The organism is Koromonas soli, from assembly GCF_059726265.1.
Genome location: NZ_AP040872.1, coordinates 403,701 through 634,386 on the forward strand (window position 1 = coordinate 403,701; position 230,686 = coordinate 634,386).

A 230,686-nucleotide genomic window follows, 5' to 3' on the forward strand; every position below is an offset into this window, starting at 1 on the left:
CGGGCAGGCAGAGAGCGCGGCTCGACAGGATACGATTCCTGCGGAGCCGGCGGATGCCTGGAACCGGCAGCGGGATCAATACCAGGAGCAGCAGGCGCAGTCGGGAGCACAGTATTCCGATGGATATGCGCCCGGAACTGCTGACTTAGGCTATTACGGCCAGTACACGGATATCCCGGGCTACGGCACGATGTGGCAGCCCTACGGCGTCGGACTGGACTGGAATCCCTACGGTTACGGAGCGTGGAGCTACTATCCGTTCTGGGGCTGGACGTTCGTCTCTGGCTATCCGTGGGGATGGACGCCTTTCTACTACGGAAACTGGTGCTACATCAACGGTCGCGGCTGGTGGTGGCGTCCGGGACTCCGGCCGGGACATGGCGGCGGATGGCATCCGAGGCCGCGGTTTGACGGAGCGCCGTCGCGCGCATTCAATGGACCGAAGCCGCCGAGGAACGTGACTCGCGGGACGGTGGCTGTGGCGGGTTCGCATCTGAATGTAGGCTCGATCACGACGACACACTCTGTTCCTGGCCAGCACGGGTTTTTGGACGCCACGCACGGCACAATTGCCACTCGGCCGGTGGTTGCTTCGCGTGTGGGCTCGGCGGGAACAAGCATGGGAGCAGCGGCAGGTGCGCGCACTGGGATTTCTGCCGGGGCGCCGGTAGTGCGTGGTACCTCGACGCTCAACCCGGGTCTTCTGCATGGAACGAATCAGCCGATCTCAGGACAGCGCGGGGCATTCACGCAAACTGGAGATATGGTTCGCCCAGGGCGTCCCGGCGTTGAAGTTCATCGCCCGCCGACGGCGAACATGACGGGCACAACCGTGCAGCGGCCAGGCATCGCACCTCCGGCAGTGGCGCCGGGAACTCCGCGGGTGGCAGGACCACCTCCGGCTGTGGCTCCGACTACGCCCCGAGTGGCAGGACCGCCGCCAATGAGTGTGAATCCGCGTGTGACGGTGGCACCGGGCCCGGGGGCGGCTCCGCACTTCAGTAGCCCGCCGGTTTCACATGGCTCGATGAGCTCTGCTCCTGCGGCACCGGCTGGAGGAGGCTTCCATGGCGGAGGTGGTGTCGGTATGGGTGGTGGCGGGCACGCCGGAGGAGGCGGAGGACGCCGCTAATCGTCAACCTTGAGTAAGAAACCCCATCTCAAGTGAGAGATGGGGCTTTCTTTTACGAAGAAACACTGGGCGCGAACCGATTACCGGACGGCGACACCTGCGTATCCCACAACACTGCTGCGATCTCCGGAAACGTCTCCCGACGTTGCGTATTTCACGAGCTCTGCCGATTGCGCGCCGAGCCGAACTGCCGCGGTAAGCATGGCGACGGCGGGGCCGTAGCCACACATGGAGATGTTCTGCTCGCGAACGGTTTGGAAGAGACCTCGCGGCTTGAGGGCGAGAACCTGCTCGATGGCGAGCGCATCTTTCACCCGGGTTTCTGCGTCGTCCTCGTAGTGATTCATGTCGCTGGAAGCAACGATAAGCACGGGCTCGGAAGACTCGGCGATGACCTTAGCCATCACCACTCCAAGGGCGGTGAGAACCTCGAACTGGCCGGTGCCAACGGTGATCGGCACGAAAGTCAGCTCCGGTTGGAGGGCCTGCAGGAACGGGAGCTGCACTTCGATGGCGTGCTCACGAATCTGAGAAGTTCGGTCCTCGTGAAGAAGGGGAAATCCAGCCTTCAGGGCCTCGGCGAGTTTTGTATCAATCTGCAGGTCGCCCAAAGGCGTGCGGAAACTGCCTTCGCTGATGATCGCGAGCGGCTCGCCGACACCAGTGTGATTGGGGCAGAGCACGATCACCTTTCGCGGCACCTCCACTTGTGCGTACACAGCGCCTGCAACGCCTCCGGAATACATGTAGCCTGCGTGGGGCGCGATGATTCCGAGAGCTCTCTTCCTGTTCGGCGCGGAGCCGAGAAATCTTTGCACATCGCGCAGCAGTTCCGCCTGCGAGCCGGGATAGAACTGTCCAGCAACTGCTGGTTGCCTTACCATGCCGCTCATACTGGCACCGTCCTTCTATAACTGCTTCAGATGACGATAAAGCCGCGCCATGTCCTCCAGCGAAATCGCCTCAGCTCGCGTCGAGCCTTGGATTTCCGCTGCGGCCAAGGCGGCTTTGACTACGGCCTTGTCGTAGGCCAGCTTCAGGTTGTTGGTCACGGTTTTGCGTTTCTGGGCGAACATCGTCTTCAGGAAGCTGATGAAGCCAGCCTCATCGACATTGAGTTCGATAAAGCGCGGCTGCATTTTCATGCGGAACACAGCCGAACGGACATTGGGCGGAGGGTCGAACGATTCCGGTCCCAGCTCGAAGAGTTTCTCCACCGTGCCGTACATCTGCGCCGTGGCTGACAGGAGTCCGTAATCGCGGCTGCCGGGTGCGGCGGCGACGCGATCGGCGACTTCCTTCTGCACCATCAGCACGAGGCTTTCGACGCGATTGCCTGCGGAAAAGAGCTTCAGAAGGATATCGCTGGTGATGTAGTAAGGGAGATTTCCGACCACCTGCGTCTTGAACAGTCCGGTGGGACGCAGATCGCGCAAGGGTCCCGGCGTGGAGCCCAGGACGGTTCCGAGATCGACCTGCAGGATGTCCGCCTCAAGGATTTCCACGTTGGGCTGGGGCGCGAATCGCATGCGCAGTTGCGCCGCCAGGACGCGATCCAGCTCCACGGCGATCAGCCGTCCGGCGCGCTTGGCCAGCAGCTCGGTCAAGGCCGCTTCGCCGGGACCGATCTCGATGACCGTGGTGTGCTGCACATCTCCCAAGGCGTCCACGATGCGTTGCATGGCATCGATGTCCACGAGGAAGTTTTGTCCCAGCTTCGGCTTCCTGGTGCTCGCCGATTGATTTTCCAAAAGCTTGGCCAAGTTTGACCGCCTTTCCTGTTGACCGTTAGACTTCACGGTTACGTGTATTCCATTCTTCAATCCAGCGCATCCAACTGCTGTTTGTGCGTTAGCGGAGGCATCTGTGCACGTCTTGTTTGCCGCATCCGAGTGTGTGCCCTATTCCAAAACTGGGGGGCTCGCTGACGTCGTAGGCGCATTGCCACGCGCCGTCGCCGCACTTGGTCACCGGGTCACGGTTTATCTTCCTCTTTACCGGCAGACTCAACTTCAGTATCCCAAAACGGTCATTCCCAGCATCACTGTTCCATTCGATGACCGATACCGCTTCTGTTCGGTGCTCGATGCCGGTGTGCAGCACGGTGTCCAATTCTATTTCATCGATTATCCTCCCTTTTACGACCGCGATGCTTTGTACGGTACTCCGCTGGGGGATTACCACGACAATCCCGAGCGTTTTGCGCTGTACTGTCGCGCGGTGCTGGAGGCTTCAAAGATTCTCGGCGTGCCCGACGTGTTTCACTGCCATGATTGGCAGACCGCACTCATTCCAGTTCTGCTGCGCACGTTGTATGACGAAGATCCATCGCTGAGCGGTATTCCGACGGTATTCACGATTCATAACGTGGGATACCAGGGAATTTTCTCGCCGGACACGCTGCCTCTGCTGATGCTGCCGTGGGACCTGTTCACGATGACGAAGCTGGAATTTTTCGGAAAGATAAATTTTCTGAAGGGCGCGCTCGTGTATTCGGATTTCATTACGACGGTGAGCCGCAAGTATGCGCAGGAGATTCAAACGTCTGAATATGGATTTGGGCTGGAAGGCGTTTTACGCAGCCGCAGCGCATATCTTTCCGGCATTTTGAATGGCGTGGATTACCACGAGTGGAATCCGGCGACAGACTGCTATATCGCAGGGCACTACGCTCCTGACGCGCTGGAAGGGAAGAAGAAATGCCGTCGCGATCTGCTGGCAAGCTTCTCGCTTGATCCGGAATCGACGACGCCGGTGATTGGAATTGTGTCGCGTTTCGCGGCGCAGAAGGGATTTGACCTGATCTCGCTGGCGGCGGACAGGCTGGCGCGCGAGAACGTAGTGATGGTTACGCTGGGCGCTGGAGATAAGGATTATGAAGACCTGTTCCGACGGCTGGTAAAGCAGTATCCAGGGAAGTTTGCGGTGAAGGTGGGATATGACAACGAACTCGCGCACAAGATCGAAGCGGGCTCGGACATGTTCCTGATGCCTTCGCGATATGAGCCGTGCGGGTTGAACCAGATCTATTCGCTGAAGTATGGGACGGTGCCGATTGTGCGCGCTACGGGCGGCTTGGACGACACGATTGAGCCGTGGGATGCGAAGACCGGGAAGGGAACGGGATTCAAATTCCACGAGTACACGGCCGAGGCACTGTTGAATACCGTTCGCGCGGCGCTGGCTACGTATGCGAAGCCGGACGAATGGAACAAGCTGATGCTCAACGGAATGGCAAGAGATTTTTCGTGGACGGTCGCGGCGAGAGAGTATTTGAAGATTTATGAGCGGGCGAGAGCATCGAGGCATGTGGCGGTGTGATTGTTGCGGGAGCCCAGAGTTGGAAAATCGCCAACTTCTGGGCCACCCTGGCGAAGATCGGTAGTAGGGATCCTTCGCTGCGCTCAGGACACCCTTTTCTTTGAGTTCTCTTGTTGCTCGCGAGAACAGCTCAGGCTTCGGGGTAGCAGTATTGGTATTCGCCGGGGCGCTCGGTGCCGATGGGTTGGGTGGCGTCGAGGGGCATGAGCACGATGCGATTGCGCTCGGTGGGCTGGAACACGCCTTTGTATTCCCAATAGTGATAGTCGCCGGTGCGGAACTCGATGGTGGAGTTCGCTAGGGTGAAGGTGTATTTGCCGCCTCCACCGTGACGGTAGCTCTCGTAATGGCCGTCGGCGGAGAGAGTCAGAGTTCCAGCGGAGAGGTGAGCGAAGCCTCCTGACCAACAGCGGTAGAGGCTGGCAGGCGGTGCGGCTTGGGCGAATAGTGGTGCGGCCAAAAGAAGGAAGAGAGCGATTCGCACAAGGTTAGAGATGCAGGAGCGGGCGAGCGGTTTGCAAGCGGTGCTCAAGCGAGGTGCTTGCGAGCAAAGTGCAGATAGACGGGAATGCCTGCGAGGATGACGGTGACGCCACCGAGGGAAAGGCGCAGGTTGTCGATGAAGGAGTAGTAGAGCAGGACGGCGGAGGCCAGGACGAATACGGCCGGGACGACTGGATATCCGAATACACGGTACGGGCGCGCAGCTTGGGGATCGCGGCGACGGAAGACGAAGATGGTGCTGGCGGCGATCATGTAAAACAGCCATTCAGCGAAGATGGCGAGTGAGAAGAGCTCGCGGAATTTTCCGGAGACGAGAAGCAGCGCGGTCGCAAGGGCGCACTGCACGATGGTAGCGACGGTGGGTGTGCGGAAGCGGGGATGGACCTCGGCAAGCGCGGGGAACAGATATCCATCGCGGGCGACTGCGTAAGGGACCCGGGCTCCGCTCATGACGGTGCCATTAAGTGTGACGAGCATGGACAAGGCCATTCCAATGGCAACCAGCGCGGCTCCGGAGGCTCCGGCGGCAATGCGCATGGCATCGGTTGCGGCGTGCTGCGAGGCGGCTACGGATGATGCGGGCAGAACATACTGCACGGCGGCATTGGTCAGCATGTAGAGAACGCCGACGATGGCGACTCCGGAGATGAGCGCGCGTGGGATGATCTTCTCGGGACGCTTCACTTCTCCGGCGACCATGTTGAGATCGTTCCATCCATCGTAGGCCCAGAGGGCGGCGACGAGCGCAGCCATGAATCCTGCGATGCCGCCTTGAGCATCGGTGACCACGCCAGCGAAATTGTGCCAGGTGCCTCCGGCATAGGCGAAGCAAAGGGTTGCGATTCCGATGACGAGAGCGATCTTGACGAGGGTGAAGATGAGCTGGAAATTCGCGGCGCGGTGCACTCCGACGTAGTTGAGCGCGGAGATGGCGACGGTGAGCGCGATGGCAAAAAGCTGTCCCCAGGTGATGCCGAGGGCTGCAGTGTGGGAGAGAAATCCGAGCGCAGTGAACGTTCCAAGGACGCGCACGATGCCGGTGGTTACGCTGGCGATGGAGGCAGGCTTGGCGATGATGAACCAGGTCCAGGCGTAGAGGAACGACGCGGCGGAACCGTATGCATCGCGGATGAAGATATATTCGCCGCCAGCCTGGGGCTTCATGGAGCCGAGCTCGGCATAGGTGAGGGCGCCGAAAAACGAGAGTATGCCGCCGACGATCCAGACGGCGTACACCATGCGGGCCGATCCGACGGCTTGCATCATCTCGGCAGGCACAAGAAAAATGCCGCTTCCGATGATGGTGCCAACGACGACGGCAGTGGCGTGCCATCCGTTCATTTGCCGCAGTAATTCCGGTTGTTGGTCGCCAGTGCGCAATGCCATCCCCCATTGCATTCTTCCACAGCTCTCTTCGCAGGACTATGCCACAATGAAATCGCGATGGCATTTTTCCTGGGAATCGATGGCGGAGGAAGCAAGTGCACGGCCGCAGTGTCGGACGGCACATCGGTTATTGGGACACACACATCGGGCGCGTGCAACCTGAACTCGGTCTCCAATGAGCAGGCGAAGAGTGCGCTGCGGATGGCGATCGAAGGCGCGCTCGCATTGGCTGGGATATCGATGAGCGATATCTCATCGGTATGTGCAGGAGTGGCGGGTGCTGCGTCTCCGGAGAATGCCAGGGAAATCGCGAAGATCCTTTCGGAACTGGTCCCCGGAAAACCTGTAGAAGTGGTCGGCGACACGGTGATCGCCCTTGAAGCGTATTTCCCTGCTCGAGCGGGAGCTGTGTGCATTGCCGGAACAGGCTCGATTGCATTTGGCCGCAATGAGCGCGGCGAAACAGCACGCGCTGGAGGATGGGGAAAGCTGGTTTCCGATGAAGGGTCGGGCTTCTGGATCGGACAGCGGGCAATTGCGCAATGCCTTCGCGCGCTGGACATGGGACGCAGCAGCGAACTGGTGACGTCGATCATGGAGCATTGGAAGATTGTCACGCGCGAACAACTGGTGCAGCGCTGCAATGATCCGCATGGAGTGAATCTCGCGGAACTATTTCCGGTGGTGCTGGATACGGCAGAGCGCGGGGACGCAATGGCAAGCGAAATTCTGACGGCAGCAGGAATCGAGCTGGCGCGCATTGCGCAGATTGTGGTGCGACGGTTGTGGGTGGGGCACGAGGAACTGGATATCGCGATCACGGGTGGAGTGTTTGCGAATTCTGCGCGGGTACGGCAGGTTTTCAGCAACATCATTCGCACGGACAGGCCCGAGGTGCATGTGCGCATCAGCGAACGACAGCCGTTTGAGGGAGCGCTGTATTTGGCGAAGAGGGCTGTTGAGGGGTAGAGGTTGCTGGCGCGTGCTGCGGGTAGGTGGCCGAGGGGGCCTTACGGGCAGCAGTGGATATTTGGACGACGCTGGGATCCTTCGCGGCGCTCAGGGTGACACCTTAAAACCAAAAGTACAAAAGCAAGAGCAAAGGCAACTGCCCGGTTTGTCCATGAGACCGGTGGTCTTCCATGCACCCATGGATTTCATGAGTGGCGAAGGGTGCTCGGCTACTGTTTGTCGCGGAAGAAGTCGAGGATGGCTTCGGCTTGCTTGGTGTTGACGACCGAGGTCAGGGCGGCGTAGTTGGCCTGCTTTACGGCGTGCAGGGAGCCGAAGTGCTGCAAGAGGCGGCGGGTGGTGAGTTCGCCGATGCCGGGGACGTCGCGAAGTTCGGTGGCGCGATCGCGCATCTGACGGCGCTTGCGGTGGAAGGTGATAGCGAAGCGGTGCGCTTCGTCGCGGATCTGCTGGATGAGAAGCAGCACGGGCGAGTGACGGTCGAGGACGATGGGCTCATCTTCCTGTCCGTAAAGGTAGAGGATCTCTTCACGCTTGGCGATGGAGGCGATGGGTTGCGAGGCGAGTCCTAGCTCTTCGAGAGCGCGGGCGGCGGCGTGGAGTTGTCCGAGGCCTCCGTCGATGAGGACGAGAGATGGCATGGGCTTGTTCTCTTCCTGCAGGCGCTTGTAGCGGCGGGTAACGACCTCGTGCATGGACTTGAAGTCGTCGATGCCTTCGACGGTACGGATGATGAACTTGCGGTACTCGGAGTTGCGCATCTTGCCCTCTTCCCAGACGACCATGGAGGCGACGGTTTCGGCACCCTGGATGTGGGAGATGTCGAAGCACTCGATGCGGCGGGGTTCTTCGGCGAGCAGGAAGGTGTCCTGCAGCACGCTCTTGATGACGTCGGTGCGCGGCTTCATGACGCGGAAGCGCTGATCATAGGACTGGCGGGCGTTGTTGCCGACAAGGTCAATGAGTGATCGCTTGTCGCCACGCTGAGGAACATCGATGTAAACGCGTGAGCCGCGCTTCGAACTGAGCAGGTCCTGGAGGGCTTCGCGGTCCTCGAACTCGACGGGGATGTAGATGGTGCGCGGAACGTACGGTGCGTCAACGTAGAGCTGCTTGAGCAGGGTGCTGAAAAACTCTCCGACTTCGAAGCCGTGATCGGATTCGAGTTCGCCGAGGTCTTCCCAGAAGAACTCGCGGCGGTCGAGCACCTTGCCGCCGCGCATGTGGAAGACGTTCACGGCCAGCAGGTGGTTCTCGTAGTGGTAGCTGATAACGTCCACATCGTCGCCTTCGGCGGAGGCGATGCGCTGCTTTTCATTCAACTGCTCGACGGTGACGATGAGGTCGCGGTACTTGGCGGCGAGCTCGAACTGCATGTCTTCGGCCGCGTGCTCCATGCGCTCGCGAAGAGAGCGAGAAAGCTCGGAGGGCTTGCCCTCGAGCAGCATACGAACGTCATGGACCGCTTCGGCGTAGGCTTCGGGCGTGGTCAGGCCGCTGACGCAGGGACCGAGGCAGCGCTTGATGTAGTACTGCAGGCACGGGCGCGCGTGCTCCCGGGTGAGGTCGATCTTGCAGGACGGAATGAGGAAGTGGCGGTGAATGAGATCGACGATGCGGTAGGCGAGATTGGCAGGGAAATAGGGGCCAAAGTAGCTGCCTCCGTCCTTGCGCAGCTTGCGCGTGACGTAAACGCGAGGAAAGCGCTCGGAGGTGATTTTTACGTACGGGTAGGTCTTGTCGTCGCGCAGCAGAATGTTGAAGCGGGGCTTCTTCTGCTTGATGAGGTTGTTTTCGAGCGCGAGCGCCTCGTGCTCGTTGCCGACAACGATGTACTCGATGTCAACGGCTTCGCGTAAAAGGCTGCCGGTCTTGGCGTTTTCGCTGGCACCCTCGACAAAATAGGAGCGCACACGCGCACGCAGGTTCTTAGCCTTGCCGACGTAGATGACCTCGCCTTCGGCGTTCTTGTAAAGGTAAACGCCGGGATCGGTGGGAACGGTTTTGATCTTCTGATGTAAATCCATACTGCTTGTGTTCTGGCCAGAGTCTCTGGCGGACTCATGTCGGCGCCGGGCGAACGTGATCCTATGAAAATTCTACTCGTCTCAGGCAGGAAACTCCGTTCAGGTGCTTCAGATGGTTAGCTAAGTTGTTGATTCTGTATTGGATGAAGCATGGCATCATGCGTGCTCTTACGGACATCGACTGTAGCAGGGCATCTACCGTTTCGGGTTGCCTTCGAACCAGCAATCCAAGCCCCAAGGAGCATCTATGAAACCGTATCTCCCCATTCTTGTAGTCGGCGCTATGGCCCTCACAGTGGGTTGCGCTACCAAGAAGAATGTGGCGCAGCAGGTAAACCCGATTATCAACAAGGTTGATGAATTAGATGATCGTACGGCGCAGACGACTCGTGGTATTCGCGACACGGACGCTCGCGCACAGCAGGGTATCAAGGGTGTGGAAGCCAAGGCCAGCTCCGCTGACCAGAAGGCACTTGCAGCAGGACAGCAGGCCGACCAGGCTCAGCAACTCGCAGCCAAGGCCAACACGGGCGTGAACGAACTCACGAACCAGGTAGTCAATTTTGACAACTATCACCCTGTGACGGAAGCCGCAGTGCACTTTGGTTTCGACAAGGCCGATCTTACCCGTAAGGACCGGGAGCAATTGGACGAACTCGGCCAGCAGATCACAAACGTGAAGGGCTACATCATCCAGATCGAGGGCCGCACGGATTCGGTGGGCGACCCCACTTACAACTATCAGCTGAGCCAGCGCCGCGCGGCGGCAGTGACTCAGTACCTGGCTTCGAAGTACAATGTGCCTGCGCACAAAGTGTTTGTGATCGGGCTCGGGAAGGACGCTCCGGTCGAGAAGAACAGCACGGCTCGTGGCCGGGCGGAAAACCGCAGAGTGGACGTACGGCTGATGACCAACAATGTGAATCAGCAGGCGAACGCTCCGGCAAGCGGTCAGGTTCAGCAACAGCCGCAGCAGCAGACGCCCGGGGCAGCAGCAAGCCAACAGCGCTAAGTTATACCCGTGTGCTCCGTGGGGGTGCACACATTGAGAAGGCCGCTCAATAGGAGCGGCCTTTTCGTTTGCTCTAATACCCAGAGTTGGAAAACCGCCAACTCTGGGCCACCCTCGCGTTTGCGCTAGCGGAGGCCGCCGCCGACGAAGTGCACGATTTCGAGGCGGTCGCCGTCGTGGAGATCGGTTGCAGACCAATTGGCGCGGGGGACGATGTCGCGATTGAGTTCGACGGCGACACGGTCGCCTTTCATGCCGAGCTCTTCGACGAGCAGGTCGAGCTTCGTTGCGTTGAGATTGCGTTCATCACCGTTGATTACCAGACGCATGGAAACAACATAGCAGATCAGGTTTCTGCTCGCCATTCCTCGTGTCGGCCACGCGGATTTCGCCAGAACGAGGCGAACGCAGGCTGTTGAGGACAGCGGACTTGGCTTGATACAGGTCCGGCAGACGAAGAACGATCTTGCGACAGATGAGCTTCTTCTTGTTCTTTTTGCGCATTTTTAACGGCCGCTACCCCGCTGCTAGGCACAAACTAGAACAGTCCTGGGCGGAGAAGAAGCGCACAGCTCCCTCAAGAACGTGGCTTGGTTAGTCTCTTGCTGGTGCGTAGACCAGCACCATGAAAGTTCCGGGGGTCACGGTCGGGCGCTTCTGTCCTTCCGCGGGCGGGCCGAATTCGGCGGTTGGCAAATAGACCCGGTGGGTCTTTGGGTCGACGGCAACAGTACGCGCACCGCGTTCCGCCTTGACGTTCGCCGCAACCTCATATTTGCCAGCTTTTCCTTCGTGCACGATCGTCAGTGTCCCTTCTCCGTTTGACGCGAATGCCAGCCTTGCTCCGGGGTCGAATGCAGCGCCGTCGGTTCCGCTGCCCGTCGGCAGAGTCGCAATCGTCTTGCCCGTCTGTGCGTCGATCACCATCATCTTGCTGTTTCCGCAGACCGCGAAAAGATGACCTTTCGTTTCATCGATTGCGAGTCCTGAAGGCTCCTCGCATCCTCCGAGTTTCCAGCGCTGCGTCGCTTTCCAGTTCTTCGTGTCGACTACAGCAATCTCGCCGGTGTCCTCAACGTTGATGTAAGCATGTGCGCTGTCGGTTACGGCTGCTTCGAGTTTGCCTCCGAGCGGAACGGTTGCAATGACCTTGAGCGAATCGGGATCGATCACTGCGAGGTCTTTGCTGCGGCCGTTCATCACAAGCACTTCCTTCGAATACTTGTCATAGATGATGGCGTCGGGATTCTCGCCGGTCTTGATCTCGGTCTTGGGCGCGAGCGTCTTTGCATCAAAGACGGTCACTGTCCCGGTGCGGCCATTCGAACTGAATCCGAGGCCCTTCTCCGGAACAATTGCCGCTCCGTGCGCGCCGTTTGCTGGAACCTCACCGACCTTCTTGCCAGTTGCGGCATCGACAACGTAGATCGCGCTGTTGTGTCCGATGAATAAACGATTGCTGCTTTCATCGTAGGTGATATAGTCCCACCCGCCCTCTCCTCCGATGACGAACTTTGCGACTTGCTTGTAGTTTGTGCCCTGCGCGAACGCAGCGACAGTCAGCAGCAGAACAGCAAGAGCGGAAATGACCTTCTTCATGCGAGCTTACCTTCCTTCAGCACGGCTGAGATAGTAGTGGACGGCTGGGGTGATGATGAGTGAGAGCACCATAGAAACGCTGATTCCGCCGATGACGGCGATGGCAAGTGGTTGCAACATTTGCGAACCTGAGCCGAGCGCCAGTGCCAATGGCAGCATGCCTGCAATCGCAGCAAGGGCCGTCATGGCAATGGGCCGCAGACGACGCCGTCCGGCCTGCATCATGGCATCGTGCGGCGTGTATCCAAGAGCACGGAACTTCTGATCCGCGTCGAGCAGCAGGATACCGTTCTTAGCGACGATGCCGATGACCATGATCAATCCCATGAACGACGAAATGTTGAAGGTGGTGCCGGTGATCAACAGTGCCAGTAGTACCCCTGACGTGGAGAGCAAGGCAGAGGCGAGAATCGCCAGCGGCGCAGCGAACGTGCGAAACTCGAAGAGAAGAACGACAAAGACCAGGACAATAGCCAACACCAGTACGAATAGAAGATCATGGAATGATTTCTGTTGCTCTTCGTAGGTGCCGCCGTACACGACGCGGATAGATGGAGGCAAGTGGAGGTCATTGACACTCTTCTGCACCGCGGCAATCGCGCTACCAAGATCACGTCCTTCCAATCTTGCAGTCACCACTACATCGCGTTGCAAGTTTTCGCGCCGAATCTCGGTCTGTCCCGGCAACTCTGTAACAGCAGCGAGTGAACCGAGTGTGGCCGTGTGTCCGGCGCTGCTCACCAGAAGCGTATTGCTCATTGCGTCAAGCGACGAGCGATTCGCATCTGGGAAACGCACGCGGATGGTGTACGCGCGGTCGTTGGCGATCACCGGAGTTGCAGCGGGCTCACCTTCCAGAATCGCTGCGGAATCGGTAGCGACTTCTTCAGGGGTAAATCCCGCCCGCGCAGCAACGGTCGGATTCACTTGAAAGATTGTGGCTGGGCCGCTGATCGTATCTTCAATTCCGTTCTTGAGGTCAACAACTCCCTTGATCTTTCCAATGGCGTCGGAGACACGCGGAGCCCACTCCCGCAGCACTTGCTGGTCGCTCGAGAAAAGTTTAATCTGCACCGGCTCAGGAGCGTTCGACAAATCGCCGATCATGTCCTGAAGTATCTGTACGAACTCAACGTCGACTCGGGGCTCCTCGCGAGCGATGCGTGCGCGCAACTTCGAGACGATTTCCTCTGTCGAGTGATCGCGCTGCCCTTTCAGCTTCACGGCGAAATCACCCCGGTTGGCTTCCGTTACAGCCGCCAGTCCAAGTTGAAGACCTGTGCGGCGTGAAGCACCTTCCACGTCAGGTATCTCGCGGATCATTTGTTCCAAATGCCCAACGATGCGATTCGTTTCCTGGAGCGACGTTCCCGCCGGAGTGAGGTAATCGAGAACAAACCCTCCCTCATCGATCTCCGGCATCAGGTCACTGCCGAGCGCTTTGTAACAAACGACTGACGCAACAACGAGAATGCAACTGAAGACCGCGATCCACTTCGGACGTTCGAGCGCGAATCGAAGGCAGCGTTCGTAGAAGCTGAGAAGCTTGCGAAAACGTGCGCCGAGTGTTGCCTCCTCGGCAGCGAGCAGATGCGCAGCATCCTGCTCGCCAGCTTCCGTTGATTCTGCACTTCCTCTGCGGATGAGGTACTGGCTCAGCGTTGGAGTCCAGGTCAGTGCAAGAACAAGAGACGTGAGCAGTGAGACCGCTACGGTGATTGCGAGTGCGCGGAAAAAGACTCCAGTAACTCCGGTCACGGCAATCAGCGGCAGAAATACGACAATCGGCGTGATTGTTGAGCCTATCAACGGCGGAGTAATTTCTGAGAGAGCACTGCGAATCGCTTCAAGGCGGCCCTGCCCGGAATCGCGATGCAGCGCGATATTCTCGACGACCACGATCGCGTCATCGATGATCAAACCTACAGCCGCAGCCAAGCCGCCCAGTGTCATGAGGTTGAAGCTAGCGCCGAGCAGTTTGAGCGCTATAAAGGTGACGAGCACAGTAACCGGGATAACGATTGCCGCAACCAGAGAGGTTCCCCAGTCACGAAGAAATAACACCATGATGATGCATGCGAGGATGAGGCCGATGAGGATCGCGTCGCGCACGCTCTTGATCGACGACGTCACCAGCTCCGACTGGTCGTAGAACGGCTGCAACTTGATTCCCGGCGGGAGAGAGGCACGGATGCGTTCAACCTCGGCATGGACAGCTTTCGCGACGTCGACCGTGTTGCTGTCAGGCTGGCGACTGACGTTCAGCAGTACCGCGGGTTTTCCGTTTGCTGTTACGACCGTGTAGACCGGCTTCACGCCCGGCGCGACCGCAGCGACGTCTTGAATGCGAACAGGTATCCCGGCCTGCGTGTTCTTGATAACGATCTGTCCGATCTGCGCAGGGTCCCGCACCTGCCCGTTCACAAGACCCAGGTAGAGTTGGTGATTTTGTTCGAGCAGTCCGGGAGAATCGATCAGATTGGTGCGCTTTACCGCATCAAGAATGTCAGTGACTGTAATATTCGCGGCAAGCAGTTTCGAGGGATCCGGTGTGACGTGAAACTCCGGCTCCTGCCCGCCCTGCACCACGACGGTGGCCACGCCGTTCAGACGATTCAGGCGCGGCTTAAGATCGTAAGTCGCAAGTTCCCAAAGCTGCGTCTGCGGCATCGTGTCTGAAGTCACGCTGTAGCCGATAATCGGGAAGCTTGCGAACGTGAGGCGATGCGTTTCGACGTCGGCTGTTGTCGGAAGTTTTGAGCGCACGCGCGTAAGAGCAGCGTCGACGAGTTGCAATGTCTGCACCATGTCGACATTCCAATCGAAAAACAGGTCGACCTCGGCAGAGCCGCGACTGGTGATCGAGCGAACATCTCGCAGTCCCGGTACGCTGTTCACCGCCTCTTCGATTGGCCGCGCGATTGTGACCATCATCTGATCAATGGGCATCACGCCGTTATCGACACCAATAACTACGCGCGGAAAATCTGTAGTTGGGAAGACCGATACCGGGATGGTGAAAGCGAGATAAGCCCCTACAAAGGCCAAAATGATGATGGAGAAGATGACTGACTTGGCATGTCGCGTGTACCAGTAGCTCTCATCTTGTACGCCCGGAACTCTAATCCGGTCCAGAAGTGATCGGAAGCTCATGCGCGTATCACTCCTTTTCCGCTGTAGGCTTGTTCGCACCCGCCGCTTCGGCCTGTGTCACGTGCGTCTTGTCGGGCAGTCCGTATGCGCCTGTTGCGATCACAGTTTCTCCCGCCTGCAGTCCCTTTGTGATCTGCATATCGCTTGCGGTGTGAATGCCGATCTCAACCTCGCGTTCGTGCGCGCGCCCGTCGGAGTCCACGACCATCACCTTCGTCCCGCCTTCAGGGTTCTTCAGGAGCGCTGAGGCTGGCACTGTGATCGCGTCCTTTTCGACGTGCGCGACCATTTCCACGCGAACCGTTGTGCCCGGCCGCAACGACGACTGGGGATTAGGAGCTTCAATCCAGACTTCAACGGTCGTGCTGTTTGGGTCGAGGGCCGGACTGATGAGCGTTACTTTGCCATTACCCTTCACCTCAGGCGCGTCGATCGTTGCTTTGTCGCCGATGTGAAGCGCAGCTGCTGCTTCCTGCGGGATGTGCGCTTTCGCAACCACGGAAGAAGTGTCCATGATTGTGAGCAGCGGCGTGCCCGGGGCCGGAGTCTCTCCCGGATAGTTGGGCCGATCCGTCACCACGCCGTCAATCGGGCTGCGGATATCCGAGTAGCTGAGCATTGCGCTGGCTCCCTCAAACTTCCCCTTCGCGGAAGTGAGCTGGCCGGTTGCTGATTTCAACGTCTGGGGCTTGCCAATCGCCTGCGCCGCTTCAAGATGTTGGTTCGCGAGTTGATACTGTGCTTTGGCCTGCACCAGCGCCACCGCTGACTGATCGAGATCTTTGCGAGGCAACGCACCCTGTTTGAAGAGTTCTTGTCGGCTGTTGTACAGCTTTTGTTGCGCATCGAGGGTTTCTTGCGCCGTCTTCAAATCAAGTTCGGCTTTCTTCATGTCTTCGGGCAGGCTTGCGCCTGTCGTGGTGGTATAAGTGGCCTGTGCCTGTTCGTACGCGCCCCTGTTTTCTGTGACAGAAGCGGCGAGATCGCTGTTTTCCATCACTGCGAGCAGCTGCCCCGCACGCACGTGCGATCCGCGATTAACGTAAAACTTACGGATTGGTGCTGCGACCTTTGGAGTGATGGCCGCCTGGTTCTTGGGGTACAGAATGGCTTCAGTCGATATCACCTGTTCGATTTGCTTCTGTTCGGCTTTCGCCAACTGGACAGCCACCACCGGCTCCGGCGCTTGTGCCTCTTTAGCATGCAGATGGTAGTAAACGATGGCTGCACCGACTACGACCACGACTGCAACGGCAATAAAGATCCGCGTACGATTGCTCATTAGAAGCTACCTGTCAGTGTCTGCAAATTGGCGAGCGCAACGCTATAGCGCACCTCGCCATCGTCAAAATTGTTGCGAGCCTGCGTCAGCGTGTTTTGCGCGTCCACAACCTCAAGGGCGGTGGCTTCCCCAGCCCTGTAACGGAGAGTTGTTAGTCTCAAACTCTCGGCTGCAAGGTCGGCTGATTGACGCAGTGTTTCGATCTGCTCTTTCGCCGCAGAAGCTTCCGCATAGAACAACCGCAGGTCGGCCAATGCCTGACGTTGCGCGGTGCTCAACTCTAGCTGCGCCTGCATGTGCTGTAACTTAGCTTGCCGCACCTTGCTCTGCGTCAAGCCCCAATTGAACACAGGGATTTGGAGCGTTGCCGAAAGCTGGTAACCGAGATTTCTAACGCCGTTGGATCGAGTGGCGTACGTCGGCGCGTCGATACCGTAGAAGTAGTCGAGGGTGAGCGTAGGCAGGTGTCCCCCAATGGCTGCCTGATACTCATTCGAAGCGACCTGAACGGCTGCGAGTGCCGCCTTCAACTCCGCATTGTTCTTCGAGGCAAGGCTCTGCGCTTCGGTGAACAGAGGAAGCGGCGACGCGAACCGCAGATCGTCAACCAAGTCGAACTCTTCCGTATAGACAGGAAATACGAGGACTGCGAGATCGAGGTGCGCTTTCTCCTCGGCGAGTTTCGCTTCCTGAAAATCTCGCTGGCGATCATTCGCCTGGAGTTGCGCCTTGATCACGTCGGAGTGCGCGACCTCGCCGCCGTTCTCCAGTTGCCGGGAAAGCGTGAGAAAGCGCTGCGCCTCGCCGGCTGCCTGCTCGGAGTTTGCTCGCTTACGTTGCGAGGCAATCGCACCGTAGTAGTTTTGTGTGACGGTGAGAACCAGCCCGCGCGTGGCGATTTCCGCTTTGATCTTCGCGAGCTTTTCTGCGGCATGCGTGCGACGGTACTCGGCCATCGTCGTGAATCCGACGCTCTCGTGAATATTGCCTTGGCTAATGTACTCTCGCACGCCATTTGCAGCAATGAACCTCGGAGAGGATTCGCGCGTCGGCTCTGTATAGATGGCACCGGTCGTGTAGTTCACGCCCGGAAGCAGAGCAGCGCGAGCCTGGACGCGATCCTCGTGCGCCATTCCAGCTTCAGTGAGAGCAGCACGAAACTGCACGCTGTTGTTCTTCGCTCTCTGCAGCGCGTCCTGCAAATTGATGGTGGGACGTGTGGCGCCTTGGTCCGCGACGCCAGTTGAGGCTTGAGACCAGGAGAATACAGAAACGGCAGCAAGAAGAATCGAGCAGAAAGGACGCAGCTTCACACTTCGGCCTCACAGTTTTGATGACTTACATAATGGCAAATAGAACCTTAAGGAAAGCTGAAGTTAGGAAGTTAGCCGTAGGCGAACCGTCATGGTCGTTCCATTCCCGGCTTCGGTTTCCACACCAATGCCTCCTCCGTAGGCCTCAACGATTGCTTTGGCAATCGCGAGTCCAAGCCCGTATCCACCTGTGGTGCGCGCACGGGATGAGTCCGCCCGATGGAACCGGTCAAAGATGCGATCGATTTGCTCCTTGGGGATCCCGGGGCCCTGGTCGCAAACCGCAACCTCGGCCCACTCCGCAGCGCGGCGAATCGTCATGCGCACCGTCGATTGAGGCGGACTGTGTCGGATCGCGTTTTCCAGCAGATTTGCCCAGACCAGTTCGAGGTCTTCAGGGTCAGCCTGCATTTTTGGCTCAGCCTGGCGGCGGAGCTCTACGTGAACACCGCGTGCGTCCGCAATAGGACACAAATGTGCGATCGAAATCTCGCATGTGCTGGTCAGGTCAATTTCTTCCAGGTCGCGACGCAAGCTCCCGGATGCCCACTGCTCAGCACGAGCCAAACGCAGCATAGAATGCACAAGCTTCTCTAAACGCGTGGTGTCTTCGAGTGCCGCCTCAACGCCTTGGCGATACTCTTCCGGACTCCGGGGACGCAGCGCGAGCGATTGCAGCGTCGATTTGAGGATTGCCACCGGAGTTTTCAATTCATGCGCCGCGTCCGCAAGGAAATCTCGCTGGGAGGTGAACGCCTGCCCGAGGTTCGCTAGCATCGTGGTCATGGCTTGGGTGAGGGGTGCGAGTTCTTCGGTGTGCACTGATTCTGGTGGTGCACTTAGCGCCCAATTGGACGGTGAAACCTGTGCAGCGCTGTCTGCGAGTTGCGCGAGAGGTGCCAGTCCGCGCTTGATTGCCCATACGGCAATGGCTGCTGCACATCCCAAAAGCAAGACGCTGGCCGCAACGAACAGAGCTCCCGCCCGCCAGATCGCCTCTTGCAATTCGACTGTCGAGGCCGCATAGAAAACTGTCAGCGCGTCTTTAGAGTTCTGCGCGCCTTCGCGATCAAGAACGGGAACATTGACGAGGCGAATTCCGCTGTACAACTCCCCATTCAGTCTTACTTCCCAATGATCCCCACGTCTGACTGGCACCGAGTCGAGCCCATAGGGCCAGTTTGGAGAGGTTGCCAGAAGCTTCTCGTTTGAATCGACAACCCGGTACAGGTCGGGGTGCTTGCGCTCCAAAGGTGGAGGGACCATTTCCTTATCGAACTCAAGTGTGGGCTTCGGCTCTTCGGAGTAGCGCACCAGAGCGGCTATGCTCATCGCGCGACCGTGCAATGCGGCGTCGAACGAGTTACGTAGCTGTCGCTGGGTAACGGCCACAGCGATCAAAACCAATCCCACCGTGAGCAGGACCTGAGTTACCAATACTCCGACCAGTACCCGTCGGCGTATCGATGTGTTTCGAGTGTTCATGCTCGCAGTACGTATCCTTGTCCGCGCAGGGTTTGGATCAGTTTCTCGCCGCCCTGGTCCCCGAGCTTGCGCCGCAGCCCCGAGATGTATACCTCGATCACGTTGCTGAACTTCTCCCAGTTGAAGTCATATAGATGCTCGAGAAGCTCTGTCTTTGACACCACCGCGCCCTGACGATGGGCAAGGTACTCCAGGACTCGATACTCCATTGCGGTGAGCAACACAACATTCCCACGACGGCTGACGGTTCGGTCAGAGAGATTGATCTCGACGTCTTGGACGCGCAGAACGGCTTCACTCTTGCCTTTGCCGCGCCGGATCAGAGCCTTTGATCGAGCGATCAGCTCCCCCAGGTCGAAAGGTTTGGTGACGTAATCGTCAGCTCCGGCATTGAGTAGTGCGACAACAGATTCCTTTTCGTCGCGCGCGGTCAGCACGAGCATCGGTACCACGGATCCATGCGACCGCAATCGGCGCACAATACTCAGTCCGTCCAAATGAGGCAACATTAGGTCAACGATCACCAGATCGTAAGGATTTGACTTTGCCATATAAAGTCCGTCGCGGCCATCAAATGCACAGTCGACCGCGAAACCGGCGCTCTCGCGCACACTGCGCGCGATATTCTCCGCCAGTCTTCGTTCATCCTCTATGATCAGAATCCGCAAACGAGCCGCCTTTGATTGGTCGGTAGGATATTCTCTCTCAATAACGGCAATCATATGAGGAACCGAAGACGAAACCAAACCAGAGCTAAGAATTCAACCATTGTTCCACACTTCCTCTGGGTGATGCGTGAGCAGGACAGGAACAGCGATCGCGTAAAGATGGGCTTCCGAGTCGGGCAGTGACATTCGAGTGAGTCTCAGGAATAATTTCAGCCGAACTGATAAAAGGCGCCGAACGACACAGTTTTCTTAAGCCTGCGGCCACCGCTTGCTGTAAAGGTGGGCTAGGCCGATGGCGAAGTCTGTTTGGAGAGGCTAAGGGAGCCGAAGTCGGAGGGCAGGCCTCAGGAGCGAACATGCGGAAAAGCATTTTTATTGCATTCATCATGCTGTTGACTGGCAGTTGCTGGGCAAGGACTCACCTTGTCGGAATCAAAGTAGCGGTTGGCAATCCAACGGCTGAGAACAGGGTCGCAGAGGGAATCGTGATCTCCTTCTCGGAGCTAAGAAAAGTTGCGCCCCAGATTCGCGCAGGACAACTTGTTGTGACGGCGACCGACGCTACGACGGTCGGCGAAGATGCGTCGGTTCTTCACGCAGTGGAATTGCCTTCTCAAGTGGATGATCTGGACGGCGACAACAAGGCAGATGAGCTGGCTTTCCAGATTGATCTGGCTCCTCACCAGATGCGGATTGTGACGATTACGTATGGCGATGCGGACCGCATATACCGGCTTCGGCAGCAGTATCCGAAGCGCACCAACGCCTTGTTTGCGACGAAACTCGAGGGGCTCGGGTGGGAATCGGAATACAACGCCTACAGACTGTACTTCGATTCACGGAACGCCATTGATCTCTTTGGGAAACGAAGCCGCTCGTTGGCGCTTGAGACCTTTGCAACTCCGGAATATGACATTCACGCAGAGTCGCCGAATGGGAGAGACATCTTCATGGTTGGCGACTCGCTGGGAATAGGTGCAGTGGGTGCGTTTGTTGATGGGAAAGCTGTGCGGGTTTCCGACGTGAGGAAGCGCAGCTACCGAGTGATATCCAGTGGGCCGGTTCGCGCGATTGTAGAAGTGACGTACGAAGGCTGGAGCGTAGGCGGAAAGACGATGAACCTGCGTTCGCGCATTACGCAGTGGGCGGGGGAGCGCGGCTTCCGTCATTCGATTTACTCAGAGGATAGCGGCAATATTCAATTTGTGGCGGCGTTGCCGCGGAAGGCAGAATTGCTGGCTATTCGGTCGGAATCAGGCGACTGGATGGCGACGTATGGTGAGCAGGTGCTGGAGCCAGGGGCGGCAGCGAAGACAGCGATTCGCGGCACAAATCTGGGAATCATGCTGATACCTTCTCTGGAACTCACGGCGAAGTTTGCGGAAGACGAATCGAACGAACTGTTTGTATTCGGCCTGAAGAACAATGAGGCTTCGTGGTATGCGGCAGCGGCGTGGGACCAAGAGTGGAGCAACGATCGCGATGTGTTTCCGGGCCCTGGAGATAAGTTGGAACAGGCGTCGCGAGTGTTGCCGCCCGATGCGCTGCGCAACAGGGACGAGTTTGTGAATGCGGCTCGCGAGATGGCCGCGCGGATGAAAGCTCCGGCGAAGATCGAGATTCTTTCCGCAACCGCACAGGTGCAGTCGGCTCCGGTGGATACGCTCGGTAAGGTGGCATCGAAGAGCTATGGCGAGGCAATCGAGCTGCTTCGGCGGGAGATTGATCGCACGGCGGATGCGTGGGAGCCGCGGTTGAAATCTTCGGGAGAGATGACGAGCACGAGGGGAATCGGATTCTTCAACGACGGCAACAACCAGACAGGCGTTTGGAAAGACCAGAAGGGATTCTTCTGGACAGGAGGATTCTGGACGGCTGAACTCTGGAAGATGTATGAGAGGACGAATGATCCGAAATATCGACGCTGGGCCGAACTCTGGAGCGATGCGCTGATTGGTCAGGAAGCTGTGCAGAACCATGACGCGGGATTTCTGTACTACTACTCGCAGGTTCCGGGGTATGAGTTGACGCACGATGCGAAGCGCAAGGAGAGCGCTCTGCGGGCGGCAGCACGATTGGAGCAGTTATACAATCCGCGCACCCATCTGATTGCGGCATGGAACGTGGGCGGGGATGACACGATCATCGACACAATGATGAATCTGCAGTTGATGTGGTGGGCGACTCGCGAGACAGGCGACAAGAAGTTTAGCGAAATTGGAATTGAGCATGCGCTGAAGTCGGCTGAATTCCAAGTGCGTCCTGATGGGATCGTGGTTCAGTCCGTACACTACAACCCCGGGGATAATCGTCAGGATTTGGCTCTGCACGGTGGGATGCCACGAGAGCTTCATCTGCAGAATCATGCCGAGCCGGGTGAAATGCTGTTCACGCATACGCATCAGGGATTCGCGGCGGACACGCCCTGGGCTCGGGGTACGGCTTGGGCGCTGTACGGGTATTCGGTGGCGTACAAGGAGACAGGCGATCCGCGTTTCCTGACGATTGCGGAGAGGGTTGCGGATTTCGCGTTGGAGCAACTGCCGGAAGATGGCGTGCCGTGGTATGACCTGTTCGATGAAGGCGTGCATTATCGCAACCGGGACAGTTCGGCGGCCGCAATCATGGCGGGAGGCCTGCTGCGGCTTTCCGAAGTTACAAAGGACAATCCGAAAGCAGAGCAATATCTCGCCTCGAGCAGAAGAATCACTCAATCGCTGATCGATCATTATCTGACTCCGATTGGGAGCGATGATAAGAGTCCGGCGGGTGTTCTGCGGCACGGGTGCGGCACGAGGCCAGAAGATGGCTCGCTCATCTACGGGCAGTACTACCTGCTGGAGACTTTGCTGGAGCTGGAAAAGAAACAGAAGTGAGAAGCTTTGCGCAGCCCCACTCAGCGAGAGCAGCGTTGAGTGGGGCACAAGCGCAGGTGAACGCGCGGCTACTTCTTTGAGTACTCGAGTTCGATGAGGGGCTTTTGGGTGTCATCGCCGGGACGGAACACTTGCCAGTGATAGCCGGTGTCTCCGGGGCGGCGCTGTAGCACAGAGGTGAGCGAAGAGACGGTGCCGTCGATCTTCGAGATTTCGAACTTCTGCAGAAGGCGCTCGCCTTCAGATGTAGCAGTTCCGTGGGTGAACTGGCCCTCGCTGTCCACATACCAGAAGCCGATCTGCTTCTGCGCGGGATCGTAGGCGTACATGCCGGAATAGTGCGGCTTTCCATTGAATTTCGCGAGGAAGAAGATCGCGGTGCGGGTCTCATTCCAATAGATGTGGTTGTCTATTTCGGTTGCGGCTCCATCCGGAGCCTTGGCCGTGGCGTGCCAATCACCGACGAGCCACTGCATGACCGCTAAGGGCGAAGGCGCGGCGGGTTGGGCTTCGGAAGCAACACTGGCGGTGGTGAAGGTCGCAGCGAACAGGGCAAGGATGCAGACGGTCGTCTTCAACATAGGTGCAGGAGGGTATTCCGAGCCGTGGGGGATGTCAATTGCTCGGGTGACCTTTGTTCATGCGCGATGGAAAGAGAGTTTCACACAGATTGTCCGCTTGACTTCCGGAAAACCGGGGCTAATATGAGGACAACATTTTCGCGCAATTATGTTTCAAACATATTGCGCATCATTGTTCCTTGCAAGATAAACACGGGCAGCGGCGGACATGAACCAGAGTTTCACATCCAGCCAAGTCGCCGAACGAACCGGCCTCACGCCACGGCAGTTGCAGTGGTGGGATGAGCAGGGAATCGTGGTGCCCGCGCGCGAGGGACATCGCCGAATTTACTCCTCCAAAGATTTAGCCGAGCTTGCCGTGCTTTGCGATTTGCGCAGGCGAGGATTCAGCCTGCAACGCATTCGCAAGATGCTGGCGCTGCTGCGCCGCGAGTTTGGGCATTCGCTGGCAGAGCTGGTTTCGCGCGGGCCGGGGCTGCATCTGCTGACGGATGGAGAAAGCATTTATCTGCGGGATTCGGAGCGCGGGATGGTCGATCTGCTGAGAAATGCGCAGCAACCGCTGCTCGCAATTTGTATCGGTCCGGTGCTGGAGAGGGTGTTGGCGCCGGAAGAGAAATTGCGGGAAGAGGCAGCGATTCCGAAGAAGAGTTCACAACAGGTGCGGGCAGAAGGTCAGTTGTCCAGGACTGCTGCCCGTGGATCGGCACGGCGATAACAAGCAAGCAGTCCTAAGCGACTGTGGAGGTGACACATGATCGTCGAGATTAACTATCTCCCTCAGTGGATCCCCGAACAGATGAGTCCCGGAACCGTGTTCATTCTCGACAATGCGGGTGAGGCTGGAGATGACAACGATCCGTACTGGGCGGTGCTTGCTTGCCCATCGTGTGCCACCCTGGGGTTGATTACACGAAAGCAGATGGCGGGAATTGTGCCGGTCATCTGCGGGTCTGATTGCTGCTCGGCGCAGTTTCATATACGCGGGGATGAGATCGTGCCAAGGGCAGTGAGCTAGATTCGCGTAGCCCTCCCGATGGGAGGGCTTTTGGTTGGGCAATGGTGACCTGGGTTGGCAGAGGAGACTTGGGCGGCGGCTGGGATCCTTCGCAGCGCTCAGGATGACACCTCAACCCAGTTTGGTGGAGACGGATGAGTGTGGGGTATAGTGTCTGGTTGTTTTGGAACAACCAGTCCTGTAGCTACGGAGCATCATGTCAGCCTCTCGCCGCGACTTTCTTGCCCTCTCTGCAATGACTCTGCTAAGCGCCGCTGCACGCGGCGAAGACGCTCCACAAGCGGGCGCGCAGCAAATACCCAGCACAACACAGACGACGACGCCTCCGACGACGCAGCCACCGGGGGCGCCTCCGGCGTTTGGAACGGCACCGCCGTTTGGGCCGGAGGTTTCAGCGCAGAACTTTGCCGAGGCGGAGAAGCTCGTTAATTTCACGCTGACGGATGGCGAGCGCACTCAGGCGGCGCGGAACTGGCGGACTTCGCTGGCTCCGTATTATGAACGGCGGGTGGGGCCGAGGAAGGTCGCGATCGAATCAAGCGTGGCACCGTGGTCGGAGTGGAATCCGGTTTTGCCGGGGCAGTCGGCGGGACCGAAGCAGGACCGGTTTGTACGCACCTTGGAAGACGCAGGACCGTTGCCGACGAAAGATGAAGAGATTGCGTATGCGCCGGTGCACAGGCTGTCGCGGTGGATTCAGACGCGTAAGCTGACGTCGGAGCGGCTGACGAATATCTATCTCGACCGCATCGAGCGCTACGATCCGAAGTTGCGCGCGGTGATAACGCTTCCGCGGGAGCATGCATTGCAACAGGCGCGGCAGGCGGACAAGGAAATCTCAGCGGGACACTATCGCGGGCCTTTGCACGGCATTCCGTGGGGAGCAAAGGACCTGCTGGACACGGCGGGGATCGCTACGACGTATGGGGCGGAGCCTTATCGCGACCGCGTTCCGAAAGAGGATGCGGCGGTAACGAAGCGGCTGAACGATTCGGGAGCGGTGCTGATTGCGAAGCTTTCGCTGGGAGCACTGGCGCTGAACGATGTGTGGTTCGGCGGGCAGACGATGAATCCGTGGCTGCCGGAGGAAGGGTCGTCGGGATCATCGGCAGGCCCGGGAGCGGCAACGGCGGCGGGACTGGTGGCTTTCTCGATTGGCAGCGAGACCGAGGGCAGCATCGTGAGCCCTTCGATGCGATGCGGCGTTACGGGACTACGTCCGACGTATGGTCGCGTGCCGAGGACGGGAGCGATGACGTTGTGCTGGTCGCTCGACAAACTGGGGCCGATGGCTCGTTCGGTGGAAGACACGATGCTGGTGCTAAGGGCGATCTCGGGACCGGACGATGGAGACCTGAACAGCGTGCCAAGACACTTGGATTTCGACGCGACGGCCCCGGTGAAAGGGCTGAAACTGGGGTACTTCCCGAAGTGGCTGAATGAGCCTCCGGCGACGGAGGTGGACCGCAAGGCATTGGAGACGGCGAAGAACCTGGGGTTCACTCCGGTGGAGGTCTCACTGCCGGATTGGCCGTACGGGTCGCTGAACATCCTGCTGTTTGCGGAGGCGGCTGCGGCGTTTGAGGATTTAACACTGTTAGGTGGGCTGAACCAGTTGCGCTCGCAGACGGATGATTCGTGGCCGAACTCGTTCAGGCAGGCGCGGTTCCTCTCGGCGGTGGATTTCGTGCAGACGGACCGCTTCCGGCGCAAGGTCGCGATGGAGATGGCGAGGATCTTCTCAAAAGTGGATTTGCTGCTGGTGCCGGGGTTAAGGGACGAAATGCTGACGATCAGCAACTTCACTGGGCATCCGTCGTTGACGCTGAGGGCGGGGTTCGTGGACGTTTCCGAGGCGAGGAGCGACTGGGCTCCGGACCCGGCGCATCCGCTGCCGAAGTTCGATCCTCCGCGCAGGGTTCCGCATGGAGTGACGCTGGTGGGACCGCTGTTCGGCGAAGGATTGCTAGGGAGAGCGGGGATCGCACTGGAGATAGCGTTTGCAGTGGCGGATCAGCGGCCGGCGGGGTTCTAGGGCAAGTTTCGCGAGGTTTGTTCTGGGTATGGCGGCAGGTGACCTGAGGCAGCGGTGAATCTGCTGTCGGCGGATGGAACCCTCGCTCGCTCAGGATGACACCCTTGCGCGAGCTATTGATCGAGGGGCGCGTATCCAATGGTGAAGAGCGTGGGGTCACTCTCTTCAGCGTTGTGCTGCTCGCCCCATTCCAGCCAGTCATCACCGAAGAGTTCGGCGGGATGCTGCGTGCGGACGGTTCCGTTTCCGCAGCTCAGATCGTCGGCGGGACAGAACTTGTTGCATCCCCAGCAGACGCGCTCGGGGTGCTTCGGGTGTAAGGGAATCTTTGCCATCGAGTACCTGCTTCTGCTGCTGTTACCAACTACTGCTCTAGTTCAGTAAGCCTCGTACCGCAACACTCTATCTTTCTACATTCGACCTCTGGCGCCAATGACATTAGTCACACAGTTCGGCTCGGTGCGACTGTCATGAGCAAGCATCCCACCCTACTCCAGCAAATGCGAGTCAGGGCGCTGTGGCGTGGGTTATGTCCAGCGGAAGAAGCGGACGGCGAAGAAGAAAGAGATGGCGCCCCAGGCGATGAGGACGGCGAGAGGTGCAAGCTGGGTGGAGAGTGCGCTGCCTTCGAGGATGATGGCTCGCAGCATGTCATTGAGGGCGGTGAGGGGAAGCAGTTTGATGAGTGGGATGACGGCCGAGGGAAAGCGCTCGTAGGAGAAGAAGATTCCGGAGAAAACCCACATGGGCATCATGACGACGTTCATGATGCCGCTGGCGGTTTCGATTTTCTGCGCGCGGCTGGCGGTGAGGAGTCCGAGCGAGGCGAAGGTGAGCGCGCCGAGGCAGGTGACGAATGCGATGGCTGTCCATGAACCAAGGACGCGCATGTGGAATCCCAAAATGCCGAAGCCGAGGACAAGGACGAGTTCGATGATCATGAGGACGAGGCGGCTGCTGGCGAGGGCTAGGAGGAAGTCTCCGCGTCGCATGGGGGTGGCAATGTAGCGCTTGAGCAGCTTGCGTTGGCGCATCTCGACCAGGGCAAAGCCGATGCCCCACATGCCGGAGCCCATGAGGTTCATGCCGAGAAGGCCGGGGATAAGGAAGTCGATGTAGCGGCTGCCGGGCTCGCTATTGATGCGCGAGGTGGTGGCGATGGCAGGCTTGGCTCCGGCAGCGGATTGCAATGCGCTGTCGGCGAGGCTGCGGGCGAGGACGCTTTCGGGACGAGCGGGATCGTAGATGTATTCGATTTGGTCGCCGTGAGGGACGACTTCGAGGTCGAACTTGCCAAGGCGGAAGTTGAGGGCGGCCTGATCGGCGGGCTGGAGTGCGAGTTCGAGCGATTGCGCCGCGGGAGCGCGCTCCAGCAGGGCGGAGATGCGATCGGAGCCGGGCTGCTGGACGACGACGATGCGCACGGCATCGGCTGGCTTGTTGCGGAAGGCGACTCCGAGGCCGAGGGCGAGAAGGATCGGGAAAAGGAAAATCCAGAAGATGACTTCAGGCTCGCGATAGAGCTCTTTCAAGCGCGCGAGCAGGAGACGGCGATATCCGGTCCAGCGGCTATTGACGATGGCAGGACGTGCTGCAGCGACGGGTTTTGCTTCGGTCGGATGCTCAATCATTATTCTTCTCGCAGGTGACGTCCGGTGAGGTGGACGAAGACGTCTTCGAGGCTGGACTGACGAGTGGTGAGCTGGCTGAGCTGCCAGCCATGTTGTTCGACCACGGCGAGCAAGGCAGGAATGGTGCGATGCGGCTCTTCGACGGTAAGGGCGGTGAGGCCGTCGTCGTTCTGCACGCCTCCGACGCCGGGGAGGGCGCGCCATAGGTCGGAGGAGACGCTTTGCGCGGCGTTGACGGAAAACTCGACGCGGTGATGTCCGCCGACGCCGGAGATGAGCTCGGCGGGAGTGCCGGAGGCGATGACCTTGCCGTGATCGACGATGGAGATGTAGTCGCAGAGGCGCTCGGCTTCGTCCATGTAATGCGTGGTGAGGAGGACGGTGCCGCCTTCGCTCTGGAAACGGCGCACGATGTCCCACACCTGGCGGCGGCTTTGCGGATCGAGTCCGGTGGTGGGCTCGTCGAGGAAGAGCATGCGCGGATCGCCGACGAGCGCGGTTGCGATGGCAAGGCGCTGCTTCTGTCCTCCAGAAAGTTTGCCGACCCAGGCATCAGCTTTCTCGGTGAGGGAGAGCTCTTCGAGGACGGCATCGACGGAGCGGGTGTTGCGATAAAAGCCAGCAAAAAGTTCGATGGTCTCGCGTACAGAAAGCTTTTCGGCGAGGCGCGTTTCCTGGAGGGAGACGCCGATGAGTTCGCGCAACTCGGCAGGGTGCTCGCGCCATGTGCGGTCGAAAATTTCGACGGTGCCGGATGTGGCTTCAAGCAGACCTTCGAGAATCTCGATGGTGGTGGTCTTGCCTGCACCGTTTGGTCCGAGCAGTCCGTAGCATTGCCCGGCGTAGATGGTGAGGTCGATGCCGCGAACGGCCTCGACCTTTCCCTCGTAAGTTTTGTGCAGGTCCCGGCAACGGACTGCGACGTTGTCGCGCATGAATCTTCCCCTGCAGCTTATTTCTTTACGGTGATGGGGGCAGAGAACTGCGTGTTCTCCCATGAGAGCTTGAGCGTTCCACCGCCGCCGTTGGGTTTCGTTTCGATGGCGATGGTGAACTGATCGACGGGCTGTGGGAGTGTGTCCTTCTTCAGATCGATGCGGGCGACGTCGTGGGCTTCGTCGTAGACCTGCTTGGGATCCTTTGGATTTACGCCCCACTGTCCGATCTGCTTGTTGACGATGAGCGTGGTCTTCTCGGCCGTCGGGAGCACCCAGAGAGTGAAGGCTCCGGCGGGGATGTTTGCATTGCCGATCGTGATTGGCTTCTGCGTGATGAGGAGCGTGGCTTCATCGGCTCCGGTACGCCAGATCTTTCCATAGGGAACGAGGCCTCCCCAAATTTTGCGCGGCTCGCTGGTCTTGGGATCGCGGGTGTAGGGACGTCCATAGACCACGGTGACGCGATTGCCATCCACGACTGCGCTGATGGTTTCGTGTGGGCTGATGCGTTTCTGCTGCGCTGCGGCCGGAAGGACCAAGGCGAAGACCGCGGCAAGGAGAACGAGAGTGCATCGCAGAGTTTTCATGGCAAACATGATATCCCTTGGACACAGTTTGTGCGGCGGGCGCGGGCGTGTGTGTGGGGGAACACGGTGCTGTGTCAGCCTCGACACGCGGCAGAACGCGCGACGAGTGTAAATCGTTCGAAATGCGAGATGTGAGATTTGGCGACGAAGGTGCGATATGGATGGGTTATCCGGCGGTCAGGGAAGTTTCTGATTGCAGCTGAGATGCGGTCGTTTATAGTTGGGAGCACAATTTCGGAGCGCGGATTATGGTCTGCTTTCTCAACCAACGCGGGCGTTGGTTGCTGCTGGTGGTGGTTCTCGCGACGGCTTCCGTTGCGGTGCTGGGAGTGATTGGCTGGCGCGCAGGTGCGGCTCTGCGGTCGGCAAAAGACGCGGAGAGCGCGGAGTCGAACTTCAAGTTCAAGGTGCAGCCGGTGCTTCCGGCCGTTGATAGCGGCTTCGAGTGGGTTAGCGCGCCGACGACGTTTACCGAAGCCGAGGAGTACAACGGCAAGCTGTATGTCGCGGGGTCGGCTGGGCTGTTTGAGTATGACGGCAGCGGAAGACCGTTGCGCGATTTCCGCGTGGGGCGAGAGCTGCCTCCGGCACCACTGGTCCGGATGGCGAAGGCGGTGCTCGCGGGCTCTCGCGAACCGGAACTGCTGATTGCGACCGATGGCGCGGGAGTGCTGGCATTCAATGGCACGGGCTTTCGGCAGATCCTCCCTGAAGATCGCGAACTGAGACACGTTACGGCGATGCTGCCGGCTGCGTCAGGTCATCTGCTGATCGGGACGGCGAAGCGCGGGTTGCTGCTGTTCGACGGACAGCGATTGGCGCCATTCCATTCAACACTGAAGCAAATCTACGTGACAGCGCTGGCGGGCAGCGAGGCAGACCTGTGGGTCGGCACGCTGGATCACGGAGTTGCGCATTGGCACGGCGGCAGTGCCGAGTGGTTCAACGATGCGAATGGACTGCCGGACGAGCGGGTGTATGTCGTGGCGCTGAGTGGTGAGCGCGCGTATGCGGGAGGCCCGGCGGGAGTAGTGGAGTTCGACGCGGGGCGGTTTGCACGCACGCTGGCAGGGGGAACCTTTGTGCGCAGCCTGCTGGTGCAAGACAAGAAGTTGCTTGCGGGAACGATGGATGACGGAGTGCTGGAGATTGCGCTTGAGCGCTCGTTGCGCGATCCGCGTGAGTACGCCACGATGGGCGACTTTGCTGAAGTGGGGCAGTTGTTCAGAAGCGATGAGGTGTTGTATGCGGTGGCGCAGTCGGGAGTGTATGCGCGCGGCGCGAGTGGCGGCTGGAAACGAGTTCTGGAGCCGACAGGCGGGCTGCTCACGGATCGAAATATTTCCGCACTGGCAGTGGATGGCGCAAACCGGCTTTGGGTCGGGTATTTTGACCGCGGTTTGGACATTGTGGAAGGTCAGCGGGCGAAGCATGTGGAAGACGATCACGTGTTTTGCGTGAATCGGATCAGGCCGAATGTGCTGCGCGGCGCAACGGCGGTGGCAACGGCGAACGGATTGGTGTTGTTCGATGCGCAAGGAACTCGCAGGCAGGTAATGACGAAGTCGGCAGGGCTGATTGCGGATCATGTGACGGATGTGGTGCTGTATCGCGATGGGATGGTGGTGGCGACTCCGGCTGGATTGACATATATCGATGGAGAGGGAGTGCGAAGTCTGTATGCCTTTCACGGGCTGGTGAACAACCATGTCTATACCGTGGCGGCGAATGGCAGTTCTGTATTGGCTGGAACGCTGGGAGGCGCGAGTTTGCTGGAGGGCGACCGCATACGAGCGAACTATACGACGGCGACTTCGGCGCTGAAACACAACTGGATCACTGCTGCGGTTCCGGTTGGAAACGAATGGTGGCTGGGGACGTATGGCGCGGGCGTGGTTCGGATGGATGCATCGGGGAAGTTTGAGGCGAGCGATGGCGCGAGCGGAAGCCTGGTGATCAATCCGAATGCGATGGCGGCGACGGAGAGGCTGTTGCTGGCGGGAAGCGCGGGGCAGGGTTTGTATGTGATGGATCGAAGGTCGGGCAGGTGGTCGGCGGTGACGGAGGGACTGCCTTCGCTGAATGTGACCGCGCTGGCGGCGGCGAATGGCGTGGTGTACGTGGGCACGGACAACGGGCTGTTGAGGATTGCTGAACAAAGGTTGGAACGATGAGACGCCTACTGCAAGTGTGGTTGGTGGTCGTGTGCGTGGCAAGCGCCGCGCTGGCCGATGCGGGAGTGTTGATTCCGCGCGATAAGAGCCAGCCGGATCCGGCGGTTCTGTCGCTGGACGAGATGGAGATTCGGGTCGTAATCGACAACGGCGTTGCGAAGGTCGATGTGCGGCAGATCTTTGGCAATCACACGGCGGCGATCGAAGAAGGCAATTATGTTTTTGCGCTGCCGAGCCGCGCGACGGTGAGCGACTTTGCGGTGTGGGATGGGCCGACGCGGATTCCGGCGGTGATCCTGGAGCGCAAGAGGGCAAGCGAGATTTATGCGCAGGCAAAGGCTCAGGCAATCGATCCGGGGCTGCTGCAGATGGGCGAGCGCGGAGTGGAGGAGGCGCGGCGCAGTGCGGCCTTCAGCGCGAAGATTGTGCCCATCGCTCCGTATGGGACGAAGCGGCTTGAGTTCCAGTATCACGAGAATATTCCGGTGGAGAATCTGAAGTCGTTCTTTGCGATTCCGATTCATCCCGATGCGTACCAGGTGCAGGCGGCGGGACGGTTGAAGATCGAGTTTGAACTGCGTTCGGCGCATGAGCTTTCTGAGTTTCAGTTTGTGGGCAATGTGTACGCGATGAAGGTAACGACTCGGGATGCGCATACGGTGAAGGCGACGTATGAGGGAAGGAACGTCACGCTGAGCGAGGATTTCGCGCTGCAGTATCAGTTCAACCCAAAGCACACCGACAGGCTGGATGTGATCGCGTATCGAAATCCAGATACGCCGCATCCGGACGCGGCAGAGAAGAATCCGGTGCGCGGGCATGACGAGCCGGGATTCTTCGAAGCACAGGCGCTAATTGGGGCGGGGGCGCAGGGGACGAGTAATGGCGGCGCACCGAGAAGCGTAGTGATCCTGTTCGACAACTCGCTCTCGATGCAATGGGACAAACTGGAGCGAAGCTATGCGGCGATGGAGGCGGTGCTGCGGGCGCTGCGTCCGCAGGATAAGTTCAACCTGCTGCTATTCAACAACAAGGTATCGGCGTTTCAAGCGCAGATGGTTTCGGCGCAGCGCGAGAACATTCAACGGGCGCTCGAGTTTGTGCGTGCGAGCAGGTTGCGTGGAGGCACCGATCTGCAGCAGGCACTGGGAGCGGGATTGGGACAGTTCGCGAATGTTCATGGAAATGGATACCTGGTGCTGCTGACCGATGGCGGAGCGACACGGGGCGCGATCCGCACGGGGACGTTGGCGAAGTGGTATGGCGAACGATGGAAGCAGTTGGCGGAAGCAGGGCGTCCGCGAACGTATGTGTTTGCCGTGGGAGATGACGCGAACCTGCCGCTACTGCGCATGCTGGCGCGCAATGAAGGCGAGTTGGAGAATGTGCTCTCGACAGAGCCGGCGGAGTTCAAGCTGAATGCGTTTGTGTCCAAGATTGGGCGCACGCCGGTGGCGCAGCTTGGGTTGAGAGTGGAGCCGGAAGGGGCGGTGCAGATGGTGTATCCGCTGCAGGACAGCACGTTCGGCGGATCGATTGCGAACTGGGTGGGGCAGTATGGCAAAGCCGCACAGGTGCAGATGACGGTGCGAGGGGTGCGCGATGGAAACGCAGTGGAGATGAAAAGCACGGCAACGTTGCCGGAGAAATCGTTGGAGCATGAGCAACTGCCGCGACTCTGGGCACGGGCGAGAGTGGATGCGCTGCTGGAAAAGATCGAACGCGAAGGCGAGGACGCGAAAAGTGTCGAGGAGATCATAAGGCTATCGCGCAGGTACAAGTTCGTGACGCCGTACACGTCATTTCTGGCCGTACCGAGGGCGCTGCTGCGGCCTCGGGTGATAAGGCCGGGCGATCCGGTGTTGAGGGTACACACGGATGAGTCGATACGGTCGGTGGTCGCGGTGTTTCCGTTTGGGCTGACGAAGCGATTGCGGCATCTCGACGATGAAGATGTGTGGCAGACAAGATTCCTGGCACCGGACGACATGCAGGATGGAACGTACACGGTGGGGTTGGTGCTGAGGGACAAGAGCGGACACACGTATCGCGAGTCGAAGACGTTTGTGATAGCGAGCAAGCCGCCGGTGGTGAACGTACACCTGGATGCACGGCGATTCCATCGCGGCGGAACGATTCCGCTGAAGGTGAGCGCGACGGCGAGCACGCGTACGCTGACGGCGCGGCTGGAGGGCGCAGCTCCGATTGCATTGCGATGGAATGCGAAGGCCGGCGCGAACACAGGGGATTTGCAGATTCCGGCAGACCTGCCAGCAGGGACCTATGGGCTGACGGTGATTGCGGAGGATGTCGCCCACAACATAGGAACGCAGGAGGTGCGCGTTGAAGTACTTCCTTGAAGTTACGTCAAAACGAGTGAGTCGCATTTTGTTGCCGTGCTGCGCGGGAATGCTGTTGCTGGGAGCTTCGGTGAAGGTGGCGCGTGCGACGGAGGTTTGGAGAAACGCGGAGGCGGGCTCGGCGATTGAGGCGGCGCTTTACCGCTGGATGCCGATGCCGGTGAGCAAAGTGCTTGGCTTGCGTCCCCCGCGGGAGGCGACGCCGCTGCTGAGCGGGTTGATTCAGAAACAGCCGACGGCCGAGTTGTATTCATTGCGGGCGCTGAACGAAGAGGCTGCGCTGGACTTTACCTCAGCCGAGGCGGACTGGAAGAAATACGTTGAGAGTTCGCAGGATCATGTGGAGGCGCAGTGGTCGCTGGCGGATTTCTATCATCGGCGGTTGCGAACAGCGGATGAGATTTCGGCACTTTCGGTGATCGGGCGCGCGCAGGATGCGGCTTCAGAGAAACACACCGAGATGGAGCAGAGGGGCGCGTGGCGAGCCTATGAGCGCATCTTCAAGGTGATTGGCGAGAACGCGATGGAGGCCAATGTCTCGTCACGATACTACCGCGAATGGGTTGCACGCTACCCGGCGCAGGCGACGGTGTATGCGAGGTACTTCCACTTTCTACTCGATCACAAACAATTTGCGGAGGCGGAGAAGCTGATCTCGCAGTATCGGGCGGCGGTGCCGGGCGATGAGATTCTTCCGGTGAAGCAGAAGGCGCTGCTGGAGTACAAGCGAGGATCAATCGAGCAAGGGTTGGCCGTGTATGACACGCAGTTTCAGCCGTTATGGCCGCAGGAGTTGGTTGACAGCTACTTCTCGCTGATGAACGAAACGCGGTCAACGCGCAGATATCTCGATCAGGCTCGGGCGAGGTTGGAGAAGGAACCGGAAAATCTGAACGCGGCGGCACGGGTCTTCTACTACTACCAGCGACAGGGGCGCGTGGATGCGGCGCAGCAGGCTCTGACGCAGTTTCGAGTTAACAAAGAAAAGCGCAATGCGAAGTGGAGTTCGCAGGAACTATACACACTTGCAAAGCTGAATGAAGGTATTCGCGATTATCCGGAGGCCGCGAGGTATTACTACGCGCTCTACACCACGAACGATCGCGCAGATGCGCAGGAGCAGGCCCTGGCGGGGCTGGTGAACGTGTTGCTGGATGCTCCGGAGCAGAGCGTGCGAGTAGGCGCGGGCGAGCTGTCGATGTACCGCGACATTGGGGCGATGGATCGCGGGCCGGGATTTCTGAACGGAATTCTGTCGCTGATTTTGAACAGCACAGCGCCGGCGTACGCGTATTCGGAAGAGGAGCGTCGTGCGGTTCCGTATTTCCGTCGGGCGGAGGCGGCGGAACTGACGCGGTTCTTCGAAGCGAAGTTCCCGAGTTCACGTGCAAGGGCAGGACTGCGCGCGAGACTGATTGAAACGTATGCGTCGTATGGCGAGAGCGGGGCGGTGATTCGCGAAGGCAAACAGTTCATGCAGGTGTTTCCGAACGATGCGGAGCGGGAGCGCGTGGGATTGCTGTTGGCCGATGCGTATGCGAGAGAGAGTCGGATCGAAGAGGAGTTTGCGCTGTACGATCTGGAACTGGCGGAGTTGGCGAAGTGCGCAGAGGGAATCCCGCTGGGGATAAGTGCGGGTTCGCAGGATTCTTATGCCGCTCAGAAGCAGCAGAATTCGACGCTTGCAGAGGCTGAGGGCGAATACGACGAAGGAGCGAGCGAGGGACGCGCGCCGGAACAAAACCGGGCGTTCTCGGCGCAATCTGCGGCGGCAAAGCTGGAAGTGAAGAGCGCGCAATCGTGGTATGCGGATTACCTGGAGCGGTATCTGTCTCGGTTGGCATCGATGCAGCGGCTGCCGCAGGCGCTTGCGGTGTTGCGGCGCGAGGTGGATCGGAACCCGAATGATCCTGGGCTTTACGAACGTCTGGCGCAATTTCTCGAACAGAACAGGCTGGGGCAGCAGCAGGAAGAGGTGTATCAACGGGCGATTCAGCAATTCCCGGACCGCTCGTGGTACCACAAGCTCGCGCGATTTTATTTGCGGAGTAAGCGCGATGCCGACTTTGCGCGATTGAGCGAGCAGGTCGTGAAGATCTTTTCGGGGACGGAGCTGGAGAGTTATTTCTCGGACGTAGTGAATGGACGCGATTACTACGTGCGGCTCAATGAGTTTGCGAATAAGCGCTTCCCGCATGACCTGCAGTTTGTGAGGAATCTGCTGGGCGCGTATCGCAAGCCGCAATCGGAGAAGTGGGAGGCGCTGCTGCGCCAGCACTGGTGGGAAGCGGAAGACTTGCGTAACCAGTATTTCGAATACCTATCGCGCACCGGAAAGCTCGAAGCCGAACTGGCGCAATTGCGTGCCGTGGAGCCTGAGGCGCAACAGCAGCGATGGAGCGAGTTGGCGAGCGCGAATCCGGTGGCGGCGAGGTTTGTTGGGGAAGCGAAGTTCTGGAGTTCGCACTTCGAGGAAGCGACTCCGGTGATGAGCGCGCTGGCAGAGTTGTATCCGGCGGATGCGGAACTGGGTCGGAGAGCGTCGGCGGTGAACAGATCGCTGGCGGCATTCGATCCGACGCGAACCGAAGTTGCGGTGAAGATCGAGGAGAACCTGTACAAGGCCAATCCGGGAGATCGCGATGGGCTCGCGAGAATCGGAGATGTGCTGGCGGACCGCGAACTGTTTGAGCGCGCGGCCCCGTACTGGAACCGCATGGCGCAGGTGCGCGCCGGCGAGCCGCTGGCGTATGTGGATGCGGCGACGATCTATTGGGACTATTTCGATTTTGATACCGCGCTGAAGTTGCTGAATGAAGGCAGGACGAAGCTGAACGACCCAGCGCTTTATGCGTACGAAGAGGGCGCAATCTACGAAAGCAAACATGAGTATTCGCAGGCGATTCGGGAGTATGTGAAAGGGGCGCTGAGGGAGCACGAGGGCTCGCGTCCATACAACCGGTTGCTGGATCTGGCGCGACGGAAAGCTCTGCGGGAGGATACGGATCGGGCGACGGCGCAATTGGGCGAAGGCACTGCTACAGGCACGGATGCGCTGAAACTGCGGATCGCGGTGCTCGATGCGCAGAATCGTCAGAAGGAAGTTGGCGAACTGCTAGGCGCGGTTGGAGAGCGAACAAACTCGCTCGAACTGCTGGAATGGCTGGAGGAAACAGCGAAGCAGCGATCTCTGGAACCGGTGCAGGAGAAGGTGCTGGAGAAGCAGGCTTCGGTCACGGCAGATCCGGTTCGAAAGTTGGAGCTGAGGTATTCGCTGGTCCGGTTCTACGAGGCGAAGAAGGATATCGCGCAGGCGCAGCGGAATGTGGAAGCACTGTATCACGATAATCCGAAGGTGTTGGGCGTAGTGCGCTCGACGGTGGACTTCTACTGGAACAACAAGCAGAGACAGCGGGCAATAGACATCTTGCTGCAGGCGGCTAACGACTCGTATCCGGAGTTGTGCACGCAGTTGCGTTTTGAGGCGGCGCAAAAGGCAAATGAGGCAGGGCAGTATGAGGTCGCACGGCGTGTGCTGACGCAATTGTTGAATGAGTCGCCTTATGACGGGCAGTACCTGGCGGCGATGGCGGATAGCTATTCGCGTGCGGGTGATGACCGCGGGCTGAAACAGTTCTCGCTGGAAAAGATTGAGGTGTTGCGGAAGGCGCAATTGCCGCAGGATGTGCGAACGCGGCAGATTGCGGAACTGCGCCGTGGACTGATTCCGGCGTTGACACGAATGAAGGATTATGCGGGCGCGATGGATCAGTATGTGGAGGTCATCAATCGTTATCCCGAAGATGACACGCTGCTGTCGGAGGCGGCACTTTACGCTCAGCGAAATGGACGGAGGGAACAGTTGCTCGCATATTACCGGGATGCGGTGAAGCAATCACCTCGCGATTATCGCTGGCCGATGGCGCTGGCAAAGATCGAAACGCAGATGGAGGACTATCCGGCGGCGGTGGAGGCGTATGGGACGGCGATGAACGTGAGGCCGGACCGCGTGGATCTTCGCACAGCCCGAGCAGAGCTGCTGGAGCGGCTGATGCGATTCGATGAGGCCGCGGCGGATTATCAGAGACTCTTCGAGTTGAACTATCACGACGCGCACTGGATGGAGAAAGTTGCGGAGTTGCGGGCGCGGCAGGGGAGGACTGAGGAGACAGTGGCGGCGCTGCGTGCAGCGTTGATCGATAACCGTCCGGAGAAAGCATCGAACTTCAACGAGGCGGCGAAGCGGCTCGAAAGCTGGGGCATGTTGGAGCAGGCTCGTGAGTTTTCGCAGAAGGGAGTGGATGTAGCAGGAAGAGATCTGCTTGCGGTCACGGAAAATCATGATGGCGCACGCGTATATGTCGAGATCATGACGAGGCTGCGGCAGCAGGATGCGGCCTTCGCACGGCTGCAACGTGGTGTGACGGATGCGAATTCGCTGATGGCACAGATCACGGTTGCAGTGAAGCAGGTCGAGAAGAACGGCGTGCTCGCTTCAGTAACGGACCAGCAATGGCGCAATCGCGAACTTGAACTTCGCCGCACGACGGCGCGGATGGGAATGCAATCGTCAATGCAGGTGATGGGACAGGTTGCAGGCCGATACTTCACTCCGGAAGAGAAAGTGCAGTTTGCGGTGTGGCTGGAGAAGAACTCTACATCGAGTTCTAACGAGGAGCTGGCTGGTGTGTTCATGCCTGCGGCGAAGAACGCTGGGCTGGCGGATTTGCAGGCCCGATGGCTGCGGAAGTTGATGCTGAGTTCGAGAAACGGCGGAGGATATAAGTCTGAGCTGATTGATCTCCAATCGCGAAGGATGCGCTTCGAGGAATTGGGAGCGGCGCTGGAGGAGTACGCACGACGGTTGACTCCGCTGCAAGGTCAGATGGGAGTGATGCAGGAGGCGTCAAACGCTTATCGCTCCGGCGCGCTGCAGGACGCGGAATTCAGAGTGCTGCGCGAAATTGCGGTGCAATCGGGCGGCGTGATTGAGCAGCGGTATTTCGAACTGCTGCTACAGCGGAGCCCGCAGGAACTGGTGCAGTTGGCTGGCAGCTCGAGAGCAGGATTGGGTGATGCTGCGTGTCAGTACGTGATCGCACACGGAACTTCGTCCCAAGCGCAGGAGGCTGTAGCTCTGCGTGCGCGATCGTTGGAACCTGTCTGGGGGAAAGCCTATGCGGGGATAACGGGATTGTACTTCGCTGATGGTAGCCGGGCGGTAGCTGCGGCATTTCGAGAAGCGTTGGGTGACAGCACGATCGGCGACCGGATTGGGAAGCAAGTGGATCGCACGCGACAGTTGGCGGGGAATCCGTGGTTCTACTATGGGGCGCGTTATGGCGAGTGGCTAGGCGTGTCGCGCGCGGGCGATCCGGAAGAGTTTCTTCCGGCGCAGCTTGAGCAGTCACCAGCTACCGCTTCAGGGTACATCGCGATAGCGGAGTATTACGCGGACGCTGGAAAGCTCGATCGTGCGGTGGAGGACTACAGGAGGACTCTGGAGTTGGCTCCGGCGCGGGCGGATATGCACGACCGAATCGCAGTGCTGTATTGGCGTCAGCAGAAGCGCACCGAGGCCGTGGAGGAATGGAAGGCCGCGCTGGAGTTGCTGGATGCGCAGGTGCATCAACGCGTAGTTCCGACTGATTTCTGGACGACATTCGGGTACGTGATGAACCACGTTGGGAATCGCCATGTGGCCAGCGAACTGCGCCCGCAGTGGGAAGCGGTGCTTCGCGACTATGTGCGTCAGAATGGCACGTACCAGGTGGATGGATTGCTTCGCTCGGCCTATGTTGCGATGAATGAGCCACAGGCAGGCGTGAAGCTGATGCTGGAGCTGGCGTCGATTGCGCCGGAGCCGAATGGCGTGCTCGAGCAGTTGGTGAATGCGAACTGGATTTCCAAGAAGCAGAAGAGCGTGATCTATGAACAGTTGATTGCTCGGTTGCGCGACGGTTTGGCAAAGAACTACGAGACGATGTCGCGCGAGTATGCGGAGGAAAATCTTCGGTCGTGGCAGGACAGGTATGCGTTGCACCTGGTCGGGCTGCAGGAGTTTGAGCGTGCGGCATCGGTGCTGCCTTCGGAGAAGGATCCGAACGCGGCAGAGCTACAGGTGCGATATCGGATCGCATTGGCGAATGGGCAGTTTGATTCGATGGTGGAGCAATACCGGGCAGAGCCGGCGAAGGCTCCGCAGGCAGAGAAAATGCGGCAGGCGGCGGTGGCATTGCAGGGAGTTGGGCAGCGCAAGGCGGCGCGGAGACTGTTGGAGTATTTGTTTGCGCAGGAGATTGCGCGTCACGAGCTGAACTCGGCGAACATGCTGGGCTTGGCTGAGATACGTTTGCAGGATGGTGATACAGCAGGCGCAATGGATGTGCTGCGCAGGCTCGCGCTGGTGGTTGGACAGCCATTTGAAAACCTGGAACCCGCGGCGACTCTGCTGTCGAAAAATGGCAGACATGCAGAGGCAGTCGAGTTCCTTGCACAACTCGTGAAGACGAAGCCGTGGGACCGCAGTGCAAGAGTGCATCTGGCTGAGGAGCAGATAGCGGCAGGGCAGGATATGACGGGAGCACAGGCGCGCGTTGCAGAAGTAGCTCGCGACAATCAGGCCGAGTATACGGTCCGCATCGCGGCAGCGGTAGCGGTGAAAGGAAGCACCGCCGAACTTGGCAGTGCCGAGCTGGATTATCTTTCGCGCGGCGTGGGAGATGTGGACAAGACGTACTTCACTAATGCGCGGATGAGCGCGGCGAAAAAGGCGGATGCGGCGGTGTCAGCGAAATTGCTGCGGAACGCGGTGGCCGACGATCCGGGCAACAATACGCTCCATGAGGAACTCTTCAAGGCCCTGGCTTCGTTGAAGCACGATCGGCTTGCGATTGCGAGTATTGATCCGGTATTGCGCGGCGTATCCGCGTCATCCGGTTATTACGGCGGATACGCGGGGGCCATGGAGTTTGCGAATGCTTCGCCTGACGGGGAGCAGACAGAGGCATTACCTGTGTCCACGGCTGATGAGGCAGATGAAGCGGCGACATCGAAAGATGCGGAACGGGCGAACTTGATGCTTGCGGTCGCGAGATCGTATGAAAATCTAAACGCGCTCGAGGATGCTCTTCGCTACTGTCGGATGGCGTTGAATTACAAGTTAAACCCCGGTATGAAGGCTACGGCCATGAAACAGATAAATGCTGTGCGGGCTGCTATCAATAGAAACGCGAACAATATGCGCCGCATGCCGGCGATTCACCGTCAGCTCGAGCAGGAACATGTCGTGCATCCGAGACTGGTGTCGGCAGTGAAGACGAATGCAAGGCAGGTGAAAGGAGGGCGCGCGCAATGAAGCGAGCGGGCATGGTGTTCATCGTTGTGTTGCTGGTGGTCGCTGGATGGGCGATGTACCAGGATATTGCTCGTGGGCCGGAGAGGTCGCTGGCGAGCCTGATGCCCGAGAACGCAGTGCTCTATGTGGAGGCGAAGGATTTCGGCTCGATGCTGCGGGAGTGGAATGCGTCGGCGGAGAAGCGCCAATGGCTCACGACGGACAACTATGAGGTGTTCAGCCGCTCAAGGTTATTTCTGCGGCTGCACGATGCTCAGTCGGAGTTTGCGTCGGCGGCAGGTGTGGCGCCAGACATGTCGTTCCTTGGCGAGGTAGCGGGTGGGAGAAGTGCGCTGGCCGTGTATGACATTGGAAAGTTAGAGATGCTGTACGTCACTCGTCTCGCGGCCGACAGTGCGGCGAAGTCGGGAATATGGCAGCAAAGAGGGAAGTTTGAAACACGCGAGGTGGAGGGGCGCAAGTTCTACGTGCGCACGGATGCACAGTCTCAGCGGGTTGTGGCCTTCGCAGTAGAAGGCGAATACATGATCCTTGGTACGCGTGAGGATCTTGTGGCGGGAGCACTCTCGCAGCTGGTGGGCAAGAGGCAGGCAGCGCTCAGTGAGCAGGGCTGGTTTGTGGATGCGCTGAAGGCAGCCAAGGACAGCGGAGATTTGCGATTGGTGGTGCACCTGGCGGAAGTGGCGAAAACTCCGCAGTTCAGAACGTATTGGGTGCAACAGAATATCACTGAGATGCGGCTGTACGAGTCGTCCGTAAGCGACCTGTTCCGGTCAGCGGATGTGTATCGCGAAGAACGGGTATTGCTGATGAAGAACGCGCCGGATGAGGTGAAGTCTGGCGATGATGCGACGCAGACTGCGCAGTTGATGCGCTTGGTACCACAGGGAACCGGGTTCTATCGCGCGTGGACGGCGCCGTCGGTTGAGGATGCGTTGGCGTTGGTGGAATGGAAGGTGCTAACGCCAAGGCTCGGACCGGCTCCGGTTTCGAAGCTTGCACCTGTTGTGGCCACGGGAGATCAGAAGGCAGGGGATGCGTCAAATCTCGACGTGCGCATCGATGTGGCACCGAACGCGGCGAATGGAAATGAGACGAGTGCGGCAGGCGACGGCGTGCTGAAAGAACTGATGAAGCAGGCGAATGTTCGGGGCGCACTGGAGCTTCATAACTCGGAAGCTGCGCAGGATGGTGTGTTCGTGCGATTGCATTCGACGGTTGTGTTGCGGGCGACAAATGATTGGAACCAGAAGGCAGTGCTGGAGGCAATACAGCATGTGGTATCTCCGGGGCTGACGGCTTCAGGGCTGGGCGTCGGGTGGAAGAAGAACGCGGCGGGATATTACGAATTCGATGGCCTGTCGAAGATCGCCGTGGTGGTTAGGGGAAAGGAACTTCTCGTAAGCAATGATGGCGCGGAGATGGCAGCGGTGCTGGCGCGAGTGTCGCAACAGGGCACGGCTGAACCGGCGATCTACTATGCGGGATTTGATCACAGCCGCGAGCGGCAAAATTTTGTGCAGCTAACGTCGGCAGCGGATCGTCCGAGCCGCGGCGGAGCGTATGGGGACAGGGCTCCGCAGTTTTTCTCGCAGAACGTTGCGAGCTTGAGCAAGACTTTGGCTGGAGTGAAATCGGAGACGGTCGTTGCGCGTCGGAACGGAGCGGTTGAGACGCAGAGTGTGCGTTACGAATGGGCACGATGAAAACATTGCACAATGGCAGTGCAGTTCTCTTCCTAATCGCAACATTGGTGATGTGTGGCGAGCGTGGCAGTGTCAAAGCTCGCAGCATGAATACGGTTGCGCAGGCCTTGGAGCAAGAATTCTCGTCGCCCGATACCTCATACATGCTGCTCGACATACGAGAGAACAGGATGGTGGCGAAGAACTGGAGCGGCGGAGCGGAGGCGATTCCGGTTGGCTCGCTTGTGAAGCCCTTCACTGCACTGGCGTATGCGGAGACGCATGGTTATCAGTTTCCGCGATACGCGTGTGAGGGAGGTAATGCTTGCTGGTTGCCGAAAGGGCATGGCAGTTTGACGCTGGCGAGGGCTGTAGCTTTCTCGTGCAACGTGTATTTTGCAGCCCTGGCGAAGGATACGGGCGCGGCGCAGGTGACATCGCTGGCGCGGCGATATGGGCTGAATGGGCCGGGTGCGGATGCTTCGGCTGAGGTGATGGCTGGTGAGTATGGAGCGTGGCGGGAGTCTCCTGCGGCACTCGTGCGGGCGTATGCAACGCTGCTGCGGAGGAGAACGCAACCGGGAGTTCGAGAGATTGCCGATGGGATGGCGCTCTCTGCGGCTGAGGGAACTGCGGCGGGATTGGGGCATCAGGCTCAGCACGTGCTGGCCAAGACAGGCACGTCGCAATGCACGCACGAGCATCATGCGCCGGGAGATGGTTTTGTGGTGGTCGCGTGGCCTGCGGAATTGCCGCGGTACTTGCTGATGGTACGCGAGCATGGGGTGACGGGCGCGCAAACGGCGATGCTGGCGGGCAGGATGGTGCGTTCGCTGGAGGGCACACGGTGAGTTGGCGCGTGGCGATCGTTCTCGTGTTGGCCGTGAGCACTGCGTCGGCAGAGAATCGAGTGCGCATCGGGGTGATGGGGCTGTTTCATCCGAAGCAGGTTGTAGTGGAAGCGCGGCCGTCAAGTCCGATGGTATTGAAGGTGGATGGGCGTGAATTTGTGCTGGGCGGAGAAGCGCTCGAACACGTGACGGCAACTCTGGAAGGTCATCGGGTGGTGGTGCATTCGATGCGGGCGCAAATAGCGGGTGAGTTGTTCACGTTTAGCGGGCGACAGGGTGGGGATGAAGAGTTTGTGTTGAGCGTGCCGGGGAAAATTCAGCGGCGCTATCGAGGAAGGCTCGTCATCAGTGCGGCGGGTAATGAACTGCTGCCCGTGGTAGAGATGGATCTGGAGACGGCGGTGGCGTCGGTGGTGGCAGCGGAACTGACCTTAGACACTCCGATGGAAGCGCAGAAGGCGCAGACGGTGGTGTCTCGATCGTATCTGCTGAAGGGCGGACATCGGCATCCAAGAGCGGATTTCTGCGACACGACGCATTGCCAGTTTTTGCGTGAGCCGCCGGGAGAGAACAGTCCTGCGATGGTTGCGACGCGTGCGACACAGGGACAAGTGCTCTTGTGGAAGGGGCAGCCTTTTGCAGCGATGTATTCGGCGAGTTGCGGTGGACGGACCCATGCACTGGCGGTAACGGGAACGCCAGTCGCGGACTACCCGTACTTTTCGGTCGCATGCGAGTACTGCCGAAGATCGCCTGAGACTTGGACATCGGCACTGAGCCGAAAAGATGCAGAGGCGCTCAAGCCAGGGGATGAGCAGGCGCGCATTCGGATGGTGAGAAAGCTCGGGTGGAGTTCAATTCCGAGCAGTAGTTTCGGCAAGAAAGATGTTAAGGGCGGGGCGGTGGTGAATGGCGTTGGGCGTGGTCACGGGGTGGGATTGTGCCAGCGTGGCGCGGCAGCCATGGCAAGCGAAGGGAAATCGTATCGTAAAATTCTCGCGCACTACTATCCAAACTCGGTGGTGCAGATAATCAACGCCCGTTGATTTCTGCAAGAAACAAAAGCCGCGTCGAGTGGACGCGGCTTTTGTTGTTATGCAGCCTGCTATTGCAGTAGTTCCTGCGTGATTGTGGCGCCACCTGCGGAAGCGAGGACCGCGCTGCGCTTCAACACCTTGTGCGAGTCCTTCGTGATCCAGAGCGTTTCTTTATCGGCTCCGCCATCGGCAGAAGAAAGTTCAACACGGAAGGAGTCGAAGGTTCCAGCGGGGACCACGACCTGTTCGGTGCCGGCGACCTTGAGCTGGATGAGTTTGACCTTTTGCCGCTGGATATCGAAGTTGCGGAAAGAGGTGCTGTAGTTTTCTGTGAGAGGCAGGCAAGCGATCACCTGCGAGGAGCCAGCGGCATCGGCGAAGAGAGAACCTCCGAGGTCAACTGAAATCGGACGCTCCTGGCCATTGAAGACCATCTTGCCGATAGCTTTGTCGTCTTTGAAGTCAAGGTCGATGGCGACGGGGCCTTGCTTGACGTTGCGCTTGCGGAGAATGAGTGTTCCTTTCTCAAGAGTCGCAACATCGGTCGCGGAGCCCTGGGGCGTGTCCATGACGTCGGTTACAGTCCATGCACCATTCTCTTCCGCGATGGTGGTTGAGACCTTGAGCGCAAGGTGCTGACCACCGGCATCGAGGCTGGCCTGGTACTTATAGGAAGCAGGCTGAAGTTCGGTTGCAGGTTTGGGAGTGCCGACCTTGCTGGCGTCAACCTTCTGAGCCAGGACGACGGTCTTAGGATCGACAGTGATTTCCTTGAGTCGCGCAGTGACCTCGGGTGTGCCGTCTGCCTGATAACGGCCGCCAAGATGCGAGGCGAGGAATTTTTCTGATGCCATGAACATCGCCATGTTGTTTACCGGACGAGCGAAGCCGTGACCTTCATCGGGCGCGAGTAGGTATTCCACCGGGAATCCGCGATCGCGGAGCGCGATGACGATTTGCTCGGCTTCACGGCGGTTGACGCGAGGATCGTTGGCACCCTGAATCACAAGCAGCGGCGTCTTGATCTGTGTGGCATGGGTCAGAGGCGAACGCTCCAGCAGCATGGCCTTGCCTTCAGCAGTGTTGGGGTCGCCCATACGCTCGTAGAAGAGCTTGCGGATCGGTTCCCAATAAGGAGGAATCGATTCGAGGAGCGTGATGAGGTTGGAGGGACCAACGATATCGACGGCGGCCGCGTAGAGATCGGGAGTAAACGTTACACCGGCGAGGGTGGCATAGCCTCCGTAAGAGCCGCCGAGAATGCCGATGCGCTTGGGATCGGCGATGCCCTGGGCGATGAGATATTTCGCACCCCAGGTCACGTCATCCTGCATCTTGCGGCCCCACTCCTTGTTGCCGGCATCGAGGAACTTTTTGCCATAACCGGTGGAGGCACGGAAGTTCGGCATCAGGACGGCGTAGCCGCGATTGGCAAAGAATTGCGCGATGGGATTGTAGCCCCAGGTGTCGCGTCCCCATGGGCCGCCATGAGGAATGATGAGCGCTGGCAGGTTCTTGCCAGCAACGCCCTTGGGCAATGTGAGATAGGCGGGAATCTCGAGGCCGTCGGAAGACTTGTAAGTTACCGCCTGCATGGTGGTGAGAGCTTCGCGGGGAAGCTTATCCCAGATGCGGTACTGGAGTGTGAGCTGGCGAGTTCTGCGGTCGAAGAGATAGGTTTGGCCAGGTTCGGTGTCGCTGTGGGCGGTCACGAGCCAGAGATGCTCGTCGCGGGTGCGAGAACCGATGCCGACTTCTTTTCCCGGCATCTGGTGCTGCAGCCACTTATAGTCGGCTTCGAATTCTTTGTTCTTGAAGTAGCGGCGCTCGCGTTCGTCGTTGTACGTGGTCGCAACCAACTCGTCCGTGGATTCGGAGAAATCGACACCGCCGATGTCCACGCGCTTCAGGGGATCGGACTCGACCATCTCGAGTTTGCCGCTGTCGGGAGAGAACAGCATGAGAGAGGTCAGGTCGACGTCCGCACCCTTGTTGGTTTCCATGTACACGCGCTTGCCGTCATTGTGGAACTGGAGTACACCGCAAGACTCGAACACGGAGCAGGAATAGACTTTTGTGAACTGGTCGGCATCAACGCGCATAATTTCGGTGTCGCCGTTTTCAGCACTGCGGGTGGCGAGGCGGAGTTGGCCCTTAAGGTCGAACTTCCATCCGGTGATGCGCTCGGTGTTCTTGCGGACGAGAATTTTCTCGCCAGTAGAGATCTTCAGCTTATAGAGATCGTGCCATGCCTTGTCACGATCGTTAAGCCCGATGTAGGCAATATCGGGGTCGGTCTTGGGAAGTTCGTAAACTGCGAGGCGCACACCTTTGAGGCCTGTGAGGTCGCGCGAGGCCGGAACGTCGGCGCCTGCGGCAGGTTTGGCTGAGGGATCAACGGCGTAGACGTTGTAGTTTTCGTCACCGTCATTGTCTTTTACGTAGAGGATGTACTTGCTGTCACGCGTCCAGAAATAGCCGGCAACAGGGCGCTTTGTTTCGGTGGTAAGGAGGCGCGCCGCGCTGAACGGTTCGCCTACCGCCTTGACGTAAACGTTGCGAGTATCCTTCCAGGGCTTGAGGAAGGCGATGTACTGCCCGTTAGGTGAAAGTTGCGCACCGGCGATTTCTGGATTGCCGAATATGAGCTCGCGGTCAATGAGAGGAGGCGTTGCGGTGGCAGGCTTTTTCACTGACTGGGCCCCAAGCGGAGACGCGATGAGCAGTAAGCAGAGAATGCTTTGCAACAACTTCATCATAGGGTGACGTTTCCTTTCAACTCGCCCCGGCAGCAGCCAGGATGATCGATTCAGCAACGGCGAAAGTCACTGGAATAGTACGCCTAAAGCGTACGAATTTCGCGCAGAGTTATTCGCTGACCCAGCGCAGTTATGTACGCAGATGTGAAGGAAGTTGTTCCGTTCCAGATTGGTTCCGGCGAGAACTAGATGTGGAGATGACGGGAGGTTTGTGCAGGCGTGCTGTACAATCGGCAACGATGAAATCCATCGCTAGATTCGGCTTCGTGCAATGGCTGGTCGTTCTGCTGGCAATCGCCCTGCATGCGGAGCCGGTGTCGCAGCTGCGTCCGACCGGTTATATCAATGATTTTGCGCATGTAATTCAGCCGAATACGGCGGCGCAGATGGAAGACATCTGCAGGCAGGTGGATCAGAAAGCGCACGCGCAGATTGCGGTCGTGACGATCAACACGCTGGATGGCGGCGACATTGAGAGCTACGCGGTCGATCTGTTCAAGCGATGGGGAATTGGCGACAAATCCTCGAATCGCGGTGTTTTGATTCTGTACGCAATACGGGATCATCGGGCGCGTGTTGAAGTGGGATATGGTTTGGAGCCGATCCTGCCGGATGGAAAAGTCGGCAGCTTTCAACGCGAAGCGATTCCGGCGATGCGGAGTGGCGATTTCAGCTCGGGGTTGTTGCTGGTTACGCAACGCGTGTCGGGAGTGATTGCACAGGACGCCGGAGTGCAGCTTTCCAATGTGCCCGCCTTGCCGGCGATCAGGGACGGCTCTGAAGGTGGGCAGCAGGTTTCGCTTGGCGGGATCATACTCATCATTGTCATTATTGCGATTGTTCTGCTGACGCCGCTGCGCAATCTACTGTTCTGGATGTTTCTGTCGAACATGTTTGGCGGCGGACGAAGATCGGGCGGATGGGATGGCGGTGGTGGAGGCGGTTTCGGTGGTTTTGGCGGCGGTGGTGGAGGCGGATTCGGCGGCTTTGGCGGCGGCAGTTCTGGTGGTGGAGGGGCGAGCAGCAGCTGGTAAGGAGGCGAGCACGCAATGATTCCGGAAGATAAGATCCAAGAGTTCGTAAGGCGGATACGTGAAGCAGCCGGGGCAAACCTGGTGAGCGTGATTCTTTTTGGCTCGGCCGTGGCTGGGGATTTTCATTCTGAATTCTCGAACCTGAATTTGTTCTGCGTGCTGGCTGACGGATCATTTGACAAATTGCAGAAGTTGGCACCAGTCGCGCGGTGGTGGGAAGGACAGAAACAGGCAGCTCCGATGTTCATGACGCAGCACGAACTGCAATCATCGAACGACGTTTTCACCATTGAGCTGCTGGACATGCAGCAGCATCACCGTGTGCTGCACGGCGAGGACGTGCTGGCGGGATTGCGGATCCCGATGGAACTCCACCGGGTACAGGTAGAGTATGAACTGCGAGAGAAGTTGCTACTGCTGAGACAGCAGTACCTGCTGAATTCCGACAACCCGCGGCGGTTGTGGGAATTGCTGGTGCGTTCGGTTTCGTCTTTCGTTACGCTATTTCGACATGCGCTGATTGCATTGGGAGAGCCGGCACCAACTGCAAAGGGCGAAACCGTCGCGACGATTGCAAAGTTGTTGAAGTTCGATCCCAAGGCCTTTGAGCAGGTTCTCGATGTTCGATCACACAAATCGGAACCGAAGAAGCTGGACGTGAACGATTTGTTTGCAAAATATCTCGAAGGTGTGGAGAAGGTGGCTGAAGCCGTGGACAAAGCGTTGCAGAGCGCGCCTCCGCCTCGTTCGTAATCTCGCGCAGTAGTCAGTTGTTCAGGAGAACTTATGAAGAATGTTTTGATCGTCGTTGTGGTGCTGCTTCTGATTGCGTTCCTCTTCTTTGGACAGTATGTGGGTGTGCGCAACACGCTCGTTCAGAAGAATGAGTCGGTCAAGGCTGCATGGTCGCAGGTGGACATTGTTTTGCAACGTCGCGCGGACCTGATTCCGAACCTGGTCGAGACCGTTAAGGGATTTGCGCAGCAGGAGCAGACGGTGTTTGGCGACATAGCAAAGGCACGCTCCGCGCTGCTCTCGGCTGGAACTCCGCAGCAGAAGATTGCCGCCAACCAGCAATTGGACGGAGCGCTGGGACGGTTGTTGCTGGTGGTGGAGAATTATCCGCAACTGAAGTCGAATGAAAACTTCCTGCGTTTGCAGGATGAGCTTGCAGGGACGGAAAATCGCATTGCAGTGGAGCGCAAGCGCTACAACGACACGCTGCAGGATTACAACACTTACGTACAAGTTTTCCCGCATAACATATTTGCGAGCTGGGCTGGATTCCAGCCGAACAGTGCGTACTTCGCAGCAAGCGAAGGTTCACGTCAGGTCCCGAAGGTGAACTTTGGGGCCCCGCAAGCGACGCCTCAACCAGCACCAGCGAAATAGAATCAGCGTGTAGGCATTACAAACTTTCTGATGAGAGGCGAGTCTCGTGTATCAAGCGCACGAAGATCGATATGTGGCAATGTCTTACCGTCGCTGTGGCCGAAGCGGCCTGCGGCTTCCCGCGATTTCACTTGGGCTCTGGCACAATTTCGGCGGCGTGGATCGTCTGGAGAACGCAAGAGCGATTCTGCACACCGCGTTTGATCTGGGCATCACTCACTTCGACTTGGCCAATAACTATGGGCCTCCTCCGGGATCGGCAGAGGAAAACTGCGGACGAATTCTGCTCGAAGACTTCGCGAGCTATCGTGATGAGCTGATTATTTCGTCGAAGGCCGGATATGGAATGTGGCCGGGCCCGTATGGCGAATGGGGCTCGCGCAAGTATCTGATCGCTAGTTTAGATCAGAGCCTAAAGCGGCTCGGGGTGGATTACGTCGATATCTTCTATTCGCATCGACCCGATCCTGAGACTCCGGTCGAAGAAACGATGTTGGCGCTGGACCAGATTGTGCGTTCGGGGAAGGCGCTGTATGTCGGTATCTCAAATTATTCGGCTGAGCAGTCGCGTGCGGCAATCAAAGTACTGCGGCAATTGGGGACTCCATTCATCATTCACCAGGCCCGGTACTCGATGCTGGATCGCTGGGTTGAACCGGAGTTGCTGCCGCTGCTGGACGCCGAAGGAGCGGGCTGCATCGCGTTCACTCCACTCGCGCAGGGGATGCTTACGGATCGGTATCTAGACGGAATTCCGCAGGATTCGCGTGCGGCAAGTGCGAGCGTTTTCCTGAACGCGAAAGATCTGACGCAGGAAAAACTTGCGAAGATCAAGGCACTGAATGAGGTAGCTCATAAGCGCGGCCAATCGCTGGCGCAAATGGCACTGGCTTGGGTGTTGAGAAAGCAGACAGTGGTTTCGGCGCTGATTGGTGCGAGCCGTCCCGAGCAGGTAAAGCAGAATGTGGCCGCGCTTGAGAACCTGAACTTCTCGGCAGAAGAACTGCGGGCGATTGATCAGGTGTTGCAGACAGCCTCAGCGCAGCATGGATGAAATGATCTCGTGCAGGCGAATCGATAGCTCCTCGGGCTCAAGTTGGGCTTGAGGTGCGATCGGTTCGCCTACCCGGATTTCGAGAGTGTGTGAACGGAACCAGCGACCCTTGTGCTGTTTGAGTTCTCCTAATCCCTTCAAAGCAATCGGAACGATGCTCGCGGCTGATTCGCTTGCCAGCAGTCCGATGCCACCGCGAAATGGCTGCAGTCGCCCATCCTCCGAGCGCCGACCTTCCGGAAAGACCAGCACATGATAGCCGCGATCCATGGCATCGCCGACGTGCGCAAAGCTGCGGTGGAAGCCTACTCCTTTGGGCAGCGGGAAAACATTGAAGAGAGCGGTGACGAGCCAGTATTCGACTGGGCCGAGTATGTTCAGAAGCCAGTTGCCTTGATTGCGCGCATGCCGCCAGTCATCGAGCATTTCTCCCGATATGGCAATGGCGACGTGCCGCCGCATGGGCACGGGAAGGGCACAGAGAACGAGCGCGGCATCGAACGCCGTTACGTGGTTGGCAATGAGCAGCGCGGGTTGCGAGAGCGTATGCGAGTTGCTACAAACGCGCGGGGCGGCGAGGAGGCGAACAAGCGGGCGCATGATTGCTTCCTGAAAGACTACGCGAATGGCGTGGACAATGGGAGACCATGTCCACCGCGGGTAAACGAAGTGGCGTTCGCGTGGAGACACATGCGATGCGAGTTCCGGTGGTGCGCCGAAGGTGGAGGGATGCTGCTCTGACTGAAAACCGAGGTGAGCGCGAAGGTCGCCCATGGTGGCGATGCGCTCGAACTGTTCGTCGCTGATGATCACGCCGAGTCGCTCTTCCAACTCGGTTTGCAGTTGCACGCGTGCAAGGCTGTCGAGGTGGAGATCGCGGTCGAAACGTACACTGTCATCCAAAGGCCGAGGCTCGGAGCGCGTGATGCTGGCGAGCAGGCGCGACAGGGGGTCAACGAAATGGGATGGTGACGCGGACGAAGTGTTTTGCGCAGCGACCCACTGCGTGACAAGTTGGCGGCGAATCTTTCCAGTGCCGGTGCGGGGAAAATCGAGTTGCGGCCACAGCCTCCAATCGCGCACGCGCTGATATTCGGCGAGGCTGAGGTTGGCAGCATCGATGGCGGACTGCGCCTGTTGTTGAGTCCCGCGAAAAATGAGGACGGAGACCGCTTCGGTGCCGCGTGGAGTTTCAAGCGGCACCACCGCCGAAGCTTTGATCCCGGGCTGGCGATTGAGAGCGGCTTCAACGTCCTCGGGATGAATGTTCAGGCCGGCGGCGGTAACGATGGTCTCACTTTTGCGGCCGAGAAAACGAAGTTGACCACTTTCGTCCAGTTCGACAAGATCTCCGGTGTTAAGCCAGGAGTCGGGGGTGGCGACGATTTGTCCATGCTGCCAACGACTGCCGGCGACCATCTCGCCGCGCACCTGCACTTCGCCTTCGGAGGAGATGCGAACTTCGCGACCGGGGAGCGGCTTTCCGATTGTTCCTTGCCCGACGTGGAAGGGGTGGTTGAGCGTGATGAGGGCGGCGGTTTCAGTCATGCCGTAACCCTGGATGAGCGCGAAGCCAAGGTCGTTCCAGAAGCGCTCAACCTGTGGAGATAACGAGGCACCTCCACAGACGAAGGCCCAAAACTTGTAGCCAAACAGGCGATGTACGTCCCGGAAATGCCACCACTTGCTCCAAACGCGCTGGCCACGCGTAGCATCGGCGCGCGAAGGGAGTTCGGGGATGCGCTCCTCCAGATGGGACTTCAAAAGATCGAGCACGCGCGGAACAGAAGCGAGAACCGAAATGCGGTGACGGTGTATAAGCTCCAGCAGGCGCGGGGCCTGCAAGCGATTTTCAAAATGGACCTCGGCGGCGAGCAGTGGCGGAATCCATAGACCCATAAATTGTCCGAAGACATGGCTCAAAGGAATGGTGTGCAGAAAGCGGAGTGGATGAAAGATGCGCTCGTACTTCAAATATTTCTGCATTTCGCGCTCGATGGGGTCGAGGCTGGCGAGAATGTTCCGGTGCGTGTGCACCACTCCTTTCGGTTCGGACGTGGTGCCAGAAGTGAAGAGGATTTGCAAAGGAGTGTCGAGAGTGAGCGTGGGTTCGCGCAATTGCGCGCTCGTCGCAACCGGGGGGAGAACGGCGACAAATTGCTCGAACCAGATTTGCGGAACATCGCTGGACAAGTGCGCGAGCAGGGCGCTGCTTCCCACGATGAGGCGAGGTTTCGTGTCGGCGACTATACGGTGAGCAAAATCAATGCTTCCGGGCGCGTCAAGAGGAACGACGAGAACACCGCGGAGAACGCATCCGAAGAAAGCACCGATCCACTCGGCAGTGTTGGGTCCCCAGAGGATGACGCGCTCGCCGATGTTTATTTGGCGTCGCTGCAGTTCGGTGGCGAAACGCTCTGCAAGGGATGCGAGCTCCGCATAGGTCGAGGCACGGCTCCTATTACCACCATGCACGACGACGGCAGTTTGGTTTCCGTGGCGGCGAAAGTCATCGACGAGCGTGGCCAGGTGCGGTCGCACAATGTAGGAAGTATATACACACGCCAGCTCGGACGTGAGCGTAAGGAGCTAGTTAGCCAGTGTTCTCGAGCATTCCTTCGCGCATGGTGCGGAATGTTATGGAATAACGCAGGCTCTTTACGGGAGGGATGCTGTGCTGATATTTCCACCGGGCCGCGCCAGAGATGACGTAAAGAGAACGAGGCTCAAGATCGACGGAGAGAGTGGCTCCCTCAGATTTGTACGGCTTGAACCGCATGCGGACTTCGCTTAGAAGTGAGATGCCGATGATGGTCTCAAATTGCGGCACGTCGCGATGCCAGCCAATGGGAGCACCCGGAGGATATTCAGTCACGACAGCTTCAACGATGGCATCTTCAGCAGCACCGATGAACTGTGCAGCGCGCCCGCGCAATGGAAGAAGAAAGCTGGGGATCGGCTTCGTGGCGCTCGCCTTGCGAGTTGAGAAGTCGTAGTCCCATCCGTACACGACGACACGCCGTTTTGCGATGTAGCCGTGGAAATCGAAGGCCTCGAATTCGAGCGCATGGATTGCCGATACGAGACTGGTTTCCTCCTGCGGAGCGATGAAGTGAGGTTCATAAAGAAAGCCTTCGGGCAATTTTGAAATCGGGAACAGAGTTTCCTGATGCATTTCGCAACTCACGGTTCAAGTGTTTTGAATGTGCCGAAGAGAGTACGGGATGCCGCGGGATTACGACAGGTGAACTCTGTATCAGTTTCTACTGGAGGGCTGGAGTGGTAATCGTCAGATGAATCGCTCGCATCACAAAAAATGTTCCGCAGGTTGTTGATGATAGAAGGCGCAATGGCGAACCACGGTCCGGACCAGGTGGAGTCCGCGATGCACGAGAAGATGCCCAAGCCGAAGGAGAAGTTATGACAGTGAACAGTAAGAATTTGTCGGTCCGGAGCTGATGCAGCCGGTCCAGACTTTTGCAGGGCGGTAAGCAGTATGTGGCTGTGCTTTCAGGTGTAGGCGGCTGGGCGGGCGCTGTGAACTGCATTATGAGTGGCAGCGCATGGGAAGAGGATTTGTTCGCGAGTTCCTGAACAGGGGGCGGGAAGAGGATTTGTTCGCGAGTTCCTGAACAGGGGGCGATGCGATGTACTGCTTGGCGTGCCCGCGAACTTCGGCGGCGTGCTCACGACGGAGCCTTACTATCGCTCTTCGTATGTGTTCGTCACGCGACGTGACCGTCACATTCACTTGCAAACGCTGGATGATCCGGTGCTGTTTTGAGCGGCAAGATCGATGTAGCGATTCTCTGGGGACCGCAAGCAGGATACTTTGCGCAGGCGCACAGAAACGAGCTAACAATTGCGGCCACTCCGGCGAGCGACACTCCAACTCTGCCGCTTGCGTTTTCGATGGCGGTGCGGAAGAACGATGTCGCAAAGCGCGATCAACTGAATGCCGCACTAAGAAAACATAAGCCAGAGATCGAGCGAGTTCTACGCAGCTACGGAGTGCCTCTCGTACAGCAGAGCACCACCGTTCGGCGGATTTATACCTACTCGATCGATATGCACTGGGGACGCATCAATGCTATCGAGTCGCTTGGCGCGATGCTGATGGGAGCAGCGGGAATCGCTTTTGCGGGGAATGCCTGGAGTAGCTACCGATTCGGCAAACTGGCGGGCGATGATCCATGGCAACCTGGAACCCTTGAGTGGGCTACAACTTCGCCGCCTCCGCAGTACAACTTCATCGAGTTGCCAACCGTGAGTAGTCGCGAGCCGTTGTGGGAGGATCCGCCGGATCAACGAGTGGTGACGGGGGTTCGAGAGGATGTGCGCGAGGTGTTGGTGACCAGACCACTGGATGCCAGTCCCGAACACCTGACGGAATTTCCTTCCCCATCGATATGGCCGTTCCTGGCGTCACGGGCAGTGACGGGACTGTTTATTGGCAGCATCTTTACGCCGTGGGCAATCACATGGGGAGCGATTCCGGTGGCGATCACACTGACGGGGTGGTTCTGGCCGACGCGCCGGGAAAGCCAAACGACGCAGGCGAGACGAAGTTTGGGAGAACCAGTAGGTGCAGGAGACGGTCAAAAGCCGGCGCACTCTAGATGTCGCGGGCCTGCTACGGTGGTGTTCGGAGGCCGTAGCCTGGTCTGGTGGGGCGCAGTTGGCATGATGGCCATCGAGGGCACGATGTTTGCCCTGGTGCTGGTCAGCTACTTCTTCCTGCGGACACGCACAAGCGACTGGCCGCCGGGAATCATGGCACCTTCATTGCTCTACGGAGCGCTGAATACGGTGGTGTTTGTCGTCAGCATTGTGCCGAATCAGAGGACGAGGAAAGTCGCACAAACGGGAAAGTTAAACGAGGTGCGACTTGGATTGATGATCCTCACGGCGACGGGCATCGTTAGCATGATCATTCGTGCGTTTGAATTTCGCGCGCTCAACTGCAAGTGGGACGCGAACGCCTATGCTTCAGTGGTATGGACTCTGCTTGGATTGCATACTGTACACCTGGTGACGGACTGGTTCGACACGCTGGTGCTGGCTGTTCTGTTCTTCACCGGGCCAATCGATGGCAAGCGCTATATGGACGCATCGGAGAACAGTGACTACTGGTACTTCGTGGTCTTTGCATGGCTGCCGATATGGGCAGTCATCTACTTTGCGCCGCGTCTTTTGTAGGAGTGAATGTGGATCGTACACAGGAGCGTTCTCATTTTGCACCGGCGACTGAGGTAGTACTTGTCCTGGTGGGACCCATCGCGTTCGCCTTCGATCTCACACTTCGTTATGCGCTGGTGCAGCATGTGTGCTCGACGGGACATCACTCGGAGGCTTGATCATGTGGGTGCCCGCGGGTGCGGTCTACATTGTGCTTGGCTTGTGGTTGATGAGCGCGTGGATTAAACATTCGGAACGGCGGGTGTTATACACCGAGACGGAGCCGCTAAGGAACGGAGATCGATATGTATAGATTGTCTGCCGCGGTGCTGCTCGCGGTGCTGGCGTGCTGCATGGTTGAATGTGACCCCGCGCGTCCGAATTACTTGGCAGAGGTGAAGCGACAGACAGGCGGAAACCCAACGCTTGGTAAAGACAAGATTCGCACTTATGGATGCCACACGTGCCATACGATTCCAGGGGTTGCGGGTGCTGATGCTCTCGTGGGTCCGCCGCTGACGCACTGGTCGCGGCGGGTCTATATCGCGGGAGAACTCCAAAACACGCCAGCGAACCTTGAGAAGTGGATTCAGCACCCGCCCCAGATTCATCCGAAGACCGCCATGCCGGAGATGGGGATCTCCGATCAGGACAGCAGGGACATTTCGGCCTACTTGTATACGCTGCGTTAAGAGCAGCATCTCCGTCGTGAGCTCACCAATGCACGCCGAAAGTCACGGGCACAAGTGTTAAGTCTGGACCGAACCTGGTGAACATGCGGTGATAGCGTGCTTCGGCAAAGAACTTGAATCGCTGATGTCTCGGGCCGACATCGAATCCACCGCCAGCATTCCATCCAGCTTTGTAGGTGGTATTCGATGCAACAACCTCGTTTACGCCCACGGTTGCGGGGTAGCAAAATCCGAAGAAAGAATCGCAAACGAAGCCATTGGTAAGTGCCGGAGCCGTGAGCGTAATGTTACGGCTATAGAGACCGAAGCCGGCGGTAATGTACGGCTGTACGGATTCATGTTGCGACGCGAGCTTCACGATCGGATTGAAAGTAAGCGACCAGGTGGACATGTGCCCATCAGGTTCACCAAAGCTGGCCAGCGTAGCATCGTTCAGACGTGAGCGCTGGTAAGTGAAGTCCAGGTCGAGTGCGACGTTGGGTTGAACGTTGTACCCACCTCGGAGATTAATGTTCCAACCGTTATTTAGGACCTCTCCCGCACGGTTAGCCGGAACGGTGAATCCGGCGCCGCCTCCAAAGTTGAACCGGCTGAAGTCACCGCGGCGATGATAGATCTGGCCCGAGCATAGCGAGGCTGACATACACAGAAGCGCGACCATTGCCTTGAACTTTCCGAACACTTTCAGTCTCCTTCACAATTGTTGAAAGGATTAGCTGGCCTTCTGCCATTGTTGCTGCTCTTCGGCGGGAGCATCCCAGTCGGTAGTAGAGATCACGGCTATTTCATTCGCAGCTTGTAACTGGAACGGAGTGGCTGCAGCATCGGTCGCAAATCCGAGAAGAAACGGCAGCCCAGATGCGAGAGAAGCTTGAGCGATGTCGATGTTTCCGTGTGTCTGAAACGGAATCACTCGACGAAGCGCACCAGGGTAGTCGGTGAACATCGAGGCCCCGTTGAGGCCTTCGCGAGTGCAGTAGAAAATAAAGTAGTTTACCCATTTCCCCTCCTTCCCAAAAAGATGCGCGCCGCGAAACGCCAGATGCTAGAGATAACGTGCAGAGATAAGGTGCACATGAAGGTGGTGAGCGCACAGACCTAAGCAGCGCGTTTTGCGGAGTCCCTCACGCTGAGCACCCAGTTCACGAGACTGTCTCTGCTCATGAAGTTGAGGACACGATCTTGGGAGATCCCGGCTGCGACAGCCGATGCCGCTGCATAGTCCATGAAACGAAGCTGCGTCGGACCGTGCGAGTCGGTGCCGAGCGATATGCGGCATCCTGCGCGTTTAGCCATAACGAGCAGATCGGGGCTGAGGTCCTGGCGATCGGGATAAGCGTCAATTTCAACCGCCTTGTCCAGTTCGGCTGCGAGCGCGAAAACGCGGGGCCAATCCGCAGTGAGGCCGAGGCGGTAGTTGTAAACCCGGCCGCGCGGGTGTCCAAGAATCTGGATAGTGGGATTGCGCAGCGCTGCGAGGTAGCGTTCGGTCTGATCCTGCTTTGTGCGCAGCGATGAATGAAAGCAGCCGAGCACGATGTCGAGTTCCTCAAGAGATTCCGCACTCATGTCACCTTCGCCTGAAGGATTCAGGTTGAGTTCGATGGAGCGCAGCACGCGAATCTTCTTGCCAGCGGCGCGGAGTGAGTCGTTTACGGCGTGGATATCTTCAGTCTGCCTGCGAAGTTCTGATTCGTCGATGCCTCCTGCGATTTGCAAGCCTTTGGAGTGATCGGTGATGGAAATGTATTCATAGTGGCGCTCCTCGGCGGCTGCGACCATCTGCTCAATGGTGCCCTCACCGTCACTCCAGTTGGTATGCATCTGGAGATCGCCCTTGATGCGGCTGGAGAACGCGGGATTCTTGCGAAGGATCGATTGGGCCTCGGTTAACGTTCGGAATCCGCTGCGAATGGGTGGAGGCGCATGAAGAGTTGGAGGGCTGTCGAACCAGCGCAGAATCAGCTTTTCGATGTATGGGCCAATGGCGGTTAACTCAGTTAGAGAGCGTCGTTGACGTGCAATCTCGCTGGCTTCTTCTGGCCAGAGTAACGCGGCACGCGAGGCACGGCGCAATGCTCGCTGGACAGGGGGGGCTTGGATTCCTCCGATTCTCTCGCCAACAACTCGGCAATATCAGAATTGTGAAGATGCTCAGGTTGACCCTTGGATTTAGCGTCCACTTGCAACTAGATGCGGCGGGAGATGGTCTGGGTGGTTGGAGGCGAGCAGTGAGTTCGCTGATCTGCCCGCGGTATCTCAACGCGAGCAGACCAGCGAGACGATGAGCTACTTCGCGCGAATCGGGTCGGCCCAGTTCCCGCGGAAAAGATATTCCTGATCGTAGATGGTTTTGGTGAACTTGCCATAGCGAATATCGGCGCCAGCGTAGAGGCCGAGCAGCACAGCTTCGGATGGAAGCTTGTAGCTATCCTTTACGAGCTGCTCTTTCTGCGCAGGATCGAGCTTCGCCTTGTGAGTCTCGCCGCCTTCCCAGCCCTTGTGGGGAGCGAAGACATATCGCACTTCGTTACCAAGCGAGAATACGGAACCATTCTTCACAACGTAATCCACGGGAACATCTGTTACGCCCGTGAGGTCAGAGACGCTGCTGCGGACTTCGAGCGTTGGCCACTGGATCGGCTCTTTGCCGGTGAGCACGATGAGAGTTTCGCTCTTAATCAGATTGCCGCGAGCATCGTAGCTTTCAAACACGAGTTCCCGATCCTTGAGGTTCTCTCCTGCAAACGAGAGCTTGCCAGAGTAGTAGCCGTTTGCGTCGGGCGTGGCTTCGAGCAGAACGCCATCCTGATAGATGATGCGAAACTTCTTAATGTCGGGCTGGAAGAAAGCTTCCACGGGAACTTCGTTTAGATAGAACTGGTGATTCTTCGGGGAGGTGACGAGCGCTTCGTTGTACTGGCGAACAGCATGCCAGACGGGGCGCGGGTATCCGATCTTGTCGTTGACATCCTTAAAGCCCCAGAAACCAAACCACTCTTCCGCAGTGTCGTCGTGGACTGCGGCGTTGTTGCCTTTCCACCAGCCATCGGCATAGTAGAACGGGCACAGGCCAGTGGCTCCGGCATCCAGCAGATCGCGGTAGTCCTGCGTGATCGCACGTGCCTGCTCTTCCAAGGTGTTGCCGCCATACTGGCCAGCTCCGGCACCCTGTCGCGAGACGGAACGGCCAAACTCGGTGACGAGCGAAGGCTTCTTCGAGCCGTTGATCTCCGAAACGAATCGGTTGGTGTTGCCGTATCCGTGGGTGAAATTTGAGCCCTCGTTCGCGTAGTCATACATGTTGTGGCCGTACACGTCGAAGATGTTCAGATCGAGCCATCCTGTGATGGCCGAGTTACCCGAGATGGCGACGGGAACGCCCGGGTGTTCCTGATGAATGAGGTCGCGAACCTTCGACCACAGATCGGCCGTGGCCTGACCGCCAGCTTTGTGCAGAACGGCTGGCATTGGCTCATTCATGATGAGGTAGGTGATGATGCAGTCGTACTTCTTCGTATATGAAAGCGTGTGCTTGACCTGCTCGAGGTCGCGCTCAACCACCTTGGGATCGCTAAAGTTCACGTCGGGTTTGAGCCAGATTCCGAAGATCATCTTGAGGCCGGACTCCTGCACGACCTGAAGTTCGGGTTCTGTCATCTCGGCCCAGGTGCGGATTCCGTTGAATCCAGCAGCTTTGATGTTCTTGAGATCCTGACGAATCTGGGGAAGATTGGAGACGCGCTGCTTATATGGATCCTCGCCGGGGCGGGCACCAGGTTCGTATCCGATGGCGTTTACGAAGAACTTGTGGCCGTTGATGTAGTACCAGCCATCCTTGATTTCTACTTTTGTCTTCAGAGCCGGTGCCGCTGCTGCAAAAGCCGAGCAAAGGCCCATCGTTACCAGAACAACTGAGATACGGCGAAACAGGGAATTCATCGAACCATCCTTGCGCGCGTCGTGTAGGCGCACGCCGTCACGTATGAGTTGTAGATAGTGCAACTCTACAATACAGAGTGGCTCGATTGCTTTCATCTGAAAAAGAGAAGATGGGACGGGAACCGACGCGCTGGGAGAGGCTCGTCAGTTCCCGCGTGAAGAGATGATGCGCTGGATCAGCTCTTGTTACTCTGAGCTTGTGAGGATGCGAGCGCTTTCGCGCCTTCGCGCAGTTTGTATTTTTGCAACTTGCCGGTAGAGGTTTTGGGCAGCGGGCCGAAGATTACGGTCCTGGGCACTTTGTAGTGAGCCATGTTCTCGCGACAGAACGCGATGATCTCCTCCGGCGTCGTGTTTTCTCCATCCTTGAGTGTAATGAAGGCGCAGACAGTTTCTCCCCACTTCTCGTCGGGGCGAGCCACCACGCCAGCCTCGAGCACAGCAGGATGGCGGTAGAGAACGCTTTCGACCTCGATGGTAGAGATGTTTTCGCCACCGGAGATGATGATGTCCTTGAGGCGGTCCTTTACCTCGATGTAGCCGTTCTCGTGGATCACGCCGAGGTCTCCGGTGTGGAACCAACCTCCGGAGAACGCGTCCTGTGTAGCTCGCTGGTTCTTGAGATATCCTCGCATGACGGTGTTTCCACGCATGAAGATCTCGCCCATGGTTTTGCCATCGGAAGGAACAGGTTTTACCGTGAGCGGATCACCAACCATTAATCCTTCGAGCGTGACATAGGGAACACCCTGGCGAGCCTTGAAGACTGCTTGCTGAGAGGCGGGCAAATCGTTCCACTCCTCCTGCCAGGCACAGACAGTGACCGGACCATAGACTTCGGTGAGACCGTACACGTGCGTCACCTCGAATCCCATAGCCTGCATCTTCTCGATGATTGCCGCGGGCGGAGCGGCACCGGCGGTCATCACCTGTACCCCTTTGGGAATCTCGCGACGCGCTTCGGGAGGAGCATTCAGCAGCATGCCCATGACGATCGGCGCGCCACACATGTGAGTGACATTGTGGTCCGCGATGGCGTCATACATGCCCTTGGCCGTGACCTGCCGCAGGCAAACGTGCGTGCCGGCCATGGCTGTGATTGTCCAGGGGAAACACCAGCCATTGCAGTGGAACATAGGCAATGTCCAGAGGTAAGTAGGGAAGTGCGGAATGGCTTGCGTGAGGATGTTGCCAATCGCGTTGAGGTACGCGCCACGATGATGATAGACCACTCCCTTGGGATTCCCCGTGGTCCCGGACGTGTAGTTGAGAGAAATGGCCTGCCATTCGTCCGAGGGTAGCTGCCACTCATCGTGTGGATCACCGTCGCACAATAATTGTTCGTAGTTCAATGCGCCGAGGAGTTCGCCATTCTTTCCGAGCGGGTCATCGATGTCGATGACGAGGGGTCGGCGTTCGAGAAGCTTCAGAGCTCGTCCCACCACGCCGGAGAACTCGCGGTCGGTGATCAGCACCTTCGTCTCGCTGTGCTGGAGGATAAAAGCAATCGATTCGGCGTCGAGCCGGATATTGAGCGCATTGAGAACGGCGCCCGACATGGGCACGCCGAAGTGAGCCTCCAGTAGCTCTGGAATATTGGGCGCCATGACTGCAACGGTATCGCCGACACCGATGTTTCGACGCTTTAGGGCAGAAGCCAGGCGAACGCAACGTTCATAGGTCTGGTGCCATGTGCGGCGAAGTTCACCGTGCACTACGGCAGTCCTGTCTGGGTGCACAGAAGCGGTGCGGCGAATGAAAGTTAGAGGGGAGAGAGGTACGTAATTCGCTGGATTCTTATCAAGATCGACTTCGTAGGGATTCGGGTTTGACATGCCGTCTCCTCGGCCCCACATGGGCAGGTGCAAGAGAGTATGTCAGCGAGTCTGAATTGTCAAAAATGGTTTACTAAAGCGCTTGAATTCCTTTGCATAACGGAATATTACTTACACGTGAGCTGAATTCAATTCACAAGGCCATGATGGCTGACTCCGTCAGCGGTTATGCCTGCGCTCTTCTTCAAAATCCTAAGCGCATTATCTTTTGGAGGAACTATGGTTCACCCCACGCGAACCCAGCCGATGTGTGCGGTGCTTCTGCTCATCGTGCTCTTCGCATCATCTGCGTTCTCGCAGTCGGCTCCCGTAGGCGACGCGGAAAGCCGTGCCGAGGCCATCCTGAAGCAGATGACCCTGCAGGAAAAGATCGATTACATTGGAGGGACCGACGGGTTCTTCATCCGCGAAATTCCGCGGCTGGGCGTTCCCCGCATCAAGATGGCGGATGGTCCAATTGGCGTGCGCAACTTCGGTCCTGCAACCACAATGGCCGGGGGCATCTCGCTGGCTGCAACGTGGAATCCTGAACTGGCTGCAAAGGTCGGTGCAGAGATCGGTCGGGACTCGCGCGCAAAGGGCGTGCACTTTCTCCTTGGCCCGGGCGTGAATATCTATGTCGCTCCGATGAACGGACGCAACTTCGAGTACCTGGGGGAGGATCCGTTCCTCGCATCGCGTATTGCAGTGAACTATATCAAGGGAATGCAGGCGCAGGGTGTAAGCGCAACCATCAAGCATTTCATGGCCAACAACTCGGAGTTCGACCGTCACAATGTGGACGCGAAAATTGACGAGCGCACGATGCGTGAGATTTATTTGCCAGCCTTTGAGGCCGGTGTAAAAGAGGCAAAAGTCGGCGCCATCATGGACTCGTACAATCTTGTGAATGGCGAGCACATGACGCAGAACGGCTACTTGAATACCACCATTGCGCGCAAGCAGTGGGGCTTCAAAGGCGTGATGATGTCTGACTGGACCGCAACTTATGATGCGGTGGCGGCAGCAAATGGCGGACTCGATCTCGAGATGCCGTTTGGGCTCATGATGAACCGTAAGAATCTGGAACCGGCGATTCAGCAGGGCACGGTGAGCGTGGCTACGATTGATGAGAAGGTACGGCATATTCTGCGCACTGCAATCGAGTTTGGCTGGCTTGATCGGGATCAGACTGACCTCACAGTATCGCGATACAACCAGCAGGGAAGTGCAGTGGCGCTGGAAGCCGCTCGGCAATCAGTAGTACTGCTGAAGAACGAGCGAGCGATGCTGCCTCTCAAGCGCGAGCAGATCAAATCGATCGCCGTAATTGGCCCCAATGCTTATCCCGCGGTTCCCGTTGGCGGCGGAAGCGCGCGCGTTGAGCCGTTTGCGTCTGTGAGCCTGCTGCAAGGAATCGGAAAGCTCGCGGGTGATCGCGTAGCCACCTACTACGAACGCGGAATTCCGAGTCGCACCGAACTGGCGGAAAAAACCAATTTCCGCACGGATGAGAGCGGAAAGACACCGGGGCTGAAGGTCGAAATTTTCGATAATCCTGAGCTGTCTGGGAATCCTGTTTTGACTCGCACGGAAACTCACCTGAGCCGCGACACGGGGATTGAAGCAGCTTCTGCTGGTACATCCAAGGGATTGTCGGTTCGCTGGAGTGGATTCTATGTCCCTGAACGCGAAGGCAATCACTACATCTTCGTACAGGGACCAGGAGAAGGTGGAGGGTACCGGCTCTTTGTCGATGGCAAGGCTGTGATCGACAACTGGCGCGGATCGTATGCTCTTGGTGCTCAGACCTCGGTGGCACTATCGGCGGGACCGCACAAGATTGTTCTCGAACAGTACCGCACGCGGAAGTTTGATCGCTCTCGGCTGCGCCTGGGTATCGTGCGCGAAGGCACGCTTGTGGACGCGGCGACGAAGGCGATTGCGGCAAAGTCGGATGCTGTGGTGATCGCTGCAGGGTTCGATGCTGAGACTGAAAGCGAAGGCGCCGATCGCACGTTCGCTCTCCCGTTTGGACAGGAAGAGTTGATCCGCGAGATCGCAGCCGTGAATAAGAAGGTCGTCGTCGTGGTAACCTCGGGCGGCGGTGTGGATCTGAGCAATTTTGCGGATCGCGTCCCTGCGCTGATTCAGTCCTGGTATCCGGGACAGGAGGGTGGAACTGCGCTGGCCGAGATTATCTTCGGCGATGTGAACCCTTCCGGGCGCTTGCCCATTAGCATCGAGCGGAAGTGGGAAGACAATCCGGCGCATGCCAGTTACTATCCGCCGCCGGGAAGTCTGCAGGTGAACTACGCCAATGGAATCTTCGTTGGGTATCGCGGATACGAGCACAACAAAGTGACCCCGGCGTTTCCGTTTGGCTTTGGGCTGTCGTACACGAGTTTCAAATACGAACATCTCGATGCCAAGCCGGTGAATAAGCAGGGATCGACTCTGTTCGAGGTTTCGTTTGACGTCACCAACACGGGAGCCCTTGCCGGAGCAGATGTCGCGCAATTGTATGTTGGCGATAAGCACTCTAAAATCGCGCGTCCTGAGAAGGAGTTGAAGGGATTTGCGAGAGTGTCGCTTCGTCCGGGCGAGACTCAGCATGTGACCATTCCTCTGGATGCGCGCTCGTTCTCCTATTACGACGTGCAGGCTAAGAAGTGGCACGCCGAAGCCGGAGATTTCGATGTTCTCGTCGGTCGTTCGAGCGCGGACATTGAACTTAAGGGCAAGGTGAAACTGCAGCAGTCCATTAAAGCTGACTAATGCAGAAATGAAACACGTGATGAGAGGGCGGCCCGCGAGGCCGCCTCTTTTCATGCTTTCGGAAAAGATGTTTGTCGCAAGCGTGCGCTGTTCTATGATTTGGGGCGATATGATCCGCTACGGAATTGCTGGATTTGGACTTCATGCAGCGAAGCGCCTGATGCCGGGCTTCGCTGGAGCGCGGAATTCGAGAGCCGTTGCGCTATCGCGTCGCAACATCTCGCAGGGCAACATTGATGCCGCAGAGTTTGGAATTGAACACGTTTACCAGACCACGCGCGAATTGTGTGAGTGTCCCGACGTGGACGCCGTGTTTGTCGCGAGTCCAAACTTAATTCACCTGCAGGATGTACTCACGGCAATCGAATGTGGCAAGCACGTGCTGTGCGAAAAGCCGATTGCAATGAATGCAGGTGAAGCCGAACAGATGGTCGATGCGGCACGAGAGAAAGGTGTGCTGCTTGGAGTGGCGCAGTGTTTCCGATTCTGCGAGAGCGTGATTCAGATTCGCGACTTGGTGCAGCGCGGCGAGATAGGACGCGTTGTCAGCATTCGTGCCGATTTCAGTTTTCAGGGGACAGGGTCGGCGAGGCGGTGGCTTTACGATTCGGTGCTTGCAGGTGGAGGTCCGATTGCCGACGTGGGAGTGCATTGCATCGATGCAATGCGATTCATCGTCATGGATGAGCCAATCAACTGCTCGGCGGTAACCTCGCAGGATGAGCAGTCGGGAACCGTGGAGGCTTCAGCGATGCTCTCGTTAAGATTCAGCAAGGGAGCTTTGGGAAACAGCTTCGTATCGTTCAGGGCTCCGTACCGGACGATTGTTGATGTGCTTGGGACCGAAGGCGGCATCGTCGCTGAGTCGGGGTTGAACGTGGATCGTCCCGTGTCGGTGGTCGTTACGACAGTGGCTGGAAGGCATACGTTCGAAGTATCCAACAACGACGCCTACTCAAGACAGGCGGATGCGTTCTCGGCTGCGGTCGCCGGTAAAAGCCAGTTTCCGGCGACAGGAGAAGACGGATTGCAGAACCAGAGAATCCTTGATGCGTTTTATCGCAGCGCACGAACAGGTCAGGAAGTGGAACTCGCGCCAACGTCGATGGACACGAAAGCTCATTGCAAAGTAGTGGAATAGCAATACAGATTTAAGCCGATTCAGGGTTCCGAGGGATGCTCGGGCGGCGTCGAGTATCCTGTCTATGGCATTGTGCGGCGGGCGCTCCCCTTAGGCTGAAAAGCAATACTGAGCGCCATCGAGCAGATGAAGGAATAGATCCGTCATGGATATCTACCAGGAAATATGCAATCTTCAGCGCAAGGGAAGGCGCTGTGCGCTGGCGACGATTATCAACGTCAAAGGCTCGATTCCGTCCACGACGGCGGCGAAGATGCTGGTGCGCGATGACGGATCGATCCTTGGAACCATCGGCGGCGGTTGCGTAGAAGATGAAGTTCGAAAGGGGGCGATGGAGGTGATGAAGCAAGAGAAGCCGAACACATTTGAGTTCAACCTCGATCAGAACCCTGATGACGATAGCGGCCTTGTCTGTGGCGGCTCGATGCAGGTGTTTGTTGAGCCAGTGATTCCCGCGCCGCTGCTTTATGTCTTTGGAGCTGGTCACGTTGGGCTGAATATTTATAAAGTCGCACTGCTGGCAGGATTCCAGCCTGTGATCGTGGACGACCGTGCGACCTATGCAAATCGTGAACGTTTTCCAGAAGCGCTCGATGTACATGCCGGCGATCTTGAACGCGTCATGGCACAACTCGATCCCCCAGAGACCTCTTTTGTCGTGATCGTGACCCGAGGACATCGTCATGATCTGACAGTGTTGCGTTGGGCAATTGAGACCAAGGCTCGCTATGTGGGAATGATCGGTTCATCACGGAAAGTCCTGACCCTTTACGAGAAACTGGAGAGAGAGGGCTACGCGCCAGAGAGCTTCGAGAGCGTTTACGCACCTGTTGGTCTAGACCTCGGAGCGGTCACGCCAGAAGAGATCGCGGTTTCCGTAGTGGCGGAACTTATTGCCGTTCGCCGGAAATCGAATGTTCCGCAGGCACACTGCAGGAATCGCATTCGGAAGAATAGCCCTGTCCGAACTGATCAGCAGAGATAAAGTATTGCAAGAACACGCCAGAGAGCGAGCGAGATGCCAAGGCAAAGCGCAGGAATTCTGATGTATCGGCAAACTCAGGGAGAACTTGAGGTATTGCTGGTACATCCTGGTGGACCCTTCTGGGCGAAGAAAGACTACGGCGCATGGTCTATCCCCAAGGGTGAGTACCAGCAGGGTGAAGATGCATTGGAAGCAGCGTGCCGCGAGTTTACGGAGGAAACCGGATTTGTCGCGCAAGGTGCATTTATTGAGCTAGGCAGCATCAAGCAGACAGGGGGAAAAGTCGTTACCTCGTGGGCGGTGGAAGGAGACTGCGACCCCGCTCTTATCCGGAGCAACGAATGTGAGATCGAATGGCCACCGCGTTCTAGGCGCCTGATCACAATACCCGAAGTGGATCGAGGCGCCTGGTTTTCCATTTCAGAAGCGAGAGAACGGATACTTAAGAGTCAGCAGCCGTTTCTCGAGCTTCTCGAAAGAGAGTTGTCACAACGAAAGTCGACCTAGACCCATTCGCCTTTCCGCATTAAGGGCTCCACGATTCCCGACGCCGTGACTCCATCCACATCGAGCTCTCCCGAGCCAATCATCCAATCAACGTGGATCAGGCTTTCGTTCGCTCCCTTGGCAGCAAGCTCTTCGCTCGATAACTTGTCGCCATTGCGAACGCACCCGCTGTAGGACTGTCCGAGAGCAATATGTGACGCGGCATTCTCATCAAACAGGGTGTTGAAAAACGTAATGCCGCTCTTCGCAATTGGCGAGGAGTGCGGCACCAATGCCACCTCTCCCAACCGGCGCGCGCCCTCATCGGTGGCGATCAGTTGTTCGAGCACCTGCTGACCTCTGCTGGCGCGAGCTTCGACGATCTGTCCGCGCTCGAAGCGAACGTGTATGTCCTCGATCATCGTGCCTTGATATGAGAGCGGCTTGCTGGCGGTCACTGTGCCATCGGCGCGATCTTTGTGCGGAGTGGAAAACACTTCCTCGGTAGGGATGTTGGGAATGCAATAGACGCCGTTGCCCGCGGTCGTCCCGCCTCCAACCCAAAGGTGGTCATCGGCCAGACCGAGGCGGAAATCAGTTCCAGGCCCACGATACTGCAATGCTGCAAAGCGCTTCTCGTTCAGGTGCGCTGCACGTTTATGCAGGTCGGCGTCGTGCTTCTTCCAGGCCTCGACAGGCTCGTCGTAATTGAGTCGCGAGGTTTCAAAAATTGCTTCCCATAGTTTCAATAAAGCAGCATCTTCCGGGTCTCCCGGAAACATCGCACGCGCCCAGGCTGGTGTGGCGCTGGCGACGATTGTCCAATTGATTTCGTGACGTGCGATCAGCTCAAGCGCAGGCCGGTAGGCTTTCGACGTGGCACGATTGGCGCGGCTCACCTTTTCTGTGTCTTCATTGGAGAGCAGCAGAGGGTCAGCTCCTGTAATGGCCAGCCGGGCCGCACCGCTTTTGAAAGCCGCCGCCATGCCCTCATACAGCCAGTTCGGTGCACTGTCGAATGTCTCGTCGTGCCCGTTTCTGTACCGCATGAGAGTCGCAATATCATCGGTAAACAGAGTAGTAACCAGCGAAGCGCCAGCACGGTAGGCTTGCTCTGTGATGCGCCTCGCCAACGGTACTGAGTCGAGCGAGGCAGTCATAACCAGTTCCTGCCCGGGCCTCAATCCGAGTCCCACTTTCACTGCCACTTCGGCAAGCTGGTCGATCTTCTTTTCGAGAGTTGATTCCGTTTTAGTCAGCGTCGTTGCCATGCCTCAATTAGATGCGATGTATGTCGCGGAAGCAAGTGGGGTGGCAATTGGCAAGCCAGCACAGAATGGTCTGCTCCATTTCGGTTCACTGACCAAAACAGAATTCGCCTTCACGCATTATTCAAGCTCAGCTCCTCATTCGTAATGCGCGAACGGAAGCTGCCGCCGATGATGAGATTGCTGCTATTACAAATGGCTTTTTGAGAACTATCTCAGGCCACCTGTGTGCGCAGTAATTTCGTTCAATAGGAGCTAGGATGAGAGCTACACAGATCCTAAAGCGCCTGCCAGTCACGTCATTAGCAATCGCTTTCATGTTCATCGGACTCACCGGCAATTCGCTGGCGATCAACAAGAACACACCAGACACCAAGGGTGCAGGCGGCGCACACTTCGTAGGCTCGGACACCTGTAAAGGATGCCACGAGGCGCAGTTCAAAAACATCGACGCTTCCCCGCATTTTCGCCTGAATAACACGACACAGAGCAAGGATTTCCATGGTTGCGAATCCTGTCACGGCGCAGGTTCGGCGCACGTCGAAGGCGGTGGGGACAAAACGAAAATCTTCACCTTCAAAGGCGTCAGCGCAGACAAGGTGAATGAAACCTGCCTGCAATGTCATCAAAGCTCACACGAGCGGGCGAACTTCACGAGATCCGACCATGCGCGCGCAGGCGTCAGTTGCACTGGATGCCACTCGCCCCACACCCCGCGCAGTGAAAAGGCTCTCCTGGTGCAAAAGCAGCCGGACTTGTGTTTCAGCTGCCATCAGCAGGCCAAGGCGGATTTCGAAAAGCCATTCCATCACAAGGTGAACGAGGGGATGGTCCAGTGCTCCGATTGCCATAACGCGCATGGCACGACCGATGCTAAACAGCTTCGCCGCACGGCTGATGGACAAGAGTCCTGCTACAAGTGTCACGCCGACAAGCGCGGTCCTTTCCTGTACGAACACTATCCGGTAAAGTCTGAGGGCTGCTCGACCTGCCATACACCGCACGGCTCGACCAATCCGCGAATGCTTACCCGTGCACGCGCTAACTCCATGTGCCTGGAGTGTCACCAGAACTTCTACAACTCGCCACACCCGCAAAACACAAAAAGCCAGGCTTGCGTGATGTGCCACACGGCTATCCACGGCTCAAATGCCAGCAACGTCCTGTTCAGGTAAATGGAGGAAGACATGGGGAGCAATGAAACAAATTCCATGCGCCCTTCGATCACCTGGGCGCAAAAGGGGAGTTGCATGAAACGCATCTTTGTAACGCTTTTAGGATTGGCACTATTCACCGTTAGCGGACTTGCGCAAACCTCCGAGGGTGAAGGCAAGGTCGTGAATGGCTACACGGTTCAGAACTCTGTGGAAATCGGCGGCAGGATCACAGGCGTTGGCGGCAACTCCGACATGTACAACACGATGGAGAACCTGCATACCGGCGTTCGTCTTCTTGATCAGTCTCTGACGATGCGCTCGATGAACCACAAGGGTAGTTATTTCGACGAACTGTGGTTTACCAGCTTTGGGTACGGCGGTGATCCGCAAGACGGAACTCGTCTTCGAATGTACAAGAACAAGATTTACGATTTCAATTCGACTTTCCGCAGCGATAAGAACTATTACAACGACAACTATCTCGACAATCCTTACAACACTCCAGCCAGCCTGGGCGGCTACGTTGTGTGGAACCAATCGATTCATTCCATGAATACTCGCCGTGACCTGGGTGACTTCAGGCTGACCTTAGTGCCGGAATCCGCTGTTCGGCTGCGGCTCGGATACTCGCGGAATGTGAATGAAGGCAATGCCCTTTCCTCCTTCCATGAAGGTACGGAGTTGTCGCTGGCCGAGAGTTTCCGCAGCCGCCAGGATCAATATCAGCTTGGCGTCGATGTGAAGGTTCTCCCGCGAACGACCCTCAGTTACGATCAGTTTTACGATCACAACAAGACCGACAATTCCTTCGCGAACAATCCGACTGGCTTGTTCTACATCAACACTGGCACGTCCTCGGCTCCTATTTATCAGCAGGTAGATATTGGAGCAATCTACAGCACCTATTACGGGCAGCCGTGCGCCAATTCGCCGTCGAGCCCGATTGTCACCGTGGTGAACGGACGCAATGTGGTGAAGACAGGCGTTGGCTCATCGGCATGCAACATGTATTTTGGTTTCCGCCGCTCAGGGCCGACCAGAGCCAATTTCCCCACCGAGAAGCTTTCGCTGATCTCCGATTATTGGAAGAAGCTCAACCTCTACGCGTCGGGTGATTACAGTTCGGCGACCAACAAAACCAACTTCCTCGAAACTGCGGATGGATTTGTAGGACGCACGAGCGAACGCGGCTTTTCCTTCAGCGGCCCTGGCAGTGTTCGCCTGTTGTCGGCCAATGCCGACTTGGGTGCTACATTCCACATCAGCGATAGCTGGTACATCAGCAATCAACTGAAGCACACCAATTGGCGTATTCCAGGTACATGGGACATGACCAGTGCCTCGTGCGGTCCGGTCGGAACGGCGAGCATCCTGTCGCCCATTGGAACGCTGAACAATCCTTACTGCGCGCAACTGGGTAGCACGAACACGGTGTCCACGGCGGCGGGTTTGAATTCTTCATACACGAATGACCTGTGGAGTCTGCTGCATACGAACAAGCGTACGGCGGACACGACTCTGCTCGGCTGGGAGCCCAATCGCCGCTTTGGAGCCCATGTTGGTTTCCGCTATGCAACTCGAACCGTTGCGTACGGGAACTACACCACCGGAACTACGACCACTCTGTCGAGCATTGGTGTTCCCACGACCTCTGCAAGCGCGGACGCTGCGAATGAACTCTATCCCGAAACCGATCATGAGAAGGCGGGCCTCGTCGGAGTCGTTGTGCGTCCGACGGATCGTTGGAAGATCAATGGTGACGTCGAGCTCGCCTACATCGATCATCCTGTAACAGCCATCTCGCCTGCGCACGCACAGGTTTACAAACTGCGCAGTGACTATCGCCTCGCGAAGTGGGGAACAGTTGCTGCATTCGTAAGTATCAATGAATCGCGCAACAGCTACTTCTCAAACGATTTCGCGTTGGCGAAGATCAACGCGAATCCTGTGCTGACGGGCACACCTACCTGGGTTGCGAATCCCGTGACTCCGGTTCGACACATGGACCACAACCGCAATTACGGCCTGAGCGCAACCCTGCGTCCGGCTGAGAAGGTCACACTGGACTTTGGCTGGACGTATCAGGATGTATTCTCAACCGGCGGAAGTTGTATTCCGATGACGCTTGCGATTGTGCCTCAGGGCGGCCAAATCTCGCGGTGTCCTGCGGCATCGACCTCGGGAACGGCATTCACGGCGGAAGGCGATCCTTACAATCCGACCTCCAACTTCAACGGAATTCCGGCGGTGCTGCGCTATGAGCAGAACACGAATACCGGGTATGTCAATGTAATCGTGAAACCGGCAAATCGCGTTGCCTTACTCGTAGGCTACGACATCAGCAGCAACAGCGGAGCGAACACCTGGCTGCGGGGCGATACTCTTGCACCCTTCATGGTTCCGGTCGATTCAAATGGAAACGTGATCTATGCAGGAAACACTCTCGCCGGAGCGCAAGTGGGTTATACTCCGGGGCCGAATCCTGCAGTGTCGCTCGGGCCTCTCGGGCTGAACTGGCACCTGCCATCAGCCGGAGTGGAACTGGGGGTCGCGAAAAATCTGGCTTTCCGGGGTATGTGGCGCTATTACGGCTACAACGAGAAGTCGACCCCTGGAATCTATATTGCATCGCGTGATTTCCACGCCAACACAGGAACCCTTTCGCTGCGTTACTCTTTCTAGTCGGCGAAATCGCAGCCTGAACCATCTGAAGCGGGAGAGCATCACAGTTTGTGATGACTCCCGCTTCACAGCACGCCGAGACTATCGCGCCTTGCGCAGGTGTCGGCACGTCGCGCGAGATTGGAGCTGCTCATGAACAAAGTTGTATCGGAGGAATCCGCTGCCGCGTTGATTGATCAGAAGATCAAGGAACTTGGGGACTGGCGCGGGGAGACGCTTGCGAAGGTGCGCGCAATTGTTCAGGCTGCGGATCCTGAGATTGTCGAAGAGTGGAAGTGGATGGGAACTCCCACCTGGTCACATGCCGGGATCGTGTGTACAGGCGAGGTGTACAAGAACGTCGTCAAGATGACATTCGCCAAGGGAGCTTCGTTGGACGATCCTGCAGGCCTGTTCAACTCCAGCCTTGACGGAAATGTCCGGCGCGCCATTGATATCCACGAAGGGGAGAAGATCAATGACGCAGCCTTGAAAGATCTTATTCGCGCCGCAGTGGCACTCAATCTGAACGGTAATAACAAGCCGAAGCCAAGAGCCACGAGCCGCAAGCGGGCGAACTAGCTCACTTGCCCATACAAACGGAGACTCTAGCGTTTGTATTGCGCCTCGCTCACGTGCTCCATCCAATCTACGGCCTTTCCATTTAGGACTTCCTGAACGGCAATGTGAGTCATGGCTGTAGTGGGCGTGGCACCATGCCAATGCTTTTCACCTGGCGCGAACCACACGACGTCTCCGGGCCGGATCTCTTCGATCGTACCGCCCTCGAGCTGCGCCCAGCCCAGGCCTGAAGTGACGATCAGCGTCTGTCCCAGCGGATGCGTGTGCCACGCGGTTCGAGCGCCAGGCTCAAATGTTACGTGTGCACCGCTGACGCGTGCCGGTTCGGGTGCCTGAAAAAGTGGATCGATCCGAACCGTCCCCGTAAACCAATCCGAAGGTCCCTTGGCAGAGGATTGTGACCCAACTCGCTTGATCTCCATCCTGTATATCCTTTCTATTCAAACAAAATGCCCGTCGTGCGCTATTCAATCCCGACTGCTCTCGTTTTTAGCTTCCTTGCATTAGACGCAACTCTTGGGGTGACGGCTCCTCGCACAGGGAATCTGTCACAAAGTTGAACAACCGTCCTAAATTGGTGTTCCAACTTGGAGCGGATCTGACTCTAGCGGATTCTTGTACTTCACTCTGCTACTAGTTAAAGGGCATACATCGACAACAGATCCTTTGCGTTGTGCCGAGTTTGGCAGGCTTTCGATAAATGTCTTAAATCCCTTCTGTTTTGGTCCGCAAATTGCGATATTGAGATGCTGTTGAAGCCTGTGTTCGAGCCCGATTTGCGTATTTCCGAGACTTCAATCAAGGAGATCAGAAATTGGATAGATCCGTGGTCGGTAGGTTGGGGTTCATTGATCGTTATCTTACGGCTTGGATTTTCGCCGCTATGGCAGTTGGTGTTGTATCCGGATGGCTCGTACCCGGCATTGTTCCACTCCTGAATCGCCTCAGCGTAGGCACAACATCCATTCCCATTGCTGTTGGGCTTGTTGTAATGATGTATCCACCATTTACAAAGGTCCGCTACGAAGAGTTGCATCTCGTATTTCGCGACAAGCGAGTGCTGCTACTCTCGCTCGTGCAAAACTGGCTTATTGGGCCAGCCCTCATGTTCGTATTGGCTGTCGTATTCCTCCGCGCGTACCCGGAATACATGGCGGGGCTGGTCATGATCGGGCTGGCTCGCTGCATCGCTATGGTGATTGTCTGGAACGAGCTGGCAAAGGGTGACTCTCAATACGCTGCGGGCTTGGTGGCATTCAACTCGCTGTTCCAGGTGTTCTTCTACTCCGTCTATGCTTGGATCTTCGTGACCGTTCTTCCGGCCAAGCTGGGACTGCATAGTACAGTCGTGAATATCTCAATCGCGGAAATCGCGAAGAGTGTCTTCATCTATCTTGGAATCCCTTTCCTTGCTGGACTGGTTACGCGCACCGTCCTCGTTCAGGCTAAAGGTCGCCAATGGTATGAGAGCAGCTTTGTTCCCAGAGTCAGCCCACTGACGCTGATTGCATTGCTCTTCACCATCGTCGTTATGTTCTCTCTCAAGGGAGAGTACATCGTTCGCCTACCTTTGGATGTCGTCCGTATTGCGGTTCCTCTTCTTATCTATTTCGTGGTCATGTTCCTGGTTTCATTCTTCATGGGAAGGAGACTCGGTGCTGGCTACGCAAAAACCACGACTCTAGCATTCACGGCTGCTTCGAACAATTTCGAACTTGCGATTGCGGTTGCCGTCTCCGTTTTCGGCATCAATTCCGGAGCCGCGTTTGCGGCTGTAATTGGACCTCTGGTGGAAGTGCCGGTAATGATTGCTTTGGTAAACGTCGCGTTTTATTTCCAACGCCAGTACTTCAAAGACTCAGCGACAACAGGGTTGCATTTCCAATCTCGCCCTGAGCCTTTTACGAGCGAAGATGATCTCGACCCCGTAGCTCAGAACGTGAGAGAAGAAACTTTATAAGAACGCAATCGTGATCTCCTCCTGAAGAAAATGGGGCACTCATCTGTGCCCCATTCGCCGTTGCGCTCATGTAGCCTTCTTGCAGGTTCGCGTAGCGACGAACGGAGCAGCCGGGAATCTCACCATTTCGCAGAGTCTGTGGAACCCAAGTAGCCGTGGGTAGAGGATTCCCGGGAGGCAGTTGTCTCCTGCGCCTCAGGTTTGCTAGGTTGGCGTACATGCCTGGGCCTGTGTCCGAACAACTCAGCAAGGTTATTGAGACTCTTTACCGGTCGGAATCAGGCCGCGTTCTGGCGACGCTGGTGCGCCTGCTGGGAGATTTAGATCTGGCCGAAGAGTCCATGCACGAGGCCTTTGCTGCCGCTCTGGAGTCTTGGCCTAAGATCGGTATTCCGGACAAGCCTCGCCCATGGCTCATATCAACGGCACGTTTCAAAGCAATCGACGTTATGCGCCGACGGGCGCGCCTGGATGAAGCGCAGCGAGATCTTCTTGCCTACATGGAATCGCGCGTCAACGACGCTCCCTATGTGAATGAAGAGATCGAGGACGATCGCCTCCGCTTGATATTCACCTGCTGTCATCCTGCTCTGCCTCCGGAAGGACAAGTCGCGCTCACTCTTCGCGAGATATGTGGCCTCACAACAGAGGAGATTGCGCGCGCATTTCTGGTTACGCCGGCAACGCTCGCACAACGTATCGTCCGCGCCAAGGCAAAGATTCGAGAGGCATCGATTCCCTACGAGGTTCCAACGCCGCAGGAGTTGCCGGAACGACTGGGTGCGGTCCTTCAAGTCATCTATCTCGTTTTCAACGAGGGCTACTCGGCTGCAGCGGGAACGGAGATGACGCGGGCCGAGTTAACCGCCGAGGCGATTCGACTGGGCCGCATGCTGGCCGAGCTCCATCCAGAGCCGGAGATCATTGGACTGCTTGCTCTGATGTTGCTGCAAGAATCCCGCCGCGCTGCGAGGACCTCTCCGGCGGGAGAACTGATTCTGCTAGCGAATCAAAACCGCTCACTCTGGAACCGCGAACAGATCGTGGAGGGAGTGGCATTGGTAGAGAAGGCGCTGCGGTCCGGACGCTTCGGCCCTTACACACTGCAAGCCGCGATTGCGGCAGTTCATGCCGAGGCGGAGTCGGCTGCGGCAACTGACTGGCACCAGATCGTTGCGCTCTATAACCAGTTGGTGCGAATTCAGCCTTCGCCAGTCGTTCATTTGAATCGTGCTGTGGCGATTGCCGAGCGCGATGGGCCAGAAGCCGGTCTGGCACTCATCGAGTCACTATTGGCACAAGGTGAATTGGCGAATTACTACCTTGCGCATTCAGCCCATGCAGAGTTGTGTCGCAGGTTGGGCAAAACCGCCGAGGCTCGCGCTTCTTATGAAAAAGCCCTGGCGCTGACCCAACAGGAACCGGAGCGGCAATTCCTGCAAGCGCGTATCCGGCAGTTGAAATAAAAGTTGAAATAAAAAATCGAGTGGCTGTCGATTTTCCATCTCCCCAACGACTATAGGACAAAAGAAACGATGAGCTGCGGTTCCTAGGAGGAAACGAGCCATCGGGAACGAGCCTCAGAAAACAAGGAGAAAAAGTCATGCCACAGTATCTGGTTGCTAACTACCTTCCCGACAACTTCGATCCGTCCACTGTAACCGAAGCGATGATGGAAGAAATCCACGCGCTCAACCGCGAAATGATTGCTGCTGGCGTCAGGAAGTTTGCCTGTGGCATTGCCTCGGCTGACAACGCGAAGACGTTGCGAAAGCAGCCCGATGGCAAGGTGCTCATCACCGACGGGCCATACACCGAGACCAAGGAGCACATGGGCGGATTTTGGATACTTGAATGCGCTGATATAAACGAGGCACTTGCCTGGGCGAAAAAGGGTGCCGTCGCCTGCGATGTACCGGGCGAAGTGCGCGAGCTCCTCTTCTTTCCGGCTCCGGAACAACAACACGCCGGAAGCAAGTGAAACCCCGCAGTGACTGCAGGCTCCAGACGCGCGCCAAAAAGACGACGAAGTGCCGTCGCAACGCTCTGCTGTCGGCTCAACCTAAGGAACGAAGAGGAGAAGAGCATGAAATACATCTGTTTCGGCTACTACGACAAAGACAAATTCGACGGCATGAAGGAAGTCGAGCGAAACGCCCAGTTCGATACATGCTTTGAATACGACGATCATCTGCGAAGCAACGGGCATTTTCTCGCCGGAGAAGCACTTCAACCCGCGGAAACCGCGTTGACGCTGTATTGGAAAAACGGCAAAGTCGCGACAACGGACGGTCCCTATGCGGAAACCAAGGAGCAACTCGGAGGCATTCTAGTGCTTGAGGCGCGAGACATGAATCACGCGATTCAGCTCATCTCGCAGCATCCAGGCTTGAAATATGGGCCGTGGGAGATTCGGCCAGCTGCCGACCTGAACCAGATGATTGCGGAAAGCGAAAAGCGTCGCAAGCACGCCGCGCGATAGCAGTTCCGGCAAGAATCGAGCATCCAGTACGGCAATCGGGAGAATGGACAGATGCAAAAAGTTCGGGTCGCAGGATTTAGTGTTTCGTTCGACGGGTTCGGCGCGGGAATCGAGCAGAGCTTGGACGATCCACTCGGCAAACAGGGGACTGAGATATTCCAGTGGTATTTCCATACTCATTCATTTCGCTCAATGCACGGGCAAGAGGGTGGATCGATCGGGGACATAGATGACGAATTTGCTCAGCGTGCGATGGACAACTTTGGCGCTTTTATTCTCGGTCGCAACATGTTCGGACCGGTGCGTGGTGCGTGGCCGGACGATTCATGGAAGGGCTGGTGGGGTGACGACCCGCCTTATCACGCGCCAACATTCATTCTGACGCACCACGAGCGTGAACCTCTCGAAATGAACGGCGGTACGACTTTCTACTTCGTTACGGGAGGAATCACTGAGGCACTGGAACTCGCGAAGAAAGCTGCAGGTAAGAGGGACGTCAAGATCGGAGGCGGAGTTTCGACAGTGCGTCAGTATCTCCAGGCTGGATTGATCGACTCGCTTCACATTGCGTCTGCGCCTGTCCTCCTCGGCCAAGGTGAATCGCTCTTTCATGGTCTGGACCTGCGCGCACTTGGATTTTCTGTTACTGGCCACAAGGCTTCCGAATACGCGACTCACCTCGTCTTGGAGAGGGTCTAAGGCGAGCCTATGCCGCGTCAATTCGTAGCGGGTTGGGCCGACGCGCTGGAGTTCGGATGTACATGTCACGAGTATGTCGTCTGGGCTGTCGGTTGAGACCGAGAGATGGAAGTTTCGGATGGGCCCTTTCCAGTTGTTCGCGGTGAGGATGCATTCGATTCGCCGCTCGTGCAAGGCAATTTCAATTTGCGGCGCTTGTTTTCAGCAAGCTTTATTAGCGCCCCGTGAGCGGCTTCAGAAGAACGTTCACCGGAAGTCCTGCGGCAGCGAGGCGAGGCGTCATGTCACGGCCGTTGCGGAAGGCTCGGGCCCCTCCATACGTGAGGTGACTGGCTGGCCATTCGAGCGCACGGCAAATTGAACGAGGTTTCTCTGCATCTCACTGGGGAGTTCGATAGACTCGCTGCCGACCGTGCCGCCATCGAGATCGGGAAGCGGGAAAGATACCATCGCCTCGATGTCGTTGTCCGTTGTATTGCGGAAGATGGAACGAACAGTGATCCTGTGGGCAGAGATGTGAAGATCCTCTGATTCCATGATGATTTGATTTGACTTGATGGGAATCAGCCCACCGGCGCCGAGCGTAACGATTTCATACTTTATTCTCGGCAGCATGTAACTTTATGCCGAGGTATGGAGTCTCTCTTATTGTTGAGATGAATGCACGCACAATTGCCGGAAATGTTGGTGAGCGGACCGCGGCAGCAGCCGAGACCTCAGCTCACGAAGCCTCGATCATTGCGCGCATCCTTGCCGGGGAGCGCGAACTGTTTCACGAACTGATCCGCCCCTACGAGCGCGGACTCTACGTCGCTGCCTACTCGATCTTGCAGAACGAGGCCGATGCCGAAGATGTAGCGCAGGAGTCGGTGATCAAAGCCTACAAGGGGCTCAAGGGGTTCCGCGGCGACGCGAAGTTTAGAACCTGGCTGATGGCGATCACCTTGAACGAAGCGCGCAGCCGCCTTCGGCAGACCAAGGGAGATCAGCTCGACTCTCTCGATGATTGCGCAGAAGATCACGGCGATTACACGCCATCGGTGCTCGCCGACTGGCGTTACATTCCGTCTGAGCAGTTGGAGCGCAAGGAACTGCGGCAGGCGCTGCAAGAGGCAATGGCGCGGCTCTCGCCAGAGCATCGTGAGGTGCTGATCCTGCGCGATGTCAGGGGTATGAGCATCACCGAAACTGCGGAGGCAACTGGAGTGAATGAAGGGCTGGTCAAAGTGCGACTGTTCCGTGCACGGCTTTCCATGCAGAAATTGCTCGTGCCGAAGTTGGCGCCGAAGCAGCGTGGACTGATAGGCTGGCTTACCCGGAAAGCCGGTGACAGATGAAAATTGATTGCAAACACGTATGGTCGCAGGTTTCCGACTACATCGACGGAACGGTCACGTCGCAGGAGCGGGAGGCTATTGAACGCCACTTGGCAAACTGCCGCCATTGCTCAGCAGTGATGGACTCCACACGCAACATTTTGGTGCTGGTGGGCGATGCGCGGACCTTTGAAGTTCCTGTGGGCTTTGGTGAGCGCTTGCACAACCGTCTGCAAGAATCGATCGATGCTATGGAGACACAAGAGTAGAGTTGCGGATGCACCACAGACTCCATCTTGGCGAAGCGTCCCTTTGAATGTTGTAGCATGAGTCATCCTCACTTATGCTGCTGGATACTACCTCTATGAAGATCTACTTCGGGTTTACTGTGGCTGGAAACCGATCCACCGTTGAAACAGCGCGCCGGGTCGTACAACTTCTGGAAGGGGCTGGTCACGAGGTGCTCACTCGACATCTGGTCGACGACAACGCCTGGGAGAAGGATCGACTTATCACGCCGCAAGAGATATTTGCGAGAGACATGAAGTGGCTTCAGGAATGCGACCTCTTCATTGCGGAAGTCTCTGGATCATCATTCGGTGTTGGCTTCGAGACGGGATACCTTCTCGGCTCAAGCCATAAGAAGGCGATACTGTTCTTCCGGCGCGAGATTGAGAAAAGCATATCCCTGTTGATCACCGGAAACACGCACCCAAACTGCACCCTCGTACCGTATGACAATGAAAATGAAGTCGAGAATTTTCTCCGAGACGGTCTCAGTTCGGGATCCTGGCACGTTGAAGCGATAGCCGGATCAGCATAGCTTTTGAGCGGGTGTTTCTCTTTGAGGAAAGGCAGCGCATGACTGCCTTCGATTTGCGAAACCCCTGAAGAAAGATGCACCTTGCCGAATGTGCGTATAAAGTGCGAGAGGAGAGGGAACATTGCGAGGCATCTTGATCGGCTGGGCTTCCCTGGCGCTTGCGACCGTGCAGGCAATTTGCGTTGCAGCAGTCGCGCTTAGCGGCATGCGCGTGGTGCTTGGCATGACGTCGCTGCTGGCCGCCGGTGCAGTTGGGCCCGCACATGGATTCCACCGCAACGCGCTGCGCCTGCCCATCTTGTGGATTGCCGGTCTTCTCGCGGCGCTCAACCTACTTCTACTCTGGAACGAGGGTCGCATTCGCCGCAGTCCATCGGCACAGTGGCGCCTGCAACCGCTCACTTCCCGCCAACGCCGCGGCAGATGGATGCAACTGGGCACCTCAGTTGCATCTCTGGTGTTAATTCTCGCCGAAGTCGTCAGCCACCCTTGGTTCCACATCGAGCACTGAACGCAAGCCGAGTGAACGAGTTAAGAAGATATCGTCCCCAGAAGATCAGCGCCTTGGGTCTGATCTGATACCCGCTTTTCGGTCAGCCCAGTACGATATCCGGTAACTCGGCTAAAGAGGCAATTTGAGCGTCAGGTGTCTCCGGGATACGTTCAAGCTCTTGGCCGAAGCGGTTGCACCACAGCACGCGGAGGCCAAACGCTTTGGCGGAGTATGCATCCCAGCCGTTGGAAGACAGAAAGCAGATGTGGTCCGCAGCCACGTTGAGCCGCTCACAGGCGAGCCCGTAGACCGCGGGGGTGAGGCTTGTAGATCTTCACTTCTTCCACCGACAGCACGGCATCGAGCAGCCCGGCGATTCCAGCGTTGGCTGCCGCGGCCGCAAGCATGGAGGGTGTCCCGTTGGAGAGAATTGCGACCTTCATGCCCGCGGCCTTCAGGCGCTTCAAGGTTGCGAAAACCTCCGGGTATGCGCTCAGAACCAGATATAGATTCAGCAGCCGCTCCCGCAGCGCCGAATCTTCCACCTTCACCGTCGCCATCGCGAAGTCGAGGGCCTCGCCCGTCACCTGCCAAAAATCGGCGTGGCGTCCGCCGAGGCCGCGCAGCCAGGTGTATTGCAATTGCTTGGCGCGCCACAGTTCGGCAAGCGGTTGCCACTTTTCGCCCAATGAGTCCTGCTCGGCACGCGCCGCACTGCTGACGTCGAATAGCGTGCCGTAGGCGTCAAATACGCAGGCCTCAATGCCATGAAGTTTCAGCGTTATCATCCGGAATCTTCCTGTTCATCGGTAAACTCAGCAAAGCGACCGCAGCGAAGAGCAGGAAAACAATTCTCGGCTCTTCTAAGCAGTGGGACAGGTTCGAGTCCCGCTTCTATTATCTCTTTCCTGAGCTCCTCACACCGCCGCGCCAATCCTTACCTTCAGTTCCATCTTGTCCTTCAGCGTATTGACAATGATGCAGCCCTTCTCAGCGACCTCTACCAGCTTTTCGAACTGCTCGCGCTCGGCGTAGTTCGCTGATACCAGCAGTTCCACGGCTGCGAAGCGCGTGGGCGAGTCCACGATCGTGCCGGTCACCTCAACCTGCAGGCTGGAGATGTCGGCGCCGCGCGCCTTGATCGCCGCCAGCAGGGTACTGCTAAAGCAGCCTCCTATGGCAGTGAGGAACAGTTCTCCGCCCATCGGCCCCGCGTCGTGGCCGCCCTTGGCTTCCGGACGATCGACCGGCACCCGGTGCCTGCGGATCTCGGCCTCTGAGCCGGAATCCGAAGTTTGCCTGATTTGTATCTTCATCTCATCTGCCATGTCGCCTCCGGTCTCCCTAGCGATTCGATGCTCTGCATAGTTGGTACGCCAAGACCAGAAACCTATCCCCCATGGTCTGCATCGGCATCAGGCTCCTGTATATACTGCGGCTCCTTCTTCCAGCCGAAGACCATAGAGGCGAAATTATCCCATCCGTGGATTGCGACCATCAGCAGGTGTCCAGGAAGGAACGCCCAGAGCCCGCACATCGCAGCGAAGTGCCAAATCCTGGTGAGGCGAAAACCTCCAAGCAGGAATGCGATGTACTTCAACTGGACTGGCTTATACAGAACGAGGCCCGTGAGCATGGATAGTGCTCCGAGAAACAGGGCCGTCGTGTAAGCGAGTTTTTGCAAAGGATTGTAAGGCTCGAACTCTTTGGGCTTTTTGGCAAAGAAGAAATAGTGCTTCACCATCGGCCAGACGCCGCGAATGTCTCGCACGTGGAACAACACCGTGAGGTAGTGTCCGGTTAGAAATTCATAAAGAACATAGGCAATCCCGCTCCCCATGAAGAGCCACATGAATGTGAAGTGCCACTGCAACGCTCCGCCCAACCATCCTCCCAATCGCAAGCCAGCGGGGGGCACGACCAGTGTGTGTTGGGGAACTTTGGAGCCAAACGATGGAAATACACGAAAGATCTGCAGTCCGCTCATCGAAAGTACAACAATGGTGATTGCAGCGATCCAGTGAGCGAGGCGCACGATTGTCGGATGCTCATATACCGCCCGCACCTTCTCCCGCGAGGTCACGACGAAGCTCTTAACGCGGAGATGACTTAGATTGAGTTCGGAGCTGACTTTGGCCTTCGCCGTCTGTGCATTTCTCATAATCCACCGAACCAGCTATATCCCTGATCTTCCCAGTAGCCGCGTTTCGCTTTAAGGACACTCGTGACACGAAGTGTTTCCAGGTATTTCGCCTGTTTGTATCCCAGCTTCGTCGGCATCTGCAACCGCAATGGAGCGCCGTGTCCTCGATCCAGAGGCTTGCCATACATCTCATAACAGAGCAGAGACTGCGGATGAAGTGCGCTCTCCATGTCAATGGACTCGTAGTAGTCATCCGAGCACTCGACTTCGACAAAGCGTGCAGAGGCAGAAGCGCCAACAGAGCGCAGGAAGTCACCCATCCTCGCACCGCCGAAATTGCCGATCACATCCCAACCCTCGACGCACACGTGCCGGGTGTTCTGGCTCACCTTCGGAAGCGCCATGATCTGCGAGAGCTTGTATTCGCCAGGGCGCGAGACATCACCTTCAACAGTCAAGGTCCATTGTCCCAAATCAACTGCAGGATCAAGGACGTTGAAGTAGTTATAGGGAAACTTGCTGAATGGAACCACTTCCGTATCGGAAAACGTAAGCTTGCCGTGACGGTTGAACAAAGCTGCCGAGCCTCCGTCACTGAATCCAAGACCGCCCTCCAGCAAGGCACTACGAACTCGTGGAAACAACAGTCCGCCAGCCAGCAGCAACGGCGACATCTTGAGCAACTCGCGCCTTCTTGCGCTTCGCAATTCATTCTGAGGCTTGTTTTCATCTGCCATCGCTTTGCTCCTAACAGTGAAGCCAGTACTCGAACGAACAGCGATAGTAACGGCAGAGCCACATATGCTGCCGTTACCCCCGCGTAGATGCGCTAGCCGTGGTTCGGCAATTACTTAGCCTGTTCTTTACTCATGTCGTCATGCTTCATGCTGTCGTCGTGCTTCATGCCATCGTCGTGCTTCATGCCATCGTCGTGCTTCATGCCATCGTCAGACTTGGCTTGGTCGGAGGTCTTCTTCTTGGTCTTGTGCTTCTTGTTGGTTGTTGCCACGTCGTCTTTCTTCATCGCATCATCGTGTTTCATTCCATCGTCATGCTTCATGGAGTCTTGCTGCATGGCATCGTCGTGCTTCATGTTGTCTGTGGCAGTCTGCGCCATGGTTGGTGCGGACATTGCCAGAACGGCGATGGCCACCATATTCAAGAGTGAATTCTTCATGGTGATCTCCTTGTCTCTCTTTCTTCCGGCCGCGTGTGAGCGCTGCCATGCTATTGATTTCAACGCCGTGCTTTGACTGAAACGAGGGCAGCGCTAAAAAGCAGCAAGACCGTTCAAGCCTGCCGCTGCCGGCAGACCATCCACAGTGCCAAGACTGAGGACACTGCCATCACGATCAGCCGAGAAGATCCCAATTGCCCCCGTCCCGGCGTTGAGTGTGTAGATAAACTTGCCATCAGCGCTGACGGTTATATCCAAGTTCGTGCTTCCAGTTGGATTCGTCGCAACCACGGTCGCGCCAATAGGAGTAAGGGCTCCACGTCGTCCGATTAAAAAGCCTGAGAGCGACGAAGTCCCGGCGTTGGAGGTATAAACGTAGCGTCCATTGGGCGTAATTACATTCCAGCAAGTTGCCGCACCCAGGCTGGGAAGTGACGGCGTGATTACCGCCAGAGTCTGATCCGGCTGAACTGCATAGGAAGATATCGAGTTGGACGCTTCCGCGATCACCAGTGCGCCATTCGGTGCGAATTTCGCCGCGAAGGGCACAGCTCCGGAACTCGGGCTTACGACGGCAGACGAGAGTGTTCCGTCGAAACTCACTCGATAAACGTCGATCTTGTTTGTGGTTCGCTCGGTAACAACTAAGTGTTGCCGGTCTGGGCTGAAGGCTAACGATGACGCGCCCGTATCCGTGCCGCTGAGGTTGCGGTTGGAGTTCCTAATAGGTCTTAAGCGGCCATCATCGATGAAGAAGCCACTCACGTTACCATTACCGCCGATATTGAGTGCGTACAGGAGGTCGCCCGACTGAGCCAGGGCTATGGGTGAACTCCCCCCGCTGGACTTTACTGAAAGCAATCTCAGATTGCTTCCCCTGACGGCGAACGCAGAAACTGTTCCGCTCCCTGCGTTCACTGCAAACAGGAACCGGTGGTCACCGCTCAGCAGGAGCGAGCCTTGGGAGCGTAGCGGATCAATCGTGCCACCACTACCTGTGCCGCCCGTAGCAAAGCTGCCTGCCGCGCGCAATGATCCGTCCTCTGCTCTGTCGTACGCGACGATTTCATTCTTGTCGGCGGCATTCGTCATCACGAAGACAGCGCCGTCGTTGTCATCACGAACACCGGCTTGTGCCGAGCCCGCACCAAGAACTATGGTGCAGATCAAAAGCGCAAAGGCCACAAGCACAGCTTGCTTTCCCCGCACCGGCGAGTTGGTATTGATTGGGGTGGCCAGAACTGGTCGCGCATCGCGTACAGGATTGATATTGACAGCTCGAGTTTGCGCCATTGGGCATCATCCTTTGTTTTGGAATCACGATCACATCTGCTGGTACAGTTTGGAGGCCGTCCCATTTGAGACGTAAGCTGTTCATAACGCTGGTAACACATTGCCTGTCATGGTTGTGACGTTCAACAAATCGCGACATTTCATACTGAATTGTTGAAATTTCGAAGCAATTGACTGTTGCAATATTTTGGCGTGTTACATCCATCGACAAGGCTCCGCCACACCAGCACCCCCCGATTGCGCTGCTACCGGTTGAGACTTAGATTTTGAGAGAAAGTTACAAGGTGTGTAGACGAAAGGGAAACGACGCGGAGCAACGAGCTTCGACCTAGGTACCGTTTCAGGCGTTCTGAGCTGAAGAAAACAGACGAATTCACTCGTCTACCTCGGTTACACAAACCGCAACCAAAGAGGTAACGAGAAACGCGGTTCCGTCCTTCTAAGTTGTGCTGGAGAGAAATCGAACTTTCCGGCGCAAGCTCAGGTTAGTTAGCCGCGACCCGGGTATTGGTCAGAATCCACACCGCTCCCGTGTAGCTCGCTTACGATTCCATAACAGCAGACATCAACTGCGGCGCTGGGTTCGCGTGATCTGAAAGCTCTTAAGAACTGCTTCGGCGGGCGCGAGAATCGGAATCATTTTCGATGTCCCATAGAGCATTCTCGTAGCGAGGCCGCCATCGATGACGCTCAGTATCGCTGCTGCTGCCGCTGTTTTGTCGATTGCGATGGGCTCTAGCAGATTCATGAGATAGGAATGGAACTTGTTTTCATGTTCGGTCGCTATGCGGTGGAACGGGTGGGCAGTATCCGGGTATTCGGATGCGATGCGAAGAAACGGGCACCCGATGATGTCGGGGTGGTTGACCACGCGTTCGATTCTGGCTAAGGCTTCATGGATATCTTTCGGGGGGGCAGGGCTATCAACAGCCTCAAAGAACGATCGGTCGCGGCATGCAAGATATGCGATCACGAGGTCATCCTTGCTTGGGAAGTGTCGATAGAAGGTCGCCTTCGCGACCTCGGAGATGGACATGATCTTCTCGGTGCCGGTCGCACGCACACCCTCTCTATAGAAGAGGTAGTCGGCAGCTTCCAGGATTCTCGCCCGGGGATCGGACTGTTTCTGTGCATTCATGAGATTTATCTTGACACGGGACAGACCAGTCTGTCTATACTCTTCCTACGGTATAGACAGACTAGTCTGTCTAGTACTTGGCTCGATGAAAGGAATGCACCAAATGAATCAGCAAATCTCCCTCTTGCCTCCGGTCGGCGTCGAAACCGCCCCTGAGCAGTCTCGTCCACTCTTGGAAAATGTCCAGAAGTCCTTCAAGTTCATTCCGAACCTCTTTGGAGTGTTCGCAAACTCTCCCACTATGCTCGAGGGCTACGTGGGGCTGGAGAAAGTCTTCGGCACGGGTACCTTGAGTCCAGTGGAGCGCCAGATCGTCCTGCTCTCCGCCAGTGTTGAGAATCGTTGCGATTATTGCATTGCGGCTCACAGCACCCTGCTCAAGGCTTTCCTGCATGTACCGGCCGAGGTTGTTTCGGCGGTGCGGTCGAACGAGCCTGTATCCGATCCGAAGTTGGCGGCGCTTATCGCGCTCACAAAGGAGATCGTCACTGAACGCGGGCACGTCAGCGCGCAGGTGATGGACAGTTTTCTAGCCGCCGGGTACCGAAAGAATCAGGTGCTTGAGGTTCTGATCGGTGTCGCTCTGAAGACGTTGAGCAATTACGTGGATCACATCTCGCCGACGGAACTCGATCCGGCGTTTCAGGCTGAGGCTTAGGAACTCGCACTGAAGCGAACCATCAACCCAAACCACCGTTCAGGAAAGGATCTATCGAAATGGCTAAGTTCGCGTTACTTGTTGACATGAAAGCTAAACCTGGAAAGGAAGCAGAGATCGAGGCGTTTCTGGAAAAGGAAGCCAGCCTGGTGAGAAAAGAACCTGGAACGCTGTCGTGGCATGCTGCGAAGATCGAAGGCGAAACTGGGGTCTATCGGGTCTTCGACACATTCGAAGACGAAGCCGCCCGCGAAGCGCACTTGAACGGCGAAGCAGGACAGGAGTTCGTCGAGAAGGCTGGAGAGTTATTCTCCGAAGCTAAGATCAATCGCCTGCAGGTGGTCGCCCAAAAGTAGGGTTTTTGGGCAGCGTTCGTCGCGAGGTCTCGGATGAGCGCTGCCCAAGATCACGTTGCAAGTATTCTCCCTGGCAACTTATCACAACCAACCGGCTGTTGTTGAACAACTGGAGCAAACAGATGCCTACCCTCTTTGAACCCGTTCAGCTTGGATCTTTGGTCCTGGCCAATCGCGTCTTCATGGCGCCTCTTACACGCACCCGTGCAAACGACGATGGTGTGCCGAGCGAATTCGCGGCAACGTATTATTCGCAGCGTGCTTCGGCTGGACTCATCGTGACCGAGGCGACGCAGATCTCGTCGATGGGCAAAGGCTACAGCAATACTCCAGGAATTCATTCCCCTGAACAGGTGAGAGGATGGAGCCGCATTGTGGAGGCCGTTCACAGGAGTGGAGGCCGAATCTTCCTTCAGTTGTGGCATGTCGGCCGAATCTCTCACACTTCGTTGCTGCCAAACAACGTGCAGCCTGTGGCTCCGTCCCCGATCCGTGCCAATGCCTACACGCACATCGCCACGGGTTCGGCCCAAGTCTCGGAGCCGGTGGCCTTGACCTCAACCGGAATCAAAGAGACCCTAGCCGACTATCGGCGCGCTGCCGCCAACGCAAGGGACGCCGGATTCGACGGGGTCGAAATTCATGCCGCGAACGGATACTTGATCGATCAATTTCTTCGAACAGGGACGAATCGTCGAACTGATGAATATGGGGGTGTTGCGTCGAACCGAGTCCGCTTCCTCTCCGAAGGAGTTGAAGAGGTTTTGCAAGCTTGGGACAGCAAGCAGGTAGGTGTGCGAATCTCTCCGACGGTAGATTTCAACGATATGCACGACGACAACCCTCACGAAACATTCTCTGTCGCTGTGGCAAAACTGAATGACTTTGGGCTCGGGTACCTCCACGTCGTTGAAAGGGCCCAGGACAGCATCGGAAGCGGCGAGGAAGCCCTTGCCCTGTCAGCTCACCTGAGAACGCTTTGGAAAGGTCTCTACGTTGTGAATGGTGGATATGACGGGCCCAAGGGTGAGGAAGCAGTGCGCACCGGGCGTGCCGACGCTGTCGCATACGGCCGGGCATTTCTAGCTAACCCCGATCTGCCCAGGCGTTTGCATCTCCGAGCCGCACTGAACGAACCCGATCCAACGACATTCTACGGCGGAGGCGCTGCCGGCTACACGAGCTATCCCGCGCTACCTGATCTTACGATCATTGAGCGCTAGGGCGGTTCCTAAGTTTTCCTTTTTGAACGAGTGGAAGCCGGCGGTATCGCGACGCGCCAGTCGGCTCTTGCTACCTGTCCCGCATCACCTTGTAACCGTCCGCTTCGCGATCAAGAGTGGCTAAAGGAACTCTTGATCGCGAAGCGGGTGAGTGTACCGGGACACTGGTCACGATAGCTGCTTCGTGGCGGGCTGGCGCTTGGCGCTGGATGGCGCACTCGATGTGCGTTAGATTTACTTGCCAAGAATCAGGGGCACATAGCTTCGGGCATCTTGCAGCAATTGCTCGCGCGCAATACCGACCTTGGCGCGAAGCTGCAAACCCTGCATCAAGTCAACGAGCGCGCGGCCTCGCACCTTGGCAGAAGGTGTGCGAGGCAGGCGCCCCGCCTTCATCTCCTTTTCGAAACGTTTCGCCAAAATATCAGCGGTTGCGGTCAGGCCCTGGGCGACATACGAACGGATCTCGATTACTCGCTCCGACTGTCCCATTGCTGCGGCGGCCATCATGCAACCGCCGTGAGCCTCATTCGAAGCGGTGTTGACGGTAGCCTCGCAAAAGGCGGTCACAGCCTTGTGGATGTCCGGCTCAGCTTGAAATGCTGCCATTATGGGAGCTCCATACGTTATTACATAGCGCTCGACCGCCTTGAGCAGCAGGGTGGACTTGTCTCCAAACGCCCGGTATAGCGCGGGTTTGGTGACGTTCACGGCGCGCGCGATCCGATCCACGTCAACTCCTTCATACCCATGCTCCCAAAACATCTCAACGGCACGGTCGAGTGCTTCGTCGGGGATAAAGCCTTTTGGTCGTCCTCGGGGGCGCTTCGAAATATTAGTTACCATAGCGTACGAAACTCCTTGCATTGCTGCTTTGATTATCGTACTCTTGCGTTTGTAATACAGCAATACAGAGATACACAGTAGACAACATGGACAGGTTCAAAGGAAACACAGCACGCCCTTCACCCTTCACCACGGAGATGCCATGGAACAGTCGACCGCTCTAGTCACCGGCGCCACCTCAGGGCTCGGTTATGCTGCAGCCAGCCTGCTCGCCATCAAGGGCTACCGGCAGGTAATTGTCACCGGGCGCAGCCTGGCCCGGGTCCAGGAAACGGCCGATCAACTCGCGGCTGAGAACAAGACACTCGTTTTCACGCCGCTGGAGCTGGATCTGGACACGCCGTCCAGCGTTGAGTCCGCCCTCGCCCAGCTAGTCGATCGGGGTCAGTCGATCGATTTCCTACTGCTCAATGCAGGGATGGTCCCAGGTAAGAAGCGCGTGGTCACTGCGGCGGGTGTCGAGGCGTCTCAGGCCCCGCTCATCGGCCATCATCAACTGACTGTCGGGTTGCTCCGCGCCGACCTGCTGAGCCCCAACGCACGGATTGTTATTGCCGGCGCAGAGCCTGCCCGCGGGGGCGTACCCATGTTCAAGTACACCGACGTGCCAGCCTTCGCCGCCAAATATTTCAGGGGAGACCGGACCGCCGCTATCGAAGCCCTGATTCACAACGGGCCAAACGTGAAGTACGTGCCCAACAATACGTATGCCGACGCGAAGCTCATTATCGCTTGGTGGGTCGCGGCGCTGGCGCGCCGGCTACCCTCCGGCATGGCCGTGTACGCTGTCTCGCCCGGTGGGGCGACCGCGACCAAGGTGGTGCGAAACGCTGGCCCGCTGTTGAAGTATCTGTTTATCCCAATCGTGAACCTCATTCCCGGCATGAATCAGACGCCGGAGACCGCGGCCCGTCGGTACCTCCAGGTGTCGGAGTTCGGAACCGACGTCTCAGGGCAATTCTTCGCCTCGGCTCAAGGGAAGTTCTCAGGCCCAATTGAGGCGCAGTGCCACCCACACCTCCACGATCACGCCAGCCAAGAAGCCGCCTGGCAGGCCGTCATTCGTGTCTCCGGCGTGGACTTGTCATAACTCAGCATTCTTGAGCGCGGTGTCCTCACTAGCACCGGTCGCGTCGAGTGCTTCGTCCGGATGCAGCCTTTTATACAGTCCTCGTGCGCGTTTTAGAATATTAGTTACGCACGAGTACGAAAACCATTGCATCGCCGCCAGCATTATCGTACTCAAACGTTCGTAATGCCTAAAACCAGATAGACAAAGGAGACGACATGGACAGGTTCAAGGGAAAGACGGCGCTTATTACAGGAGGAACCACTGGCATCGGTTTGGCGACTGCGAAATTATTCATCAACGAAGGTGCCCGCGTGATCGTGACTGGCCGCGCCCCTGCAACGATCAAGACGGCTCAGGCTGAGCTTGGCGATAACGCTATCGTAGTCCGCAGCGACGCGACCTCGCTTCCCGATATGGATGCCTTAGCGGCGAAGGTCAAGGAGACGTTCGGCAAGCTCGATGTGTTGTTCGTCAACGCGGGATATGGTCACTTTGTCCCATTTGAGCAGGTTGCTGAGGAAGTCTACGACGAGATGCTCAACCTGAACGCGAAGGGACCTTATTTCATCGTCCAGAAACTTGTGCCGCTCATGCCAGAGGGAAGTTCGGTGGTCTTTACCACTTCGATGGCCAACGTGAAGGCGGTGGGGCCTTTGAGTGCTTACGGCGCCGCTAAAGCAGCGCTTCGTTCCATTACTCGGAGCCTTGCTAGTGAGTTGTCGCCCCGTGGGATACGTGTGAATGCGGTGAGCCCGGGCCCAATTGAAGCGACGGACATACTCCAGAAGGTAGGAATGCCGAAGGAGGCTGCAGATCAGGTCTACATTCAGATGGCGCAAAGCCTCCCGATGAAGCGTCTGGGCCGGCCGGAGGAAATTGCTAAAGCCGTGGCATTCCTGACGATTGATGCGACTTTCACAACGGGAATAGAGCTCCCGGTAGACGGAGGATGGTCTCAACTCTAAGTTGTGGGCGGTCCGAGAAGATAAGCTGGGGGGAAGCGAACCGTCTTCCGTGAAATAAAACAATGCATGAGGAGGAAGTCATGAAGGCAAAACCAACATGAATTAGGGAGCAAACTTGTCGTAGTTGCGGCGGAGCTGGTGAAATCGGAGAACGAATTTCCCGAATGTTTTTGCAACAGGGCGCACGAGTGCTCGTTCCATCGCGTTCCAAAGAGAAATTGAAAGCCTTGGGTACTTCTCTTAAGGATATCTCCACCGGTGAACTCATTCCGTTGGAAACTGACATCGGCACCCATCAAGGTCTGACCACTATGACCGCTGCCATAGAAAAAGAAGGTGCTTTGCGGGCTGCCGTGAGCGCAGTCGGATCATTTCGGCAGAGCCCAAGCTGCATGGAAGTCCCGGTGGACGAAGTTCATCGCGTCTTTCAGTAATTTTTTCCCTTTTTTTGGTTTGACCCAAGCGCTTATTCAGCGTTAGGCCTGACACCCATTTCATCAAATTGAATGGCGTCCTTGCATTTGTGCGAACACGCTCTTCGCAGACTCTGCCGAGGGAATACGTTTCCGGCGATGACATCGCTCACGAAATACTCCACATTGTTACCGAAGAAAACGAGCACCAGATTGCATCGATTGGAAAAGGCCCTGGCGATGCCGAAGTCGGATTTATGCCGGTGCGGAGCCAAGTGTCAGAAAATAAAATTACAGGAGCGCGGGAAATGGACTCGACCCAAATATTCTGGATGCAGCTTCTTACGAGCGTCGTCGTCTTCGGCATCGTCGCGGTGTGGTACGTTTGGCCGCACCTAACCAAACTTTCTCGTAACTCTGCTCTAATTCCGCTGCTCTTTGTGCATGTGCCTCGCTATGTAGGAATGACTCTATTGGTTGCGGGTATGGTCGATCCAAAACTGCCCAGAGAGTTCCGTTCCAGTGCTGCTTACGGGGATCTCTTAGAAGCAGCGCTGGCCTTCGCTTCCATCTTTGCTCTGCGGGGCAACTGGCGTATTGCCGTTCCTCTGGTGTGGGTGGCCAACACGTGGGGATTCGTGGACCTGCTAAACGGAGTACGCGGCGTCCTATCGTTGAACGTGCCGAGCTTTAACCTGGCCACCTTTTGGTATGTCTATACGTTTTACGCTCCGTTGGTGATCGTTTCACACCTGATGATCTTTTGGATTTTGATCCAGCCTAGGTCTTGGAATAGGGTGATCGCACGCATTCCGTCTCGTACATTAGCATCGGTGAGCCGCCGCAATCCCTCAAAAATGTGGGATATGGCATCGCTCGGGTTCTCGCACATCAGTGTCGCTGAACCAGGCCGCCTCGCTTTCCTGTCCGGCCAGATCGCAGCGACGCCTAGCAGTGGGGAGGTGCCCAAAGACCTCGCTGGCCAAGCAAAGCTTGCGACTGCCAGCCTCGCCGCCGCACTCAAGGACCTGGAGGCGACTGCGCAGGACATTGTCATGCTGCGCGTCTACGTCGTGAATGCGACCAGCGAAGCGTTCGGGCAGGTCGTCACCCCTTTACGTGAACTGTACGGGGCCGCGATGCCCAGCATCACGACGATTGGCGTCCAGGCACTCTATAAGCCGGATATCAAGGTCGAGATTGAAATGGTGGTGCGTCTCCCTGAAGAGGGAAATGGCGTGACACAACAGGGCTGGAAGTGGCCTTCGACAAGAAGGGACGCATAAATCATATGACGCTTGTTGCGCCTGAATGATGATTGGCGGTACATCGCCCATCCACTCAGTATCCCGAATCGGGACTGTGATTCGGAACTACCGATTTCCTGAAGGAGATCATTGCAGAGCTTTGCACGCAGCGGGACAATCGATGCCCTGATAGTAGCCGCTTTTTCGTAAGCAGAGACAACGCGAATTCGGACATGGAGGCATCATGACTGAGCTCTCAAAGCGCTCGTTGTTCTGGGCTCCACGGGTGTTGTCGATCGTGTTGATTGTTTTTACCAGTATGTTTGCTCTTGATGTTTTCAGCGAGAGTCTTGGATTTATGGGTACACTCGTCGCTCTCACGATGCATCTCATTCCGTCCCTGGCTCTACTTGTGGCACTGGTTCTGGCGTGGCGCTGGGAATGGATAGGAGCGGCGCTCTATGCCGCCGCAGCCATACTGTATGTTGCGTGGGCTTTAGACCGCCCTTGGCCCGCCTCGATGAAATTGACATGCATCGCCCTGATCGCAGGGCCAGCTCTCCTGATTGCCGCACTGTTCCTTGCTAACTGGCTCAAACGCCGCGAGCTTCACGAAAAGGCAGCAATGGTTCACTAGCATTTCAGGGAAACGTGCCGCCTCTTCGGCTTCCATTGCTGTCACGTGCGATAGTGACGAATAATCGCCCAGGCACTCACTAATGTCAGAGGCCGATGGCCGCATCGAGCCACCTTTTTGAGGATGAGCCTGCTGCCAGGCGCAGCAAAAGGACTGCGCTCGTAGACATCTTTGTACCTCACTATGCCACGGGCGGGTGGCCTGCGGAATAAAGCCGCACGAAACACATCAATTATGTACGTCGCAGAACCGAGATCCGAGAACCCGAACCAGTCTGGGAGTGAGGGCTTTGACTCTTCCATTCCTAGGCCGCACCAGAGGCGAGAAGTTAAGCAAACTATTCAAGAGTTAAGCAGACTATTCGGACTCTCCACGTCGTCGTCATCGGACTTCTGATCGAATTACTCGACCGTCACTGATTTCGCAAGATTGCGAGGTTGATCGACGTCGCAGCCTCTGCGAACCGCGATGTGATAGGCGAGCAGTTGCAGGGGAACGATCTCGAGGATTGGCAGGAGCAGTTCCGGAGCGTGAGGGATGTAAATCACGTGGTCGGCTGCTTCCTTGATGTCCTCATCGCCATGGGTCGCAATCGCAATCACGCGGCCTGAGCGCGCCTTCACTTCCTTCAGGTTCGAGATGGTTTTCTCGTAACGCTGCACCGATGCAGGATCGTTATGATCTTGTGTTGCGATGATCACAACCGGCAGATCTTCGTCTATCAGTGCATTGGGGCCGTGCTTCATTTCGCCAGCCGCATATCCTTCTGCGTGGATATACGAGATCTCTTTCAGCTTCAGCGCGCCTTCGAGAGCGATAGGGAAGTGGATACCGCGTCCGAGGAACAGGAAGTCCTGCACGCGCTGGTAGGTGCGCGCCAGTTCCTCGATTTCCTCTTCGTGCGAGAGCACTGCCTCAAGGTGTCCCGGGAGCTTCGAGAGCTGTTGTGTGAGCTTCACAGCCTCTTCTTCGCAGATGGTTCCACGGACCTGCGCAAGTCGCAGGGCAAACAGGAAGAGCGCTACCAACTGCGCGGTGAATGCCTTTGTCGAAGCGACACCGATCTCCGGCCCCGCATGCGTGTAGATCGTTCCGTCCGCCTCGCGGGCGATCATTGCGCCGACGACGTTGCAGATAGCGATTGTCTTAGCGCCCTGGGCCTTCGACTCACGTTGTGCGGCGATCGTGTCCGCAGTCTCTCCCGACTGCGTAATCACCATCGTCATCTCATCTTTGCCGATCAGCGGATTGCGGTAGCGGAATTCGCTAGCGTAATCGACCTCGACAGGCACACGCGCGAGGCGCTCGATCATGTATTTGCCGGCGAGTCCCGCGTGCCAGCTTGTCCCACAGGCTGCGATGTTCAGCTTCTTCAGATTGCGGAACTCTTCGTCGGAGACATCCATCTGCTCGAGGAAGACCTTGCCTGTGTCGAACGAAACCCGGCCCATGGCCGTGTCGCGGACGGCGCGCGGTTGCTCGTAAATTTCCTTGAGCATGAAGTGCTTGTAGCCACCTTTTTCCGCCATGAGCGGGTCCCAGGTGATGTGCTGCACTTCGCGCTGCACCGGCTTGCCATCGAAGTCCGTCAGCGTCACGCCTTCAGGTGTAAGCACCGCGAGATCGCCGTCGCCGAGGAAGAACAGGTCGCGCGTGTGGAACAGAATCGCCGGAACATCGCTGGCCACAAAATATTCGTCCTTGCCCAGGCCGATGACCGCAGGCGGGCCGTTGCGTGCTGCAATGATCTTGTTCGGTTCATCGCTGCAGATAACGGACAGCGCAAAGACGCCGCTCAACTGCTTCACCGTCATTCGCACAGCTTCTTCGAGAGAAATCTTCTTATCCGGATTTTCCAACAGGAAATACTTCTCGACCAGGTGCGCGATGACTTCCGTGTCGGTCTCGGTCTTGTAGGTGTGACCTTCTTCCCGTAGCTGCTTTTTCAGCGCGAGGTAATTTTCCACAATGCCGTTATGAACGACGACGATCTTGCCGGTGCAGTCGCGATGAGGATGCGCGTTTTCTTCACTTGGACGTCCGTGGGTAGCCCAGCGAGTATGTCCAATGCCGTATGTGCCCTCGATGGTGTCGAGACGGATCACCTCTTCAAGGTTACGCAGCTTGCCTTCGGCGCGACGAACCTGGAGGCCATCTTTTCCGCCTGCTACAGCGATTCCCGCCGAGTCGTAACCGCGATACTCAAGACGGCGCAGGCCATCGATAATCACCGGTACGACTTGCTTTTTGCCAACGTATCCAACAATTCCGCACATGGGGCGACTCCCTAAAATTGTAAAAACCCGCAGTTGCGGGTTATGTTGCAGCGCCGGGGCTAGGACTAGTCTTCGATGGAGTAGTGGAACTCTTCGATGACGGGATTTGTCAGGACCTCTCGCGCCATGCGCTCAACTTCGGCGCGCGCGGCCTCGCGCTCGAGGCTGCCATCGAGTGACAACTCGAAATACTTGCCCTGGCGCACATCGGCGACGCCCTTGTAACCCATCTTTGCCAAAGCGCCCTGAATAGTCTTGCCCTGGGGATCAAGGACGCTCTTCTTCATCGAGACATAAACGTAGGCTTTCATGAATACCTTGATTATACCCGCCGGGTGAGAGTTTCTGCCGCCCGAGGGGTCGAATATCTGGATTTACAAGCCGAAGAGATCACGCAAACGACGCGTCTGCGCGCGGCTTACTGGAATCTCGGTTTGCTTCTTGTCGTCCATGCGGATCTGGTAGCTGCTCTTAAACCAGGGCACAACTTCTTTGATTCGATTGATGTTCACCAGATAGGAACGATGCGCACGCCAAAACAAGTTCGGGTCCAGCGAGGCTAGCAGTTCTTCCAGTGTGCGGCAATTCGACTGGCCTTCCATGTTCTGCGCCACCACGGTGATTACGCCGTCCTCGATGGAGGCAAAGCATATTTCCTTCTGGTCCACAAGAAAGAGACGATTGTTTGCCTTGAGCAGAATTTTCGTCGTCTGCGGCTTCTGCTGTTCCAGCAGTTTTACTAGCATGTCGAGCCGCTCGTTCGGGGGTGCTTCAGTATCCTGCGCTTTGCGTGCCTTATCGACGGCCTGGTAAACGCGTTTTTTGTCGTAGGGTTTCAGCAGATAATCGAGCGCACTGACCTCAAAGGCCTTCACCGCATATTGATCGTAGGCGGTGGAGAAGACGATGTTCGGCAGGGGAATCTTCTTCTCAAGCAGCTTCTTGATCACCGCAAAGCCGTCGAGACCGGGCATCTGTACGTCGAGAAAAACGAGGTCCGGCGAGGTTTCCTTGATCAGGCTGACGGCTTCGACTCCGTTCTTGCCCTGACCGATGACGTCCACGTCTTCGATATCGTGCAGCAGATACGAGAGCTCGTCGCGCGCAAGCTGTTCATCGTCAACGATGATGACGGATAGCGACATTCAGCAACCTCAATCAGTACAGACGAGTATAGAACGGCGGAGGATGCGGGGAAAAGGGTGTGTCATTTTTGCAACGGGAGCTAAGCGCATGTTCTGTACACTAGATGAGTCATGAGTGAAGTCATCTACGGTATCCATGCCATCAACGAAGCGCTGAAGCGCGGTGGCCGACGCTTTGATTATGTAGCGGTCTCGCGCGACCGCACCGATCACAGGCTGCAGAACATCATTGACGATTGCCGGGCGCAGGGCGTCAGCGTGCGTTTTGTCCCTCGCGAGGACATTGATCGCGAGACTCGGACCAACACCCATCAGGGCGTCATGGCCATCACCTCGCGCAAAGAGTATTCCGGCGTCGAGGAACTCCTAGAAAACAAGCATGGCGAGCACAACTTCCTCCTGGTGCTCGATGGTGTTGAGGATCCCCATAATCTCGGCGCGCTGATTCGATCAGCTGACGGAGCAGGAGTGGACGGAGTCGTCATTCCTGAGCGCCGTGCCGCAAGCATCACCGGAACCGTTGTGAAAGCTTCCGCGGGAGCGAGTGAACATCTCAGCGTGGCTCGTGTGGTCAACATTGCACGCACGCTCGAAGAATTGAAAGAGCAGAATGTGTGGGTCGTCGGCCTCGATGAGCGCGGCGATAAGACCTACGACGAAGTCGATTACAACATGAACTGCGCCATTGTCATGGGTGCAGAAGGCAAAGGCCTGCACGATCTGGTGCGACGCAAATGCGACATCCTGGTTTCGATCCCTATGCTCGGTGCAGTTTCTTCGCTGAATGTGTCTGTCGCCGGAGGCATCGTGATGTACGAAGTGCAGCGGCAGCGCCGCCTCGCGCAGAAACCAGCCGTGAAAAAGCCTGCGAAGAAAAAGAGAGAGGACTAGCTGTGCCCTCCGCGCTTCGGTTATGGCTGCTGTTCCTGGCCTTTGTAGTGGGAACAGCGCCCGCACGGGCATTGGATCGTAATGCCGTCGCATTCACTCATTACGACCTGCGGACCACGATTGATCCGCACCAGCATGGGCTCGCCGTCGAAGGATCTCTGGAACTGCGCAACATCTCGAAACAGCCGCAGCGCGAGGTTGTGTTGCAGATTTCGAGCTCACTTCGCTGGTTGTCCGTAACCTCAGGCGGAGAGCCGGTCGAGTGGTTGAGCCAAACCTACACCAGCGACATTGACCATACGGGACAACTCAACGAAGCAATCGTAAAGCTGGAGAAGCCCTTGGCCGTTGGAGACACGCTGCGGCTCGGGGTGCGCTATTCAGGAACGGTTACGAAAAGCAGCGTCCGGCTAGAGCGAATCGGCACTCCTTCGAACGTGGCGTTGCGCAGCGACTGGGACGCTATCGGCGATAACTTCACCGCCTTCCGTGGAGCCGGATTCGTGGTGTGGTATCCGGTGTCGATGGACGCTGCGAACCTCTTGCGCGGCAACGAACTGTTCGAAGCATTGCGCGAGTGGCGCGAGCGCGAGGCCTCCGCAGTGCTGGGTGTGCACTTAGCGACCTTGGCGCAGCCCGACGAGGATGACTCGAGATTCGCATTCATCACCAATGGTTCAAGTGGCAAGACGGGCAAGGAAATCACGGAAGAGTTTCGCGGAGTCGATCCAGTCATCGTACTGCTGGACGATCCCGCTGAAACCACAGATCGTCCTCGTGTTGCCGGATACTACACTGCCGGTCATACAAGCTTTGCCCGGGACTACATGGCCGCAGCGGAGTTGGCGATTCCACCATTGCAGGAATGGTTCGGAGCACCGCGCAGCAAAGTCGTATTAGTCGAACTTACCGATCCCAACGCTCTGCCCTATAGCATCGGCGCGTACTACTTCGTGCCGCTCCAGGCCGTAACGCATGCTGCGGCCGAGGTGGCAATGGCGCGCCCCGTGGCTCACACAATGATCGAGTCGCCTCGTCCATGGATTCGTGAGGGGCTGGCGAGCTTCGGGCAGGCGCTTATCCGTGAGCGGCAGGCCGGACGTCGCGCTGCGCTGTCGTATTTAGGCCAGTTCGCCTCCGCTCTGGCAGTCGCCGAGACGCAGTCGCATACGGCCCCTGAAACCTTGGAAAGTCGTAAGGAAGACGAGCTTCCGGGCAGTGGGCCGCAACCCCTGATCACGACGGCAGATGAACTCTTCCTGCATACCAAGTCTGCCTACGTCTGGTGGATGCTGCGCGACATGGTTGGCGACCGTGCTCTGCAAGCGGCGCTGGCGCAGTATCGAGCGGCCGATGATAGGGACACTGGCTACGTCCAGCACTTGATAGAAAAACAAGCCCCGGGCAAACACGACCTTGAAACCTTCTTCGATGACTGGGTGTATCGCGACCACGGTTTGCCGCGGCTTAAAGTGGATTCGGCCTACGTACGGCAGACACTTGGCCAGCAGACCGTAACCGCCGTGACCATCCAGAATCAGGGGGATGCCTGGTGCGAAGTTCCGGTAGCGGTGCGCTCGGGTGGTCGCGAGAACACAGTCCGCATCGTGGTGCCGGCCAAGCAGAAGGCGATTGTGAGAGTGCCATTCGATGCAACGCCAACCGAAGCCGAAGTCAACGATGGCAGCGTTCCCGAAGCTGAGCGTCGCGACAACGTAGTTCCGGTAACCACTGCTCCAGCGCCGCCGCAATAGTCACAATGCGATTGCAACTTTCCTCCGAACGGCCTAACGTGGTGGGTCGTTCAGAGGGAGTAACGTGAGCTATATACAATTCCTTGGCGCTGCTGGAACGGTTACAGGCTCGAAACACCTCGTTTACACATTATCCTTTCAACTGCTGGTCGATTGCGGACTCTTTCAGGGTAAGAAAGAGTGGCGACTCAAGAACTGGAATGAACTTCCCATTCCAGCAAAGAACATCGACGCCGTTATCCTCACACATGCTCACCTCGACCACTGTGGATGGCTGCCACGGTTGTACAAGGAGGGGTTCAAGGGCGCGATTTACGCCACTCCAGCCACGGTCGATTTGTGCGGCATCATCCTGCCCGACTCGGGATACCTGCAGGAAGAAGACGCGGCCTTCCACAACAAACGAAAAAGTTCAAAGCACACGCCTGCCTTGCCGCTGTACACGATGGAGGAGGCGCAGCGGTGCCTGTCTCGCTTCCACGCGGTTAAGTTCGGAGAGACCGTGACGCTGAGTGATGAAATCAGCTTTCGTTTCGTTCGCTCGGCACACATACTGGGCGCGGGCATGGCTGAGATTTCGATGGCTGATAATGGCACGCGCCGCACACTGCTCTTCACCGGAGACATCGGGCGTGTGCGCAACAGCAAGATAGCTCCGGGCAAGGTTGTCCACTCAGGTCCCACCGAGGGTGAATCCCCAGACGTGCTGGTCATGGAATCCACCTACGGCAATCGAGAACATCCGGACCAGGACGTAATGCCCGAGATGGCTGCACTGATCAATGCGGCGGTGAAGCGTGGCGGTAGCATCGTGGTCCCGGCCTTTGCGGTGGAGCGCACGCAGAAGTTCCTGTTCATACTGAAGCAGTTGATGGAACAGAACCAGATTTCGCGAATTCCGGTGTACGCCGACTCTCCCATGGGCATTCAGGCTGTGCACATCTTCCTGAAGCATACCGAAGAGTTTTCGGCAGAAACGCGTGAGTTGATCTCGCGCTACGGTTCGCCTCTGTCGTGGCCCGAGTTTCACTTTGCCAGCACTCCCGCGGAGTCAAAGCGCATCAATCAGAGCCGTTTTCCGACGATTATCGTTTCGTCAAACGGCATGTGCATGGGCGGACGCATTCAGCATCACCTCATCCAGCGCCTGCCCGATCCGCGCAACCTGATCATGTTCATCGGCTACCAGGCGGCCGGAACGCGCGGCAGACAGATCAAGGACGGGGCGCGCGAGGTAAAGATCTTTGGCGAGATCGTTCCCGTGCGGGCGCAGGTCGCATCACTCGAACAGTTCAGCGATCATGCCGATGCCAGCGAACTGCTTGAGTGGCTGCACACATTCAAGAAGACTCCGAACGCAACCCACATCGTCCACGGGGAACCTGACTCGGCGGAAGCATTGGAGCAGGCAATCGAAAAAGACCTGAACTGGAATGTCGATGTGGCGAAATACATGGAAAAGGTGGACGTAATCTAGGGCCAGGGTACGATTCAATACGCTTGGTGAAACTTGAAGCCACCCCAGCTAGAAGCAATTCCCGGTTCGGCAACATTTTTGTTGCGACGATGATCGCGGTCACTGCCATTTGCTCAAGTCCACACGAAAATGGTCGTGAACGCCGGGAGGTGCGATATGGCGAACGCGAGTGTGTCTCTGAATACGATTGAAGAATTCCTAAGCCAAAAGCGAATTGCTCTGGTGGGGCTCTCTCGTGAGCGCCGGAACATCGGCGCCGTACTGATGGAGGAATTTCGGCGGCGCGGGTGCGAGGTGTTCGCGGTGAATCCGAATGCGACAGAGGTACTGCGCGAGAAGTGCTTTCGCCGGGTGCAGGACATTACCCCCGCCCCGGACGCAGCCTTATTGCTCACGTCTCCTGCGATAACAGACACCGTGGTGCGCGATTGCGCGGAGGCCGGAGTGAAACGCATCTGGATGTATCGGGGCGGCGGTCAGGGCGCGGTGAGCGAGCAGGCAGTTGAGTTCTGCAAGACCAAGGGCATGGAAGTGGTGCCGGGCCAGTGTCCGCTTATGTTTCTGGAACCCGTGAAGGGTGTGCATTGGTTTCATAGATTTCTGGTGAAGATTACTGGGAAATATCCGCAAAAGGGATGCTGCGCAGCGTGAGAAGTATCGCGAGCAAAGCTCCAGTAGTCCAGTCCCGCCAAGAGCGGAAGCCCACTCACAAATTGAGCGGGCCTGCTTGGTGGTTCGAAAATCCGCTGAGCTACTGGTGTTTCTCCGAGGCCGGGGTGGTGTCGGAGATGTAGGCGTCAATGCAGCGTGAGAGCGATCCCTGGGCTTTGAGGATGTACTCGACGGCATCGCGTACGGCGCCTTCGCCGCCGCGGTGATCAGTGATGACGTGGGCTTCGTCTTTGACGTCTTCGCGAGCGTTAGCTACGGCAAAGGCGAGTCCGCAGGCACGCATCACGGGCAGATCGATGATGTCGTCCCCGACGTAGGCGGCTTCTTCAGGGCGGAGCTTTTCCTTCTGCAGGATTTCGCGGAATGCCGTCAATTTGTCCGCTGCGCCCTGGTACACGTGTTCGATTCTGAGATCACGGGCGCGAAGGCGGACCGTTTCAGAGACGCGCTTAGTGATAAGTCCCATTTTCAGGCCACCAAGGCGGGCAAGGGAGAAGGCTGTGCCATCATGTGCATTGAAGCCTTTAAACTCGACCATGCCTTCGCTGGAGAGGGCGACGCCGCTGGCATCGGATTTACGCGTTGTGGCGGGGCGAGTAGGCAAGCCGGGGAAGGGAAACAGGAAAATCGTGCCGTCGGTCATTACGCCATCGACATCTAGCAACAGGAGCTTTATTTTTTTTGCACGAGCCTTGGACATGGCGGGATTGTAGCATCTGGGGAGAGCTGTATTGATGATGTTTATGCGAACCGGAATGAAATGGAAAGCTGGAGTGCTGGCGCTGCTGATAGCGCTGTCGATTGTGTCGCAGACAGGCACGGCGGAAGCGCGGGCCAAGACCAAGCGCAAAACGAAAAAGGCTGCCAAGGCCGCCGCGGCCCCGGTGGTTTCGCGCGCGCAGATGGAGTTGGCCGAGCAGATGGTACGCAACTCCTATGCTATGGGGCGGACGCTGGAAGTGAAGCAGCGTGTTTCTCTGATGACAAGGCTGCTGTACACCATGCGGCCCGAGATCATGGCTCCGGAGAAGAAGCAGTGGGCCGAGGAACTTTTTGCAATTGCGCAGCGGCTGCCGCGCAACGAGGCAGTGGAGGTGGATAGCGCTAGGGATTCGGCGATCGCCACGGCGGCGGCAAGAGTAGCGGTCTATGACGCCGACCGCGCTTTGGAGTTGCTGGATACGCTGCCTTCGCAGCATGGGCAGCAGGAAGATGCGAGGACAATGGCGGCGCGGCTGGTGTTTGCCGGTTACATGCAGCATCATCCGTCGCTGGGTGCGCAGACGCTGCTGGCCCACGCGAAGAAGTGGGGTGAGCGCGGAGGTTTTCCCTATGCGGCGAGCGCGACATGCGTGGCACGGCTGAGAACGAATGAGGATGCCGCGGAGGACTTCTTCCGGCAGGTGCTCGCGGTATTCCAGCGCGGTCATGAAGGCATCTACGGCGTGACGGATTTTGCTTCGCTGCTGCAGCAGTCCGTTGCCATGGAAGCGATCTCGGAGGATTCGGCGGAAGAGGCAGGTAAGAGCATCACGGCGCAACTCCGCAAGCTGACGGAGAATCCCGACGTGGCGCTGACGGCGGAGCAGAAGTCGATGGTGGTGGACGCGCTGAACGATGTGCGAAGCTCGGCCCCCAAGGCGTTTGAAGAGGCACGAAAGACGTCGCCAGGTTTGTTCGCCGTGAAGGCGGATCGCGTGGCTGCGCGGGTGGAAATCCCGAAGGTCGATCTGGGATTGCAATCTGCGTTCCGCGAATTGGCCGATACAATGCGGGAGAAACGAGGTCCCGAGGCAACACAGGACGCGATTGGGCGTGGGTTGCAGTTGGTGAACGCAAAGTATTCGGCGGGTTCGTGTGCGGATTGTGCATCGCCCGATGCGCAGTCATGGGCACTGGTGTCGCTGGCCGCTTTCGCTTCGCCAATGACGATCCAGAACCAGCTGAATGCGATACAGGATCCGTTCTGGCATGCGTATTTCCTCGCCATCGCAGCGCAGAAAGTCGGGCAGCCGACCAGAGTGGCGGATCCGACGGCGAGAAAGATTGCGGAAAAGGAAGAGGCTGAGCCAGAGTAACTTTTCGCTAGGTTTCGAACATCCAACTCCCCCCTGGCACGTACTCCCACATCCGCCCTTTTGGCGAATGTGGGAGTTTCTCTTCTGCTTAAGTGCATCTCACAATCGATGGCGAATTTGAACGAGCTGAGTGGGCGCGTGCTGGTGTTGGTAGCGCATGCGGACGACGAGTGTGTGGCATACGGGGCACTGATGCAGAGAATGCGAGAGCCCATCGTGGTGATCGCTACAAATTGCGCGCCTCGCGATGAGTATTTCTGGGCTCGATTTGGCTCGCGCGAAAAGTATGGCGAGCTACGGCGCGAGGAGTCGCGCAGTGCCACAGCCCTCGCCAAGGTGCACGAACTGGTCTGGCTGGCGGATAAGGAGCCAACGCTGGAGGATCAATGTTTGTTTCTGAACCTGGCGGCGGCCTATGACCAGTTGGATGGGCTGGTCAGGCAGATGCGGCCAGAGTCAATTGCAACGCTGGCGTATGAAGGCGGCCATCCGGATCATGACAGTTGCAATGTGCTGAGTTGGAAGCTGGGCGCAGAGTTTGGGCTGCCAGTGTGGGAGGCGGCGGTATATTCGCGAGGAGGCGAAGACCGGCAGGAGAAGATTCGCGTGCAGCAATTTCTGTGTGAGTCAGGCCAGGAAGTGCAGCTTGAGATTTCGGGGAACGAACTGGAAACCAAGCGGGAGATGTGTAGGCAGTACTCGTCGCAAGGGGACTTCCTGCGGGTTTTCGATGCGACACGCGAGGTGATGCGTCCGCAGGTGAAGTATGACTATGCCCGGCCTCCTCATGAGGGGCAGACGAACTATGAAAAGTGGCAGTGGTGGATGTCGGCCCGCGAAGTGAGCGCAAAGTTCAAGGAGTTCGTGGAGTGTGGACGATGAACCGGCGCGTGTTGCTGGTCGCCTACCCCCTTCTTCCGGTGACGGAAGCTAGTGCCGGGGGAGCGGAACAGATACTGTGGACCTTGGAGCGTGAACTTGCGGCGAGAGGATGGGAGACTTCAGTCGCAGCGTGCGCGGGGTCGCGTGTGAGCGGGAAATTGCTCGTAACAGATCTCTCGCGAAATCGTTCGGATCAAGGAAATGAAGGTACAAGAACTGGAGCACAGGTCGCCAGGCCCATCGACGATTTTGCGGAGAGGGAGCGGGAGTTGGCACAGCGCGTGGTGGAAGCTTGCGCGGAGAGAAAGTTCGATCTATTGCTCGATCATAGCGGGCACTTCTTCCGGCATGCTGAGCAGGTGGAGACGACCGTGCTGGCTACCTTGCATCTGCCAAGGGAACTTTATCTGGCGGGAAGCTTCAATCAGGTCGCGGAGAATGTTTACTTCCACTGTGTGAGCGAGGCGCAACGATCGACATTCATGGATATTCCGCGATTGTTGGGGGTGGTGCGGAATGGGATTCCGCTGGAGCGCTTTACGCAAGTGGAAAACAAATCGGAGCGCCTGCTGTGGTTGGGGAGGGTGTGTCCGGAGAAGGCGCCGCATCTGGCGATTGAGGCTGCACAGCGCGCCGGACTGCCGATTACGCTCGCGGGACAGGTGTATCCATTCGAGTGGCACCAGCAGTATTGGCGGCGCGAGGTGGAGCCGCGCATCGACGGGGAGCGGGTGCGGTGGGTTGAACTGCCGACTTTTGAGGAGAAAGCCCAGCTGTTAAGTGAGGCGCGCGCGCTGCTGGTGACTTCGCAGATCGCCGAGACGACATCGCTTGTGGCGCTGGAGGCGATGGCGAGTGGAACTCCGGTGATTGCCTTCCGGCGCGGAGCGCTGGTGGATGTGGTTCCGCCGCAGGCGGGAGTGCTGGTGGAAAGCCTCGAGGAGATGGCAGCCGCGTGCGGACAGGTCGATGCGATTCGCGCAAGCGATTGCCGGGCGTGGGTCGAGACGATGTATTCGGCAAAGGCGATGGCCGATGGGTATGAGGTGCTGATTGGTGACGTGCTGCAACGCACCGCCCGATCCCGTGCGATGGCCGGGGAGCACAGCCCAGGGAGCGTGAAATTCTCGTTTCCAGTGAATTAGGCAGCAGTTCCTTTTGCGCGAATCTTTGCAGGGCGTTGCGTGCTGCGCTGGCGAGCCAGGATCAGGTCGTTCAGCAAAACGGCAACCTCCTGATTGCCGGCCGGTGCTTCTAAGTAAACGTCGGCAAAGGGTTCGCCAGAACGAAACGCTGCTCCCAATCGTGTGGTGATGACGAGCACGGGCAGTGCGAGGCTGAGCGCTTCGGCAATTGCTGAGCGATCTTTGTCCGACTTCCAATGGAGCACGATGGCGGCGCAGGATGAGTTTTGTCGCAGCAGACCAGGACTGTATTGGGTTTCAAGAAGATTGAGACCGAGAGTGCGAAGTTGGCGGGCGAGGCCAGACTGCGGCCGGGCACCAAGGTAGAAGACGTCCATTGCAAATCCTCCAGTGGCGGGGAGGTGGTGCGGTCGCGAGTATAACTCGGAAAACCGCAGCGTATTGGGATCCTGCGAGTTGCAGGAAAAGCAGCTCTGGATTAAGGGATTACTGTAAGTACCTGAAAGGTTGTATGTAGAACAAAGAGCAACGGCAAAACGTGAGCAAGAACAAGGCTCGAAAGGTGACTGACGGCCGCCCATTCGGCTGGAGTTGGAACGATTCGAGTCCGGTGCAGTACTCGTTCATGACAGCTGACCCATTCGCGGCCGGAGTGGGCGTGAATGGGCCAGCAGAAATCTTGCTATTCGCGAGGGATGCCGAAACAGGCTAGCAGCTCTCTCAGTTCCACGTTGTAAACAACAGACAGTGAATAAAGACGGAATATCCCAGGGACAACGCCTTTGTTTTCGACTTCAGACAAGCGGCCCGGGGAGATGGCGTATTCTTCGTTTTTCTGGGCTTCGGCGATGCGGCGAGTTGCTTCGGTTACATCGCGCAACACCATGTGGCGCTGTTTGCGGAGAGCACGCAGGAGTTCGCCAGAGGTTCGGCCCTGCGGATCCACGTGAGGCTCAGCAGCGGGTGAGGAAGCAACTGTCATTTCCATAACAATTGGCCTACCTTTCCAATTGCGGACATTTTAGTGAGAGCCGCTTGCCAAGTACAACAAAAGTGCCATTTTTAATTCAGATCTGTACCGAATGCGGAAAATTTTCGGGGGGTGGGGGCTAAGGGGATGAAAGTAATCATCTTTGGCGCGACTGGAATGGTAGGGAGCGGCGTGCTGCGGGAATGCCTGCTGGACCCACGTGTCGATCAGGTACTAGCTGTCGGACGATCTGCGACCGGGAAGCGCGATCCGAAACTGAAGGAAATCGTACATCGCGACCTGCTGAATTTTTCGGCCATTGAAGAAGAACTGCGCGGGTATGACGCCTGCTTTTACTGCTTGGGAGTTTCGTCGGTCGGAATGAGTGAGGCGGAATATCGCAAAGTGAGCTACGACATGCCTCTTGCGGCGGCGAAGGCGCTGTTGCGGCTGAATCCGGAGATGACGTTCACATTCGTAACCGGAACAGGCACTGACAGCAGTGAGCGCGGGCGCGTGATGTGGGCGCGGGTGAAGGGCGCGACGGAAAACGAGTTGATGCGCATGCCCTTCAAAGGCGCCTATATGTTTCGGCCGGGAGTAATTCAGCCGCTGCATGGCATCCGGTCGAAGACAGCTCTGTACCTGACCTTCTACAGCGTGCTCGGGCCGGTGTTGACGCTTTCGCGGAAGCTGTTTCCGAAATACGTTACGACGACGGAGCAGATCGGGAAAGCGATGCTGGCGGTGGCGCGCAAGGGTGGTGGCAGAGGAGTGCTGGAGAACTCGGATATCAATGCACTCGCGAAGTGAGCGGGAGCGCAGGGCTGTCGTTCGCGTCCAGAGCTAGAAGCGGCGACAGCGGCAAAGCAAAAGCCCCATCCAGGCGGAGCTTGGATGGGGCAGCATTCGAGCACTTTTCTATCGCGCAACAGGCTGAAGGACTCCGCAGTTGCGGGCGACGGTTTCGAGCTTGGCGCGTGTATCGGGCTTCATCTGAACCATAGGAAGTCGATAGTTCTCCTCGATGCGGCCCATCATGGCCAGTACAGCTTTGACCGGCATGGGGTTGCTCTCGATGAAGTTTGCCTGCATAAGAGGCAGATACTTGTGATAGAGCGACCGAGCGGTAGCCCAATCGTTGTCGAGTGCGGCGCGGGTGAGCGATGCCATTTCGCCAGGGATGGCGTTCGATGCGACGGAAATGACTCCTACGCCGCCGACGGAGATAAGAGGCAGGGTGAGTGCATCGTCTCCGCTGAGCACAGTGAAGTCAGGAAGGATGTTGCAGGTTTCGGCGATCTGGTTGAGATTGCCGCTGGCTTCCTTGACTGCAACGATGTTCGGCAACTTCGACAGGCGCGCTAGAGTCGCAGGCTCGATGTTTACGGCCGTGCGTCCGGGAACGTTGTAAAGCACGATGGGCTTGTCGATCGCCTCCGAGATGGCCTTGAAGTGCTGGTACTGACCTTCTTGCGTCGGCTTGTTGTAGTAGGGCGAGGCGGAGAGTATGGCATCGACGCCCTTGATCTTCGAAACTTCGACCGACTTCTGGATGGCGTCGTAAGTGGAGTTGGACGATGCTCCGGCGACAATGGGAACGCGGCCGCCAGCCACCTCGATGGTGGTCTCGATCACCATGAGCCACTCGTCGTGGGAGAGGGTGGGAGTTTCCCCGGTGGTGCCGCAGGGAACCAGGAAGTCGATTCCTGACTCAACCTGCCAGGCGACAAGCGCCCGCAGAGCTTTTTGATCCACCGATCCATTAGCCTGGAACGGAGTTACAAGCGCCGTTCCGCATCCGCGTAGTTTAAGCATGCCTCAACCCTTCAGCTCGGAAAACATTTCCTGAAATTCGTAGAATCCGCGCTTGCCTTTGACCCACTCGGCCGCACGTACGGCTCCTTCGGCGAATCCGCGGCGACTGTGGGCGTTGTGAGTCAGCGTAATCTTATCCGCCTCAGACATCAACTCAATTGAGTGGATGCCGACCACTTCGCCCTCGCGAATGGAATCAATGGGAGCTTTCTTGCCACCGAACTGCTCTAGAGTTTTGGCCAGAGACACGGCGGTCCCGCTCGGGGCGTCGAGTTTGTGGATGTGGTGTGTCTCGGTGATGTGGGCTTCGTAGCCATACTTCATGGCTTTGGCGGCTTCGCGTGCAATGGCGAAAAAGAGGTTCACGCCAATCGAGAAGTTCGATGCCCAGACGAATCCGGTCTTGCAGCGCTCGACGAGATTTCGGACGTGCGGCAGTTCGGAGTACCAGCCAGTGGTGCCGACGACCATATTGGCCCCGGCGTGAATGGTGGCTTCAATGTTCGACATCACGGAGTCGGGGGTGGTGAAGTCAATGACGGCATCGACTCCGGCGAGGCGCTGACGCGTGAGTGCGGCCCCACCGCGGTTTTCGTGGACTTCGATGATCTCTACGGAGTGCCCGCGCGACTTGGCAACCTCGGCGACAAGCGCACCGGTCTTGCCCGCTCCCAGTAGTACAAACCTCATCTGAAAATCTCCGTGCTGAAAGATGTGAACTGATTGTATAGGCATGGCGTGGGATGGAGAGAAAAGATTTGTATCGGAGAAACGAAGTGGGAACCGAGAGTCGGCGCAGGGGCGCTCTCGCCTGCTGGGGATGACACCTCAAGCGCAAAAAGAACAGCCCCACCCAAGCAAAACCTTGGATGGGGCGCCCTCAGAATTGCTGAGAGTTGTGGTGTTAGTCGAAGACTTCGGGATCGACTTCCGTGAAAAACATTTTATGCAGGCGGCGAATGGCCTCCGGAACGTCGTCTTCGTTGATCACGAAGGTGATGTTGATCTCGGAGGCGCCTTGAGAAATCATGCGCACGTTAATCTCGCCGAGAGCCGCGAATACACGGGCGGCGATCTGCGGCGTTTCGCGGATGTTTTCACCCACAAGACAGACGATAGCGTTGCGTCCGGCATATTTCACGTCGGCGATCTTTTCGAGATCGGCGGCGATAGCCGGAATCGCTTCGTTCGAGTCGATAGTCAAAGAGACCGAGACCTCAGAGGTCGAGACGACATCGATGGAACAATGGTGCCTGTCGAATACATCGAAGATCGACTTGAGGAACCCATGAGCGCCGAGCATGCGCGCGGCGACCACATCAACAATGGTGATGCGCTTCTTGGCCGCGATCGCCTTGAAGGTGGACTTTGACTTGGGCGCGCGGCCTACGATCAGCGTGCCTTCATTGGTCGGGTTCAGCGAATTGAGTACGTAAACAGGGATGTCCTTCTGCACGGCTGGTAAAACAGTAGCCGGGTGCAGAACCTTGGCTCCGAAGTAGGCCAACTCGGCGGCTTCTTCGAAGGAGATTACTCGGATGCGGCGTGCCTCGGGGCAGATGCGCGGGTCCGTGGTCATCATGCCATCGACGTCAGTCCATATCTCAATGGCTTCGGCATCCAGGGCCGAGCCCATGAGTGCGGCGGAAAAATCGGAACCCCCGCGGCCGATCGTGGTCTGCACTCCTTGCACGGTGGCTCCAATGAAGCCTCCCATGACCGGGACTTGTGCGTCCTCGAGCAGCGGGCGAACGAGGTTCTTGGCGCGGTGCTCGATTTCATCATCCTGAGGGATGGCCTTGCCATGCTGCGCGTCGGTGATCATGACCTTGCGCGAATCAACCAGCGCGGAGCGAATGCCGCGAGCGGCGTAGGCCTCGGTCACAATGCGGCTGTTGAGACGCTCGCCGTAGCTGACAACATAATCGGAGCTACGGGGCGAGAGTTCACCGACGGCAACGATGCCCTTAAGCAGCTCGTCTAGTGTGTCGAACTCGCGCTCGAGTTCAACTGAGAGGCGCGCGTATTGCTCGGCGGTGACAAGTTCTTTAGCTGTGGAGTGATGACGCTGGCGCAGCCCGTGGGCAAGTTCGAGAGCCTTCTCGCGCTGGCCCTCTCCGGCGGCTTTTCCGGCGGCCAGCAGAGCGTCCGTAACCTTGGACATGGCAGAGACAACAACGACGGGACGGCGTTCCAGGCGGCCTTTGACGATTTGCGCCGTGCGGTCGATGGCCGAGGCATCCATTACGGACGTGCCGCCAAATTTCATTACGATCATGGGTGAGAACCTAAAATTCGCGAGATTTCGCGAGGTTGTTTCGAAGTCGGGGTTTCAAAGAATCAGAGCCAATAGCAATATCTGAACGAAAAGCCCCGAGGTACTTCACTCCGCTCAAGACGGAACTTCAGTCGAGAGCGGAGCGAAGGAGTTCCTTGGCGATGTAGCTACCTTTAGTCGAGATAGCCCTTGGCTTTAAGCAGCTCTGCGTTCAGCAGCGCGGCACCGGCGGCGCCACGGATGGTGTTGTGCGAGAGCATGGTGAATTTCCAGTCGAGCAGCGAGCAGGGGCGAAGGCGTCCGCAGGAGACGGTCATGCCGTGTCCGCGCTCGATGTCGAGCCGAGGCTGCGGGCGATCAGGACGCTCGTCATAGAAGATCGGAGCGGCAGGAGCAAAGGGCAGCTTCAGGTCGTAGGTCATTCCGCGGAATTCGCGCCATGCAGCGATGATCTTCTCGGGGGTGGCGCGCTTCTTGAATTTGATGGAGATCGACTCCGTGTGTCCGTCTTCAACGGCGACGCGGTTGCAGTGGGCGCTGATGGCGAAATTGGCGGGAGCGATCTCGCGTCCCTTCAACTTGCCGAGAAGCTTGCCGGCCTCTTCCTGCATTTTCTCTTCTTCGTTTTTGATATAGGGGACGACGTTGCCAAGAATGTCCATGGAGGACACGCCTGGGTAGCCTGCACCGCTGACGGCCTGCATCGTCACGGCGAAAACCGACTCGATGCCGAAGGCTTTTTGCAGGGGAGCGAGCGCGATTGCCAATCCCATGACGGAGCAGTTTGAGTTCGTGACCATAAAGCCGCCGGACTTCCTGCGCCAGGATTGCGAATCGATGAGCTTGATGTGGTCGGCGTTAATCTCGGGAATGACGAGCGGCACCTGTGGGTGCATGCGGAAGGCAGATGAGTTGGAGATGACGGCGCATCCGGCGTCGGCGAAAGCGGGCTCCATTTCGCGAGCAATATCGGCGTCAAGCGCGGCAAAGATGACCTTGGGCGCAGCCGGAGTTCCTTTACCCCCGGGCTCGGCGGCAGAGAGTTTCATGCTGGCGACGCGGCGCGGGATGGGCGTCTTCATCTTCCACTTGGCGGCTTCCTCGTAGGTCTTGCCGAATGAACGTTCGCTCGCGGCCACCCAGGCCACTTCAAACCAAGGATGTTGTTCGAGGAGTTGGATAAATCGCTGGCCCACCATTCCGGTGGCTCCCAGGATGCCTACTGGAATCTTCGCCGTCTTTGCCATCAGACCGAAATCTCTTTCCGATTCGTAAAGAAATCTGTGTGTTTCTCTTTTTTATATCACCCAACAGGCGTGCTTTGCCGTGAGATTCGCGGCGTTGCAGCACCTTTGAGTGCCGACCACGGGCATGAATGGCGAGAAATCGTCATTTTAAGGTTAAAATTGAGAATATCGCTCGCATTCGGATGCAAGGAGTTGAGGATGATCAACGGCAAGCGCGTGGTGGTGGTTTTGCCCGCCTACAACGCGGAGAAAACACTTCGCGCGACAATCGCTGAAATACCGGAGATCGTCGATGACTGCATTCTCGTGGATGACCACAGCACGGATGGAACTGTGCAACTGGCGCGCGAGCTGGGCTTGCTGTGCTTCGTTCACGACCGCAACTACGGATACGGACGCAATCAGCAGACGTGTTATCGCGAGGCGCTGGCATCGGGCGCTGGCGTAGTCATCATGGTTCATCCCGACTACCAGTACACGCCGCGACTGATTACGGCGATGGCGAGCCTGGTGGCGTATGGCGTGTACGACGTCACGCTCGGATCGCGCATCCTGGGTGGAGGCGCGCTGAAGGGCGGAATGCCTCTCTACAAGTACGTTGCGAACCGGTTGCTGACAGCATTTGAAAACCTGTTCCTCGGCGTGAAGCTCTCGGAGTATCACACGGGATATCGGGCATTCAGCCGCGAGGTATTGGAGAGCTTGCCGCTGGTGGAGAATTCGGACGATTTCGTTTTTGACAACCAGATGCTGGCGCAATGTGTGAAGTTCGGCTATCGTATCGGCGAAGTTTCGTGCCCTACGAAATATTTCCCCGAAGCATCGTCAATCAACCTGCGGCGAAGCATCACATATGGACTCGATGTACTGCGTACGACGGTGCAGTTTGCGCTGGAAAAATGGAAGCTGGCGAAATTCAGGATTTTTGATGAGAACGGGCGCAAGCTGACGACGGCCTTCGAAAACTACTACACAACAGAGACGATCCACAGATAGTGCCCACCGAACTCGAAATACCAGAACTCGCGGAGGGGCTTGCGGAATCGCCTGCCTCTGAGATAGCAAACGGCGACGCCGCCAATGGCGAGGGTGCGCCTCGATTAGGTGCACGCGGAGTGGCGCTGCTCACGATTATTTCGGCGGCGTCCTTCGCGGTGCACGGCTATCACCCCTATGTGGAAGATTCTGAGATCTACCTACCCGGCATCAAGAAGCTGATCGATCCGGCGCTGTACGCGCAGAACACGGGCTTCTTTGCCTCACACGCGGGGATGACTTTGTTCCCCAATCTGATCGCAGCATCAATCAGGTTGACGCATGTGCCTTTTGACTGGGCATTGCTGGCATGGCAGTTTGCTTGTGTGTTCGTCATGCTTCTGGCGTGCTGGAAAGTCGGGCGTCTGGCCTTTGGCTCCGCGCGCGCAGGATGGGGCGGAGTGGCCATGGTGGCCGGGATGTTCACGCTTCCAGTGGCGGGAACGGCGCTCTACATCATGGATCAGTATCTGAATACGAGATCGCTTTCAGCGGCTTCGGTGCTGATGATGGTGGCGATGGCCGGCGAGAGGCGATACAAGTATGCCGCGCTGTGGGCATTATTCACCGCTGCAATTCATCCCCTGATGTTTGTGTTCGGATTCTCTTTCTCGGCATTGTTGGTAGTGCCTCGGATGAACCCTCTGCGTTCGCTGGAGCCGAAGTATGCGATGGCGGCGATATCACCGCTGTTGGCGATCTTTCCGCCGATGAGTGCGGAGTATCACGAGGCGCTGACCAGCCGCGGATATTTCTTCCTATCGCGGTGGGCATGGTACGAGTGGCTCGGCCTGCTGGCTCCATTTGCGGTGTTCTGGTGGATGGGGCGGGTTGCGAAGCGGCGCGAACTGGTTGAGATGGAGCGCATGTGCACGGCGCTCAATGTGTTTGGCGCAATCTTCGCGGCAGCGTCGCTGTTGACGATTCCTCGCGCGCTGGAGCGGTTCACGCTGCTGCAACCAATGCGCTACCTGCACCTGACATATGTGCTGATGCTGGTGTTCGCCGGTGGAATGCTGGCGGAGTGGGTGTTGCGCAACAAGGCGTGGCGATGGGCGGTGCTGTTTGTGCCGATGTGTGCAGGGATGTTCATTGCGCAAAAGCAGGTGTTCCCCGCGACGCCTCACCTTGAGTTGCCAGGAGTGCAGCCGGGGAACTCGTGGGTGCAGGCGTTTCTGTGGATTCGGGAGAACACGCCGAAGGACGCGTATTTTGCGCTCAACCCTGAGCACATGCGGATGGATGGTGAGGATCAGCACGGCTTCCGCGCAGTTGCCGAACGCTCAATGATGGCCGATGCGGTGAAGGATTCCGGTGCGGTCACGATGTTTCCGAAGATGGCGCCAGCCTGGAAAGAGCAGTCGGAGGCGCAGAGGGGCTGGGCGAAGTTTGAGCGCACGGATTTCGCGAGGTTGAAACGGGATTACGGCGTCAACTGGGTGGTATTGGAGAAGAACCGGCGCGCGGCGCTCGAGTGTCCGTATGAGAACGAGGTTGTGAGAGTGTGTAAGGTGGATTAGAAGCTTGCGATCAAAGAAAAAGCCCTCGCGTGTGCGAGGGCTTTTTTGTTTGATGGGCACCGCGATGCCCGGTTTAGCGGTTTGGTGGGTAGTTGTTATCCGGATAGTTATTGTTGTTGGGGTAGTTACTATTGTTATCCGGATAGTTCCTGTTATCCGGGTAGTTACGATTGTCGGGCGGCGGATAGTTGCTCTGGTTACTGGGGTAGCTACGGTCGTCGTAGTTGCGATTATCCGGTGGCGGGTAGTTGCGGTTGTCGTTGTAATAAGGGTCGTTGGGGTTGGGGAGCCGGTCGCGATACGCGGCGGCTACAACCGGAACGGGAAGATCGTTGTTCAGACGGAATTGGAGCTTGGTTTCGGCGGGAATGCTGAGATCTTTGCCGCGCGTGATGACCTGAGCTCCGGCACCTGCAGCGCCTCCGGCTATCGCTCCGATGGCTGCGCCTTTGCCGCCTCCGGCGAGTGCGCCAAGAAGAGTTCCGGCAAGAGCTCCGCCACCAACGTAGGTTCCGGTGCGCTTGTTCATGCCGATACCGCCATTCTTACTGCTGCCTGCGGCATCGGTGCTTTCACCCAGCACGTCAATGCTGCGTCCGGCAAGATCGATCGAGTGAAGATCTACGGTCATGGTGCGGCCGCCGTCGTCAGATACAACGCGCAGACGTGCAGGCGTGCCACTGGGAATTGCCACGCGACCATCCTGATCGAGCACATCTTTCGAAACCGTTGCGGGATACGTGCCGCGAGGCTCTTCGCCCTGGCGCAAGCTGATGGCCTGATCGGAACGGACTTCGATGCTCGTGCCGCTGGTCACGATCGTACGCTGCTGAGCAAAGAGTCCGGCTGTGCTGAACAAGAGCGTCGTCATGAGCAGACTTCTGAATGCTTTGGACATTGGCTCCTCCTAATAGACGGTGGCGATTCGTTAGAGGATGACGCAGGGGAGGGAGTTGGCCTCAGCGGAGGAACAGCAAGAGCGGCAATGTCTCACAAGAAAGTTCTCGCAGGATAAACGTAATTCGAGCAACCCAGCCGCGGTCTGCGCTGTGCTCAGAATCGCAGCTTGGTTGAGGATGCGACGTGAGGCGTCTCACTCGCATGCTGAAGAGAGCATGCGTGGGCACCTGCACGTCTATAAGGTGTGAGTTGTTACTGGCGCAGGACTTCGGTGGCGCTGTCAGGGATGGAGATGCGGACCAGCTTGTGGTCGGAATCAAGCCAGAGGTGCCAGTCGGGGCCGTCGGCCTGCATGATGAAGTGGCGAAGCCGCTGAGGGCGGCCGTTGAGCGGTGCGTCCTCGTAGCCTTTGAATTCGATGAAGAGCTGGGCAGAGGTGCGGCGGCGCGGGATGAGGATGGGCACGCGCTGGCGTTCGAGGTCGCAGCCGTCTCCAGCGGGACGTGGCTTGCAGGCGGCAGAGGCTAGATAGCGCCAGAGAAGGACTTCGCGCGGGGAGAAGAAATAGTCGTCGAGGATGAAGGTTTCCTGTCCGAGGAAGAACGGCTGGTCTGATGCTTTGCCGTCGCCTACGACGTGCATATTGAGAACGTGATCGCCCGGTTGGATAACGGCGGAGCTGTGCGAAGGCGAGACCTGTTTCCACTCGTAGCGGGAGAGACTGCCGTTGGGGAACAACGATAATTCGCTGGTCTGCTCGATCTTGCCACTGTTCGAGCTCTCGGACCGGAACTCGGAAGAAGTGGTGCTCGAGTCAGCGAACTGGCGCACCGTGAACTTCTCGGTCGCAACGCGCTGGCCGTTCTGGAAAATACCGAACGTGCCTTCATCCACCACTTTGGCCGGAGCTTTGGAAGGTTTGGTACCAGCGAAGGCGGCGAGGGTGAAGACAAAAACGAGCAGAGCGGCGGAGGTGAAACGATGCGTCATTGTGGAGTCTCTGGCTAGAGTTTATCGCGAGCAGAGGCAGGTACGCCAAGGCGAATCGCAAGATGTACAAGCGAAGAGACAAGGCCCGAAGGGTCAGGATTGGATGCGTCTAGCGTGTGGCGTGCGGTGAGGTAAGTGGGACGTCGCTGATCGTACAGAAGGCGAAGACGATCGAGGTCGCGAGCGAGCGGGCGCTGGTGACCTGTATTGGCGATGCGCGCGAAGGCGACCTCGAACGGTACGTCGAGGAAGATCACGGTCGCTTCGTGCTGGTTGAGGAGCTCCCGGTTGGCGGGCTGAAGGTAGGCGCCTCCGCCGAGCGCGAAGACGGATGGACGCGCAAGGCGCGGCAAAGTCAGATCGAGATGGTGGTGCTCAATAGCGCGGAAACCGCTCTCCCCGCGGTTGGCGAAGAGTTCGGGGATTGGGCCGTGGACGCGCACAATTTCGTGATCGAGGTCCACGAAGGGGCAACCGAGGCGCAGGGCCAGGAGGCGTCCTACGGTGCTCTTTCCGGCGCCCATGAAGCCGATGAGCACGAACAGCGGCGGTTGAGAATCAGGGGGCATTCAGGTGGATTGTAGCAGGGGAGTGAGCAGGTGCGGAGGGATGCTAGAGCAAAGCCAAGAGCAACTACCCCCACCTAAGCTCGCGAAAGGCGCGAGTTTAAGGATGGTGCACCCGGAAGTTTCAACTTGAAGAGGGTAAGGAATGAAAATGGCCGCGAGTGGACGCGGCCATTGAAGGGTACGAGCGCCGGAGAGAACGAACCTGTTAGACGGACCTGCGAGCCTGTGCGGGCTTCATCAAGCCTTCGCCCTTGAGCTTCTGCTCAATGCCATCCCACACGCTGGGGCTGGGGTCGTACAAGGGCACCAGCAGCTTCGCCTGATCGGCGATGTAACGAAGATCGTTGACCAGACCACGGCACACTTCGCAAGACTTGAGGTGCTCTTCCTGCTCAACAGAACCGCCCGAGTCGATGATGAGCGGCAATTCGCGCTGAAACTCAGCACAGGTCATTTTGTTGTCTCTCCCGGTATGGACGGCGATTGGGGCCGCAGCGGTTGCGTGACGTCCTTTATTCATATTACTTGCCTGCTTGAGCTTCTTGAGGCGTTTCTCTCTGCGCGGGTCAGTTTCAACAGATCACGAAGCTTCATACGCGCTTTGTGGAGCTGTGACTTACTGTTGCCGATGGAACAGCCCATCATTTCCGCGATTTCGTTGTGCTCATAGCCTTCGATGTCATGCAGCACGAAAATGATGCGGTAGCCGGGAGGAAGACTTTCAATTGCTCGCTCCAGGTTGACACGGTCGATGGAGCCGGCGAGAACCTGATCGTGCGCGCCGATGTCCTTCTTTGGTCCGTCCTCTTCGGTGGGCTCCAGGGTTTCCTGAAGCGAGACCTCGGGAAGACCTTTTTTGCGAAGGTGCATGAGCACCACGTTTACCGCGAGGCGGTGAAGCCAAGTAGAGAAGGCCGACTCTCCACGGAACGTGGCGATTTTGCGATAGAGCTGAAGAAATGCTTCCTGCGTAAGATCCTCCGCCTCGGCGGTGTTGCCGGTCATGCGGAGGCAGAGTGAATAAACACGACGTTTATGAAGACCATATAGGGCTTCGAAGCATTCGCCATCGCCCTGCTTGGCACGTTCAATGGCTTCGGCTTCGGAGATTCCGGTCGCCAGCATTTTTCTTGGGGTGGTCAATAGAGACCTCTTTACACCGGTGTTCGGTTGAGTCGCTGGTTTCGGGGTGACACCACCTCCGGCGGGCGGCGCGGCATTTTCGATAACTGATGCAGACTTTCGTATTGCCACTGGGTCCTCCGCCGCACACGGGCGCGTCCTTCTAGTATGTAAAAAATACGATGCACTTCAGAACGGTTCCGTTGCTTTGGACAGGGAGGCTGGAGTGCTGCATTGCAGCTTGAATCGCCCCGAGAGACCCTGGAATTGCCCTGCTGATCAGGCTGTAATTGTCTCCAATCCGTGTCCCTTGGGGCCGAGTTCTCGCTGACGCAGGAGGAAGGCGAGCAGGGCTCCGATAATACCCATGCTGGTGAGTATCTGGAGCATGGGAAGGTAGCCATGAGGATTGGAGGCCGAAGCCCCGGCAGCGTCGTTGGCTCGGCCGAGTCCCCAGTTCATTCCAGCCATGCCCATGTTCTGGATCATGGTCATGAGGCCAAGGGCGGTGCCAATGGTGCGTGAGGGAACGATGTAGGCAACCGACGGCCAGATGATGGCAGGAACAAAGGTGAACGCAAAACCGAGCATCGCCATGGGAACGTAGAGCGAGATGCCGGTATAGCCCATCATGAGGAAGACCGGGATGAGCAGCAGTACGCCGAGGCACATGATGGTGGCGCGGCGTCCCATTTTGTCGGAGAAGAGGCCGACGATGGGAGTTCCGAACATGGTGAATGCGGTGAGGATACTGAGAAGCTTGCCGCCGAGCTCGCGCGTAGTGCCGTGGGCGTCTATGAAATACTTCACCGCGAAGGTTTCGAAGGGGAAGATCGCGGAATAGAAGATGACGCAGAGTCCGACGAGATACCAGTAGGACAGTCCGAAATTCTTCACGTCTTGGAAGACAATCTTGTCGGCTTCGCCAGCTGCGCCAAGAGAATAACGATGCTCGGCTCGTGCTTCCATGATCCAGTAGATGATGGGGCCGACAACGCATAATGAGACGAACCCTACACCGATGATCCACGGGCCTTGCCAGGAGTTGTAGGCGGATGAGGCCCAACTTGGTGAACGCTGTGCGAGATAGCTGCCGAAGCGGGCGAGCATGAGGTTGAGTCCGAGCGCGAAGCTGAGCTCCTTGCCCTTGAACCACTTTGCGACGGCGGCGGTGATGGCGACGATGAGCGATTCGGCACCCATGCCGAAGATGAAGCGTCCGGCGGCCATGATTTCAAAGCGCGGGCTGGAGGCGGTGAGCACGGAGCCGGCGAGGCAGATAGCTCCGAAGAGAAGCAGCGCGCGGCGAACACCGAGGCGGTCGATGAGAATGCCTCCGATGAGCACGGTGGCGATGGGAGCGATGGAGTAGAAGGAATTGAGCAGTCCGATCTTCTGGTCGGAGTAGCCAAGCTGCTTCTGAAGGACGTCGGCGAGAGGCTCGAGCGCGTCGTAGAAATAATAGTTGCCGAACATGGTAATGCTGAGCCAGAGAAGGACGAACCAGCGATAGAGTTTGCTTGGTTCGGTTGCGGAAACGGATTGAGGCATCGGCAGAAACCTTTCTGGCTTATCAGTTCAGTGCAAATTGAATGTAGCAGCAACACGGACAGGTCGCCAGTTGCGTTTTGAGTGACGCAGGGTGGGAGGAGAGATAGAATTCGGCAACTCACGATTTGGAGCGAGATCAGCGACGCCCTTTGAAAAGGCGTTGCTGATCTCGCTGACAGGCGTCCATCTGGAGGGCATTTGTTGTGGATTGATATGTTATCGTGCGTTCTTTTCTAAAGCTTTGAAGGCTGCAACCTTCACCTCAGTCTTTTCGCTATCGCTATTGGCTAGCTCTGAAAGCCGCGGTGTTGCTTCATCTAAAGCATCTTGCCCAATACGGGTAATTGCTTTGATCGCCGCGAGTTTAACTCCGGGCTGAGCATCATCCAGAGCTCTTATGATTGATCGCCGCGTCTGTGAATCACTCATTGGAGCGAGACTCACTGCGTTAAGAGTGTTAACCCTGGTTGGCACATCCAAGGGGCGCGACAGAAATTCATTGACTGCTTGGATGGTCTCGGCCTGTGATGGCTGCATGTGAGCCAACAAGTAAAGCGTACTCGACTGTGCCTCGGACGATCTATCAGTGCGCCTGACAAACTGCAACATCAAGGGAACAATCCCTCGGTAAGCATCCAGATTTATATTGCTGAGAATTGCTGCTGGTGTACCCTGCACTCTGCTGTCGTTAGCATTCCAAAGTTCAGCGATTCCGTTGATATGATCCTTCAACAATTCTGTACTGTCAGGTCTCATTGAAATCATCGTTAGGACTGATATCGCACACCAGCGAACCTCCTCGTTGGATTGTGATAAGGCGGTGAAAATGGAAGGCAACGCTTTTGAGATATCACTGGCGTCTGCGGTTGGGATCTGTTGCTCAACAGTATTGAGGTTGGCGTTCTCCGCAGGTAATGAGACGTTCTTGATGCGAATGATCTCTTCAAAAAACTGCTGCAGCGACGGCACGGGACTGGATGTCTGTTGAGCGTGCAACTGGGGAGTGGAAGACAACAGCAGCAGAACTATGGCTAAGCTCAATTTTTGCGCGGGAAAATACTTCCTACTCATAGGATTGAGGCGGCGCTGTTTCGTCTGGAGTGGCCTTTGGGGTCGCTCCTTTCTTTTGGGCGCGGAGTTGACGGGCGTATTCGCCGAGGCTGATGGAATCGTCGTACATGCTGCCCTGCGGAAAGAACGAAACGCCTGTGCTGGGCGAGGCGATGAAATCGAAGTGCCGCTGGGCGAGGAATTCGGTGCTCGCCGGGGGAACGTCTGCCACAGGTGTTTGCTCGGGAATTCCGGGGACAAATTCGACTGGTGGAACGGTGATTGTCGAAGGCGTGGTGAGGGATCCGATGTGAACTTCGGGAGTGTAGATGGTGCCGGGATACTGAGCATGCGCTGGAGTGGCAATCAGGAGCGCGGCGGCGAACAAAAGAGCGAGTGAACTTGCGCGGAACGTTCCATCTAACGGCATTGTTCGGAGAAGCGAGCGAAACGTGCGAGGCGACATGGACGGATTGGAATGAAGCAGAAGGTGAAAGGGATGTCCGGGGGAAGCGGGGAGTGGGGCGGTATCAGGAATGAAAACTAGCTATTTTGAATAACGCCGAATGCGCTGAGGGATATTGGGAGGCAAGCCTTATGATAGGTGTTCGGGTTTACACAATGATTGGCGGGCATCCGCGGGGACTCGCGTGAGCATTTGGGCGGCCGGACGCCGAAGTACACAAAAACTGGCGAGATGGGCAGTGCTACTGGCCGGAGTTGTATGTCCGCTGGTGGCAGTGGGACAGTCTGCGCCTGCGGTTTCTATGGAGGCTAAGTCCGCGCAAGCTCAAAGGCAGCAATTGAACGAAGCTCCTGCGGCGGCGCCCGAGCCACTGCCGGAGAGCGCGCTGCCAGGCGCGCGGGCAGAGCTGATCGAGGGGCGCACGGTAGAGCAGGTCAGCATAGCGGCCAGTGGGGACGCACAAAAAAGAGCCGCATTCCTGGAACGCATTCCTTTGAAGACAGGAGATACTCTCGAGCGCAGAACGCTGCGCAGGAGCCTCCGTGTGCTGTTCGAAACCGGACGCTTTTCCGACGTGGTGGCAGACGCAACGGTGCTGCCGTCGGGTGGTGTGGCGGTGGAGTTCCGCACGCAGCCGAACTATTTCAATGGAAATGTGACCGTGACAGGGCTTCCCAAGAACGGGCCGAACGAAACCCAGGTGATCAACACGGGGCGACTGGAACTGGGCGCGCGATTTACGGAAGAGAAACTGAAGGATTCGGAAAACAGAATCCTGCGGCTGATGCACGACAACGGCTACTGGAGAGCGCAGATTGGAGCGACGCTCCATCGGCATGAGGACACGCAGCAGATTGATGTGGAGTTTGAGGTGAAGCCGGGGCCGTCGGCACAGGTTGGAAAGCTGACGGTGACGGGTGATCCGTCGCTTTCGGCAGAAGAGGCGGTGGAGATCTGCAAGATGAGCCCAGGGAAGCGAGTGCGCGGCGATCTATTGCAGAGGGCGGTGGCGCGTCTCCGAAAGCATTATGTGAAACAGCACAGGTACAAGGCACAGTTGACGGCGGGAGTGCCGGTGTATCACGAACAGACGAACACGGTGGACTACTCCTTCGAAGTGGAGCGCGGACCGGTGCTGGACATCCGAGCGGAAGGAATGCGGCTGAGTTCGGGCAAGCTGAAGCGCTATGTGCCGGTGTACGAAGAAAATGCAGTGGACGAAGACCTGCTGAACGAGGGGCGGCGCAATCTGCGTGACTATCTTCAGGGGCAGGGCTACTTCGACGCGGCGGTGCAGGTGCGGCAGGCAGAGGACAGAGAGCATGACCGGCTGCACATTGTGTATTCGATCGACAAGGGTGAGCAGCACAAGCTGAAGACCATCCAGTTCACCGGCAATGCGCTGTTTTCAGGCGATGAACTGAAAGAGCATATGGGAATGCAGGCGGCGAGCATGCTGCTGCCGCATGGGCGCTACAGCCAGTCGATGCTGACGAATGATCTGCAGGCGATTCGGAATCTGTATCTCTCGAACGGCTACCAGTCGGTGAAGGTCGCGAGCGATGTGGTGGACAACTACGAGGGAGTGCGCGGAGACCTGAAGATCACGGTGAATGTGAACGAAGGCTCGCTGGTGAAAGTCGGCAAGCTGGACATCAAGGGCATGAACCAGGTGAGCGAGGATGTGATTCGCGGCATGATCAATACGCATGCCGGGCAGCCGTTCTCGGAGGCGACGGTGGCGGACGACCGCGAGGTGGTGCTGAATTATTACTTCGACCGCGGGTTCCCCTTGGTACAGATGGACAGTTCGGCGAAGTACGCGAACGAAGAGCACACGTCGATGGATGTGGAATATGAGATCCACGAAGGGCAGCAGGAGTTTGTAGATCGCGTACTGGTGAGCGGAGTAGAGCACACGAAACCGCACATTGTGAATCGCGCGGTGGTGATCAAGGCGGGTGCGCCGCTGAGCCAGGACAAGATGCTGCAGACGCAGCGCAATCTGTATGATCTCGGCATCTTCAACGAAGTACAGACGGCAATTGAGAATCCTGAGGGCGACGAAAAAGCCAAGGACGTGCTGTTCCAGATACGCGAGGCGAAGCGCTGGACATTCAATTACGGTCTCGGAATCGAAATTGGGACGGGGCTGAATGTGGCACAAGGCGGTTCGGCGCAAGGAGAAACGGGAGTGAGCCCGCGAGTGACGTTCGATGTGACGCGAGTGAATTTCCGCGGGCGCGATCAGTCACTGATCTTCAAGTCGCACTTCGGCAATCTGCAGAAACGCGCGTCGCTGAGCTTTGACCAACCGCGATGGTTTGACCTACCGAACTGGCGGTTGACTTTCACGGCGCTGTACGACAACACGCGAGATGTGAACACTTTCAGCAGCAACCGGCTGGAAGGCTCGGTGCAACTTACGCAGAAGGCGACGAAGGCTTCGCAGTTCCTGTATCGGTTTGCGTACCGGCGCGTGAAAGTGGACCCGAACAGCTTTCCATCGGGATTCAGCCCGGACCTGATTCCGATTTATTCGCGCTCGGTGAGGGTGGGAATGCCGAGCTTGACGTATCTGCGCGATACGCGCGACGACCCATTGAACTCGACGAAGGGAACGTACAACACGGGCGATATCGGAGTAGCCTCGGGATACTTCGGCTCGCAGGCAAACTTTGGTCGTCTGCTGGTGCAAAACGCGACGTATCACAAGTTTCGCAAGACCTGGGTATTTGCGCGCTCGCTGCGGATCGGTGTGGAAGCTCCGTATGGAAACCTGTGTCAGGATGTGTTGCCACAGAACGGCATCTGTCCTTCCAGCGTGCGGGCAACCGGATATGTGCCGTTGCCGGAGCGATTCTTCGTGGGCGGTTCGAACTCGCACCGCGGGTTTGCGATCAACCAGGCGGGGCCGCGCGATCCTTCGTCGGGCGCACCGCTGGGTGGCAACGCAATGATCGTAAACAATTTTGAGCTGAGACTGCCTCCTGCGCCATTGCCGCTGGTGGGAGACAGCCTGAGCTTCGTGGTGTTTCACGATATGGGCAACGCGTTTGCAACGGCGAACCAGATGTGGAAGAACCTTGCGCGATTCAAGCAGCGGAATCCGGAGAGCTGTAAGGATTTCCAGAGCGCGACGTCAACATGCGATTTCAGCTATATGTCTCATGCGGTTGGGGCGGGTGTGCGCTACAAGACGCCGATCGGGCCGATACGCGTGGACATGGGATACAACTTGAATCCGCCGTTCTTCCCGGTGAAGGACCCGTGTGCGGATGTAAAAGGATGCACGGAAGTGCCTCACTACGAGCAGGTGCGGCATTTCAATTTCTATTTCAGCATTGGGCAGACGTTCTGATGACAGGCGGACGAAATCTCGTGGGCGTGGCGGTGCTTGGGATGCTGCTTGCGCTGGCTCCGGCGCGCGGCGAGGTAGTGGACCGCACGATTGCCGTGGTGAACAACCACATGGTGACCTGGAGCGATCTGGATGAGGAGATGAGATTTGAGGCGCTGCAGAATGGCCGCACTTTGAAGGATTTGGGCGAGGCGGACAGGCGGACAGCTTTCGATCACCTGGTGGAGTATGAGATTCTGCGCGACCAGATGCAGGGCTCGGCTCCAGCTACTGAGGCCCAGGTGCAGGCACGCGTTTCAGAAATTCGCGCGGCGTGGCATTTGAATCCGGAAAAGGACGAGAACGCGAAAGGCATTGGCGAGAAGGACGCGAAGTGGGCGGCGAGGCTGCGAGGATACGGCCTCTCGGAAGCTGAGTTGAACGCGCTGGTGACGACGCAGGTAGAGATTGCGAAGTTCATGGAATTCAGGGTGCGCCCGCTGGTGCGAGCTTCAAGAAAAGAAGTTGAGGATTACTACAACACGACGTTGGTTCCGCAGGTGATGGCGCAGGGACAGCAACCGGAGAAGCTTGACCAGGTGATACCGAAGATTCGCGAGTTGATAGTGGAGCAGAAGATGACTCGTGAGATGGAAACGTGGCTCGATACGCTGCGAAAACAGAGCAGCGTGCAAGTGTTGTGGGATGGCGTGCGGTAGTGGGCGCAGGCGTTCGTAGAGAGCGATGAGCGAAGAGCCAGAGCAGGGAAAATCCGTCGAGACCTCGCAGGAGGAGGTTGCGTCCGCCGCGGTGAACGTTGCACCGCCGCCGAGCAGACGCTCGCGCGTGCTGCTGTGGATGAGTGTCGTCATTCTGGCGCTGGCGACGGCTGTGCTGGCGGTGTGGCGATACGTGAACGGTGCGGAGTTTCACGAGCGGGCGCGGTTGATTGCGATTGAACAGATTGAGCATGTGACGGGCGGGCGCGTCGAAGTGCAGTCGGTGGGATGGAACCTGAGGCATCTGCGGTTTGAGATGAACGGGCTGGCCGTTCATGGGAAAGAGGCTGCGAGCGAAGCTCCGCTGCTGCGCGTGGAGAAGATCGAGGCACGGCTGAGGTGGGCTCCTCTACTGCGAGGACGTGTGTCGCTGGAAGAGCTTGGCGTGAGGCGGCCATTGGCTCACGTGGATGTGTACAAGGACGGCTCGACGAATATTCCTGAACCGAAGCTGCGACGCAAAGCAACAGGAAACGAAGCGGAACAGTTGTTGCGGCTCGCAATTGGGCACGCAGAGGCAGTCGACGGTCTGCTGCAATGGAATGAAGAGAAAATCAAGCTCGAAGGCCGCGTGGATGACATCGAGCTGAAGTTGGCGTATCGCGCAGCGGAGCGTCGCTATGACGGCGAGGCGAAGGTTGGGAAGGTGCGGGTGCAGTTGCCTGCGTGGCAACCTGTGACGATGGGTGCGCAGGCGCAGTTTCGTATTTACAAGGACCGTGTTGAGGTTTCGCAACTGCGGGTAAGTGAAGCGCACTCGTGGGTGGAAGCCTCGGGGGCGCTAACAGAATTGGCAAATCCGGTAGCGTACTTTGCGTATCATGGCGCGGGTGATCTGCGAGAGATTGCGAACCTGGTGAAGTATCGCGAACTGCGGGGCGGAGAGGCGCACTTCACGGGCGAGGGTAGCTATCGCTCGGATCGCGGCGAACTGGTGCTGAACGGCAAGGCGCAGGGATTGAACGTGACCTGGGCAGATGAGATTGTGCGGCTGGAGCGCATCAATGGCGGATTCTTTTACGCAATCGATCGAGAGCACTTCAACGCCAACTCGATTTTTGCGTCCGCTCTGGGCGGCACGGTGCGCGGCAAGATGGATGTTGCGATTCCGCCAGGGAAGCCGCAGGTAGGGCGCATCGATCTGCAGGTTACGGGAGTGGAGCTGTCGCGGGCGCTGCATGCGTTCTCGAATGGAGAGTTGCCGCTCGACAGATTGCACCTCGCGGGGCTGACCTCGGGCACGCTGAATGTGAACTGGCGCGGCACTCCGCTGGATGCGGTGATGGACGGTGACCTGGTGGTGCGTCCGGTAGCGAGAGCTGGAGAGCTACCGGTGAGCGCGACGGTGCAGGCGTCGGTGAACTTCCGGCAACAGGCGGTGCAGGTACGCAGCGTGGAAGCGAGCACGCCGACAACGCACCTGTCGGCGCAAGGGCGGATGGCGGTGAATTCAAACCTGACGCTGAATGCGACAGCCGCCAACTTTTCCGAAGTGGGGCCGATGGTCGTGGCATGGCGCGGGGGCCGCGCGAAGGACCTTCCGGTGGAGTTTGGCGGGAACGCGGCGTTTCGCGGCACGGCGAAAGGGAAGCTGAGTTCGCCTGCGCTAGCTGGGCATGTTGAACTGCATGATTTCACAACAATCCTTCGCAAGCAGGCCAACGGGCAGACGCCGGAGCGCGTGATAAGAACGCACTGGGATGCGCTGGAAGGCGATGTTGAATACTCGGCGGCGCGCGAGAGTCTGAAGAATGCAGTGCTGCGGCGCGGCGGGGCACGAATTGCCGTGGACGCCAGCGTCGCGCTGGTGAAGGGAAATTACGATCCAACGCAGCCTTTCTCGGCTCACGTAAGGGCGACGAACGCGGAAGTCACCGACTTACAGGGAGTGTTAGGAACAAGTTATCCGGTCGGCGGACAGGTGAACGGCGATGTACAGGTGGCAGGTACAGAGGATCACCTGAGCGGTAGCGGTCGCGTGAGTTTGACGAATGGCGTTGCGTGGCGCCAGGCGGTACACGCGGCGACGGCGGACGTGATGTTCACCGAGAACCGCGCCGAGTTGCGCAACATCGTGGTGAAAAGCGACGCGATGCAGTTGACCGGCGAAGCGCAGATGAATGTGGAGACGAGCGAGTTTGCTTTCGACCTGAGAGGCACGGAAGTGAAGATCGAGAATCTGCGCGCGGTTCGCGATCGCAATCTTCGAGTGTCGGGACAGGCGGCGTTTGAGGCCAAAGGAACCGGTACGCCGGGAGCGCCGGTGATCAACGGGCGGCTGCGGTTGCGCAATCTGGCGGTGAGTCGTCAGGTTCTGGGCGACATGAATGTGGACGCCGTGACGCGTGGCACGGAGATGACGCTGACGGCGCGTTCAAATTTCAAAGCCGCGAAAGTGAAGCTGGATGCGCAGGTGCATCTGCGTGGCGAGATGCCGATGCACATTGTGGGCAATGTGCAGAGCACAAATCTTGCTCCGCTGCTGGAAGCGTATTTGCCGATCAGGCATGGAAGTTCGATGGGCTTCAGCATGCGTGTGGAAGCCTCGGGTGATGCAAAGCGGCCGCGCAACATGGTGGCCGACGTCACGGTGGATCACTGGGCCGGGAACTATGCGGGAATTGCGGTGACGAACGATGGCCCGATCCGGCTGAAGATGGCAAACGAGGTGTTGTCGGTCGAGCAATTCCGCGTTGCGGGCGAGCAGGGAACGCGATTCCTGCAGGTACGCGGGCAGGTGCAGTTGGGCGGCACGAGGCAGATCAATCTGCGCTCTGATGGCAGTGTGAACCTGAAACTGCTGGAGACGGCGGACCCGAACCTGACGGCTTCGGGAGTGGCAAATCTCAATCTGCAATTGAATGGTACGATCTCGCGGCCCTCGATGCGTGGGCGACTGAACGTGGTGAACGGGACGGTGGCGTACATCGATTTCCCGAACGGGTTGAGCGACATAAACGGGTCGATGGTGTTCAACGAAGACCGACTGCAGGTGCAGGAGTTGACGGCACGAACGGGCGGCGGACTGCTTCATTGCGGAGGATTCGTTACGTTCTCGGCCACGCAGGGGCTGGGGCTGAGCCTTTCGGCAACGGGGCGCGAGATACGGTTGCGCTATCCGGAGGGATTGAGTTCGACGGCCGATGCCTCGCTCTCGCTTTCAGGCACGATGAAGAATGCGGTGCTTGCAGGCGATGTAACGGTGACCCGGTTGGGTGTAAATCCGCAATTTGATTTCGCCACTTACCTGGTGAAGGGAATCAAGGGCGCTCCGGCGCAGAAGATCGATTCACCGCTGAACAATGTGCATCTGGAAGTCCATGTGACCTCCACGCCGGAGTTGCAGGTGCAGACTTCGCTGGCGCGGGTGAGCGGCAACGTCGATTTGAGATTGCGAGGGACGGCGTTACGTCCAGTGGTGCTCGGCAGGGTGAATCTGCTGGAGGGAATGATCTTCTTCAACGGCACGAAGTACAGGCTGGAGCGCGGCGATGTTACATTCACAAACCCGATCAGGATCGAGCCGACGCTCGATGTGGAGTTGTCGGCCAGGGTGCGCGAATACGATGTTACGCTCGGCTTCCATGGGCCGCTGAACAGGCTGACGCCTTCGTATCGCTCGGACCCGCCATTGTCGAGCAGCGACATCATTTCGCTGCTGGCACTGGGCAGGACGACGGAAGAGTCGGCGAATCCGGCGATGATGGGTACGTCGCAGTATCAGCCAACGGTTTCGGAGAGCGCGTCGAACGCGATCATCGGGCAGGCTCTCAACGCGACGGTGAGCAGCCGCGTGCAGAAACTATTTGGCGTGAGCCGTCTGAAGATCGATCCGAACGTTGGGCAGGCGCTGAATTCGGGACTGGCGCGCGTAACCGTGGAGCAGCAGGTCTCCAATAAATTGACACTTACCTATATAACGAACCTGAACCAGTCGGCGCAGCAGATCATCCAGTTTGAGTACAACGTGAACAAGGATGTGTCGATTGTAGGCGTGCGCGACCAGACTGGCGTGGTGTCCTTTGATGTGCTGTTCAGGAAACGCCGGAAGTAACGTTAAGCCCGTTGCACGACCAGTCGCTCGCGATCCAGGTCGATGCTGATCCACGACATGGAGCCGCACTCGCGACACTTCACGGCATGGTCGGCATCAGACCCGCGCTGATTAGGTCGCATGATTGCGAGAACCGGTGCTCCGCAGGCGGGGCATTTAAATGCAACATTGTTTCCAAAGGCGTCACAGGAGAGAGAGCGCCCACGTTCATCTACACAATTAAAATCTGTGATCGTTGCCATCTTGAGTTCATTGTGGGTCGAAAAGATGGGCAGGGTCAATGAAGATTATCGGGTCTGAGAAATCAAGAAAAGCGTCGAATAGAGTATGTGCGGGCGATTTCGGATAGCGCGGAAGAAGGAAATTCTGGAGACGGAGTTTGACGCCGAGGCCGTAAGCGACGACCTGGAGTGGATTCCGCGATATAACGCCGCTCCGGGACAGGATATCCCTGTGATCAGGCAGGAGAAGGACCGTCCGGTGCGCAGGCTTTCACAGATGCGGTGGGGGCTGATCCCTTTCTGGGCGACCGACCCGGGGATGGGCTACAAGATGATCAATGCGCGGGCGGAGACGGCGGCTACAACGGCCGCTTTCAAAGAGCCATTCCGGATGCGACGGTGCCTGATTCCGGCGGATGGGTTTTATGAGTGGAAGAAGCAAGGGAAGCAGAAGTTGCCGTTTTGCTTCACGTTAGCCGATGGCGGAGTGTTTGCGTTTGCGGGATTGTGGGATCGGTGGAAGTCTCCCGAGGGACAGTGGATCAAGAGCTGCGCGATCTTGACGACGGATGCGAATGAGCTGGCGCGGGAGGCGATCTTGACGACGGATGCGAATGAGCTGGCGCGGGAGGTTCATGATCGCATGCCGGTGATTCTGCCGAAAGAGGCCTACGATTTGTGGCTCGATCCGGGATTTCACGATGTAAGGGAGCTAAAGGCAATGCTGAAGCCGTTTCCGGCGGAGCAGATGCGGAGCTATCGGGTGAGCCAGAGGGTGAACAAGGTCGATAACGACGATGCGGAGTGCGCTGAAGAAGTGGAGCCAGAGCAGGAGAAGGGGCAGACGGGGTTATGGGAGGAGTGAGGGTCAAAGCAAGTCGGTGGTAGGTGACCTGAGGTAGCAGTGGAGATTGGGATTGTGCTGGGATCCTTCGCTTCGCTCAGGATGACATCCTATAGAAATCGAAATTGTTCTCACTCCCGATCGAGCTTGTTCTCAGTGGAAGTCGTGGGAGCGGACATCGGCGCGGCTGATGTTGAGGGGGTGGATGGTGCGGGCCTTGATAGATATGACGTTCTGCTGGTTTTGTAGTTCTCCTTCGATCAGCAGGAATTTCTCGTAAATCACAGTGTGGCGGAACTGCTCGTAAATAGCGGGCGTGATAATGGCGTTGGCGATGCCGGTTTCGTCTTCGAGGCTGAGGAAGACGAATCCTTTTGCCGTGCCGGGACGCTGGCGTGCGATGACGCATCCGGCGATGCGGGTGGGGCGGCCGTGCGCGAGGCCTTCGAGGTCGCGGGCGGCGATGATTCCCTGTGCGCTGAGTTGGGCGCGGTGGTAGGCCATAGGGTGTTTGCCTACTGTGACTCCGGTTCCGGCGAAATCGGCGACGAGGCGCTCTTCGATGGTCATCTGGCGGAGTGGCGAAGATGGCGCATCCTGCTCGGGAAGGTCGTTGAGCAGAGGTCCGGCGGGGCGTCCGGCGTATTCCACCTGCCAGAGGGCGTCGCGGCGGTGAGAGACGTCTCCCAGCGAATTGAGGGCACCGATTTTGGCGAGGAGCGCGAGGTCGGTTTTTCGCAATTCGGGGACGCGGGACACGAGGTCCTGGATGGATGCGAAGGGTCGCTGTTTGCGGGCGGCGGCGATGGCCGCGGCGGTGGATTTGTGGAGACCACGGGCGTAGTTGAGTCCGAGGCGGAGCGCGTAGGGATCGGGCTTGGGTGTTTGCTCTCGGGCACCCGCCGTCTGGTGGAGATCCGTGGAGACTAGATTGATGCGGTGTGCTAACCCACTTCTGCCAGAAGAGGGTAGCGGTGGGGCACCGGGCTGTCCTGCTGGGGGTAGGGGTCCTTCGCTGCGCTCAGGATGACAACTTAAATCAAAATCGATGGGTTCAAGGGTGCAAAGGTAGTTGGAGTGTTGGACGTCGACGGGTTTGACGCGGAGGCCGTGGCGCTGAGCGTCTTTGACGATGGTGGCGGGCGAGTAAAAGCCCATGGGTTGGTTGTTGAGTAGGGCTGCGGTGAAGGCCGCAAGGTAGTTGCACTTGATGTAGGCGCTGGCGTAGGCGATGAGGGCGAAGCTGGCGGCGTGGGACTCGGGGAATCCGTAGAGTGCGAAGGATGAGATGGACTGGATGATTTCATCCTGCACGGCGGGCGCGATGCCGTTGGCGGTCATTCCGCGGCGGAGCTTGCCATCGAGATCGCGCATGCGGGCCATGGAGCGGCGCATTCCGACGGCGCGGCGCAGTTCTTCGGCTTCGCCTCCGGAGAAGTTGGCGACGATCATGGCCATGCGGATGAGCTGTTCCTGAAAGAGCGGGATGCCGAGAGTGCGCTTCAAGACGGGTTCGAGCAGCGGATGGTAGTAGGTGACAGGTTCGCGTCCGCAGCGGCGCTTCATGTAGGGATTCATCATGTTGCCGACAATAGGGCCGGGGCGGATGATGGCGACCTGCACGACGAGATCGTAGAAGCATGTGGGATTGTTGCGCGGGAGGGCGGCCATTTGTGCGCGGCTCTCAACCTGGAACATGCCCACGGTGTCGGCCCGGCGCAGCGCGTGGTAGGTGGGCGGATCATTCTGCGGTAGCTGCGCGAGTTCGATGGGGTCGTGGTAGTGCTCGGGGATGAGGGTGAGGCAGTCCTTGAGCACGGCCATCATGCCGAGTCCGAGCAGATCGACCTTGATGATTTTCATGTCGGCGCAGTCTTCTTTGTCCCACTGGATGACGGTGCGGCCGGGCATGGAGGCGGGCTCGATGGGAACGACGGCGTTGAGTTGGCCTCTGCAGACGACCATGCCGCCGGAGTGCTGTCCGAGATGGCGAGGGATGTCCTGCATGCGCTGGCAGAGCTCGACGTACTTGGCGATGCGGCGGTGCTGGATGTCGAAACCGGCGTCCTGAAAGTTGTGGGCGAGGGTTTCTTTTTTATCCTTCCACTCCCAGGCGCTAACGAGCTTGGTGAGGCGGTTGAGGGTGTCGGAGTCAAAGCCGAGAGCCTTGCCAGCCTCGCGCGCGGCGGAGCGTCCGCGGTAGGTGATGACGTTGGCGGTCATGGCCGCGCCGAGTTCTCCGTAGCGCTTATAGACGTACTGGATGGCTTTTTCGCGATCGTCTCCGCTGGGCAGGTCGAGATCGATGTCGGGCCACTCGTCGCGCTCTTCGGAGAGAAAGCGCTCGAAGAGAAGTTCCATGCCGACAGGGTCGATGGCGGTGAGTCCGAGGGCGTAGCAGACGACGCTGTTGGCGGCCGAGCCGCGGCCCTGCACGAGGATACCTTCGCGCCCGCAGAACCGCACGATGTCCCACACGATGAGGAAGTATCCGGCGAGTCCGAGCTTGCCGATGAGCGCGAGCTCGCGCTGGGCCTGCTTTTGCGCGCGGGCGAGGAGATGGCGATCGCGCTTGGGAAGATAGCGGTGGAGAATGCCCTCGGCAGTGCGCTTCTCCAGAAACGACTGCATGTTGTCGCCTTCGGGAACGGGGTAGTCGGGAAAGCGATAGCCAAGATCGCTCATCTCGTAGGTGAGGCGAGCGGAAAGCTCGCGGGTGTTGGTGATGGCTTCGGGAATATCGTGGAAAAGCTGCTCCATTTCCCATGGCGCGCGGAGGTAGCGCTCGGCATTGGGAGCGAGCAGGCGTCCGGCGGTGGCGAGCGTCGTGTGATGGCGGATGGTGGTGAGCACATCGAGGATTTCGCGCTCGTATGGAGTGGCGTAGTTGACGCCATTGGTGGCAAGCAAGGGCAGGTTGAGCGTTCGGGCGATGCGCACGGCAGCCTGATTGCGATGCTCCTGCTCGCGGTCGAAGTGGCGCTGGAGTTCGATGTACACATTGGGCGGGCCAAAGATGCGGGTGAGGCGCTCGACCTCGCGCATGGCGGCGTCGTAGCCTCCGCAGGCGAGGGCGGAGGCAAGTGGGCCTTCATCGCCTCCGGTGAGGCAGATGAGCCCTTCGGCGTGCTCGGCTACTTCACTGAGCAGGGCGGAGCCTTCGGATTTAGTTGGCTCGCGCAGCTTGAGTTTGGTGATCAGGCGGCAGAGGTTCTGGTAGCCAGTTTGGGTTTCGGCGAGCAGGGGCCAGCGTACGGGCTCGGATGGAAACTGGTTTGGAAGCCAGTGCGGCGGGCGCATGCGTTCGGGAAGGTCGCGGATGGCGATTTCGGCTCCGATGTGGGCGCGGGTTCCGGCGCGCTCGGCGGCGAGATGAAAGCGCGGAGCCCCGTAGAGGCCATTGCGGTCGAGCAAGGCCATGGCTGGCATCTGGAACTCGGCAGCCTGCGCCATCAGAAGCTCGGGGAGCGATGCGCCTTCGAGGAAGCTGAAGGCGGAGCGGGCATGAAGTTCGATGTACACGCGCTCCTCCTAGTCGTAAATTCCGACGACATACCAGCAGCTTGCGCTGGGATCGTGGGCGAGGCGCAGGCAGCGTTGCGGCTCGGCGTGGATGACGACGTCCCACTCTTCGCGGCACCAGGCAGGATGCGTCCACCAGGCGCCATTGGTGCGCCAGGGGCCGGATGCGGTGTGCAGCAGGAGGCGCTGGCCTTCGTAAATCATGGCCATGGGTGTTGCTTCGAGTAGTTCGACCGAGACCTCGCGTGGGGGGCGCACCATGCGAAGGGCGGAGGTTTGCGCAGCGGGTGAAGGCGCGTTCTGAGGCGCGGAGGTCGGGGCGGTGTCGGCGATCTCGAATGCGGTGAGGCGGAAGGGCTCGGGCGCATGTGTGTCGAGCAGTTCGGGGGTGCCAACGTGGTCTTCGCCGACGAGCTTGCGGAGACGGGCAAGGAGGATTTCGATGCGTCCGGCTTCGGGGGCCTGGGTGGCGAAGAGTCCCTGCTGTGCGATTTGCGGCGGCGCGGGATGGGCAGTGATGTAGAGAGCGATGATGGGGGCTTCGGGTGGGTGGAGTTCGAGGTCGATCTGCACGAGCTTGAGCAGCGTGAGGTGGTTGCGTTCGGGAAGGGCGGGGCGCACGGTGCGACGAAGTTCAGTGCGTTGTAGATGCGGGCTGGTTACTGACCCACCTCTGCCAAAAGAGGGCAGAGATGGGGCACCATAGGCTCGGTAAATGGCGCGCGGCGAATCCGGGGCACTTGACGATTCCAGTTCCTCATTTGCGGAGTCGAGGATGAGGGTGGTTTCGATGGAGGCGATGGCGAGGGCGCGTTCGGCGGCTCGTTGCGCGATCTGCTCAAGCATGTGGCTGAGGAGGAAAAGCAGGGGTTCGAGAAGTTCGACGGGGTGGTCGAGTTCCATGTGCTCGGAGAGTGGAGCGTCGGCGGGCTCCTCGGTGGGGACGAGCAGATGGGAGGATTCGGCGCGGGCTTGGGCCTGGAGGCGGAGACCGCTTTGGCCGAGGCGGGCGGCAAGGGATTTGGTCGGCAAGGCGGCGAACTGGCCAAGGGTTTCGATGCCCCATGCGGCGAAGGTTTCGGCCTGGGTTTCATCGGGTTCGAGGACCCGGAGCGGAAGTGGGGCGAGAGTTTGGGCTTCGTGTCCGAGCGGGATGATCGTAATGCCGGGGAGGCCGCGGGCTGCGAGGAGCGCGGCGCAGGCGTTATGGGAGGCGGCGACATTGGCGTCGTATCCGGCTTGGCTGATCCGGCGGTAGAGCGTAGTGGCGATGTGTCGCGGAGTGCCGAGCAGGCGCTCGGAGCCGGAGACATCGAGCACAAGGGTCGCGCCGGAGGTTTCGTCGGCGGGGGCGGCAATGATTTCGACGCGTGGTGAGAGCTGTTGGGCGCAGGCGATGAGTTCGGCGAAGGCTAGGTCTTCCTGCTGGCGATTGCGGCGTAGCAGAGGGATGGCGAAGGATTCGGCTTGTACGCGGGTCATGCCGAGTACCACTCCAAGGTCGCGGGCGGGCTGGTTGAGTGCGAAGACACGCTCGAGGGGTGGAGTTCCGGAGAGGACAGCGAGTGGAAATTCTTTGGGGGATGTGTGCGGGTGCGAGTTGGTCTGGTGGTTGGTGACCTTGGATTTTTGGCGAAGACTGGAACCCTGCTGGGATCCTTCGCTGTGCTCAGGATTACACCCAAACCCAAAGTGGCTGGGCTCTCTATTGCTGCAAGATAGCGCTTGGGCGGCGAAATCACGGAGATGAAGGCAGAGGTACAGCGGGGACGGCATAACTCATCTCGACCATAGGGTGCGGCTCGTCCAGACGGTTTCGACGGAGGCAGCGGGTTTCTTGCGTGTGGGATCGATGGCGCGGTTGCGCTCAATGCTTAGGCGGTAACGCAGGCCGGTGAGCAGTCGCGGGCTGGTGACATCGGCCTGCTGGAAATCGATCTGTCCCTGGCGGCAGCGGAGCGAGACGGCGGCGCAACTGTTCGCGCATGCGACGCGCGTCATAAGGAGAAAGAGGGTGCGGGATTTTTCAACCTGGAGGCGGAAACGATACCAAGTGGCGAGAGGGACGCGGCGCGCCTGCTCGGGAGTAACGTCTCCGAGGTCAAGGACGATGGCGCGGAAGCCCCCGGTGCTGAGCAGCAGGTCGGTGGCGCGCAAGGCGTGATCGAGGCGTGTCCATGACTGCTGGCGCGGAGTGGAGCGTCGGGTGTTTTTCTCACATTCGCCAAAAGAGGGCGGATGTGGGCCACCAAAAGACACTGCGGTGAAGGCAACAGGGTGCAGGGGCTGGCGGCGCTTGGATTCGGCGCAGCGTGGCGAGTAATCGGGGTCGCCCGAGGCGGACTGGAACAGGGTTCCGACAGCACGGTGGAGCCCGATGGTTTCGCTGCGTGGGTGTCCGAAGCCTTCACAGCGGCCGGAGGGCATGGCCTCTTTTTGTTCGAGGACGGAGCCGAAAAATGGTGCTTGGATCTCGCATCCGCTGGCCTGGCCGGGATATTTTTTGGATGCTCGGGCGGCCTCGGCGGGAGTGCGGATCCAGAGCAGGCGACGAAGATTGACGCCGAGGGCGGCGGCAGAAACCGGGTCGAGCGAGTCGGAGACATCGACGTAAGCGCAGCTTTCGCCTTGGCTGGTGACTTCGGCCAAGGTGGAAAGGACGAGCGTGGTGCGTCCGGAGGAGTGGGTGCCGGTGAGTTCGGTAATGGCTCCAAGAGGGAGGCCGCCCGAGAGGACAGAGTCGAGCTCGGGGATGCCGCAGGAAATGAGCTCTGGCGCGATAGGAGGGCGAAAGGACAGGGCAGAGGGAATGCGTCTGGCCAGTGCGGATTCGACTTGTTTTCGAAGCTCTGCGGCAGCACTCATGTTCGCCTTTTGTTCGCCTATATAAGGTAGCGATACAAGGAGAGGTTGTCAATTGTGGTTCGGGAGGAATTTTTGGGCTGGAAGGGTGCTGGTGAGGACAAGGCAGATACCCACATTCGCCAATCCCCACATTCGCGAAAAGAGGGCGGATGTGGGCCACCACTGGGTCCGCCACCGATCAGGGTTGAGCTCTCTCCTCTGGGGCAGGTGCGGAGGTCGGAATGAGTTCGGGTTCGCGAATGTACTTTGGCATTTTCTTCCATCCATAGAGCATGGAGGCGAAATTGTCCCAGCCGTGGATGGCGACCATGAGCAGGTGTCCAGGGAGGAAGGCCCACAGGCCGCACATTGCTGCGAAGTGCCAGATGCGGGTCATGTGGAAGCCTCCGAGGAGGAAGGCGATGTAGTGGAACTGCACGGGCTTGTAGAGGACCAGGCCGGTGATCATGAGCACGGCTCCAAGGAAGACAGCCGTGGTGTAGGCGAGTTTCTGGAGAGGGTTGTAGGGTTCAAACTCTTCAGGCTTCTGTCCGAAGAAGAAATAGTGACGCGCCATGGGCCAGACTCCGCGGATATCGCGCGGATGGAAGAGCACGGTGCGATAGTGGCCGCTGATGATTTCATAGAGCACGTAAGCCACACCGCTCGCGATGAAGAACCACATGAAGGTGAAGTGCCACTGGAGCGCGCCACCGAGCCAGCCTCCGAGGCGGATGGAGCGAGGCGGAACGAAGAAGTTGTGTTGAGGAAGTTTCGATCCAAACGATGGGAAAGCGTAGAAAATCTGGAGCCCGGTCATGCTGAGCACGACGATAGAGATGGCAGCAATCCAGTGTGTGAGGCGAACGACCGTCGGGTGTTCGTAGGCGGCGCGGACACGATTGCGAGCCGAGAGCGCGAATTCCGAGATGGTGAGATAGCGCAGGTTGCGTGCGGAGGTGGGGCGAATTGTGGTGCGGGATTTCATAAGCCTCCATACCAGCTATAGCCCTGGTCTTCCCAGTAGCCGCGCTCCGCGCTGATGACGCTGGTGACGCGAAGGGTTTCGAGGTACTTCGCCTGTTTGTAGCCGAGCTTGGTCGGCATCTGGAGGCGCAGGGGCGCACCGTGTCCGCGATCGAGTGGCTTGCCATACATCTCGTAGCAGAGCAGGGATTGCGGATGCAGAGCGCTCCCCATGTCGATGGACTCGTAGTAGTCGTCGGAGCATTCAACCTCGATGAAACGTGCCGAGGGTGAGGCTCCGACCATGTGGAGGAAGTCGCTGATGCGGGTGCCTGCGAAATTGCCAATGACATCCCAGCCCTCGACGCAGACGTGGCGGGTGTTTTGGGTAATCTTGGGCAGCGAGGCAATCTGCGCCATTGTGTATTCGCCGGGGCGTTGCACGTCGCCGGTAACGGTAAGCGTCCAGCGCGTGAGGTCAACGCCGGGATCAAGCACGTCGTAGTAGTTGTAGGGGAACTTGGAGAAGGGCACTACTTCGGAGTCGGCGAATGTGACGCGGCGATTTTCGCCAAAGAGCGCGGCTGAGGCGCGGTCACTGAAGTGAAGTCCGGTGTCGAGCAGATGCTTACGAGCCGAGGGTAAGAAGAACGCTCCGCCCAGGAGCAGAGGTGTCATCTTGAGGAGTTCGCGGCGACGCGCGCTCTTGAGTTCGTTGCCAGGATCTTTTTCTTTGGCCATCGCATCCTCCCGAGTGGACCGCGTGGTTACGCTTTCCCTGTCCTGCCAACGCTAAAGCGCCGGAACGGGATCACTCGGGGGATGAGATGTTCGAGGGCTCGCGAAGTTACAGACGAGAGCTCGATTTGCGGCTACTCCGAATAAAAGCCCTCGCGGGTTTGCACGGAGAGATCGGCGTTTTTCGTAGCTAGGTGGAGCTTGTGATAGCCGCTCTCGGCTTTGTCAGGTGTGTAGCTCAGACTGTACTGGTGGTGCAGCTCGTCCTCAATCTGTGAGTAGATCTGTTCGGCCATCAATTTCTTGGAAACCTCGAAGTACTTGCCTCCGGTTTCCTTGGCGATGCGCTGGAGAGTTTTCTTTCCGGCGCCTTTGTCTTCACGAGGACGCTCCTCGGGCATGGGACGACGTCCGCCGGGGAATGGTCCTCCACCTCCGGGGAACGGGCCACCGCCTCCGGGATAGCCGCCACCGCGGCCACCACGCTGCACGCCACGCTCGGGTTCGTGTTCCGACTCAACATAAGCGCAGTAGATGATCATGTCGGATTTTTGGGCGGCTTCAATGGCGTGCTCGAGCGAGGTCTTGCTCTCCCGATCCTGTCCGTCCGAGAAGAGCACGATCGCTTTGCGTCCGGGCTGGCCTTTGAGGATTTCGTCGGCGGAAAGGAAGATGGCGTCGTAGAGCATGCTGCCGCCGAAGAAGAAATGCGGGTGATCGCGGTCGGGTTCATCGCGCCGTCGACCGCCGCCGGAAGCAGGGTTTGGCTGCTCGCCAACCGAAATCTGGTCGATGCCCTTGGCGAGTTTGTCGCGCGAGGTGGTAACGTCCTGCAGGAGTTCAACTTCCTTGTCGAAGTGGAGGACGAAAGCTTTGTCTTTGCCTTCGCGTACGGCGCGCTTGACGAAGTCGGTGGAGGCCTTACGCTCGTCGGCCAATTCCTTGCGCTGCCCGGGGCCGGTGTCGGAAAGGATGCCGAGGGTGAAAGGTGTATCGCTTTCGATAGCGAAGTGCGTGATGGCCTGAGGTCGGCCATCCTGCTCGAGAACGAAGTCTTGCTGGCCGAGATTGTTGACGGGCTGGCCCTTCTTGTCGCGAACGGTCGCGAGGAGGTTAACCTCTTTCACCTTGACGTTGATGGTCTGCGGGGCGGGCTTCGCAGAGCTGTCGGCTGCCGGCTGCTGGGCAAAGGCAGGAACGGCGAGGAAGAAGATGGGAGCAAGGCGGAGGAAGCGGAGGGACCAAAGGCTTTCCATAACTGTAAAGGATGGCATAAGGGGAGGCAGACGAAAACCTTAGGCGGGAGACTGTGCTGGATTCACAAAGCGGAATAGAAGTTGAGCGGCGAAAATCCCCACCCTCCGGCTGTACCGGAAGGGTAGGGCACCCTGATTCGTGTTCTTTCTAGGCGCGTTCGGGTTGGGTTGTTGATTTCGGGGAGTTGCCAAAGAAGATGGAGTAGATGGCAGCGAGAGCAACAATCACGTTAGCCACCACAACGGGCATGGCATGAATGAGCACTCCGTAGGTGATCCAGAGAAGGGCCGCGCCCGCCTGAATGAGGCGGAGCGTGGCTGGCTTCTTGGAAAAGTAGGAGAGCCCGAAGCAGGCGGTGGCGATCCAACCGATCCAGCTCAACATTACTTCGCCTCCATGGCCATCGAGAAGGCAGAGCCTGCATCGGTAGTGGACTTCAGGGTGACGAAGTCGGTGCGCATGCGCGCCCACTCCTGCACTAGGAATCCCTGCGACTCGAGGAAGCGGCGGATCTGCGGCTGCGTCCAGTGGGCCACCTCTTCGAGGATGGGGATGAGGACACTGAGAGCGTTGTCGCTGAGTACAGTGCGCTTGGCGATCTGCGTGACGCAACGCGATTCGGAGACAGCGATGGTAAGACCGTCGCCTTCGTTGACGTGCAGCATGGCGTTCATATCAGAGCTGCCATCGCCGGAGTAAACGACGTGATCAAGGCCGATGGAGTGCTCGGCCTGGAGCTGCATGATGCGCGCTACTTTGCCGTATCCGGCGGTGCAGCGGATGATGCGCTCGATGGCTCCGGTGGGGCCGTATTTGAACTCGGTGCCAAAGATGTGGTCGGCGGGGACAATGCCCTCGAGTGCCGACTGGACAATCTCGACCGGGGCGGCGGAGAGTACGAAGAAATCGAACTCATAGCCGGGAATGCCGTCGCGGAGCGTGCGATAGAGCAGCTCGATGTTTTCCTTAAGCGGGATGCGCTTTCCGGTTTCGATCAGGTGCTCACGCCGCACGCGGGAGCTGAAGGCCGGATCGTGCAGGAGGAGGTAGGCAAGCTCAGCGCCCTGCTGCACGAGATTCAACTCTGCCATGCCAGCCGCCTTCTTCTTGAACTCCTCAACCGGAATGCCGAGCAATTCGGTGAGAACCAGACCGGAGTCGTCAAAGCTAAGGGTCTGGTCAAAGTCACTGGCGAACAAGTACTTTTTCGTCATCATTTCCATATAGATATGATACGTGGCGGCGTGAGCAGGATGGTGAAATTGCTGTTAATTAGCTATCGAATGATTTAATTGCGCTCATGGAGATGGGTGATATGGGCGGCAAGTCGAGTCAGCAGAGCAGGTTATGAGTGACATGGGAAGAGCGGAAAAGTTTTATTATGACATTTCAATAATTGTTGTATAGTTGCTACATGAACAAGGGCACCGCACTTACTGTATTTGAGTCGCTTTCCTCCGGCGTGCGGCTGGATGTGTACCGGTTATTGGTGAAGCAAGGCCCGGATGGCCTGGTGGCGGGAGAGATTGCCTCTACTCTGGAAGTTCCTCCCACGAATTTGTCTTTTCATCTGAAGGCGCTGACCCAAGCCGGTTTGCTGACCGTGGAGCAGGAAGGGCGTTTCCAACGCTATCGAGCCAACATACCTTTGATGCTCGACCTGATTGCCTACCTGACCGAGGAATGTTGTTCGGGGAATCCGGAACAATGCGCGGAACTGCGGGCGGCCTCTGGATGTTGCGAGTCGGTTCTGCCTCCGCTTACGACCGTGGAGAACCAGAAATGAACATTCTGTTCCTGTGCACGGGGAATTCCTGCCGCTCGATTTTGGCCGAGGCAGTATTCAACGATCTCGCTCCGGCGGATTGGAAGGCGCTGAGCGCGGGAAGCAAGCCCTCGGGGCAGGTACATCCACGGGCACTCGCACTGCTGACGAGAAAAGGAATTTCTACCGAGGGGCTGCACAGCAAGCCATGGGATCACCTGCCGCTCACCCCCGATTTGGTGATCACGGTTTGCTCTAACGCCGCAGGGGAAACCTGTCCTGCCTATCTTGGAAACGTGTTGCGGGCGCACTGGGGAGTGGATGATCCGGCCCTTGCGACGGGCAGCGACGAACAAATTGATGCAGCGTTCGAGAAGGCTTACCGCATTCTGCGCGTAAGAATCGAGGCCTTCTTCACGTTGCCGCTTGCCGAACTGAAAGGCAAGCCTGAGCGCCTTGGCGACGAACTGGAACGCATTGGAAGAGAGTTTTGAAATTCATTTCAAGTTGAATGGAGAACGATATGAAAGTCATTCAAGTATTTGACCCTGCGCTGTGCTGTAGCACCGGCGTGTGCGGCGCGAACGTCGATCAAAACCTGGTTAGCTTCGCGGCAGACGTGGAGTGGGCGAAGCAGAACGGCGCGAAGATCGAGCGTTTCAACCTGGCGCAGCAGCCTGCGGCCTTCGCCGAGAACAAATTGGCAAAGGGCTTCCTTGAGCGCTCGGGTGCAAACGCTCTGCCTTTGATCCTGGTGGATGGAGAGGTTGCCCTTGCGAGGCGCTATCCCGATCGCACGGAACTGGCTCGCTGGGCCGGAATCGAACAGGCGAATCCGCTGAAGACGATCAAGTCCTGCTGTTCGGGAAGTGGTTGCTGTTAACGGCTTAGGAGCATGCATATGAAGTTCCTCGAACAACCACCACGATTCTTGTTCTTCACGGGAAAAGGTGGCGTGGGCAAGACGTCAATTGCCTGCGCAACGGCGATCCATCTGGCCGAAGCGGGAAAAGAGGTGCTGCTGGTGAGCACCGATCCAGCGTCGAATGTTGGCCAGGTGTTTGGCGTGAGCATTGGTAATCGAGTTACGCCGATTGCGGCCGTACCACATTTGTCTGCGCTCGAGATCGATCCACAGGCAGCGGCGCAGGCGTATCGCGATCGCATCGTGGGACCGGTTCGCGGTCTGCTGCCGGAAACGGTGGTGAAAGGTATCGAGGAGCAACTGTCGGGCGCATGCACGACCGAGATTGCGGCATTCGATGAGTTCACGGCACTGCTGACGGATGTAGCCCTGACAGCAGGGTTTGAGCACATCGTCTTTGATACCGCCCCGACGGGGCACACGATTCGCCTTCTGCAATTGCCGGGCGCGTGGAGCGGCTTTCTCGATTTGGGGAAGGGCGACGCTTCGTGCCTGGGGCCGCTGGCAGGGCTGGAGAAGCAGCACGCGCAGTACAAGGCCGCGCTTGAAGCTCTTTCCGACCCGGCGCGCACAAGGTTGGTGCTGGTGGCCCGTGCGCAGCAGGCGACTCTGCGCGAGGTGGCCCGCACCCACGAAGAACTTGCGGCCATTGGGTTGTCACAGCAATTCCTGATCATCAACGGAGTGTTGCCGCGAGAAGAGGCTGAGAACGATGCATTGGCGGCGGCAATCTGCCAACGGGAGGAAGCCGCGGTGTCGGATATTCCGGAAGCGCTACATGATCTTCCGTTAGACCGGATTCCGCTGAAGCCTTTTAATCTCGTGGGCCTGTATGCTTTGCGTCATCTGCTCAACGATGTGGATGAACCGCCGGAATACAGCGAAGATGAAGTGGAACTCAAAGCGCTGGAATTACCGACGCTCTCTGCGCTGGTCGATGAGATTGCCGCCCAGGGACATGGGCTTGTCATGTTGATGGGCAAGGGGGGCGTCGGCAAGACGACACTGGCCGCAGCCGTTGCCGTGGAACTCGCTCAGCGCGGTTTGGCCGTGCACCTCAGCACCTCGGACCCCGCTGCTCATCTGACGGAAACCCTGGATGGTTCTCTCGACAATCTCACTGTGAGCCGGATCGATCCGCGCGACGAAACCGAGCGATACCGTCGGCAAGTTCTGGAGAGTAGAGGGGCGCAACTCGATGCCGCAGGGCGCGCGTTGCTGGAGGAGGATTTGCGATCGCCTTGTACGGAGGAGATTGCGGTGTTCCAGGCGTTCTCGTGCATTATCGGTGAGGCCGATAGGAAGTTTGTGGTGATGGATACGGCTCCGACCGGTCACAGCCTGCTGCTGCTCGACGCTACTGGTGCTTATCATCGCGAAGTCATGCGGCTGGCCGAGTATGGCGCGCATGCGATGACTCCGATGATGCGGTTGCAGGATGCGAAGCAGACCAAGGTCATTCTCGTGTGCCTGGCGGAGACAACTCCGGTGCTGGAGGCCGCGAATTTACAGGCAGATCTGCGGCGGGCAGGAATCGAGCCATGGGCGTGGGTGGTAAATAACAGCGTCGCCGCCGCCGTGCCGCATTCGCGGCTGCTGCGCGAGCGCGCACAACATGAGTTGCAGGAGATTGAGGCAATCGCAACGCGCCATTCCAGCCGCTATGCAGTCTTGCCGATGTTGAAGGAAGAGCCAGTAGGAGTTGAGCGCCTCGCCAAATTGGCAGGCGCTCCCAGCATGGTGTAGCCGAGCTTAAGCTCCGTAGCGCTCGGCCATGAACTCGGTGATCTTGGCGTAGGCCTCTCGCAGCAGCTCTTCCTGCGGCAGGAAGACGATGCGAATGTGGCGAGTGCCGGGACGCTCTCCGAATCCGGAGCCGTGTACGCAGAGGACGTGTTTCTGCTTGACGAGGTCGGTGACAAAGGTGCGGTCGTCCTCGGGAATATCGAGCGACGGGAAAGCGTAGAACGCTCCGCAAGGTTTCACCAGTGAGACGCGCGGCGTACGTGCAGCCCACTCAACCGTGATATCGCGCCGCCGGCGCAACTTGGCACGGACAACATCGAGGTGGTCCTGCGGTCCTTCAAGTGCCGGTGCGATGGCGCGCATAAAGGGATGCGGAGCGGACAGACGCGCACGCAGCAGCTTGTAAACCGCTTCGAGATAGTCTGACAGAGCCTCGGCGGGCCCGGTAGCTACTGCCCAGCCAATGCGCCAGCCGGGGACAAGGTAAGCCTTCGATAGCCCGTTGAAGGTGATGACCGGAACGTCAGGCGCGAGCGTCGCGATGGAAAGGTGCTTGTATCCATCCTCGAGGATCAGGGTGTCGTAGATTTCGTCGGCGAAGATGAGCAGGTTATGGCGTCGCGCCAGTTCCACGATGCCTTCAAGAGTGGCTCGCGAGTAGATGGCTCCTGTTGGGTTGTTGGGGTTGATCAACAGGATGGCGCGAGTGCGCGAGTTGATGCGCGATGCAATGTCTTCAAGATCGGGCTGCCAGCCGTTTTCTTCCTGCAGGTAGTAGGAGTTGGGCTCGACGCCGAGTTTGCCGAGAACCGCGCCGTAGAGCGGGTAATCGGGGCAGGGCGTTAGAACGTTGTCTCCTGGATTGAGCAGAGCGGTGAGACAGTTGTCGATGAGTTCGCCGGAACCCATTCCAACCATGATGCCCTGAATATTGCGGAAGCCTCTGGACTCAGCACGGGCGCGGATGGCGCGTACGGCAGTGCGCTCGCCGAGCGATTCGCCATAGCCGTTGTATCCCTCGCGCATCGCGCGATTGACTGCCTCAACCATGTGAGGCGGCGTGGGGAAGTCGAAACGGCAGGGATCTCCGATGTTGAGGTAAAGAATCTGGTGACCCTGGCTCGCAACCTGATCGGCGACGACCGCGAGATCGCGGATCGCATAGGTAACGTTGGCCATGCGGGTTGCAGGGGCTATCCGATAGGTCAGGTTGGAAGTCATTTTAAGCACTGCTCCGAAACAGATGGGGAGTTCTTATTGAACCCCATGCTGGAGCTAAGTGCAAGCCGGACAGAGCAGGTGGATCTAAATTCCTGCTCCATTCCGGCGTTCGGAAAGGTGAATCACTTACGAGTGGGCCATCATTGTGCTGAAGGCGCGCTGGCCTTGCAGCTTTTCGATCGCAGGGAAAGAGGAGACCGTGCCCACGGTCTTCTCCGGTATCGTTTCGCCGCGGAGAGCTTTGGCCAGCAGTTCCATCGCAATGCCCGCATTGGGCGGCACGGCGATGGTGGCGGTGAGTATTCCGCGGCGTACCAGTTCCTGTCCGCCCGAAGGCAGACCGTCGCATCCGGTGATCGGCAGGCGCAGCCAGCTATCGCGTTCGGGGCCGCTGAGAGTGCTCTCAATGGCTTCGCGAACACCCAGGGCCATGGCGTCGTTCTGACAGATGATTGCCTTTACGCCGAGGCTGCGCGAGGTGCGGATGCCGAGCCAGTTTGCGATGCTGCGACGGGCATGACTCTGGGTCCAGTCACCCTTGAGGATCTTCAGCTCGATGTTGGCGGGCTTAGCGGAGAGCATGCCTTCGGTACGTAGACGCGCCGCGCCTCCAGTGGCAGGGCCCTCAATGTAAAGCACAACGCCGCCATCGGGCAGAAGAGCAGCGGCCTGCTGAGCCTCGACGCGCCCGATCTCGAAGTGATTGTTCGTCACCTCGAACTGTGTCGCTTTGGCCGTGCGCCGGAGCGACGAGATGTAGGTGGTCTCGTGATTGAGAATGCCCCAGATGACCCCGGAACTGGCGGCCAGCCGCGCAGCCGACTCCATGCTGGTGCCGACAGGCTCGGAAATGATCGCGTCATAGTGATGCTGCTTTGTCTGCAAGGCTCGCAATATCTGCTGGACCTGCAGGACGGCGTCGTTTTCGGCGTACTGAATGTCGAGTTGCAGACCGTGAGCACGCGCGGCTACTTGCGCCGCTTCTGCCTGTGCGCGCTGGTAGTCATTGTCATCGGTCGGAAAAGAAACCAGGACTTCGTGTAAGGCCATATTTCCCCATTCAAAGCCAAGTGTTTGCGCAGAAGTTCGCGCAGGCCGTCTTAGCGACCTTGGCACCCGGTCATGTAACTTTGCGTGTCGGCTAGTAAGTGTATTGCAGCAGGAGGTATTTACAAAGTTAAAGTGACCACGTGCGTGGTGACCTTTGTAACGTGAACACTGGATTGGAAGGAAAAGGCGCGGAGGGTGAATCCGCGCCTGATTTGCGTGAACGTTCTGGATGATGTGACTACTCGGGGCGGTCGATTTGGGCCTTTTGCAGGCGGTCGGAGTAATCGACATACACGGCTTTCCATTCGGTGTAGAAGTCGAAGGCTCCCACGCCACCTTCGCGATGGCCGTTGCCGGTCCGCTTTACGCCGCCGAAGGGCAGATGAACTTCCGCACCGATGGTGGGCGCGTTGATGTAGGTGATTCCGGCATCAAGGTCGCGAATGGCGTGGAAAGCGCGATTGACGTCGCGGGTGTAAAGGGCGGAAGAGAGTCCATACTTCACATCGTTGGCGATGGCAATTCCCTGTTCGAGCGAGTCGCAGGGAATGCAGGAGACGACGGGGCCGAAGATCTCTTCCTGCGCGATACGCATCTTGGGATCGACATCGGAGAATACTGTCGGCTCGATGAAGAATCCGTTGGCGTGATCGCCACCCTCAAGGCGATGGCCTCCACAGGCGAGACGCGCTCCCTCTTTCTGACCTATGTCGATGTAGCCGAGAACGGTGTCCAACTGCTGGCGATTGACAACCGGGCCGACATCGATGGATTCGTCGAGGCCGTTGCCGAGCTTCAGGAGCTTGGCGCGACGGACGAGTTCTTCGATGAAACGCTGGTAAACGCCCTTCTGGATGATGATGCGGCTGGTGGCGGTGCAGCGCTGCCCGGCGGTGCCAAAGGCTCCCCAGAGCGCGCCGTCGAGAGCCAACTCGAGATTGGCATCATCGAGAACGATCATGGGATTTTTGCCGCCAAGCTCGAGCGAGCAACGCTTAAAGGTGCGAGCGCAGCTCTCGCCGATAATGCGTCCGACCTCGCTCGATCCGGTGAAGGAGATGGCGCGGACCTTGAGATGTTCCATGAGCGGGGAGCCGACCTCGGAGCCGTGTCCGGTGACGATGTTGACCACTCCGGCGGGAACTCCGGCGTCGGTCAGGGCGCTGACGAAGTTGAAGACCGAGAGCGGCGTGTCCTCGGCAGGCTTGATGATGCAGGTATTGCCGGCAACGAGGGCGGGGAAGAGCTTCCACGATGGGATGGCCATGGGGAAGTTCCACGGGCAGATCATGCCGACGACGCCGACGGGATTGCGCGTACACATGGCGAACTTGTTGGGTAACTCGCTCGGCGTGGTGAGGCCGTACATGCGGCGGCCTTCTCCGGCAAAAAAGTATCCGCAATCGATGGCTTCCTGCACGTCGCCGCGCGTCTCCTTGATGACTTTGCCCATTTCGCGAGTCATGTCGCGGGCAAACTGTTCTTTCTTCTTCTCGATGATGGCTGCGGCTTTGGCAACGATTTCGGCCCGGCGCGGAGCGGGAACCATGCTCCATTTGGGGAATGCGGCATGGGCGGCCTCAATGGCCTGATTGACCTCGGCGGCCGAGGAGCGCTGGAAAACGCCAACGACATCGCGGGTGTCGGCAGGATTGCGGTTTTCGCAGGTGTTTCCGGAGGAGGCCGGAACCCATTTTCCATCGATGAAGTTTGAGTAGGTTTTAACGTCGGAAGCAGTGGTGGTGGGCATGCGATCCTCTCCGAGATGAAACGACCGGATATCGTAGTCGGGGGAGAGGCGGAGTGGCAAGGGGCGGGCTAGTTTGCGCTGTCGGGGAACTCAGCTTTCAGGATTTCAAGACAGTATCGACAGAGGATGAGATGTGCCGTGCGTGAAACAGTTCATGGCCCGACGACAGCTTGAAGCTAAGGTGATTGCGCAGGAAGAATTGATAAGCCGTCTTCGCAAATTTCAGAATAGGTTGAGGTTTGAGGTGAAATTTCTGAGAGCCGCGTTTTCGATGCGAGCGGAGTAGTAAGATAAGTGACTAGTCCCGGCTAGTGCTCTTATCGCATTGGTTCTGTATCGGCCTATCCGTATTATCTGAGTGAAGATCAACACTGATTTTTCTGGGCAGAGAGGGTAGGAGACAGTGAGGGCCCGCTTGGGTGTCCTCGCCGTGGACGAAATCTTTCTGTACGAAAAAGAGAGACAGCATAAAAGATGTCAAACAATGGCTTCCACACCGGCTCGCGATTCGGGAATTTGCGTTCTTTGTTCAGCATGTTCTCCAGCGACCTCGCAATTGACCTGGGCACGGCGAACACGCTTGTCTATGCACGAGGAAAGGGCATCGTAGTCAACGAGCCGTCCATCGTCGCGATCAACAAGAATACAAATGAAGTGGAAGCGGTGGGCAAGGAAGCCAAGGAAATGCTTGGCCGCACTCCGGGCAACATCGTCGCCATCAAGCCAATGAAAGATGGCGTGATCGCCGACTTCAAGATCACCGAAAAGATGTTGAACTACTTCATTCAGAAGGCGCACAACCGCAAGATGCTGGTGCATCCGCGAATCGTCATCGGCGTGCCGAGCGAGATTACGCAGGTGGAAAAGCGGGCGGTTATGGATTCGGCTTATCGCGCCAAAGCCAGCGAAGTGCACCTGGTGGAGCAGGCGATGGTGGCGGCAATCGGCGCAGGACTTCCGATTACCGAACCTAGCGGCAACATGGTGGTCGATATAGGCGGCGGCACCACGGATATCGCCGTGATTTCGCTCAGCGGCATCGTGTACTCGCGCTCGGTTCGCATGGCCGGCAATCAGATGGATGAAGCCGTGATGAACTATCTGAAGCGCAAATACAACCTGCTGATCGGCGAGCGCACGGCGGAACAGATCAAGATCGAGATTGGCTCAGGCTATCCTTTGGAAAAGCCACTGACCATGGAGATCAAGGGACGCAACCTGATCGAGGGCGTGCCGAAGACGATCACCATCGACGACAGCGAAATCCGCGAATCACTCAGCGAATGCGTGGGCACCATCATGAACGCCATTCGCGTGGCACTGGAGCGGACTCCTCCCGAACTGAGCGCCGACATCAGCGACCGTGGCATCGTGCTTACGGGTGGCGGCGCGCTGCTCAAGAACCTGGACAAGCGTATTCGCGAAGAGACCGGGCTGCCTGTTTCGATCGCCGACGATCCGCTGGCCAGCGTGGTTCTGGGTACGGGCAAAATGCTCAGCGACTTCAAACTCCTGCGCAAGATCAGTATCGAATAACAAACAAACAGCGGCCGGAGCGGTGCTCCGGCCTTGCAGTTTTCGGGCGACCATAGGTGGATCGCGGGCGCAAAGGTCCGCTCACCTGCGGAACCGAGCAGGAACTCTGGAAATCCGGTAGCATACTGAAATTCTGAACACATGAACTTTTTTTCGCGGCACAAGAACACGGTAGTTCTGGCGACAGTGCTGCTGGCTCAGCTCCTGGGGTTGGCCGTGCAGATTAAGCGCCAGACGGCGGAGGGCCCGGTGCGATTGATCCGGCTCGTGACCGTGAACACCATTGCGCCGTTTGAACGCTTTCTGATCTACACGGGTTCGAGTGTGCGCGGGGTCTGGTCGAACTACATCGATCTGCGCAATGTGCGGCGAGAGAATCAGGAACTGAGAGCTGAAGCCGAGCGCACGCGACTGGAGCGGGCGCGCGAGCAGGAAGATGCACGGCAGGCACGGCGCATCCAGGCATTGCTCGAGTTCAAGGAACAGTGGATCGACAAGACCGTGGCCGCGCAGGTGATCGGCACGAGCGGCAGCGAGAATTCGCGGCTCCTGTATTTGGATAAAGGTACGAAAGACGGAATCAAGGTCGATATGCCAGTGATCACGCCGGACGGCGTGGTGGGCAAGATTTTGAGCGTGTACGGCGAGACCTCGCAGGTGCTGATGATGAATGATCCGACGAGCGGCATCGGCGCGACGCTGGTGAATTCGCGTTTGCAGGGCATTGTGAAAGGCACGGCCGCCGGGCAGGTTCAGTTGAACTACATCATGGGTGATGAGCAGGTGCAAAAGGGCGAGGCGCTGGTGACCAGCGGTGGCGACCGCGTATTTCCGAAGGGCTTGCCAGTAGGCACGGTAGAAAGTGTGAGCCCCGGACGCAACCTGTTTCTTGATATCAAGCTGAAACCAGCTGTGAATCTTGACCGCATCGAAGAGGTGCTGGTGATCACCGAGCAGAAGATGCGCGCGCCGGATACGACGGGACTTGGCCCGATTCGCGCCTCGGACATTCTGGCGCAGCACTTGCCGGGTGTGCCGCAACAGCCGCCACAAAACGGAACACAGCCGAACGCCCCTGGACAGACGGCTCAGCAGGCCACGCCAACGACGCAAGGTGCGCCGAACGCGCAGGCTGGAACTGCAACGGGTACTCAGCAGGCCGCGCCAAGGCCGCAGGTTACTCCGGGAGCCCCCGGCGCTGCTCCCAAGCCGCAGGCCGCGACTCCTCAGGTGGCAAAGACTCCGGCGACAACCGTGGTAAGGACGGGGATGGCGGCGACGTCAGGCGCGGGTAGCAACGTTCCGGCGAAGACACCGGCGGGGAAGAACGCCACAGCGAACGGCAGCAATGGAACTGTAGCGAAGCCGACAACGCCCGCGAAACCGGCAACTCCGAAGGCGGTAAGCCCGGGAACCGGTGCGACAAAGCCGAAACCGGCGTCGGGCGAGGGGGCGAATCCACAGTGAAGAGCCTCTCGATGAGCTATACCTCGCGCGAACAGGTGGAGGTTTATCGCTTCTCCTGGCCTGTTTCGGTGGGAATGCCTTTGCTGCTGGTGGGATTGCAGGCATTTTTGCCGCTTCGGCTGCACTACTTCCGGATCTTTGATTTCGGGTTATTGCTGACGATCTTTTTCGCCGTTTCGCGGCGAAGCCAGTTGAGCGGAACGCTGACCGGTGCTGCAATTGGATTACTGCAAGATGGATTGACCGCCACTCCCTATGGCGTTTACGGAATCGCGAAGACGATTGTGGGTTATCTTGCATCTTCGATTGGGATCAAGATCGACGTCGAGAACCCGGGGTCGCGCTTCCTGCTGACGTTCGGTTTTTATGCGGTGCATCAGGCTGTGTTCGTGGGCGTTCAGAAAGCGTTGATGGGGCAGTCGATTCACCTGAACCTCGGGCACGAGGCGGGCGTCGCAGTTGCAAATTCGGTGATGGCAGTATTCTTGTTTTCGATGCTGACACGCTTCAAGATCAGAGATTAGAAAGCTTCCGGGTAGTAGCAATTTCATGTTGGGTCGCGAAGAAAAAGTTCCGTTAATCCGTCTGGCAATCGCCCAGTACGTCATCCTGTTCATCTTTGTGTTGCTGGTGTATGGACTGTGGCGTCTGCAGGTGCTTCATTCGGATTACTACGCGAGTATGGCGGAGCAGAACCGCGTGAAAGAGGTGCCAATCCTGGCGCCGCGCGGCAAGCTGCTGGACCGCGAAGGACGACCCATTGTCGATAACTATCCTTCGTTTTCGGCGCTGCTGCTGCGCTCGCAAGGGAAGATCACCGACGCCAACCTGGATGCCATCGCGGTGGGCTTGCATCTGGATGCAAACGAGCTGAAGGCGCGCGTAAAGCGCATGTCAGCCCTGCCGGGTTATCAGCCTATCTTCATCAAGTACGACATTACGCCGGACGAGCTGGCCTTCGTCGAATCGCATCGCAACGAGTATCCCGAGCTGGACACGATCACCGTGCATCGGCGCCTATATCCGAAGAACGGTTTCATGGCGCACCTGATCGGCTATGTCGGTGAAGTCAGCGAAGACATGCTGAACAATCCACGCTATGAGCTCTACAACCCCGGCGACGTGGTGGGACAGAGCGGCGTGGAAGCCGAATACAACGACATGCTGATGGGCAAGAATGGCTCGCGGCGCGTGCTGGTGAACAGCAAGGGCAAGGAAGTCGGCGAACTGAGCGATACTCCGGCGATTCCCGGCAAGCCATTGCAGTTGACCGTCGATCTCGATTTGCAGATCGCGGCCGAGGAAGCGCTGGGCGACAAACCCGGAGCCATCGTCGCAATGGACCCGAAGACAGGCGAGATACTTGCCATGGTCAGCCGACCGACGTTCGATCCGAATGCATTTGCCGTTCGCATCTCGTCGAAGGAGTGGACGAGCCTTGTTACCGATGAAGGCAAGCCGCTGCTGAATAAAGCGATCCAGGCCCAACTGGCGCCGGGCTCGGTGTTCAAGATCATCATGAGCGTGGCCGGTTGGCAGGAAGGGATTGCGCAGACTCTCCACGTAAACTGCGGCGGCGGAGCGTCGTTCTACGGACGCTACTTCAAATGCTGGGTCAAGGGCGCGCACGGTTCGGTCGATCTGACGAAGGGCATCTACCAGTCCTGCGACGTTTACTTCTATACGCTGGCCGAGCGACTGGGTATCGGGCGCATCGCGAAGTACGCAACTGAGTTCGGGCTGGGAAAGAAGACGGGAATCGACCTGCCGCAGGAAGTCAGTGGCGTCATCCCGAGCGAAGAATGGAAGCTGAAGAACTTCCGCCAGAAGTGGTTTGCGGGCGAGACGATCTCGGTAGGCATCGGACAGGGCGCGGTGGCTACGACTCCGGTTCAGTTGATTCGTGCTATCAGTGCGATCTCCACCGGCGGACACCTGGTGCGTCCGCATGTGGTCTTCCCGGACAAGGTGCCGCAGACGTATCAGGTTGCTCTGCACTACACGGATACAAAAGACATTCCGATTGATCCCGCAGGATTTGAGACTATTACCGACGCGATGGGGCAGGTGTTGCTGCCGCAAGGTACGGCACCAAGCGCACACATTCAGGGAATCGACATCGCGGGCAAGACCGGTTCGGCGCAGACGATTTCAAATGCTCTGAAGGCCCGGATGTCGAACAAGGCCGCGTACAAAGATAACGGCTGGTTCGTCGGCTTCACGCCACGGCGCAATCCGGACATCGTGGTTTGCGTGCTGTTTGAGGGCGGCGAGCACGGACGACTGGCGGCGCGACTGGCGACCCAGGTAATCAAGGCCTACGTGGCAAAGAAGAACCATCAGCAGATCGAGCACATTAAGCCTCCGACGGATGAAGCGACTCCGGGTGAGCAAACGCCCGAGACGCCTCCGCAACCTGCTCCTGCCGATGGCAAGCCTACGCTGGTCACCGGATTGTGGAGCGATGGCGGCGAGGAGTCAGGACATTTCCAGGCAGCACGGTTCGATGCTGGCGTGGCACGTCCAGGGTTCCACCGCGTAGTTGCCGCGCCGGGAATGGAACAGTTTGCGCAAAACGAGGTTCCGCAGCAAAGCAAGGTTCCCCATCGCAAGCAGCATGGGCGCTCGTGGCATGACCTGCCCGGAGTGGTAGCCGCCCTGCCTGAGCCGGCATGGCGGATGGGAGGCGAGCGATGAGCCGCTACGTACGATTCCGCGATTTCGATTGGGTGCTGCTGATTTTTGTGCTCATAATCTGCATGCTTGGCGTGTCGGAGATCTATTCGGCGACGCTGCACACGAAATTCGAGGGCATGCACGTAAAGCAGGTGTACTGGATCATCGCCGGTCTAGTGCTGATGTTCATCATGAGTCTGGTGAACTACCAGGAACTGCTGGAATATGTGCCATGGATGTACGGCTTCAGTCTGGTATCGCTGGTTGCGGTGCTGATCTTCGGCAAGAAGTACCTTGGCGCGCGGCGCTGGATCGACTTCAAGGTCTTCCATTTCCAGCCGTCGGAATGGGTGAAGCTAATCCTTATTCTGACTATGGCGAAGTACTTTGCTGATTACAGAGAAAACGATCTGCCGTTTCGTGAGTTGGTGAAAGCCGGGTTGGTTGTGCTATTCCCCATGCTGCTGGTCCTCAAGCAGCCCGACCTCGGAACATCGCTCACCTACGTTCCGATTGCCATCATGGCGCTCGCCTTGGGAGGCATGCGCCCCAAGCACGCGATGATCATGCTTGTGGTGGCGGCGGTCCTTATGCCGGCTATGTGGAAGTGGGGGTTGAAGCCTTACCAGAAAGAACGGCTCTCGACTTTCGTTGAGCCGGAGGCGGATTCGAAAGGTTCGGGATACCAGGTCATTCAGTCGCTCGTCGCCGTTGGATCGGGTGGAGTGTGGGGCAAGGGTGTAGCTAAAGGCACCCAAACGCAGGGCCAGTTCCTTCCGGTGCCGCATACCGACTTTATCTTCGCCGCCTGGAGTGAAGAGCACGGGTTTGTGGGCGCGCTCGCGGTAATGCTGTTATACTTCGGGGTGTTGATGCGTCTGATTCACGACGCTCAAACGGCGCCTGACCGGGCCGGGGTCTTCCTGATTATGGGAGTGGTCGCGGTGCTGGCGTTCCACGTTTTGGTAAACGTGGGGATGGTTGTGGGATTCATGCCCGTGACGGGCATTCCACTTCCATTGATGAGTTACGGTGGATCGTCAACCATGTTTATGTTCCTGGCGCTGGGCATCGTGATGAATGTTCGTATGCGCCGGTTCGTAAATTAGGCTGGCGGGCAGAGCGCGCGGAGGCTCCGGAACCACGGTGGTAACCGCTGCGTCCGAGTAAAGCCTTGAACAAAAGCGAGGCTAGCGGAAAAGAAATCTTTGCAAAATCCCGTGAGATCCGCCGGAATCAGGCGGGGGGAATGGGTCTTCGACGGGGAATGTCGAGGCTTTTGGCGGGAGATGTATCCGCCGCTTACAGAGTTGAAAGGCCCTCGAATGGGAGGGTACAGCCGGCAACTGAGGTTCTGAGGCCGGTCAGGATTGAAGAATTGCGCGACCTACGGGCAGGGAACGGCCCCATTCCACACTCCAGGGTACCCGGAAGGCGGAAGAGAAGTGGCCACAAACCCCATAGGGAGCGCAACCGCGACCAGGTGCAATAGACCTGGGGAGAACGGAATCGGTGCATAGGTTCTCATCAAAAGCAGCTGAATCCCCGAACGGCGCAGAGCGTCACGGCGGAACCAGCGGCATGATCCCCTCAAAGCAGTTGAGCGGGCGAACTTCGCTTCGCGCCCCGGCATAATGCCGGAGGTGCGACTTGCGCATTGATTTTCAAAACTGACTGCCCTGCCTTCATGCTTCCGGCTGACAACAGCCTGCTCACGCGAGCAGGCCGGGAGCGAAAATGAACAAAGAACTTTACGTTTCGACCACGCCGCACGAAACCAAGGTGGCGCTGGTGGAAGACGATCAGCTCGCAGAGGTGTATTTCGAACGCGAGAACGAGTACACCCTGGCTGGATCGATTTACAAGGGCCGTGTCACCCGTGTGCTGCCCGGCATGCAATCGGCCTTTGTCGATATCGGACTCGAACGCGATGCGTTCCTCTACGTTTCCGATTTTCTTGAACTTCAGGACGAAGAAGAAGACGGCGAATTTGGCGAAGTAAAGGTGACAGGATCAACACTGGCGCAGGCTAATGGAATGATCATCACCGAGCCTCAGGAAGCCGAGGAAGAACCTGCTGAGGAAGCAGAGGAAGAAGCTTCCGGTGAGGGCGATGCCGCCCAGGGCGAGTCCAGAGATGGCGCGCCGCGCTGGCGTGGCCGCCGCCGTCGTCGTGGAAGACGCGGCGGGCGTGACCGCATGAACGGTGACCGCCAGCAGGAAGCACAGCCGCAGGGCAATGTTCCTGCGCAGGTTGGGGAAACGGAAGTTGAGGACTCGGTCGAACCGGAAGAGCAGCCTGGCCGTCAGCCCCGGAAACGCGAGTTGCGCGGATTTGAGCCGCGCGGCCTGGTTGTTCACGGACTGGCGCGCGCGGTGGACGACACCGAAGAAGCCGAGACTGAAATCGCAGCGGAATCCGAAGCGGAAGTGAGTGATGTTCCTGCGCAAGCGGTGGCCGAAGAAAAGCCCGCAGCCACGGCCTATGCTCCGATCCTGCTGCCGGGCGAATCGATTTCGAAGTACAACAAGCCCGGCGATGGAACAACCGTTCCTACAGTCGAGTCCACAACCAGCGAAGAACCCGAACGCTATAGCCGTCGTGATCGTGACCGTGATCGCGGAGGACGCGGCCGCCGCGGAGAGCGCGACCGTGATCGTGGCCGTGGACGTGATCGCGAACCGCGTGAACCACGTGAACCGCGCGAGCGCGAGAGCTTCGTGCTGCCCGAGAATTACACTCCGATCGTTCTTCCGGGCGAATCGATCTCGAAGTATCGCGGAGTAGAGCCGGTCTCCATCCCCGAAACGGTAGAGCCAGTCGACGCGCCGGAAGCTGTTGCCGAGGTTGAACCGCATACCCCAATTTCTGAGCCTGTGGTAGAGAAGCCCGAGCCCAATCCGGACGAGCCCTTGAGCAGCGCGAGCTATTCGGGCGCGAGCGGATTACCTTCGCTGACCCAGCGCCGCGACCCGGTGGTGGAAGAGGTCGAAGAAGAGCCGATTGCTGAGCTGACGCAGGAAGCCATGCAGCAGCCAATGCTCGGAGAGACTGCCGCCGCATTGCCCACCGTGTTCACCAGCGATCAGACGACGGTCTCGACCACGCCTGAGTCCCACGAGCCCATTGAGGTTCCGCAGGAGGAGACTGAGGCCCCTCAGGCCAAGCAGGAAGATGTTCAGCATCCCGTAGCAGAGGCGGCACGGTCCGAACAAGCGTCGATTGGCGAAATTCCGGCAGAGACAGTGCAGGCCGAAGAGTCTCCCGCAGCGGAAGCGGGCGCGACGGCAGAGCCTGAGACGAAGCGCGGTGGACGCCGCACGTGGCGTGACCGGGTTTCGAAGATTTTTGGCAATACCTCGGAAGAGCAAGTTGAGCCTGCAGCCGAAAACGCTGACGCGAAGACGGAAGCCGAGCAGCCTTCGACGGCTGAGGCGGCGCCGAAGGCCGAGTCGAAGCCTTCGTATGAGAGCCAGTTCGGAAGCTTTGTCATTGAGGGTGGTCACGTCGAGCATGAAGAACTCGATGCTGACGAAACCGAAATGCCGGGATTGACCGAGCATCGCGACCGCTACGAAGAAGGCGATGGCGATGAAGAAATCGAGGACGGCAATGGTTCGCAACTCGGGACCGCCGTTCGCGAGAGCGACGAAGAAGAGGCTCTCGATGAGGAAGAGTACGACTTCGAAGGCGAAGAGTTTGAAGAGTCTGAGCTAGTTGCCGGTGATGCGGCGGAAGAATTGGAAGGCGAAGAGCAGGAAGAAGCTGAGCCTGCCGAAGCCGCTGCGGTTCAGGAGCCCGGACGTCAGCGCGAGCGCTTCGACCGTCGCGAGCGCCGTGGCCGCCGTGGTGCCCCGCAGCAGCGTGGCAGGATGCGTCCGCGGCAGCAGTCGCGCGCGGTGCCTCTCATCAGCGAACTGCTGAAGGAAGGCCAGGAGATCCTCGTTCAGATTGCCAAGGAGCCCATCGGCAAGAAGGGTGCGCGCATCACCAGCCACATCGCGCTGCCCGGCCGCTTCCTGGTGTACATGCCGACGGTGAACCACATCGGCGTCTCGCGCAAGATCAGCAGTGAAGAAGAGCGCCAGCGTCTGAAGAGAATCGTTTCCAGTGAACGTGAAAACGGACACGGAGGCTTCATCGTTCGTACGGCGGCAGCCAACATCAAGGAAGATGAACTGCGCGCCGATATTCGCTTCCTGAAGCATCTGTGGACCGAAATTCGCACTCGCGCAGAGTCTAGCAAGAGCCCGGCGCTGATCTACCACGACCTGAATCTGGTCGAGCGCATTTTGCGCGACCAGGTCACGAGCGACTTCTCGCAGATCTGGGTGGATAACGAATCCGAATACGAGCGCGTGGTGCGTTTCGCATCGCGCTTCCAGCCAAACCTGGTGCGTCGCATCAAGCTCTACACCAAGGACATGCCGCTGTACGAGCAGTTCGGCATCAACGAGGAGATCAACAAGAGCCTCAAGTCCAAGGTGTGGCTCAAGAGCGGCGGCTACATCGTCATCAACCAGACCGAAGCGCTGGTGGCGATCGACATCAACACAGGCAAGTACGTCGGCAAGACTGCACGCCTGGAAGACACGATCGTCAAGACCAATTGCGATGCCGTAAAGGAAATCGTGCGGCAGATCCGGTTGCGCGACCTCGGCGGCATCATTGTCGTGGACTTCATTGACATGGACGAGCGCAAGAATCGCCAAAAGGTGATGCAGGCGCTGGAAGAAGCGATGAAGGCCGACCGCGCGCCATCGAAGATTCTTCAGTTTAATGACTTTGGACTCGTGGCAATCACGCGCAAGAGAGTCAAGCAGTCGCTCGAGCGCACGCTGGGTACTCCTTGCCCGTATTGCGATGCCACCGGCTTCGTAAAGTCGGTGCAGACGGTCTGTAACGAGATCTACGTCGAAATGCGCAAGATGCGCCGCCACATCGAGAGCAAGGAAGTCATCCTCAGGGTGAACCCCGAAGTCGCCAAGGAACTGAAGGCGGGGAAAGCGACATGGCTGCAGGAGATGGAAGAACTGATCGGACATCCCGTGCTGATCAAGAGCGATCCGCTGCTGCATCAGGAGCAGTTCGACATGAACTACTAGAGCGCTCGGAAAGCCCCGAGAGCACGAGAGCCCGCCTCATCACAGGCGGGCTTTTCTTTGCCGCAACAAAAGGGGCCGGACTCAAAAGTCCGGCCATGAATGATTGCACAGGATAAAGACAGTTCAATTCTAGCCAAATCCGGCGCGATTGTCGCGTCCACGAGGTGCTCCCAGCGCAGAGAATCCAGTTTGGTACTGGCGTGGGAAATGCGGCTTCTTTGGCGCGAGGCACGAGCCCGCATGAAAGCAAAGTACCCGGAATACGTGTCTGAGTTCCGACTACCCACGAACGTTCGTAACTCCTTGGAACTACGGCACGCATCGTTTTACTAACTGCCCCATGATGTTGTGGTGTATGTTCGATTCAGCTACAAAGAATTGCGAATTGGATCAGGTCTGCGGCCGAAGTTGAGCCGAATACACCCGGTTTCTTCCGGGTTTTGCCGGAAAACTAGGTTGACTCGGGCACCAGCAACTCTGCTATAAACCAGCGAAGCGACCCGAATTCTGACGAAGCAGAGTAGTTGGACAAGAAGAGTTCGGTTGCGCCACGGTGTTAAGGCCTTGCTTAGTTCCCGAGCCTTGTACAGGCCGAAACGGCAAGATCGGTGGATTGAGCTTCGGCTTTGAAGGGACAAGACCTATGTCCGATTCGCCTGAGGTAATGAACATTCGGCAAGCGTCGGCGTACCTGGGCGTGAGCCCCGATACGCTCTACAAGTACGTGTCCGAAGACAAAATACCGGCTTTCAAGCTGGGCAACCGCTGGAAGTTCAAGAAAGCACTGCTCGACCGCTGGATGGAGCAAAAAAGCAGCGGGGGCGAGGGAATGCTGAAGAAAAAGCCGCGGGCGGTTCGTGCAACTGCGGTGAGGTAACGAGGGCGTCCGCTATGTTGGGTTCTCTTTTTGGTTCAAACAAAACGATTGTTGGCCTGGACATCGGGTCCAACAGCATCAAGGCCGTCGAACTGCAGCGAAGCCGCGGCGAGATCTCGGTCAGCCATCTCGGAATAGAGCCGCTGGCCAGCGATATTGTCGTGGACTCCATGATTGTGGATAGCGGCAGCGTGGCCAGCGCCATCAGCAAGATCTTTGCCGAGCAGGCATTCAAGGGCAAACAGGTCGCCACCTCGGTCAGCGGACACTCGGTGATCGTCAAGAAAATCTCCATGCAGACCATGGACGAGCCGGAACTGGGCGAGGCCGTGCGCAATGAGGCTGCGCAGTACATTCCGTTCGACATGTCGGATGTGAATGTCGACTACCAAGTCCTGAGCAGCAGTCTCGATGGCCCGACGATCGATGTCCTGCTGGTGGCGGTGAAGAAGGACAAGATCCTGAACTACACCAACGCGCTGCAGCTTTCAGGACGCCAGCCAGCCATTGTCGATATCGATGCCTTTGCCATCCAGAACTGCTACGAGTACAACTACGATCCCGCGCCGAACTCCACGGTGGCACTGCTGAACATTGGTGCCACGGTGATGAACATTAATATCGTGCGGGGCCGGGTGCCATTGTTCACCCGCGACGTGAGCGTGGGCGGCAATCAGTACACAGACTCGCTGCAGAAGGAACTCGACCTGAGTTTCGATGACGCTGAATCGCTGAAGCTGGGACGCAAGATTGGAACCGTCAGCGAAGACGCCAAACTGCCCATCCTGCAGCAGGTGACTGAAATCATCGTCCTCGAGATCCAGAAGACGTTTGACTTCTTCCGCGCAACCGCCAGTGGTGAGCACATCGAGCGCATTTACGTAAGTGGCGGCTCGTCGCAGGTTCCCGGGTTGCTGGAAGCTCTGCGCCAGGAGTTCTCGATTCCTGTGGATCCGATGAATCCGTTCCAGAAAATCGTGCCGCCAATTGGCGAGGGCGCGGACCTGATCGAGCGCAACGGTTCGCAACTGGCCGTGGCTGTGGGCTTGGCTTTGAGGAGCTTTGAAAAACTATGATCCGGATCAATCTGCTGGGCACGGCAAAGCCGAAGAAAGGGAAGGGACGGCGTCGACTGTTCGTGATGCCGCAGATCACGACCGATGGGCCTTCCCCGTTGATTACAGGACTTGCACTTCTGGTGGTGACCGGCGCTGGGTTGTACCTGTATCACATGAAGTTGCAGAGCACGCATGAGCATCTGCAGACGTCGATTGCGGAAGCCGATGCAAATATCGCCTCGATGACCAAGATAAAACAGGCGTACCTGCAGCGGCAGAAGGAGTACGACGCCTTCAAGCGGCGCTTCGATGTGATCGATCAGTTGCGCGCAGCCCAGGTTGGCCCGGTTCCGCTAATGGCCAATATCAGTTCCACGGTCAACAACACCGATGGCGTCTGGCTGCTGAACATGCGTGACGATGGCGCCAACGTATCGCTCGATGGAGTGGCGCTGGCTCCAAACTCGGTCGCCAATTTAATGACGAACCTGCGGCGCTCGGGATACTTCAAGAACGTCGAGTTGCACGAAACCGTTCAGGAAGACAATCCGAAGATCCAGACATACAGCTTCAGCCTGGTTTGCGAAAAGTCGAAGGCGTAAACGTCATGACGAATTTCAAAGAACTGCCTTATCTGGCACAAATCGGAATAGTGGCGGGCACCATCGTTCTGCTGGCGGCAGGTGTATTCATGTTTGCGCTTCAGCCGCTGGCCAAGGCCAATGAGGCTGACTCGCTAACACTGAAGAGTAAGCAGGCCGAGGTTGCGCAACTGGCACCGTATCGCACGAAGCTGGCGGAACTGAACTCGCAGACCGCGGCCCTGCAATTGCAGATCGAAGCACAGCGCAAAATCGTTCCGGAAGAGAAGGAAGTTCCTAGCTTCATCTCGATGGTGCAGAACGAGGCTGTTGCCTCAGGTGTAGAAGTTCGCCGTTACACGCCGAAAGATACAGCCACCAAGGAATACTACGTCGCGGTGCCGTTCGAGATCGATGTCGATGGGCCGTACTACTCGGTGTTGAACTTCTTCGATCGCCTCCAGAAGTCGGAGCGAATCGTGAACGTGGACAAGCTCACGATGGCCGCTCTGAAAGGCGGCAAGCAGGCTGCCAAGAAGAGTTATCACTGGGCACCGAATGAGACGGTCGGGGCAAGCTGCCTTTTGACAACGTTCTATAGCAACTCAAAGGGCGCTGCGCCTGCGCCGGCACCCGCGGCTAAGAAGTAGGAGGAGCCATGAGAAGCAGCAGATTGATTCTTGCATTGTGGCTGAGTGCAACGGCTCTGGCTCAGACCGCGCCGCCAAAACCGCAGGCGCATCCTCCGGTCTCGGCACCGGCCAAGCCTCCAGCAGCGACGGCGAAGCCCTCAGCGACCGCACCCAAGCCCGCGCCTGTGTCGACGAAGCCTGCACCGGTTCCGGCGAAACCAGCCCCGGCGGCTGCGAAATCGGCACCGATGCCTCAAGCGAAAGCTCCGGCAGTAAATGCTCCTGCAAAGCCGGTCGCGACGCCAGTAGCTGCTCAGAAGCCTGCGGCGATTGCGCCGGAAAAGAGCAAGAAGCCAAGCGCCGCTCAACCGAAAGTTGCGCGTCGTAAGCATGTTGTCAGTGCAATTGCTCTTGCAATACCGAAGGCTGCGACCCCGAAGACTGTGACGCCCGTAATTCGCGGCAAGCGCGATCCGTTTGTCAGTCCGATTCTGGAGCGACAGATCGGAACCCCGTGCGTTGGGACAGGGCGCAAGTGCCTGGCGGTTGGCGATATCACTTTACAAGGCGTGGTCAGTTCATCCAGCGGCTTGATCGCCGTTGTGGTGAATGGGAGCCGCACATATTTCCTGCGTGAACACGATCCGCTGGCCAACGGTGCCGTGGAGCGAATTACCCGGGATGCAATTGTTATGCGTGAGAGGTCGTCCGATGCGTTGGGACGTCCGGTCACGCGCGAAGTCACCAAGAGGATCGCGCCCGTAGTTTAGTTGAGGCCGCGAGATGGATTTGTAGAGATGAGCCCGGAAACTGGAAAGCACGTAACTGGGGAGGACGCGCGGAGCCTGGTGACAGGATTCGCGGGGAGAGCCACGATGAAGTGTAAGCGACTGCTCACGGTAGGACTGATGGCGCTGCTTAGCGCCGGCATGGCGATGGCTTCGCAATTGAACCAGGTGCAGGTGACTCCCACGGCCACGACGGCTGTGGTGAACCTTCGCACTACTGGCTCTTTTGCTCACAAAGAGTACCGGCCAAGCGACCACATGGTGCTGATCGATCTCACCGGGGTCAACGCCGACAAAGCCATCGAGCGTACGGCCACGGTCAGCTCGGGCGTGCTCAAGGGATACAAGATCACCGACTACACCAGCGCGTCCGGTTCGCAGGTAACTCGTCTCGAGTTGACCGTTGGCGACGGTGTCGGGGTTGAGGTCATGGACCGCAGCGACGGGCTTCAGATCAACCTGAGCTCGAACGGCGCGACTGTGTCTGGAACGCATGCGGGCGTGTCCTCGGCAGCCAGCTCCTTCACCATCGCGCCCGCTCCGAAGCCGACCGTAAAGCCGGTGGATGTTGCCAAGGCGGCTCCGGCGGTGAATGCTCCGGTGGCGAGTGCGCAGTCACCCACTACAATCCGCAACATCAGCGTGCAGCGCGGAAGCAGCTCGGTGGATGTCATCATCGAGGGACCAAACAGTGCAGCCCCGTTCCTGATCGAGGACCCGGATCGTCTGGTGATCGACTTCCAGAATGCGGTCGCGAAATCCACGTTGAAGACTGTTTCGGTCCACACAAAGGACGTTCGGCAGGTGCGCGTTGGCCGTTATCAGGCTGAGCCGCCGGTCACCCGTGTCGTGATTGATCTGAACGGACCTCGTACCTTCGAAGTATTGCCATCCTCCAAGCAAGTGATCGTGCGCGTGAAGACGGACGAGTCTGCAAGCGTGGCTCCAAAGCCTGCACCGCTCCCAGCCTTGGCTTCTGCAAATGTTCCGGTCATCGGGGCAGGAAGCACGACAGCTCCGGCCAGCGACAACCATGCTGCAGTTGCCAGCGCCACGCGAAGTGCCGAAGTGAAGGATGCGGTGTTGAGCGCTCCCAAGCCGCTCGTCACTGAGCAGGAAGCGCCTAAATCGGTGGCCGCTGCCGAGCCCCCGTCGCCCAAAGATACGCCTGTGGTCGAACCGAAGCCTGTAGCTATTCCTGCGCCGGTCGAAACAGCTTCGGTTGTTGCCGCTCCGGTCGCGACGCCTTCTCCTGCGGCAGCACCTGTGACCGCAGCGGCAGCACCTGTAACTGCTCCAACGCCGACAGTGGTGGCCAGTGCAGCTCCGGTTGCTCCGGCACCCGTCGCACAAGCGCCTCAGGTGCGTGACACGATGATTCGTGATCCGCGGACGCGGGCAGGGATCGCCGCTGAGACTTTGGCCTCCACCCCGCTACGCGACCAGGACATGGCGCGCCTTTCGACGCCCGATGCTCTGACAAACAACAACAAGACGACACCCCTCGCGCAGACGAAGTACACGGGCGAGCCCATTTCGGTGAACCTGAAGGATGTCGATCTACGCGATTTCTTCCGCCTGATTCATGAAATCAGCGGACTGAACATCGTCCTCGATCCCAACGTGAGAGGAACTGTCACGCTCGTGCTCGATGACGTGCCGTGGGATCAGGCACTGGACATCGTATTGAAGAACAACTCGCTCGATCGCGAGCTACAGGGGAACGTGCTCCGCATTGCCGGCATTGACACGCTGCGCAAGGAGGCGGTGGACCGCCGCGCCCAGGCGGAAGCCGTGGCACTGGCCGTCGATCGTCAGACGATTACACGCTTCCTGAGCTATGCCAAGGCGAGGGACGTTGTACCTACCATCAAGAAGTTCATCACCGCGCGCGGCGACGTCATTTCGGATGAACGCACCAACGCTCTTATCATCTCGGACATTCCGAGCGTTCTGCCGAATTTGGATCGCCTGATTTCGCAGTTGGACCGCAAGAGCCTTGAGGTTGAAATTGAGGTGCGCGTAGTTTCCGCCACCCGCGCCTTCTCGCGCGACCTGGGCGTTCAGTTTGGCTTCAACTGGGGCAACGGAGTCACGACGATTGGCGGCTCGAACCCGAACGGTAGTTCGAGCAGTGGTTCGTCCTCAGGCAGCAGTTCGGGTTCGAGCGGCACCACGACAACCAGTACTGCCAGCAACGTGCCGCTGTTCTCAAACTTCCCTGTGAGCGGTGCGACCACTGGATTGTCGTTCAGCAACATTACTAAGACGTATGGAATCGACGCGATCCTGACGGCTGCTGAAAGCCACAATCTTGCCAAGATTCTGTCGCGTCCGAGGGTCGTGACGCAAAGTAACGTGAAGGCTGAGGTGAAGCAGGGCGTAAAGATCCCGGTTTACACGTCATCGACAGCAAACTCGAATGCCAGTGTGACGTATCTTGACGCGGTGCTGCGCTTGTCGGTCACCCCGCAGATCACGGCCGACAACACGGTATTCCTCAGCGTGGATGTGGAGAATACGCAGCCCGGCAACCTCATCAACAACAACTACGTCCTCACTACTCAGCAGGCGACGACGCAGGTGTTGGTGAACGACGGTGGCACGGTTGTCATCGGCGGAGTCATACAGACCTCGAACACGGTCAGCACTTCGCAGACTCCGCTTCTTGGCGACATTCCGTGGCTTGGCAACTTGTTCAAGCAGCGCACGGTCAAAACAGAAACGGATGAGCTGATCTTTTTCATCACTCCAAAAATCCAGAGCTAGCTTCGCTATCAGCATCTGGCAAAATGTGGGCTTCCGCGGAAGCCCACATTGCTTTTGAGCATTTACAATCATTTCGATGGACTTTCGACGGCGGCAAAAGAATCTCCGCGAACTGCTCGTGCGCCGCAAGGTGGACGCTCTTGTGGTTTCGCACATGCCCAATGTGCGCTATCTTTCTGGATTCACCGGTAGCGCGGGCGTCGTGCTTGCCGCCGAGCGGTTCCTGCTGTTTACCGATGGGCGGTATGCTGAGCAGGCCGCCGCACAGGTCGATGGTGTAAAGGTTTGCATCGCAAAAGGCAGCGCGCTCGCTGCCGCGGCGGAAGCCATCGTCAAGCTTGGATCGAAGCGGATTGGCATTGAGGCGGATCACCTGAGCGTAGCGCAGTTGAGCGCCTTCCAAGCTTCCCTCGGTAAGGGAATCAAAATTGTTCGTCTCTTCGGAACGGTCGAGGAACTGCGCGCAGTAAAAGATGCCGAGGAGATCCAGTTGGTTCGCAACGCGATCAGGCTTTCCTCGCAACTTTTCCGTCCGCTGCTGCGCTCAATGCGTCCGCAGACGGTCGAGTCGGCTGTGGCTGCGCGCTTGGAGTATATGGCTCGACGCGCCGGAGCGGAGAAGATGTCGTTCGAGACGATTGTTGCTTCCGGCGTGCGCTCCTCGCTGCCACACGGTGTAGCGTCTTCGGCCAAGCTGCCATCGTCGGGATTCGTGGTGTTAGACTACGGAGTTGTGCTGGACGGCTACTGCAGCGATATGACGCGAACTGTCCATCTTGCCAAGGCCCCGGCTGGAACCCGTGCGTTGTACACCGCCGTTCTGGAGGCTCAACTGGCGGCCATCAGCGCGGTGCTTCCCGGCGCGACGGCCGGAGAGGTTGACAAGGCGGCCCGGCAGGAGTTGAAGCGCACGAAACTCGATCGGTACTTCACGCATTCCACTGGACACGGCGTAGGGTTGGAGATACACGAACCACCAAGAATCGGGGCGGGCGGCGACACCGTATTACGTCCCGGCATGGTCATCACGATCGAACCGGGCGTTTACCTTCCGGGCAAGTGCGGAATTCGTATCGAGGATATGCTCCTGGTCACGGAGAACGGCTACGAAGTTCTGACCCCGGTCGGCAAAGATTTGATTGAACTGAACTAAATGCCCGATTGCCGGGCAAATCCTAGTAAAGGTGAAAGTCCAAACTGCGCCGCCTCTGTGCGACGCTTCTGGCAGCCAATGAATCAGAAAGAAATTAAAGAGCTGATCGACTTCCTTGTTGAGAAAGATATCGCTGAGTTTGAATTGGAGCGCGGCGAGATCAAGATTCGCGTAAAGCGCTCGCACGCCGTCATGACTGCCTATCCAGCGGCGCCTGTACCCATGCCCGCACCGGTGCCCGTGGCAGCTGCTCCTGCGGTTCACGCTCCTGCCGCTGCGGAACCGGCAGCCGAGAACGAAGCTGGCATTGAAATCATCAAGTCGCCCATCGTCGGAACCTACTACGAAGCCGCCTCTCCCGGCGCACCCGCGTTTGTGAAGGAAGGCGATACGGTCGCGCTTGGCCAGGTGCTCTGCATCGTCGAGGCCATGAAGCTGATGAACGAGATCGAATCCGAAGCAGCAGGACAGATCGTAAAGGTCCTGGTTTCCAACGGCCAACCGGTTGAGTACGGCCAGCCACTGTTCAAGATCCGTACGAAGTAAGCCGGAAGGCTAAGCCGTAGTTGGCGCATTCATCTTTGCGCACGCAGGCGCCGTCATTCGGCGCTTGCTGCATCTTCACCGGCCGGGCCAGGAGCACACTGAAACATGTTCAAAAAGATTCTGATTGCCAATCGCGGAGAGATTGCACTCCGCATCATTTGCGCCTGCAAGGAACTCGGCATCAAGGCCGTGGCCGTATATAGCGAGCCTGATCGTAACTCCCTGCACGTGCGCTTTGCTGATGAGGCGCTCTGCATTGGACCGGCACGTGCCGGCGAGAGCTATCTAAATATTCCGGCTGTCATCAGCGCTGCCAATATCGCCAACGTCGAAGCCATTCACCCCGGCTATGGCCTGCTGAGCGAGAACGCGAACTTTGCGCATGTCTGCGAGACTTCGGGGCTCAAGTTCATCGGGCCTCCGGCGGAAATCATCCGCATGATGGGTGAGAAGGATAAAGCGCGGCAGGCGATGAAGAGATGCGGCGTGCCGATTCTCCCCGGCTCCGATGGCGTTATCAGCAGCCCCGAAGAAGCGCTCAAGTGGGCCAAGGAAGTAGGCTTCCCGGTTATCGTCAAGGCTTCGGCCGGAGGCGGCGGGCGAGGCATGCGCGTCATCCGCTCGGCCGAGGAGTTGCCGCACATGTTCAACGCCGCGCACTCGGAAGCCGCGTCAGCCTTTGGCAATGGCGACCTCTACATGGAGAAATTCATCGAGCGCCCGCGCCACATTGAGTTTCAGGTTCTGGCCGACGAGCATGGAAACGTCGTCAGCCTAGGCGAGCGCGATTGCTCTATCCAGCGCCGCCACCAGAAACTGGTCGAGGAATCACCTTCGCCAGCCGTCTCGCCAGAGTTGCGCAGCAAGATCAACGGTATTCTCGAAAAGACGATGAAGGAGATCGGCTATGTCAACGCTGGCACGGTCGAGTTCCTCATGGACGAGAGCGGCAGCCTTCACTTCATCGAGATGAACACGCGCATTCAGGTCGAGCACCCGGTGACGGAGTTCGTCACCGACATTGATCTCGTGAAGAGCCAAATACTCATCGCCGCCGGAGCCATACTCCCCGACATCATCCATCACCCAATCGCTCCTCGCGGTCACGCGATCGAGTGCCGCATCAATGCTGAGCATCCGGAGAAGTTCACGCCTTCGGCGGGAAAGATCACGGTGTTCAACACTCCGGGCGGCAACGGCGTGCGCGTAGATACGGCACAATACCAGGAAGGCGTCGTGCCTCCGTACTACGACTCACTGATTGCCAAGCTGATCGTGCGCGGCAAGGATCGCAAGGAAGCGCTGGCGCGCATGAAACGGGCTCTCGACATGTTCATCGTTGAGGGCATTCACACCTCGATTCCGCTGCACAAGCGCATTCTCAACGAACCGGACTTCGAGGCAGGGAACTTCGACACCAAATTCATGGAACGCTTCATGGTAAAGAAGCAGGCGCAATGAAGCTGCCGCTGCTGTACCCGATCCTCGATGCCGATGTTCTCGGCGCTGCCGCGGCAGGCGGAAACCTGCTGCAGTGCGTCTGTCAGCACGCTCGCGAACTCGCCGAGGGCGGATGCACGGTGATGCAGTACCGCGCGAAAAATCTGAATGCCCGCGAAGCCTTGGCGCAGGCACGCGAACTGCGCCGTGTGCTTCCGGGCGTCACGCTGATCATGAATGACCGTGCCGACCTCTGCCTAGCGGCGGGGTTTGACGGAGTACACGTGGGGCAGGAGGATCTCTCGCCCGAAGGCGTGCGTATCGTGATTGGTGCCGAGCGCAAAGTGGGTCTCTCGACCCACAATGTTGCGCAGATGGCTGAGGCGCTGACCAAGCATGTGGACTATGTTGCCATCGGCCCGGTTTTCGCCACCGGAAGCAAGCTTAACCCCGATCCAGTGGTGGGTCTCGCTGGAGTGGAGGAGGCCAAGCGCTTGCGCGACGGCTCAGGCCAAGATATTCCCCTGGTCGCCATTGGTGGCATCACTCGTGAGAATGCCGCAGCCGTGCTGCGGGCCGGAGCTGATTCCGTGGCGGTTATCGGGGACGTTTGCCGCGCCCCGCGCGAATCGGCTAGGGAATTTTTTCGGCTGATGATGTAGAGTTCTCATCAAAGCTTTGAGAGCGGCTGGACGTTGGGGGCTGCCGAAGAGATGCAATCGTTCGTGCTCAAGGAGAGCGGTGAGTCAGCTTACAAAGGTACCTGAGGTCACTCAGGATCAGGAGTTTGTTAAAGGACTCGGGCTAACCAGCTCGACTACGCTCGTGATGGGCTCCATGATCGGCTCGGGCGTGTTCATTGTAGCTGCCGACATCGCCCGTGTCGTGGACTCGCCTGCATTGCTGATTGCGGCATGGCTCGTCACGGGATTCATGACCATAGTCGCCGCTCTGTCTTATGGCGAGCTGGCTGCGATGATGCCCCAGGCCGGTGGCCAGTATGTTTACCTGCGCGAAGCGCTCGGTCCGCTGTGGGGATTCCTCTACGGATGGACGATGTTTCTCGTCATCCAATGCGGCACCATTGCTGCCGTGGCCGTAGCGTTCGGCAAGTTTCTTGGCGTCTTCCTGCCTTCGGTATCCTCCACCAACTGGATTCTGCATCTCTGGAAGGTTCCTCCCATTCATATTGGCCCCATGGTATTGGGCAACATGGAAGTGGGATTGAATACGCAGAACCTCGTCGCCATCTCGACGATCCTTCTGCTGTCCCTCGTCAACGTTTTCGGTGTAAAGACCGGAGCATTCGTACAAGTGGTATTTACCACGGCGAAGATTGCCGGTCTTGTCGGTCTCATCCTGCTTGGCATCTGGGCTGGAAGCACGCCTGAGGCTTTCGCCGCCAACTTCGGCACCAACTTCTGGCTGCACGCCGGATGGCGCGAACTGCACAAGATTCCCATTGGCGTGAGCGGTGCCACCGCGCTGGTTTCGACCCTTACGGTGATTGCCGTCGCGCAGGTCGGTTCGCTGTTCTCCGCCGACGCCTGGAATAACGTGACTTTCACTGCTGGTGAGGTCCGCAACCCGCAGCGCAACCTGCCTCTGTCTCTGGCGCTGGGTACGGGAACGGTGATCCTGATCTACATCGCCGTGAATTTCATTTACCTGATGGTGCTGCCGCTGTGGGGCGATCCGTATTCCATGACGAGCGTGGGTCGCGGCATCCAGTACGCCTCCGAAGATCGCGTGGCCACAGCCGTCATGCAGCAGATCATGGGCCAGAGCGGTGCCAAGTTGATGGCCCTAGCCATCCTGATCTCGACCTTTGGCTGCAACAACGGACTGATTCTCGCCGGTTCGCGTGTGTACTATGCCATGGCGCGCGATGGTCTGTTCTTCCACTCGGTAGGGCGTCTGCATCCCCGCTTCAAGACTCCGCACCTGTCCCTCATTGTGCAAGCCGTTTGGGCGAGCCTGCTATGCCTGAGCGGAAGTTATGGTCAGCTGCTCGATTACACGATCTTCGCTGTGCTGCTGTTCTACATACTTACGTTGGCAGGGCTGTTCGTACTGCGCCGTACCCGGCCTGACGCTCCTCGGCCTTATCGTGCCATCGGCTACCCGTGGCTTCCGGCCATCTATATTGTGATGGCGTTGTTCATTGATGTAGTCTTATTGCTCTATAAACCTCAATATACTTGGCCGGGACTCGTCATCGTTCTACTCGGTATCCCGGTGTATTTCTTGTGGTCGCGCCAGACGATGGCTGGCAGCACCGCAGATTGATATAGCCCGAAAAGTGAAGGAGAGCTCAAAGCCGAATGTCAAAGCTGCTGGCCAAGAAACCAATGGAGATGCTTCTCAATGAGGCATCCGAAGAGAATGAGCACAGTCTAAAGCGCGAGTTAGGAGCTGTTTCGCTGACGGCGCTTGGAGTCGGTGCCATCATCGGCGCCGGAATTTTTGTGCTCTCGGGACTTGGTGCGCACTACGCCGGGCCGGGCTTGATGTTGTCCTTCATCCTCTCCGGACTTGGCTGCGCCTTTGCGGGCCTGTGCTACGCCGAGTTTGCCGCCATGATTCCGCTGGCCGGCAGCGCCTATACATACGCGTATGCCACGCTGGGCGAGTTGTTCGCCTGGATCATCGGTTGGGATCTCACGCTCGAGTATGCCATGGGCGCGAGCACTGTCTCGTCGGGGTGGTCCAACCACTTCATCGAGTTCATGAGCATCTTCAATATTAAGATTCCGCTGTGGCTGGCTTATGACCACTGGACGGCCCTTCGTACCGCGCAGGACATCGTCGCCCGCCAGATGGTTCAGGCCTCGCATCCGGAACTAGCTCCTGGCACGCAGGCATTCCTGCAGACGCTCGATGCGCTCAAGCACAGCGGCTCAGCCGAACTTGCACAGCGCGCCCATGAATTGCTCGGTGCGCCGCATCTGTTCGGAGCCGAGATAGGCTTCAACCTCCCGGCATTTCTGATCGCGCTCATCATCACCTGGGTGCTGGTCGTCGGCATCAAGGAGAGCGCGAGATTCAACGCCGGTATTGTCGCCATCAAGGTCACCGTGGTGCTGTTCGTCATCGCTCTCGGCATGCGTTACGTCAGCGCCAGCAATTGGGGTTCTGACTGGCACTCGTTCGCGCCGTTCGGCTTCTCGGGCATCGGCGCAGGTGCAGCATACATCTTCTTCGCCTATATCGGATTCGACGCTGTCTCTACCACCGCGCAGGAGGCGAAGAACCCTCAGCGCGACCTGCCGATTGCGATCATCACTTCGCTCGTAGTCTGCACCATCCTCTACATCGCCGTTGCCGCTGTTCTCACCGGCATGGTGCCCTGGCGCGAAGTTAATATCGAAGCTCCCATCGCTCACGCCTTCTCCGACCGCAATCTTGGTTGGGCGTCTCACATCATCACCGCCGGAGCCCTGGCGGGTCTCACCAGCGTGATGCTTGTGATGTTGCTGGGCCAGACGCGCGTGCTCTATGCTATGGCCAACGATGGCCTGCTACCGAAGAAGTTCTTCAGCAGCATCCACCCCCGCTATCGCACGCCTTACAAGAACACGATTCTTGTCGGCCTGCTCGCAGCCATCGTGGGCAGCGTTACGCCCATCGACGATATCGGCAAGATGGTGAACATAGGCACGCTTCTGGCTTTCGTCATTGTCTGCATTGCCGTCGTGGTGCTGCGCGTCACCAATCCCGCGCAGAATCGCCCGTTCCGCACCCCTTGGGTGCCTTTCGTGCCCGTAATGGGCGTGCTGTTCAATGGCTACATGATGTACAAGCTGGGCTGGGTGAACTGGGCCCGACTCTTCGTCTGGCTGATCATCGGCCTGTTCATCTACTTCCTGTACGGCCGCCATCACAGCCGGGTACAGGCCGCAAACGTGAACACCGTGGTCTCGGCCGACTAGCCGATACGCGATTGAAAAGCGCTCTCCTTGTGGGAGCGCTTTTTGTTTTGCTCGCGGAGCATCGGAGTAGATTCTTTCGCTGTCGGCCCTGGTGCAGGTACAATCGCGGCCAGAGAATCTATGCGCGCATTGCGTAATATAAAGTTCCTGGCGACAGCCTTGTTGCTTGTCGTCCTCGTCGGCACGGCGGGATTTCACTACATTGAGCACTGGAGCTGGTTTGACGGCTTCTACATGGTGCTCACCACGCTGACGACGATCGGCTATGGCGAAACGCATCCGCTGTCGCCTGTGGGCCGCTACTTCAACGTAGGTCTCATCTGTGCGGGTGTCGTGCTGGTCTTTCTCATCCTCGGCGTTCTCGGGCAGGCAATCCTCGAATTCGAATTCAACAACATCTTTGGCAGGCGCAGAATGGAACGTGAGATCGCACGTTTAAAAGGACACTACATTATTTGCGGTGCCGGACGCGTAGGGCGTGCCGTGGCTCGCCAACTGGAGACCAAGCCGGCACAGTTCGTCGTTCTGGAAAACAACGAGGCGAAGGCGGAGCGCATTCGCTTAGAAACGAACTGGATGGTCGTACACGCCGACGCAACTCTCGAGGCTCAACTGCTGGCCGCACGCATCGACCACGCCGCCGGACTCGTGGCGGCGACCACGACCGATGCGACGAACACTTATATCGTGCTCACCGCGCGCAGTCTGAATCCCACGCTGAAGATCATCGCCCGTGCCAGTGAAGAGGCCGCGGAAAAGCATTTGAAGACCGCCGGAGCCGACCAGGTGATCTCGCCCTATGGCTTCGCCGGATTCCGCATCGCGCAGGCGTTTCTGCGTCCGCATGTCATCAATTTCCTCGAGGTTGCGTTGCTCCGCAGCGACGAACTTGGATTGGAGTTGGAGGAACTGACAATCGATCCGTCCTCCATTTACGTCGGGCAGGGATTGCGTGACTCCGGTATCCGGCACGATCTCGGCATCACCGTGCTGGCCATCAAGCGCGAAGGTGAGGAGATGAAGTATAGTCCTGAGCCGGACGCTCAACTTTGTGCGGGCGATCATCTCATTGTCATGGGTGAACCCGCCAATCTGCGACAACTGGAAATGCTTGCCGGAGCGAAAAAGTGAAGATCACCACCGCCGCCGAGATGCAGGAAATCGACCGCCTCACCATCCAGCAGCACGGAGTCCACTCGCTTGCATTGATGGAGAACGCTGGCACGGCCGTTGCGAATTTTGCTCGCGATTATTGGCCGCACGCCAATCGCGTTACCGTGGTCTGCGGCCGCGGCAACAACGGCGGCGATGGATTGGTCGCTGCGCGCCGCCTGCATAGCGCTGGCAAAGTGGTGGAGGTGTTGCTGCTCGGTCCAGGGCAGGGTCTGAAACCGGATGCCGCGAACATGTTAGCGCGACTTCCTGTGCGCCCCATCGTGCTGGGCAGTGAGGATGAGGTCGAGCGCGAATCCACGCGCAGCCTTGCAGGAGCCGACCTGATCATTGATGCCATCTTCGGCACCGGCTACAAGTCTCGCACCGATGCTTCTCAGGGGCAGAAACTCGCAGAAGCCGCCATCCGCGCCATCAATGCCGCTTCGGTGCCCGTGCTCTCTGTCGATCTTCCCTCCGGCGCCGACGCTGACGCCACAGCCACACAAGAGGGAGCCGTCTCATGCCGGTCCACAGCGGTAGTTACATTCACTGCTCCAAAGCTTGCCCATGCTTTTGCGCAGCTCACGCGCGGCCCTGTTGTCGTCGCTCCAATAGGCACGCCTGACTCTGCCATCGTTTCCGCTCAGCATCTGAACGTCGTCACACCGCACGAGGTCGCATCGCTTTTTGCCGAACGCGCCTTGGACAGCAACAAGGGCCGCTTCGGACACGTGCTGGTCGTCGCCGGATCGCTCGGCAAGAGTGGTGCAGCCGCGATGTGTGGCATGGCCGCTCTGCGCATTGGCGCCGGACTCGCAACGATTGCAACGCCGGGGTCGGTGCTCGCCTCTGTTGCGTCGTTTGCTCCCGAATTTATGACTGAACCGCTCGGAGAGCTTTCGGCTGCGAGCGTTTCTCCCAACGATGCCCCGCATTGCCTTGAACTGGCCAAGTCTCGCAATGTTCTGGCGATCGGTCCGGGTCTTTCGCAGAAGCCCGGAGTGGCGGCCTTCGTCATGCGCATGGTGAAGAACGTGCACTCGCCCGTAGTGCTCGATGCCGATGGGCTCAATGCGTTCGAGGGGTCTCCGGACCTGCTGCAGGGCGCGAGCCGAGCTCTCATCCTGACTCCGCATCCCGGCGAGATGGCGCGCCTCACGGGGAAGAGCGTGCCTGAGATCCAGGCCAATCGCGTTTCCGTAGCGCGAGACTTTGCGCGCCGCTATCGCTGCATCCTTGTGCTCAAGGGATTCCGCACCGTGATTGGCTATCCCAATGGCGAGGTGTGGGTGGTTGCCACAGGAAATCCTGGCATGGCTACTGGAGGCACGGGAGACATCCTCACCGGCATGATCGCCGGAACCGTAGCCCAGTTCCCCAACCGCGTTGAGGAGGCCGTCAGAGCCGCGGTGTACATGCACGGGTTGGTGGGAGATGCGGCCGTCGTGCACACTGGCGAGGAATCAATGGTCGCCACCGACCTGCTGCGATTTCTGCCCTCGGGATTCCGTCGCATGCGACAGCGTGCCGCAAGCAAAAACATTCGCCTTTGCTGACGCATTCTGCGCTACACTGCCGTGCTCGATGCTATGATTCGGGCAATGACCCGCGATTTCACTTCGCACTCCGCCGATGACACGGTCGAACTCGGACGCCAACTGGCCGCCGAGTTGCGGAATGCGCACGTCGTGCTCCTGCGCGGAGACCTTGGCGCCGGGAAAACGACGCTGGCTAAAGGCATCGCCGAAGGCTTCGGAGCCGCCGATGCCGACGAGGTCACCAGCCCAACCTTCACGCTGATCCACGAGTACCACGGCCCCGACAAAGACGTTTTCCATATCGACTTATACCGCTTGGAGAAGCCCGGCGAGGTCGATTCGCTTGGACTAGAGGACCTGATGACCGAGGAGCGCAATGTCCTGCTCATCGAGTGGGGAGAGAAGTTCCCGCGCATCGTGCAGCAGAAAGACGCCGAGATCGTGATCCGCCGCGTCGGTCATGATGAGCGCACTGTACGACTCACTATCGGTAACTGAATTTCCCAACGATTCGCGTGCACACAGCAAAGCCGCGCCCTCTCAGCGATCTTCGGCTGAACGGACGCGGCTTCTAGTATTGACGCGTTACGTGAATCTAGTAGCCCATGATGTTGTAACCGCAATCGACGTGGATCACCTCGCCGGTGATTCCTGCCGCGCCGTCGGATGCGAGGAACGCCGCCGTTGCCGCCACTTCGCTCGTATCCACGTTGCGCTTCAGCGGGGCACGCTCGGAAACGATCTTCAGAATGTCGTTGATGTTACCGATGCCGCGCGCTGCCAGCGTCTTGATTGGTCCGGCAGAGATGGCGTTGACACGAATCGCCTTCGAACCCAGCGACGCCGAGAGGTAACGGACGCTCGCTTCCAGAGCGGCCTTGGCCACGCCCATCACGTTGTAGTTCTGGATCACGCGCTCGCTGCCGAGATAGCTCAGCGTAATGATGCTGCCGCCATCCGCCATGAGTGGCTCCGCTCCACGGGCCAGTGCAATCAGCGAATAGACGCTGATCTCGTGGGCAATACGGAAGCCTTCGCGGCTCGTCAGCAGGAAGTCGTTCTTCAACTCATCGGCCGGAGCGAAAGCGACCGAATGAACCAACGTATGGATTTTGCCGTTGTACTTCTCGCCGATCTGGCGGAAAACCTCGGTGATCTCCTCGTCCTTGGTGACGTCGCACTGGAAACCTTGCGCGCCGGGCAGGCTTTCGATCATCTCCTCTGCTTCCTGTCGAAGCCGCTCGTTCTGATACGTAATTGCGATCTGCGCGCCTTCCGCGTGCAACTTCTGGGCGATGGCCCAGGCGATACTGCGCTTGTTTGCCAGACCAAATACAACGGCCACGCGCCCTTCCAGGCTATTTGCCATCTATGTAGGTGCTCCTGATTATCTAAAACTGGAATAGAACCTTTGTTCAAAGGATAGCAGCCCGCGCGCCCAACTGGAAACTTTGGCCCTCAGGCAATGCTGCTTTCCCCTGCAAAGCGGGAGAGCATGCTCCTGATATGCAAGCGGTCACATTACCTTGTGAGTGAAATCACTTCGAGCCGGACAAAAGACCGCTATGTTGTAGTCCTTATGACGACCAAGACTCTCGACACTACGGCCGCGGTTCAGAAAGGGCAGAGCTTGCCTGTGCTTGAGCCGCAACGAGGAGCTTGTGTTGAGTTCGTGGAATTCTGCAAGGAGCAGCATCTCCGCTCCCGTGCAGCCCACACGTTCCTGCGCGTGCTTCACAACAAAAAATGGCAAGAGGAATGCGACCATATTCGCGAATCGATGCGCCCTGAAGTAGATCGAATCTTCGAACCGGCGGAGAAGGCTCTCGCCGATGGCGCCAACTGCAAAGAGGTTCTCAGGGTCCTGATGGAGTCCCTTAAGAAAGCGGAAGACCTATAGGTTGCAGCGCGGATTCATTTCATTCATAAAGGCACCAAACGAGGCCCGTCCCAGCGACGGGTCTTTCGTTTGGCAAAAAATCGCCTTGCCCGTTCCGTGTCAGCTCGGAGCAGCTCAGTTGCGCTTGCGGCAATGTTGTATCGTGGACTGGTTTTGAATCCATGGGCCCATGCGCTCATCACATAGCTGTTTCCACGAAATCATTTCGGAGCACAAGCAAGATGAAAATGAGCGGTAACACAATCCTTATCACCGGAGGCGGGTCCGGCATTGGACGCGCCCTCGCAGAACAGTTTCACGCCCGCGGCAACCAGGTGATCATCGCTGGAAGGCGCAAGCAGCTTCTCGATGAAGTTACGGCCGACAACCCCGGCATGAAATCCCTCACGCTCGACATTGAGGACCGCACGGCGATCACACGTTTCGCCGATCAGGTCGCGAAAGAGTTCTCGTCCCTCAATGTGCTGATCAACAACGCTGGGATCATGCGTCCCGAAAACCTACTTGCCGAGCCCGCCGACCTTGGTGATTCCGAAGCAATCATCGCCACCAACCTTCTTGGTCCCATTCGTCTGAATGCGGCTCTCATGCCTCTGCTTCGTAAGCAGCAGCACTCGACCATCATGAATGTTTCTTCCGGCCTTGCATTCGTGCCACTGGTGCTGACACCGACCTACTGCGCTACGAAGGCGGCGATCCACTCGTATTCGCAATCGCTGCGATGGCAGCTCAAGGGCTCCAACATCGATGTGCTCGAGTTGATTCCGCCCTACGTGCAGACCGATCTGATGGACGGTGCCAATGACCCGCGCGCCATGCCGCTTAAGGAGTTCATCGCTGAGGTCATGCAGATTCTGACCACTCAGCCTGATGCCACTGAAATCTGTGTTGAGCGCGTGAAAGCCCTTCGCTTCGCCGCCGAGAGCGGGAAATACGATCAGGTTTTCAGCGGACTCAACGAGGCCATGGCGCATCCCGTGAGTTCCAACTAGCCACGCCTCGAGTGCTCTCGGATCTGGTTCTGTCCCGCCGATTGGCGAGAACCGAGGCCGCTGCAAACGCGCATCTCGTAGAGGCGCGAGCGCGCATCTCTCCAGACTCCGGTGCGCAATGGATCGAAGTTGCCGGAGCCTACGCCATGTTCGATGGCCGCTGCTCGCCCTGTACGCAGACGTTTGGCCTTGGCCTTTTCGCCGTGCCTTCCGCAGGGGAGATGGACAAGATCGAGGCATTCTTCCGTGAGTGCGGCGCAGGTGTCTTTCATGAAGTAAGCCCCATGGCGGACCCTGCGCTGTTTTCAATGCTCAACGAGCGTGGCTACCAGCCCATCGAGTTCACCAGCGTAATGTTTCTCGATTTGGCTGAACGCCAGCCATCGGCTTACACTCCCAAGCCGGAACTCACAGTGCGACCCGCGAAGCAAGGTGAAAGCGAAATCTGGGCGAGGACTTCCGCGGATGGGTGGGCGGACGAAGTCGATTTTGCCGACCAGATACTCGATCTTGCAAGGGTCGTGGCTTCACGTCCGAACGGCACGTCGTTCCTCGCGCAGATCGATGGCAAGCCGATCGCAACAGGCGATCTCGTTATTCACGAAGGCGTAGGGCTGCTCTCCGGAGCCAGCACAGTGCGTGAGTTCCGCCGACGTGGCGCACAGAACGCGCTGCTCGAAGCGCGATTACAGTACGCGTCAGATGCGGGTTGCGATCTGGCCATGTTCTGCGCTGCGCCGGGCAGTGCCAGCCAGCGCAACGGAGAGCGCCGCGGCTTCCGCATCGCCTACACCAGAGTCAAGTTCGAACTCACGAAACTCTGACGCCTTCTACTTGGTGAGTTCGTTTGCCAGCAGACTCGCCTTTACGGCCAGATTGTAAGCGCGTTCCGTGTCTCCGCCCTGTAATGCCTGGTTCGACTGCGCGATGTAGTTTCTCGCCTGCCGCATCATGTTCTGCTCGCTATCGCTGAGCGAGCGATTGATGTGCGAGAGCTTCGCATCCGAATTGCGATTCAGGTTCTCCGTGTTCTGCCGTTGCGACTGCACTGCTGCCCGTGGCACGTCCGCCGTAATCTGCACGGAGTTATCGGGTGTCGTTGTCGGCTTGGCCGGCTCAGGCTTGGGCGTTTCCGCCACCGCAGGTGGTGCTGGTCTGCGCGGAACAGGCTTGCGCGGCTTTGGCTTTGGTTTCTGCGCGTCGCGTTGGGGTGTGTTGGTTGGAACGGATTGGGGTAAAGGGTTCGTGTTCTCGTTGGGAGGATTGGGCGATGGAGGCGCGGGCTGCGGTTCGGTTTCGATCGTAGGCACCAGCACCATCGGAGTGGTGCGCGCCGGTTTCTTCGCGCATCCTGTCGCCAGCATCGCCAGGCACAGCGCCGTTCCGGTGAGTGAGCGTATGGAAAGAATTCGCAAATCGAAAAGGGAAGAGAACATATCTTTTCTTGCCAGCATATCTTAGTGCGGCGGAGGGATCACGGTTTCGTTCATCGCGTCCGGAGTTCTCTCTGCGGAAATCTCAGGCTCGGCCAGCGGAAGCAGGAAGCGGAACGTAGTGCCTTCGCCGGGAGTCGATTCAAGATCGAGCGCGCCGTTGTGCAGTTGCATAGCGCGATAGGTCAATGCCAGGCCGATTCCGCTGCCTGACTTCTTCGTAGTGAAATACAGATTGAAAATCTTGTCGCGAATTTCCGGGGAGATTCCTGCGCCTGTATCGTGAACCTCAAGCACCGCGGCCTGGCTCGTGGCAAACCCGCGGACGGTCAGCGTTCCGCCGTCCGGCATTGCCTGCACGCCATTGATCATCACGTTGAGGATCCCCTGCTTGATCAGGTCAGCGTCCACGCGCACGGGCAAGGACTGCTCTCCCAGTTCCTCAACGATCTTCACATTGTGCGAGAGCGCATCGAGTCCCGACAGCGCAATTACCTCGTGCGCCAGCGCCCGCAGGTCAATGCGCGTAAGCTTCAACTCCACAGGACGCGAGAAGTCCACCAGCGTTTTTACTACACGGTCGAGGCGGTGGATTTCCGTGCTGATGATGTCCATGTGTCTGCGCGTCTCTGGATCGAGTTGCAGAATGCGTTCGCGCAGAATCTCCAGATGAATGACGATGGCGTTGATCGGATTTTTTACTTCATGCGCGACGCCCGAGGTCAGCCGTCCGATGGCGGCAAGGCGGCGCGACAACTCAATTTCGTTCTCAATGCGCTGCACAGATTCGGCATCGCGAACCGTGAGCAAAGCGCCAATTGGCACGCCGCGCTCGGAAATGAAGTCGAGCGACATCTGCACGCGGCGTCCGTGCTCGATTTCAATTTCGCGCGAGGGAACTTCCTGGCGCAGCGCAAACGCGTCGAGCACAATTCTTCCCAATCGATTCGAGTCGTCGAAAACTTCATCGACCATTCGCCCCAACATCTCACTGCGCGGCCGCCCGACGAAGCGCTCGACCGAAGCCGACACAAGCACGATGCGTCCGTCGCGCGTGAAAAGGATCAGGCCATCCTGCAACGTGGACATCAACTGGTCGAGGTTCTCTTTCAATGCCGAGAAAACCTCGCGCACGTCGTGCATCTGCCTGCCGAGCCGATCGATACGATTGCTGACAGCACCGAACTCGTCTGTTTGTTCCGGCTTGCGTTCCGGCTCTGGCTCAGGAGGCCGGCCGCTTTCGGCTGTCATGACGTCCAGGCGGCGTGCAATCAGTTCCAGCGGGCGCAATGCAAGATTCGACAGGGCAGCGGCGATAATCAACGACAGCAACACCGCCGAGCCCGAAAATAGCAGCGCGCGATTGAGCTGTGGCACCAGTTCCTGCTTCAGGAACAGCGTTGACAGCCCCACGCGAATTTCGCCAAACGGCATTCCTTGCCGCTGCACTGGCAAGGTGACTTCATAGACGCGTGCAGGCCCATACACCGCCTGCAACTGATCGAGGAATCCGCCATCGCGCAACCCAGAGAGAGCTGGGCGGCGCGGCATTGGCTTGCCTGCCGACGCCTGGTCGGTATCGACCAGCGCTATGCCGTTGCGGTCCACCAGTCCTGCGTCGTAAACCTCGGCGTTATAGCCCAACACCGATTGCAGCAGCATGTCGATGGACTTGTCCTGCTGCAGAATGCTGGCTATCGCATCGTGTGCTTGTTTGGAATCCTGCGGCGGCTCAAGATGATTGCCGGGCAGCTCGGTTTCGAGCGCCTGCCGCGCCGCGTGCAACACCTGGTGAGCGATGAAGTCCGCGTTGTCATAGCTCTCGTTGATTCGTTGGCGCAGGATCTGCGAGATGTAAACGCACGAAAGAGTAGCGACCAGAATGAAGACCATTCCGGTGATGGCAAGCACCAACTTAGTTTTCAATCTAAGTCGCGGCATGGAACCTGCAGACGGAGAACCGGCCCTTCATCAGTTTCCGGCTTGGTGCCCGGCGACTGCGCCAGAAGTGACCTGGCCCTGTGTCCCGTACTCCTTCAGTTTATTGTGCAATGTCTTCAGGCTGATGCCTAGAATTTCGGCTGCTCGGGTCTTGTTGTTGTGCGTGGACTCGAGCGTCTTCATAATCAACTGCCGCTCTGCCTCGTCCACCGTCGTTCCCACGCCCACGTGGATCGCGTCTGCATCATTGATCGGGATGCGCGCAGGACTTGCGCCGAAAGAAGGCGGAAGGTGCCGCGGTTCGATCACGCTGGAGTCGCACACGATCACTGCGCGTTCCACCGTGTTGCGCAACTCACGCACATTTCCCGGCCACGAGTAGGAGTCGAACAACTGCATTACGGAATCGCTTGCCGTGCGCACGCTGCGCTGATGCTTGTTATTCATTTCCTTAATCATCGTGTCGGTCAGGCTGGGGATATCGTCCTTGTGCTCGCGCAGTGGAGGCATGTGAATGTTGAACACATTCAGGCGGTAGTACAGGTCGGTGCGCAGCTCGCCGCGCGATACAGCCTCTTCCGGAACCTTGTTCGTAGCGGCCACTACTCGCACATCCACCGTCGTTTCTGACTTGCTGCCCAGTCGGCGCAGCTTGCGATCTTCAAGCACGCGCAACAGCTTTGCCTGCGTGCCAATCGGCATCTCGCCAATTTCGTCCAGCAGCAGCGTACCGCTCTCGGCCAGTTCGAAGCATCCTGTTCGACGCTCAAGCGCTCCGGTGAATGCGCCCTTCTCATGTCCGAAAATTTCGCTCTCGATCAGCGTTTCAGGGATTGCGGCGCAGTTGATCGCAACAAAGGGCTTGTTCTTTCTTGGCGAGAGTTCATGAATCGTTCTTGCGACCAGCTCTTTGCCCGTGCCGCTCTCACCCGTGATCAACACGGAGGCAGTGCTGGGCGCCACGAGTTCGATCAGATGAAAGATCTCCTGCATCTTGCGCGAGGAACCAACGAGCGAGTTGAGCTGTCCGCTATCACGTAACAATCGGCGTGTGGCTTCCAGCTCACGATCGGTGCCGCGTTGCCGCGCTGCGTTTTGCAGAATGTTGCGCAGACGCGTCGGATTCACCGGCTTCTCGATGAAGTCATACGCGCCGAGCTTCATGGCCGCAACCGCGGCATCAATCGAGCCTTGTGCTGTCAGCAGAATGAACGAAAGTTCGCGTGTGCCCTGTGATACCCGCTCCAGCAATTCCATGCCATCCATGCGAGGCATCTTGAGATCGGCAACGACAATGCCCGGACTCCATGCCTGAACTTTCTCAAGTCCTTCCATGCCGTCTCGCGCAGTTTCTGTGCGGTATCCCCAGGCTGAAATCAATTCGGCTAGACCTGAGCGCTCGTGCTCTTCATCTTCAACGATCAGTACTTTTTCCCAGCCCATCGGCAATGAGTCCCTTCCTGGCATCTACTATCGTGTAATGAATACCGCCCCTTACACTCTACCTCTTTCGTGACCGTGTAATTTAGATGCAGGAACTTAGGTCTGTGTAACTTTTGCTCGGAGTTATTTCGTGTCAGTGTTATTCAGCAGAGCGGAATTAGTGAAAAATCTGATTCCTGCCCACAAAAGCAACCTTGAGTGGTCTACAATCAGATTCAGCAAGACAGGGTATTCCCTCGTACCCAAGAGATGGAAGGCAAGTCTAGTACGAAACCCCTTTTTCAAATTCGAAATGCCTGTACCCAACTCAAGGTTCTGTGGAGCTGTCTAAAAGTTTCGGAGGATCAAATAATGTCGCATCGTCGTTTGTTAGCGGTTTTACTCTCCGTTTTTGTCCTCTGCGCCCCGATCGTGTTATCTGCACAGACGCAGGACGCGCCCAAGGCGGAAGTGTTTGGCGGCTACTCCTGGTATCACCCAGGAGGCAGCATTGCCGGTACAAAAGTTCCCGATTTCAACAAAGGCTGGGGAGCTCAGTTCACCTACAACCTGAATCACTGGCTCGGTATTGCCATTGATGGTGGCGGTCACTACAACGATTTCGCCAAGACTCACACGCTCGCTATCGGTCCTCAGATTAAATTCCGGAGCGAAGGTTTCACCCCATTTATTGAAGGCTTCATCGGTGGCCAGCACTGGGCACCGACGGTTTCCAACGATCAGATCCGTTTCGTAACCATCGCTGGCGGCGGCATTGAGTATCCGGTTTCACGCCGATTCTCTCTTCGCCCCGTGCAGGTGGACTACGTGAAGACGGCTTATCACGATCCTTCCCGCACAAATATTGATTTCGATGGAGTCCGCCTCCAGGCTGGCCTCCTGTTCAACTTCGGCCTTCCCACGCAGGAAGGTGCTGTGAGCGCGACCTGTAAGGCTGATCCGCAGGCAGTCGATGCCGGAGCTCCGGTCACCGTCACTGCGACGCCTTCGGGCTTCCTGCCCAAGCGCACGCTGAGCTACTCGTATTCCGCTACTGGCGGAAAAGTGGCTGGCACCACTCCCACGGCACAGGTTGATACCACCGGACTTGCTCCGGGCAGCTACACCGTAACCTCCAAGGTTATCGACAACGGCAAGGGTAAGCATCAGCAGACCGCAAGCTGCCAGGCTTCGTTCACCGTCAATGAACCGCCGAAGCATCCTCCTGTGCTGTCGATTACTGCTCAACCCACGACTGTGACTGCTGGCGAACCTGTCACCATCACTGCAAGCGGCAGCAGCCCTGACAACCGTCCGTTGAGCTACAACTGCACCTCCACTGGTGGACGCCTCACTGGCAACGGCCCGACGTATCAGCTCGACACCGCGGGCGCGCCCGAAGGCACCATCAACGTCAACTGCACGGTCAGCGACGACCGCAACCTCACCGCCGCGTCCAACGCTTCGGTGAAGGTCAATGTTCCGCCGCCGCCGCCGACTGCCAGCGACTTTGGCAACATCCAGTTCAAGCATGACCGCAAGCGGCCCACTCGCGTCGATAACGAAGCCAAGGGCGAGCTCGACCGTTATGCCGACGCTCTGGCTGCCGCGCCTGATTCCAAGGGCGTAGTCGTAGGCTATGCCACTGCCGACGAGAACGCGCCGAAGAAGGGCCGCAAGGCTGCCAACTTCGCCGCCGAGCGCGCCGTGAACACCAAGGACTACCTCGTGAAGGAGAAGGGCATTGACCCGTCTCGCATCGAGGTCCGCACCGGAACCGGTGACGACCAGAAGACTGAGCTGTGGGTCGTTCCTGCTGGTGCCACGTTCTCGGGTCAGGGCACACAGGTCGTCAATGAGTCCACGGTGAAAGCAACTCCGCGGACCGCCCCTGCACGTCCGGCCCACAAGAAGGCGCGGAAGTAGTAAAACCGATGTTCTCGGGCGCATGCACCTACGTGCTGCGCCCGATATTCCTCAACCCGGGTAGATGAGCTAATCTCTTAGCCATCTGGCCGGGTTTTTGCTGCCCGCGTGGGGCTCCGGCTGCACAAATGTTGTGCAGCTTGATTCCCAGAGTCCGGATTACAAAACGCTGATCGCCAAAGTTCGAATTTGACGCATCCTCACTTACAAGAAAGTTCATAACGCAGCTTTGCCGCGGAACAGTGAAAAGGAATTCGATGTTGAGACGCTGGTCTGTTTTTTGTTGTGCGCTGCTGATCTTGATCTCTACCGCAGGTTTTGCCCAATGGCGTTCCGTAGGGCCTTATGGCGGAAACGCACGCGCCCTGGCCTACGACCCTTCCAACCCAGATCACATTCTTCTCAGCTCCGGTGCCGGAGCCATGTTTGAGTCCACCGACGGCGGCCGCCACTGGAAGCACTTTGCCCATCTCGGTCCCGGCCACGAGCTCATGCTCGAAAACATCGCCTTCGATCCATCGCACCCCGCCACCATTTACGTTGCGGGCTGGAGTGTTAATGGCAATGGCGGGGGCTTTTTCGTCACCCGCGATGGCGGACGCACATGGACCGAACCGGCCGATCTGCGTGGTAAAAGCATTCAGGCTCTCGCGCTTGCTGATTCCGATCCGCGCATCCTCGTTGCTGGAGCGCTCGACGGCCTCTTCCGCAGCACCGATCGTGGCGAAACCTGGGCGCGCATCAGTCCCACCGGACATGCAGACCTGAAGAACTTCGAATCCGTTGCCATTGATCCAAAGGACCCGAAGATCATCTACGCCGGCACGTGGCACCTTCCCTGGAAGACCACTGATGGCGGCGCTACGTGGAACAGCATCAAGCAGGGCGTCATCGATGACTCCGATGTCTTCTCCATCATCCTCGACCGCTCCAACCCGCAGATCGTCTTCGCCTCTGCCTGCTCCGGCATTTACAAGAGCGAAAACGCCGGTCAGGTCTTCCGTAAAGTGCAAGGAATTCCCGGCACGGCTCGCCGCACCCGTGTCCTTCAGCAGGATTCCAAGGACGCAAACACCGTCTATGCGGGAACCACCGAGGGACTTTGGAAGACCGTCGATGGCGGCAAAACCTTCAAGCTCATCTCCCCTCCGAATTTCATCCTGAACGACGTCATGGTCGATCCTCGCAATCCCCGTCGTGTGCTCATCGCCACTGATCGTGGCGGCGTTTACGCCTCCGATGACGCAGGCGCAACCTTCCGTCCTTCGAACGACGGATTCTCGCAGCGGCAGATCACCTCGGTTATCGCCGACGTGAAGAACGGCTCCGAGCTCTACGCCGGAGTGGTCAATGACAAAGAGTTCGGCGGCGTCTTCCGCGGACACGAGGGCACTTGGTCGCAAATGAGCGACGGCCTCGGCGGACGCGACGTCTTCGACCTTCGTCAGTCCTCGACCGGACAGCTCATCGCCGCCACCAATCGCGGCCTGTACCTGTTCGACTCCAAAGCGCAGCGTTGGGAAATCAGCAAAGATGTGGTGCACGAAAAAGCCGCTCCTGCCCGCAAGCCCGTTCGTGGCAAAAATGGCAAGATGATCACCCCTAAGGTTCAGCCTCCGGTCGTGACTCATTCCAGCTATGAAGGCCCCGTGCGTTCCGTCGCTCTCGGTAGTGCTCGCTGGTACGCCGCCACCAATGACGGCATCCTCACCAGCAAGAACGAGGGCAAGAGCTGGACCGGCGGAGCCATCGACGGCGAGAAAACACTTTTTTCCGTCGGAGCTCACGACAAGGCAGTCGTAGCCACTACTCTGCGTGATGTCTGGTTCAGCAAGGATGAAGGCGAGCACTGGGTCCGCCAACCCCTTCCCACTTGGGTGACGCGAATCTATTCAGCCACGGTTGCCGATGACGGTTCCGTGTGGCTCTCCACTCGTGAAGGCGCAATGCACCTCGCGATGGCCGCCACCAAGGATTCGCCCGCAGCCCCGGAATGGGTGCACGTCCTCAGCGGATTGCCCGCTCGCGAAGTCACCTCGATTCGCTCCGAAGGTGGATTACTGTTGGCAGCCGCGGTTGGTTCGCGCACGACCTATGTCAGCCGCGATCAGGGACAAAGCTGGAAAGCCGAACCCACAGCCTCGTTTGAAATTACCGGGGCCGTCATGCAGGGAAGCACCCTTTACGTCAGCACCCGTCACAACGGTGTTCTGGTTGAGGACACGCGCACTGCCTCGGTCTCTGGCCAGCACTAACCCCCAAAGCCTTAAGCACGGGCATGGCTCAAACCGCCATGCCCTGTCTTTTGCCCTGAAAACTTCTCCCCGGCTATGTCAAAACTACTCACCCCGCCCTGTGAATCTTCCTGTAAGTAGCAGAATCTAAATCCAGAGAAGGATGGCACGCCATCTGCTGTCTAGGTTCATATACTCTGGAGGGAGTTCATGAAGTCCAAAATTTACGCATTATTGCTAGCAAGCACCTTGGCCTTGACTGCGGCCTGCAACAAGGCTTCGCAGGACGCCTCGGCAGCCGGAACGACCCCAGGCGTCGGTTCTTCGCCCACGCTTTCGACCCGCAACGATGTTCCCGCGCCGGTCGATCCGTCCGCAGCCAATAGCGCCACGACGGCGGCCAATGCCCCCAATTCTGCGCCTATGAACCAGGCTGCAAGTTCTCCGGCCTACCAGCCGATCCAGATTCCCTCGGGCACCGCGCTCAACGTCCGCCTGCAGAATGCGATCTCATCCGCCAGCGCTCAACCCGGCGACCGGTTCCGCGCCGTTCTCAACTCGCCGCTGCGAGTGCATGGACAGACGATCGCCCCCGCAGGTAGCGAGGTCGTCGGCAAGGTGGTTGCCGCCGAGCACTCCGGACGGCTTGAGCACCCAGGATTCCTCGAACTCTCGCTTGATTCCATCCAGATCGAGGGCCGCAACGTTACGATTAGCACTTCGCACGTCACCGCCAAGGGCAGCTCGCACAAGAAACGCAACATTGCCTGGATCGGCGGTGGTGCGGGAGGCGGCGCTCTCCTCGGCGGACTGATGGGCGGAGGTAAGGGTGCCCTCATCGGCTCCGCAGTGGGTGCCGGAGCGGGAACCGCGACCGCAGCCGCTACCGGTAAGCACGATGTCGCATTCAATGTGGAACACCAACTGACGTTTCAACTGCGTCAGCCAGTCACCATCCAGTAGCACATTCGGGCTTCGGTTCGCGTATGGACCGGAGCCCGTCGCAGTTTTCCACAGCCATTCCCGCTTACGCCTTCCTTCCTCCCCTTTCAGGAATCTTCCCGAAATTGCAAGTGCCTGAATTTGCGCCTCTTAAATCCCTTCTTGTCGATTAGGTTTCATTTCGGGAATTCTCGTCGCCTCACCCGCTCGTCCTTCTTCGACTCTCTTCCTTCGTAAGCTCTTCTATTTTCTACATTTGCGATTTCTAACCCAAATTGGCACCGCTCTTGCTTTTAGGACAGGCGTGAACTCCCGAATAAACACCACGGAAGCAAGCGGTTCTTCGGCAATGTCCCAACCTGGTACAGCGGTACTGGACGCTGTGGCAGTCAAGTCCATTCGCCATAACCTTCATGAACTTGCCAATGTGTTTACCGGGGTCATGATTGCAGGCGGTCTGCTCTCCCAGAGGCTTGAGAAAGGGCCTCTCCAGCAGTACGCCGGCAATATTTGCGATGGCAGTGAGCGTGGCTGTGAACTGGTTCGGGAGATACGCAGTCAGTTGATGGCCGCCTGTAACGAAATCGAACTGTCACTATGCGTTACGGCCGATCCGATTGTGGGCGTAGCCATAACCGAACAGAAGCAGGTTGGAGGCGATTGGTAATGATGGACTTATCCCGGGCAAGAGGGCAGAACCGGCTGCCCAATCACAATTCGCATGTGTCCGGCAGCACACCGCTGGGTGATACCAACACTACGCCGTCTGAGGTCGCTATCAGTACAATTTTGGGCGCGCTAGCCATGGACCCAAATCAGGAAAAGTCGGAAGCGAATCTGCTGAACCTGCTCATCGTTGATGACGAGCGGTCGATCCGTGAGGGTTGCCGCGACGTCGCTCAGAGCATTGGTTATTCCACCCATATCGCAGATAACGCAGAACATGCTTTTCGCGTTCTGGATACCACGAGCATCGACGTCGTTCTGCTCGACCTGCGACTGCCCGGTCTGGGTGGCCTCGAGGTACTGAAGGAGGTCAAGCGTCGACGTCCCGAGACGGTCGTTATCGTCATGACCGGATACGCCAGCGTTCAGTCGGCGGTACAGGCCATGAAGCAGGGAGCTTACGATTACGTCACCAAGCCCTTCAACCTCGATGAGCTTCGCCTCATTCTCGACCGCGCACTCGGCCATCTGCAGCTCTCGAGCGAAAACCGCATCCTGCGTCAGCAGGTGAAGAGCAAGGAAGGCTTTGGTGCCATCGTGGGGCGCTCGCCGGAAATGGAAAAGCTCTACCGCATCATCTCCAAGGCCGCGCACAGCTCGCACCCCGTGCTCATCCTGGGCGAGAGCGGCACCGGCAAGGAACTGGTCGCGCGCTCCATTCATTTCTCCGGCCCGTATCGCGACAAGCCCTTCGTTGCCATCGATTGTGGTTCGCTCGTTCCATCTCTCATTGAAAGCGAGCTGTTCGGCTACGTAAAAGGCGCCTTCACTGGGGCCACAAAGAACAAGGACGGACTCCTGCAGGCAGCCGACGGCGGCACGATTTTCCTCGACGAAATCGGCGAGCTGCCCATCGACCTGCAATCGAAACTCCTGCGCGCGCTGCAGGAAAGGGAAGTGCGGCCCGTTGGCGGCACGAAGGCAGTTCCCATCGATGTGCGTGTGCTGGCCGCGACCAATCGCGATCTTGAGCATGCGGTATCGCAGGGCACTTTCCGCAAAGATCTGTATTTCCGTCTCAATGTCCTCAGCCTGCGCATTCCCCAACTTCGCCAGCGCAAGCAGGACATCCCCCTGCTCGTCGGTCACTTCCTTGAGCGCCTCACCCGTTCCACCGGCATTCAGCGCAACATCAGCGATGATGCTCTGAAACTGCTGCTCAGCTATGACTGGCCGGGCAACATCCGCGAGCTCGAAAATTGCATTGAGCGCGCCTGTGCTCTCACCAGTGGTCCCACCATTCACGTTGCCGATCTTCCCACTGCGATTCAGAACTGGCGGGAGCAAACTCAGCCTGCGGCCGACAAATCGATTCCGCGGCGAGGCATCCTGCCCATTGCTGAAATCGAGAAGCAGGCAATCCTCGGAGCCATCGATCAGTTACATGGCGACAAGCTTGAGGCGGCACGCCTGCTCGGCATCGGCAAAACCACTCTCTATCGCAAATTGAAAGAGTACGGCGCTCTCCAGTAGGAGCTACGCCCCGGAACGCTGCGCGGACCTATAGCCGTCCTGCGCCTATGCCCACCTACGCCTGTGGGCCAGTGAGGAGATCTATGATTCTGCTAGTCACATCCAGCAATCGCCGCTCGGAATGCGGCGCCGCCCTCGAACAAGTCATCGGTGAGTCGGTCGAAGTTTGCGATTCGGTTCGTAAAGCCGCTTCCATGCTGCGCAATAATGAGTATTCCGCTGTCATTCTCGACGATCCCATGGTCGAGGTTGAAGCGGACGCCCTCGAAACGCTGCTCAACAATCTGGGTCTTGCCGTCCCGGTGTATGTAAACCTCGCCATCAGCAATGCCGAGCGCATCACCCGCGAGCTGCGTCTCGCCATGCGCCGTCATCGCGAATCGCGCATGATCGCCGTCCGCGCCGCCGAATCGCAACTGCGCAGTGAGATTCGCGATGCGATTACCGGCATCCTGCTCTCAACGCAGCTCGTCATGCGCACGCCGGAAATTCCTCCTGAGGCAATGGAGAAGCTGACTTCCGTCTGCCAGCTTGCCAGCACCGTGCGGATGCGCCTTGAGAGCGTGAACTGACCTCCCCCCTTTGAGCTCTGCTCAGTGACTTTGTTCCACTCGCCCACGCGCGTGGCTTTCCGGCGCGCGCTTTTTCTGCAGCACAGTTTTATCCTAGACAGCCAACTTCAGGCGTGCTGTTTCACTCATAGGCTTGTGGCCGCTTTTGACGAGGGCCATCCGGAGGGGAACATCGTGCTTTGGACCATTTTTGCCATTCTGCTCGTCCTGTGGCTACTCGGGTGGGGATTCCACGTGGCGGGCTCTCTCATCCACTTATTGCTGGTGGTCGCCCTGGTGATCGCCGTCGTCAATCTGCTGACCGGAAGGCGAACAGTTTAGTTCTGCATGCTCGCAACTCCGTCACCGGTGCGCGTCTGCCGAAGGGGTGCGTGTGCACGAGAGCGTTTCCCCTCCGCGACGTTCTGTTTTGCGTCCGGTGGCGGTGAGGCATCCCGAGTAGATGCCTTCCGCCTCTAAGACTTGGAATGGCGGGGATGGCACACCGGATCCACCGCCTAACAGGTCCGATGCCACCATTGCAGAGCTTCTCTTCAACAGAATCGTCCCCTGACGCACTGGCACAGCAGATATCCGAGCTTGGCGACTGGTTCCACAACATCGACATCCACGGAATTCAGACCGCTCCCAATCATTTCCTCGGCGATTTTCCGAACATCAAGTGGCGCCACATTTCGCAGGCCATTCCCCAGGATCTCACCGGGGCCACGGTGCTCGATGTTGGCTGCAACGGCGGCTTTTACTCTCTGCAAATGAAGCAACGCGGAGCGAAGCGCGTTCTCGGCATTGACATCTGCGACCGCTACCTTGAGCAGGCGCGGTTTGCCTCGCGCACCCTCGGCCTTGAGATCGAGTTGGAAAAGCGCAGTGTCTATGACGTCGAGGCCATCGCGGGCAAGTTCGATTTCGTCATCTTTATGGGAGTGCTCTACCACCTGCGTTACCCGCTCTACGCGCTCGACAAGGTTGTCACCAAGGTTGGCGGCAAACTTGTTTTCCAGACGATGATTCGCGGCTCGGAAGATGTGAAGCAGTGGGAGAGCAACTATGATTTCTGGCGCAAAGATATCTTCGCCGATCCCGCCTGGCCCCAGATGTATTTCGTCGAGCAAAGTTACTCCAACGACCAGACGAACTGGTGGATTCCAAACCGCGCTGCTGCTGAAGCCATGTTGCGCTCTTCCGGACTCGACATCGAGTCTCACCCCGAAAGCGAAACCTGGATATGTACCCCGAATCAGCGGTCACGCGAGGGGCAGTTTGTACATCACATGGAGTTGGAAGGTTCGCTGTAATCGAGTTTCTCCGAATTGATAGCCGCGCGCCTGCTGTAGGCGACTTCTGTGCGAGGTACGTGCCCTGATGGTGGAAGCCGTAATGTTGTGGAATGAGCCCAATAATCTGTCGCATTGGGACTTTAATATCGATCCGGAGTGGAAGCAGTTTGCCGCACTTGTAAAGGCTGGCTCCGAAGCGATCCGCGAAGTCAATCCCGACCTCAAGATCGTGCTTGGCGGAATCTCCCCCATCGATCCTCGCTTCATTGAACTGCTGGCCGGCTACGGAGTCCTCGATGCCGTGGATATTGTCGCCGTGCATGGTTTCCCTCTCGACTGGAATCACTGGAATATTTCCGAGTGGCCGAAGAAGCTGCAGGAAATTCGCTCCGTCGTAGGAGGCAAGAACATCTGGGTCAGTGAAGCTGGAGCCTCCTCCTTCGGTGCCGAGGAAGTCCAACTCTTCGGTATGCAGAAGACCGCCGAACTACTTCTGCCGCTCGTCGAGCGCGTGCACTGGTACAGCCTTTTCGATTTGCCCGCCACCTGGACGGCCACCACGCGCCACAAGGAAGCCGAAGGCAGCGCCTACTACCGGCATTACTACATGGGACTTTTCCGCGAGGACGGATCGCCGAAGCTTGCTGCCGCACATTTTCCTGCCGGACTCGGTGTATGTCAGTGGTTTCACTTTGAGGATCATCGTCTCGAGATGGGAGTCGAGCGTTTGCGTCAGCTTGGCGTGCGCTCTGTTCGCACCGGCATCAGTTGGGCCGATTGGTTCCGCCCCGCATCCGAGGTGTGGTTTGACCGCCAGATGTCGGCGCTTGATGAGTTCGATACAACGATCACACTTTGTTTCACGCCAGAGCATCTTGGCGTTGCTCCCCACTACACCAGTCCGGCCAAGAACCCGGCAGACTTTGCTGAGTTCGCGCGTTGGGCTATCGCGCGTTATGCATCGCGCGGGCGCACCTCCGGCGTAAGCGCGCCGCGTGAGCGTGAAATCGTTGTGGGAGCGGAGGAAGCATGAGCAAAAAGATCCTTGTAACAGGCGGTGCGGGATTTGTCGGTTCACACACTGTTGACGCGCTGTTGCGCGAGGGCCATTCCGTTCGAGTCTTTGACAATCTCAGCGATCAGGTTCATCACGGAAAAGTCCCCGACTATCTCTCCAAAGATATCGAGTTCGTTCGCGGCGATGTGCGCGACCTCGAAGCCCTGCGCAAAGTGACCTCCGACGTTGATGTGGTCTATCACTTTGCTGCCGCCGTCGGTGTCGGCCAGTCCATGTACGAAATTTCCCGCTACATGGAAATCAATACCCAAGGCACCGCCAATCTTTTGCAGGCGCTGCTCGATCGCAAGAAGCCGTTGGAGAAGCTGGTGGTCGCCTCCTCCATGTCCATCTACGGCGAGGGCCAGTACCGCTGCAAAGAGCACGGCCTCGTTGCTCCTCCCACGCGTCCCACCGAGCAGCTCAAGGCAAAGCAGTGGCAGGTCGCTTGTCCTCAGTGCGGAAGCCCCCTGAGCGCGGTCGCCACCAGTGAGAGTAAGCCGTTGCAGTGCAGTTCAATTTACGCTCTGGGCAAAAAAGATCAGGAAGAGATGTGCCTGCTCTTCGGCCGCACCTACGATCTGCCCGTTGTTGCCCTGCGCTACTTCAATATCTACGGCACGCGCCAGGCGCTCTCAAATCCTTACACTGGAGTCGCTGCCATCTTTGCCTCGCGCCTGCTGAATAAACGCGCGCCCTTGATTTTCGAGGATGGTGAACAGATCAGAGACTTTGTCAGTGTGCACGATGTCGTGCAGGCCAACCTGCTTGCCATGGAGCGCAGCGAGGCCGATGGACTTGCGCTTAACATCGGCTCCGGCGAACGGGTCACGATTCGTGAGGTGGCCAACATTCTGGGATCGACGCTTGGCGTCGAGGTACCTGCGGAAATAACAGGAAAGTACCGTGCGGGAGATATCCGTCACTGCTTCGGAGACATCTCACTTGCACATAGGCTGTTGGGCTACAGCCCCCGCCACAAGCTGCAATCAGCGGTGGGAGAGCTCGTAGAGTGGCTGCGCTCGCAGGAAGCGGTGGATCGGGTCGACGAAGCCTCGAGCCGCTTGGTCGCCTACGGTCTCACAGCCTGAGACGTTGCCGTTTCGCAGGAGTACCTGCCTGCGCGAACGGGGCGCGAACGAGGACTGGCATAGCCCATTGCTCGCGCTAAGTTAGAGCCTCCGCGGCGGAGAAATCACCGTCCGCGGAGGTGCTTATATTGGAGCGGAATGCACATTCTCGTCACAGCGGACACCGTTGGCGGCGTCTGGACTTACACGCGAGAGTTGGTCGCCGGACTAGCTCGGCGAGGCATTCGCATCACTCTAGTCAGCTTCGGCGCCATCCCCGCAGCTTCTCAGACAACCTGGCTCGAGAAACTCGATGGCGTCGCCTACTATCCCACGCCCTTTCGTCTCGAGTGGATGCAGGATTCCGCCTCAGACCTCGTAGAATCCGCTTCCTACCTGCGCAACATCATCGACGAGACTAAGCCTGACCTGCTCCATCTCAGTCAATTCTGCTATGGCGCGCTTGAAACTGCTCTGCCCAAAGTTGTCGTTGCCCACAGCGATGTCCTCACCTGGAGCCGCGCCGTCCGCGGCGTCGAAACCAATGACGATTGGGCGCTCTGGTATCGCAACGTTGTCGCCCAGGGATTAGCAGGAGCCACCAGCGTCGTTGCTCCGTCGCGCTGGATGCTCGGGAGTCTTGAGTCGTGCTACGGTGGCCAGCCCCGCAGGGCTGTCATCTACAACGGGCGCACTCCCGAGTTGTTTAACCCGTATGTCGCGAAACACAACTACGCTGCCAGCGTCGGCCGCCTGTGGGATGAGGCCAAGCAGACGCAATTGCTTCTGCAACTCGCCGATTCGCCCATTCCCATCTTCCTCGCCGGAGCTGAAACCAGCCCCGAGTCGTCAACAGGCGAGAACAAGAGGGCAGAGAAGGACGCCTCAGCCGTGCATTCCCGCGGACTGCTCTCCGAGGGCGAAATGCGGCAACTTCTCAGTCGCGCTTCCATCTACATCGCCACGTCAAAATACGAGCCGTTCGGCCTGGCTCCGCTCGAAGCTGCGCTGTCGCGTTGTGCTCTCGTCGCTGCCGATATCGAAAGCTTCCGCGAGATCTGGGGCGATGCCGCATGCTACTTCAAACCCGGAGATGTGGAGTCGCTTCGTACCGTGCTCGCAACGCTGCAGGGTGATCGCAATCTTCGCCTTGGCTTTGGCAATCGGGCGTATCAGCGAGCTTTGCAACTCTACTCGGCCAAGCGCATGGTCGACGATTACCTGCAGCTTTATTCCGCTCTACTGGAGCGAAGGGTTTCTGCCGCATGAAGCAGGCGATGAGCATCAGGATTTTTGCCCACTCGTGGATCAGCGATTGGAATCACGGCAACGCGCATTTTCTGCGGGGTCTCGCGCGCGAACTTGTCCGCATGGGCCACGAAGTTCGCTGCTATGAAGAGATCGGCGGGTGGTCGCTGACAAATCTTGTACAGGAAGGTGAAATCGGTTCCAAGGCGATCGAGCACTTCCATCTGATTTATCCCGAGCTTGATGTGCGCTTCTATCAACGCGACGAAAGCTTGCCGGCATTCCTCGATGAGGAACTTCGCGATGCCGACCTCGTTATCATCCACGAGTGGAACGAGCCTGCGCTGGTCAACGAAGTCCTCGCACGCAAGCAGCGTTTCGGCTTCCGCGCCTTATTTCACGATACGCATCATCGGGCCTACACCAACGCCGAACAAATCCTCCGCTTTCCATTGCACTTGTTCGATGGCGTGCTCGCCTTTGGAGACGCCATTCGCCGCATCTACGCCGATGGCTTCGGTGTTCCCCGCGTGTGGACTTTCCACGAAGCCGCCGACATCACCGTTTTTCGCCCCATGTCCTGTCCCAAGCGTAACGACGTCGTTTGGATCGGCAATTGGGGAGATGAGGAGCGCACGCAGGAACTCATGGAATTCCTTGTCGCTCCCGCCGCGCAACTCGCTGGCGAGCACCGTCAGTTCGTCGTGCATGGGGTACGCTATCCCAGCCATGCCCGGGAAACACTCGAGCGCAGCGGCATCAAGTACGAGGGCTATCTGCCCAACCTCAGCACGCCCGAGGTCTATGCCCGTAGCCATCTGGCTCTGCACGTTCCGCGGCGCCAATACGCCAACGGATTAAGCGGCGTGCCCACGATTCGCGTCTTCGAAGTGCTTGCCTGCGGGCTTCCGCTCGTGTGCGCGCCGTGGACCGACACTGAAGGGCTTTTCCGCCCTGGCCAGGACTACATAATCGCCAACAATGGACAGCAGATGAGTGAGTTGCTCACCGAACTTCTTGCCAGTGACTCTGCCCGCCGCCAGATTGCCGAGAGTGGACTGCAAACCATCCGGCAGCATCATACGTGCAGGCATCGTGCCGAGCAGCTTATGGAAATCTGCGGAGAGATTACAGTATGAGGGTTTTCGTATTTGGATCCAGCATTACTTCCAGCTACTGGAACGGTGCCGCAACTTACTATCGTGGAATTTATAAGAACCTTGCTGCTCTTGGCTACGAGGTCACCTTCGCCGAACCCGACATCTACAATCGCCAGCAAAATCGCGATCTCAGCGAAGTAGAATACGCCAAAGTCATCGTCTATCAGACCCCACGCGATATTGACGAGCTGCTCAAGCTGGCCTGCACCTCCGACCTGGTCATCAAGCACAGCGGCGTAGGTGCCGACGACGAGTTGCTCGAGCGGCGCATTCTCGAATGCCGATCCTCACACACACAAGTCGCTTTTTGGGATGTCGATGCACCTGCGACGCTCTCGCGTGTTGAAGCGAATTCCTTCGATCCATTCCGTCACTGCATTCCCCAATACGATTTCATTTTTACCTACGGTGGCGGACCTGAAGTGCAGCAACGCTATCGCAACCTTGGCGCGCGCAACTGCTACCCCATCTATAACGCACTCGATCCTGAAACGCATCATCCCGAGCCGCCGGATGCATCACTTGCCTGCGATCTCGTCTTCGTCGGCAACCGCCTGCCCGATCGCGAACGTCGCGTAGAGCAGTTCTTCCTTCGCGCTGCTGAGTTAGCTCCTGACATGACGTTCATCCTTGGCGGCGAAGGTTGGGGCAGCAAGCAGCTTCCGTCCAACGTCCGCTGGATCGGCCACGTCGGCACCGTATCGCACAATCGCATTAACACCTCGGCTCGCATGGCGCTCAACATCAATCGCGACTCCATGGCCGATGTAGGCTTCTCCCCGCCCACACGCGTCTTCGAAGCTGCTGGCGCTGGTGCGTGTTTGATCACCGATAAGTGGCAGGGAATCGAGACGTTCTTCGAGCCGGGACGCGAGATCCTCGTCGCCGAAAATGCCGAGGACATCGTGCGTTATCTACGCAAGTCCGCCTCCGAAGCGCGTGAGATTGGCAGTGAGATGATGCGCCGGGCGCTTGCCGAACACACGTATGCGCAGCGTGCCGAGGAGGTCGAAAAGATTCTTAGCGCCGCGCGTGCGCTTCGCCATCCCAGCGCGCTAGATCCTGTAGTTCTGCAGCCCGCCGAGCGGCGTGCATGAGTTTGTTGGAAAGGTAAGAGCATTGAACATCGTCATCTTCGGCCTGTCGATCACGTCATCCTGGGGGAACGGCCACGCAACTACATTTCGCGCTCTTGCTCGCGCGCTGCATGAGCGCGGGCATCGCATCGTCTTCTTTGAGAAGGATGTCGAGTGGTACGCGTCCAATCGCGATCTGCCCGAGCCCGCGTTCTGCGACGTGAAGCTCTACACCGAGTGGAAAGACGTACTTCCAACGGTGCGTCGCGAACTTGACTCCGCGGATGTTGCCATGGTCGGCTCGTATTTCCCTGATGGCATCGCAGCCATGGAAGCCATGCTCGCCTCGAAGGTGCCTGTGCGCACCTTCTATGACATCGACACGCCCATCACCGTCGCTGCCCTGCGCGAGCGCGGAGCCACCGACTACGTTCGCGCCGACCAACTCGCCGCTCTCGATGTTTACTTCAGCTTCACCGGAGGCCCGCTGCTCGCCGAGATTGAGAATCGCTTTAGCGTGCGCCGCGCCGCGCCGCTCTATTGCAGCTTCGATCCCGAGCGCTATCGTACCTACCCGCGCGCGTTGCGCTTCACTTGTGCCATGAGCTACATGGGTACCTACGCGCCTGACCGCCAGCCCAAGCTCGAACACTTTCTGTTCGGAACCGCGAATCTCATGCCCGATCAGCAATTCATCGTTGCGGGCCCGCAGTATCCGCGCAGCGTTCACTTTCCGCGCAACGTGCGGCACATCATTCACCTCAATCCTCGCTGGCACCCGCATCTCTACTCATCTTCGCGCCTCACTCTCAACGTAACGCGGCGCGATATGGTGATGGCAGGCTACTCGCCCTCCGTGCGTCTGTTTGAGGCTGCGGCTTGCGGTGCCACCATCGTCAGTGACAACTGGCCCGGGCTCGAGTCCTTCTTTACTCCTGGCAAGGAGATTCTGCTGCCCACCAGCGCCGAAGAGATCGTGCACTATCTTCGCGACGTCGATGAATCCGAGTTGCGTGCCATTGGCAAAGCCGCACAGCAACGTGTGCTCGGCGCGCATACCAGCCAGCAGCGTGCGCTTGAATTCGAAACAGAAGTAGAGTCGGCACAGCGCGGCGAGCGCGTTTCACTCGTGAATTCACAGGCTGAATAGTTCCAGCTCACCATTCCAGAGCTGGCACGATAACCGCAACTCCCGGCGAGGCATCTTACTGCTCACTGCCTTGCACGTACGTCTTTGTCTACTGAATCCAACCTGCTGTCCGGGAGCGCCATGCGTATCGCGTTAATTGCTTCTCCATTCATCAGTATTCCGCCCAAGAAATATGGCGGAACAGAGCTCTTCATCGCTGAACTTGCCGGGGGCCTTACGCGACTCGGAGCTGACGTAGTGGTATATGCAAACGGAGAGAGCACGATCGATGCGGAGGTGCGTTGGATCTATCCCAAGGATGACTGGCCTATTGACGGCGAATTGTATTCCAGTATGAAGGACCTGAACCATACATCCTGGGCCGTCGCCGATTGCTGGCACGATGCCGACATCGTTCACCTCAACAACGCTCCCGGACTCGCGCTTTCGCGTGTCGGCGGAGGTCCGCGTTGGGTTTACACCATTCATCATCCGCATATTCCTTACATCTCTGAGTTCTACGCTGGCTTTCCCAATGTCGAGTTCGTCTCCATCAGCGATTTTCAGCAGAGGAAGGAATCCATCAAGCGCATCCGTACCATTCACCACGGCGTTGATCTCTCTGGTTATCGCCTGCGTGAGCACAAGTCCGAGTACCTCGCGTTCGTCGGCCGCCTTGCGCCCGTCAAAGGTGTTCACAACGCCATCGAGATCGCTAAGAAGAGTGGCATTCCGCTCAAGATTGCCGGCGAGGTTCAGCCCGTCTTTCGCGACTATTACGAATCCCGCATTAAGCCGCACATTGACGGCAAGTTCATCGAGTTTATTGGTGAGGCCGACCTCTCCATCAAGAATGAGCTTTTCGGCAATGCGATCGCCACGCTTTTTCCCATCGAGTGGGATGAACCGTTCGGCCTTGTCATGATAGAGTCCATGGCCACCGGAACTCCGGTCATCGCCTTCCCCGGAGGCTCCGTGGCTGAGATCGTACAGGATGGCATCAGCGGCATGGTGTGTTCTGGCGTCGATGATGCGGTTTCCCGCATCCACGAGGTGCAGAAGATCAAGCCCGCTTCCATCCGTGCATTTACTCAGCAATATTTCTCCGTAGAGCGCATGGTGCAGGATTATCTCGCTCTCTACCGCGAGTTGTATGACGAAGTAACGATTCTCGAGGACAGCGATTTCGGGAGACAAGCCGCAGCATGAGTTCTGGAATTCTTTATCGTGAGCAACTCGTTCCCATCGAGTCTCCGCACGTAGAGCCTCGCCTTGCTCACCAGGTACAGGAACCGCGCAAGGTCAACAATCTCACTCTCATCGAGGGCAAGACATTTCTTGCCACCAGCGTCGCCGGGGATATCGTTCCTCCCGGCGCGCCCGATGTAGGCTTCTTTCACGAGGACACGCGCTTTCTCTCGCATCTCGAGTTCAAGATCGATGGTCAGCGCTCCGTCGTTCTCTCCAGCAGCACTGAAAAAACGTTTGTCTCGCAAATCGAGCTCACCACCGGAAACATCACCCTGCGCGACTCGTTCGATCTTCCCGAGAACACCGTTCACATCCGCCGCGAGCAGTTGCTCGCCTCTGACGTTCTCTTCGACCGCTACACCTTTGAGAATTTCAATCGCTGCCCGGTCGAGTTCACGGTCGAGCTCTCCTTCAATGCTGATTTCGTCGATGTCTTTCAGGTGCGTGGCGTAGCCCGCGCCGATCATGGTCAGTATTACGAGCCCGTCATTGAGCGCGACGGTCTCATCTTCAGCTATCGCGGACGCGACAACGTACTACGGCAGACCGTCATTCGCATGAACCCGTGCCCTGTGGGTTTCAGCGGCACCACGGCTCGCTGGGAGTTGCGTCTCGAGCCGTTGCGCAAGAGTGCACTCGAAATCACCGTCACTCCCACAGTGGATCACGCCGAAGCTCGCGATACCAGCTACGATTACGATGCCCAGCTTCGCGCCCGCCGCGATGCCTTCCGCCAGTTCGATTCCGCTTCCACCGCTTTCAGCAGTTCCAACTCTGTCTTTGATACTCTGCTGCGCAATGCTGCCGGAGACTTCCACGCCCTGCGAATTCCTGTGGGTAATGAGCACATCATTGCCGCCGGAATTCCTTGGTTTGCCACCATGTTTGGGCGTGACTCCATCATTGCCGCCTACCAGACGCTCCCGCTGAATCCCGAACTCGCCAAGGACACCCTCCGTGTGCTCGCCCGCTATCAGGCGACGGAGATCGACGATTGGCGTGATGCGCAACCCGGAAAGATATTGCACGAGTCACGCGAAGGCGAAATGACCCGTTGTGGCGAAATGCCCTTCGGCCCTTACTACGGTTCCGTCGATGCCACTCCGCTCTGGCTCGTGCTTCTCAGCGAAACCTTCAACTGGACTGCCGACGAAGCGCTCGTGCGCGAAATGCTTCCGCATGCTTATCGCGCGCTGGATTGGATCGACCAATACGGCGATTTCGATAACGACGGATTCGTTGAATACCAGCGTCGCTCTCCGCGCGGCCTCATCAACCAGGGCTGGAAGGATTCCTGGGACGCCAACATTCATCGCGACGGCCGCGTAGCATCGCCGCCCATCGCTCTGTGCGAAGTGCAGGGCTATGTTTACGACGCCAAGTACCGCATGTCATCCCTGCTGCGCATGTTGGGGGACTCCGAGCGTGCCGAGAAGTGTCGTCGCGAAGCGAACGACCTCGCGCGCCGATTCGACAAAACCTACTGGATCGCCGAGCGCAACTACTACGCCATGGCGCTCGACTCCGAGAAGAAGCCGCTTGAGGTTATCTCCTCCAATCCTGGACATCTGCTCTGGAGCCGCATCATCAACCGCGAACGCGCCCGCGTCGTCACGCAACGCATGATGAAGGACGACATGTTCAGTGGCTGGGGATGGCGCACCATGTCGCAGCAGGAGCAGGTCTTCAATCCGCTCAGCTATCATCGCGGCTCCGTGTGGCCTCATGATAATTCGCTCATCGCTCACGGCATGTGTCTCAACGAATTTCGTGATCCTGCTCTGCAGGTTCTCACCGCACTATTCCAGGCCGCACTCGAGTTCCGTGACTATCGTTTGCCCGAGCTTTTCTGCGGAGTGCAGCGCCGTCCCTTTGACGAGCCGGTGCACTATCCAGTTTCCTGCTCGCCGCAAGCGTGGGCATCCGGAGCTCTGTTCCTCATCCTTTCCTCTGTGCTTGGCATCCGTCCTTCGGCGCATCGAAAGGAACTCAACATCATCAATCCCAAACTGCCCGACTGGCTCGGTCACCTATACGTCCGCAATCTGAGGATCGGAAATTCACGCGTTGGCCTCGACTTCACGCGACGCGATCATCGCACCTTCTGCAATGTGGTGGACATCACCGGCGACAAGCTTCTCGTGAACGTCGCCTTCCGCCACTGAACGTGTGTGCGACAATGGTTTCCGTATTTTCAGGAGGAACAATGTCGAAAGTCAGAATCATCGTTCGTCCCAATGGACCTTATCGCATCGAAGATCCCGAGGGCATGGTTGAACTGGTCAATGCCGATGGAACGCCCATCGCGCTACCCACCAACAAGCCCGGCATCTCTCTCTGCCGCTGCGGAGCCAGCGTCAACAAACCTTTTTGCGATGGCACGCACTCCAAGATCGGCTTCCAGGCCGCTGAAGCCGCCGTCCGCACCGAAGAGAATAAGTAGGGAGAGAAACACCAATGAGTGGCCCACATCCGCCCTCTTTTGGCAAATGTGGGAATGCAAACTTGCTCCGGTGCCCCACTCTTAAACTTGCCACGCGAGTTTAAAAGTGGGGTAGTTGACCTTGCTGTTCCGTTGTTCCTGCTCTTGAAGTTGCCTTTGCTCTATCTGTCATTCTGAAGCGAAGCCGAAGGACCCCTACCTCACCGCCAAATCTGCGAGAGCGCCCACCCTCAATGCACCGTCTTCGTCTTCCTGCTCATATAGTCCATCAGCAAGTACTGTCCCAGCGTGTACGGAGTTGTGAAGTAAGCCTTGCCTCTGCACATCTCCGTCACCTTCTGCACAAACTGCACCAGTCCTCGATCTGACGCCAGCATAAACGTGTTGATCAGTACTCCTGCGCGCTTGCACTTCGCCACTTCTTCCAGAGTCTGGCTCACCACCATCGGATCGAGCCCGAACGCATTCTTGTAAATCCGTCCATCCGGCAGAGTCACCGCCGAAGGCTTGCCATCGGTGATCATGATGATCTGCTTCATGTCCTTGCGTTGCCGCTGCAGGATTCTCTGCGCCAGCTTCAGACCTTCGCGCGTGTTCGTGTAATACGGTCCCACGCGCACCCGCGCCAACTGCGAAATCGGCAATTCCTCCGCCGAGTCATGGAACAGCACCAGCGACAGCGTATCGCCCGGATACTGCGTTCGAATCAACTGCGACAATGCCATCGCCACTTTCTTCGCCGGCGTGAATCGGTCCTCGCCATACAGAATCATCGAGTGCGAACAGTCCAGCATCAGCACCGTCGCACACGATGACTGATATTCGCACTGATGCACATGCAGATCGTTGTACTCAATCTGCAGCGGCAGCGTCAGCCCTTCTCGCTGTATCGCCGAAGACAGCGTCGCATTAATATCGAGATTCAGCGTGTCGCCAAATTCATACAGCTTGCTCGACCCACTCGTCTCGATTCCTGTGGCCGTGTCGCGCGTGTCGTGCCGGCCAAAACTCGCCCGCCCCAGCGATCCAAGCAGATTGCGCAGCGTGCGATATCCCAGGAAATCCAGTCCCTTGTCTGTCACCTCAAACTTGACCGGCTTCTGTTGCTGCGACTGATCTTTCCCCACGCTTCCCGGCGAGGTGGACATCTTTGTAGGATCGTGCGGCGGAGTAATCGTGACAAATCCTTCCTGCTCCATGCGCTCGATCACTTCATCGATCAACTCCTCCATCTGTCCCTGGTTCTGCATCTCGCGCATCTGCTCGCGCATGTCGTCGTCAAACAAATCGGAATTCAGCAGCGCCTCGCGAATTGCCTCGCGCAATGCATCCAGCTCATCGTCGCTGCTGCCTGGCTTGTAATAACGCCCAAGCTCGTTTTCAAAACCGCTCTCAAGTAGAAAATCAGAGAGCGCGTCCATCAGGTCGTCGAGGCTCACCTCGTCCGCCAGGTTCGGAACATACTTGCTGTACTTGACGCGCTTCATCGAAACTCCAAAATTCCCGTGCCCCCGCAACATTACTTAGCGGGCGCCCCACTCAACGTTCCTTTCGTTGAGTGGGGTAGTTGCTGTTGCTCTTGCTCTTTGCCGTCCCAATACAGCGAGGTCATCTCAATTAAACGGACGCCGATTCTTCCTCCTCTGCTCCCATTCGGACTCGTACTCGCTCCGCAGGTCGTCCCGATCGTTGTGCCTCGACTTCTCGCCCGAGGTGAATACACGATCCTCCGTCCGTCCTATCCGCTTATGCGCGTGTAGTCCTTCAAGAATGAATTCCGCCGCCGACACAATCGACTCAGGAGGTTCGCCTTCTCCCGCGCCCACCTTCTCTGTCTTTTCCAGCAGGCCCTGAATTTTTTCCATGCTCTTCAGACCGTCGTGCGTGCGCGTGTTGTCCGTCAGCGTTACTTGCCCGCCGAGTTCAAACCACTGCACCACCTGTTTCAGATCGTTCACCCCAAAGTAGCGGTCGAAGGTCTTCGCCACTGCTGCCAGAATCACCTCTCTTGCCACGGTGTCTGCGCCCTTCATCTCGCCTTCGTATTCCAACTCCAGCTTGCCTGTGATCGAGGGCATCGCCGCGTAGATATCGGAAATCCTCGGCACTGCGCAGTTCGAACCTTCCATCACCGCTCGCCGTTCCGCGTTCGAAATAACGTTCTCCAGCACTGAGATTGGCAATCGCTGACTCACGCCGCTTCGCTTATCGACCCGCTTGTCACCGCGCGCCATGAACGCAATCTGCTCTGCCACTTCGCGAATGTACGCTGGAACAATCAGCTCCGGACCTTCGCGCTCGCACCATGCTTCCTGCGCCGTGATCGCCATTGCTTCTTCGATTGTGGATGGATAGTGCGTGCGAATCTCGCTGCCAATGCGATCTTTCAGCGGAGTCACAATCTTGCCGCGAGCCGTATAGTCTTCCGGGTTAGCGCTGAACACGAGTGCTACATCCAGCGGCAGCCTCACTGGAAAGCCCTTAATCTGCACGTCGCCTTCCTGCATGATGTTGAACAACCCGACCTGAATCTTTCCTGCAAGGTCCGGCAGTTCGTTTACCGCAAAGATGCCGCGATTCGCGCGTGGCAGCAGCCCGTAGTGAATCACCAGTTCGCTTCCAAGTTCGTGTCCCCCGCGTGCGGCTTTAATTGGATCGATGTCGCCAATCAGGTCGGCAATCGTCACGTCCGGAGTCGCCAGCTTTTCGACATAACGTTCATCGCGGCTCATCCATGCGATCGGAGTGCGATCTCCCTCGCGTGCCAGCAGTTCCTTGCATCTGCGGCATAGCGGAGCGTATGGATTATCGCGAATTTCGCATCCTGCAATATATGGCGAGCGTTCGTCCAGCAACCCTGTCAGTGCGCGCAGGATGCGGCTTTTCGCCTGGCCGCGCAGCCCAAGCAGAATGAAGTTGTGCCGCGACAAAATTGCATTTACCAGTTGCGGAATGACCGTGTCCTCGTATCCCACGATTCCGGCAAACACCGGTCCGCTCTGCTTTAGCCTTGCCAGCAGGTTTTCGCGCAGCTCGTCCTTCACTCCACGGTGCAACATTCGTTGTTCGTTGAATTCATTGCTGCTGCGAAGCTCGCCTAACGTAAGAATCATCATCACTGTCTCCAGAAGCCTCTGCCAGCGTCGCTTCCCCGGGCGCAGAATGGTCCGGCGTTGTCAAAGGATTCCCATTGGACGCAAAATACCGGCTCCACGTTGCGTCGGCTTTTCCGTCCAGTGCACCCGCTTGCTTGACTTTTGACTCCGGTGCCAATAGAAGTTGCCAATGAGCATTTCTGGAAAAGTGGTGGTCGTGACCGGCGCCTCCATGGGAATTGGAGAAGCGATTGTCCGCCGTTTCCTCCGTGAGGGTGCATCCGTCGTACTAGCCTCGCGCGATCTCGAGCGAGTGGAGGCTGCACGCCAGCGCGTCGGCGCCGCCGAACGTACTCTGGCCGTCGCCTGCGACATCACCGTCCGTTCGCAGATCGAAGCCTTGCTCGCAGCCACCATCGAGCGTTTCGGACGCATCGACATATGGGTCAATAACGCGGGCTTCGGACTCATCGACTCCGTCGCACACATGGATACCGAAGCTTGCCGTCGCATGTTCGACACCAACCTTTTCGGTGCCATCGATTGCATGCAGGTCGTCTCGCCGCTTTTCAAGCAGCAGCGCTCCGGAGCCATCATCAACATCTCTAGCATGGCCGGACTCGTCACCGTCCCGTACATGGCCGCCTACGGAGCCACCAAGCACGCGCTTAATTGCATCTCGCGCGGCGCACGGCTCGAACTCGCTCCCTACGGAGTCCACGTCAACACTGTTTGTCCTGGATATGTGCGAACTGAATTCAACAATCGTGCTGTGTGGGGAAAGGAAAGCCTGCGCGTCGGAGGCGCCATGCGTCGCGGCATCACCGCCGAGCGAGTTGCTGACGCCGCCTGGTACGCCTATCGTGCCAATCGCCGCGAGGTAGTTGTGCCCTGGAGCGGGCACCTGCTCGTCGGCGTTTATCGTTTCCTGCCTGCATTGTTCAACTGGGGATTACTTCGAATGCTTCGCAATCTCGACCGCAAGGAACCCGCCGGCCCCGCAACACCCGCCTAGAGCTTCATGAAAACTGTGGCTGTGGGTGCCCACGTTCGCGTCCTGTCGTTGGTCGCTAACGTGGGAGACAAGGACGGCGACAGCAAATAGCTTTAGTACGTCAACTCTTCCAGCAGTGCTTGCATCTCGTTTTCCGCATGACGATTTCCCGTCCGCTGCGCGCACGCAATCCCATCGCGCAGCCATTCGACGGCTTCGTCCTTGCGCTCCGCCCGTTGCAGTGCCTGCGCTCCCATAAAGAACGCATTCGCATAGTTCGCATCCACTTCCAGCAACTTGCGAAACTCCGCCAGTGCCGCATCCGTCTCGCCAGCCGACGAATACTCCATGCCCAGCGCATACCGCGCAAACGTGTTCTTCGGATCCTGCTCCAGAATCGCCTTCAACTGTTCCGCTCTCTCGCTCGCCATAAGCAGAACATACCACAACGTCACCAGCAGGGTGCCCCATCTGAATTTGCTTGGTGCCCCATCACTGCCCGTATTTGGCAGAGGTGGGGCTTTTGATCTTGCTCTTGATTTTGCTCTTGTAGCAATTTCTCGCCACACCTCTCCATCCTTCCTTCGATTTCCGTCTCACCACCACATTTACCGCGCTAGAATACCTCCGTGGCCTGTCCCTTCTTCATCCCTACCGAGTCCCATCCGAGCCCCTTATGGCCGCATCGATACCGACTCTCGCTCGGTGACGGTTTCACCGGACATTGCTCTCTTTGCTCCGCATCCTGTGATGACGAAACCCTGCGCACGCAATGCAACATGGGATACGCCACCTGTCCCCATCTCCCCGCCGAGCGTGCTTTCGATTCCGTTCGCTTCCTCGTCAGCTCGCAAGCAGAGTCCGTCCTCCGAGTCCAATTTGCCGGTGAGCGTGCCCATCTTCCGGCCAGCGTTGGAACGCTCCGTTACGATCAACAATCGATGACATGGCTCGACGAACCCGACCCACAACTCATCCATCTTGCGAACGCCGCCATCCGCGCTTGGCTTCGTCGTTCCATGCTTCTTCCTGAACCTCCTGAGCCCGATGCTAAAATTGCAACGGATTGAACTCTGCAGGCGTCAAACTCAATAGCATGGAAGCTTCTGAAACACTTAGTCCGCGTCCCGTGTCCGACTCTGCCTCCGAGATGATCGAGCTCGTTCTTCCCAACGATGCCAACCCCCTTGGAAATCTTCTTGGCGGCCGCCTCATGCATTGGATCGACCTCGCCGGAGCTCTCGCCGCGCATCGTCACTGTCGCAGCTACGTTGTCACTGCCTCCACCGATCACCTCGACTTCCTCACGCCCGCAAAGGTTGGCGACCTCGTCATCTTCAAGTCGTCAGTCAACCGCGTTTACAACACGTCTATGGAAGTGGGTATCAAGGTCTGGGTTGAGAGCTACTTCACCGGAGAGCGCAAGCACATCAGTTCGGCCTACCTCACCTTCGTCTCCATCGACCGCCACGGACGCAAGCTTCCCGTCGCCCCCGTTGTCCCCGAGACCGAAGAAGAGCTGCGTCGTTACGAAGACGCCGGACGACGCCGCGAGATTCGTGCCGCCGAAAAGATGCGCAAAGCCGGAGTCATCAGCCGCACTTAATTCGCACCGCAGCGACACGCCGGAGTGCGGTCAATCGCGTGCGATCTCAATCCCCAACTGCTGGCATTTCTTGTAGAGATGACTGCGCTCCAGCCCCAGCGACTTTGCCGTGTTCGTCATGTGATTCGCGTTGCGCTTCAGCTCCGCCTCAATCGTCGCGCGTTCAAACTCCGTCACCCTCGCTGCCAGCGGCCCCGACTGCGCTGTGCTGTTCGTCGCGCTCGTCCCCGATGCACTTCCGGGCAGAGCCATCGCAACCGTCGCTGCATCGACCGGGCCATCCGCCAGCAGCAGCAAGCGTTCTACTATATTGCGCAGCTCGCGCACATTCCCCGGCCACCCATAGGCGCACAGCGCTTTCATCGCGCCTTCTGTGAATGCCGCCGGCTTCCAGTTGTTCTGCGCCGCCACCTGCTTTGCAAAGTGCTCCACCAGCGCGGGGATATCCTCGCGCCTCTCTCGCAACGGCGGCAGCTCGACCGGGAACACATATACGCGGTGGAATAGATCTTGCCGAAACTTTCCTTCCCGCACTGCTTCTTCCAGATTGCAATGCGTCGCCACAATCACCCTTGCGTCCACCGCGATCTTCTTGTCGCCGCCAACGCGTTCCAGCTCGCCTTCTTCCAGAATGCGCAACAGCTTCGCCTGCATGGTCAGCGGCATATCGCCAATCTCGTCCAGAAACAGCGTCCCCCGATGCGCCTGCTCAAATTTCCCAATATGCCGCATCAGCGCCCCGGTAAATGCGCCTTTCTCGTGGCCAAACAGTTCGCTTTCGATCAGCCCTGTCGGCACCGCCGCGCAGTTCAGCGTAACGAACGGACCTTCGCGCCGACCGCTGTGTTCATGCAGCGTCCGCGCCACCAGCTCCTTGCCCGTCCCCGTCTCGCCGTGAATGCACACTCGCGCTTCGCTGTTTGCCACGCGCTCAATCTGCGCCATCAGTCGTCGCATCACTTCACCGCTGAAGACAATCTCGTGCTTGCCCACTCTCCTGCGCAGCTCGCTATTCTCCTGCTCCAAACGTTTCAGCTTGAGCGCATTGTCCACCGTCAGCAGCAGCTTGTCTGTCGAGATGGGCTTCTCCAAAAAGTCCAGCGCGCCCAGCTTCGTCGCCCTTACCGCCATCTCGATGTGCGCCTGCCCACTCATCATCACCACCGGCGAGCCCACTTCCGCGTTGCGCAGGTCTTCCAGCAAACTCAACCCATCGCGCACCGGCATCACCACATCGCTCAGAATCAGGTCATAGGCATGATGCCGCGCCAGTTCCAGTGCCTTCGCCGCGTTGTCGCACACCGTTGCCTCGTGCCCCGCAATCCGGAAAGCCCTTGCCAGCGATGCCAGTGTGTTTGCCTCGTCATCAACAATCAGGATTTCAGCCTTGCGCGCCGTCATCGTGCCGCCTCCGCGTGCAGCGCCGTCTCAGGCTGCCTGCGCGGCAGCCGCAGCCGGAAAGTGCTTCCTCGTCCCGGCTCGCTTTCCACCGCAATCGTTCCGTTGTGATCGCTCACCACCGATTGCGCAATCGCCAATCCCAGCCCCGTGCCATGCTGCTTTGTCGTGTAATAAGGAGTGAATAGCCGCGCGCTTTCCTCTGGAGTCATTCCTGTCCCCGTGTCGCTCACCTCGACTATCACGTCGTCGTCCTCCGCGCGCGTCGTCATCGTAATTGTTCCTCCCTCGGGCATCGCGTCCACCGCATTCAGCACCAGGTTGCTCACCACGCGATACAGCAGCTCCTCATCGCCTTCGATCTCTGCGGATGCAGCATCGAGCTTCGTTTCCAACTGCACCGGATGCGCCGCTTGTGCTAGTTGCGCCGCATGCAGATTCGTCACCCGCGTAATCAGCGCATTGATCGACATCCGCTGCACCTGCGGCTTCGGCATCTTCGAGAAGTCGCTGAACCTCCCAATGATTGCCTTCAGATGTCCAAGCTCCTCCAGCAGCGTCGCTGTGCTCTCATCAAAAATTTCATCGAACTCCTGCGCAGGAAGCTTTCTCGACCGCATCAGGTTCTCCACCGTGATTTGCAGCGGGAACAGCGGATTCTTCAGCTCATGCGCCAGCCTGCGCGCCAGCTCTCTCCACGCCGCCACGCGCTCGGACTGCACCAGCCTGTCTCGCTGCGCCACCAGTTGCGTGGTCATCGAGTTGAATGTCTCCCCCAACTCGCCAAATTCATCTCGCGAACGCAGGTCCACCCGCGCGCTCCAGTTTCCCGCCGCGATCTCGCGCGAAGCAGCCGCCAGCTTCTCCACCGGACGGCTGAAGCGCCCAGCCACCCACAGCGCGAGCACAATCGAAACCAGCAGTCCTGCTCCGGCCGTCGCCATCGCCACCGCTTTAATCTGCCGTTCCAACTCCAGCAGCGGACGCCTCGATGTCTCCACCAGCAGCACCGCACTCACCGCGCCCTGCTCATCGCGCAGCGGAATCCCCTGCACGGTAACGCGATCCAGCGGGTCCGGGGAAGTCCTAATCGCCGCGCTCGTTTCTTTTCCCGCGAGTGATTCGCGCAGCAGCGGCCTCAGCAGCTCAATCGCCGGAGGGTTATCCCCAATCAGCGAGTTCTGCTGCGGCTCTCCCGCACCTACCTGCAACATCCACACCCGCGCACCCGCAGGCATCGACAAGTCCTTCAGAAATGCCGCATTCAGCCGCTTGCCGCCAAACAGATACAGCACTCCATCACCGGCCGTAACCGCCCGCGACGCCACAACCCCCAGCTCCGACCCGTCCGCCAGCTCCACCCTGTCCAGTGCCGGAGCCCCACGCGTGACGAGTGCCTGCGGCATCTTGTACGCAAAGTGCGCAGGCCATTCAGCCGACGACACAATCGTTCCGTCCGCCGTCACCAGGTCCAGATAGTCGAGTTGCTGTTCCCGTGCCAGCGTCGCCGCCTCGCGCACATACGGAGAAGTGTCTCCACCATGCGCTGCCTCAAAGGCGATCCGCTGCACCGTGTCATTGGTCGCCAGCCGTTCGAGCGCCTCTGCAACTGTGGCCTGCCGCGTTCCAAACTCCTGCCGGAATTGCATCACGATTGCCGCCGTGCGCTGCCTGTCCACCTGCTCAAATGCCGCACGCGCCCGCACCGCCGTGAACCACGCCACCGCGGCCACCGCTGCCGTCACCATCACGGCCATTGCCAACAGCAATCGTTTTCGAAAGCTCATGGCCTGCTCTCCACCCAGCCCTCCACCGGAAGCGGCGCAATCACCGTCGCGCCAGAGATTGCACCCCGCGGCGTCCCGGACGAGGAAGGGATCACCGCCCAGTCCCTCATGCGCTCGCTTGCCGCCCACGCTTTGTTCAAGTGCAGCAGCGGAATAATTGTGTAACTCGCCAGCGCCGCGCGCTCAGCCCGATACACTCCTTCGAGCGTCGCATCGCTCAACTCCACATTTCCATGCAGTGCATGCACCAGCCCTGTCAGCTCCGCTGCCGGATTCGCCGACCTTACCTCAACTCTTCGTAGCGCCCAATCCACATCTTTCGTGCGCGCTACTGCCTGTGCCGTCATCCCGGCCTCTCGTGCATTCAGCACAATGCGCTCAGCCACCAGTTGCAGCTCCGCATCCCCCGCCGCATACCCCAGCGTGAAACTTCCTCGCGCGCCCACTTCCGCCTGCAGTTGCTTAGCCTTCATCACGTCGCGCTGTGCCGTCATCAGCTCCCCATATCCGCTGATCCAGTTTGGCAGCAGTCCTCTCGTGGCTTCTCCCTGCTTTTGGAAAATGAAGTTCAGCAGCGCCGTCCTGTCGATGGCCTCGCTCAGAGCCTGCCTCAGCCTCGCGTCCACTCCGCGTGCCCGCTCTGCCTCCAGCACAATCACCTCCGCGGCCTGCACCTGCGAAAGTCTCATTCGCTCCTGCTGCGCCCGTCTCAACTCCTCTGTGCTGACTTCCACAAGGTCTGCACGCTTTGCTGCCAGGTCCAACCACTGCTCGTGTGCGCTTCGTCCGCACGTCACCGTGATCGTCTCCGGAAACCGCTGTCCACCCGAGTAATCCGGATTGGCTTCCAGCGTCACGCGTCCGCCACCACTCGAACGGACGACATACGCACCGCTCGTGACCGCCTTCCCATCCCACATCGTTCCGTCTTCCGCCGCGCCCACCACGCCAAAATCCGCCCCTGCCACCATCGCCGCGAACTGCGGCATTGCCGACGAGAACTCCACCGCCACCCAATCGCCGTTGTTCTGGACGCGTCCTTCCACGCCGTTCTTCGCCAACCCTGCGCGCACCGCGCTTGCCACGACAGCGGCTGTCATCGGCACATCGGTCTCCGGCCCATGCATCCTTACTCCTGGTCGCAACCAGAACTGCCATCTGCGCATTCCGTTCTGGCCCTCCCACCGCACCGCGAGCCCCGGCCTCACTTCGCCGCGAGTATCCACATGTGTCAATGTATCCCCCACCAGCAGCTTCACGAATTCCGGGGGCTCTGCCTGCGCGGTCTCAATACGCACCTCGCCCCCGTAGTGCGGACGCACCCTGGCCTCGCTCTCGATCGCCAAGCTCATTGCGGCAGCGATGCCCACGGCCAGAGCCGTCCTACCGATTGCAGCCGATCTCCACATGAAAGACCTCATACTCTCCCGTTCGCGGATCGTGCATCACGGCCATTGCGCCCGTGCCATCGACCGTCGTCCAAAGCGATGTAATCGCCCCTGCAAAATCCAGCGCCGGAGCCACCAGCACAGCCTGCCCGTCCGCTATCGCATACGCCCGCAGAGAATCGTTTGCTTCCGCGTCCGTTGCTGCCGTCACCAGCAGTTGCACTCCGCTGGCGCATCCCGAACGCACTGCTGCAACATCGCTTCCCCAGTCGCGTACCGGCAGAGTTGTCTCTTTCGCGCCATCCATCATGCGCGCGCGTCCATCGACACCCGCAAAGATCCACGTTGTTGATCGAGGGGAGGGAAGTGCCGCAGCCGAAAAGAATGGCGGCACCTGCTTGCCGAATCCCGGCCTCAGCAGGCCATTGAAGTAATTGCGTCCCGCATTGAAGAATGCTGCCTGTCCGCCCAGCGGCCAAGCATCATCCGCATCGCGGCACTCGGCACGCACACCGCTCTCAGGGTTCACCGAACACACCACACCAGGCAGATAAGCCTCCAATGAGTGCTCTCCGGCCTGTACCAGCCTGCCGCGCACATCCAGCGGGAAACTTCCCGCATGCGCAATCGCAGCGCTCGACTCAGGAGTCCATCGCCCCGCCTGTTGCCGGTACAACACCACCGCCTCCGGGGTCAGTACCGCCAGCCGGCTTTCATTTCCAACGCGCACCAGCGCCGCATCCAGCACCGGTTCCGCTCTCGACACCAGCAGCGTCCGGCGCAACGACATCGCCGAAGCTCCCGCCTCCGCCAAACTGGCGCGTCCGGCCTCGACAATCACCTCATGGGTTTCCGAGCCCTGCTCGATCTCGGCGACATACACCAGCCCAGCAGCGTTCTCGCTCAGCACCGCGCGAATTTCGTAGCCGCCATCCTGCGTTCGGCGAACCCGCACTCCCGCTTCCGCCAGCCGGCTTTCCAGAGACTTGCTCCAGGCAGCAAACTGCTCCGCTGTCGCCGATGACGCATTCTTCAAACGCAGCCGTGCCGTCCCTTGTCCGCCCGCGGCCACAATGCGAGTTGCAAACAGCGCCACCGCATCCTGCTCCGCTTCAGACGCTTTCGTCCAAGCCGCGCCCTGCAGCAAGAGAAAGAAAACAACTCCAGTTACGAGCCATGTGCGCACGATGCGCGAATTATAGCGGCCTTCTACTCAGCCCACCAATCACTCGTACTCACATCTACCAAGAAAAAGGGTTCCGAGCGGCCACGCAGCCCGGAACCCTTCTTTCCTCATAGCGATCTCTGTGACGACGGTTAAAAGCTAAGCAGCGGGATCCTTTTCGTCGCGATCGGTTTTTCCGCCTTCGCGGTTGCGATCAAGCACATCGCGACCGGCGTCCTTGACCTTGCCCCAAGCGTTCTGAATCTTGCCCTTGGCCTGGTCTGCGGCGCCTTCAGACTGGGCTTGTTCATCGCCCGTCCATTCGCCAACCTGGCGCTTGATTCTACCCTTTACGTCGTCCAATTTGCCTTCAATACGGTCTTTATCCATTTGTTTCCTCCTGGCGTTCTTGACTCGATTTCGGCGATCAGGTCGTGGCTAGACTACCGTCCTTCGTCCAGAGATCAGCTGGAACACCAGTGCCACAACTGCCAGCACCAGCAGAATGTGAATGAACCCACCCAACGTGTAGCTGCTGACCACGCCAAGCAGCCAAAGTACCAGCAGTACGACAAACAGTGTCCAAAGCATATTTCTTTACCTCGGCCCCAAGTTTTCGTTTCACCGGACTCTATCACCGGCAACTGAAGAATTGGGTGCAGTGGGACACATAGAGGTTGGCGGGAATCGGTAGTAGCGGGTTCACCAGCCCTCGTTCAGGGCAAAACTAGCCCAAAATTCGCACTGCTCAGCCTCGCTCGCGGTTGCCATATTCCGAATCGGGGACTACAATCCCCGCCTTGAATGCTCTCGGTCGCGAATCTTCATCCTATGAGTTGGGCGACAGCCTTTTGGATTGGGGAACAGCCTTCCGAGAGGGAAGAGGAGCGCTGATGTATTCGAGCTCCCCGAGCCTGCATTTGACAACCTTCGCTCTTTCATACACTTACCGGAATCAGAATCTTTTCCTGTACTATAGTCATCAAAGTTGAGTACGATTGACTCAAGGAGATTAGATGGCGAACGAAACGCGCAATCCTGAAAGCACCCCGACCGTGCGCGACCTCCCGGTTTTGCCGGTGCGAGATACGGTTCTATTTCCACACGCCGTTCTCCCGCTGACCGTGGGACGGGAAAGTTCGGTGCAACTTATCAATTCTCTCGGTGAGGATAAGACGATAGTCGTGATCGCCCAGCGCGAAGCGCGCATTGATGCGCCTCAGCCCGTCGATCTCTACCCCATCGGGAGCTTGGCCACCGTGCACAAGGTGGTCAAAATGCCAAACCAGAGCCTCTTCGTTTTCGCCGAGGGCCTGGAGCGCGTCAATGTTGTGGAGTACACCCAACTGGCGCCATTCATGAAAGCTACGGTCGCAACCGTGGCCGAAACGCTTCCCGAGATGAATGCCGAGGTCGAAGCGTTACAGCGAAACATACTCAACTTATTCCAGCAGATCGTTGCCGGATCGCCGACGCTCTCCGATGAGCTGTCCACCGTGGCAATGAACATTGAGGAGCCGGGCCGACTGGTGGACTTTGTTGCCAGCTCGTTGCCGTCGCTCTCCACTCGCGACAAGCAGGACGTGCTCGAGACCTACGACGTCCGTACGCGACTCGACAAGATCAACCAGCACCTCGCCAAGGAACTCGAGGTTCAGCAGCTTCGCAACAAGATCCAGAGCGAAGTGCAGGACCGCGTACAGCAGACGCAGCGCGAGTACTACCTGCGCGAGCAGCTGAAGGCAATTCAGAAGGAGCTTGGCGAGCAGGACGACACCACCCGCGACGTCGAGGACTTCAAGGAGAAGATCGAGAAGAGCGGCATGCCCGAGGAAGTGAAGAAAGAGGCAATGAAGGAGCTGAACCGCCTCTCGCGCATGTCTCCTATGGCTGCTGACTACTCGGTCACCCGCAACTACCTCGAGTGGCTCGTTGTGTTGCCGTGGACCAAGTCCAGCGGTGCCGAGGTCGATATCACTAAGGCCAAGGAAGTCCTCGACGAAGATCACTACGATCTTCAGAAGGTCAAGGACCGCATCCTCGACTATCTATCCGTACGCCGGCTCAATCCCAAGATGAAGGGACCAATCCTCTGCTTCTTCGGACCTCCGGGCGTCGGCAAGACCTCTCTTGGCAAGTCCATCGCCCGTGCCTTGGGACGCAAGTTCGTTCGCATGTCCCTTGGCGGCGTGCATGACGAGGCTGAAATTCGCGGTCACCGCCGCACCTACATCGGAGCCATGCCCGGACAGATCATCCAGGGCATCCGTCGTGCCGAAAGCAACGACCCGGTGTACATGCTCGATGAAATCGACAAAGTCGGACGCGACTACCGTGGCGATCCCACGGCAGCCCTGCTCGAAGCACTCGACCCCGAGCAGAACTTCAGCTTCCGCGACAACTATCTGGACGTGACGTTTGATTTGTCCAAGGTGCTGTTCATCACCACGGCCAATCAACTCGACACCATTCCTGACCCCTTGCGCGACCGAATGGAGATCATCGACCTCCACGGCTACACCGAGGAAGATAAGCAGCACATCGTTTATCAGTACCTCATTAAGCGCCAGTCGGAGGAGAACGGACTCACGCCCGAGCAGATCGAGTTTACGTCCGATGCCGTCAGCTACATCATTCGGCATTACACGCGTGAAGCCGGTGTCCGCAGCCTCGAACGCCAGATCGGCACCATCTGCCGTAAGCAGGCGCGCCGTATCGTCGAGGGCAAGACCGAAAAGCTTGTGGTCACCCGCGAAGTCGTTCAGGAAATGCTCGGTGGCATCAAGGTCCGCGTCGATACCGAGATCGCGGCCCGCACCAAGCATCCCGGCGTCGTCGTCGGCCTGGCTTGGACGCCCACCGGAGGCGACATCCTTTTCATCGAAGCGATGAAGATGAAAGGGAAGGGCGAGTTCCGCATTACCGGGCAGATCCAGGAAGTGATGCGCGAGTCCATGCAGGCTGCCTTCAGTTGGGTGCGGGCTCACTCCGCGCAGTTGGGAATCGATGACGAGGTCTTCACCAAGTACGACCTCCACATCCACGTCCCTGCCGGAGCCATCCCCAAGGATGGACCCTCGGCTGGTGTCACCATCGTCACCGCCCTGGTCTCACTGCTGACCGACAAGCAGGTGCGGCCGCAAATGGCGATGACCGGTGAAATCACCCTGAGCGGCAACGTGCTGCCCATCGGCGGCGTCAAGGAGAAGTTCCTGGCCGCCAAGCGCGCGGGTGTCAAAGACATCCTCTTCCCTGCGGAAAACCAGCAGAACGTGGAAGAGGACGTATTGCCCGAGCAGATGGAAGGCGTGAACGTGCACTACGTCGCCAGCATCGAAGAGGTTCTCGACATCGCTCTCCCGCAGAGCCCTGCCGAAGCCCGCGAAGACGCCGAAACCCGCGAGCAAGTCCTCGCCGACGCCGAAAAGTAACTCAAGCAGCATCTTCATGAAGGCCAGTCCTCGGACTGGCCTTTTCTTTTCTGTTTTTTTGAGGTGTCATCCTGAGCGCAGCGAAGGACCTCGGGGTTGACCTTGTTCTTGCGTTTGGTTCAACTGTCCAAGTGCTCACACATGTCTTCTATTGGCATTTGTGGGGTGAGCACGACCATCAAACCGTCATTCCCCATTGTCCAAAGGTACTTGCACTTGGGTATCAATCTCGCAAACCAGAATTCCCTTGTATTCCATAGTCTCAGTTGCGAAGATTGAGACATTCTCTTTCAGGAGATTCCAATGGTGCGCCGTGCCCTGGTTGTGCTTTGTCTCGGTGTTTTGACCCTGTTTCTGGCGAGTTGCGGCCAGACGTATGAACTGCAATCGATTACAGTCACGGCTGGCACTTACACCTCATCTGGAACTGAGTCGTTGAATTTGGAGGGAGTTGGAGCTTATCAGCAGCTTACGGTTACTGCTCACTATTCCAACAGCAAGACTCAAGACGTAACCTCGCACAGTACATTCGCACTTGGGGCTTCCACCGATCCTCTGGCGCCATTGTCATCTCTCAATGTTGATGCCAGTGGAATCGTCAAGGTTCTGAACGCTGCTTGCACTTGGCATGCGATACCAGCTGACACCGGTGCGACGAAATTCAACTACTACACTGAGCCGTACACGGTAACGGTTATGTATGGCGGTCTGACCACGGTCGCTAAAATCAGCGTTGACAATGCCCCTGGATGTTACGACGGAAAGACTTACGTCCCGCCGTCCGGATTTCCTGGCAATTAGTTTCCGTGTAGCGACTTTCACTACCCAAGAATTTTTCGCCCCATCGCAATTCGGCATCTGCCGAGGTTGGATGGGGCGTTCTGTTACGCCTCCCAGTTGCGCTCGATCCCATCCCCAAATCTTATTGCAATGTCTCTCGATCTTCTCTACCATCCCTCGCATGCGGAGCAAGAAGTCAGTCTTTGCGATCTCGTTTCTCAGCGGTCTCGTCTTGGTGCTCGCGTTGATTTTCTTCAATCGTCCGCACCCTGTGCCGCCTCAAACCTCGTGGACAAAGGCTCGCCCCTTCGCTTCCGGAATATACGTAGCGGAGCAGCTTACTGAAGCCGACATCTCTGTAGCTAAACAACACGGTTTCGCGACTATCATCGATCTCCGTCCCGACGGCGAAGCACTTGACCAACCACCATCCGCCGCCGTCGAACGCGCCGCCCGTGACAACCAGCTAGGCTTCTTCTATGTCCCCGTGCCCCACGGAGACATCCCAAGCAGCGCCGTTCAATCCCTCTCCGTTGCCATTGCAAAAAGTCCCGAGCCTATCCTGGTCTATTGCCGCAGTGGACGCCGCGCCGCTCGCACCCTCAGCCTCTATGAAGCCTCCCGCCCGCAAGGTCCCGACGCTCCGACCATTCTTGCCATGGCCCGCTCCGTCGGCCAGTCTGCCGATGACCTCAGCGGAGAGATCAACGACCGTATCGCACACCGCAAACAGCCGGGAGGCGTAGCGCAATGACCACCCTTGACCTGCATTCCGATACCTTCACAGAACCAATCCATTCCTCTAGTGTCGAAGTCCCGCATCCCCCGCGCAGCGTCGGCCAAATGCTTCTGCGGGCGTTCTGGATCGTTCTCGGATTGGGCCTCGGTGCATTCGTTGCCTTAATTCTCGGCATTCTCGTTGGCTGGATCCCATTCGGCTGTTGAAGCAATCCGGCGCCAGTCCCGCATCGTTTCTCCTTCGTTTTTGCTCCCCCAAGCTGATATCTTTTCCTCATGTCCATACGCGTCCTTTGCTTTGGTCGTCTGCGCGACATCATCGCGCCGGAGTTTCAGGCCGAGCTTTCTCTTCCCGCCACCGTCGGAGACCTCTGGCAGTCTCTTCTCGCGCAGCATCCCGCGCTAGCGCCCTACAACGGAGCCGTCGCCATCGCGGTCAACCAGTCCTTCGCCTCTCCCAGCACGCCTATTTCTGCCGGAGACGAGGTCGCGCTCCTTCCTCCCGTCAGCGGAGGACTCCCCGAGCCCCATCTCCCTCTGTCTTCTCCCCATAGCTGCCTGCAACGCGAGCCCATCGACTCCGCCGCGCTCATGTCCTCCATCAAGCAAGGAGAAGACGGAGCCCTCTGTGTCTTCGACGGCATCGTGCGCAACCACACCCGCAACCGCCGCACTCTTTACCTCGATTACGATTCCTATCCCGCCATGGCCGTCTCCGAGATGGAGAACCTAGCCACCGAGGCGCTTGCTCGCTTTCCCATCCGCGACGTCCGCATCGTCCACCGCGTAGGCCGTCTCGAAATCAGCGAATCCAGCGTCCTCATCGTCGTTGCGAGCGCCCACCGTGCCGCCGCCTTCGACGCCTGCCGCTGGATCATCGATTCACTAAAGAAGACCGTCCCCGTTTGGAAGAAGGAGTTTTTCGAAGACGGCGCCGTCTGGGCCGATGGCGAAGCCTTCCCACCCGAACTCCCCGTCTAAATCGAACTCAAGATCACACCTGCTCGGGTGCCCACTCCTTCCGGGTTTGGCCGGAGGGTGGGGTTGTTTGCTTTGCTTCAACCGCTCTTTGCCTTTGCTGTCCTGCTGTCATCCTGAGCGAGCGAAGGACCCCTACCGCAACCACCCCTTTCCTCGGATCACATCTGCCTTCGGCCCGAATCCCTGCCAATTCCGAATCCCGACCACGTAACTTTCCTTATAATTGCCCTCGAATGCTCTTGCGACTCGCACTCCTGCTTTGCCTACTCACTCCTGCTTTTGCGCAGGATGCTCCCGCGCCTGGCCCCCGGCCCGTTCCGCGTCCCCCTGCCCGAACCCCACAGTCCAGCGACTCCACTCCTACGTTTTCGGTCAACGTCAAACTGGTAAATGTCTTTGCGACTGTCGCCGACGGAAACGGCGCTCCGTACGCCGGACTTCAGAAAGAGGACTTCCGCATCTTTGAAGACGGCGTCGAGCAGAAGGTTTCGGTTTTCGAGCGCGAATCCGAACTGCCGCTCTCCATCGCCATGGCCATCGACACCAGTATGAGCACTCGCAAGGACCTTCCTCTCGAGATCGCCTCGGCCCGCAAGTTCGCGCACACACTCCTGCGGCCCATTGACGCGATTTCCCTCTACCAGTTTTCGACTTATGTAACCGAGGTCCTGCCGTTCACCAGCGAGGGACGCCGCTTCGACGCCGCCCTTGAGCGCCTTCACCCCGGAGCCGCCACCGCCCTCTTCGACGCCATCTTCCTCAGTTCCGAATCACTTGAGCGACGTCGCGGGCGCAAAGTCCTCGTCCTCATTACCGATGGCGGAGACACTAGCAGCAAGGTCGATTATCAGGAGGCCATCCGTGCCGCCCAAATCGCCGAAGCCATCATTTATTCCATCATCATGGTTCCCATCGAGGCCGATGCCGGGCGCGACATCGGAGGCGAGCACGCCCTCATCCAGCTATCCCGCGATACGGGCGGCAAGTCCTATTACGCCACCTCGCTCTCGCAGCTCGACGAAGCTTTCCGCCAGATCAGCGATGAGCTTCGCACGCAATACCTGCTCGGCTACTACCCCGTGCGACGCGTCGGCAACGAGTTCCGCCGTATCTCCATCGAGCTTACAGAGGATGCTCGCAAGCGTGCTCAGAACGAACTTTTCATCCGCAATCGTGCCGGTTACTACAACAGCAAAATCGAGTAACCGAGCTACTCTCACCTTCCAAAAAACATATCTGAGCTGGCCAACATTCCTGATTTGGTAAGCACCTACAGCTTCGGGTACGAATTCCTCCTTATTTGCCACCAACTTAAGAGAGATCCTGTTTGGAACTAAGCGTGCACACCTAAGCTCAAGAGCCTCAATGCGGGTGTTGCCGAATCAAGTGGTTGTAGATGGTTGCGGCCTCACCCACACGGGTTTGTTTCTCTCTGTTCGCTCTTTCGAGACTCTTCGGAGGGCGGCATTTCAGAAAAGGCGGCGAGTGCAGTTCTCGTTACTTTTCAATTTGCTTAGGCAATCCCGCCTAAGTTGGTGTGAACCGACGTCAGATTGACGTTGTTTAGGAGACTAAAATCAAGATGAGTGGACGATTTCGTCGATTGAGTTGCTTCCTGCTGATCGCAGGCGTAATGCTCACATCCATCGCTCTCTTCGCCCAGAACACGATTTCCGGCGAACTTACCGGAACTGTCACAGACCCGAGCGGCGCTGTTCTGCCCAACACGACTGTGACGTTGAAGAGCCAGGATACCGGCCAAACCCAAACGACCACGACGACCGCAGCTGGATTCTTCCGCTTCGCTCTTTTGAGACCGGGCACCTACACCCTCACCGCGGAACCTTCCGGCTTTGCCAAGCTGACCCGCGATGCCATCGTCAGCCTCGGTCAAGTTACAAATGTTAAGTTGACCGCCTCACTGGCCGGTCATGCCGAAACCATGGACGTCACCGCGGATGCCGCGCTGATCCAGACCGAAAACGGCAACATTACCTCCAACTACAGCCAGCAGCAGATTGCCGCTCTTCCTGCTCCTGGCAATGACATGACGAACTACGCCCTTACCGCTCCCGGAATCACCCTGAGCACGGGCGCCGGCTATGGCAACTTTACTGCCAACGGTCTGCCGGGTACCTCCAACCTCTTCACTGTCAACGGTAGCGACAACAACGATCCTTTCAACGGCCTGGCCAACACCGGCGCCAGCAACAACGCTCTTGGCGTCAACGAACTGCAGGAAGTCACCATCGTCACCAACGGCTACACCGCTCAGTACGGTCGCGCCGCCGGTGCCAACGTGAACTACTCCACCAAGTCCGGCACCAACCAGTTCCATGGCAACGCTCAGTGGCAGTGGAACGGCCGCGTGCTGAACGCCAATGACTGGTTCATCAAGGCTGCGGGCGAAGATCGTCCGTTCGCCAACAGCAACATGTGGGCGGGTTCGATTTCCGGTCCCATCAAGAAGGACAAGTTGTTCTTCTTCTATGACAACGAAGGAATGCGCTACGTTCTGCCTGGTGGCGGAACCCACTACATTCCGAGCCCGACGTTTGCCAAGGACACCCTTGCAAACATCGCAGCCAACCAGCCTTCACAGTTGGCCTTCTACCAGAACTTCTTCAAGCTGTACGCCAATGCTTCCAACGCCTCCAAAGCCACCCCTTACATGAACGCGGATGATGCGCTCGGTTGCGGCGACTTCGCTGGTACTGCCAGCACCGGCGGCGTGTACGGCACCGATGTTCCTTGCGCCTACCAGTTCGCTGGCGGCGGCAGCAACAAGAACACCGAGCGTTTGATGTCCGGTCGTGTTGACTGGCTCCCGACCCAGAACGATAAGTTCTCGTTCCGCTATCGTCAGGACCGCGGTCTCCAGGCCACCTACACCGACGCCATCAACCCGATCTTCAATGCTCAGTCCAACCAACCGCAGGATGAGGGACAGTTGACGTACACCAAGACCCTCAATTCCCGCATGGTCAACCAGTTCATCGCTGCTGGCAGCTACTACAGCGCGATCTTCAGCGCAATCGACCTGGCCGGCGCGCGTGCAGCGTTCCCGACCACCTACATTTCGACCGACAACGTGTTTGATCTCCTCGGTGGCGAAGACTATGCCTGGCCGCAGGGACGTCGCGTTGCCCAGATGCAGTTCTCCGATGACTTCTCCTGGACGCGTGGCAACCACGATCTGAAGTTTGGTGCCAACATCCGTCACGACCGCATCACCGACCTTACCCCGTTCCGTAACATCACTGGCGAACTTGAAGTTGGCGTTGCCTCTTTGTTCTCTGGCGTTACCGGTACGGCTCAGGATGCAACCGACGTTCTGATTCAGCGTTACACTGTTCCGACCGAAGCTGGCTTCCAGTTCTACAGCCTTGGCCTCTATGCTCAGGATGTGTGGCGCGCCAGCAACAAGCTGAAGGTTACCCTTTCGCTGCGTGTTGACCGCAACTCTAACGAAGCCTGCCCGAAAGGCTGCTTGTCGCGCTTCGGAGGTCCGTTCACCTCGAACTCCGTCAGCGTTCCTTACAACGCGACGATCGGCACTGGCTTGAAACAGGCCTTCCCGAACATCGAACCGGTTGTCCTCCAGCCGCGTGTTGGTTTCGCTTACACGCCTTGGGGCGACAAGACGGTGGTCCGTGGTGGCTTCGGTATCTTCTCCGATCTCTACCCGGCGCAGTTGGCTGAGCCTTTTGCTTCCAACGCTCCTCTGACCACCACCTTCAATGTCACCAACACTGGCCGTGCGGTAGCTTACGGCAATGCCAACGATCTGAACTCGATCGGCTTGGGTTCGTTCAACGCTCTGCGCAATGGCTTCGGTCAGGGACAGACGCTGGCTCAGATGCAGGCAAATGGTCTGCTCACCCTGCCGACCATGACCGCACCGCAGAACACCTACTACAACCCGAAGTACATGCAGTGGAACCTCGAACTCGAGCAGGCGATCGGCACCAAGACCGCCCTGACCTTGAACTATGTTGGCAACCACGGGTATGACGAAAACTTCCAGAACCCGACTGTCAACGTTTACTCCAAGGCTGGATACACCTTTGCGGGTGTGCCCACTGCGGCTCCGGATGCCCGTTTTGGTCGTGTTATTCAGTACACCAACGACGGCTATTCGAACTACCACGGTTTGACTGCTGTTCTTTCACGCCGCATGAGCTACGGCTTCAGCGGTTCGATCAACTACACCTGGAGCCACTCTCTTGACGTGGTTTCCAACGGCGGTCTCTCCAGCTACAACCTGGCGTCGGGCGGAAGCAGCATTCTGACCCAGATCAACCCGGCCAATCTGAAGAACAACTACGGCAACTCCGACTACGACTTCCGTCATAACCTGAGCGCAAACTACGTGTGGGTCCTTCCTTTCAAGGTCGCCAACAAGTTTGCGAACACCGTCGTGAATGGATGGACCGTGTCTGGAACTGTGTTCGCTCGTAGCGGTGAGCCGTTCAGCGCTTATCGCTCCGTTTCCTCGAACTATCTGGTCAACGCAAGCGGAAACGCTATCCTCGGTCAGTACGATGGCAGCGGTCAGGCTTCCTGCAACAAGGGCAACGACGTCTGCTTGGTTTCCAGCCAGTTCGCGTTCCCGACCAAGAACGTTGCCGCCTCCAACAACTTTGGCAACACGGCTCGCAACATCTTCCGTGGACCGAAGTACTTTGATACTGATATGACCATCACCAAGAAGTTCAAGACGAGCGAGAAGACGGCATTCTCCGCGGGTGCCAGCTTCTATAACCTGCTCAATCACCCGAACTTCCTGAACCCGAGCGGCAACCTCGCCAGCAACTTTGGCGTGATTACCAGCACCGCTTCCGCTCCCAGCAGCCCCTATGGCAACTTCGAAGGCGCTGCCGTGTCCGGTCGTATCATCCAGACCATGCTGAAGTTCGAATTCTAAGTTTCGAATTTGCTTTAGCTGAATACTTGCCGGGGAGCCAACGCTCCCCGGTTTTTTTGTCTTCTTCTTCCAAATCTCAAATCCAGAGTTTCCGAATTTCCGTTTTCTGATATCTACGGCTGCGAAATCGACTCCGCTATGTCAATTTGCGCCTGTGTTTTTCTCTTTTCTCTTTGGTCATCTGCGTGCTTCGTCTGCGAGTAGCCCGCCCGCAGCACTTAAGAGGCTGGCGTCAGAATGCTCGGGACGTTTGCGACCGGCAATTTCGTGTCGCCTCACCGCTTCCTTGTTGTCCTTCCGAAGGCTGTTTCGAGACGTTCTGTGGGAGACAGCCAATTCCAGCAGCTCTGATTGGTCTTAGCTACTTTGTCTCCTGATTCCTTCATCCAGTGGATTCCGGTCCCTCGACCTTCAGGAGATTTGCATGTCAGCGAGTGGGCGATTTACGAACGCAAGCGCTAGGCTGAGATCCCAGGTTTTCGCTTTGGCCGCTTGTCTCATCATCTGTGTCGGATATTCATCGTTGGCTTTCTCTCAAGCCACAGTATCGACAGGAAGCATACAAGGCACGGTGACTGATCCTTCCGGCGCGGTTCTGCCCGGAGCCAAGGTCATCATCACCAATAACGCGACGGGACTTCGCATCGAGCGCAGCACATCGTCTTCTGGTGCATACTCCTCTGGCCCGGTTCCGTCCGGCAACTATCAGGTTCGCGTTGAGGCCTCTAGCTTCAAGACGGCTGTCGTTGGCGTAATTGTGCAGGTCGGCGCCGCGGCGTCCGGCAACGTCAGGATGAGCGTTGGCTCCAGCTCTCAGACCGTCGAGGTCACGGGCGAAACCGTTGCCGTCAACACCGAACAGCCAACCGTCCAAGGTGTCCTCACCTCATCGCAGATCGAGAACCTGCCTGTCGGCGGCCGCAACTTCCTTGATCTCGCGCAGCTCGAACCCGGCGTCCAGATTCAGGATGGCGGCAACTTCGACCCGACCAAAAACGGTTTCTCCTCCATCTCATTTGGTGGCCGCGCCGGTCGCACCGCCCGCATCGAGGTCGATGGCATCGACATCTCCGATGAAACCGTCGGCACCACCACGCAGAACGTTTCTGCCGGTGCCATTTCGGAGTTCCAGCTCAGCCAGTCCACCCTCGACCTCTCCACCGAACTCACCTCTTCCGGCGCGGTGAACGTCGTCACCAAGTCCGGCACCAACAGCATTCACGGTGAAGGCTTCTACAACTTCCGTGACAAGAACGCCGGCATCGCTAACTTCCCCGGCGGCCAGGACAACTACTTCCAGCGCAACCAGTTTGGCGGAAACCTCGGCGGCAGAATCGTCAAGGACAAGCTGTTCTGGTTCCTCAATGCGGAGCGCGTGAAGCAGTCCACACTGGTTCCCATCGTTGTCTCCGCGCCCTTCATCGGTATCCCTCCCGGCTACAACTCGCCGTTTAAGGACACCACCATGCTCGGCAAGCTGGACTACAACGGCCCCCGCGGCATGAAGTTGTTCTATCGCTTCAACTACAACTGGAATAGTGACATCGCCGCGTTCGGATCCACCTTCCAGCCCTTTGCCAACCGCGACAACACGCCTTCTCACGGTATCGGTTTCGACTGGTCCACCGGCAGGCTCACTCACTCCGTGCGTTGGGGATACCAGAAGTTCCAGAACCACATTGCTGACGCTGTTTTGGGCGGTGGTGTGTTTGACCCCGCTGGCAACCTGCCGGTGGCAATCCGTATCGGCAGCGCCTCCACCCAGTATCGGTTCGGCCCATCACGCTTGGCTCCGCAAGCTACCTTCCAGTCCAACAACCAGATCAAGTACGACGGTTCCTGGCTGCGGGGCTCGCACATGATCCGTTATGGCATCGACTTCAACCACATTCTTGGTGGAGGTTTTGCCGCCTTCTACAACTGGCCTGAATTGCGTGCCACCAGCTTCAATGCTGCTGCACAGCAGACTGCTGCCACCGGACCATTCCCGAACGGTGCGGCCAATCCTCTCAACTATCCTGTCAGCCAGATCATCCTTGGCAACGCTCAGGGTTTCAGCACCGAGCGTCCGCAGTTCGGCTATCCCGGTGGCGGGCAGTATGACAATCGCCTCGGCCTTTACATCGGCGACACCTGGAAGATTCGGCCTACCCTCACTATCACCTACGGTGTCCGTTATTCTCGTGACACCGGACGCGCCGACAGTGACCTTCCCCCGATCACCTGCGACCAGATTCCGACAAGTACCGCCACAGCTGCGACGGCCGCTCTCGGATCACCTATCTGCACCGGAAGCCAGCGGGTCTTTGATCTCTTCGCGGGCAACTATGGTGGAAGGGTCAATCAGCCCAACTCCAACTTCGGACCGCAGATCGGATTTGCCTGGAACCCTGGTGGCAATGGTAAGACCGTAATCCGCGGCGGCGGCGGTCTCTATTATGAGAACGCGATCTTCAACAACGTTCTGTTCGATCGTCCTGTGCGCCTTGCCGCAGGTCTGTTCCTTCAGACGCCCACTATCTGCCCCTCCGGACAACTGCCAGTTCCAGGAGGCATTATCACCTCGTTCCCATTCAATGGAACCCAGAACTATCCCATTGCCAGCCTCTGCAATGGCTTTATCGGAAACAACATGGCTGGCGTCGCAGCGTTGGCTGATTACTTCCATGCCCTCTCTGCCGCCGGCGGCGCCCAGGCCAACTCCGGATTCGTTGGCGCAAACCTCAGCAGCGGCACCACTCCTTCCGTGATTGCTCCGAATTACAAGACTCCACACTCGTGGCAGATGAACCTTGGAATTCAGCATCAGTTCGGTAAGGGCAACGTGTTCAGCGCCGACCTTATTCGCAACATCGGTCTGCGTTATCTGCTTGGCGTTGACACCAATCATGTCGGCGATGTGCGCCACTTCAACCCGGTTGCCGCGCGTGCCGCTGTTGCGGCCACCGTGGCAAAGTGCGGTGCGGCAACCGTCGAGGCGGCTGCTGCCTCCTGTCCTGCCTTGGAAACTAGCGCCACCGGCGTCGTTTCTGGTGCCACTATGGAAGATTTTGCTGCTTTCGGCGGCCTGGGTTCTGGTCTTGACATAGGCGGCGGACTCCCATGGTATCTGGCTGGACTTAATCAGCCTTATGCTTTCGGTGGCATCAATCCCAACGTTGGCAGTAACCCCATGCTGTTCCCAATTGGCCGTTCTGCCTACACCGCTCTGCAGATGAAATTCACCAACCGCCTCGAGAAGCCCGCTCGCGGAGTAGAGCGAGTTACGTCGCAGATTTCCTATTCGTGGTCGCGCTTCAACAGCATGATCACCGATCAGGACTTCGTAAACACTGCGTTCGATCAATCCAATCCTGGTCGGTACTTCGGGCCTAACGCGCTCGACCGTACCAGCCAGCTTTCGTTTGGAACCTTCTTCGATATCGCGAAGGGTCCACGCATCAGCTTCATTGGACACTTCTTCTCACCTCTGCCGCAGAATCCTTTCATTCCCTCGACGGGCGGTGCGGGAGAAGTGTTCTATACCGATTTCCAGGGTGATGGTTTGACCCAGGGATCGGGAGATGCTGACGGCCAGATCGTTCCGGGAGCAAACATCGGTGACTTTGGCCGCAAATACAAGGGAGCCGGAATAAACAAGTTGGTGAACAAGTTCAACGCCAACTATGCTGGCAAGCTGACTCCTGCTGGAAACGCGCTCGTCAGTTCCGGCGTATTGACAGAGGCCCAAATGGCGCTCCTTGGTGCGACCATTGCTCCTCTGCCGCTGGCCCCTGCCGATCAGGCGAATATGGGATGGCTCAAGGTTTTCGACCTCAAGTTTGGCTACCCCATCCGTCTTCGCGAAAACGTGAAGCTGACGCCTTCGGTCGCAGCCTACAACGTCTTCAACTTCGTCAACTACGATCCGAGCACCGTGGCCGGTCTCGCCATGCTGGGCGCAATGGACGGTTCCCCTGGCTCCATCAGCGGAACGCCCAAGAAAGACCCATCGCACCCGCGTGCTGGCCTCGGAACTGGCGTGAACACCATTGGCTCGCCGCGCCAGATGGAGTTCAGCCTGCAGCTCGTCTTCTAATTGCTTTGCAGACTGATGTACCTCCACCGGGGAGCCCAGGCTCCCCGGTTTTCTGTCTCTTGCGATTTCGATCTTCCAAGATACAA

General features: G+C 58.1%; 193 protein-coding genes and 1 pseudogene (1 of these 194 running past the window's edge). 114 read left to right on the plus strand and 80 right to left on the minus strand.

Annotation, left to right across the window (positions count from 1 at the left end):
* On the plus strand, window positions 1-1,132 hold the 3' portion of the coding sequence (locus AC6IY8_RS01760) for a DUF6600 domain-containing protein (protein WP_497776948.1). The gene continues 554 nt to the left of window position 1, outside the view; the window shows 1,132 of its 1,686 coding nt (coding positions 555-1,686); its start codon lies off the left edge, out of view; the stop codon is at window positions 1,130-1,132.
* A gap of 80 nt (window positions 1,133-1,212) precedes the next feature.
* Here AC6IY8_RS01760 and amrB read toward each other — a convergent pair whose 3' ends face one another.
* Window positions 1,213-2,025: an AmmeMemoRadiSam system protein B gene (gene amrB, locus AC6IY8_RS01765; protein WP_497776949.1), complete on the minus strand. Its 813-nt coding sequence runs from the start codon at window positions 2,023-2,025 to the stop codon at window positions 1,213-1,215.
* A 15-nt stretch (window positions 2,026-2,040) separates the two neighbouring features.
* The gene (gene rsmA / locus AC6IY8_RS01770) at window positions 2,041-2,895 is read right to left on the minus strand and encodes a 16S rRNA (adenine(1518)-N(6)/adenine(1519)-N(6))-dimethyltransferase RsmA (protein WP_497776951.1); all 855 of its coding nucleotides are present in this window, start codon (window positions 2,893-2,895) and stop codon (window positions 2,041-2,043) included.
* 103 nt (window positions 2,896-2,998) lie between these two features.
* On the opposite strand from rsmA, the gene glgA reads away from it, so the two are divergent.
* The gene (glgA, locus tag AC6IY8_RS01775) at window positions 2,999-4,453 is read left to right on the plus strand and encodes a glycogen synthase GlgA (protein ID WP_497776952.1); all 1,455 of its coding nucleotides are present in this window, start codon (window positions 2,999-3,001) and stop codon (window positions 4,451-4,453) included.
* 130 nt (window positions 4,454-4,583) lie between these two features.
* On the opposite strand, the gene AC6IY8_RS01780 is transcribed toward glgA, so the two are convergent.
* Complete coding sequence (locus tag AC6IY8_RS01780) at window positions 4,584-4,937, minus strand: hypothetical protein (protein WP_497776953.1); 354 nt, start codon at window positions 4,935-4,937, stop codon at window positions 4,584-4,586.
* A 44-nt stretch (window positions 4,938-4,981) separates the two neighbouring features.
* Entirely contained in the window at window positions 4,982-6,343 is a 1,362-nt protein-coding gene (locus tag AC6IY8_RS01785) for an APC family permease (protein ID WP_497776954.1), read from the minus strand.
* Window positions 6,344-6,400: 57 nt separating this feature from the next.
* Between AC6IY8_RS01785 and AC6IY8_RS01790 the strand changes: the two genes are divergently transcribed.
* Window positions 6,401-7,312 (plus strand): N-acetylglucosamine kinase, encoded by a 912-nt coding sequence (locus AC6IY8_RS01790; RefSeq protein WP_497776955.1) that lies wholly within the window; start codon window positions 6,401-6,403, stop codon window positions 7,310-7,312.
* Window positions 7,313-7,524: 212 nt separating this feature from the next.
* On the opposite strand, the gene uvrC is transcribed toward AC6IY8_RS01790, so the two are convergent.
* The gene (gene uvrC / locus AC6IY8_RS01795) at window positions 7,525-9,342 is read right to left on the minus strand and encodes an excinuclease ABC subunit UvrC (RefSeq protein WP_497776956.1); all 1,818 of its coding nucleotides are present in this window, start codon (window positions 9,340-9,342) and stop codon (window positions 7,525-7,527) included.
* 247 nt (window positions 9,343-9,589) lie between these two features.
* On the opposite strand from uvrC, the gene AC6IY8_RS01800 reads away from it, so the two are divergent.
* Window positions 9,590-10,354 (plus strand): OmpA family protein, encoded by a 765-nt coding sequence (locus AC6IY8_RS01800; RefSeq protein ID WP_497776958.1) that lies wholly within the window; start codon window positions 9,590-9,592, stop codon window positions 10,352-10,354.
* A gap of 125 nt (window positions 10,355-10,479) precedes the next feature.
* Here AC6IY8_RS01800 and thiS read toward each other — a convergent pair whose 3' ends face one another.
* From thiS to AC6IY8_RS01835, 7 genes are all read right to left on the minus strand, one after another.
* Window positions 10,480-10,719, minus strand: a complete 240-nt coding sequence (gene thiS, locus AC6IY8_RS01805; protein WP_497776959.1) for a sulfur carrier protein ThiS — start codon at window positions 10,717-10,719, stop codon at window positions 10,480-10,482.
* A gap of 229 nt (window positions 10,720-10,948) precedes the next feature.
* Complete coding sequence (locus AC6IY8_RS01810) at window positions 10,949-11,953, minus strand: YncE family protein (RefSeq protein WP_497776960.1); 1,005 nt, start codon at window positions 11,951-11,953, stop codon at window positions 10,949-10,951.
* Between the two features lie 6 nt (window positions 11,954-11,959).
* Window positions 11,960-15,106, minus strand: coding sequence for an efflux RND transporter permease subunit (locus tag AC6IY8_RS01815; protein ID WP_497776961.1), 3,147 nt, complete (start codon window positions 15,104-15,106; stop codon window positions 11,960-11,962).
* A gap of 7 nt (window positions 15,107-15,113) precedes the next feature.
* Window positions 15,114-16,388, minus strand: a complete 1,275-nt coding sequence (locus tag AC6IY8_RS01820) for an efflux RND transporter periplasmic adaptor subunit (RefSeq protein ID WP_497776962.1) — start codon at window positions 16,386-16,388, stop codon at window positions 15,114-15,116.
* A complete protein-coding gene (locus AC6IY8_RS01825; protein ID WP_497776963.1) occupies window positions 16,388-17,701 on the minus strand; it encodes a TolC family protein in 1,314 nt (437 codons plus the stop codon). Before AC6IY8_RS01825 ends, AC6IY8_RS01820 begins: the two co-directional genes overlap by 1 nt.
* Before the next feature lie 63 nt (window positions 17,702-17,764).
* Window positions 17,765-19,186 (minus strand): sensor histidine kinase, encoded by a 1,422-nt coding sequence (locus AC6IY8_RS01830; protein ID WP_497776964.1) that lies wholly within the window; start codon window positions 19,184-19,186, stop codon window positions 17,765-17,767.
* Window positions 19,183-19,854, minus strand: a complete 672-nt coding sequence (locus AC6IY8_RS01835) for a response regulator transcription factor (protein ID WP_497776965.1) — start codon at window positions 19,852-19,854, stop codon at window positions 19,183-19,185. The genes AC6IY8_RS01830 and AC6IY8_RS01835 overlap by 4 nt, the downstream gene beginning before the upstream one ends.
* Window positions 19,855-20,210: 356 nt before the next feature.
* Between AC6IY8_RS01835 and AC6IY8_RS01840 the strand changes: the two genes are divergently transcribed.
* Window positions 20,211-22,730 carry a DUF4861 family protein gene (locus AC6IY8_RS01840; protein ID WP_497776967.1) on the plus strand — a complete coding sequence of 840 codons (2,520 nt, stop codon included), beginning with the start codon at window positions 20,211-20,213 and terminating at the stop codon, window positions 22,728-22,730.
* Between the two features lie 68 nt (window positions 22,731-22,798).
* On the opposite strand, the gene AC6IY8_RS01845 is transcribed toward AC6IY8_RS01840, so the two are convergent.
* Window positions 22,799-23,311, minus strand: coding sequence for a hypothetical protein (locus AC6IY8_RS01845; protein ID WP_497776969.1), 513 nt, complete (start codon window positions 23,309-23,311; stop codon window positions 22,799-22,801).
* A 208-nt stretch (window positions 23,312-23,519) separates the two neighbouring features.
* Here AC6IY8_RS01845 and AC6IY8_RS01850 point away from each other — a divergent pair, with 208 nt between their 5' ends.
* From AC6IY8_RS01850 to AC6IY8_RS01860, 3 genes are all read left to right on the plus strand, one after another.
* Window positions 23,520-24,029 (plus strand): MerR family transcriptional regulator, encoded by a 510-nt coding sequence (locus AC6IY8_RS01850; RefSeq protein ID WP_497776971.1) that lies wholly within the window; start codon window positions 23,520-23,522, stop codon window positions 24,027-24,029.
* Between the two features lie 36 nt (window positions 24,030-24,065).
* Window positions 24,066-24,329, plus strand: a complete 264-nt coding sequence (locus AC6IY8_RS01855; protein WP_497776973.1) for a hypothetical protein — start codon at window positions 24,066-24,068, stop codon at window positions 24,327-24,329.
* A gap of 196 nt (window positions 24,330-24,525) precedes the next feature.
* A complete protein-coding gene (locus tag AC6IY8_RS01860) occupies window positions 24,526-26,364 on the plus strand; it encodes an amidase (protein WP_497776974.1) in 1,839 nt (612 codons plus the stop codon).
* A 113-nt stretch (window positions 26,365-26,477) separates the two neighbouring features.
* On the opposite strand, the gene AC6IY8_RS01865 is transcribed toward AC6IY8_RS01860, so the two are convergent.
* The 4 genes from AC6IY8_RS01865 to AC6IY8_RS01880 form a co-directional block, all read right to left on the minus strand.
* Window positions 26,478-26,699, minus strand: a complete 222-nt coding sequence (locus tag AC6IY8_RS01865; protein ID WP_497776975.1) for a DUF3079 domain-containing protein — start codon at window positions 26,697-26,699, stop codon at window positions 26,478-26,480.
* 192 nt (window positions 26,700-26,891) lie between these two features.
* Window positions 26,892-27,995, minus strand: a complete 1,104-nt coding sequence (locus tag AC6IY8_RS01870) for an ABC transporter permease (RefSeq protein ID WP_497776976.1) — start codon at window positions 27,993-27,995, stop codon at window positions 26,892-26,894.
* Window positions 27,995-28,930 (minus strand): ABC transporter ATP-binding protein, encoded by a 936-nt coding sequence (locus AC6IY8_RS01875; RefSeq protein WP_497776978.1) that lies wholly within the window; start codon window positions 28,928-28,930, stop codon window positions 27,995-27,997. The genes AC6IY8_RS01870 and AC6IY8_RS01875 overlap by 1 nt, the downstream gene beginning before the upstream one ends.
* Before the next feature lie 17 nt (window positions 28,931-28,947).
* Entirely contained in the window at window positions 28,948-29,520 is a 573-nt protein-coding gene (locus tag AC6IY8_RS01880) for a DUF2911 domain-containing protein (RefSeq protein ID WP_497776980.1), read from the minus strand.
* 248 nt (window positions 29,521-29,768) lie between these two features.
* Between AC6IY8_RS01880 and AC6IY8_RS01885 the strand changes: the two genes are divergently transcribed.
* The 6 genes from AC6IY8_RS01885 to AC6IY8_RS01910 are packed head-to-tail and all read left to right on the plus strand — an operon-like array spanning window position 29,769 to window position 44,993.
* Complete coding sequence (locus AC6IY8_RS01885) at window positions 29,769-31,694, plus strand: hypothetical protein (RefSeq protein WP_497776982.1); 1,926 nt, start codon at window positions 29,769-29,771, stop codon at window positions 31,692-31,694.
* On the plus strand, window positions 31,691-34,054 hold the full coding sequence (locus AC6IY8_RS01890) for a VIT domain-containing protein (RefSeq protein ID WP_497776984.1): 2,364 nt from the start codon (window positions 31,691-31,693) through the stop codon (window positions 34,052-34,054). The genes AC6IY8_RS01885 and AC6IY8_RS01890 overlap by 4 nt, the downstream gene beginning before the upstream one ends.
* A gap of 16 nt (window positions 34,055-34,070) precedes the next feature.
* Entirely contained in the window at window positions 34,071-41,411 is a 7,341-nt protein-coding gene (locus AC6IY8_RS01895; RefSeq protein ID WP_497776985.1) for a hypothetical protein, read from the plus strand.
* Window positions 41,408-43,117 (plus strand): hypothetical protein, encoded by a 1,710-nt coding sequence (locus tag AC6IY8_RS01900; protein ID WP_497776986.1) that lies wholly within the window; start codon window positions 41,408-41,410, stop codon window positions 43,115-43,117. The genes AC6IY8_RS01895 and AC6IY8_RS01900 overlap by 4 nt, the downstream gene beginning before the upstream one ends.
* Complete coding sequence (locus AC6IY8_RS01905) at window positions 43,114-43,947, plus strand: penicillin-binding transpeptidase domain-containing protein (RefSeq protein WP_497776987.1); 834 nt, start codon at window positions 43,114-43,116, stop codon at window positions 43,945-43,947. Before AC6IY8_RS01900 ends, AC6IY8_RS01905 begins: the two co-directional genes overlap by 4 nt.
* Window positions 43,948-43,955: 8 nt before the next feature.
* Window positions 43,956-44,993, plus strand: a complete 1,038-nt coding sequence (locus AC6IY8_RS01910; protein ID WP_497776989.1) for a SpoIID/LytB domain-containing protein — start codon at window positions 43,956-43,958, stop codon at window positions 44,991-44,993.
* Between the two features lie 59 nt (window positions 44,994-45,052).
* On the opposite strand, the gene AC6IY8_RS01915 is transcribed toward AC6IY8_RS01910, so the two are convergent.
* Window positions 45,053-47,743 (minus strand): alpha/beta fold hydrolase, encoded by a 2,691-nt coding sequence (locus AC6IY8_RS01915; RefSeq protein WP_497776990.1) that lies wholly within the window; start codon window positions 47,741-47,743, stop codon window positions 45,053-45,055.
* 239 nt (window positions 47,744-47,982) lie between these two features.
* Between AC6IY8_RS01915 and AC6IY8_RS01920 the strand changes: the two genes are divergently transcribed.
* From AC6IY8_RS01920 to mgrA, 4 genes are read left to right on the plus strand one after another with little or no spacing between them, the layout of a single operon-like run.
* A complete protein-coding gene (locus AC6IY8_RS01920; RefSeq protein ID WP_497776992.1) occupies window positions 47,983-48,777 on the plus strand; it encodes a TPM domain-containing protein in 795 nt (264 codons plus the stop codon).
* A 15-nt stretch (window positions 48,778-48,792) separates the two neighbouring features.
* On the plus strand, window positions 48,793-49,530 hold the full coding sequence (locus AC6IY8_RS01925; protein WP_497776993.1) for a hypothetical protein: 738 nt from the start codon (window positions 48,793-48,795) through the stop codon (window positions 49,528-49,530).
* Between the two features lie 33 nt (window positions 49,531-49,563).
* Complete coding sequence (locus AC6IY8_RS01930; RefSeq protein WP_497776995.1) at window positions 49,564-50,169, plus strand: LemA family protein; 606 nt, start codon at window positions 49,564-49,566, stop codon at window positions 50,167-50,169.
* A 46-nt stretch (window positions 50,170-50,215) separates the two neighbouring features.
* Window positions 50,216-51,223 carry an L-glyceraldehyde 3-phosphate reductase gene (gene mgrA / locus AC6IY8_RS01935; protein WP_497776996.1) on the plus strand — a complete coding sequence of 336 codons (1,008 nt, stop codon included), beginning with the start codon at window positions 50,216-50,218 and terminating at the stop codon, window positions 51,221-51,223.
* Here mgrA and AC6IY8_RS01940 read toward each other — a convergent pair.
* Both AC6IY8_RS01940 and AC6IY8_RS01945 read right to left on the minus strand, forming a co-directional pair.
* Window positions 51,206-53,764 carry an AMP-binding protein gene (locus AC6IY8_RS01940; protein WP_497776997.1) on the minus strand — a complete coding sequence of 853 codons (2,559 nt, stop codon included), beginning with the start codon at window positions 53,762-53,764 and terminating at the stop codon, window positions 51,206-51,208. The genes mgrA and AC6IY8_RS01940 overlap by 18 nt on opposite strands.
* A 52-nt stretch (window positions 53,765-53,816) precedes the next feature.
* The gene (locus tag AC6IY8_RS01945; RefSeq protein WP_497776998.1) at window positions 53,817-54,398 is read right to left on the minus strand and encodes an alpha-ketoglutarate-dependent dioxygenase AlkB; all 582 of its coding nucleotides are present in this window, start codon (window positions 54,396-54,398) and stop codon (window positions 53,817-53,819) included.
* A 378-nt stretch (window positions 54,399-54,776) separates the two neighbouring features.
* Here AC6IY8_RS01945 and AC6IY8_RS01950 point away from each other — a divergent pair, with 378 nt between their 5' ends.
* The 4 genes from AC6IY8_RS01950 (at window position 54,777) to AC6IY8_RS01965 (ending at window position 57,093) form a co-directional block, all read left to right on the plus strand.
* Window positions 54,777-55,007, plus strand: coding sequence for a hypothetical protein (locus tag AC6IY8_RS01950; protein WP_497776999.1), 231 nt, complete (start codon window positions 54,777-54,779; stop codon window positions 55,005-55,007).
* Window positions 55,004-56,422, plus strand: a complete 1,419-nt coding sequence (locus AC6IY8_RS01955; RefSeq protein ID WP_497777001.1) for a cytochrome c oxidase subunit 3 family protein — start codon at window positions 55,004-55,006, stop codon at window positions 56,420-56,422. The genes AC6IY8_RS01950 and AC6IY8_RS01955 overlap by 4 nt, the downstream gene beginning before the upstream one ends.
* Window positions 56,423-56,430: 8 nt before the next feature.
* Window positions 56,431-56,580 carry a hypothetical protein gene (locus AC6IY8_RS01960; RefSeq protein ID WP_497777002.1) on the plus strand — a complete coding sequence of 50 codons (150 nt, stop codon included), beginning with the start codon at window positions 56,431-56,433 and terminating at the stop codon, window positions 56,578-56,580.
* 126 nt (window positions 56,581-56,706) lie between these two features.
* On the plus strand, window positions 56,707-57,093 hold the full coding sequence (locus AC6IY8_RS01965) for a c-type cytochrome (protein ID WP_497777003.1): 387 nt from the start codon (window positions 56,707-56,709) through the stop codon (window positions 57,091-57,093).
* A gap of 22 nt (window positions 57,094-57,115) precedes the next feature.
* Here the strand turns inward: AC6IY8_RS01965 and AC6IY8_RS01970 are convergent, their stop codons facing one another.
* From AC6IY8_RS01970 to AC6IY8_RS01990, 5 genes are all read right to left on the minus strand, one after another.
* Window positions 57,116-57,775, minus strand: coding sequence for an outer membrane beta-barrel protein (locus AC6IY8_RS01970; RefSeq protein WP_497777004.1), 660 nt, complete (start codon window positions 57,773-57,775; stop codon window positions 57,116-57,118).
* A 30-nt stretch (window positions 57,776-57,805) separates the two neighbouring features.
* On the minus strand, window positions 57,806-58,039 hold the full coding sequence (locus tag AC6IY8_RS01975; protein WP_497777005.1) for a hypothetical protein: 234 nt from the start codon (window positions 58,037-58,039) through the stop codon (window positions 57,806-57,808).
* A gap of 152 nt (window positions 58,040-58,191) precedes the next feature.
* Window positions 58,192-59,169 (minus strand): PHP domain-containing protein, encoded by a 978-nt coding sequence (locus AC6IY8_RS01980; protein ID WP_497777006.1) that lies wholly within the window; start codon window positions 59,167-59,169, stop codon window positions 58,192-58,194.
* Between the two features lie 213 nt (window positions 59,170-59,382).
* Entirely contained in the window at window positions 59,383-61,035 is a 1,653-nt protein-coding gene (locus tag AC6IY8_RS01985; protein ID WP_497777007.1) for a glycoside hydrolase family protein, read from the minus strand.
* Between the two features lie 176 nt (window positions 61,036-61,211).
* Complete coding sequence (locus AC6IY8_RS01990; protein ID WP_497777008.1) at window positions 61,212-62,870, minus strand: acyl-CoA synthetase; 1,659 nt, start codon at window positions 62,868-62,870, stop codon at window positions 61,212-61,214.
* Window positions 62,871-63,089: 219 nt separating this feature from the next.
* On the opposite strand from AC6IY8_RS01990, the gene AC6IY8_RS01995 reads away from it, so the two are divergent.
* The 4 genes from AC6IY8_RS01995 to AC6IY8_RS02010 all read left to right on the plus strand — a co-directional run bounded on the left by AC6IY8_RS01995 (window position 63,090) and on the right by AC6IY8_RS02010 (window position 68,260).
* A complete protein-coding gene (locus tag AC6IY8_RS01995) occupies window positions 63,090-65,627 on the plus strand; it encodes a beta-glucosidase (protein WP_497777010.1) in 2,538 nt (845 codons plus the stop codon).
* A gap of 109 nt (window positions 65,628-65,736) precedes the next feature.
* Window positions 65,737-66,768, plus strand: coding sequence for a Gfo/Idh/MocA family protein (locus tag AC6IY8_RS02000; RefSeq protein ID WP_497777012.1), 1,032 nt, complete (start codon window positions 65,737-65,739; stop codon window positions 66,766-66,768).
* Window positions 66,769-66,913: 145 nt separating this feature from the next.
* Window positions 66,914-67,753 (plus strand): XdhC family protein, encoded by an 840-nt coding sequence (locus tag AC6IY8_RS02005; RefSeq protein WP_497777014.1) that lies wholly within the window; start codon window positions 66,914-66,916, stop codon window positions 67,751-67,753.
* A 33-nt stretch (window positions 67,754-67,786) separates the two neighbouring features.
* Window positions 67,787-68,260, plus strand: coding sequence for an NUDIX hydrolase (locus AC6IY8_RS02010; RefSeq protein WP_497777016.1), 474 nt, complete (start codon window positions 67,787-67,789; stop codon window positions 68,258-68,260).
* Here AC6IY8_RS02010 and AC6IY8_RS02015 read toward each other — a convergent pair.
* A complete protein-coding gene (locus AC6IY8_RS02015) occupies window positions 68,257-69,510 on the minus strand; it encodes an aminopeptidase (RefSeq protein WP_497777018.1) in 1,254 nt (417 codons plus the stop codon). The two genes, AC6IY8_RS02010 and AC6IY8_RS02015, sit on opposite strands and share 4 nt — an antisense overlap.
* Window positions 69,511-69,767: 257 nt before the next feature.
* Here AC6IY8_RS02015 and AC6IY8_RS02020 point away from each other — a divergent pair, with 257 nt between their 5' ends.
* From AC6IY8_RS02020 to AC6IY8_RS02030, 3 genes are all read left to right on the plus strand, one after another.
* Complete coding sequence (locus AC6IY8_RS02020; RefSeq protein WP_497777020.1) at window positions 69,768-70,682, plus strand: DmsE family decaheme c-type cytochrome; 915 nt, start codon at window positions 69,768-69,770, stop codon at window positions 70,680-70,682.
* Window positions 70,683-70,757: 75 nt separating this feature from the next.
* Window positions 70,758-73,346, plus strand: a complete 2,589-nt coding sequence (locus AC6IY8_RS02025) for a hypothetical protein (protein ID WP_497777021.1) — start codon at window positions 70,758-70,760, stop codon at window positions 73,344-73,346.
* Window positions 73,347-73,478: 132 nt separating this feature from the next.
* Window positions 73,479-73,907: a DUF1801 domain-containing protein gene (locus AC6IY8_RS02030; RefSeq protein WP_497777022.1), complete on the plus strand. Its 429-nt coding sequence runs from the start codon at window positions 73,479-73,481 to the stop codon at window positions 73,905-73,907.
* 26 nt (window positions 73,908-73,933) lie between these two features.
* Here AC6IY8_RS02030 and AC6IY8_RS02035 read toward each other — a convergent pair whose 3' ends face one another.
* On the minus strand, window positions 73,934-74,329 hold the full coding sequence (locus AC6IY8_RS02035; RefSeq protein ID WP_497777024.1) for a (R)-mandelonitrile lyase: 396 nt from the start codon (window positions 74,327-74,329) through the stop codon (window positions 73,934-73,936).
* A gap of 404 nt (window positions 74,330-74,733) precedes the next feature.
* Here AC6IY8_RS02035 and arsB point away from each other — a divergent pair, with 404 nt between their 5' ends.
* From arsB to AC6IY8_RS02060, 5 genes are all read left to right on the plus strand, one after another.
* On the plus strand, window positions 74,734-75,867 hold the full coding sequence (gene arsB / locus AC6IY8_RS02040) for an ACR3 family arsenite efflux transporter (RefSeq protein ID WP_497778596.1): 1,134 nt from the start codon (window positions 74,734-74,736) through the stop codon (window positions 75,865-75,867).
* Window positions 75,868-76,085: 218 nt separating this feature from the next.
* On the plus strand, window positions 76,086-77,333 hold the full coding sequence (locus AC6IY8_RS02045) for an RNA polymerase sigma factor (RefSeq protein WP_497777025.1): 1,248 nt from the start codon (window positions 76,086-76,088) through the stop codon (window positions 77,331-77,333).
* A 137-nt stretch (window positions 77,334-77,470) separates the two neighbouring features.
* Window positions 77,471-77,848, plus strand: a complete 378-nt coding sequence (locus AC6IY8_RS02050; protein WP_497777026.1) for a YciI family protein — start codon at window positions 77,471-77,473, stop codon at window positions 77,846-77,848.
* 105 nt (window positions 77,849-77,953) lie between these two features.
* Window positions 77,954-78,349: a YciI family protein gene (locus tag AC6IY8_RS02055; RefSeq protein ID WP_497777027.1), complete on the plus strand. Its 396-nt coding sequence runs from the start codon at window positions 77,954-77,956 to the stop codon at window positions 78,347-78,349.
* 51 nt (window positions 78,350-78,400) lie between these two features.
* On the plus strand, window positions 78,401-79,048 hold the full coding sequence (locus tag AC6IY8_RS02060; RefSeq protein WP_497777028.1) for a dihydrofolate reductase family protein: 648 nt from the start codon (window positions 78,401-78,403) through the stop codon (window positions 79,046-79,048).
* 24 nt (window positions 79,049-79,072) lie between these two features.
* Here the strand turns inward: AC6IY8_RS02060 and AC6IY8_RS02065 are convergent.
* Together AC6IY8_RS02065 and AC6IY8_RS02070 are read right to left on the minus strand one after the other, a co-directional pair.
* Window positions 79,073-79,234: pseudogene (locus AC6IY8_RS02065) on the minus strand (DUF4424 family protein); the annotation flags it as partial.
* Window positions 79,235-79,327: 93 nt separating this feature from the next.
* Window positions 79,328-79,663: a DUF4424 family protein gene (locus tag AC6IY8_RS02070; RefSeq protein WP_497777029.1), complete on the minus strand. Its 336-nt coding sequence runs from the start codon at window positions 79,661-79,663 to the stop codon at window positions 79,328-79,330.
* 8 nt (window positions 79,664-79,671) lie between these two features.
* Here AC6IY8_RS02070 and AC6IY8_RS02075 point away from each other — a divergent pair, with 8 nt between their 5' ends.
* The 4 genes from AC6IY8_RS02075 (at window position 79,672) to AC6IY8_RS02090 (ending at window position 81,698) form a co-directional block, all read left to right on the plus strand.
* Window positions 79,672-80,385 carry an RNA polymerase sigma factor gene (locus tag AC6IY8_RS02075; RefSeq protein ID WP_497777030.1) on the plus strand — a complete coding sequence of 238 codons (714 nt, stop codon included), beginning with the start codon at window positions 79,672-79,674 and terminating at the stop codon, window positions 80,383-80,385.
* Window positions 80,382-80,633 (plus strand): anti-sigma factor family protein, encoded by a 252-nt coding sequence (locus AC6IY8_RS02080; RefSeq protein WP_497777031.1) that lies wholly within the window; start codon window positions 80,382-80,384, stop codon window positions 80,631-80,633. The genes AC6IY8_RS02075 and AC6IY8_RS02080 overlap by 4 nt, the downstream gene beginning before the upstream one ends.
* Before the next feature lie 95 nt (window positions 80,634-80,728).
* Window positions 80,729-81,187: a nucleoside 2-deoxyribosyltransferase gene (locus AC6IY8_RS02085; protein WP_497777032.1), complete on the plus strand. Its 459-nt coding sequence runs from the start codon at window positions 80,729-80,731 to the stop codon at window positions 81,185-81,187.
* 121 nt (window positions 81,188-81,308) lie between these two features.
* Window positions 81,309-81,698 carry a hypothetical protein gene (locus AC6IY8_RS02090; protein WP_497777033.1) on the plus strand — a complete coding sequence of 130 codons (390 nt, stop codon included), beginning with the start codon at window positions 81,309-81,311 and terminating at the stop codon, window positions 81,696-81,698.
* A gap of 272 nt (window positions 81,699-81,970) precedes the next feature.
* Here the strand turns inward: AC6IY8_RS02090 and AC6IY8_RS02095 are convergent, their stop codons facing one another.
* From AC6IY8_RS02095 to AC6IY8_RS02125, 7 genes are all read right to left on the minus strand, one after another.
* Complete coding sequence (locus tag AC6IY8_RS02095; RefSeq protein ID WP_497777034.1) at window positions 81,971-82,468, minus strand: haloacid dehalogenase type II; 498 nt, start codon at window positions 82,466-82,468, stop codon at window positions 81,971-81,973.
* Window positions 82,469-82,597: 129 nt separating this feature from the next.
* Entirely contained in the window at window positions 82,598-83,008 is a 411-nt protein-coding gene (locus AC6IY8_RS02100) for an OsmC family protein (RefSeq protein ID WP_497777035.1), read from the minus strand.
* A 62-nt stretch (window positions 83,009-83,070) separates the two neighbouring features.
* On the minus strand, window positions 83,071-83,841 hold the full coding sequence (locus tag AC6IY8_RS02105) for a cytochrome b/b6 domain-containing protein (RefSeq protein WP_497777036.1): 771 nt from the start codon (window positions 83,839-83,841) through the stop codon (window positions 83,071-83,073).
* On the minus strand, window positions 83,838-84,560 hold the full coding sequence (locus AC6IY8_RS02110) for a molybdopterin-dependent oxidoreductase (RefSeq protein WP_497777037.1): 723 nt from the start codon (window positions 84,558-84,560) through the stop codon (window positions 83,838-83,840). The genes AC6IY8_RS02105 and AC6IY8_RS02110 overlap by 4 nt, the downstream gene beginning before the upstream one ends.
* A 110-nt stretch (window positions 84,561-84,670) precedes the next feature.
* The gene (locus AC6IY8_RS02115) at window positions 84,671-85,000 is read right to left on the minus strand and encodes a hypothetical protein (protein WP_497777038.1); all 330 of its coding nucleotides are present in this window, start codon (window positions 84,998-85,000) and stop codon (window positions 84,671-84,673) included.
* Window positions 85,001-85,093: 93 nt separating this feature from the next.
* Window positions 85,094-86,293, minus strand: coding sequence for a lactonase family protein (locus AC6IY8_RS02120; RefSeq protein WP_497777039.1), 1,200 nt, complete (start codon window positions 86,291-86,293; stop codon window positions 85,094-85,096).
* Between the two features lie 565 nt (window positions 86,294-86,858).
* Window positions 86,859-87,431, minus strand: coding sequence for a TetR/AcrR family transcriptional regulator (locus tag AC6IY8_RS02125; protein ID WP_497777040.1), 573 nt, complete (start codon window positions 87,429-87,431; stop codon window positions 86,859-86,861).
* A gap of 103 nt (window positions 87,432-87,534) precedes the next feature.
* On the opposite strand from AC6IY8_RS02125, the gene AC6IY8_RS02130 reads away from it, so the two are divergent.
* The 3 genes from AC6IY8_RS02130 (at window position 87,535) to AC6IY8_RS02140 (ending at window position 89,668) form a co-directional block, all read left to right on the plus strand.
* Entirely contained in the window at window positions 87,535-88,089 is a 555-nt protein-coding gene (locus tag AC6IY8_RS02130; RefSeq protein WP_497777041.1) for a carboxymuconolactone decarboxylase family protein, read from the plus strand.
* A 59-nt stretch (window positions 88,090-88,148) separates the two neighbouring features.
* The gene (locus AC6IY8_RS02135; protein WP_497777042.1) at window positions 88,149-88,445 is read left to right on the plus strand and encodes a putative quinol monooxygenase; all 297 of its coding nucleotides are present in this window, start codon (window positions 88,149-88,151) and stop codon (window positions 88,443-88,445) included.
* 122 nt (window positions 88,446-88,567) lie between these two features.
* A complete protein-coding gene (locus AC6IY8_RS02140; RefSeq protein WP_497777043.1) occupies window positions 88,568-89,668 on the plus strand; it encodes an alkene reductase in 1,101 nt (366 codons plus the stop codon).
* Window positions 89,669-89,902: 234 nt separating this feature from the next.
* On the opposite strand, the gene AC6IY8_RS02145 is transcribed toward AC6IY8_RS02140, so the two are convergent.
* A complete protein-coding gene (locus AC6IY8_RS02145; RefSeq protein ID WP_497777044.1) occupies window positions 89,903-90,514 on the minus strand; it encodes a TetR/AcrR family transcriptional regulator in 612 nt (203 codons plus the stop codon).
* 142 nt (window positions 90,515-90,656) lie between these two features.
* Here AC6IY8_RS02145 and AC6IY8_RS02150 point away from each other — a divergent pair, with 142 nt between their 5' ends.
* The 5 genes from AC6IY8_RS02150 (at window position 90,657) to AC6IY8_RS02170 (ending at window position 94,848) form a co-directional block, all read left to right on the plus strand.
* Window positions 90,657-91,604: an SDR family NAD(P)-dependent oxidoreductase gene (locus AC6IY8_RS02150; RefSeq protein ID WP_497777045.1), complete on the plus strand. Its 948-nt coding sequence runs from the start codon at window positions 90,657-90,659 to the stop codon at window positions 91,602-91,604.
* Between the two features lie 197 nt (window positions 91,605-91,801).
* The gene (locus AC6IY8_RS02155; RefSeq protein ID WP_497777046.1) at window positions 91,802-92,551 is read left to right on the plus strand and encodes an SDR family oxidoreductase; all 750 of its coding nucleotides are present in this window, start codon (window positions 91,802-91,804) and stop codon (window positions 92,549-92,551) included.
* A gap of 101 nt (window positions 92,552-92,652) precedes the next feature.
* On the plus strand, window positions 92,653-92,985 hold the full coding sequence (locus AC6IY8_RS02160) for an SDR family NAD(P)-dependent oxidoreductase (RefSeq protein WP_497778597.1): 333 nt from the start codon (window positions 92,653-92,655) through the stop codon (window positions 92,983-92,985).
* 287 nt (window positions 92,986-93,272) lie between these two features.
* Complete coding sequence (locus AC6IY8_RS02165) at window positions 93,273-94,250, plus strand: RidA family protein (protein ID WP_497777047.1); 978 nt, start codon at window positions 93,273-93,275, stop codon at window positions 94,248-94,250.
* A gap of 205 nt (window positions 94,251-94,455) precedes the next feature.
* Window positions 94,456-94,848, plus strand: coding sequence for a DUF7670 domain-containing protein (locus AC6IY8_RS02170; protein WP_497777048.1), 393 nt, complete (start codon window positions 94,456-94,458; stop codon window positions 94,846-94,848).
* 401 nt (window positions 94,849-95,249) lie between these two features.
* Here the strand turns inward: AC6IY8_RS02170 and glmS are convergent, their stop codons facing one another.
* From glmS to AC6IY8_RS02185, 3 genes are all read right to left on the minus strand, one after another.
* The gene (gene glmS, locus AC6IY8_RS02175; protein WP_497777049.1) at window positions 95,250-97,124 is read right to left on the minus strand and encodes a glutamine--fructose-6-phosphate transaminase (isomerizing); all 1,875 of its coding nucleotides are present in this window, start codon (window positions 97,122-97,124) and stop codon (window positions 95,250-95,252) included.
* A gap of 65 nt (window positions 97,125-97,189) precedes the next feature.
* A complete protein-coding gene (gene purS, locus AC6IY8_RS02180; protein WP_497777050.1) occupies window positions 97,190-97,435 on the minus strand; it encodes a phosphoribosylformylglycinamidine synthase subunit PurS in 246 nt (81 codons plus the stop codon).
* Window positions 97,436-97,498: 63 nt separating this feature from the next.
* Window positions 97,499-98,269, minus strand: coding sequence for a LytR/AlgR family response regulator transcription factor (locus AC6IY8_RS02185; protein WP_497777051.1), 771 nt, complete (start codon window positions 98,267-98,269; stop codon window positions 97,499-97,501).
* A 111-nt stretch (window positions 98,270-98,380) separates the two neighbouring features.
* Here AC6IY8_RS02185 and rlmB point away from each other — a divergent pair, with 111 nt between their 5' ends.
* The 4 genes from rlmB to AC6IY8_RS02205 all read left to right on the plus strand — a co-directional run bounded on the left by rlmB (window position 98,381) and on the right by AC6IY8_RS02205 (window position 103,042).
* Window positions 98,381-99,160: a 23S rRNA (guanosine(2251)-2'-O)-methyltransferase RlmB gene (gene rlmB / locus AC6IY8_RS02190; RefSeq protein ID WP_497777052.1), complete on the plus strand. Its 780-nt coding sequence runs from the start codon at window positions 98,381-98,383 to the stop codon at window positions 99,158-99,160.
* A gap of 2 nt (window positions 99,161-99,162) precedes the next feature.
* Window positions 99,163-100,914, plus strand: a complete 1,752-nt coding sequence (locus AC6IY8_RS02195; protein ID WP_497777053.1) for a M1 aminopeptidase family protein — start codon at window positions 99,163-99,165, stop codon at window positions 100,912-100,914.
* A 64-nt stretch (window positions 100,915-100,978) separates the two neighbouring features.
* A complete protein-coding gene (locus AC6IY8_RS02200; protein WP_497777054.1) occupies window positions 100,979-102,391 on the plus strand; it encodes an MBL fold metallo-hydrolase RNA specificity domain-containing protein in 1,413 nt (470 codons plus the stop codon).
* Between the two features lie 156 nt (window positions 102,392-102,547).
* Window positions 102,548-103,042 (plus strand): CoA-binding protein, encoded by a 495-nt coding sequence (locus AC6IY8_RS02205; protein WP_497777055.1) that lies wholly within the window; start codon window positions 102,548-102,550, stop codon window positions 103,040-103,042.
* Window positions 103,043-103,142: 100 nt separating this feature from the next.
* Here AC6IY8_RS02205 and AC6IY8_RS02210 read toward each other — a convergent pair whose 3' ends face one another.
* Window positions 103,143-103,763 carry a KdsC family phosphatase gene (locus AC6IY8_RS02210; RefSeq protein ID WP_497777056.1) on the minus strand — a complete coding sequence of 207 codons (621 nt, stop codon included), beginning with the start codon at window positions 103,761-103,763 and terminating at the stop codon, window positions 103,143-103,145.
* A gap of 34 nt (window positions 103,764-103,797) precedes the next feature.
* Between AC6IY8_RS02210 and AC6IY8_RS02215 the strand changes: the two genes are divergently transcribed.
* From AC6IY8_RS02215 to AC6IY8_RS02225, 3 genes are all read left to right on the plus strand, one after another.
* Entirely contained in the window at window positions 103,798-105,141 is a 1,344-nt protein-coding gene (locus AC6IY8_RS02215; protein WP_497777057.1) for a hypothetical protein, read from the plus strand.
* A 108-nt stretch (window positions 105,142-105,249) separates the two neighbouring features.
* On the plus strand, window positions 105,250-106,023 hold the full coding sequence (locus AC6IY8_RS02220; RefSeq protein ID WP_497777058.1) for a PIG-L deacetylase family protein: 774 nt from the start codon (window positions 105,250-105,252) through the stop codon (window positions 106,021-106,023).
* On the plus strand, window positions 106,020-107,168 hold the full coding sequence (locus tag AC6IY8_RS02225) for a glycosyltransferase (RefSeq protein WP_497777059.1): 1,149 nt from the start codon (window positions 106,020-106,022) through the stop codon (window positions 107,166-107,168). Before AC6IY8_RS02220 ends, AC6IY8_RS02225 begins: the two co-directional genes overlap by 4 nt.
* Here the strand turns inward: AC6IY8_RS02225 and AC6IY8_RS02230 are convergent.
* On the minus strand, window positions 107,165-107,545 hold the full coding sequence (locus AC6IY8_RS02230) for a hypothetical protein (protein WP_497777060.1): 381 nt from the start codon (window positions 107,543-107,545) through the stop codon (window positions 107,165-107,167). The two genes, AC6IY8_RS02225 and AC6IY8_RS02230, sit on opposite strands and share 4 nt — an antisense overlap.
* Before the next feature lie 305 nt (window positions 107,546-107,850).
* Entirely contained in the window at window positions 107,851-108,156 is a 306-nt protein-coding gene (locus AC6IY8_RS02235) for a helix-turn-helix domain-containing protein (protein ID WP_497777061.1), read from the minus strand.
* Between the two features lie 129 nt (window positions 108,157-108,285).
* Between AC6IY8_RS02235 and AC6IY8_RS02240 the strand changes: the two genes are divergently transcribed.
* On the plus strand, window positions 108,286-108,951 hold the full coding sequence (locus AC6IY8_RS02240; protein WP_497777062.1) for an NAD-dependent epimerase/dehydratase family protein: 666 nt from the start codon (window positions 108,286-108,288) through the stop codon (window positions 108,949-108,951).
* A gap of 108 nt (window positions 108,952-109,059) precedes the next feature.
* Here the strand turns inward: AC6IY8_RS02240 and dapA are convergent, their stop codons facing one another.
* The 4 genes from dapA to asd form a co-directional block, all read right to left on the minus strand.
* A complete protein-coding gene (gene dapA / locus AC6IY8_RS02245) occupies window positions 109,060-109,956 on the minus strand; it encodes a 4-hydroxy-tetrahydrodipicolinate synthase (RefSeq protein WP_497777063.1) in 897 nt (298 codons plus the stop codon).
* Window positions 109,957-109,959: 3 nt separating this feature from the next.
* Window positions 109,960-110,646 (minus strand): 4-hydroxy-tetrahydrodipicolinate reductase, encoded by a 687-nt coding sequence (locus tag AC6IY8_RS02250; RefSeq protein WP_497777064.1) that lies wholly within the window; start codon window positions 110,644-110,646, stop codon window positions 109,960-109,962.
* Window positions 110,647-110,860: 214 nt separating this feature from the next.
* Entirely contained in the window at window positions 110,861-112,234 is a 1,374-nt protein-coding gene (gene lysC / locus AC6IY8_RS02255; RefSeq protein ID WP_497777065.1) for a lysine-sensitive aspartokinase 3, read from the minus strand.
* Between the two features lie 173 nt (window positions 112,235-112,407).
* Window positions 112,408-113,481, minus strand: coding sequence for an aspartate-semialdehyde dehydrogenase (asd, locus tag AC6IY8_RS02260; RefSeq protein WP_497777066.1), 1,074 nt, complete (start codon window positions 113,479-113,481; stop codon window positions 112,408-112,410).
* 198 nt (window positions 113,482-113,679) lie between these two features.
* Between asd and AC6IY8_RS02265 the strand changes: the two genes are divergently transcribed.
* Together AC6IY8_RS02265 and AC6IY8_RS02270 are read left to right on the plus strand one after the other, a co-directional pair.
* A complete protein-coding gene (locus AC6IY8_RS02265; protein ID WP_497777067.1) occupies window positions 113,680-114,477 on the plus strand; it encodes a glycosyltransferase family 2 protein in 798 nt (265 codons plus the stop codon).
* Window positions 114,477-116,036: a hypothetical protein gene (locus AC6IY8_RS02270; protein ID WP_497777068.1), complete on the plus strand. Its 1,560-nt coding sequence runs from the start codon at window positions 114,477-114,479 to the stop codon at window positions 116,034-116,036. The genes AC6IY8_RS02265 and AC6IY8_RS02270 overlap by 1 nt, the downstream gene beginning before the upstream one ends.
* A gap of 73 nt (window positions 116,037-116,109) precedes the next feature.
* Here the strand turns inward: AC6IY8_RS02270 and AC6IY8_RS02275 are convergent, their stop codons facing one another.
* The 8 genes from AC6IY8_RS02275 to AC6IY8_RS02310 form a co-directional block, all read right to left on the minus strand.
* Window positions 116,110-116,934: a hypothetical protein gene (locus AC6IY8_RS02275; protein ID WP_497777069.1), complete on the minus strand. Its 825-nt coding sequence runs from the start codon at window positions 116,932-116,934 to the stop codon at window positions 116,110-116,112.
* A gap of 254 nt (window positions 116,935-117,188) precedes the next feature.
* Window positions 117,189-117,926 (minus strand): hypothetical protein, encoded by a 738-nt coding sequence (locus tag AC6IY8_RS02280; RefSeq protein ID WP_497777070.1) that lies wholly within the window; start codon window positions 117,924-117,926, stop codon window positions 117,189-117,191.
* Window positions 117,927-117,940: 14 nt separating this feature from the next.
* Window positions 117,941-118,495, minus strand: coding sequence for a shikimate kinase (locus AC6IY8_RS02285; RefSeq protein ID WP_497777071.1), 555 nt, complete (start codon window positions 118,493-118,495; stop codon window positions 117,941-117,943).
* A 205-nt stretch (window positions 118,496-118,700) separates the two neighbouring features.
* Window positions 118,701-119,015, minus strand: coding sequence for an anti-sigma factor (locus tag AC6IY8_RS02290; protein ID WP_497777072.1), 315 nt, complete (start codon window positions 119,013-119,015; stop codon window positions 118,701-118,703).
* Window positions 119,012-119,620, minus strand: a complete 609-nt coding sequence (locus AC6IY8_RS02295; protein WP_497778598.1) for an RNA polymerase sigma factor — start codon at window positions 119,618-119,620, stop codon at window positions 119,012-119,014. The genes AC6IY8_RS02290 and AC6IY8_RS02295 overlap by 4 nt, the downstream gene beginning before the upstream one ends.
* 276 nt (window positions 119,621-119,896) lie before the next feature.
* The gene (locus AC6IY8_RS02300) at window positions 119,897-121,168 is read right to left on the minus strand and encodes an MFS transporter (RefSeq protein ID WP_497777073.1); all 1,272 of its coding nucleotides are present in this window, start codon (window positions 121,166-121,168) and stop codon (window positions 119,897-119,899) included.
* 216 nt (window positions 121,169-121,384) lie between these two features.
* A complete protein-coding gene (locus AC6IY8_RS02305; protein ID WP_497777074.1) occupies window positions 121,385-122,137 on the minus strand; it encodes a HEAT repeat domain-containing protein in 753 nt (250 codons plus the stop codon).
* A 94-nt stretch (window positions 122,138-122,231) separates the two neighbouring features.
* The gene (locus AC6IY8_RS02310; protein ID WP_497777075.1) at window positions 122,232-122,648 is read right to left on the minus strand and encodes a hypothetical protein; all 417 of its coding nucleotides are present in this window, start codon (window positions 122,646-122,648) and stop codon (window positions 122,232-122,234) included.
* 274 nt (window positions 122,649-122,922) lie between these two features.
* Between AC6IY8_RS02310 and bamA the strand changes: the two genes are divergently transcribed.
* The 4 genes from bamA (at window position 122,923) to AC6IY8_RS02330 (ending at window position 131,943) form a co-directional block, all read left to right on the plus strand.
* Entirely contained in the window at window positions 122,923-126,045 is a 3,123-nt protein-coding gene (bamA, locus tag AC6IY8_RS02315; RefSeq protein WP_497777076.1) for an outer membrane protein assembly factor BamA, read from the plus strand.
* Window positions 126,045-126,743: a hypothetical protein gene (locus AC6IY8_RS02320; RefSeq protein ID WP_497777077.1), complete on the plus strand. Its 699-nt coding sequence runs from the start codon at window positions 126,045-126,047 to the stop codon at window positions 126,741-126,743. Before bamA ends, AC6IY8_RS02320 begins: the two co-directional genes overlap by 1 nt.
* A gap of 25 nt (window positions 126,744-126,768) precedes the next feature.
* Window positions 126,769-130,857 (plus strand): translocation/assembly module TamB domain-containing protein, encoded by a 4,089-nt coding sequence (locus AC6IY8_RS02325; RefSeq protein WP_497777078.1) that lies wholly within the window; start codon window positions 126,769-126,771, stop codon window positions 130,855-130,857.
* 327 nt (window positions 130,858-131,184) lie between these two features.
* A complete protein-coding gene (locus tag AC6IY8_RS02330) occupies window positions 131,185-131,943 on the plus strand; it encodes an SOS response-associated peptidase (protein WP_497777079.1) in 759 nt (252 codons plus the stop codon).
* Window positions 131,944-132,075: 132 nt separating this feature from the next.
* Here AC6IY8_RS02330 and AC6IY8_RS02335 read toward each other — a convergent pair whose 3' ends face one another.
* From AC6IY8_RS02335 to AC6IY8_RS02370, 8 genes are all read right to left on the minus strand, one after another.
* Window positions 132,076-135,444, minus strand: a complete 3,369-nt coding sequence (locus tag AC6IY8_RS02335; RefSeq protein ID WP_497777080.1) for a DNA polymerase III subunit alpha — start codon at window positions 135,442-135,444, stop codon at window positions 132,076-132,078.
* 9 nt (window positions 135,445-135,453) lie between these two features.
* The gene (locus AC6IY8_RS02340; RefSeq protein ID WP_497777081.1) at window positions 135,454-137,220 is read right to left on the minus strand and encodes a DNA polymerase Y family protein; all 1,767 of its coding nucleotides are present in this window, start codon (window positions 137,218-137,220) and stop codon (window positions 135,454-135,456) included.
* Between the two features lie 3 nt (window positions 137,221-137,223).
* Window positions 137,224-138,309 carry an ImuA'/RecA-like NTPase gene (locus AC6IY8_RS02345; RefSeq protein WP_497777082.1) on the minus strand — a complete coding sequence of 362 codons (1,086 nt, stop codon included), beginning with the start codon at window positions 138,307-138,309 and terminating at the stop codon, window positions 137,224-137,226.
* Between the two features lie 178 nt (window positions 138,310-138,487).
* Window positions 138,488-139,276 carry a cytochrome b/b6 domain-containing protein gene (locus AC6IY8_RS02350; RefSeq protein WP_497777083.1) on the minus strand — a complete coding sequence of 263 codons (789 nt, stop codon included), beginning with the start codon at window positions 139,274-139,276 and terminating at the stop codon, window positions 138,488-138,490.
* Window positions 139,273-139,995, minus strand: coding sequence for a molybdopterin-dependent oxidoreductase (locus AC6IY8_RS02355; RefSeq protein WP_497777084.1), 723 nt, complete (start codon window positions 139,993-139,995; stop codon window positions 139,273-139,275). Before AC6IY8_RS02355 ends, AC6IY8_RS02350 begins: the two co-directional genes overlap by 4 nt.
* A 131-nt stretch (window positions 139,996-140,126) precedes the next feature.
* Complete coding sequence (locus tag AC6IY8_RS02360) at window positions 140,127-141,248, minus strand: VWA domain-containing protein (RefSeq protein WP_497777085.1); 1,122 nt, start codon at window positions 141,246-141,248, stop codon at window positions 140,127-140,129.
* A 148-nt stretch (window positions 141,249-141,396) separates the two neighbouring features.
* Entirely contained in the window at window positions 141,397-141,633 is a 237-nt protein-coding gene (locus AC6IY8_RS02365; RefSeq protein ID WP_497777086.1) for a hypothetical protein, read from the minus strand.
* Window positions 141,633-142,466, minus strand: a complete 834-nt coding sequence (locus tag AC6IY8_RS02370; protein ID WP_497777087.1) for a haloacid dehalogenase-like hydrolase — start codon at window positions 142,464-142,466, stop codon at window positions 141,633-141,635. Before AC6IY8_RS02370 ends, AC6IY8_RS02365 begins: the two co-directional genes overlap by 1 nt.
* 197 nt (window positions 142,467-142,663) lie before the next feature.
* Between AC6IY8_RS02370 and AC6IY8_RS02375 the strand changes: the two genes are divergently transcribed.
* From AC6IY8_RS02375 to arsA, 4 genes are read left to right on the plus strand one after another with little or no spacing between them, the layout of a single operon-like run.
* Window positions 142,664-143,035, plus strand: coding sequence for an ArsR/SmtB family transcription factor (locus AC6IY8_RS02375; protein WP_497777088.1), 372 nt, complete (start codon window positions 142,664-142,666; stop codon window positions 143,033-143,035).
* Window positions 143,032-143,508 carry an arsenate reductase ArsC gene (locus AC6IY8_RS02380; RefSeq protein WP_497777089.1) on the plus strand — a complete coding sequence of 159 codons (477 nt, stop codon included), beginning with the start codon at window positions 143,032-143,034 and terminating at the stop codon, window positions 143,506-143,508. The genes AC6IY8_RS02375 and AC6IY8_RS02380 overlap by 4 nt, the downstream gene beginning before the upstream one ends.
* A 29-nt stretch (window positions 143,509-143,537) precedes the next feature.
* A complete protein-coding gene (arsD, locus tag AC6IY8_RS02385; RefSeq protein ID WP_497777090.1) occupies window positions 143,538-143,897 on the plus strand; it encodes an arsenite efflux transporter metallochaperone ArsD in 360 nt (119 codons plus the stop codon).
* Between the two features lie 18 nt (window positions 143,898-143,915).
* A complete protein-coding gene (gene arsA / locus AC6IY8_RS02390) occupies window positions 143,916-145,685 on the plus strand; it encodes an arsenical pump-driving ATPase (protein ID WP_497777091.1) in 1,770 nt (589 codons plus the stop codon).
* Window positions 145,686-145,691: 6 nt separating this feature from the next.
* Here the strand turns inward: arsA and AC6IY8_RS02395 are convergent, their stop codons facing one another.
* From AC6IY8_RS02395 to AC6IY8_RS02405, 3 genes are all read right to left on the minus strand, one after another.
* On the minus strand, window positions 145,692-146,906 hold the full coding sequence (locus tag AC6IY8_RS02395) for an aminotransferase class I/II-fold pyridoxal phosphate-dependent enzyme (RefSeq protein WP_497777092.1): 1,215 nt from the start codon (window positions 146,904-146,906) through the stop codon (window positions 145,692-145,694).
* 126 nt (window positions 146,907-147,032) lie between these two features.
* Window positions 147,033-147,956: a substrate-binding domain-containing protein gene (locus AC6IY8_RS02400; protein ID WP_497777093.1), complete on the minus strand. Its 924-nt coding sequence runs from the start codon at window positions 147,954-147,956 to the stop codon at window positions 147,033-147,035.
* Between the two features lie 238 nt (window positions 147,957-148,194).
* Complete coding sequence (locus AC6IY8_RS02405; RefSeq protein ID WP_497777094.1) at window positions 148,195-149,706, minus strand: aldehyde dehydrogenase family protein; 1,512 nt, start codon at window positions 149,704-149,706, stop codon at window positions 148,195-148,197.
* Window positions 149,707-150,180: 474 nt separating this feature from the next.
* Here AC6IY8_RS02405 and AC6IY8_RS02410 point away from each other — a divergent pair, with 474 nt between their 5' ends.
* The 21 genes from AC6IY8_RS02410 to tsaE all read left to right on the plus strand — a co-directional run bounded on the left by AC6IY8_RS02410 (window position 150,181) and on the right by tsaE (window position 177,458).
* Window positions 150,181-151,242: a rod shape-determining protein gene (locus AC6IY8_RS02410; RefSeq protein WP_497777095.1), complete on the plus strand. Its 1,062-nt coding sequence runs from the start codon at window positions 150,181-150,183 to the stop codon at window positions 151,240-151,242.
* Window positions 151,243-151,383: 141 nt separating this feature from the next.
* The gene (gene mreC / locus AC6IY8_RS02415; protein ID WP_497777096.1) at window positions 151,384-152,709 is read left to right on the plus strand and encodes a rod shape-determining protein MreC; all 1,326 of its coding nucleotides are present in this window, start codon (window positions 151,384-151,386) and stop codon (window positions 152,707-152,709) included.
* A gap of 11 nt (window positions 152,710-152,720) precedes the next feature.
* Complete coding sequence (gene mreD, locus AC6IY8_RS02420) at window positions 152,721-153,233, plus strand: rod shape-determining protein MreD (protein ID WP_497777097.1); 513 nt, start codon at window positions 152,721-152,723, stop codon at window positions 153,231-153,233.
* Between the two features lie 25 nt (window positions 153,234-153,258).
* On the plus strand, window positions 153,259-155,406 hold the full coding sequence (gene mrdA / locus AC6IY8_RS02425; protein ID WP_497777098.1) for a penicillin-binding protein 2: 2,148 nt from the start codon (window positions 153,259-153,261) through the stop codon (window positions 155,404-155,406).
* On the plus strand, window positions 155,403-156,494 hold the full coding sequence (rodA, locus tag AC6IY8_RS02430; protein WP_497777099.1) for a rod shape-determining protein RodA: 1,092 nt from the start codon (window positions 155,403-155,405) through the stop codon (window positions 156,492-156,494). The genes mrdA and rodA overlap by 4 nt, the downstream gene beginning before the upstream one ends.
* A 628-nt stretch (window positions 156,495-157,122) precedes the next feature.
* Complete coding sequence (locus AC6IY8_RS02435; RefSeq protein WP_497777100.1) at window positions 157,123-160,491, plus strand: Rne/Rng family ribonuclease; 3,369 nt, start codon at window positions 157,123-157,125, stop codon at window positions 160,489-160,491.
* A 643-nt stretch (window positions 160,492-161,134) separates the two neighbouring features.
* On the plus strand, window positions 161,135-161,368 hold the full coding sequence (locus AC6IY8_RS02440; RefSeq protein WP_497777101.1) for a helix-turn-helix domain-containing protein: 234 nt from the start codon (window positions 161,135-161,137) through the stop codon (window positions 161,366-161,368).
* A gap of 14 nt (window positions 161,369-161,382) precedes the next feature.
* Window positions 161,383-162,444: a type IV pilus assembly protein PilM gene (gene pilM, locus AC6IY8_RS02445; protein ID WP_497777102.1), complete on the plus strand. Its 1,062-nt coding sequence runs from the start codon at window positions 161,383-161,385 to the stop codon at window positions 162,442-162,444.
* Entirely contained in the window at window positions 162,441-163,028 is a 588-nt protein-coding gene (locus tag AC6IY8_RS02450) for a PilN domain-containing protein (RefSeq protein ID WP_497777103.1), read from the plus strand. The genes pilM and AC6IY8_RS02450 overlap by 4 nt, the downstream gene beginning before the upstream one ends.
* A gap of 5 nt (window positions 163,029-163,033) precedes the next feature.
* Window positions 163,034-163,657, plus strand: coding sequence for a type IV pilus inner membrane component PilO (locus tag AC6IY8_RS02455; RefSeq protein WP_497777104.1), 624 nt, complete (start codon window positions 163,034-163,036; stop codon window positions 163,655-163,657).
* An 8-nt stretch (window positions 163,658-163,665) separates the two neighbouring features.
* Window positions 163,666-164,409: a hypothetical protein gene (locus tag AC6IY8_RS02460; protein ID WP_497777105.1), complete on the plus strand. Its 744-nt coding sequence runs from the start codon at window positions 163,666-163,668 to the stop codon at window positions 164,407-164,409.
* A gap of 105 nt (window positions 164,410-164,514) precedes the next feature.
* Complete coding sequence (locus AC6IY8_RS02465; RefSeq protein ID WP_497777106.1) at window positions 164,515-167,196, plus strand: type IV pilus secretin family protein; 2,682 nt, start codon at window positions 164,515-164,517, stop codon at window positions 167,194-167,196.
* 76 nt (window positions 167,197-167,272) lie between these two features.
* Window positions 167,273-168,349, plus strand: coding sequence for a M24 family metallopeptidase (locus AC6IY8_RS02470; protein WP_497777107.1), 1,077 nt, complete (start codon window positions 167,273-167,275; stop codon window positions 168,347-168,349).
* A gap of 78 nt (window positions 168,350-168,427) precedes the next feature.
* Window positions 168,428-168,895, plus strand: a complete 468-nt coding sequence (gene accB, locus AC6IY8_RS02475) for an acetyl-CoA carboxylase biotin carboxyl carrier protein (RefSeq protein WP_497777108.1) — start codon at window positions 168,428-168,430, stop codon at window positions 168,893-168,895.
* Window positions 168,896-169,000: 105 nt separating this feature from the next.
* Window positions 169,001-170,356 (plus strand): acetyl-CoA carboxylase biotin carboxylase subunit, encoded by a 1,356-nt coding sequence (gene accC, locus AC6IY8_RS02480; protein WP_497777109.1) that lies wholly within the window; start codon window positions 169,001-169,003, stop codon window positions 170,354-170,356.
* Window positions 170,353-170,997 carry a thiamine phosphate synthase gene (gene thiE / locus AC6IY8_RS02485; RefSeq protein ID WP_497777110.1) on the plus strand — a complete coding sequence of 215 codons (645 nt, stop codon included), beginning with the start codon at window positions 170,353-170,355 and terminating at the stop codon, window positions 170,995-170,997. The genes accC and thiE overlap by 4 nt, the downstream gene beginning before the upstream one ends.
* Window positions 170,998-171,076: 79 nt before the next feature.
* Window positions 171,077-172,624, plus strand: a complete 1,548-nt coding sequence (locus AC6IY8_RS02490) for an APC family permease (RefSeq protein ID WP_497777111.1) — start codon at window positions 171,077-171,079, stop codon at window positions 172,622-172,624.
* A 35-nt stretch (window positions 172,625-172,659) separates the two neighbouring features.
* A complete protein-coding gene (locus AC6IY8_RS02495; RefSeq protein WP_497777112.1) occupies window positions 172,660-174,267 on the plus strand; it encodes an amino acid permease in 1,608 nt (535 codons plus the stop codon).
* A 120-nt stretch (window positions 174,268-174,387) separates the two neighbouring features.
* Window positions 174,388-175,398 carry a potassium channel family protein gene (locus AC6IY8_RS02500; RefSeq protein WP_497777113.1) on the plus strand — a complete coding sequence of 337 codons (1,011 nt, stop codon included), beginning with the start codon at window positions 174,388-174,390 and terminating at the stop codon, window positions 175,396-175,398.
* The gene (locus tag AC6IY8_RS02505) at window positions 175,395-176,978 is read left to right on the plus strand and encodes an NAD(P)H-hydrate dehydratase (protein ID WP_497777114.1); all 1,584 of its coding nucleotides are present in this window, start codon (window positions 175,395-175,397) and stop codon (window positions 176,976-176,978) included. The genes AC6IY8_RS02500 and AC6IY8_RS02505 overlap by 4 nt, the downstream gene beginning before the upstream one ends.
* A 45-nt stretch (window positions 176,979-177,023) precedes the next feature.
* On the plus strand, window positions 177,024-177,458 hold the full coding sequence (gene tsaE / locus AC6IY8_RS02510; RefSeq protein WP_497777115.1) for a tRNA (adenosine(37)-N6)-threonylcarbamoyltransferase complex ATPase subunit type 1 TsaE: 435 nt from the start codon (window positions 177,024-177,026) through the stop codon (window positions 177,456-177,458).
* Window positions 177,459-177,555: 97 nt separating this feature from the next.
* Here the strand turns inward: tsaE and AC6IY8_RS02515 are convergent, their stop codons facing one another.
* Window positions 177,556-178,329, minus strand: a complete 774-nt coding sequence (locus AC6IY8_RS02515) for an enoyl-ACP reductase FabI (RefSeq protein WP_497777116.1) — start codon at window positions 178,327-178,329, stop codon at window positions 177,556-177,558.
* Between the two features lie 210 nt (window positions 178,330-178,539).
* On the opposite strand from AC6IY8_RS02515, the gene AC6IY8_RS02520 reads away from it, so the two are divergent.
* The 3 genes from AC6IY8_RS02520 to AC6IY8_RS02530 all read left to right on the plus strand — a co-directional run bounded on the left by AC6IY8_RS02520 (window position 178,540) and on the right by AC6IY8_RS02530 (window position 180,676).
* Complete coding sequence (locus AC6IY8_RS02520) at window positions 178,540-178,860, plus strand: hypothetical protein (protein WP_497777117.1); 321 nt, start codon at window positions 178,540-178,542, stop codon at window positions 178,858-178,860.
* A gap of 227 nt (window positions 178,861-179,087) precedes the next feature.
* The gene (locus AC6IY8_RS02525; RefSeq protein WP_497777118.1) at window positions 179,088-179,852 is read left to right on the plus strand and encodes an SDR family oxidoreductase; all 765 of its coding nucleotides are present in this window, start codon (window positions 179,088-179,090) and stop codon (window positions 179,850-179,852) included.
* Between the two features lie 41 nt (window positions 179,853-179,893).
* A complete protein-coding gene (locus AC6IY8_RS02530; RefSeq protein WP_497777119.1) occupies window positions 179,894-180,676 on the plus strand; it encodes a GNAT family N-acetyltransferase in 783 nt (260 codons plus the stop codon).
* Window positions 180,677-180,682: 6 nt separating this feature from the next.
* On the opposite strand, the gene AC6IY8_RS02535 is transcribed toward AC6IY8_RS02530, so the two are convergent.
* From AC6IY8_RS02535 to AC6IY8_RS02545, 3 genes are read right to left on the minus strand one after another with little or no spacing between them, the layout of a single operon-like run.
* A complete protein-coding gene (locus AC6IY8_RS02535) occupies window positions 180,683-181,288 on the minus strand; it encodes a hypothetical protein (protein WP_497777120.1) in 606 nt (201 codons plus the stop codon).
* A gap of 21 nt (window positions 181,289-181,309) precedes the next feature.
* On the minus strand, window positions 181,310-183,226 hold the full coding sequence (locus tag AC6IY8_RS02540) for a two-component system sensor histidine kinase NtrB (protein ID WP_497777121.1): 1,917 nt from the start codon (window positions 183,224-183,226) through the stop codon (window positions 181,310-181,312).
* A gap of 30 nt (window positions 183,227-183,256) precedes the next feature.
* On the minus strand, window positions 183,257-184,669 hold the full coding sequence (locus tag AC6IY8_RS02545) for a sigma-54-dependent transcriptional regulator (RefSeq protein ID WP_497777122.1): 1,413 nt from the start codon (window positions 184,667-184,669) through the stop codon (window positions 183,257-183,259).
* A 351-nt stretch (window positions 184,670-185,020) separates the two neighbouring features.
* Here AC6IY8_RS02545 and AC6IY8_RS02550 point away from each other — a divergent pair, with 351 nt between their 5' ends.
* The 17 genes from AC6IY8_RS02550 to AC6IY8_RS02630 all read left to right on the plus strand — a co-directional run bounded on the left by AC6IY8_RS02550 (window position 185,021) and on the right by AC6IY8_RS02630 (window position 204,232).
* Entirely contained in the window at window positions 185,021-186,574 is a 1,554-nt protein-coding gene (locus AC6IY8_RS02550; RefSeq protein ID WP_497777123.1) for an OmpA family protein, read from the plus strand.
* 257 nt (window positions 186,575-186,831) lie between these two features.
* Window positions 186,832-188,829 (plus strand): WD40/YVTN/BNR-like repeat-containing protein, encoded by a 1,998-nt coding sequence (locus tag AC6IY8_RS02555; RefSeq protein WP_497777124.1) that lies wholly within the window; start codon window positions 186,832-186,834, stop codon window positions 188,827-188,829.
* A 189-nt stretch (window positions 188,830-189,018) separates the two neighbouring features.
* Window positions 189,019-189,771, plus strand: a complete 753-nt coding sequence (locus AC6IY8_RS02560; protein WP_497777125.1) for a hypothetical protein — start codon at window positions 189,019-189,021, stop codon at window positions 189,769-189,771.
* A gap of 283 nt (window positions 189,772-190,054) precedes the next feature.
* A complete protein-coding gene (locus AC6IY8_RS02565; protein WP_497777126.1) occupies window positions 190,055-190,417 on the plus strand; it encodes a hypothetical protein in 363 nt (120 codons plus the stop codon).
* Complete coding sequence (locus AC6IY8_RS02570) at window positions 190,417-191,949, plus strand: sigma-54-dependent transcriptional regulator (RefSeq protein ID WP_497777127.1); 1,533 nt, start codon at window positions 190,417-190,419, stop codon at window positions 191,947-191,949. Before AC6IY8_RS02565 ends, AC6IY8_RS02570 begins: the two co-directional genes overlap by 1 nt.
* Before the next feature lie 83 nt (window positions 191,950-192,032).
* Entirely contained in the window at window positions 192,033-192,521 is a 489-nt protein-coding gene (locus AC6IY8_RS02575; protein ID WP_497777128.1) for a hypothetical protein, read from the plus strand.
* Window positions 192,522-192,695: 174 nt separating this feature from the next.
* Entirely contained in the window at window positions 192,696-192,842 is a 147-nt protein-coding gene (locus AC6IY8_RS02580) for a lmo0937 family membrane protein (protein WP_497777129.1), read from the plus strand.
* Window positions 192,843-193,030: 188 nt separating this feature from the next.
* Window positions 193,031-193,816: a TIGR04290 family methyltransferase gene (locus AC6IY8_RS02585; RefSeq protein ID WP_497777130.1), complete on the plus strand. Its 786-nt coding sequence runs from the start codon at window positions 193,031-193,033 to the stop codon at window positions 193,814-193,816.
* A 67-nt stretch (window positions 193,817-193,883) separates the two neighbouring features.
* Window positions 193,884-194,831, plus strand: coding sequence for a glycoside hydrolase 5 family protein (locus AC6IY8_RS02590; protein WP_497777131.1), 948 nt, complete (start codon window positions 193,884-193,886; stop codon window positions 194,829-194,831).
* Window positions 194,828-195,946 carry an SDR family NAD(P)-dependent oxidoreductase gene (locus AC6IY8_RS02595; protein ID WP_497777132.1) on the plus strand — a complete coding sequence of 373 codons (1,119 nt, stop codon included), beginning with the start codon at window positions 194,828-194,830 and terminating at the stop codon, window positions 195,944-195,946. Before AC6IY8_RS02590 ends, AC6IY8_RS02595 begins: the two co-directional genes overlap by 4 nt.
* A 138-nt stretch (window positions 195,947-196,084) precedes the next feature.
* Complete coding sequence (locus AC6IY8_RS02600; RefSeq protein WP_497777133.1) at window positions 196,085-197,194, plus strand: glycosyltransferase family 4 protein; 1,110 nt, start codon at window positions 196,085-196,087, stop codon at window positions 197,192-197,194.
* An 8-nt stretch (window positions 197,195-197,202) separates the two neighbouring features.
* Entirely contained in the window at window positions 197,203-198,312 is a 1,110-nt protein-coding gene (locus tag AC6IY8_RS02605; RefSeq protein WP_497777134.1) for a CgeB family protein, read from the plus strand.
* On the plus strand, window positions 198,309-199,430 hold the full coding sequence (locus tag AC6IY8_RS02610) for a CgeB family protein (protein ID WP_497777135.1): 1,122 nt from the start codon (window positions 198,309-198,311) through the stop codon (window positions 199,428-199,430). The genes AC6IY8_RS02605 and AC6IY8_RS02610 overlap by 4 nt, the downstream gene beginning before the upstream one ends.
* A 22-nt stretch (window positions 199,431-199,452) precedes the next feature.
* Window positions 199,453-200,559: a CgeB family protein gene (locus tag AC6IY8_RS02615; RefSeq protein WP_497777136.1), complete on the plus strand. Its 1,107-nt coding sequence runs from the start codon at window positions 199,453-199,455 to the stop codon at window positions 200,557-200,559.
* Between the two features lie 120 nt (window positions 200,560-200,679).
* Window positions 200,680-201,747 (plus strand): glycosyltransferase family 4 protein, encoded by a 1,068-nt coding sequence (locus AC6IY8_RS02620; protein ID WP_497777137.1) that lies wholly within the window; start codon window positions 200,680-200,682, stop codon window positions 201,745-201,747.
* A complete protein-coding gene (locus AC6IY8_RS02625) occupies window positions 201,744-203,954 on the plus strand; it encodes an amylo-alpha-1,6-glucosidase (protein WP_497777138.1) in 2,211 nt (736 codons plus the stop codon). Before AC6IY8_RS02620 ends, AC6IY8_RS02625 begins: the two co-directional genes overlap by 4 nt.
* A gap of 41 nt (window positions 203,955-203,995) precedes the next feature.
* Window positions 203,996-204,232: a CDGSH iron-sulfur domain-containing protein gene (locus AC6IY8_RS02630; RefSeq protein WP_497777139.1), complete on the plus strand. Its 237-nt coding sequence runs from the start codon at window positions 203,996-203,998 to the stop codon at window positions 204,230-204,232.
* Between the two features lie 230 nt (window positions 204,233-204,462).
* Here the strand turns inward: AC6IY8_RS02630 and AC6IY8_RS02635 are convergent, their stop codons facing one another.
* Entirely contained in the window at window positions 204,463-205,719 is a 1,257-nt protein-coding gene (locus AC6IY8_RS02635) for a vWA domain-containing protein (RefSeq protein WP_497777140.1), read from the minus strand.
* Window positions 205,720-205,845: 126 nt separating this feature from the next.
* Window positions 205,846-207,348 (minus strand): magnesium chelatase ATPase subunit I, encoded by a 1,503-nt coding sequence (locus AC6IY8_RS02640; protein WP_497777141.1) that lies wholly within the window; start codon window positions 207,346-207,348, stop codon window positions 205,846-205,848.
* 169 nt (window positions 207,349-207,517) lie between these two features.
* Between AC6IY8_RS02640 and AC6IY8_RS02645 the strand changes: the two genes are divergently transcribed.
* Window positions 207,518-208,342, plus strand: a complete 825-nt coding sequence (locus AC6IY8_RS02645; RefSeq protein WP_497777142.1) for an SDR family NAD(P)-dependent oxidoreductase — start codon at window positions 207,518-207,520, stop codon at window positions 208,340-208,342.
* A 92-nt stretch (window positions 208,343-208,434) separates the two neighbouring features.
* Here the strand turns inward: AC6IY8_RS02645 and AC6IY8_RS02650 are convergent, their stop codons facing one another.
* A complete protein-coding gene (locus tag AC6IY8_RS02650) occupies window positions 208,435-208,752 on the minus strand; it encodes a tetratricopeptide repeat protein (RefSeq protein WP_497777143.1) in 318 nt (105 codons plus the stop codon).
* A gap of 243 nt (window positions 208,753-208,995) precedes the next feature.
* The gene (locus tag AC6IY8_RS02655; RefSeq protein WP_497777144.1) at window positions 208,996-209,301 is read right to left on the minus strand and encodes a hypothetical protein; all 306 of its coding nucleotides are present in this window, start codon (window positions 209,299-209,301) and stop codon (window positions 208,996-208,998) included.
* Window positions 209,302-209,417: 116 nt separating this feature from the next.
* Between AC6IY8_RS02655 and AC6IY8_RS02660 the strand changes: the two genes are divergently transcribed.
* The gene (locus AC6IY8_RS02660) at window positions 209,418-209,927 is read left to right on the plus strand and encodes an acyl-CoA thioesterase (protein WP_497777145.1); all 510 of its coding nucleotides are present in this window, start codon (window positions 209,418-209,420) and stop codon (window positions 209,925-209,927) included.
* 30 nt (window positions 209,928-209,957) lie between these two features.
* Here the strand turns inward: AC6IY8_RS02660 and AC6IY8_RS02665 are convergent, their stop codons facing one another.
* From AC6IY8_RS02665 to AC6IY8_RS02690, 6 genes are all read right to left on the minus strand, one after another.
* Window positions 209,958-211,328, minus strand: a complete 1,371-nt coding sequence (locus AC6IY8_RS02665; RefSeq protein WP_497777146.1) for a sigma-54-dependent transcriptional regulator — start codon at window positions 211,326-211,328, stop codon at window positions 209,958-209,960.
* On the minus strand, window positions 211,325-213,112 hold the full coding sequence (locus AC6IY8_RS02670) for a sensor histidine kinase (RefSeq protein ID WP_497777147.1): 1,788 nt from the start codon (window positions 213,110-213,112) through the stop codon (window positions 211,325-211,327). The genes AC6IY8_RS02665 and AC6IY8_RS02670 overlap by 4 nt, the downstream gene beginning before the upstream one ends.
* Entirely contained in the window at window positions 213,109-214,521 is a 1,413-nt protein-coding gene (locus tag AC6IY8_RS02675; protein WP_497777148.1) for an ABC transporter substrate-binding protein, read from the minus strand. The genes AC6IY8_RS02670 and AC6IY8_RS02675 overlap by 4 nt, the downstream gene beginning before the upstream one ends.
* Window positions 214,496-215,596: a hypothetical protein gene (locus AC6IY8_RS02680; protein ID WP_497777149.1), complete on the minus strand. Its 1,101-nt coding sequence runs from the start codon at window positions 215,594-215,596 to the stop codon at window positions 214,496-214,498. Before AC6IY8_RS02680 ends, AC6IY8_RS02675 begins: the two co-directional genes overlap by 26 nt.
* 228 nt (window positions 215,597-215,824) lie before the next feature.
* Window positions 215,825-216,055: a CsbD family protein gene (locus AC6IY8_RS02685; RefSeq protein ID WP_497777150.1), complete on the minus strand. Its 231-nt coding sequence runs from the start codon at window positions 216,053-216,055 to the stop codon at window positions 215,825-215,827.
* Between the two features lie 48 nt (window positions 216,056-216,103).
* A complete protein-coding gene (locus tag AC6IY8_RS02690; protein WP_497777151.1) occupies window positions 216,104-216,256 on the minus strand; it encodes a lmo0937 family membrane protein in 153 nt (50 codons plus the stop codon).
* A 425-nt stretch (window positions 216,257-216,681) separates the two neighbouring features.
* Here AC6IY8_RS02690 and lon point away from each other — a divergent pair, with 425 nt between their 5' ends.
* The 7 genes from lon (at window position 216,682) to AC6IY8_RS02725 (ending at window position 230,600) form a co-directional block, all read left to right on the plus strand.
* Window positions 216,682-219,096, plus strand: a complete 2,415-nt coding sequence (gene lon, locus AC6IY8_RS02695; RefSeq protein WP_497777152.1) for an endopeptidase La — start codon at window positions 216,682-216,684, stop codon at window positions 219,094-219,096.
* Between the two features lie 303 nt (window positions 219,097-219,399).
* On the plus strand, window positions 219,400-219,897 hold the full coding sequence (locus AC6IY8_RS02700; protein ID WP_497777153.1) for a hypothetical protein: 498 nt from the start codon (window positions 219,400-219,402) through the stop codon (window positions 219,895-219,897).
* A gap of 160 nt (window positions 219,898-220,057) precedes the next feature.
* Entirely contained in the window at window positions 220,058-220,630 is a 573-nt protein-coding gene (locus AC6IY8_RS02705) for a protein tyrosine phosphatase family protein (protein WP_497777154.1), read from the plus strand.
* Between the two features lie 260 nt (window positions 220,631-220,890).
* Window positions 220,891-221,595 carry a molybdenum cofactor biosynthesis protein gene (locus AC6IY8_RS02710; protein ID WP_497777155.1) on the plus strand — a complete coding sequence of 235 codons (705 nt, stop codon included), beginning with the start codon at window positions 220,891-220,893 and terminating at the stop codon, window positions 221,593-221,595.
* 239 nt (window positions 221,596-221,834) lie between these two features.
* Window positions 221,835-222,800 (plus strand): VWA domain-containing protein, encoded by a 966-nt coding sequence (locus AC6IY8_RS02715; protein WP_497777156.1) that lies wholly within the window; start codon window positions 221,835-221,837, stop codon window positions 222,798-222,800.
* Between the two features lie 377 nt (window positions 222,801-223,177).
* Window positions 223,178-226,522, plus strand: a complete 3,345-nt coding sequence (locus AC6IY8_RS02720; protein ID WP_497777157.1) for a TonB-dependent receptor — start codon at window positions 223,178-223,180, stop codon at window positions 226,520-226,522.
* Window positions 226,523-227,045: 523 nt separating this feature from the next.
* The gene (locus AC6IY8_RS02725) at window positions 227,046-230,600 is read left to right on the plus strand and encodes a TonB-dependent receptor (RefSeq protein WP_497777158.1); all 3,555 of its coding nucleotides are present in this window, start codon (window positions 227,046-227,048) and stop codon (window positions 230,598-230,600) included.
* Window positions 230,601-230,686 lie beyond the last annotated feature (86 nt).

Bases quoted from the DNA above. Each gene is read 5' to 3' on its own strand.
- amrB (WP_497776949.1), bottom strand. From the start codon at position 2,025: ATGAGCGGCATGGTAAGGCAACCAGCAGTTGCTGGACAGTTCTATCCC.
- AC6IY8_RS01785 (WP_497776954.1), bottom strand. From the start codon at position 6,343: ATGGCATTGCGCACTGGCGACCAACAACCGGAATTACTGCGGCAAATG.
- AC6IY8_RS01790 (WP_497776955.1), top strand. From the start codon at position 6,401: ATGGCATTTTTCCTGGGAATCGATGGCGGAGGAAGCAAGTGCACGGCC.
- uvrC (WP_497776956.1), bottom strand. From the start codon at position 9,342: ATGGATTTACATCAGAAGATCAAAACCGTTCCCACCGATCCCGGCGTT.
- AC6IY8_RS01800 (WP_497776958.1), top strand. From the start codon at position 9,590: ATGAAACCGTATCTCCCCATTCTTGTAGTCGGCGCTATGGCCCTCACA.
- thiS (WP_497776959.1), bottom strand. From the start codon at position 10,719: ATGGCGAGCAGAAACCTGATCTGCTATGTTGTTTCCATGCGTCTGGTA.
- AC6IY8_RS01810 (WP_497776960.1), bottom strand. From the start codon at position 11,953: ATGAAGAAGGTCATTTCCGCTCTTGCTGTTCTGCTGCTGACTGTCGCT.
- AC6IY8_RS01815 (WP_497776961.1), bottom strand. From the start codon at position 15,106: ATGAGCTTCCGATCACTTCTGGACCGGATTAGAGTTCCGGGCGTACAA.
- AC6IY8_RS01820 (WP_497776962.1), bottom strand. From the start codon at position 16,388: ATGAGCAATCGTACGCGGATCTTTATTGCCGTTGCAGTCGTGGTCGTA.
- AC6IY8_RS01830 (WP_497776964.1), bottom strand. From the start codon at position 19,186: ATGAACACTCGAAACACATCGATACGCCGACGGGTACTGGTCGGAGTA.
- AC6IY8_RS01840 (WP_497776967.1), top strand. From the start codon at position 20,211: ATGCGGAAAAGCATTTTTATTGCATTCATCATGCTGTTGACTGGCAGT.
- AC6IY8_RS01845 (WP_497776969.1), bottom strand. From the start codon at position 23,311: ATGTTGAAGACGACCGTCTGCATCCTTGCCCTGTTCGCTGCGACCTTC.
- AC6IY8_RS01850 (WP_497776971.1), top strand. From the start codon at position 23,520: ATGAACCAGAGTTTCACATCCAGCCAAGTCGCCGAACGAACCGGCCTC.
- AC6IY8_RS01855 (WP_497776973.1), top strand. From the start codon at position 24,066: ATGATCGTCGAGATTAACTATCTCCCTCAGTGGATCCCCGAACAGATG.
- AC6IY8_RS01860 (WP_497776974.1), top strand. From the start codon at position 24,526: ATGTCAGCCTCTCGCCGCGACTTTCTTGCCCTCTCTGCAATGACTCTG.
- AC6IY8_RS01865 (WP_497776975.1), bottom strand. From the start codon at position 26,699: ATGGCAAAGATTCCCTTACACCCGAAGCACCCCGAGCGCGTCTGCTGG.
- AC6IY8_RS01870 (WP_497776976.1), bottom strand. From the start codon at position 27,995: ATGATTGAGCATCCGACCGAAGCAAAACCCGTCGCTGCAGCACGTCCT.
- AC6IY8_RS01875 (WP_497776978.1), bottom strand. From the start codon at position 28,930: ATGCGCGACAACGTCGCAGTCCGTTGCCGGGACCTGCACAAAACTTAC.
- AC6IY8_RS01880 (WP_497776980.1), bottom strand. From the start codon at position 29,520: ATGAAAACTCTGCGATGCACTCTCGTTCTCCTTGCCGCGGTCTTCGCC.
- AC6IY8_RS01885 (WP_497776982.1), top strand. From the start codon at position 29,769: ATGGTCTGCTTTCTCAACCAACGCGGGCGTTGGTTGCTGCTGGTGGTG.
- AC6IY8_RS01890 (WP_497776984.1), top strand. From the start codon at position 31,691: ATGAGACGCCTACTGCAAGTGTGGTTGGTGGTCGTGTGCGTGGCAAGC.
- AC6IY8_RS01900 (WP_497776986.1), top strand. From the start codon at position 41,408: ATGAAGCGAGCGGGCATGGTGTTCATCGTTGTGTTGCTGGTGGTCGCT.
- AC6IY8_RS01905 (WP_497776987.1), top strand. From the start codon at position 43,114: ATGAAAACATTGCACAATGGCAGTGCAGTTCTCTTCCTAATCGCAACA.
- AC6IY8_RS01915 (WP_497776990.1), bottom strand. From the start codon at position 47,743: ATGATGAAGTTGTTGCAAAGCATTCTCTGCTTACTGCTCATCGCGTCT.
- AC6IY8_RS01920 (WP_497776992.1), top strand. From the start codon at position 47,983: ATGAAATCCATCGCTAGATTCGGCTTCGTGCAATGGCTGGTCGTTCTG.
- AC6IY8_RS01925 (WP_497776993.1), top strand. From the start codon at position 48,793: ATGATTCCGGAAGATAAGATCCAAGAGTTCGTAAGGCGGATACGTGAA.
- AC6IY8_RS01930 (WP_497776995.1), top strand. From the start codon at position 49,564: ATGAAGAATGTTTTGATCGTCGTTGTGGTGCTGCTTCTGATTGCGTTC.
- AC6IY8_RS01945 (WP_497776998.1), bottom strand. From the start codon at position 54,398: ATGCATCAGGAAACTCTGTTCCCGATTTCAAAATTGCCCGAAGGCTTT.
- AC6IY8_RS01965 (WP_497777003.1), top strand. From the start codon at position 56,707: ATGTATAGATTGTCTGCCGCGGTGCTGCTCGCGGTGCTGGCGTGCTGC.
- AC6IY8_RS01975 (WP_497777005.1), bottom strand. From the start codon at position 58,039: ATGTTCACCGACTACCCTGGTGCGCTTCGTCGAGTGATTCCGTTTCAG.
- AC6IY8_RS01985 (WP_497777007.1), bottom strand. From the start codon at position 61,035: ATGAATTCCCTGTTTCGCCGTATCTCAGTTGTTCTGGTAACGATGGGC.
- AC6IY8_RS01990 (WP_497777008.1), bottom strand. From the start codon at position 62,870: ATGTCAAACCCGAATCCCTACGAAGTCGATCTTGATAAGAATCCAGCG.
- AC6IY8_RS01995 (WP_497777010.1), top strand. From the start codon at position 63,090: ATGGTTCACCCCACGCGAACCCAGCCGATGTGTGCGGTGCTTCTGCTC.
- AC6IY8_RS02000 (WP_497777012.1), top strand. From the start codon at position 65,737: ATGATCCGCTACGGAATTGCTGGATTTGGACTTCATGCAGCGAAGCGC.
- AC6IY8_RS02005 (WP_497777014.1), top strand. From the start codon at position 66,914: ATGGATATCTACCAGGAAATATGCAATCTTCAGCGCAAGGGAAGGCGC.
- AC6IY8_RS02010 (WP_497777016.1), top strand. From the start codon at position 67,787: ATGCCAAGGCAAAGCGCAGGAATTCTGATGTATCGGCAAACTCAGGGA.
- AC6IY8_RS02015 (WP_497777018.1), bottom strand. From the start codon at position 69,510: ATGGCAACGACGCTGACTAAAACGGAATCAACTCTCGAAAAGAAGATC.
- AC6IY8_RS02020 (WP_497777020.1), top strand. From the start codon at position 69,768: ATGAGAGCTACACAGATCCTAAAGCGCCTGCCAGTCACGTCATTAGCA.
- AC6IY8_RS02025 (WP_497777021.1), top strand. From the start codon at position 70,758: ATGAAACGCATCTTTGTAACGCTTTTAGGATTGGCACTATTCACCGTT.
- AC6IY8_RS02030 (WP_497777022.1), top strand. From the start codon at position 73,479: ATGAACAAAGTTGTATCGGAGGAATCCGCTGCCGCGTTGATTGATCAG.
- AC6IY8_RS02035 (WP_497777024.1), bottom strand. From the start codon at position 74,329: ATGGAGATCAAGCGAGTTGGGTCACAATCCTCTGCCAAGGGACCTTCG.
- AC6IY8_RS02045 (WP_497777025.1), top strand. From the start codon at position 76,086: ATGCCTGGGCCTGTGTCCGAACAACTCAGCAAGGTTATTGAGACTCTT.
- AC6IY8_RS02050 (WP_497777026.1), top strand. From the start codon at position 77,471: ATGCCACAGTATCTGGTTGCTAACTACCTTCCCGACAACTTCGATCCG.
- AC6IY8_RS02055 (WP_497777027.1), top strand. From the start codon at position 77,954: ATGAAATACATCTGTTTCGGCTACTACGACAAAGACAAATTCGACGGC.
- AC6IY8_RS02060 (WP_497777028.1), top strand. From the start codon at position 78,401: ATGCAAAAAGTTCGGGTCGCAGGATTTAGTGTTTCGTTCGACGGGTTC.
- AC6IY8_RS02070 (WP_497777029.1), bottom strand. From the start codon at position 79,663: ATGCTGCCGAGAATAAAGTATGAAATCGTTACGCTCGGCGCCGGTGGG.
- AC6IY8_RS02075 (WP_497777030.1), top strand. From the start codon at position 79,672: ATGCCGAGGTATGGAGTCTCTCTTATTGTTGAGATGAATGCACGCACA.
- AC6IY8_RS02080 (WP_497777031.1), top strand. From the start codon at position 80,382: ATGAAAATTGATTGCAAACACGTATGGTCGCAGGTTTCCGACTACATC.
- AC6IY8_RS02085 (WP_497777032.1), top strand. From the start codon at position 80,729: ATGAAGATCTACTTCGGGTTTACTGTGGCTGGAAACCGATCCACCGTT.
- AC6IY8_RS02095 (WP_497777034.1), bottom strand. From the start codon at position 82,468: ATGATAACGCTGAAACTTCATGGCATTGAGGCCTGCGTATTTGACGCC.
- AC6IY8_RS02100 (WP_497777035.1), bottom strand. From the start codon at position 83,008: ATGGCAGATGAGATGAAGATACAAATCAGGCAAACTTCGGATTCCGGC.
- AC6IY8_RS02105 (WP_497777036.1), bottom strand. From the start codon at position 83,841: ATGAGAAATGCACAGACGGCGAAGGCCAAAGTCAGCTCCGAACTCAAT.
- AC6IY8_RS02110 (WP_497777037.1), bottom strand. From the start codon at position 84,560: ATGGCAGATGAAAACAAGCCTCAGAATGAATTGCGAAGCGCAAGAAGG.
- AC6IY8_RS02115 (WP_497777038.1), bottom strand. From the start codon at position 85,000: ATGAAGAATTCACTCTTGAATATGGTGGCCATCGCCGTTCTGGCAATG.
- AC6IY8_RS02120 (WP_497777039.1), bottom strand. From the start codon at position 86,293: ATGGCGCAAACTCGAGCTGTCAATATCAATCCTGTACGCGATGCGCGA.
- AC6IY8_RS02125 (WP_497777040.1), bottom strand. From the start codon at position 87,431: ATGAATGCACAGAAACAGTCCGATCCCCGGGCGAGAATCCTGGAAGCT.
- AC6IY8_RS02130 (WP_497777041.1), top strand. From the start codon at position 87,535: ATGAATCAGCAAATCTCCCTCTTGCCTCCGGTCGGCGTCGAAACCGCC.
- AC6IY8_RS02135 (WP_497777042.1), top strand. From the start codon at position 88,149: ATGGCTAAGTTCGCGTTACTTGTTGACATGAAAGCTAAACCTGGAAAG.
- AC6IY8_RS02140 (WP_497777043.1), top strand. From the start codon at position 88,568: ATGCCTACCCTCTTTGAACCCGTTCAGCTTGGATCTTTGGTCCTGGCC.
- AC6IY8_RS02145 (WP_497777044.1), bottom strand. From the start codon at position 90,514: ATGGTAACTAATATTTCGAAGCGCCCCCGAGGACGACCAAAAGGCTTT.
- AC6IY8_RS02150 (WP_497777045.1), top strand. From the start codon at position 90,657: ATGGAACAGTCGACCGCTCTAGTCACCGGCGCCACCTCAGGGCTCGGT.
- AC6IY8_RS02155 (WP_497777046.1), top strand. From the start codon at position 91,802: ATGGACAGGTTCAAGGGAAAGACGGCGCTTATTACAGGAGGAACCACT.
- AC6IY8_RS02165 (WP_497777047.1), top strand. From the start codon at position 93,273: ATGGACTCGACCCAAATATTCTGGATGCAGCTTCTTACGAGCGTCGTC.
- AC6IY8_RS02170 (WP_497777048.1), top strand. From the start codon at position 94,456: ATGACTGAGCTCTCAAAGCGCTCGTTGTTCTGGGCTCCACGGGTGTTG.
- glmS (WP_497777049.1), bottom strand. From the start codon at position 97,124: ATGTGCGGAATTGTTGGATACGTTGGCAAAAAGCAAGTCGTACCGGTG.
- purS (WP_497777050.1), bottom strand. From the start codon at position 97,435: ATGAAAGCCTACGTTTATGTCTCGATGAAGAAGAGCGTCCTTGATCCC.
- AC6IY8_RS02185 (WP_497777051.1), bottom strand. From the start codon at position 98,269: ATGTCGCTATCCGTCATCATCGTTGACGATGAACAGCTTGCGCGCGAC.
- rlmB (WP_497777052.1), top strand. From the start codon at position 98,381: ATGAGTGAAGTCATCTACGGTATCCATGCCATCAACGAAGCGCTGAAG.
- AC6IY8_RS02205 (WP_497777055.1), top strand. From the start codon at position 102,548: ATGGCGAACGCGAGTGTGTCTCTGAATACGATTGAAGAATTCCTAAGC.
- AC6IY8_RS02210 (WP_497777056.1), bottom strand. From the start codon at position 103,763: ATGTCCAAGGCTCGTGCAAAAAAAATAAAGCTCCTGTTGCTAGATGTC.
- AC6IY8_RS02215 (WP_497777057.1), top strand. From the start codon at position 103,798: ATGATGTTTATGCGAACCGGAATGAAATGGAAAGCTGGAGTGCTGGCG.
- AC6IY8_RS02220 (WP_497777058.1), top strand. From the start codon at position 105,250: ATGGCGAATTTGAACGAGCTGAGTGGGCGCGTGCTGGTGTTGGTAGCG.
- AC6IY8_RS02225 (WP_497777059.1), top strand. From the start codon at position 106,020: ATGAACCGGCGCGTGTTGCTGGTCGCCTACCCCCTTCTTCCGGTGACG.
- AC6IY8_RS02230 (WP_497777060.1), bottom strand. From the start codon at position 107,545: ATGGACGTCTTCTACCTTGGTGCCCGGCCGCAGTCTGGCCTCGCCCGC.
- AC6IY8_RS02235 (WP_497777061.1), bottom strand. From the start codon at position 108,156: ATGGAAATGACAGTTGCTTCCTCACCCGCTGCTGAGCCTCACGTGGAT.
- AC6IY8_RS02240 (WP_497777062.1), top strand. From the start codon at position 108,286: ATGAAAGTAATCATCTTTGGCGCGACTGGAATGGTAGGGAGCGGCGTG.
- dapA (WP_497777063.1), bottom strand. From the start codon at position 109,956: ATGCTTAAACTACGCGGATGCGGAACGGCGCTTGTAACTCCGTTCCAG.
- AC6IY8_RS02250 (WP_497777064.1), bottom strand. From the start codon at position 110,646: ATGAGGTTTGTACTACTGGGAGCGGGCAAGACCGGTGCGCTTGTCGCC.
- lysC (WP_497777065.1), bottom strand. From the start codon at position 112,234: ATGATCGTAATGAAATTTGGCGGCACGTCCGTAATGGATGCCTCGGCC.
- asd (WP_497777066.1), bottom strand. From the start codon at position 113,481: ATGGCAAAGACGGCGAAGATTCCAGTAGGCATCCTGGGAGCCACCGGA.
- AC6IY8_RS02265 (WP_497777067.1), top strand. From the start codon at position 113,680: ATGATCAACGGCAAGCGCGTGGTGGTGGTTTTGCCCGCCTACAACGCG.
- AC6IY8_RS02275 (WP_497777069.1), bottom strand. From the start codon at position 116,934: ATGTCCAAAGCATTCAGAAGTCTGCTCATGACGACGCTCTTGTTCAGC.
- AC6IY8_RS02280 (WP_497777070.1), bottom strand. From the start codon at position 117,926: ATGACGCATCGTTTCACCTCCGCCGCTCTGCTCGTTTTTGTCTTCACC.
- AC6IY8_RS02285 (WP_497777071.1), bottom strand. From the start codon at position 118,495: ATGCCCCCTGATTCTCAACCGCCGCTGTTCGTGCTCATCGGCTTCATG.
- AC6IY8_RS02290 (WP_497777072.1), bottom strand. From the start codon at position 119,015: ATGAATAAAGGACGTCACGCAACCGCTGCGGCCCCAATCGCCGTCCAT.
- AC6IY8_RS02295 (WP_497778598.1), bottom strand. From the start codon at position 119,620: ATGCTGGCGACCGGAATCTCCGAAGCCGAAGCCATTGAACGTGCCAAG.
- AC6IY8_RS02300 (WP_497777073.1), bottom strand. From the start codon at position 121,168: ATGCCTCAATCCGTTTCCGCAACCGAACCAAGCAAACTCTATCGCTGG.
- AC6IY8_RS02310 (WP_497777075.1), bottom strand. From the start codon at position 122,648: ATGCCGTTAGATGGAACGTTCCGCGCAAGTTCACTCGCTCTTTTGTTC.
- AC6IY8_RS02320 (WP_497777077.1), top strand. From the start codon at position 126,045: ATGACAGGCGGACGAAATCTCGTGGGCGTGGCGGTGCTTGGGATGCTG.
- AC6IY8_RS02325 (WP_497777078.1), top strand. From the start codon at position 126,769: ATGAGCGAAGAGCCAGAGCAGGGAAAATCCGTCGAGACCTCGCAGGAG.
- AC6IY8_RS02330 (WP_497777079.1), top strand. From the start codon at position 131,185: ATGTGCGGGCGATTTCGGATAGCGCGGAAGAAGGAAATTCTGGAGACG.
- AC6IY8_RS02340 (WP_497777081.1), bottom strand. From the start codon at position 137,220: ATGCCGTCCCCGCTGTACCTCTGCCTTCATCTCCGTGATTTCGCCGCC.
- AC6IY8_RS02345 (WP_497777082.1), bottom strand. From the start codon at position 138,309: ATGAGTGCTGCCGCAGAGCTTCGAAAACAAGTCGAATCCGCACTGGCC.
- AC6IY8_RS02350 (WP_497777083.1), bottom strand. From the start codon at position 139,276: ATGAAATCCCGCACCACAATTCGCCCCACCTCCGCACGCAACCTGCGC.
- AC6IY8_RS02355 (WP_497777084.1), bottom strand. From the start codon at position 139,995: ATGGCCAAAGAAAAAGATCCTGGCAACGAACTCAAGAGCGCGCGTCGC.
- AC6IY8_RS02360 (WP_497777085.1), bottom strand. From the start codon at position 141,248: ATGGAAAGCCTTTGGTCCCTCCGCTTCCTCCGCCTTGCTCCCATCTTC.
- AC6IY8_RS02365 (WP_497777086.1), bottom strand. From the start codon at position 141,633: ATGTTGAGCTGGATCGGTTGGATCGCCACCGCCTGCTTCGGGCTCTCC.
- AC6IY8_RS02370 (WP_497777087.1), bottom strand. From the start codon at position 142,466: ATGATGACGAAAAAGTACTTGTTCGCCAGTGACTTTGACCAGACCCTT.
- AC6IY8_RS02375 (WP_497777088.1), top strand. From the start codon at position 142,664: ATGAACAAGGGCACCGCACTTACTGTATTTGAGTCGCTTTCCTCCGGC.
- AC6IY8_RS02380 (WP_497777089.1), top strand. From the start codon at position 143,032: ATGAACATTCTGTTCCTGTGCACGGGGAATTCCTGCCGCTCGATTTTG.
- arsD (WP_497777090.1), top strand. From the start codon at position 143,538: ATGAAAGTCATTCAAGTATTTGACCCTGCGCTGTGCTGTAGCACCGGC.
- arsA (WP_497777091.1), top strand. From the start codon at position 143,916: ATGAAGTTCCTCGAACAACCACCACGATTCTTGTTCTTCACGGGAAAA.
- AC6IY8_RS02395 (WP_497777092.1), bottom strand. From the start codon at position 146,906: ATGACTTCCAACCTGACCTATCGGATAGCCCCTGCAACCCGCATGGCC.
- AC6IY8_RS02400 (WP_497777093.1), bottom strand. From the start codon at position 147,956: ATGGCCTTACACGAAGTCCTGGTTTCTTTTCCGACCGATGACAATGAC.
- AC6IY8_RS02405 (WP_497777094.1), bottom strand. From the start codon at position 149,706: ATGCCCACCACCACTGCTTCCGACGTTAAAACCTACTCAAACTTCATC.
- AC6IY8_RS02410 (WP_497777095.1), top strand. From the start codon at position 150,181: ATGTCAAACAATGGCTTCCACACCGGCTCGCGATTCGGGAATTTGCGT.
- mreC (WP_497777096.1), top strand. From the start codon at position 151,384: ATGAACTTTTTTTCGCGGCACAAGAACACGGTAGTTCTGGCGACAGTG.
- mreD (WP_497777097.1), top strand. From the start codon at position 152,721: ATGAGCTATACCTCGCGCGAACAGGTGGAGGTTTATCGCTTCTCCTGG.
- mrdA (WP_497777098.1), top strand. From the start codon at position 153,259: ATGTTGGGTCGCGAAGAAAAAGTTCCGTTAATCCGTCTGGCAATCGCC.
- rodA (WP_497777099.1), top strand. From the start codon at position 155,403: ATGAGCCGCTACGTACGATTCCGCGATTTCGATTGGGTGCTGCTGATT.
- AC6IY8_RS02435 (WP_497777100.1), top strand. From the start codon at position 157,123: ATGAACAAAGAACTTTACGTTTCGACCACGCCGCACGAAACCAAGGTG.
- AC6IY8_RS02440 (WP_497777101.1), top strand. From the start codon at position 161,135: ATGTCCGATTCGCCTGAGGTAATGAACATTCGGCAAGCGTCGGCGTAC.
- pilM (WP_497777102.1), top strand. From the start codon at position 161,383: ATGTTGGGTTCTCTTTTTGGTTCAAACAAAACGATTGTTGGCCTGGAC.
- AC6IY8_RS02450 (WP_497777103.1), top strand. From the start codon at position 162,441: ATGATCCGGATCAATCTGCTGGGCACGGCAAAGCCGAAGAAAGGGAAG.
- AC6IY8_RS02455 (WP_497777104.1), top strand. From the start codon at position 163,034: ATGACGAATTTCAAAGAACTGCCTTATCTGGCACAAATCGGAATAGTG.
- AC6IY8_RS02460 (WP_497777105.1), top strand. From the start codon at position 163,666: ATGAGAAGCAGCAGATTGATTCTTGCATTGTGGCTGAGTGCAACGGCT.
- AC6IY8_RS02465 (WP_497777106.1), top strand. From the start codon at position 164,515: ATGAAGTGTAAGCGACTGCTCACGGTAGGACTGATGGCGCTGCTTAGC.
- AC6IY8_RS02470 (WP_497777107.1), top strand. From the start codon at position 167,273: ATGGACTTTCGACGGCGGCAAAAGAATCTCCGCGAACTGCTCGTGCGC.
- accB (WP_497777108.1), top strand. From the start codon at position 168,428: ATGAATCAGAAAGAAATTAAAGAGCTGATCGACTTCCTTGTTGAGAAA.
- accC (WP_497777109.1), top strand. From the start codon at position 169,001: ATGTTCAAAAAGATTCTGATTGCCAATCGCGGAGAGATTGCACTCCGC.
- thiE (WP_497777110.1), top strand. From the start codon at position 170,353: ATGAAGCTGCCGCTGCTGTACCCGATCCTCGATGCCGATGTTCTCGGC.
- AC6IY8_RS02495 (WP_497777112.1), top strand. From the start codon at position 172,660: ATGTCAAAGCTGCTGGCCAAGAAACCAATGGAGATGCTTCTCAATGAG.
- AC6IY8_RS02500 (WP_497777113.1), top strand. From the start codon at position 174,388: ATGCGCGCATTGCGTAATATAAAGTTCCTGGCGACAGCCTTGTTGCTT.
- tsaE (WP_497777115.1), top strand. From the start codon at position 177,024: ATGACCCGCGATTTCACTTCGCACTCCGCCGATGACACGGTCGAACTC.
- AC6IY8_RS02515 (WP_497777116.1), bottom strand. From the start codon at position 178,329: ATGGCAAATAGCCTGGAAGGGCGCGTGGCCGTTGTATTTGGTCTGGCA.
- AC6IY8_RS02520 (WP_497777117.1), top strand. From the start codon at position 178,540: ATGACGACCAAGACTCTCGACACTACGGCCGCGGTTCAGAAAGGGCAG.
- AC6IY8_RS02525 (WP_497777118.1), top strand. From the start codon at position 179,088: ATGAGCGGTAACACAATCCTTATCACCGGAGGCGGGTCCGGCATTGGA.
- AC6IY8_RS02535 (WP_497777120.1), bottom strand. From the start codon at position 181,288: ATGTTCTCTTCCCTTTTCGATTTGCGAATTCTTTCCATACGCTCACTC.
- AC6IY8_RS02540 (WP_497777121.1), bottom strand. From the start codon at position 183,226: ATGCCGCGACTTAGATTGAAAACTAAGTTGGTGCTTGCCATCACCGGA.
- AC6IY8_RS02545 (WP_497777122.1), bottom strand. From the start codon at position 184,669: ATGGGCTGGGAAAAAGTACTGATCGTTGAAGATGAAGAGCACGAGCGC.
- AC6IY8_RS02550 (WP_497777123.1), top strand. From the start codon at position 185,021: ATGTCGCATCGTCGTTTGTTAGCGGTTTTACTCTCCGTTTTTGTCCTC.
- AC6IY8_RS02555 (WP_497777124.1), top strand. From the start codon at position 186,832: ATGTTGAGACGCTGGTCTGTTTTTTGTTGTGCGCTGCTGATCTTGATC.
- AC6IY8_RS02560 (WP_497777125.1), top strand. From the start codon at position 189,019: ATGAAGTCCAAAATTTACGCATTATTGCTAGCAAGCACCTTGGCCTTG.
- AC6IY8_RS02570 (WP_497777127.1), top strand. From the start codon at position 190,417: ATGATGGACTTATCCCGGGCAAGAGGGCAGAACCGGCTGCCCAATCAC.
- AC6IY8_RS02575 (WP_497777128.1), top strand. From the start codon at position 192,033: ATGATTCTGCTAGTCACATCCAGCAATCGCCGCTCGGAATGCGGCGCC.
- AC6IY8_RS02585 (WP_497777130.1), top strand. From the start codon at position 193,031: ATGCCACCATTGCAGAGCTTCTCTTCAACAGAATCGTCCCCTGACGCA.
- AC6IY8_RS02590 (WP_497777131.1), top strand. From the start codon at position 193,884: ATGGTGGAAGCCGTAATGTTGTGGAATGAGCCCAATAATCTGTCGCAT.
- AC6IY8_RS02595 (WP_497777132.1), top strand. From the start codon at position 194,828: ATGAGCAAAAAGATCCTTGTAACAGGCGGTGCGGGATTTGTCGGTTCA.
- AC6IY8_RS02600 (WP_497777133.1), top strand. From the start codon at position 196,085: ATGCACATTCTCGTCACAGCGGACACCGTTGGCGGCGTCTGGACTTAC.
- AC6IY8_RS02605 (WP_497777134.1), top strand. From the start codon at position 197,203: ATGAGCATCAGGATTTTTGCCCACTCGTGGATCAGCGATTGGAATCAC.
- AC6IY8_RS02610 (WP_497777135.1), top strand. From the start codon at position 198,309: ATGAGGGTTTTCGTATTTGGATCCAGCATTACTTCCAGCTACTGGAAC.
- AC6IY8_RS02620 (WP_497777137.1), top strand. From the start codon at position 200,680: ATGCGTATCGCGTTAATTGCTTCTCCATTCATCAGTATTCCGCCCAAG.
- AC6IY8_RS02625 (WP_497777138.1), top strand. From the start codon at position 201,744: ATGAGTTCTGGAATTCTTTATCGTGAGCAACTCGTTCCCATCGAGTCT.
- AC6IY8_RS02630 (WP_497777139.1), top strand. From the start codon at position 203,996: ATGTCGAAAGTCAGAATCATCGTTCGTCCCAATGGACCTTATCGCATC.
- AC6IY8_RS02635 (WP_497777140.1), bottom strand. From the start codon at position 205,719: ATGAAGCGCGTCAAGTACAGCAAGTATGTTCCGAACCTGGCGGACGAG.
- AC6IY8_RS02640 (WP_497777141.1), bottom strand. From the start codon at position 207,348: ATGATGATTCTTACGTTAGGCGAGCTTCGCAGCAGCAATGAATTCAAC.
- AC6IY8_RS02645 (WP_497777142.1), top strand. From the start codon at position 207,518: ATGAGCATTTCTGGAAAAGTGGTGGTCGTGACCGGCGCCTCCATGGGA.
- AC6IY8_RS02650 (WP_497777143.1), bottom strand. From the start codon at position 208,752: ATGGCGAGCGAGAGAGCGGAACAGTTGAAGGCGATTCTGGAGCAGGAT.
- AC6IY8_RS02655 (WP_497777144.1), bottom strand. From the start codon at position 209,301: ATGGATGAGTTGTGGGTCGGGTTCGTCGAGCCATGTCATCGATTGTTG.
- AC6IY8_RS02660 (WP_497777145.1), top strand. From the start codon at position 209,418: ATGGAAGCTTCTGAAACACTTAGTCCGCGTCCCGTGTCCGACTCTGCC.
- AC6IY8_RS02665 (WP_497777146.1), bottom strand. From the start codon at position 211,328: ATGACGGCGCGCAAGGCTGAAATCCTGATTGTTGATGACGAGGCAAAC.
- AC6IY8_RS02670 (WP_497777147.1), bottom strand. From the start codon at position 213,112: ATGAGCTTTCGAAAACGATTGCTGTTGGCAATGGCCGTGATGGTGACG.
- AC6IY8_RS02675 (WP_497777148.1), bottom strand. From the start codon at position 214,521: ATGTGGAGATCGGCTGCAATCGGTAGGACGGCTCTGGCCGTGGGCATC.
- AC6IY8_RS02685 (WP_497777150.1), bottom strand. From the start codon at position 216,055: ATGGATAAAGACCGTATTGAAGGCAAATTGGACGACGTAAAGGGTAGA.
- AC6IY8_RS02690 (WP_497777151.1), bottom strand. From the start codon at position 216,256: ATGCTTTGGACACTGTTTGTCGTACTGCTGGTACTTTGGCTGCTTGGC.
- lon (WP_497777152.1), top strand. From the start codon at position 216,682: ATGGCGAACGAAACGCGCAATCCTGAAAGCACCCCGACCGTGCGCGAC.
- AC6IY8_RS02700 (WP_497777153.1), top strand. From the start codon at position 219,400: ATGGTGCGCCGTGCCCTGGTTGTGCTTTGTCTCGGTGTTTTGACCCTG.
- AC6IY8_RS02705 (WP_497777154.1), top strand. From the start codon at position 220,058: ATGCGGAGCAAGAAGTCAGTCTTTGCGATCTCGTTTCTCAGCGGTCTC.
- AC6IY8_RS02710 (WP_497777155.1), top strand. From the start codon at position 220,891: ATGTCCATACGCGTCCTTTGCTTTGGTCGTCTGCGCGACATCATCGCG.
- AC6IY8_RS02720 (WP_497777157.1), top strand. From the start codon at position 223,178: ATGAGTGGACGATTTCGTCGATTGAGTTGCTTCCTGCTGATCGCAGGC.